The 230,686-nt window shown below is 33.3% G+C and carries 195 protein-coding genes, 2 tRNA genes and 2 riboswitches (1 of these 199 running past the window's edge); of the genes, 94 read left to right on the forward strand and 103 right to left on the reverse strand.

Annotated elements, in window-relative coordinates; translation table 11 throughout:
- The 4 genes from IRZ83_RS07895 to IRZ83_RS07910 form a co-directional block, all read left to right on the forward strand.
- A protein-coding gene (locus IRZ83_RS07895; RefSeq protein WP_317174558.1) for a TolC family protein crosses the window boundary here: on the forward strand, positions 1–1,193 show its 3' portion. 112 nt of this gene lie to the left of the window's left edge; the window shows 1,193 of its 1,305 coding nt (coding positions 113–1,305); its start codon lies off the left edge, out of view; it ends in the stop codon at positions 1,191–1,193.
- Between the two features lie 102 nt (positions 1,194–1,295).
- Positions 1,296–2,345, forward strand: coding sequence for an HlyD family secretion protein (locus IRZ83_RS07900; protein ID WP_194567963.1), 1,050 nt, complete (start codon positions 1,296–1,298; stop codon positions 2,343–2,345).
- A gap of 1 nt (position 2,346) precedes the next feature.
- Positions 2,347–3,930, forward strand: coding sequence for an MFS transporter (locus IRZ83_RS07905; RefSeq protein ID WP_194567965.1), 1,584 nt, complete (start codon positions 2,347–2,349; stop codon positions 3,928–3,930).
- 260 nt (positions 3,931–4,190) lie between these two features.
- Positions 4,191–4,850, forward strand: coding sequence for an HAD family hydrolase (locus IRZ83_RS07910; protein WP_194567966.1), 660 nt, complete (start codon positions 4,191–4,193; stop codon positions 4,848–4,850).
- Positions 4,851–5,030: 180 nt separating this feature from the next.
- Here the strand turns inward: IRZ83_RS07910 and IRZ83_RS07915 are convergent, their stop codons facing one another.
- The 4 genes from IRZ83_RS07915 to IRZ83_RS07930 form a co-directional block, all read right to left on the reverse strand.
- Positions 5,031–5,687: a DUF1080 domain-containing protein gene (locus IRZ83_RS07915; RefSeq protein WP_194567967.1), complete on the reverse strand. Its 657-nt coding sequence runs from the start codon at positions 5,685–5,687 to the stop codon at positions 5,031–5,033.
- A gap of 138 nt (positions 5,688–5,825) precedes the next feature.
- Complete coding sequence (locus IRZ83_RS07920) at positions 5,826–6,248, reverse strand: hypothetical protein (protein ID WP_194567969.1); 423 nt, start codon at positions 6,246–6,248, stop codon at positions 5,826–5,828.
- A 100-nt stretch (positions 6,249–6,348) separates the two neighbouring features.
- Complete coding sequence (locus IRZ83_RS07925; RefSeq protein ID WP_194567971.1) at positions 6,349–6,762, reverse strand: YcxB family protein; 414 nt, start codon at positions 6,760–6,762, stop codon at positions 6,349–6,351.
- 127 nt (positions 6,763–6,889) lie between these two features.
- Positions 6,890–6,971, reverse strand: a tRNA-Leu gene (locus tag IRZ83_RS07930).
- A 108-nt stretch (positions 6,972–7,079) separates the two neighbouring features.
- Here IRZ83_RS07930 and IRZ83_RS07935 point away from each other — a divergent pair.
- The 5 genes from IRZ83_RS07935 to IRZ83_RS07955 all read left to right on the forward strand — a co-directional run bounded on the left by IRZ83_RS07935 (position 7,080) and on the right by IRZ83_RS07955 (position 11,931).
- Positions 7,080–8,468 (forward strand): dipeptidase, encoded by a 1,389-nt coding sequence (locus tag IRZ83_RS07935; RefSeq protein ID WP_194567973.1) that lies wholly within the window; start codon positions 7,080–7,082, stop codon positions 8,466–8,468.
- Between the two features lie 363 nt (positions 8,469–8,831).
- Positions 8,832–9,254: a hypothetical protein gene (locus IRZ83_RS07940; protein ID WP_194567975.1), complete on the forward strand. Its 423-nt coding sequence runs from the start codon at positions 8,832–8,834 to the stop codon at positions 9,252–9,254.
- A gap of 18 nt (positions 9,255–9,272) precedes the next feature.
- Positions 9,273–10,232 carry a DUF6624 domain-containing protein gene (locus IRZ83_RS07945; protein ID WP_194567977.1) on the forward strand — a complete coding sequence of 320 codons (960 nt, stop codon included), beginning with the start codon at positions 9,273–9,275 and terminating at the stop codon, positions 10,230–10,232.
- A 107-nt stretch (positions 10,233–10,339) separates the two neighbouring features.
- Positions 10,340–10,711 (forward strand): BlaI/MecI/CopY family transcriptional regulator, encoded by a 372-nt coding sequence (locus IRZ83_RS07950; RefSeq protein ID WP_029271690.1) that lies wholly within the window; start codon positions 10,340–10,342, stop codon positions 10,709–10,711.
- Positions 10,708–11,931: an energy transducer TonB gene (locus IRZ83_RS07955; RefSeq protein WP_194567978.1), complete on the forward strand. Its 1,224-nt coding sequence runs from the start codon at positions 10,708–10,710 to the stop codon at positions 11,929–11,931. The genes IRZ83_RS07950 and IRZ83_RS07955 overlap by 4 nt, the downstream gene beginning before the upstream one ends.
- Before the next feature lie 222 nt (positions 11,932–12,153).
- On the opposite strand, the gene IRZ83_RS07960 is transcribed toward IRZ83_RS07955, so the two are convergent.
- Positions 12,154–13,518 (reverse strand): saccharopine dehydrogenase family protein, encoded by a 1,365-nt coding sequence (locus IRZ83_RS07960; RefSeq protein WP_029271692.1) that lies wholly within the window; start codon positions 13,516–13,518, stop codon positions 12,154–12,156.
- A gap of 192 nt (positions 13,519–13,710) precedes the next feature.
- On the opposite strand from IRZ83_RS07960, the gene IRZ83_RS07965 reads away from it, so the two are divergent.
- Positions 13,711–14,097, forward strand: coding sequence for a DUF423 domain-containing protein (locus IRZ83_RS07965; RefSeq protein ID WP_029271693.1), 387 nt, complete (start codon positions 13,711–13,713; stop codon positions 14,095–14,097).
- Between the two features lie 301 nt (positions 14,098–14,398).
- Positions 14,399–16,003 carry a phosphoenolpyruvate carboxykinase (ATP) gene (gene pckA / locus IRZ83_RS07970; protein ID WP_029271694.1) on the forward strand — a complete coding sequence of 535 codons (1,605 nt, stop codon included), beginning with the start codon at positions 14,399–14,401 and terminating at the stop codon, positions 16,001–16,003.
- A 118-nt stretch (positions 16,004–16,121) separates the two neighbouring features.
- Here pckA and IRZ83_RS07975 read toward each other — a convergent pair whose 3' ends face one another.
- Both IRZ83_RS07975 and IRZ83_RS07980 read right to left on the reverse strand, forming a co-directional pair.
- The gene (locus IRZ83_RS07975) at positions 16,122–17,183 is read right to left on the reverse strand and encodes a phytase (RefSeq protein ID WP_194567979.1); all 1,062 of its coding nucleotides are present in this window, start codon (positions 17,181–17,183) and stop codon (positions 16,122–16,124) included.
- A 73-nt stretch (positions 17,184–17,256) separates the two neighbouring features.
- Positions 17,257–20,067 (reverse strand): TonB-dependent receptor, encoded by a 2,811-nt coding sequence (locus tag IRZ83_RS07980; RefSeq protein WP_029271696.1) that lies wholly within the window; start codon positions 20,065–20,067, stop codon positions 17,257–17,259.
- 232 nt (positions 20,068–20,299) lie between these two features.
- Here IRZ83_RS07980 and IRZ83_RS07985 point away from each other — a divergent pair, with 232 nt between their 5' ends.
- Entirely contained in the window at positions 20,300–21,400 is a 1,101-nt protein-coding gene (locus IRZ83_RS07985) for a DUF4407 domain-containing protein (RefSeq protein WP_194567980.1), read from the forward strand.
- A 98-nt stretch (positions 21,401–21,498) separates the two neighbouring features.
- Here IRZ83_RS07985 and IRZ83_RS07990 read toward each other — a convergent pair whose 3' ends face one another.
- From IRZ83_RS07990 to ruvC, 7 genes are all read right to left on the reverse strand, one after another.
- Positions 21,499–22,212 carry a PH domain-containing protein gene (locus IRZ83_RS07990; protein ID WP_194567981.1) on the reverse strand — a complete coding sequence of 238 codons (714 nt, stop codon included), beginning with the start codon at positions 22,210–22,212 and terminating at the stop codon, positions 21,499–21,501.
- 63 nt (positions 22,213–22,275) lie between these two features.
- On the reverse strand, positions 22,276–22,647 hold the full coding sequence (locus IRZ83_RS07995) for an MmcQ/YjbR family DNA-binding protein (protein WP_029271701.1): 372 nt from the start codon (positions 22,645–22,647) through the stop codon (positions 22,276–22,278).
- Positions 22,644–23,006, reverse strand: a complete 363-nt coding sequence (locus tag IRZ83_RS08000) for a DUF4260 domain-containing protein (protein ID WP_029271702.1) — start codon at positions 23,004–23,006, stop codon at positions 22,644–22,646. Before IRZ83_RS08000 ends, IRZ83_RS07995 begins: the two co-directional genes overlap by 4 nt.
- Complete coding sequence (locus IRZ83_RS08005; protein ID WP_029271703.1) at positions 23,003–23,404, reverse strand: GNAT family N-acetyltransferase; 402 nt, start codon at positions 23,402–23,404, stop codon at positions 23,003–23,005. The genes IRZ83_RS08000 and IRZ83_RS08005 overlap by 4 nt, the downstream gene beginning before the upstream one ends.
- 180 nt (positions 23,405–23,584) lie before the next feature.
- Complete coding sequence (locus tag IRZ83_RS08010; RefSeq protein WP_194567982.1) at positions 23,585–24,334, reverse strand: cyclase family protein; 750 nt, start codon at positions 24,332–24,334, stop codon at positions 23,585–23,587.
- Positions 24,335–24,415: 81 nt separating this feature from the next.
- On the reverse strand, positions 24,416–25,564 hold the full coding sequence (gene hemW, locus IRZ83_RS08015; protein WP_194567983.1) for a radical SAM family heme chaperone HemW: 1,149 nt from the start codon (positions 25,562–25,564) through the stop codon (positions 24,416–24,418).
- 64 nt (positions 25,565–25,628) lie between these two features.
- Entirely contained in the window at positions 25,629–26,183 is a 555-nt protein-coding gene (gene ruvC / locus IRZ83_RS08020) for a crossover junction endodeoxyribonuclease RuvC (RefSeq protein WP_029271706.1), read from the reverse strand.
- A 143-nt stretch (positions 26,184–26,326) separates the two neighbouring features.
- Here ruvC and IRZ83_RS08025 point away from each other — a divergent pair, with 143 nt between their 5' ends.
- Both IRZ83_RS08025 and IRZ83_RS08030 read left to right on the forward strand, forming a co-directional pair.
- Positions 26,327–27,271 carry a lysylphosphatidylglycerol synthase domain-containing protein gene (locus IRZ83_RS08025; protein WP_194567984.1) on the forward strand — a complete coding sequence of 315 codons (945 nt, stop codon included), beginning with the start codon at positions 26,327–26,329 and terminating at the stop codon, positions 27,269–27,271.
- The gene (locus tag IRZ83_RS08030; RefSeq protein ID WP_194567986.1) at positions 27,268–28,368 is read left to right on the forward strand and encodes a glycosyltransferase family 2 protein; all 1,101 of its coding nucleotides are present in this window, start codon (positions 27,268–27,270) and stop codon (positions 28,366–28,368) included. Before IRZ83_RS08025 ends, IRZ83_RS08030 begins: the two co-directional genes overlap by 4 nt.
- An 88-nt stretch (positions 28,369–28,456) precedes the next feature.
- Here the strand turns inward: IRZ83_RS08030 and IRZ83_RS08035 are convergent, their stop codons facing one another.
- Positions 28,457–28,942, reverse strand: a complete 486-nt coding sequence (locus tag IRZ83_RS08035) for a hypothetical protein (protein WP_029271712.1) — start codon at positions 28,940–28,942, stop codon at positions 28,457–28,459.
- A 46-nt stretch (positions 28,943–28,988) separates the two neighbouring features.
- On the reverse strand, positions 28,989–29,219 hold the full coding sequence (locus IRZ83_RS08040; RefSeq protein ID WP_194567987.1) for a hypothetical protein: 231 nt from the start codon (positions 29,217–29,219) through the stop codon (positions 28,989–28,991).
- A 199-nt stretch (positions 29,220–29,418) separates the two neighbouring features.
- Here IRZ83_RS08040 and IRZ83_RS08045 point away from each other — a divergent pair, with 199 nt between their 5' ends.
- Positions 29,419–29,919, forward strand: a complete 501-nt coding sequence (locus IRZ83_RS08045) for a DUF456 domain-containing protein (protein WP_194567989.1) — start codon at positions 29,419–29,421, stop codon at positions 29,917–29,919.
- Positions 29,920–30,199: 280 nt separating this feature from the next.
- Positions 30,200–30,802: a DUF937 domain-containing protein gene (locus IRZ83_RS08050; protein ID WP_029271715.1), complete on the forward strand. Its 603-nt coding sequence runs from the start codon at positions 30,200–30,202 to the stop codon at positions 30,800–30,802.
- Positions 30,803–30,867: 65 nt separating this feature from the next.
- Here IRZ83_RS08050 and IRZ83_RS08055 read toward each other — a convergent pair whose 3' ends face one another.
- The 6 genes from IRZ83_RS08055 to IRZ83_RS08080 form a co-directional block, all read right to left on the reverse strand.
- A complete protein-coding gene (locus tag IRZ83_RS08055; protein ID WP_029271716.1) occupies positions 30,868–31,776 on the reverse strand; it encodes a pseudouridine synthase in 909 nt (302 codons plus the stop codon).
- Positions 31,777–32,089: 313 nt separating this feature from the next.
- Positions 32,090–33,046, reverse strand: a complete 957-nt coding sequence (locus IRZ83_RS08060) for a geranylgeranylglycerol-phosphate geranylgeranyltransferase (protein WP_029271718.1) — start codon at positions 33,044–33,046, stop codon at positions 32,090–32,092.
- 63 nt (positions 33,047–33,109) lie between these two features.
- Entirely contained in the window at positions 33,110–33,700 is a 591-nt protein-coding gene (locus IRZ83_RS08065) for a DUF502 domain-containing protein (protein ID WP_194567991.1), read from the reverse strand.
- Between the two features lie 71 nt (positions 33,701–33,771).
- Complete coding sequence (locus tag IRZ83_RS08070; RefSeq protein WP_029271721.1) at positions 33,772–34,710, reverse strand: mevalonate kinase; 939 nt, start codon at positions 34,708–34,710, stop codon at positions 33,772–33,774.
- A 30-nt stretch (positions 34,711–34,740) separates the two neighbouring features.
- A complete protein-coding gene (locus tag IRZ83_RS08075) occupies positions 34,741–35,091 on the reverse strand; it encodes a four helix bundle protein (RefSeq protein WP_194567993.1) in 351 nt (116 codons plus the stop codon).
- A gap of 28 nt (positions 35,092–35,119) precedes the next feature.
- Positions 35,120–36,208 (reverse strand): diphosphomevalonate/mevalonate 3,5-bisphosphate decarboxylase family protein, encoded by a 1,089-nt coding sequence (locus IRZ83_RS08080; RefSeq protein ID WP_194567995.1) that lies wholly within the window; start codon positions 36,206–36,208, stop codon positions 35,120–35,122.
- A gap of 163 nt (positions 36,209–36,371) precedes the next feature.
- Here IRZ83_RS08080 and IRZ83_RS08085 point away from each other — a divergent pair, with 163 nt between their 5' ends.
- A complete protein-coding gene (locus IRZ83_RS08085; protein ID WP_194567997.1) occupies positions 36,372–36,848 on the forward strand; it encodes a TspO/MBR family protein in 477 nt (158 codons plus the stop codon).
- Positions 36,849–36,914: 66 nt separating this feature from the next.
- Here the strand turns inward: IRZ83_RS08085 and IRZ83_RS08090 are convergent, their stop codons facing one another.
- From IRZ83_RS08090 to IRZ83_RS08135, 10 genes are all read right to left on the reverse strand, one after another.
- Positions 36,915–37,562 (reverse strand): HAD family hydrolase, encoded by a 648-nt coding sequence (locus IRZ83_RS08090; protein ID WP_194567999.1) that lies wholly within the window; start codon positions 37,560–37,562, stop codon positions 36,915–36,917.
- A 4-nt stretch (positions 37,563–37,566) separates the two neighbouring features.
- Positions 37,567–38,775, reverse strand: coding sequence for an NAD(P)/FAD-dependent oxidoreductase (locus IRZ83_RS08095; protein WP_194568001.1), 1,209 nt, complete (start codon positions 38,773–38,775; stop codon positions 37,567–37,569).
- Positions 38,772–39,449 (reverse strand): glycerophosphodiester phosphodiesterase, encoded by a 678-nt coding sequence (locus IRZ83_RS08100; RefSeq protein ID WP_194568002.1) that lies wholly within the window; start codon positions 39,447–39,449, stop codon positions 38,772–38,774. Before IRZ83_RS08100 ends, IRZ83_RS08095 begins: the two co-directional genes overlap by 4 nt.
- A 110-nt stretch (positions 39,450–39,559) precedes the next feature.
- Positions 39,560–41,146, reverse strand: a complete 1,587-nt coding sequence (locus IRZ83_RS08105; protein ID WP_194568003.1) for an alpha-amylase family glycosyl hydrolase — start codon at positions 41,144–41,146, stop codon at positions 39,560–39,562.
- A gap of 164 nt (positions 41,147–41,310) precedes the next feature.
- Entirely contained in the window at positions 41,311–43,188 is a 1,878-nt protein-coding gene (locus tag IRZ83_RS08110; protein ID WP_194568004.1) for a glycoside hydrolase family 13 protein, read from the reverse strand.
- A 106-nt stretch (positions 43,189–43,294) separates the two neighbouring features.
- On the reverse strand, positions 43,295–45,409 hold the full coding sequence (locus IRZ83_RS08115; RefSeq protein WP_194568005.1) for a glycoside hydrolase family 97 protein: 2,115 nt from the start codon (positions 45,407–45,409) through the stop codon (positions 43,295–43,297).
- 27 nt (positions 45,410–45,436) lie between these two features.
- Positions 45,437–47,740 carry a glycoside hydrolase family 65 protein gene (locus IRZ83_RS08120; RefSeq protein ID WP_194568006.1) on the reverse strand — a complete coding sequence of 768 codons (2,304 nt, stop codon included), beginning with the start codon at positions 47,738–47,740 and terminating at the stop codon, positions 45,437–45,439.
- Between the two features lie 246 nt (positions 47,741–47,986).
- Positions 47,987–48,640, reverse strand: a complete 654-nt coding sequence (pgmB, locus tag IRZ83_RS08125) for a beta-phosphoglucomutase (protein ID WP_194568007.1) — start codon at positions 48,638–48,640, stop codon at positions 47,987–47,989.
- Between the two features lie 21 nt (positions 48,641–48,661).
- Positions 48,662–50,014, reverse strand: a complete 1,353-nt coding sequence (locus tag IRZ83_RS08130) for an MFS transporter (RefSeq protein WP_194568009.1) — start codon at positions 50,012–50,014, stop codon at positions 48,662–48,664.
- A gap of 178 nt (positions 50,015–50,192) precedes the next feature.
- Positions 50,193–51,224 carry a LacI family DNA-binding transcriptional regulator gene (locus IRZ83_RS08135; protein WP_194568011.1) on the reverse strand — a complete coding sequence of 344 codons (1,032 nt, stop codon included), beginning with the start codon at positions 51,222–51,224 and terminating at the stop codon, positions 50,193–50,195.
- A gap of 236 nt (positions 51,225–51,460) precedes the next feature.
- On the opposite strand from IRZ83_RS08135, the gene IRZ83_RS08140 reads away from it, so the two are divergent.
- The 4 genes from IRZ83_RS08140 to IRZ83_RS08155 all read left to right on the forward strand — a co-directional run bounded on the left by IRZ83_RS08140 (position 51,461) and on the right by IRZ83_RS08155 (position 60,081).
- Positions 51,461–54,400: a SusC/RagA family TonB-linked outer membrane protein gene (locus tag IRZ83_RS08140; protein ID WP_194568013.1), complete on the forward strand. Its 2,940-nt coding sequence runs from the start codon at positions 51,461–51,463 to the stop codon at positions 54,398–54,400.
- 17 nt (positions 54,401–54,417) lie between these two features.
- Entirely contained in the window at positions 54,418–56,013 is a 1,596-nt protein-coding gene (locus IRZ83_RS08145; protein WP_194568015.1) for a RagB/SusD family nutrient uptake outer membrane protein, read from the forward strand.
- Between the two features lie 31 nt (positions 56,014–56,044).
- On the forward strand, positions 56,045–57,145 hold the full coding sequence (locus IRZ83_RS08150; RefSeq protein ID WP_194568017.1) for a SusE domain-containing protein: 1,101 nt from the start codon (positions 56,045–56,047) through the stop codon (positions 57,143–57,145).
- A 62-nt stretch (positions 57,146–57,207) separates the two neighbouring features.
- The gene (locus tag IRZ83_RS08155; RefSeq protein ID WP_194568019.1) at positions 57,208–60,081 is read left to right on the forward strand and encodes an alpha-amylase family glycosyl hydrolase; all 2,874 of its coding nucleotides are present in this window, start codon (positions 57,208–57,210) and stop codon (positions 60,079–60,081) included.
- Positions 60,082–60,160: 79 nt separating this feature from the next.
- Here the strand turns inward: IRZ83_RS08155 and IRZ83_RS08160 are convergent, their stop codons facing one another.
- The 7 genes from IRZ83_RS08160 to IRZ83_RS08190 form a co-directional block, all read right to left on the reverse strand.
- On the reverse strand, positions 60,161–60,403 hold the full coding sequence (locus tag IRZ83_RS08160) for a DUF6814 family protein (protein WP_194568021.1): 243 nt from the start codon (positions 60,401–60,403) through the stop codon (positions 60,161–60,163).
- Positions 60,404–60,416: 13 nt separating this feature from the next.
- Positions 60,417–61,913, reverse strand: a complete 1,497-nt coding sequence (locus tag IRZ83_RS08165) for an MFS transporter (RefSeq protein WP_194568023.1) — start codon at positions 61,911–61,913, stop codon at positions 60,417–60,419.
- A 435-nt stretch (positions 61,914–62,348) separates the two neighbouring features.
- Positions 62,349–62,636 carry a GIY-YIG nuclease family protein gene (locus tag IRZ83_RS08170; protein ID WP_194568025.1) on the reverse strand — a complete coding sequence of 96 codons (288 nt, stop codon included), beginning with the start codon at positions 62,634–62,636 and terminating at the stop codon, positions 62,349–62,351.
- Positions 62,637–62,727: 91 nt separating this feature from the next.
- Entirely contained in the window at positions 62,728–63,015 is a 288-nt protein-coding gene (locus IRZ83_RS08175) for a GIY-YIG nuclease family protein (protein ID WP_194568026.1), read from the reverse strand.
- Between the two features lie 91 nt (positions 63,016–63,106).
- Positions 63,107–63,394, reverse strand: coding sequence for a GIY-YIG nuclease family protein (locus IRZ83_RS08180; RefSeq protein WP_194568026.1), 288 nt, complete (start codon positions 63,392–63,394; stop codon positions 63,107–63,109).
- 91 nt (positions 63,395–63,485) lie between these two features.
- Positions 63,486–63,773, reverse strand: coding sequence for a GIY-YIG nuclease family protein (locus IRZ83_RS08185; protein ID WP_194568026.1), 288 nt, complete (start codon positions 63,771–63,773; stop codon positions 63,486–63,488).
- Positions 63,774–63,996: 223 nt separating this feature from the next.
- A tRNA-Phe gene (locus IRZ83_RS08190) sits at positions 63,997–64,069 on the reverse strand.
- A 99-nt stretch (positions 64,070–64,168) separates the two neighbouring features.
- Here IRZ83_RS08190 and IRZ83_RS08195 point away from each other — a divergent pair.
- The 7 genes from IRZ83_RS08195 (at position 64,169) to IRZ83_RS08225 (ending at position 71,145) form a co-directional block, all read left to right on the forward strand.
- Positions 64,169–64,900, forward strand: coding sequence for a type III pantothenate kinase (locus IRZ83_RS08195; protein ID WP_194568027.1), 732 nt, complete (start codon positions 64,169–64,171; stop codon positions 64,898–64,900).
- Entirely contained in the window at positions 64,897–66,126 is a 1,230-nt protein-coding gene (locus IRZ83_RS08200; protein ID WP_029271747.1) for a hypothetical protein, read from the forward strand. Before IRZ83_RS08195 ends, IRZ83_RS08200 begins: the two co-directional genes overlap by 4 nt.
- Positions 66,127–66,178: 52 nt before the next feature.
- Positions 66,179–66,730, forward strand: a complete 552-nt coding sequence (gene lptC / locus IRZ83_RS08205; RefSeq protein WP_194568028.1) for an LPS export ABC transporter periplasmic protein LptC — start codon at positions 66,179–66,181, stop codon at positions 66,728–66,730.
- 11 nt (positions 66,731–66,741) lie between these two features.
- A complete protein-coding gene (locus IRZ83_RS08210; protein ID WP_029271749.1) occupies positions 66,742–66,936 on the forward strand; it encodes a hypothetical protein in 195 nt (64 codons plus the stop codon).
- A gap of 2 nt (positions 66,937–66,938) precedes the next feature.
- Positions 66,939–68,198: a hemolysin family protein gene (locus IRZ83_RS08215; RefSeq protein ID WP_029271751.1), complete on the forward strand. Its 1,260-nt coding sequence runs from the start codon at positions 66,939–66,941 to the stop codon at positions 68,196–68,198.
- Positions 68,199–68,306: 108 nt separating this feature from the next.
- Positions 68,307–70,406, forward strand: a complete 2,100-nt coding sequence (locus tag IRZ83_RS08220; RefSeq protein ID WP_194568029.1) for a peptidylprolyl isomerase — start codon at positions 68,307–68,309, stop codon at positions 70,404–70,406.
- Between the two features lie 304 nt (positions 70,407–70,710).
- Positions 70,711–71,145 carry a hypothetical protein gene (locus IRZ83_RS08225; protein ID WP_029271753.1) on the forward strand — a complete coding sequence of 145 codons (435 nt, stop codon included), beginning with the start codon at positions 70,711–70,713 and terminating at the stop codon, positions 71,143–71,145.
- A gap of 26 nt (positions 71,146–71,171) precedes the next feature.
- Here IRZ83_RS08225 and IRZ83_RS08230 read toward each other — a convergent pair whose 3' ends face one another.
- Positions 71,172–72,086 (reverse strand): GYDIA family GHMP kinase, encoded by a 915-nt coding sequence (locus IRZ83_RS08230; RefSeq protein ID WP_194568030.1) that lies wholly within the window; start codon positions 72,084–72,086, stop codon positions 71,172–71,174.
- Between the two features lie 116 nt (positions 72,087–72,202).
- Positions 72,203–73,516: a hydroxymethylglutaryl-CoA reductase, degradative gene (locus IRZ83_RS08235; RefSeq protein ID WP_194568031.1), complete on the reverse strand. Its 1,314-nt coding sequence runs from the start codon at positions 73,514–73,516 to the stop codon at positions 72,203–72,205.
- A 182-nt stretch (positions 73,517–73,698) separates the two neighbouring features.
- Between IRZ83_RS08235 and IRZ83_RS08240 the strand changes: the two genes are divergently transcribed.
- The 6 genes from IRZ83_RS08240 to IRZ83_RS08265 all read left to right on the forward strand — a co-directional run bounded on the left by IRZ83_RS08240 (position 73,699) and on the right by IRZ83_RS08265 (position 80,975).
- Positions 73,699–75,870, forward strand: coding sequence for a S9 family peptidase (locus IRZ83_RS08240; RefSeq protein ID WP_194568032.1), 2,172 nt, complete (start codon positions 73,699–73,701; stop codon positions 75,868–75,870).
- Between the two features lie 36 nt (positions 75,871–75,906).
- A complete protein-coding gene (locus IRZ83_RS08245; RefSeq protein ID WP_029271759.1) occupies positions 75,907–77,583 on the forward strand; it encodes a peptide MFS transporter in 1,677 nt (558 codons plus the stop codon).
- A gap of 1 nt (position 77,584) precedes the next feature.
- Positions 77,585–79,069: a peptide MFS transporter gene (locus IRZ83_RS08250; protein WP_029271760.1), complete on the forward strand. Its 1,485-nt coding sequence runs from the start codon at positions 77,585–77,587 to the stop codon at positions 79,067–79,069.
- Positions 79,070–79,121: 52 nt separating this feature from the next.
- Positions 79,122–79,589: a thioredoxin family protein gene (locus IRZ83_RS08255; RefSeq protein WP_029271761.1), complete on the forward strand. Its 468-nt coding sequence runs from the start codon at positions 79,122–79,124 to the stop codon at positions 79,587–79,589.
- A gap of 223 nt (positions 79,590–79,812) precedes the next feature.
- The gene (locus IRZ83_RS08260) at positions 79,813–80,265 is read left to right on the forward strand and encodes a hypothetical protein (RefSeq protein ID WP_029271763.1); all 453 of its coding nucleotides are present in this window, start codon (positions 79,813–79,815) and stop codon (positions 80,263–80,265) included.
- A 263-nt stretch (positions 80,266–80,528) separates the two neighbouring features.
- Positions 80,529–80,975: a thioredoxin family protein gene (locus IRZ83_RS08265; RefSeq protein ID WP_194568033.1), complete on the forward strand. Its 447-nt coding sequence runs from the start codon at positions 80,529–80,531 to the stop codon at positions 80,973–80,975.
- Between the two features lie 20 nt (positions 80,976–80,995).
- On the opposite strand, the gene IRZ83_RS08270 is transcribed toward IRZ83_RS08265, so the two are convergent.
- The 5 genes from IRZ83_RS08270 to surE form a co-directional block, all read right to left on the reverse strand.
- Complete coding sequence (locus tag IRZ83_RS08270; RefSeq protein WP_194568034.1) at positions 80,996–83,032, reverse strand: ComEC/Rec2 family competence protein; 2,037 nt, start codon at positions 83,030–83,032, stop codon at positions 80,996–80,998.
- 53 nt (positions 83,033–83,085) lie between these two features.
- Entirely contained in the window at positions 83,086–83,571 is a 486-nt protein-coding gene (locus IRZ83_RS08275) for a C40 family peptidase (protein ID WP_194568035.1), read from the reverse strand.
- A 12-nt stretch (positions 83,572–83,583) separates the two neighbouring features.
- Complete coding sequence (gene lpxB / locus IRZ83_RS08280) at positions 83,584–84,702, reverse strand: lipid-A-disaccharide synthase (RefSeq protein WP_194568036.1); 1,119 nt, start codon at positions 84,700–84,702, stop codon at positions 83,584–83,586.
- 66 nt (positions 84,703–84,768) lie between these two features.
- Entirely contained in the window at positions 84,769–85,038 is a 270-nt protein-coding gene (locus IRZ83_RS08285; protein ID WP_029271768.1) for a hypothetical protein, read from the reverse strand.
- A complete protein-coding gene (surE, locus tag IRZ83_RS08290) occupies positions 85,031–85,810 on the reverse strand; it encodes a 5'/3'-nucleotidase SurE (protein ID WP_029271770.1) in 780 nt (259 codons plus the stop codon). Before surE ends, IRZ83_RS08285 begins: the two co-directional genes overlap by 8 nt.
- A gap of 213 nt (positions 85,811–86,023) precedes the next feature.
- Between surE and IRZ83_RS08295 the strand changes: the two genes are divergently transcribed.
- Together IRZ83_RS08295 and IRZ83_RS08300 are read left to right on the forward strand one after the other, a co-directional pair.
- The gene (locus IRZ83_RS08295) at positions 86,024–88,207 is read left to right on the forward strand and encodes a carboxy terminal-processing peptidase (RefSeq protein ID WP_029271771.1); all 2,184 of its coding nucleotides are present in this window, start codon (positions 86,024–86,026) and stop codon (positions 88,205–88,207) included.
- A 90-nt stretch (positions 88,208–88,297) separates the two neighbouring features.
- Positions 88,298–89,080: a DNA/RNA non-specific endonuclease gene (locus IRZ83_RS08300; protein WP_194568037.1), complete on the forward strand. Its 783-nt coding sequence runs from the start codon at positions 88,298–88,300 to the stop codon at positions 89,078–89,080.
- Here IRZ83_RS08300 and rpe read toward each other — a convergent pair.
- From rpe to IRZ83_RS08370, 14 genes are all read right to left on the reverse strand, one after another.
- Positions 89,057–89,719: a ribulose-phosphate 3-epimerase gene (rpe, locus tag IRZ83_RS08305; RefSeq protein WP_029271774.1), complete on the reverse strand. Its 663-nt coding sequence runs from the start codon at positions 89,717–89,719 to the stop codon at positions 89,057–89,059. The two genes, IRZ83_RS08300 and rpe, sit on opposite strands and share 24 nt — an antisense overlap.
- 333 nt (positions 89,720–90,052) lie before the next feature.
- Positions 90,053–90,916 carry an RNA polymerase sigma factor RpoD/SigA gene (locus IRZ83_RS08310; RefSeq protein WP_007804760.1) on the reverse strand — a complete coding sequence of 288 codons (864 nt, stop codon included), beginning with the start codon at positions 90,914–90,916 and terminating at the stop codon, positions 90,053–90,055.
- 83 nt (positions 90,917–90,999) lie between these two features.
- The gene (locus IRZ83_RS08315; protein WP_029271776.1) at positions 91,000–91,251 is read right to left on the reverse strand and encodes a hypothetical protein; all 252 of its coding nucleotides are present in this window, start codon (positions 91,249–91,251) and stop codon (positions 91,000–91,002) included.
- A 253-nt stretch (positions 91,252–91,504) separates the two neighbouring features.
- A complete protein-coding gene (locus tag IRZ83_RS08320; protein WP_194568039.1) occupies positions 91,505–93,226 on the reverse strand; it encodes a hypothetical protein in 1,722 nt (573 codons plus the stop codon).
- A complete protein-coding gene (locus tag IRZ83_RS08325) occupies positions 93,214–94,410 on the reverse strand; it encodes a DUF4249 domain-containing protein (protein WP_194568041.1) in 1,197 nt (398 codons plus the stop codon). The genes IRZ83_RS08320 and IRZ83_RS08325 overlap by 13 nt, the downstream gene beginning before the upstream one ends.
- Positions 94,411–94,457: 47 nt before the next feature.
- Positions 94,458–97,196, reverse strand: coding sequence for a carboxypeptidase-like regulatory domain-containing protein (locus IRZ83_RS08330; RefSeq protein ID WP_194568043.1), 2,739 nt, complete (start codon positions 97,194–97,196; stop codon positions 94,458–94,460).
- A 20-nt stretch (positions 97,197–97,216) separates the two neighbouring features.
- Positions 97,217–97,936, reverse strand: a complete 720-nt coding sequence (locus IRZ83_RS08335) for a hypothetical protein (RefSeq protein WP_194568045.1) — start codon at positions 97,934–97,936, stop codon at positions 97,217–97,219.
- Positions 97,937–98,105: 169 nt separating this feature from the next.
- On the reverse strand, positions 98,106–98,357 hold the full coding sequence (locus IRZ83_RS08340; protein WP_194568047.1) for a hypothetical protein: 252 nt from the start codon (positions 98,355–98,357) through the stop codon (positions 98,106–98,108).
- A gap of 200 nt (positions 98,358–98,557) precedes the next feature.
- The gene (locus tag IRZ83_RS08345) at positions 98,558–99,304 is read right to left on the reverse strand and encodes a LytR/AlgR family response regulator transcription factor (RefSeq protein ID WP_029271787.1); all 747 of its coding nucleotides are present in this window, start codon (positions 99,302–99,304) and stop codon (positions 98,558–98,560) included.
- Positions 99,297–100,838, reverse strand: a complete 1,542-nt coding sequence (locus IRZ83_RS08350; protein ID WP_194568049.1) for a tetratricopeptide repeat-containing sensor histidine kinase — start codon at positions 100,836–100,838, stop codon at positions 99,297–99,299. Before IRZ83_RS08350 ends, IRZ83_RS08345 begins: the two co-directional genes overlap by 8 nt.
- Positions 100,839–101,035: 197 nt before the next feature.
- A complete protein-coding gene (locus IRZ83_RS08355) occupies positions 101,036–101,428 on the reverse strand; it encodes a hypothetical protein (protein ID WP_029271789.1) in 393 nt (130 codons plus the stop codon).
- A 250-nt stretch (positions 101,429–101,678) separates the two neighbouring features.
- Complete coding sequence (locus IRZ83_RS08360; RefSeq protein WP_029271790.1) at positions 101,679–103,814, reverse strand: polyribonucleotide nucleotidyltransferase; 2,136 nt, start codon at positions 103,812–103,814, stop codon at positions 101,679–101,681.
- Positions 103,815–103,975: 161 nt separating this feature from the next.
- Entirely contained in the window at positions 103,976–104,242 is a 267-nt protein-coding gene (gene rpsO, locus IRZ83_RS08365; RefSeq protein ID WP_029271792.1) for a 30S ribosomal protein S15, read from the reverse strand.
- 163 nt (positions 104,243–104,405) lie between these two features.
- Positions 104,406–104,861: a GAF domain-containing protein gene (locus tag IRZ83_RS08370; protein ID WP_029271793.1), complete on the reverse strand. Its 456-nt coding sequence runs from the start codon at positions 104,859–104,861 to the stop codon at positions 104,406–104,408.
- Between the two features lie 71 nt (positions 104,862–104,932).
- On the opposite strand from IRZ83_RS08370, the gene xrtF reads away from it, so the two are divergent.
- The 6 genes from xrtF to IRZ83_RS08400 all read left to right on the forward strand — a co-directional run bounded on the left by xrtF (position 104,933) and on the right by IRZ83_RS08400 (position 109,672).
- Complete coding sequence (gene xrtF, locus IRZ83_RS08375) at positions 104,933–105,469, forward strand: exosortase family protein XrtF (protein ID WP_029271794.1); 537 nt, start codon at positions 104,933–104,935, stop codon at positions 105,467–105,469.
- Positions 105,459–105,905, forward strand: coding sequence for an exosortase F system-associated membrane protein (locus IRZ83_RS08380; RefSeq protein WP_029271795.1), 447 nt, complete (start codon positions 105,459–105,461; stop codon positions 105,903–105,905). The genes xrtF and IRZ83_RS08380 overlap by 11 nt, the downstream gene beginning before the upstream one ends.
- Positions 105,906–105,949: 44 nt before the next feature.
- Positions 105,950–106,348 carry an HYC_CC_PP family protein gene (locus IRZ83_RS08385; RefSeq protein ID WP_194568051.1) on the forward strand — a complete coding sequence of 133 codons (399 nt, stop codon included), beginning with the start codon at positions 105,950–105,952 and terminating at the stop codon, positions 106,346–106,348.
- 116 nt (positions 106,349–106,464) lie between these two features.
- Complete coding sequence (locus IRZ83_RS08390) at positions 106,465–108,471, forward strand: TonB-dependent receptor plug domain-containing protein (RefSeq protein ID WP_194568053.1); 2,007 nt, start codon at positions 106,465–106,467, stop codon at positions 108,469–108,471.
- A 45-nt stretch (positions 108,472–108,516) separates the two neighbouring features.
- Complete coding sequence (locus tag IRZ83_RS08395) at positions 108,517–108,858, forward strand: heavy-metal-associated domain-containing protein (protein ID WP_194568055.1); 342 nt, start codon at positions 108,517–108,519, stop codon at positions 108,856–108,858.
- Positions 108,859–108,988: 130 nt separating this feature from the next.
- Positions 108,989–109,672 (forward strand): DedA family protein, encoded by a 684-nt coding sequence (locus tag IRZ83_RS08400; protein ID WP_029271799.1) that lies wholly within the window; start codon positions 108,989–108,991, stop codon positions 109,670–109,672.
- 151 nt (positions 109,673–109,823) lie between these two features.
- Here the strand turns inward: IRZ83_RS08400 and rodA are convergent, their stop codons facing one another.
- The 6 genes from rodA to purH all read right to left on the reverse strand — a co-directional run bounded on the left by rodA (position 109,824) and on the right by purH (position 117,081).
- Entirely contained in the window at positions 109,824–111,059 is a 1,236-nt protein-coding gene (gene rodA, locus IRZ83_RS08405) for a rod shape-determining protein RodA (RefSeq protein WP_194568057.1), read from the reverse strand.
- Between the two features lie 15 nt (positions 111,060–111,074).
- Entirely contained in the window at positions 111,075–113,039 is a 1,965-nt protein-coding gene (gene mrdA / locus IRZ83_RS08410) for a penicillin-binding protein 2 (protein WP_194568060.1), read from the reverse strand.
- Positions 113,036–113,542, reverse strand: a complete 507-nt coding sequence (locus IRZ83_RS08415; RefSeq protein ID WP_082447148.1) for a rod shape-determining protein MreD — start codon at positions 113,540–113,542, stop codon at positions 113,036–113,038. The genes mrdA and IRZ83_RS08415 overlap by 4 nt, the downstream gene beginning before the upstream one ends.
- On the reverse strand, positions 113,535–114,359 hold the full coding sequence (gene mreC, locus IRZ83_RS08420) for a rod shape-determining protein MreC (protein WP_194568062.1): 825 nt from the start codon (positions 114,357–114,359) through the stop codon (positions 113,535–113,537). Before mreC ends, IRZ83_RS08415 begins: the two co-directional genes overlap by 8 nt.
- A gap of 111 nt (positions 114,360–114,470) precedes the next feature.
- Positions 114,471–115,499 carry a rod shape-determining protein gene (locus IRZ83_RS08425; protein WP_008466528.1) on the reverse strand — a complete coding sequence of 343 codons (1,029 nt, stop codon included), beginning with the start codon at positions 115,497–115,499 and terminating at the stop codon, positions 114,471–114,473.
- Positions 115,500–115,554: 55 nt separating this feature from the next.
- The gene (gene purH, locus IRZ83_RS08430) at positions 115,555–117,081 is read right to left on the reverse strand and encodes a bifunctional phosphoribosylaminoimidazolecarboxamide formyltransferase/IMP cyclohydrolase (RefSeq protein ID WP_194568064.1); all 1,527 of its coding nucleotides are present in this window, start codon (positions 117,079–117,081) and stop codon (positions 115,555–115,557) included.
- A 165-nt stretch (positions 117,082–117,246) separates the two neighbouring features.
- On the opposite strand from purH, the gene IRZ83_RS08435 reads away from it, so the two are divergent.
- Both IRZ83_RS08435 and IRZ83_RS08440 read left to right on the forward strand, forming a co-directional pair.
- A complete protein-coding gene (locus IRZ83_RS08435; RefSeq protein WP_029271804.1) occupies positions 117,247–118,494 on the forward strand; it encodes an ABC transporter permease in 1,248 nt (415 codons plus the stop codon).
- Positions 118,495–118,580: 86 nt separating this feature from the next.
- On the forward strand, positions 118,581–119,468 hold the full coding sequence (locus tag IRZ83_RS08440; protein WP_194568066.1) for a cupin-like domain-containing protein: 888 nt from the start codon (positions 118,581–118,583) through the stop codon (positions 119,466–119,468).
- Position 119,469: 1 nt separating this feature from the next.
- On the opposite strand, the gene IRZ83_RS08445 is transcribed toward IRZ83_RS08440, so the two are convergent.
- The 4 genes from IRZ83_RS08445 to IRZ83_RS08460 all read right to left on the reverse strand — a co-directional run bounded on the left by IRZ83_RS08445 (position 119,470) and on the right by IRZ83_RS08460 (position 124,792).
- A complete protein-coding gene (locus IRZ83_RS08445; RefSeq protein WP_194568068.1) occupies positions 119,470–120,078 on the reverse strand; it encodes a hypothetical protein in 609 nt (202 codons plus the stop codon).
- 82 nt (positions 120,079–120,160) lie between these two features.
- Complete coding sequence (gene accD, locus IRZ83_RS08450; RefSeq protein ID WP_029271807.1) at positions 120,161–121,015, reverse strand: acetyl-CoA carboxylase, carboxyltransferase subunit beta; 855 nt, start codon at positions 121,013–121,015, stop codon at positions 120,161–120,163.
- 75 nt (positions 121,016–121,090) lie between these two features.
- On the reverse strand, positions 121,091–122,158 hold the full coding sequence (fbaA, locus tag IRZ83_RS08455) for a class II fructose-bisphosphate aldolase (RefSeq protein WP_029271808.1): 1,068 nt from the start codon (positions 122,156–122,158) through the stop codon (positions 121,091–121,093).
- Positions 122,159–122,218: 60 nt separating this feature from the next.
- Positions 122,219–124,792, reverse strand: coding sequence for a BamA/TamA family outer membrane protein (locus IRZ83_RS08460; protein ID WP_194568070.1), 2,574 nt, complete (start codon positions 124,790–124,792; stop codon positions 122,219–122,221).
- Between the two features lie 37 nt (positions 124,793–124,829).
- Here IRZ83_RS08460 and IRZ83_RS08465 point away from each other — a divergent pair, with 37 nt between their 5' ends.
- Positions 124,830–125,558 carry a TrmH family RNA methyltransferase gene (locus tag IRZ83_RS08465; protein ID WP_029271810.1) on the forward strand — a complete coding sequence of 243 codons (729 nt, stop codon included), beginning with the start codon at positions 124,830–124,832 and terminating at the stop codon, positions 125,556–125,558.
- Between the two features lie 9 nt (positions 125,559–125,567).
- Here the strand turns inward: IRZ83_RS08465 and IRZ83_RS08470 are convergent, their stop codons facing one another.
- The 4 genes from IRZ83_RS08470 to IRZ83_RS08485 all read right to left on the reverse strand — a co-directional run bounded on the left by IRZ83_RS08470 (position 125,568) and on the right by IRZ83_RS08485 (position 128,444).
- Positions 125,568–126,275, reverse strand: a complete 708-nt coding sequence (locus IRZ83_RS08470; protein WP_029271811.1) for a porin family protein — start codon at positions 126,273–126,275, stop codon at positions 125,568–125,570.
- Position 126,276: 1 nt separating this feature from the next.
- Complete coding sequence (gene ubiE, locus IRZ83_RS08475; RefSeq protein WP_194568072.1) at positions 126,277–127,008, reverse strand: bifunctional demethylmenaquinone methyltransferase/2-methoxy-6-polyprenyl-1,4-benzoquinol methylase UbiE; 732 nt, start codon at positions 127,006–127,008, stop codon at positions 126,277–126,279.
- Between the two features lie 590 nt (positions 127,009–127,598).
- Complete coding sequence (locus IRZ83_RS08480; RefSeq protein ID WP_194568074.1) at positions 127,599–128,081, reverse strand: dihydrofolate reductase; 483 nt, start codon at positions 128,079–128,081, stop codon at positions 127,599–127,601.
- Positions 128,082–128,093: 12 nt separating this feature from the next.
- On the reverse strand, positions 128,094–128,444 hold the full coding sequence (locus IRZ83_RS08485; RefSeq protein WP_029271814.1) for a 2TM domain-containing protein: 351 nt from the start codon (positions 128,442–128,444) through the stop codon (positions 128,094–128,096).
- 244 nt (positions 128,445–128,688) lie between these two features.
- Between IRZ83_RS08485 and IRZ83_RS08490 the strand changes: the two genes are divergently transcribed.
- A complete protein-coding gene (locus IRZ83_RS08490) occupies positions 128,689–128,985 on the forward strand; it encodes an isoamylase early set domain-containing protein (RefSeq protein ID WP_029271815.1) in 297 nt (98 codons plus the stop codon).
- A 34-nt stretch (positions 128,986–129,019) separates the two neighbouring features.
- Here IRZ83_RS08490 and IRZ83_RS08495 read toward each other — a convergent pair whose 3' ends face one another.
- The 4 genes from IRZ83_RS08495 to IRZ83_RS08510 all read right to left on the reverse strand — a co-directional run bounded on the left by IRZ83_RS08495 (position 129,020) and on the right by IRZ83_RS08510 (position 132,569).
- Positions 129,020–129,871, reverse strand: coding sequence for a thymidylate synthase (locus IRZ83_RS08495; RefSeq protein ID WP_194568076.1), 852 nt, complete (start codon positions 129,869–129,871; stop codon positions 129,020–129,022).
- Between the two features lie 107 nt (positions 129,872–129,978).
- Positions 129,979–130,602, reverse strand: coding sequence for a bifunctional nuclease family protein (locus IRZ83_RS08500; protein WP_029271817.1), 624 nt, complete (start codon positions 130,600–130,602; stop codon positions 129,979–129,981).
- Positions 130,603–130,767: 165 nt separating this feature from the next.
- Positions 130,768–131,736, reverse strand: a complete 969-nt coding sequence (locus IRZ83_RS08505) for an electron transfer flavoprotein subunit alpha/FixB family protein (RefSeq protein ID WP_029271818.1) — start codon at positions 131,734–131,736, stop codon at positions 130,768–130,770.
- A gap of 86 nt (positions 131,737–131,822) precedes the next feature.
- A complete protein-coding gene (locus IRZ83_RS08510; protein ID WP_029271819.1) occupies positions 131,823–132,569 on the reverse strand; it encodes an electron transfer flavoprotein subunit beta/FixA family protein in 747 nt (248 codons plus the stop codon).
- A 493-nt stretch (positions 132,570–133,062) separates the two neighbouring features.
- Between IRZ83_RS08510 and IRZ83_RS08515 the strand changes: the two genes are divergently transcribed.
- The 5 genes from IRZ83_RS08515 to IRZ83_RS08535 all read left to right on the forward strand — a co-directional run bounded on the left by IRZ83_RS08515 (position 133,063) and on the right by IRZ83_RS08535 (position 140,756).
- Positions 133,063–134,040: a pyruvate dehydrogenase complex E1 component subunit beta gene (locus tag IRZ83_RS08515; protein WP_029271820.1), complete on the forward strand. Its 978-nt coding sequence runs from the start codon at positions 133,063–133,065 to the stop codon at positions 134,038–134,040.
- Between the two features lie 63 nt (positions 134,041–134,103).
- Entirely contained in the window at positions 134,104–136,608 is a 2,505-nt protein-coding gene (locus IRZ83_RS08520; protein ID WP_228515174.1) for a DUF5686 family protein, read from the forward strand.
- A 221-nt stretch (positions 136,609–136,829) separates the two neighbouring features.
- Positions 136,830–137,429 (forward strand): DNA-3-methyladenine glycosylase family protein, encoded by a 600-nt coding sequence (locus tag IRZ83_RS08525; RefSeq protein WP_194568078.1) that lies wholly within the window; start codon positions 136,830–136,832, stop codon positions 137,427–137,429.
- A 132-nt stretch (positions 137,430–137,561) separates the two neighbouring features.
- Positions 137,562–138,092, forward strand: coding sequence for an inorganic diphosphatase (locus IRZ83_RS08530; protein ID WP_029271823.1), 531 nt, complete (start codon positions 137,562–137,564; stop codon positions 138,090–138,092).
- Positions 138,093–138,203: 111 nt separating this feature from the next.
- Positions 138,204–140,756, forward strand: coding sequence for a sodium-translocating pyrophosphatase (locus IRZ83_RS08535; protein ID WP_194568080.1), 2,553 nt, complete (start codon positions 138,204–138,206; stop codon positions 140,754–140,756).
- Positions 140,757–140,807: 51 nt separating this feature from the next.
- On the opposite strand, the gene IRZ83_RS08540 is transcribed toward IRZ83_RS08535, so the two are convergent.
- The 4 genes from IRZ83_RS08540 to IRZ83_RS08555 all read right to left on the reverse strand — a co-directional run bounded on the left by IRZ83_RS08540 (position 140,808) and on the right by IRZ83_RS08555 (position 143,047).
- Positions 140,808–141,176 carry a type II toxin-antitoxin system HigA family antitoxin gene (locus tag IRZ83_RS08540; protein WP_194568082.1) on the reverse strand — a complete coding sequence of 123 codons (369 nt, stop codon included), beginning with the start codon at positions 141,174–141,176 and terminating at the stop codon, positions 140,808–140,810.
- Position 141,177: 1 nt separating this feature from the next.
- Positions 141,178–141,474: a type II toxin-antitoxin system HigB family toxin gene (locus IRZ83_RS08545; RefSeq protein ID WP_194568084.1), complete on the reverse strand. Its 297-nt coding sequence runs from the start codon at positions 141,472–141,474 to the stop codon at positions 141,178–141,180.
- Positions 141,475–141,617: 143 nt separating this feature from the next.
- Positions 141,618–142,232, reverse strand: coding sequence for a deoxynucleoside kinase (locus IRZ83_RS08550; RefSeq protein ID WP_029271825.1), 615 nt, complete (start codon positions 142,230–142,232; stop codon positions 141,618–141,620).
- On the reverse strand, positions 142,232–143,047 hold the full coding sequence (locus IRZ83_RS08555; protein ID WP_194568086.1) for a hypothetical protein: 816 nt from the start codon (positions 143,045–143,047) through the stop codon (positions 142,232–142,234). Before IRZ83_RS08555 ends, IRZ83_RS08550 begins: the two co-directional genes overlap by 1 nt.
- Before the next feature lie 234 nt (positions 143,048–143,281).
- Here IRZ83_RS08555 and IRZ83_RS08560 point away from each other — a divergent pair, with 234 nt between their 5' ends.
- The 4 genes from IRZ83_RS08560 (at position 143,282) to IRZ83_RS08575 (ending at position 150,853) form a co-directional block, all read left to right on the forward strand.
- A complete protein-coding gene (locus IRZ83_RS08560) occupies positions 143,282–144,196 on the forward strand; it encodes a GLPGLI family protein (protein ID WP_194568087.1) in 915 nt (304 codons plus the stop codon).
- Between the two features lie 28 nt (positions 144,197–144,224).
- On the forward strand, positions 144,225–146,912 hold the full coding sequence (locus tag IRZ83_RS08565; protein ID WP_194568089.1) for a carboxypeptidase-like regulatory domain-containing protein: 2,688 nt from the start codon (positions 144,225–144,227) through the stop codon (positions 146,910–146,912).
- 95 nt (positions 146,913–147,007) lie between these two features.
- Complete coding sequence (locus tag IRZ83_RS08570) at positions 147,008–149,236, forward strand: hypothetical protein (protein WP_194568091.1); 2,229 nt, start codon at positions 147,008–147,010, stop codon at positions 149,234–149,236.
- A gap of 150 nt (positions 149,237–149,386) precedes the next feature.
- On the forward strand, positions 149,387–150,853 hold the full coding sequence (locus IRZ83_RS08575; RefSeq protein ID WP_194568093.1) for a M28 family peptidase: 1,467 nt from the start codon (positions 149,387–149,389) through the stop codon (positions 150,851–150,853).
- 137 nt (positions 150,854–150,990) lie between these two features.
- On the opposite strand, the gene metK is transcribed toward IRZ83_RS08575, so the two are convergent.
- Positions 150,991–152,241, reverse strand: coding sequence for a methionine adenosyltransferase (metK, locus tag IRZ83_RS08580; RefSeq protein WP_029271831.1), 1,251 nt, complete (start codon positions 152,239–152,241; stop codon positions 150,991–150,993).
- Positions 152,242–153,045: 804 nt separating this feature from the next.
- Between metK and IRZ83_RS08585 the strand changes: the two genes are divergently transcribed.
- The 25 genes from IRZ83_RS08585 (at position 153,046) to IRZ83_RS08705 (ending at position 182,956) form a co-directional block, all read left to right on the forward strand.
- Positions 153,046–153,237, forward strand: coding sequence for a hypothetical protein (locus IRZ83_RS08585; RefSeq protein WP_194568095.1), 192 nt, complete (start codon positions 153,046–153,048; stop codon positions 153,235–153,237).
- A 74-nt stretch (positions 153,238–153,311) separates the two neighbouring features.
- The gene (locus IRZ83_RS08590; RefSeq protein ID WP_194568097.1) at positions 153,312–154,613 is read left to right on the forward strand and encodes an O-acetylhomoserine aminocarboxypropyltransferase/cysteine synthase family protein; all 1,302 of its coding nucleotides are present in this window, start codon (positions 153,312–153,314) and stop codon (positions 154,611–154,613) included.
- Between the two features lie 235 nt (positions 154,614–154,848).
- Positions 154,849–155,937: an aspartate kinase gene (locus tag IRZ83_RS08595; protein ID WP_194568099.1), complete on the forward strand. Its 1,089-nt coding sequence runs from the start codon at positions 154,849–154,851 to the stop codon at positions 155,935–155,937.
- 606 nt (positions 155,938–156,543) lie between these two features.
- The gene (locus IRZ83_RS08600) at positions 156,544–156,747 is read left to right on the forward strand and encodes a hypothetical protein (RefSeq protein ID WP_029271835.1); all 204 of its coding nucleotides are present in this window, start codon (positions 156,544–156,546) and stop codon (positions 156,745–156,747) included.
- Positions 156,748–156,935: 188 nt separating this feature from the next.
- Positions 156,936–157,044: riboswitch (SAM riboswitch) on the forward strand.
- Between the two features lie 72 nt (positions 157,045–157,116).
- Positions 157,117–158,106: an alpha/beta fold hydrolase gene (locus IRZ83_RS08605; RefSeq protein ID WP_194568101.1), complete on the forward strand. Its 990-nt coding sequence runs from the start codon at positions 157,117–157,119 to the stop codon at positions 158,104–158,106.
- A 1-nt stretch (position 158,107) separates the two neighbouring features.
- Positions 158,108–160,522, forward strand: coding sequence for a bifunctional aspartate kinase/homoserine dehydrogenase I (thrA, locus tag IRZ83_RS08610; RefSeq protein ID WP_194568103.1), 2,415 nt, complete (start codon positions 158,108–158,110; stop codon positions 160,520–160,522).
- A gap of 78 nt (positions 160,523–160,600) precedes the next feature.
- Entirely contained in the window at positions 160,601–161,026 is a 426-nt protein-coding gene (locus IRZ83_RS08615; RefSeq protein WP_029271838.1) for an OsmC family protein, read from the forward strand.
- A gap of 132 nt (positions 161,027–161,158) precedes the next feature.
- Entirely contained in the window at positions 161,159–162,331 is a 1,173-nt protein-coding gene (locus IRZ83_RS08620; protein WP_194568105.1) for a trans-sulfuration enzyme family protein, read from the forward strand.
- A 197-nt stretch (positions 162,332–162,528) separates the two neighbouring features.
- Positions 162,529–163,032, forward strand: coding sequence for an RDD family protein (locus tag IRZ83_RS08625; RefSeq protein ID WP_029271840.1), 504 nt, complete (start codon positions 162,529–162,531; stop codon positions 163,030–163,032).
- Positions 163,033–163,176: 144 nt separating this feature from the next.
- On the forward strand, positions 163,177–163,587 hold the full coding sequence (locus IRZ83_RS08630) for an RrF2 family transcriptional regulator (RefSeq protein ID WP_029271841.1): 411 nt from the start codon (positions 163,177–163,179) through the stop codon (positions 163,585–163,587).
- 114 nt (positions 163,588–163,701) lie between these two features.
- Positions 163,702–164,604, forward strand: a complete 903-nt coding sequence (locus tag IRZ83_RS08635; RefSeq protein ID WP_029271842.1) for a sulfite exporter TauE/SafE family protein — start codon at positions 163,702–163,704, stop codon at positions 164,602–164,604.
- A 22-nt stretch (positions 164,605–164,626) separates the two neighbouring features.
- Entirely contained in the window at positions 164,627–165,337 is a 711-nt protein-coding gene (locus IRZ83_RS08640; protein ID WP_194568107.1) for a phosphoadenylyl-sulfate reductase, read from the forward strand.
- A gap of 187 nt (positions 165,338–165,524) precedes the next feature.
- A complete protein-coding gene (cysD, locus tag IRZ83_RS08645; RefSeq protein ID WP_194568109.1) occupies positions 165,525–166,424 on the forward strand; it encodes a sulfate adenylyltransferase subunit CysD in 900 nt (299 codons plus the stop codon).
- A 153-nt stretch (positions 166,425–166,577) separates the two neighbouring features.
- Positions 166,578–167,822: a sulfate adenylyltransferase subunit 1 gene (locus IRZ83_RS08650; RefSeq protein WP_194568114.1), complete on the forward strand. Its 1,245-nt coding sequence runs from the start codon at positions 166,578–166,580 to the stop codon at positions 167,820–167,822.
- Positions 167,823–167,984: 162 nt separating this feature from the next.
- Positions 167,985–170,075 carry a HEPN domain-containing protein gene (locus IRZ83_RS08655; RefSeq protein ID WP_194568115.1) on the forward strand — a complete coding sequence of 697 codons (2,091 nt, stop codon included), beginning with the start codon at positions 167,985–167,987 and terminating at the stop codon, positions 170,073–170,075.
- Positions 170,068–170,841 (forward strand): uroporphyrinogen-III C-methyltransferase, encoded by a 774-nt coding sequence (cobA, locus tag IRZ83_RS08660; protein ID WP_194568116.1) that lies wholly within the window; start codon positions 170,068–170,070, stop codon positions 170,839–170,841. The genes IRZ83_RS08655 and cobA overlap by 8 nt, the downstream gene beginning before the upstream one ends.
- Positions 170,842–170,942: 101 nt before the next feature.
- Positions 170,943–171,524 (forward strand): bifunctional precorrin-2 dehydrogenase/sirohydrochlorin ferrochelatase, encoded by a 582-nt coding sequence (locus tag IRZ83_RS08665; protein WP_194568118.1) that lies wholly within the window; start codon positions 170,943–170,945, stop codon positions 171,522–171,524.
- A gap of 97 nt (positions 171,525–171,621) precedes the next feature.
- Positions 171,622–172,674, forward strand: coding sequence for an NAD(P)/FAD-dependent oxidoreductase (locus IRZ83_RS08670; RefSeq protein ID WP_029271849.1), 1,053 nt, complete (start codon positions 171,622–171,624; stop codon positions 172,672–172,674).
- A 358-nt stretch (positions 172,675–173,032) separates the two neighbouring features.
- A riboswitch (SAM riboswitch) is annotated at positions 173,033–173,149 on the forward strand.
- Positions 173,150–173,483: 334 nt separating this feature from the next.
- Positions 173,484–174,488 carry a homocysteine S-methyltransferase family protein gene (locus tag IRZ83_RS08675; RefSeq protein ID WP_194568120.1) on the forward strand — a complete coding sequence of 335 codons (1,005 nt, stop codon included), beginning with the start codon at positions 173,484–173,486 and terminating at the stop codon, positions 174,486–174,488.
- A 370-nt stretch (positions 174,489–174,858) separates the two neighbouring features.
- The gene (locus tag IRZ83_RS08680; protein ID WP_194568122.1) at positions 174,859–175,248 is read left to right on the forward strand and encodes a hypothetical protein; all 390 of its coding nucleotides are present in this window, start codon (positions 174,859–174,861) and stop codon (positions 175,246–175,248) included.
- A 92-nt stretch (positions 175,249–175,340) separates the two neighbouring features.
- The gene (gene metH / locus IRZ83_RS08685) at positions 175,341–178,016 is read left to right on the forward strand and encodes a methionine synthase (RefSeq protein ID WP_194568124.1); all 2,676 of its coding nucleotides are present in this window, start codon (positions 175,341–175,343) and stop codon (positions 178,014–178,016) included.
- Between the two features lie 167 nt (positions 178,017–178,183).
- A complete protein-coding gene (gene metF / locus IRZ83_RS08690; protein ID WP_029271853.1) occupies positions 178,184–179,140 on the forward strand; it encodes a methylenetetrahydrofolate reductase [NAD(P)H] in 957 nt (318 codons plus the stop codon).
- A gap of 205 nt (positions 179,141–179,345) precedes the next feature.
- Positions 179,346–179,999: a class I SAM-dependent methyltransferase gene (locus IRZ83_RS08695; protein WP_194568126.1), complete on the forward strand. Its 654-nt coding sequence runs from the start codon at positions 179,346–179,348 to the stop codon at positions 179,997–179,999.
- 95 nt (positions 180,000–180,094) lie between these two features.
- Positions 180,095–181,318, forward strand: coding sequence for a dicarboxylate/amino acid:cation symporter (locus IRZ83_RS08700; RefSeq protein ID WP_194568128.1), 1,224 nt, complete (start codon positions 180,095–180,097; stop codon positions 181,316–181,318).
- A gap of 228 nt (positions 181,319–181,546) precedes the next feature.
- Positions 181,547–182,956: a pyridoxal phosphate-dependent decarboxylase family protein gene (locus IRZ83_RS08705; protein WP_194568130.1), complete on the forward strand. Its 1,410-nt coding sequence runs from the start codon at positions 181,547–181,549 to the stop codon at positions 182,954–182,956.
- 71 nt (positions 182,957–183,027) lie between these two features.
- On the opposite strand, the gene gldA is transcribed toward IRZ83_RS08705, so the two are convergent.
- Positions 183,028–183,924: a gliding motility-associated ABC transporter ATP-binding subunit GldA gene (gene gldA, locus IRZ83_RS08710; RefSeq protein ID WP_194568132.1), complete on the reverse strand. Its 897-nt coding sequence runs from the start codon at positions 183,922–183,924 to the stop codon at positions 183,028–183,030.
- 145 nt (positions 183,925–184,069) lie between these two features.
- On the opposite strand from gldA, the gene IRZ83_RS08715 reads away from it, so the two are divergent.
- Positions 184,070–184,663, forward strand: coding sequence for an outer membrane beta-barrel protein (locus IRZ83_RS08715; RefSeq protein ID WP_194568134.1), 594 nt, complete (start codon positions 184,070–184,072; stop codon positions 184,661–184,663).
- A 173-nt stretch (positions 184,664–184,836) separates the two neighbouring features.
- Here IRZ83_RS08715 and metE read toward each other — a convergent pair whose 3' ends face one another.
- Positions 184,837–187,158, reverse strand: coding sequence for a 5-methyltetrahydropteroyltriglutamate--homocysteine S-methyltransferase (gene metE / locus IRZ83_RS08720; protein ID WP_194568136.1), 2,322 nt, complete (start codon positions 187,156–187,158; stop codon positions 184,837–184,839).
- A 159-nt stretch (positions 187,159–187,317) separates the two neighbouring features.
- Here metE and IRZ83_RS08725 point away from each other — a divergent pair, with 159 nt between their 5' ends.
- Together IRZ83_RS08725 and IRZ83_RS08730 are read left to right on the forward strand one after the other, a co-directional pair.
- Positions 187,318–187,779: an Lrp/AsnC family transcriptional regulator gene (locus IRZ83_RS08725; protein WP_042566180.1), complete on the forward strand. Its 462-nt coding sequence runs from the start codon at positions 187,318–187,320 to the stop codon at positions 187,777–187,779.
- A gap of 98 nt (positions 187,780–187,877) precedes the next feature.
- Entirely contained in the window at positions 187,878–189,224 is a 1,347-nt protein-coding gene (locus tag IRZ83_RS08730; protein ID WP_194568138.1) for a deoxyguanosinetriphosphate triphosphohydrolase, read from the forward strand.
- A gap of 73 nt (positions 189,225–189,297) precedes the next feature.
- On the opposite strand, the gene IRZ83_RS08735 is transcribed toward IRZ83_RS08730, so the two are convergent.
- The 4 genes from IRZ83_RS08735 to IRZ83_RS08750 are packed head-to-tail and all read right to left on the reverse strand — an operon-like array spanning position 189,298 to position 193,945.
- Positions 189,298–190,299, reverse strand: coding sequence for a DUF3078 domain-containing protein (locus tag IRZ83_RS08735; RefSeq protein ID WP_029271862.1), 1,002 nt, complete (start codon positions 190,297–190,299; stop codon positions 189,298–189,300).
- Positions 190,300–190,341: 42 nt separating this feature from the next.
- Entirely contained in the window at positions 190,342–192,123 is a 1,782-nt protein-coding gene (locus tag IRZ83_RS08740; RefSeq protein WP_194568140.1) for a 1-deoxy-D-xylulose-5-phosphate synthase, read from the reverse strand.
- A 19-nt stretch (positions 192,124–192,142) separates the two neighbouring features.
- Positions 192,143–193,117 carry an energy transducer TonB gene (locus tag IRZ83_RS08745; RefSeq protein ID WP_194568142.1) on the reverse strand — a complete coding sequence of 325 codons (975 nt, stop codon included), beginning with the start codon at positions 193,115–193,117 and terminating at the stop codon, positions 192,143–192,145.
- A gap of 3 nt (positions 193,118–193,120) precedes the next feature.
- Positions 193,121–193,945, reverse strand: coding sequence for an energy transducer TonB (locus IRZ83_RS08750; protein ID WP_194568144.1), 825 nt, complete (start codon positions 193,943–193,945; stop codon positions 193,121–193,123).
- 59 nt (positions 193,946–194,004) lie between these two features.
- Here IRZ83_RS08750 and IRZ83_RS08755 point away from each other — a divergent pair, with 59 nt between their 5' ends.
- Positions 194,005–194,448, forward strand: a complete 444-nt coding sequence (locus IRZ83_RS08755) for a nucleoside deaminase (RefSeq protein ID WP_029271866.1) — start codon at positions 194,005–194,007, stop codon at positions 194,446–194,448.
- A 2-nt stretch (positions 194,449–194,450) separates the two neighbouring features.
- Here the strand turns inward: IRZ83_RS08755 and IRZ83_RS08760 are convergent, their stop codons facing one another.
- Entirely contained in the window at positions 194,451–194,978 is a 528-nt protein-coding gene (locus IRZ83_RS08760; protein WP_194568147.1) for a hypothetical protein, read from the reverse strand.
- Between the two features lie 230 nt (positions 194,979–195,208).
- Between IRZ83_RS08760 and IRZ83_RS08765 the strand changes: the two genes are divergently transcribed.
- On the forward strand, positions 195,209–200,887 hold the full coding sequence (locus IRZ83_RS08765; RefSeq protein ID WP_194568149.1) for an alpha-2-macroglobulin family protein: 5,679 nt from the start codon (positions 195,209–195,211) through the stop codon (positions 200,885–200,887).
- Positions 200,888–200,987: 100 nt separating this feature from the next.
- On the forward strand, positions 200,988–203,363 hold the full coding sequence (pbpC, locus tag IRZ83_RS08770; protein ID WP_194568151.1) for a penicillin-binding protein 1C: 2,376 nt from the start codon (positions 200,988–200,990) through the stop codon (positions 203,361–203,363).
- Between the two features lie 110 nt (positions 203,364–203,473).
- On the opposite strand, the gene IRZ83_RS08775 is transcribed toward pbpC, so the two are convergent.
- Positions 203,474–205,018, reverse strand: coding sequence for a ribonuclease E/G (locus tag IRZ83_RS08775; protein ID WP_029271871.1), 1,545 nt, complete (start codon positions 205,016–205,018; stop codon positions 203,474–203,476).
- A 385-nt stretch (positions 205,019–205,403) separates the two neighbouring features.
- Entirely contained in the window at positions 205,404–205,694 is a 291-nt protein-coding gene (locus tag IRZ83_RS08780) for an HU family DNA-binding protein (protein WP_007805026.1), read from the reverse strand.
- 140 nt (positions 205,695–205,834) lie between these two features.
- On the opposite strand from IRZ83_RS08780, the gene mutY reads away from it, so the two are divergent.
- From mutY to gldD, 4 genes are read left to right on the forward strand one after another with little or no spacing between them, the layout of a single operon-like run.
- Positions 205,835–206,881 (forward strand): A/G-specific adenine glycosylase, encoded by a 1,047-nt coding sequence (gene mutY / locus IRZ83_RS08785; protein ID WP_194568153.1) that lies wholly within the window; start codon positions 205,835–205,837, stop codon positions 206,879–206,881.
- Between the two features lie 37 nt (positions 206,882–206,918).
- Positions 206,919–207,359: a single-stranded DNA-binding protein gene (locus IRZ83_RS08790; RefSeq protein WP_029271873.1), complete on the forward strand. Its 441-nt coding sequence runs from the start codon at positions 206,919–206,921 to the stop codon at positions 207,357–207,359.
- Between the two features lie 23 nt (positions 207,360–207,382).
- The gene (locus IRZ83_RS08795) at positions 207,383–208,678 is read left to right on the forward strand and encodes a gliding motility-associated protein GldE (protein ID WP_194568155.1); all 1,296 of its coding nucleotides are present in this window, start codon (positions 207,383–207,385) and stop codon (positions 208,676–208,678) included.
- 1 nt (position 208,679) lies between these two features.
- Positions 208,680–209,240, forward strand: a complete 561-nt coding sequence (gldD, locus tag IRZ83_RS08800; RefSeq protein WP_029271875.1) for a gliding motility lipoprotein GldD — start codon at positions 208,680–208,682, stop codon at positions 209,238–209,240.
- 52 nt (positions 209,241–209,292) lie between these two features.
- Here gldD and IRZ83_RS08805 read toward each other — a convergent pair whose 3' ends face one another.
- Positions 209,293–209,670 carry a heavy-metal-associated domain-containing protein gene (locus IRZ83_RS08805; protein WP_194568157.1) on the reverse strand — a complete coding sequence of 126 codons (378 nt, stop codon included), beginning with the start codon at positions 209,668–209,670 and terminating at the stop codon, positions 209,293–209,295.
- A gap of 100 nt (positions 209,671–209,770) precedes the next feature.
- Here IRZ83_RS08805 and IRZ83_RS08810 point away from each other — a divergent pair, with 100 nt between their 5' ends.
- On the forward strand, positions 209,771–210,637 hold the full coding sequence (locus tag IRZ83_RS08810) for a DMT family transporter (RefSeq protein ID WP_194568159.1): 867 nt from the start codon (positions 209,771–209,773) through the stop codon (positions 210,635–210,637).
- A gap of 148 nt (positions 210,638–210,785) precedes the next feature.
- Here IRZ83_RS08810 and IRZ83_RS08815 read toward each other — a convergent pair whose 3' ends face one another.
- The gene (locus IRZ83_RS08815; RefSeq protein WP_194568161.1) at positions 210,786–212,834 is read right to left on the reverse strand and encodes an insulinase family protein; all 2,049 of its coding nucleotides are present in this window, start codon (positions 212,832–212,834) and stop codon (positions 210,786–210,788) included.
- A gap of 12 nt (positions 212,835–212,846) precedes the next feature.
- Positions 212,847–214,169: a M16 family metallopeptidase gene (locus IRZ83_RS08820; protein WP_194568164.1), complete on the reverse strand. Its 1,323-nt coding sequence runs from the start codon at positions 214,167–214,169 to the stop codon at positions 212,847–212,849.
- A 273-nt stretch (positions 214,170–214,442) separates the two neighbouring features.
- Here IRZ83_RS08820 and rplU point away from each other — a divergent pair, with 273 nt between their 5' ends.
- Both rplU and rpmA read left to right on the forward strand, forming a co-directional pair.
- Complete coding sequence (rplU, locus tag IRZ83_RS08825) at positions 214,443–214,886, forward strand: 50S ribosomal protein L21 (RefSeq protein ID WP_029271880.1); 444 nt, start codon at positions 214,443–214,445, stop codon at positions 214,884–214,886.
- A gap of 24 nt (positions 214,887–214,910) precedes the next feature.
- Positions 214,911–215,171, forward strand: a complete 261-nt coding sequence (gene rpmA / locus IRZ83_RS08830) for a 50S ribosomal protein L27 (protein WP_017497241.1) — start codon at positions 214,911–214,913, stop codon at positions 215,169–215,171.
- 185 nt (positions 215,172–215,356) lie between these two features.
- Here the strand turns inward: rpmA and IRZ83_RS08835 are convergent, their stop codons facing one another.
- Both IRZ83_RS08835 and IRZ83_RS08840 read right to left on the reverse strand, forming a co-directional pair.
- Complete coding sequence (locus tag IRZ83_RS08835; RefSeq protein WP_194568166.1) at positions 215,357–218,110, reverse strand: AsmA family protein; 2,754 nt, start codon at positions 218,108–218,110, stop codon at positions 215,357–215,359.
- Between the two features lie 46 nt (positions 218,111–218,156).
- Complete coding sequence (locus tag IRZ83_RS08840) at positions 218,157–218,738, reverse strand: tRNA-(ms[2]io[6]A)-hydroxylase (RefSeq protein WP_029271882.1); 582 nt, start codon at positions 218,736–218,738, stop codon at positions 218,157–218,159.
- A gap of 113 nt (positions 218,739–218,851) precedes the next feature.
- Here IRZ83_RS08840 and IRZ83_RS08845 point away from each other — a divergent pair, with 113 nt between their 5' ends.
- Positions 218,852–220,096: a glycosyltransferase gene (locus IRZ83_RS08845; protein ID WP_194568168.1), complete on the forward strand. Its 1,245-nt coding sequence runs from the start codon at positions 218,852–218,854 to the stop codon at positions 220,094–220,096.
- Positions 220,097–220,196: 100 nt separating this feature from the next.
- Here the strand turns inward: IRZ83_RS08845 and IRZ83_RS08850 are convergent, their stop codons facing one another.
- The 6 genes from IRZ83_RS08850 to porU all read right to left on the reverse strand — a co-directional run bounded on the left by IRZ83_RS08850 (position 220,197) and on the right by porU (position 230,633).
- Positions 220,197–222,044 (reverse strand): hydrolase/aminopeptidase, encoded by a 1,848-nt coding sequence (locus tag IRZ83_RS08850; protein WP_194568170.1) that lies wholly within the window; start codon positions 222,042–222,044, stop codon positions 220,197–220,199.
- Between the two features lie 115 nt (positions 222,045–222,159).
- On the reverse strand, positions 222,160–223,830 hold the full coding sequence (locus tag IRZ83_RS08855; RefSeq protein ID WP_194568172.1) for a pyruvate dehydrogenase complex dihydrolipoamide acetyltransferase: 1,671 nt from the start codon (positions 223,828–223,830) through the stop codon (positions 222,160–222,162).
- A gap of 6 nt (positions 223,831–223,836) precedes the next feature.
- A complete protein-coding gene (gene pdhA, locus IRZ83_RS08860; RefSeq protein WP_026983801.1) occupies positions 223,837–224,835 on the reverse strand; it encodes a pyruvate dehydrogenase (acetyl-transferring) E1 component subunit alpha in 999 nt (332 codons plus the stop codon).
- A gap of 157 nt (positions 224,836–224,992) precedes the next feature.
- A complete protein-coding gene (cdd, locus tag IRZ83_RS08865) occupies positions 224,993–225,475 on the reverse strand; it encodes a cytidine deaminase (protein WP_029271887.1) in 483 nt (160 codons plus the stop codon).
- Positions 225,476–225,552: 77 nt separating this feature from the next.
- The gene (porV, locus tag IRZ83_RS08870) at positions 225,553–226,755 is read right to left on the reverse strand and encodes a type IX secretion system outer membrane channel protein PorV (RefSeq protein ID WP_029271888.1); all 1,203 of its coding nucleotides are present in this window, start codon (positions 226,753–226,755) and stop codon (positions 225,553–225,555) included.
- Positions 226,756–226,796: 41 nt separating this feature from the next.
- Positions 226,797–230,633 carry a type IX secretion system sortase PorU gene (gene porU, locus IRZ83_RS08875; RefSeq protein WP_194568174.1) on the reverse strand — a complete coding sequence of 1,279 codons (3,837 nt, stop codon included), beginning with the start codon at positions 230,631–230,633 and terminating at the stop codon, positions 226,797–226,799.
- Positions 230,634–230,686: the final 53 nt, after the last annotated feature.

Raw genomic sequence — 230,686 nt, forward strand, 5'->3', positions numbered from 1 at the left:
GATCTCAATTGGAGATCACGCTCTCAGAGCAAAACATAAAAGAAAGTAAAGAACTCCGCCTGCCGGATATCGAATTAAACGGCGAGTATTCCAGAATTACTAATATCACCGAATTCAAAGGGAATGGTTTCTTGAATGGAAAAGAAGTAACGAAAGCAATTCCTGAAATCTATCAGGTGAATTCGACTTTTAAAATGCCAATTTATGCGGGAAATAAAATCAATAACGCCATCAAAATTGCGAATCAGGAAAGCGAAATTGCGAAAATCAAAACCGAAAAAACCGAAAATGATATTGAGCTCGAAGTGGTAGCCAATTATCTTTCGATTTATAAAATGATGGAACTTCAGAAGATTTTTGAAGAAAACATCAAAGAAGAAAAAAGCCGATTGAAAGAAGTACAGTCGCTTCAAAAGCACGGAACGGTTACGAAAAACGAGGTTATTCGTGCCGAATTGCAGCTTTCGGATCGTGAACTAAATGCGCTTACAAACTCCAAAAACATTAAAATTGTGCTTCACGATTTGAAAACTTTAATTCAGATTCCAGAAAACGAAGAAATAGCGATTGATACTGCTTCAAATATTGATGAAATGAATGGTTTGGATCCGTATGATTTTTATCTGGAAAAAGCTTCTCAGAATGAAGAAATGCGTATTGCAAGTCAGGAATTAAACATCAAAAAAACGGAATTGCAATTGGTGAAAGGAAATTATCTGCCAACGGTAAACTTCTTCGGAAATTATGGTTTTTATTATCCTAACTACAAATTTTTTCCGCCAAATCCGTATTTGTACACTTTAGGACAAGTTGGAATCGAAGCGCGTTTTGATATTTCGGCTTTGTATAAAAATAAAACCAAAGTAGAACAGGCGAATAAAAAAATCGAATGGCAGCAAATGCAGTCTGAAATTATAAAAGATGAAATTCAGGACAAACTCTATAAAGAGCATACGCAATATCAGGAAATCCTTGAAAAATTTGTGGTAGTAGACAAAGCTTTGGATTTAGCCAATGAAAATTATCGCATTGTAAAATTGAAATACTTAAATCAATTGGTTTTAATAACCGAAATGGTCGATGCTGATAATGCTTTGCTTCAGGCGAAATACAATAAAATTTCTACCCGATTGGATGCTGTTCTAAAGCATTACGAATTGCTTCATACAGCTGGGATTCTTCCGCAGAGTTAGATGTTAGATGTTAGATGTGAAAAGTTAGAAGTTAGAAGTTAGAAGAAAGAAGCAAGATTTAAGAGTGATAATAGAAAATAGACAAGAAAAGATATAGAGTTTATGGTTAAGATAAAAAATGAAACTAGAAGAAACAAAACGTTTCATATACTAATAACGGTTATTGCGTGTGCGCTTGTAGCCAGCGGGGTTGTTTTGGGAATTTGGTTTTACGTTTTCAACAGAAATCACGAAGAAACCAATGACGCACAAGTAGAACAATATGTAACGCCAATTATGTCGAGAATTACAGGTTATGTACAGGAAGTTCGTTTTAATGAAAATCAGTTTGTGCATAAAGGCGATACTTTGGTTGTAATTGACAATAGAGAATATCAATCAAAATTGAATGTGGCTTTGGCCGATGTTCAAAATGCGAAACAAAATAGCGTTGTAGCTCAGAAAAATGCTGTAAACACAGCAAGCGCAACAGCGATAAGCGAATCGCAATTAGACGGTGCAAAATCAAATCTTTGGAAAACCAAATTAGAATACGAAAGATATCAGGCTTTGGTAAAAGAGGAAGCCGCTACGTCTCAGCAATTAGAAAAAGTTAGGGCAGATTACGAATCGGCGCAGGCACATTTTCAGGAAATGAAAAACAGAATTCATTCTGCAGATTTAAGCACTTCTGTGGCCGAGGCCAATGTTCCGACAACGCAGACCAATATAGCATCTAAACAAGCCGTTGCAGATAATGCTGCATTATTTCTTTCGTACACTATAATTACAGCGCCTTACGACGGCTGGGTTGGAAAACGAACTTTACAGCCTGGACAATTGGTAAAAGAAGGGCAATCACTGCTTTCAATCGTGAGCAAAGAAAAATGGATTACAGCCAATTTTAAAGAAACGCAATTGCAGTATTTAACCGTTGGGCAGGAAGTCGAAATAAAAGCCGATGCTTTGAGCGACAAAACTTTCGTAGGTACAATTGCTTCTTTATCGCCCGCGAGCGGGGCAAGATTTTCATTGCTTCCGCCAGATAATGCAACCGGAAACTTCGTTAAAATCGAACAAAGAATTCCAGTTCGAATTCAGTTAAAAGACACTGACAAACAAACCGATTTTTTAAGAGCGGGAATGAATATCACCGTGATCGCGGCACACTAAAATGGAAGATAAAAGTATTTTTAAATCCTGGGTTCCAAAATGGGCAATCATTATTATTTTGTTTGTCTGTCTTTTGCATTCCATGATTTTATTGGGAGTTTATACTTCAAACGTAACCTACGCAGCGAGTTTTCTGGACATCGAACCAGAAGATTTGCAGTTTGCGATGTGTGTTACGTACGGAACTTTGCTCGCCACAATTTTAATCGAAAGCCGATTTTCGAGTTTTTTCCCTGCAAAAAATTACTTGATGGCGGTGTATTCCTTAATCGGGATTACGATTGTTTCATCGGCTTATATTACCAATTTCTATCTTTTTTTAATGTTGAGAATTGTAGAAGGAATCTTAATGGCGCTTCCGGTAATTACAATCAGACAATTGTTAATTGAACAGTTTAATTCTAAAAATGCAATTATAATTGGTTTTTCGTTTTACTACGGTTCGCTGTTGTTATCGACGCCATTTATTATGAATATTGCCGTTTGGTTTCTGGATCATTACGATTGGAAATACATGCTGTACGTTTCGGGCGGATTGCAGGTTTTGAATGTCTTTTTAATCTTAGTTACTTTTCGTGGGCACCGAATCACAAAGAAAATTCCGTTGTATCAAATCGACTGGATGAGTTATTTTTTGGTTTTAACTGCCATTCTTTGCGGTGCTTACTTTTTTGTTTATGCCGAAAAAAAATATTGGTTTGAGTCTTCGCACATGGTTGTAATGCTGATGATTGCACTCATTACAGGAGGTTTATTCATCTTTAAAGAACGCTTGGTAAAAAGACCGACTTTTGATTTTGAAGTCTTTAAATATGCCAACCTGCGAATTGGGTTTTTATTGTTTTTTCTTTTCTATATCAGCAGAGCAACGCTGAGTCTTTGTCATTCGGCGATGTTTTCAATCTGGAATTGGGATCCGTCGCGTGTGGCGGGCGTGCAATACATTAACGGACTCGGAAATGTAATCGGACTTATTTTAGCTGCTTATTTTCTGATGAAATCTGTTTCGACCAAAGTTATTTTCATTATTGGATTTTCGCTTATTGCGTTATTTCATTTTTGGTTTACGTTTCTTTTTGTGCCCGATGTTGCGCTGTCAGATATTATCGTTCCGTATATTTTGCAAGGAATCGGTGTTGGGTTTTTATTTGTTCCGCTCATCTTATTTACCACATCATCGGTTCCGGCAAAAATGGCGGTTTCTTCTGGAATTGTGGGGGTTTCTGGTCGTTTTTGGGGAAGTACAATTGGTTTTTGCGTGATGCAGAATGCGGTTGTATTTTTAAACAAAAAACACTTTTTAAAATTAAGTCAGTTTGTAACAGGCGAAAATCCCGAAGCACAGCAAACCATAACTGCAACTGCGCAGAGTTTTATGGCAAAGGGATATTCTGCAGATAATGCGAATACTTTGGCACTAAAAAAAGTCTTCGGAACCATTACCAAACAAGCTACTTTATTGGCCGATATGGAAATTTATACGATCGTAGGTTACGGTTTGGTGGTTTTGATTATTTTGATTGCATGTAATCAGCATTTGAGACAGACAATGACTTTGGTTAAAAGTAAGATTTGGATTGGGTAGTTTTTTTGTTTCAAGTTTCAGGTTTCAAGTTTTTCCGTATTTTATGTCATTTCGACGGAGGAGAAATCACACTAGAAGCTCGACAAAGATTGGCGATTCTCTTTGTAGATTCACTGGTGTGATTTCTCCTCCGTCGAAATGACAAACAGTACGCTGCAAAAAAAAACTCTCAGCGAATCTCTGCGAAAAACCTCCGCGAATCTCTGTGAAATAACCCTTTATTACCTATCTTGCAACCGTTAAAAAAACAAAATACAATAATGAAACAGCAATGTGTAATTTTTGATATGGATGGCGTGATTTCGCACACCAATCCGCATCATGTGAAGGCTTTTGAGGCGTTTTTCGATAAATATAATGTTCCTTATACAAATGAAGAATTCGAAGAACATATGTACGGAAAACATAACAGTTACATCATGACGCATTTTTTCAAGCGCCCAATTGCGGGAGAAGAACTGCTGAAACTCGAAGACGAAAAAGAAGGAATGTTTCGTGAGATTTATAAAGATAAAGTCGATACAATTGCGCATTATTTGGATTTTTTAAGCGAATTAAAATCACGCGGATTTAAAACGGCTGTTGCAACATCGGCACCGCGTGCGAATCTGGATTTGATTGCAAACGCTTTAAAAATCTCAGACAAAATGGATTCGATGATGTCCAGCGAAGACGTAACACTTCATAAACCAAATCCCGAAGTTTATCTAAAATCGGCAGAGCGTGTTGGCGTTTCTCCGTCTGATTGTGTGGTTTTCGAAGATTCTTTTTCGGGCGTTACAGCAGGATTAAATGCAGGAATGAAAGTTGTAGGCGTTTTGAGTACACATACAAAAGAACAGCTTCCTGTTTGTGATTTTTATATTAATGATTATAGTGAAATTAATGCGGATAAAGTTTTAGAAATATTAAAAGGCTAAAATTTTTAAACATATAATTAATATAAGTTCATTTAAAGAATGAACATAATTTGCATTGCCTTCAGTTTTTGACTGGAGGTTTTTTTATATTTTAAAAGGAAAAGTTTTATCTGAAGTTTTTATTTTCTGCTCTGTTTGTGATTCCTCGTTCCTCGGAATGACAAACTAGACTAATTAGTTTTAATCTTTAGAAATATTTTTTATGGTAATATTCCTGAAATCAATTGGCGAACGCTCGTAATTCAAAGAAATTTTCCCTTCTGTCGAAGAAGCTTCTGTGCACTCATTTACCAATTTTCCGTTTAAGTATTGCTTAATTTTTCCGTTTAAAGATTTAATAACTACGATGTTCCATTCACCATACGGATTTTCATTTTCTAAAAATTTAGGAGAAACAACACTTGCGCCGGCTTCAACTAATTTTCCATTTACTTTTGCAGTTACCTGATCCAAAAAGATAAAATCTCCGGTAGTATTTTCTTTTATTTGAAACTGAATTCCTTTTGGCCAGATTTTATCAGAAGCGTCTAACGGAATGTTGTACATAACTCCGCTATTTTTTGTGCCTTTCATTTTGTGTTTTTCTTCAAGATTCCATCTGTATTCTAAAGTAAGTTCAAAGTTTTTATAACTTTTTTTGGTCATCAAACAGCTTGGATCTTCTCCGTGCATACGAATCATTCCGTCTGCAAACTCATACACTTTTGACGGTTCCTGTTGTGCTGTATTTGTTTTAGTAAAAGCATACCAATCGTCTATTTCTAAAACTTTTCGCTGAACAACGCATGAATTTAGAATAAAAAGAAAAGCAATAGCAAAAGTTGATTTTTTGAACATAACTATGAGTTTAAAACGAAGTAGATTAACCGGGTTGAGGATTTATTAAAAAGTAAAAATAAGGATACGGGTTAATATAAAAAACAGAAGTTCTGGTTTTTTTTGTTTTGATTTTTTTGAAAAGTAAAATGGAGAGATTTAGTTTTCTTCCCAGAAGATTTTATGATTATGACTTACCAAATAAAGAAAAGTTGTGTCTGTAAGTCGTGTATCTTTTTTCAAGTCAAAAATATAAGATCCTTTAGATTCTTTATTTCTCTCTGTGCCACAATCGCTCCAATTGAGTTCGAGTGTTTTTTTATTATTTATTAGTCCGCTAATTTGTTCGTATGGTATGCCACTATCAAAAAGGAATTCATTATAATTTATATATTCTGTCGAACTTCCATTTTTTAGATGTCCAATAAAAGTTCCAGCTATAACCAATGAATCAATATCTTCTCCTGTTTTATTGTAGAACTTGACGTGTAAATTTTTATAGTTTAGATAAAATACAAAACCCATTATTATCAAAATAATAAAGATTATAATTCCTCTTTTTTTCTGTTTTGATAATTGCATTTTCTAATAAATTGTTTATAGGTTGCTTACTGCCAAATTTTATCTGTTTTTAATCTTCAAAAATACTTCATTCTTAAACCAATTTTCGTCTTCAGGGGTTTCAAAAATTCGTTTTTGGGAAAAATACACTTTGTCCTTTTGAAAGGTATAGAATATAAAGATCATTTAGTTCTAAAACTTTTATGAAATTAGTTACTGCAATTGTACTTTCTGTTGTTTCATCAAAGCGAGAAATAATTTTGTCGTTGAAAATTTCATGTTCTCTTTCTGAAAGAATAATCTTGTTTTCTTTTGAGTTTGCAAATCTCCAGTATTGAAAAAATGTAATTAGCGGAAAAAGAAAGCCAAATACAATCATAAAAATATCAGATGAATCTTTGTTGTCTTTAAATAGAATTGCGATAGAAATAAAAAGAATAAAAGTATATAGCCACCATCGCTTTTTTAATAGAATTCTAATAATAAATGAGAGGTATTCTTTTTTAGTAAAGTGAAATTTTTTGGTTTTAATCATTTAGGAACGTTCTTAGGTTGCTTTTATAGATCAAATATAATGAAGAATTTTATTAGAAATAAGCTAAAAATCTAAAACAGTAATAAAACAAAAAAGCTTCTGAGTTAACTTCAGAAGCTTTTTTCAGTGCGGATAATAGGACTCGAACCTACACGCCTTGCGGCACCAGATCCTAAGTCTGGCATGTCTACCAATTTCACCATATCCGCTCAATTGTGGGTGCAAAGATAAGCATAACTTCGAATTTTCAAAGCAATTTTGAAAAAAAATATTTATTCTCTTTTTTGTACTTTTGAAATTCTATAAAAATTATTTAAATGGAAAATATTAAGTCGTACGTTCAACAACATAAAGATCGGTTTATCAATGAATTGATCGAATTATTAAAGATTCCGTCGGTTAGTGCCGACAGTGCATACTCACAAGATGTTATCGATACTGCCGAAGCTGTTAAAGAAAGTTTATCAAAAGCAGGCTGCGATTTAGTCGAAGTTTGCGACACTCCGGGTTATCCAATTATATATGGAGAAAAAATAATCGACCCAAATTTACCAACGGTTTTAGTGTACGGACATTATGATGTTCAACCGCCAGATCCAATGGAATTATGGACATCTCCACCATTTGAACCCGTTATTAAAACAACAGAAATTCATCCTGATGGAGCTATTTTTGCTCGTGGTGCCTGCGACGACAAAGGTCAGATGTACATGCACGTAAAAGCGCTTGAATATATGGTACAAAGCAATACTTTGCCTTGTAATGTAAAATTCATGATCGAAGGTGAGGAAGAAGTAGGTTCTGCAAGTTTGGCTTGGTTCGTAGAACGCAATCAGGAAAAATTAAAAAATGATGTTATCCTGATTTCAGATACTGGAATGATTTCTAATCAACAACCATCAATTACCACAGGTTTGCGTGGTTTAAGTTATGTTGAGGTAGAAGTTACAGGTCCAAATCGTGATTTACATTCCGGTTTATACGGTGGAGCAGTGGCGAACCCAATTAATATTCTAGCAAAAATGATTGCTTCCTTGCATGACGATGACAATCATATTACGATTCCAGGATTTTACGATAAAGTTCAAGAATTGTCTCTTGAAGAAAGAGCTGAAATGGCAAAAGCACCTTTCAGTTTAGAGAAATATAAAAAAGCCTTAGATTTAAACGATGTTTATGGCGAAAAAGGATATGTAACCAACGAACGCAACTCAATTCGTCCAACATTAGATGTAAACGGAATTTGGGGCGGTTATCAAGGAGAGGGCGCTAAAACAGTTATTGCGAGCAAAGCTTTTGCTAAAATCTCAATGCGTTTGGTTCCAAACCAAGACTGGGAAGAAATCACAGCACTTTTCAGCAAACATTTTGTTAGCATCGCGCCAGCTGGAGTTACTGTAAAAGTTACCCCGCACCACGGTGGTCAAGGTTACGTAACGCCAATTGACAGCATTGGATATCAGGCAGCAAATAAAGCGTATACAGAAACGTTTGGAGTTCCTGCAATTCCAGTTCGTTCAGGAGGAAGTATTCCGATTGTGGCTTTGTTTGAAAAAGAATTAAAAAGCAAAACGATTTTGATGGGATTTGGTTTGGATTCTGATGCCATTCACTCGCCAAACGAACATTTCGGAATCTTTAATTACTTAAAAGGAATTGAAACTATTCCGTTGTTTTACAAGTATTTTTTTGAATTAAGTAAATAAGGGTTTTTGCGCGAAAGTGCTAAGAGACAAATTTTATTTGAAATATAATATTAAATCCGCTCAGAAATGAGCGGATTTTTTTATGGAATTTGGTCCAGAGGCTTCGTGATAAAATTGGAATTTAAATTTATTGAATAGCCTCCAGCTTTAGCTGGAGTTTTTTTTTGAGAAAAGAATTGGCTTTAGCCGAAATATTTTTAACATCCAACAATTTATTAGCTAAAGCTGGAGCTTATTCAACTTTTGGTAAACTTAAAACGTGAAACGTGAAACAAAAAAATCTGAACCTTTTTTCTTGCACATTAAAAATTAATCTCTACATTTGTAGAGTAACATCTATAAATGTAGAGTAAAAGTAAAAAAATGAGACAGTTTCTTATCATACTATTTTTTGGAATATTACTTTTTGGATGCAAAAGCAAACCAATCAATCAGAAGATTGACCATAAAAAAGAAGGCGTTTGGATGGATGACTACACACAAGATAATGTCAGATACAAATCGTTTGAATATTATAAGCACGACGAACCAGTAAAAAAGTGGAAATCTTACATTGGCGGAAAAATCTATAAAACAGAAAAATACAAAAACGGAATTTGCATTGTTACCTATTATTATGAAAATGGAAAAGTACAATCAAAAGGAAAAACAAAACTAGAAGTTAATGCAAAAGAAACGCATTGGTTTTATTTTGGTGATTGGAAATTCTATTCAGATAAAGGAAAAATAACCGAGATCAAAAAGTATAATAATGGAGAATTAATCTCGGAACAAAAAATAAAATAAACTACTAACTTTAAACCTATGAGAAAAATAATGGTTTTCTTTTTTATCGTAATGAACCTTAGTTTAATACAAGCGCAGAACTATAAAGAACTTGTTCGAAAAGCAGATTCCTGCTATAGAGCAGAGCATTATAAAATGTCTGTTGGTTATTACGAAAAAGCCTTTGAAATTGAGCAAAAATCATCAATACATCTTTACAATGCAGGATGTTCAGCATCTATGGCTAAGGAAAAAGAAAAAGCATTTAAATGGCTTAATTTAGCAATTGACAACGGATATGAAAATATAGCACACATACAAATTGAGAAGGATTTGATGTCTTTGCATGCAGAAAAAGAATGGCAAAATACAATTGATAAACTGCAAAAGAAAGTAGATCTTATAGGAGCCAACTATGATAAACCACTCCAAAAAGAACTGTTAGATATTTATACGGAAGATCAAAACATTCGCATAAAATTCATGGATATTTATAAAGATCCTAAATCAGATAAAAGGAAAATAGACAGCATTGGCAAAATAATGAATAATAAAGACAGTATCAATCTCATTAAAGTAATGAAAATACTGGACGAAAAAGGCTGGGTCGGAAAAAATGTTGTGGGTGCAGAGGCAAATAAAACCTTGTTTTTGGTTATGCAGCATTCTCCTTTAATATACCAGCAAAAGTATTTGCCAATGATGAGAGAGGCGGTAAAAAAAGGTGATGCAAATCAGCGTAATTTAGCTTATTTAGAAGATAGAATAGCGCTAAGAGAAGGAAGACCGCAAATTTATGGAAGCCAGTATGCAAATAATAAAATGAAAAACACATGGCATATATCGCCTATGATCGATCCTGATAATGTAGATAAAAGACGTGCTGAAGTTGGTCTTGGTCCCATAGCTGAATATGCAGTACAATTGAATATTGACTGGAACCTTGAAGCTTATAAGAAAGAATTGCCGGAATTAAAAAAACTTGAAAATATTAAATAATCACACTATAACTTTCACGTTTAATAATAAAGAATAAAGGAGCTCATTAATTAAACTTAATATGCAAAAAAAAACGTAGTATCTCAGAACCTTAGAACCTAAAAAATATGCAACTATCAAACTCAGAAGAACAATTAATGGAACATCTTTGGAAGCTAGAAAAAGCTTTTATGAAAGATTTGCTCGAGGCGTATCCAGAACCAAAGCCTGCAACAACAACGGTTGCAACACTTTTAAAACGAATGATCGACAAGAAATTTGTGGCGTACAACGAATTCGGGAATTCTAGAGAATATTATCCGTTAGTCAAGAAAACAGCTTATTTTTCGAAACACGTAAACGGCTTAATAAGCAACTTTTTCAATAATTCGGCTTCGCAATTTGCTTCTTTTTTTACTACCGAAACTGATTTATCGACTTCGGAATTAGAAGAACTCAAAAAGATAATCGATTCACAAATTCAAAAAAAGAAAAAATGATAACGTACATCTTAAAATCGGCAGTTCTGCTTTTAATTTTTTATGCCATTTATAAATTATGGCTGGAAAACGAAAAAATGTTTCGTTTTAATCGCGCTTATTTGTTAGCAAGTTTGATTTTTAGTTTTGTAATTCCTCTTAAGATTATTTCTTTTGAAACACAGTTTTCTTCAAGAATTCAATTAATCGAATTAAATGAATTGGTGCTTCAAAAAGGCAGTCAAAATTTAGAATCAGTTTCAAAAAATGATTTTTTGAGTGTTTTAATTCTTGTTTTCTATGCCTTTATAGTTTTGCTTTTAGCTTTCAGATTTGCGGTGAATATATATTCTTTTTTCAGCAAGATTAAAAGAAATAAACTACAGTTAGTAAACGGCGAAAAAGTGATTTTAATAGATGATGCCGTCTTGCCGCATTCTTTTTGGAATGTAATTTTTATTAATAAAAATGAATTTGAAAACGGTAAAATTCCAGTCGAATTAATAATGCACGAAAAAGCACATTTACAGCAAAAACATACATTAGATATTTTGTTTGCAGAACTTATTCAAATTATTTTCTGGTTCAATCCGCTGCTTGTTTTTTATAAAAAAGCAATCAAACTCAATCATGAATTTTTAGCTGATGAAGCGGTAAACAAGCAGTTTGATTCGGTTACAAGCTATCAGAATCTTTTGCTTGATTTTGCATCCGATAAAAACACTATTTCGCTTGCCAGTAACATTAATTATCTAATAACTAAAAAACGTTTACTAATGATGACCAAAAAAGAATCTCCGATTAAGATCATATTGAAAGTTTGTACTGTAAGTGCTGTTTATGTTTTGCTGCTATTTGTTTTCAGCACAAAAACAATGGCTCAAACAGTTAGCAATAAAGCCGATGTAAAAGAAAAAGATATTTATACAAATGATGCTATTGAAAAAAAACCAGAATTTCCGGGTGGTGTTTTAGCATTTTACAAATTTGTTGGTTCTAATTTTAAAATGCCTGCCGAAGCAGCAAAAAACAAGATTGAAGGTAAAGCGTATATGCAGTTTATTGTTGAAAAAGATGGAAGTTTATCTGAGATCAGAACAATGAAAGATGCCGGTTACGGAATAGGCGATGAGGTAATTCGTGTATTAAAACTTGCTCCAAAATGGACTCCAGGCTCTATAAATGGAAAGCCAGTTCGAGTAATGTATAGTTTGCCAATTACGATTCAGGCTGAGAAATAGGTTTTTTTTTAAAGGTTCAAAGGGGCAAAGGTTCAGAGATACTAAGGTGTAGTTTTGCATAGGCTTTAGCTTCGGATAAAACTATTAATTGGAAAAACTTTGTACCTCTGAACCTTTGCCCCTTTTGAACCTTTTTTTTAAAAAAAATCCGCTTCTAAAACTTAGAAGCGGATAAAATAAAAAACTAAAAAAAAATTCTAAAAATAAAATTAAAAATCAGACTTAAAATAAATCTGGATTATATCCAAAATAGGGTACTATTTGTTCGTTAAAAATGACCCCGTATTCTTCTAATTCTTTCAAAATAGGCAAATAAACTTCTTTCTTTATCGGAAGCTGAACGCCTGGAGTTGTAATTTTTCCATTCAAAATCAATAATGTTGCCATTGCAACGGGCAAACCAACTGTTTTTGCCATTGCTGTATAAGTTTGATCGTCTCCGGTACAGACCATTTTTGAGTCGATTTGTTTTTTCTCGCCATTCAGTATATAGCCAAATTTATGATACATCACAATCATATCTTTATCATCTGGAGCCAATGTCCAGCTGTCCGATAGTATCTTTTCTAAAATTTGAGCTGGAGTAGCATTGGGCAAATTCACTTTTTTGTGAGGATTAAACAAATCCAGTTCTAAAAGTTTATCCCACATAATATCGTCTTGATCAATTTTTAAAATTAATCGTGTTTTTATTTCGACAGAATCCGTTGGATGATAAGGCAAAAATGAGTTTACAAATTCGCGGTAACTCATATTCTCAGAACCTTCCATAATATAACTGTCATCTGTCATTCCGAGCTGTACAAACATATTCCAGGCTTTCGAAAAGCCAACTCGTCTTATAGTTCCACGGTATAAAGTCAAAATATCATCTAAACCATAAATCGATCTGTATTTAAGTGAATCCCGGTTTGAATACGCTTCGAATTTTCCGTAACCTTCTACTTCAAGAAATTCTGTTCTGCGAAATACAGTTCCGTACGGAATATATTTATAAGTGCCTTCCTGAATAAATTTTGCAGCACCGCCCTGTCCGGCTAAAACAACGTTTCTTGGCGCCCAGGTAAATTTGTAATTCCATAAATTATTATCGCATTCTGGAGCTACTAAACCACCGCAAAACGATTCAAAAAGCAGCATATTGCCACCTTTCGATCTAATTTCATCAATCACTTTCATGGCGCTCATGTGGTCGATTCCAGGATCAAGACCAATTTCATTCATGAAAATTAGATTGTTTTTTTTCGCTTCTTCATCTAAAGCCTGCATGGCATCACTTATATAAGATGCGGTTACAAGATGTTTTTTGAATTCTAAACAGTCTTTTGCAATTTCAATATGTAAATGAGCCGGCAGCATCGAAATCACGATTGAAGCTTTTTCTATTGCCGATTTTCTTTCGTCAGTATCAAAAATATTTAAAGCAATTGGAGTCGCATTGGGGTGTTTCTGTGTCTTTTTTTCGGCCAAAGCCAATGACAAATCTGCCACAACAAGATGTAAATTTTCACTTTCTGACTTTGATAGTAGATAACGTATCAACGATGATGCAGATCGACCAGCTCCGATAATTAAAATGCTTCTCATTTTTTTAATATATAACACAAATGTATTAAAATGTTATAAATATAACAATTGATTAAGGTGTAAAAAATGATTTATTTTTAAAAGACGTTAAAAAAGGCATTATTCTTTCAGTGAATAATTTTTTAGGAAATCAGAATGCCAATTTTAATTTGGATTGAAGTACTTTTGCATAGTAATTGAAAAACAAACAAAATGAAAAGAAAAATAGTTTTGACTGGAGCTTTTATCGGAATGCTAGCTATAATTTTAGGTGCTTTTGGTGCTCATTTATTAAAGAAATGGCTTTCTGTAGATCAATTAAATACTTTTGAAGTTGGTGTTCGCTATCAAATCTATCATGCCTTTTTTTTATTTTTCCTTTCTACAAGAAAAGAACTTGCTGAAAAAACCTTAAAAACAATTTATAATTTGGTGGTTGCAGGCGTAGTTCTTTTTAGTGGTTCTATCTATTTATTAGCTACTAAAAACCTTACACTCTTCGATTTTAAAATTATAGTATTCGCAACTCCTTTAGGCGGATTATTATTAATTATTGCTTGGCTGACATTATTTGTTACGATTTTGAGGCAAAAATCATAAAATCCCGAATAAAAAATTCTATCTAAAAATTAATCTTTAATTTTGTCTCATAAATAACATATAATCCTATTTATGTGAATTTATTTTGTTTTTTACTTTAATTAGAAAAAAATATAACAAATTCATTTACTGGATTATAGAAAAAGAAATTAGAGGCAGTTATTTTTTTATTTTACTGATTTTGAAGTTTAAATTTTACCTTTTTGATATAAATAAAAGTGAAATTGAAATAATTTGAAGCATTAATAATAAATTCTATAATTTTGCTTTTTATAAAAATATCACACACAACTTAAAATTTATGGACACTAACACACTTTTCTCGCAATCGATTTCGTTGAAAGAATTAGGAATTGAAAATGCAAAAGTTCGCTATCAATTATCTGCAGATGAATTGCATGCGATTACTTTGGAGTCTGGCCAAGGAGTTGAAAACTCTACAGGCGCATTGGCGATTAATACAGGTGAATTTACAGGACGTTCTCCTCAAGATCGTTTTATTGTAAAAGACAGCATTACTGAAGATAAAGTTTGGTGGGGAAATGTAAATATTCCTTTTTCGACAGAAGCTTTTGAAAAGTTATACAATAAGGTAACTCAATTTTTATCTAATAAGGAAGTTTTTGTTCGTGACTCTTACGTTTGCTCTGATGCAAATTATAGATTAAATGTTCGTGTTGTAACAGAAACCGCTTGGTCAAACTTGTTTTGCTACAATATGTTCTTAAGACCAGAAGAGTCTGAATTAGCAAATTTTACTCCAGAATGGACTGTGATTTGTGCGCCAAGTTTTATGGCAGATCCTGCTGTAGACGGAACGCGCCAGTCTAATTTTGCTATTCTAGATTTTACTAAAAAAATAGCTCTTATTGGAGGAACAGGATATACTGGAGAAATGAAAAAAGGAATTTTCTCTGCTTTAAATTTCATTTTGCCTGTTTTCGAAAACACATTGCCAATGCATTGCAGCGCTAATGTTGGTGAAGCAGGAGATACAGCAATTTTCTTTGGATTGTCAGGAACCGGAAAAACAACTTTGTCTGCAGATCCAGAACGTAAATTAATTGGAGACGATGAACACGGATGGACTGCTGAAAATACAGTTTTTAACTTTGAAGGCGGCTGTTATGCAAAAGTGATTAATTTATCAGAAGAAAATGAACCAGACATTTTTAGAGCGATCAAAAAAGGAGCTCTTTTAGAAAATGTGGTTTTCAAAGCTGGAACAAACGAAGTAGATTACGACGATGTTTCGATTACTCAAAATACACGTGTGAGCTACCCAATAACTCATATTGATAATATTCAGCCAGGTTCTATTGGCCACAATCCTAAAAACATATTTTTCTTGACGGCAGATTCTTTTGGAATTTTGCCTCCAATCTCAAAACTTACGCCAGGTCAGGCAGCTTACCATTTTATCTCAGGATATACAGCTAAAGTTGCAGGAACTGAAGCAGGAGTAACAGAACCGCAGCCAAATTTTTCAGCTTGCTTTGGAGCACCATTTATGCCTTTGCATCCAACGCGTTATGCCGAAATGCTGACTAAAAAAATGAAAGATGCAGGAGTAAAAGTTTGGTTAATTAACACTGGCTGGACGGGCGGTGCTTACGGAACAGGAAGCCGAATGAAACTAAAATACACTCGCGCCATGATTACCGCTGCATTAAACGGTGAGTTGGACAATGTAGAATATAAAAATCACGCCGTATTTGGAATCGCAAAACCACAATCTTGCCCGAATGTTCCAAGCGAAATTTTAAATCCAAGAAATACTTGGGAAGATCCTGCGTTATATGATATAAAAGCAATCGAATTGGCTAAGAAATTCAAAGCTAATTTTGCCAAATTTGAAGAGTTCGCTAACGCTGAAATTTTAGCTGGCGCACCAAAAACAGAATAAGGGGGTTACTAATTCAAATTAAAAAAGCTGTTCGTTATGAACAGCTTTTTTGTTTGGTCTCAATCGCAAAAAAAAAAATAAATTGAACACTGAAACTGCGACTGAAAACCTGAAAACTTTATTTCTTACTTTCGTCGATTCGTTTTTGAATTAAATCCCAAGAATAGTAGTGAAAAGTCATTCCGTTGCTCATGGCTACAAAAAGGCCATTTTTGAAATTCCCTCCTAGATTAATGCTCGTTGCATCAGCACCATCACATTCAATCGTTGAAGTTGGAATTTCCGCTAATAAAGGATAATGGTTTAGATTTCCTTTTATACCTTCTCTTGGATAAATCATAAAAGTATTTGCCTGCTGATTTGATACTAAGATATAACCGGTAGAATCTGTTTTTTTATAAATTGCAATTCCTTCGTTGTCGGCTTTGAAACCTGTTTTTCCAAATATTGCTAGCTCTTTATTATTGTTTAATGCAGGATCAGCTTTGTATTTTCTGATTCCGAATTGTTCATCACAATACAAAATAGTTCCTAATTCGTTATCTACTGCAATGGCTTCTATTTCTTTTTTTCCGCTATAAGCACCAAATTTTCTCACCACTTTTGCTGTTGCAAATTTTCCAGCACCAGAAAGTTCATATTGCCATAAATAACTGCCTGAAGGGCCAGATTTTCTTCCTACAACAGCAAAAATCTTTTTGTCGCTTGGGCGTGTGTATAACGCAATTCCCATTGGGTCACGCAAGGTTTCGCCTTCAAAAACAGAAATTCCGCCGTTATCAATTGCTTTTAAATCAGGCAAGCTAAAAATTCTGATTTTATTGTTTTCGCGTTCTGTGGTTACGGCAACGTCTACTTTTTTTCCGTCGATAATTAATCCATAAGCGATATCAACATTGTTAGGGCGTTTTAAAACCTCAGACTTGGCAACAATTTTTCCTTTTAAATCAAACGCATACAATCCGCCGTCTGTATCTTTATCTGTACCAATAATTATGCTTTTTGAAGCGTCTGTAGGGTGAATCCAGATCGAAGGATCATCCGTATCATGTGGCAGTGCTTGTGTGACAACAGTTGGTTTTATTGCATTTTTTGCAACTGGAGCTAACTTATCATCGTTTTTGCATGCGGTAAATAAAACACTTAAAAGTAAAAAAGTGATTATATATTTATTTTTCATTATGATTTCTTTTGAATAAAATTAGACAGAACCGCTAAGTTCTGCCCAATTTAAGAATTTTATAAATTGATTATTACAAGTCAAACTTCAAGCCGAAATTGTATCTCGCTTGATAGTATTCTGCTTGCTTGGTATGCGCCTCAATTCCTTGATAATAACGCAAAGGCTGGTTAGTTAAGTTGTTAGCTTCGGCAAATACGCGAAGGTGTTTTGTGATTTTGAATGAAGCATTCGCATCTAAGAAAAATTGTTTGTCGTAATAACTGTCTTTATAAGATTCTGAACCTAATTCATCTAAATAATCTGAAGTGAAGTTGGTCGAAATTCTAGCAGAAAAACGTTTGTTTTCCCAAGATAATGATCCGTTAAACATATGTGGTGTTGTTCCCGGAAGACTGATGTCATTTCTTTCGTTTCCGTCTTCGTCGGCAATTCCTTTAGCCTTAGATTTTGTGTAAGTGTAGTTTAAATATACACCAAATCCCTTTAAAAATTTGCCCGGCAAGAAATCTAACTGACGCTGAAGCGCCACTTCAAAACCATAAACATCAACTTGGTCTCCGTTTCTTGATTGTACAAACGACCAGTTTTCGCCAGCTGGGATTGGATTTGTCTGATTTGGAAAATCTGCAGCAAATTTTGCATCAGTATATTGATTATCACTGTAATTATAAATGAAGTCATTTAATCTTTTGTAGAAAACACCTCCAGAAATTAATCCAACTGATTTGAAATAATTCTCTGCCATGAAATCATAGTTATATGAATATGTTGCATCTAAACCTGGATTTCCAGCTGTAATTTCTTTGTCGGCAGCAATGTTATTTACATAAGGAGCCAGTGCATAATAATTTGGTCTTGCTAAAGCAGTTGTTGCAGCCGCTCTTAAAACTAAATCTTTGGTAGCATTATATTGAAAAGAAATGCTTGGCAATAAATTCGTGTATGAATTGGTATTGTTGATTTGACTCTCTAATTCTTCTTCATCTAAAACTCTATTTCCAGTGTAATCGATGTGCGTATTTTCTACTCTGAAACCTAAAACCATTGAAAGTTTGTCGTTAAAATCCTGATCCCATCTTACGTAAGCCGCATAAATACTTTCTTTAGCATTATAATTTACTGCTAAATATTCAGATGGATTTGCTTCTTTATCAAATAAAGCAGCGTTGTTTAAATCTAAACTTCCTAAGAAATTTGCCGAAGCAAAAGCTCCTGGTACATATTTGCTTCCTGGATTAAAGTTTTTTCCATCATAATAACTAGTCGGAACTTCAGATAATAATTCCATTCCGTCGTTTATTGGCTCGTAAGAGTAGAACATGTTATTTCTTTCTTTTTCTTTCAATCGAAGTCTAAGACCAGTTCTTAATCTTCCTTTTTCAGATGGAATGACAGAGAAAGGAAAACGGATGTTGATTTTTGCACCAAATTCGCTTTCGCTGGTTTCATCTGTGTTTTCTGTAACAGAATCAAATTTGAATTCATCCGTTGATTCTCCAACCGTTGTCATCAAAGGAAATCTAGGATCAGACAAATCTTCCATCATTTCTAAACCTTTCTGACGGTATTCGATATAACGTTCTCCCGGACGATATTCTCTTGCTTTTGCATAATTTGCTGACCAGTCTAAATCTAATTTGGAGTTGATTAAATGTTCTCCACGAATCGAATAATTTTGAACGCGCTGATCTTCTAATCTTCTGTTTTTGTTTCTGCTGTTATCGACTCCGCCTTTTGTCTGGCGTTTTACACGACCTTCAAAACCAATGATTTCTTCTCCATTATAAAGAGGCTCGATATCATCATAAGTTGTTCTGAAACGGTTTTCCCTGTCATCTCTCCAATTGTAAATGGCATTAGCGAAAATCGTGTTATTCTCGTCAAATTTATAATCTAAAGCTACAGATCCGCTTCTTCGAATACGCTGTACATCATATTTTCTAATCTCTGAAGCTTGTAGATATTCGTTTCCGAAATCATCTTTTACCCATTCATTTTCGATATTATCAGATCCGTAATCTACATTATTGTATGATCCGCTGAAAACAGCACCCAATTTATTGTCAAAAAAACGATTACCGTAAACTAAACCTGCTGTGTAAGAGGCGTGTTCGCGAATTGGCAAATAACCTCCGGCCAGCGTTGCAGAAATTCTTTCGCCGTTTGGAGTTGCTCTTGTAACTAAATTTACAGAACCTCCTATAGCATCAGCATCCATGTCAGAAGTTAAGGTTTTGTTTACTTCGATTGTCGAAATCATATCAGACGGAATCAAATCCATTTGTACGTTTCTATTGTCTCCTTCTGCAGATGGAATTCGGTCACCATTTAAGGTTACCGAGTTCAATGACGGAGCTAAACCTCTAATAATAATGTTACGCGCTTCACCTTGATCATTTTGCATTGTGATACCCGGAACACGTTTTAAAGCGTCTCCAACATTGGCATCAGGAAAACGCCCTACTTGATCAGATGAAATGATGTTTCCTATATTTTTGCTGTTTTTTTGTTGATTCAGCGCTTTGGCCTGACCTTTTAAAATGTCTCCAACAACAACCTCATTTAATTCTGTTCCTGAAGTTTTTAGAGTGAAATCAAGGACGTTATTTTTGCCTTGTTCAACTGTTATTTCGTGAGTAATTGGTTCGTATCCTATATATTTTACTTGTACTTGGTAAGTTCCAGCATTTATGTTAAGCAATTCAAAACGACCATTGTAATCTGAAACTGTGTATTTGTTTTCACCTACAATCTGAATCATCGCTCCAGGCAACGGAAGTTTGTCGTCAATATCTAATACTTTTCCAGAAATTATGGCTTTTTGAGCATAACCTGAAAAGGCTAAAAGCATGAATGTTACTACTAAATAAATTTTTTTCATTGTTTTTTAGTTTGATTTGTTGCGAAACTAGAACCTTAATGTTATTAAAGCCGTTAAAAAAAATTAACATACTGTTATGATTCCCCGCTTAAAATCGAATTACATTAATCTTAAACTAACATTCGAGTTTCAAATAATTGAGGTTCAGTTAAAAACAAATCAACTATTTATGTCAGAATTAAATTTTTGGCGCTAAATTTGCCTTATCAATCACAATCAAAAATCATCAATCATGTTAAAACAATTTTTTATCCTTTGTTCTGGAGCAGACAGAGATCTTCTCGAAGGATGTTCAGAAGGCGAACAAACCAAATATGTTGGTATTGGAGCCACCGTTTTTTTTACTGCAGTTATGGCTTTCTTGGCCAGTGCGTATGCACTTTTTACTGTATTTGACTCTATTTATCCAGCTTTAATTTTTGGTTTTGTATGGAGTTTGCTGATCTTTAATTTAGACCGATTTATTGTGTCGACAATTAAAAAGAGAGACCGTTTTATGGATGAATTTCTGCAGGCGACGCCACGAATTATGCTGGCAATTATTATTGCAATCGTAATTTCTAAGCCTTTGGAGATAAAAATTTTCGAAAAAGAAATCAACACCGTTTTATTGAAAGAAAAAAATGAAATGGAATTGGCCAATAAAAAGCAAATCGGAACTTATTTCAAAACAGATTTAGATAAGAATAAAGCGGAAATCGCAGCTTTAAAAGCGGATATTGTCACAAAAGAAAAAGAAGTAAACGCTCTATATTCGACTTATATTACAGAAGCCGAAGGAACTACAGGAACTAAAAAACTCGGAAAAGGTCCGGTTTATAAAGAAAAACGCGAAAAGCACGATGCATCTTTAAAAGAATTCGAAACGCTAAAAACAGCAAACGAAGCTAAAATTGCCGAGAAAGAAAAAGCAGGCAAACAACTCCAAGCTGACTTAGATAAAAAAGTTTCGCAGACACAACCCATTATTGAAGGTTTTGACGGATTAATGGCGCGAATTAATGCGTTGAATAAACTCCCTTGGCTGCCGTCGTTTTTTATAATGCTGTTGTTTTTAGCTATTGAAACGTCTCCAATTATTGCAAAATTATTAGCTCCAAAAGGAGAATTCGATTTTAAACAAGAAGAAGCTGAAACGGCTATGAAAGCTACTTTGGCACAAAACAAATACCAACGTGATTTATTAGTAAAAACAAATGCTGAAATGCATGACAAGGTGTATGCAGATATTGCAGAAGATAAAAACCTCTATGATTTACAGCGTAAAAATGCAAAAGAGTTATTAGAACTTCAGTCGCATAAATTTGTGGAAAAGCAGAAAGCGACCTTGTAAAAGGTAATTGGTAAAATGTAAAAAGTCTTAAGCTCTAAATGAACTTAAGACTTTTTTTATTTCAGTAAGAAGCCATTTCACTTCTCACAAATTACATTTTACATGTAGCTCAAAATCTCTTTTTTATATGCATCGTATTCTCCCTGCATGATCAAACCGTTGTCAAGCAGTTTTTTGTAATTCTGTAATTTATCAAAAAGTTCTTCTTTAGATAATTCACTTAATTTACGTTCTCCTGTAGAAGATTGTGTCTGCTGAATTGGCTCATAAGTTTCATAAGAAGGAGTTGTTGCTGGCAGAATTTCAGCATAATTTGTTACCTCTTCAGTTTCTACTTCTTCGATCTCATCTTCAAAATTCTCCACTTCTGGAGTTGGCTGAGCAGTTTCTATAGCTGGTGCCGAAATTGTAACTGGATTTTTAAGTAAATCCAATTGTTCTTTGGCATATGTATAAATTTTTCTAGCTTGAATTTTTGGAATATAATCGATAGAAATTGATAAATCAGTATTTGTATTAAATGAGAATTCTGAACCTAGAATATTTTCTTTTACAAAAGCACCGGCGATATCATCCCAAGTATAATCTGTAAAATCCATAGAAAGACCTAAATTTTTAGGCTTGCAGATGATTATTCTTTTATTTGTTAAAACAATACTATCAGGAAAAACAGTAATTGCAGGTTTTTTTTGAACTGCTATATATCCAACTTCTTCGCCTTTCATCAACAAATCGTTGAGTTTTGAAGTGATTTTTTCAATCGCTTTTGGATCTTGTTCTTCGTTCAGAAATTTTTTAAATTGTTCTTTCATATTTTAATAAGTTGCTAAGTAACTGAGTTGCTAAGTTTTTTTCTTACCGTGCAAATGTAATGCCTAATTTTCTAATTCGATAATTTCATTCTGAATTTTCTTCGTCAAACTTTTGAAAACCAATTCATACGAATGATCAATGAGTTCTTTGACGAATTTGTCTGGAAGATTTCCGTTCAAAGCAATCGTATTCCAATGTACTTTGCTCATATGAAAACCAGGTTTTATTTCTTCATATTCCGCTCGCAATTCCTGAGCACGATCTGGATCACACTTTAAATTGGCAGAAGCTTCATTCTTTTCCCATTGAGATAATGAGGATAAAGCAAACATTTTACCACCAACTTTAAAAACTAAAGTATCTTCATCAAAAGGGAAATGTTCTGTTACGCCTTTTCTAGAAAGGCAATATTCATAGAAAGTTTCTAGATTCATACCATGTTATTTTTACCAATTTTACCTAAATGTGTGTCTTGAAATCCTGTTTCATACTTTAATCCGTAACCAAACATTCTATCCATTGATGAGTGTGAAAATAAAATAATTCCGGACAATTGCAAAATTTCAATTTTAAAATAACAGCCCAATATGTAAATTATAACGGCAATTCCTTTATGATGAAAAACATTGTAGAAAAATGCACCGCTTTTATTTCCAAAAATATAACCCAGCATCGATAAATCAGGTGCTAAAATTAAAGCCAAAAACCACCACCATTCATAATTCAAAAGGCTGAATAAATAGATTCCGAGTACAAATAAGCTTAATTCTTCTAGTTTAATTATTTCTTTCATAATAGTTTTTTTTCCATCATTTTTTCAGGATGTTCTAATTTTTTAAAACCAAATTTTTCATATAAAAAGTGCGCATCTGTTGTCGCTAATCTCCAAATTTTAATATTTTTAAGAACAGGTTCGTTCATCATATTTTCAACTAAAACAGACGAATATCCTTTACCGCGATGTTCTTCAGTAATAAAAACATCCATCACATATCCAAAAACTACAAAATCGGTAATTACGCGCGCAAAGCCAATTTGTTTGTCATCTAAATAGATTCCAAAACAAACAGAAGCATCAATTGCAGTCTGAACTTCTTCGATAGTTCTGGGCGCTGTCCAATAAATAGCTGCCAAAAAGTTGTGTATAAACGGAACGTCAAGTTTGGTTTTATCAGTTGAGACACTAATCATAGTTTTGTTTTTTTTAGCCACGAATTACACGAATTTACACGAATTTATTTTTTGCCAAGATTAAAGGATGAAAAATAATTCAATCTGTGTAAACCTTTGGCAAAAAAAAGCAAGATTTAGTCAGTGAAAATTAGTGTAATTGGTTCGCCAATTCCCTTTCGCTCGCGTTGTGGCAAACCTTTAAATCTTATATAAAATCGGTTTTGATGGACTTGCATCGTTTTCAAACGAAGCGATTTGAAGATTTAAAATATAATTTCCATCTTCAATTTCGTCTGGCACATAAATCATTTCGGTAATTGTCGCATTCAATCTGGCATCAGAATTTAGATTATGTGTGTCTTTTACATTCCAAAATGCTTTATGTGCCAATAATTTTCCTTCATCATATTCTTTGTCCACACTTGGCAAATCGATCAATAAATGCTGAATTTCGCTTTCGCGGATGAAAATCGCAGCATCTTCAGACAAGTAAGGCGGATTTGTATTTGAATATTTTCTTGATTTTTTTTCTTTTTGATTGGGAAGTGTTCTGATGATTAAAGCTTCCGTTTTTTCAGTAATTAAATTTGTAATTTGATCTTTCGTAATTACAAAATCATCCCCAATTTTCTCAGGCTCAATTGTAATCAATTTAGCAGAAAAGAAAAATTGCTTAAGTGATTGATTAATGCTATAAAAATCATTCGTAATATGTCCCAAACATTCCGTGTGCGTTCCATGCCCATGTGGGTTGAAGAAAATATTATTAAAATTCGTAGATGATTTTCCTTCCGAAACTTTCCCGATCCAATCGCCAAAAACTACAGGTTCAATAACTGGTTTTTCGATATACCAGGCAATTGGGTTTTCATCTGTATTGGTTAAAGAAATTGAGATATCAATGGGTTTTGATAAGTCGATTTCGAAGTTGTTGATTTTTGCTCGCAAAGTTTGTTTTTTTATGCCACGAAGGCTCAAAGGCACAAATTAATTTAAACTTTGTGGCTTAGTGTCTTTGCGGCTATTTTTTTACTCTTCCAAATTTAGATAAAATAGATCACTTGCAATTCCATCCGTTAAAAATTTTCCCTTTGGAGTTGGTTTAAGAATGTTATTTTCAATTGAAAGCAAATCGTCTTTTAAGAATTTTTGAGATTGTTTTTTTAGATAATTCAAATATTCCAAACCAAATTCATTTTCAACTCTTTCTAAAGAAACGCCCCAAATCGTTCTTAAACCAGTCATAATATATTCGTTATAGCGATCTGGGATAGTCAGAATTTCAGTTTCGATAGGAAGCTCATTGTTCTGAATCGATTTCAAATACAACGAATTATTCGCAATATTCCAGCCTCTTTTTTCGCCGTCATAACTATGTGCCGAAGGTCCGATTCCGATATATTTTTTTCCGAGCCAGTAAGCCGAATTGTTTTTGGAAAAATAATTCTCTTTTCCAAAATTCGATAATTCATAATGAATGAATCCGTTTTTTTGAAGTGTTTCAACTAAAATCATAAAGTGATTTGAAGCCGCTTCATCTTGAGGTTCAGCAATTTTTCCTGTATCAATAAGTTTTCTTAAAGCTGTTTTTGGTTCAACCGTCAATGCATAACTCGAAATATGCGGAATGCCAAAACTCAAAGCCGTTTCGATATTCTGTTTCCACATTTCGTCGCTCATTCCTGGGATTCCATAAATTAAATCGAGTGAAATATTATCAAAATATTTTGTTGCTTCTTGTAAACATTTTATGGCTTCCGTCGCATTATTAGCACGGTTCATCATCTTCAAATCTTCTTCATAAAAAGACTGAATTCCAATGCTTAAACGATTTATCGGACTTTTAGATAATTCAAAAATTCGCTCTGCAGACAAATCATCCGGATTTGCTTCGAGCGTAATTTCCGGATTTTCTACAACATTGTAGTTTTTATAAACTTCTGAAATTAAAAAATTGATTTCGTCATTGGTCAAAACAGAAGGAGTTCCGCCTCCGAAATAAATGGTTTCTACTCCCGAGAATTCTGGATCGTTCTCAAATTCATTTTTACGCATACTAATTTCTTTAGCCAAAGCCAAAACCATCTCGTCTTTCTTCTTCATCGAAGTCGAAAAATGAAAATCGCAATAATGGCAAGCCTGCTTGCAAAAAGGAATATGGATGTAGATACCGCTCATTTTTAGTTTTCAGTCTCAGTTTTCGGTCTCAGTCTCAGCTCTTAACTGTGACCGTGACTGTAAACTATTTTCTAATTTTGTCCTCATTTTGTTTCACAAAAGCATCCCAGCCTGTATAACTTTTTCCGGCCACAATTTTTCCAGAGTTGAAGAAATGGCAAACTGCCGCCGCCAATCCATCAGTTGAATCGAGATTTTTAGGCAGTTCTTTTAAACCTAAAAGCTGTTGCAGCATTTTCGCAACTTGTTCTTTGCTGGCATTTCCGTTTCCGGTAATGGCCATTTTTATCTTTTTTGGTTCATATTCTGTAATCGGAATATCTCTTGAAAGTCCGGCTGCCATAGCGACGCCTTGTGCGCGTCCCAATTTTAGCATAGACTGTACGTTTTTGCCAAAGAAAGGTGCTTCAATCGCAATTTCATCAGGATGATGCGTTTCGATTAATTCGATTGTTCGTTCAAAAATAATTTTTAGTTTTTGGTAATGATTGTCGTATTTGGAAAGTTGCAATTCATTCAATTGCAAAAATTCCATTTTTTTATTGATGACTTTAATCAATCCAAAACCCATAATTGTTGTTCCTGGGTCAATCCCTAATATGATGCGTTCTTTTGTCATTTTTTATTGTAGGTTACACAAAGTATCACCAAGTTAGCACAGAGATTCGCAAAGTTTTTTTCAATCTCTTCTTGTATCTTTGTGACTACTTTGCGAATCTCTGTGAAATAGCTTTTTCGCAATAGTTTCCTTTACTTTGCAGCATGATTTCAATTCCTCACAAAGCTAAACAATTCCTCGTTCTTCTAGTCAAACTTTTGATCGTTGGCGGCGCATTTTATTTTATTTACAATCAGCTGGCAAATAACGACAAATTGGACTGGAACAAGTTTTTAATATTGTTTCGCAAAAACCAGTCGGTTTTAGGAATTGCATTTATATTGCTTTTAAGTGTTTTAAATCGTTATTTCGAGATTTTAAAATGGCAAAATCTGGCAAAAGTTATTCAAGAAATCTCGCTGGGCGAAGCCACAAAACAGGTTTTAGCTGCCTTGACAGCGGGAATTTTTACTCCAAACGGAGTAGGAGAGTACGCCGGAAAAGCGTTGTATTATCCTAAATCAGAAGCTAAAAAAGTGGTTTTTCTCAACTTGATCTGCAACGGAATTCAGATGATTTTGACCATTATTTTTGGAATCTTCGGATTATTATATTTTAATGCAAATTATAATGTGATTACTGCCAAAACTGTCGCAATTTTATTTGGCGGTTTTGTTTTAATTTTAATCGTATTATTTTCTCTAAAAAAAATCAAAATCAAAGGATATTCGATTGAAAAACTCATTCATAAAATCAATGAAATTCCAAAATCAATTCATCAAAGAAACATCTTTTTAGGAATCTGCCGTTATCTGGTTTTCTCTCATCAATACTATTTTTTATTTTTAGCTTTTGATGTCGATTTGCCTTATTTAACTTTAATAGCAGCCATTACGTCGGTTTATTTTTTAGCTTCATCATTGCCGACATTTCAATTTTTAGACTTCGCAGTTAAGGGAAGTGTTGCTATTTATTTCTTCGGAATTCTAGGCGTAAACGAGTGGATTGTCGTTTTTATTAGCACTTTAATGTGGTTTTTAAATGTAGTTTTGCCTGTAGTTTTAGGAAGTTATTATGTGTTGAATTTTAAGGCAAAAACCACAGCATGATTTTGGTTTTATTTATATTGATAATTTATGTGATAAGCATCAGTTTGCTTATTGGTGGATTTTTTAATGTAAAAAAATATCGAAATCAAGGCTTAAAGCCAAAGACAAGCTTTACTGTAATTGTTCCTTTTCGTAATGAAGAAGAAAATTTGCCTCATCTCTTAAAAAGCTTTTCAAATTTAAATTATCCAACAGATTTATTCGAAGTTATTTTGGTAGATGATAATTCAAAAGAAAAATTTAAAATTTCAAGTTTCAAGTTTCAGGTTTCTGTAATCGATAATATCAGGGTATCAAATTCGCCTAAAAAAGATGCCATTTTAACCGCGATTCAAAAGGTAAAAACGGATTGGGTTATCACAACAGATGCAGATTGTATTGTTCAGGAAAACTGGCTTTTAACCTTCGACAATTACATTCAGGAAAATAATGTTTTGATGCTTGCCGGTGCAGTTTCTTATCAGTGCCAAAACTCTTTTTTGCATCATTTTCAGCAATTGGATTTAACGAGTTTGCAAGGTGCAACAATAGGAAGTTTTGGACTTAAAAAAGCTTTTATGTGCAACGGAGCCAATTTTGCCTACAAAAAATTTTTGTTTGAAAAACTAAACGGATTTGACGGAAACAACAAAATTGCGAGTGGAGATGATGTTTTTTTACTTCAAAAAGCCGTAGAACAATTTTCAGATAAAGTACATTATTTAAAAGCAAAAGATGCAATTGTAAGCACAAAACCAACAGAAAATTGGAAATCCTTATTTCATCAAAGAGTGCGCTGGGCAGCAAAAACAAGTTCGTATAAAAGTATTTTCGGAAAGTATTTGGGAGTAATAGTTTTTTTTGGAAATCTCAGTTTCGTGCTCGGTTTTCTTTTTTTACTTTTTGGAACACTTTCTTACCCTTTATTTGTCATGCTCGCTTTTTTAAAGTTTATAACCGATTTTGTTTTGCTTTATATCACAAATCGATTCTTAACGAAAAGCAGAATCAAAAGTCTTATTTTGAGCAGTTTGCTGTATCCTTTTTTCAGTTCAGCTGTGGCGTTATACAGTTTTTTTGGCTCCTACGAGTGGAAAGGAAGAAAGTTTAGAAGCTAGTTTTTTTAACCATATAAGTTCTATAGTTTTATTTAATAAAAACCTTAGCTTGAATTGCTTACATAACTTATATGCTGAGATTTATAAATTATTTTCTGTCTCTTTCTTTAAGAATTACAGGTAAAATAAACTGTGTTTTTACTGGAATACCACGTTTTATGGCAGGATTTATTTTAGGAAAATCGACTAAACGGGCGTGAAGAATGCTGTCAATTTTAATTGTATCATAAGCAACAGAATCTTTAGGAAACTGTGGCTCAAATTTCATCGTTGCGTTAGGAAATACAGTTACTTTTACTTCAATAGTATCTAATTCTGGATACATAATCGACAACGTATCAATGTCTAATTTTTCCTGAATAAGCTGTGCCATAACTTCAAAAAAGCATTGCTGACGCTGTTTTTTATCAGGGATTTTTTCGCAGTCTACAACTGATGGATATTCGTCAACTTCTTTCCAGTTGATGGATTTTAATTCCTTTTGGAGTAATTCTTTTTCAGACGGAACCTGCTTCTCAAAATATTGACAAGAATTAAAAAATAAAACGAATAAAAAAAGAGAAAACTGCTTCAAGATTTTGAAATTGAATTGAATAATAGATTATGGTATAAAAATACGATTATTTTTTTTGAGAAGCTTTGTATTGCAGATAATCTTCATAGGTTTCTGAAAGCCATTGCTCTTTGTTTTGTGCTGCAACTTGCCTTTGATCAGGATATAAGTGAGCCAATCGATCTGAAAATGTTGCTATTTGAACTGTATAATTGTAAAATTCTGTTTTTGTTAAAATTACTTTTGAATCATTTTTGCGATTAAAATATTCAAAGAAAAGAGCATCAAATTCTTTCATAGAAAAATTTAATACTTTTTTCTTATTACTTTTATAAATGCTGTCCTGCAATAGTTGATCGTGGACAGATGTTTTTTTTGCCTGTGAATATGTATTATTACAAATCAAGAAGATTAAAAAACAAAATAAAAAAAAGTTCAAAAGCTTATACATAGCCTATTTTTACCAAGGGTTTGTAGGGGCAAAATTACAAAAATATATGGATTTACTATTGGTTGTACTAGGTTTTATTTGCATGATTGTTGGGGTTTTTGGCAGTTTTTTGCCCGTATTGCCTGGCTTAACGAGTTGCTGGATAGGTTTGCTGTTATTACATTTAACAAAAGCAGTAGATAATAACTATTGGCTTTTAGGAATTACCCTTTTAATTACAATTGTTATCACCATTCTCGATTACGTAATTCCCTCAAAAGGCACCAAAAAATTTGGAGGAAGTTCGTATGGAGTTTGGGGAACGAATATTGGTTTAATAGTGGGAATTTTGGCTCCTATACCTTTTGGAGTTATCATTGGTCCATTTGTTGGAGCATTTGTCGGCGAAATGATTTATGACTCGACAAACCATAAAAGAGCATTAAAAGCGGCCACTGGATCGGTACTCGGATTTCTTGCATCAAGTTTTATTAATTTCTTATTTTGTATTATTTTTCTAGGTATTTTTTTAAGTGTGACATGGGAATATCGAAATATTTTGTTTTAATTATGTAACATTCAGTTAAGCTTTTTCTTATTTTTCTTTCATTTTAATAAAATAATTCATTTTTGTAAAAAATATTTTCACTTTGTTTTGATTACGAAAGGGTTATGTTTGCTGGGAGTTGAAGTTTTTTATGTTAAACAAGTGTTAATCGGTGTCTGTAATTTTTAACTTATTTTTTGGAAATGTTAAAATATTTTATATTTTTATCCTGATAAACGATGAAATAGCCCCTTTTGTCGATTATTTCGAATAGTTTTAAATAATTTTAAATTAAATTACTATGACTCCAAACCTACAAATTGAACTTAGACGTTTTATCTCTTCTAATGTTGTTTCAAAGTTAAATAAGTTTTATTTTGAAAATGATGCACTTTTAATCAAAGGAATTGATGTATCAATCGGAACCATTCTAATGGGATTGTATAATAAAGCCGGAGAATCAGGTTTCTACAAAGAAATTATTTCACTAATAGAAGACAATTCCACATTTTACCAAGAAGTCGATTTTGTCTCTGGCAGAATTTTAGCGGTCGACGACTGTTACAGATTAGAAGGAAATGCACTGCTTAAAGAAATCTTTACCACTAAAAAAGGCAGAATTTCAGAAATGATTTCAAATGAAGTCGGAATCAAAAGTGAAACTGCAAGAGAAATACTTAACTTCTCAGCGCTGTTAGTAGTTTCTTATCTTAAAAATAATATCCAATTATTAGACAGTTTAAAATTATTGTTAGAAGAACAAAAACGAGATATTTTAAACAGCATTCAGCCGGGAATCAAAATTATCTTAGGATTTACGTGCCACGAAGTAGTTGAAGATAAAAACCAAACAATGGGAAGATCAATATTTACTCTTTTCGGACATAACTTTTTCAGCTTCTAAATAAAAAAAATCCCATCTTACAAAGTAAAATAGGATTTTATATAAAGTACTATTTGAACCGTTTCTTAAACGTTTTTCAAATTGATGATTTCTTGCTCAGTCAAAAAGCGCCAGTTTCCTCTTGGCAAATTCTTTTTGGTTAAACCAGCAAATGACACGCGGTCAATACGTAAAACATCATATTCAAAGTTTTCGAAAATAGCACGAACTACTTTTACATTAGATGAACGTAATTTAAGACCTATCTCACTTTTAGGTTCATTATCAATATAACTCACCTCTTCAACAAATACACGGTGCCCGTCAAGAACCAAACCTTTGCTGATTTTTTCTAAATCTTCAAATTTTAAGTTTTTATCTAATGAAACCTGATAGATTTTAGATGATTTCTGACTCGGTAAAGTAAATTTACGAATCATATCTGTATCGTTAGTAAACAACAATAAACCAGTTGTGTTTTTGTCCATTCTTCCGATAGGAGCAATTTTTGCAGTAGTAGAACCACGCACAAGTTCTAAAACATTACGATATTCCTGACCTTCGTCAAGAGCAGTTGTAAAGTTTTTTGGTTTGTTAAGCAAGATGTATTCTTTCTTTTCAGGAGTTAAGGTAACGCCGTCAAAATTTACAACATCGTTTAATTTTACTAAATAACCCATTTCAGTTACCGGAACGCCATTTACTTTTACGTTTCCAGACTGAATGTATATATCGGCATCACGACGCGAACAAGCACCTGAATTAGAGATGTATTTGTTCAAACGAATCTCGTCTGCAGCTTTCTGTCTTTTAGGAGCCTGGTTTTGTTTTTTAATTTTTTCTGCCTTTTCTTCAGCAGCAGCCTTAACAGCAGGGTTCACTTTTTTTGGCCCTTGAGCGCGCTTCGCCATAGGAGGTTTTGGCTTGTTAGAGTTTGGTCTAGAGCCACTTGGTCTAGATCCGCCTCTTTTATTATTGCCTTCCTTATTGTTCATAAATTCTGTAATTTGTGCAAAGATAGTTTATTCTTGCTAAATAATCCTAAGTTCATTGTTCTTAGATTAATAGCTATGATTTTTTAGAGATATAGGAGCATCACAATTGGCCTTTTTTTAGGCATGGTTTCCCGCTTTTTGCTTCAATCTTTTATGGCGAACCCCGCCACAAAAGGATTTTCACAACAATCGGGGCTAGATTCAAACAATTGGCCTTTTTTTCAGGCATTCTAGGAACTTTCTGGTAAAAACATTAAAAAAAACTCGGTGAAGCTTTGTGATTTTTTTTGTGTATCTCTGCGGTATACTAATTTTAAACCTTTAAAAGTAAATTTTTTCCGTGCCATAAAACACTCGGATTTATCAGGATAATGCAGAAAACGCCAGATACAATCAAAAACTTCAAAACATTATGAAGGATTAAAAACTGCTCTTTAGAGTTAGATTTCCATAAAAAAATCAAGAAAAACAGCAATACAGCGAAACATAGATAAAAATATAGATCCATATAACCAACATCGTAAACATTGATTAAAACATACACCGGAAGTATTGTCAAAATTGTTAAAGCAGTAATAATCTGTTTCGAAACGGTTTCGTTATAAAGTATTGGAATCGTTCTGTAATTGTTGGCCAAGTCGCCTTTTAAATTTTCTAAATCCTTTATCATTTCGCGAATCAGCAATAATAAAAACAAGAAAACAGCATGGGCTGAAATTACCATAAAATGACTCATATGATCTTCAATTTCTTCAAACGAGATCTTGTTGTAGAAATACAATAAAATCGCAAAAAAAGGAATAACCGCTAACAATGCCGAAGTTAAGTTGCCAATAATAGCGTATTTTTTTATTTTATGAGAGTAAAACCAAATCAGGAATATATAAGCTGAAAAGAATAAAAAAGCGCGCCAAGAAACAATCAGCGCCATTAAAACCGCCAAGAAATTCAAACTAAAATAAACCGACAATTTTGTTTTCTGACTGACTAAGCGATCCAGCATCGATTTATTGGGTCTGTTGATCAAATCTTTCTGACTGTCGTAAAAATTATTGATAATATATCCGGAAGCAATTGTAATCGCAGATGCAAAAACAATCAAAAACAAATTAAAATCGAGCAAAATATCAAGTGCTCTCTTATCTGGAGCTAATATAAAAATTGCCGAGAGATATTGTGCCAAAACAATAATCGGAATGTTATAGCCTCTCACAACGGAGAACAAACTAACAATTTTCATTACTAAAAGCTTCTGCTGTCTGCTTAACATTTCTCTGTAGTTAGTTTGGAATTTTTATTTTTTGAATATTTTTAAAAAATGTTTTTTGTAAAATTAAAGTTTGTCTTTTAATAATGATGCAGAGCCATAACCTAATTTTCGAATGCAAGCTAAGGCTTCTTTTTGAGAAATTTCGATTTCTTTGATGTCTTTTTTTTCTACAAAACAAACTGACCCGCTCCACGGATTTGGAGCATCTGGAACAAAGACTGCAAAATTATTTTCATTTATCTGTTCGATCAAAAAAGCGAATTGCAATCCAGCATCTGTAGGAACCAAGATAACTTTTAAATCTTGTTTAGATTCAAAACCCATTATATTTTCATTCATGTTTTTCATAAATGAATATCCAGGAATGAAGCTTAAAATTCCGTTTTCTAATTTTTGAACCAGCTTTTGGGCTTTTGTTGTTCTGCCTAATAATCCAGCTATAAAGCATAAAACGATTATAATTAAAATGCCTATAAGTTCTTGGAGTGCTAGTCCTAAAAATTGTACTCTTGGCAGATGACTTACTAACGGCAGTGTTATTTTTTGAATGATATGATATCCTTTTTCGAAAAGAACAACTAATAAAATTAGCGGGGCCAAAAATAAAATTCCTCCTAAAAAAGTTGCTTTGATGATTTTTAAAATACTTTTCATTTCAATAACTTTTTTAGGATTAAGATTTAGGAAAATGTATTCAAATAACGGATGCTTTTAGGGAATTTTGCTTAAAACTGATAAACCACTTCTAGTTTATAATCTTTCAAAGATGCTTTTGCGCGTTCTAAATCTTCGGTAAAACCAAGAATATAACCGCCGCCGCCAGAACCACAAAGTTTTAAATAATAATCGTTTGTGTCAATTCCGTTTTGCCAGATTCCATGAAATTGTTCTGGAATCATTGGTTTAAAGTTATTTAAAACGACTTTTGAAAGCTTTTTAGTATTGGTAAACAAAGATTTCATATCGCCATGCAAAAAGTTTTCTACGCAGGCGTCTGTATATTTTACAAATTGGTTTTTAAGCATCGCACGAAAACCTTTGTCTTTTAGGTTTTCCATAAAAATGTTTACCATTGGAGCAGTTTCGCCGACAATTCCAGAATCTAATAAAAATACAGCACCTTTTCCGTCAAAACTTTGAGTCGGAATTCCGGTTGCTTCAATATTATCTTTAGAATTAATTAAAATCGGAATACTCAAATAGCTGTTTAAAGGATCTAAACCAGAACTTTTTCCGTGGAAAAAACTCTCCATTTGAGAAAATATATTTTTTAATTGTAAAAGTTTTTCGCGTGTTAAATTTTCTAAAACGGTAATTTTATGTGTAGCATATTTGTCGTAAATAGCTGCAACAAGAGCACCGCTGCTTCCAACACCATATCCTTGCGGGATACTAGAATCAAAATACATTCCGGTTTCGACATCATTTTTTAAAGTCAGCAAATCAAAAGAAACCAAATTTGGCTGTTCATTTTGTAAAGCTTCCAGATATGTTGTATAACGTTTTAAACTTGCGTTTGATGCAATTGCTTCTGCCGAAGGATTTTCGGATTTCTTCAAAGCACCATTGTAAAAATTATAAGGAATAGAAAGTCCTTTAGAGTCGCGGATGATTCCGTATTCTCCAAAGAGTAATATTTTTGAGTAAAATAATGGTCCTTTCATAATTGAAAATTAATAATTAACAATTGATAATTATATGTTTTTAGAAGTTTTTATGATACTCGTAAGTAATCGTAATAATTCTATGATTTTAGGTTTAATATTTTGAAACTCTATATCAGAAAGATATTTTGTTTCGTGCAGCAAATCTAACCAATATTCTGTTTCATTCGCTTCTTTTAATGAAATAGATAATTTATGAATAAAATCTGCTTTACTTTGAGCATGTTCAGATTCTCTTACATTTGCACCAATTGATGTTCCTGAGCGCAAAACTTGTCTAGATAAAACAAATTCTTTTTTCTCGCTTAAAACCTTATAAAGGTTTACAATGTCAATTGCAAAAGCAAAAGATTTATCTTTAATAATGTTTTTCTTTTCCATAAAGTTACAAATTATTAATTGACAATTGTTAATTATCAATTAATAAAGATCCTTCTCCAATTTGATCGCAAATGTACTGACGATTCTGACAAAATACAACTAATTCGTCCTGAATAAATTGCAGTACTTTTTCGCTAACGTTTTCGGGATATAATACATGCACATTTGCTCCAGCATCCAGCGTAAAACAAACCGGAATTTGAGTTTCGGTTCTAAATTTCCAAATTGCATTTATGATTTGCAATGTATTTGGTTTCATCAAAATAAAATACGGCATCGATGTCATCATCATGGCATGCAAAGTCAAAGCTTCGCTTTCGACAACTTTAATGAATTCGTCTAAATTTCCGCTTTCAAAAATCTTAATTAACTGATCTAAGTTTTCGTGCGCCTGAGCAAAACGTCTTTCAGCATACGGATGATTGTGCATTAAATCATGGCCAACTGTGCTTGAAACCTGTTTTTCGCCTTTGTCAACCAATAAAATAGTGTCTTGATAATTCTTGAAATTTTTATGAATTGCGTACGGAAATTCAATTCCAAATAAATCTGAACTTCCTTCAATATTTGCTTGATTTCCCCAAACTACTACATTTCCTTTTATGCTTCGGCATGCACTTCCAGAACCTAAACGCGCTAAAAATGATCCTTTTTGGTAGAAATATTCATCGGTCATTTCAGGATTTAAACCTTTCTCTAAACTCATAAAATTCATTGCCAAAGCGGCCATTCCAGATGCCGAAGATGCAATTCCTGAACTGTGTGGAAACGTATTTTGGGTATCAATTGTAAAATGATACTCTTTCAAAAACGGCAAATAAACTTCAACTCTTTCTAAAAATTTTTGAATTTTTGGTTTGAAATCTTCTTTTGGCTGTCCCTCAAAAAGTAAATCAAAAGAAAAAGAATTTGAATTCTCTTTCTTCTCAAATCCTAATTTCGTAACAGTTTTACAATTATTAAGAGTAAAACTCACCGATGGATTTGCGGGAATCTGATTGTCTTTTTTGCCCCAATATTTTACTAATGCAATATTGCTGGGAGCGCTCCACTCAAAATTTCCGTTTTCGATGGTTGAAGTATATGTTTTAGGAATAAAATCAGCTGCTGTAAACATGAATTATAAAATTTTGGCAAAGATAGCTTTTTCACCATAAAAGATATTTTTTTCACCGTATAAGTTATATAAGAAAATGTTGAAGTTAACTGCAATGAACTTACATGACTTATGTGGTTTAAACTTTCTTTTTGACTATTTTTGAATAAAAAAAAACACAAAAATGAATAAAGTAACACGAATTGCAATAGCGGTAATCATTTGTCTGGCAGTTGGATATTCATCATCAACCTTTACAAAAGCGGGAGTAGAAACGTGGTATCCAACAATTCTGAAACCAAGTTTTAATCCGCCAAATTGGGTTTTCATGCCAGTTTGGACCTTGCTTTTTATTTTAATGGGAGTGGCAGCAGGAGTAGTTTGGGATAAAATAAACCAACAGGAAGAGCAAGTAAAAAAAGCTTTAGGTTTCTTTTTGATTCAATTGATACTTAATGCAGTTTGGTCGTATTTGTTCTTCGGACTAAAAAATCCGATGCTGGCTTTGATCGAAATTGCACTTCTTTGGCTTATGATTTATGAAACGTATTTAAAGTTTGACAAAATCAATAAAATTGCGGGTTATTTGTTGATTCCATACATGGCTTGGGTAAGTTTTGCAGGGATTTTAAACGCTAGTATTTGGTGGCTGAATCGATAAGGTTTTAGTTTTCAGCCACAGTAAACTGGCAGTGTAAAAATGAGACTGAAAACTATTTGAAATACTTTAAACTATTTCAATTAAATCTGAAGGATTATGAATAACAAATTTCGCGCCGCTTGCCATTAATTCTTCTTCTGTTCGATAGCCCCAAGAAACTCCAACGGGAAACATATTCGCGTTTATTGCCGTCTGCATATCAATATCTGAATCGCCTACGAAAAGAATTTCTTCTGGTTTTAAATTCCAATTTTTGCTAATTTCCAACGCCTCAAACGGATTTGGTTTTTTTAATGCTTCGGTACTTAAACCAACTGCAGCATCAAAATAATCAGGAAATATTTGGGCTGCGATTTTTTTGGTAAGCTCATCGGCTTTGTTAGAGAAAACCGCTAATTTGATATTTTGAGAAGCCAGATTATCTAATAATTCGACAATGCCTTCGTACGGTTTTGTTTTAATCGTACAAACTTCACGATACGTTTCGATCATACAATCAAAACAATTTTCAATTTGTTCTTCAGAATTGTTGGATGCCGGTAAAGCCTTGCTAACTAAGTTTCGCAAACCGCTTCCTATAAAATATTGATAGGTATCGTAAGTATGAGTTGGATAATTTAGACCTGTAAGTACAGTATTCATTGCATCTGAAATATCTTCTAATGAGTTTACTAATGTTCCGTCTAAATCAAAAATAATTCCTTTAAATTTCATTCTATTATATATTATTGGCCAAAATAAACCCGCTTGTCCAGGCATTTTGAAAGTTGAAACCTCCCGTAATCGCATCGATATTTACAATTTCACCAGCAAAATAAAGGTTTTGATGCAATTTGCTTTCCATTGTCTTAAAATTGATTTCTTTTAAATCTATTCCTCCGGCGGTTACAAATTCTTCTTTAAAAGTACTTTTTCCGTTTACCTGAAATTTGGCTTTTGTGAGTTGATAAGCTAAATTCTGCAATTGATTTTTAGATAAATCGGCCCATTTTGTTTCTCCTTCAATTTCTGAAGCAAGAACTAAACTTTCCCACAGACGATTAGGAAAATCAAAAGGAGATTTTTTAGAAACGGCTTTTTTCGCGTGTTCTTGTTTTAGATCTTTTAGGATTTTTTCGGCATCTTCTGTATCAACATCGTTTAACCAGTTTACAAAAATGGTAAACTGATAATTTTTATCGAATAAAGTTCGTGCGCCCCAAGCCGAAAGTTTTAAAATCGCTGGTCCGCTCATTCCCCAATGCGTGATTAACAAAGGTCCTGTCGATTCTAGTTTAGTATCTTTTACATTTACAGTAACTTGTGCTGCAACGCCGGGTAATTCTTTAATTCGGGAATCTTTGATATTGAAAGTAAATAGGGAAGGAACAGGGCTAACAATGGCATGACCTTGTGTTTGAAGCATTTCCCAGATTTTAGGATTGCTTCCCGTTGCTAAAACTAATTTTTCTGTGGCGTAATTTTCGTCCTGAGTATCAATTTTCCAATGATTTTCTGCTTTAAAAATCGATTGTACACTTTGTCCTGTCAAAATTTTTATGCCTAATTTGCCAGTTGCTTCCAGAAAACAATCAATAATAGTTTGGGATGAATTAGAGATTGGAAACATTCGTCCATCATCTTCGATTTTTAATTCTACGCCATGTTTTTCGAACCATTCAATTGTATCTCCTGAACAAAACTGATGAAAAGGCCCGCGAAGTTCTTTTTCGCCACGGGGGTAAAATTTAACCAATTCGTTGGGCTCAAAGCAAGCGTGTGTTACGTTGCATCGTCCGCCTCCGGAAACGCGAACTTTAGAAAGCACTTCTTTTCCTCTTTCTAAAATGGCAATTTTCATTTTCGGGTTTTTCTCTGCAATATTAATTGCTGTAAAAAAACCTGCAGCGCCTCCGCCAACAATGATTATGTCGAAATTTTTGATCATATTTTATCTGGAAAATCAGTGATGATTCCGTTTACTTTTAAATTTTTTATTTTTTGAATGTCTTCCTCAATATTAACTGTCCAAGGTAAAACCAGAAATCCCTTTTCTTGCATTTGAAGAACATTTTCTGAATTCAATAAATGATAATAAGGATGAATTGCTTTTGCTTTTATCGTTTCGGCGAAAGCCAAAGCCAAATTAAGATCTGTTTCTGTTAAAACCCCAATCGGAATATTTGAATTTAAATTGTGAACTTCCTGCAAGGCATTCCAATCAAAACTAGAAACGATAAAATGCTCGTAATTCCAGTTTTTCTCCGAAATGTATTCTTCTATTAAAGCTACAGCTTTGCCTAAAGTTTCGTAACTTTTCAATTCTATATTGATAAAACATTTTTTGTCAACCAAATCGAAAACTTCTCTTAGAGTCGGAATTTCATGTTTGCCGTCAATCAAAAATGATTTTAATTCGGTCAAAGATAGTGTATTTACAAAACCTTTTCCGTTGGTCATTTTGTCTATGGTTTCGTCGTGAATTACGATAATATGTCCGTCAGCGCTTAAATGAACGTCGAGTTCAATTCCGTCAGCATTTAAGTCTAATGCTTTCTGAAAAGATTGTAAAGTATTCTCGGGTTCGTATCCTTTGGCACCGCGATGTGCTATTTTTAGCATGTCTAGAAAGTTTAAACGCAAAGGTCGCAAAGTTTTACGCAAAGGTCACAAGTTTTTTTAAATCTTTGCGAGACCAGCGATTTTGCCTTGCGTTCTTTGCGGTTAAACTTTTAGATTTTTTCTAATAAAACAAGTCCAAATTCAGAATCTATTATTGCTTTTCCGTTTTGAACTTCGGTTTCTTTTCCAGAAAAAGCGTCTTTTAATTTTGTTCCGTCCTTAAAAACAGAATCAACAGGAAGTTCTTTATATCCGGTTCCTAAATCTAGTCCAATTATGACCTCATCTATATGATTTTCTTTGTTATAAACTCTTGAAAAAATATACGGTTTGTCTGAAATCATTTTGTGGATTCCTGCGCCAACTGCAGGATGATTTCTTCGAAATTGCCCTAATTTTTGCCAATGCAAAAGAATTCTTTGTGTCTCAGGATTTGACTCAATCTCTTCCCAATTCATGAAAGATCGTAAAGTGGCGTCGCCTTCTGTACCTTCAATGGCAAGCGAACGACCAGATTCGTCCCCATAATATACTTGAGAGATGCCCGGTGAGAGCAATAATTTAGTTCCGGCTTCAAAAGCGCGTTTGCGATCCGCATCAAACGGGCTATCATCATGCGATGATACATAATTAAGTACGCTGTAGCCTTTTAATTCATTTTGAAGCTTGTCTGAATATTTAGAGAATATAAATTCATAATCATTTTGAGCATCTAACTTAAACTCAAAATTGATCATGTTGTTAAAACCTTTTTCAAAATAATTTACTTTGCGATCGCCAAAATCATACTCTTGTCCGCTACTAATTTCGTAACCGTAAACCTCAGCAATAGTATAAAACGGATTTTGATCGAGCACTTGCAAAGGATGATGTTTTTTCCAGGTTTCAAAAGCGTAATCGCATTCTTTTCTAAAATCGATCCATACATTTTCTTCTGTATGTTTCACAGTATCGGCTCTATAAGCATCAATTCCAAATTCTAGAATATAATCTGTCAGCCATTTTATAATGTAGTATTTTGGCGTTCTTGGATAATTTGTTCTTTTAAAAAATTCATCAAGTGAAGTACTTTCTTTTTCATAACGATCTTCCTTTTTCCATTTTTCGATTAGAAAAGTAGGAAGCTCGACTTCTTTAGTACTTTCAGTTCTTACATCCGGAAGATTATCAACAAGAGTACACATTGTTGTGTTTTCAAATGATTTGTAATCGCAGACAATGCCAGTTCGAACCCAGTCTTCCGGCCAAATAGGATCTTCTGGAGTTACAGGTCCAGTATGATTTATAACGCCGTCTAAAATAATTCTGATGCCTTTTTCGTGAGCTTTTTTAACCAAAAGGGCTAAATCATTTTTGGTGCCAAAATTAGGATCTAAAGCCGTCCAGTCTCTTGCCCAATACCCGTGATATCCGTAAGTAAGACCAGTTCCTTCATCAACACCATCGTGAATTTGTTCGACAATTGGTGTAAACCAAATAGCATTTATTCCCAGTTCATCAAAATAGCCTTCGTCGATTTTTTTGATAATTCCGATGATATCACCGCCTTCAAAACCGCGTAATTTTCCTGAAGTTTTGGTTCTGTTGAAATTGATATCGTTTGAAGGATTTCCGTTGTAAAAACGATCGGTAAGTAAAAAGTAAACGTTTGCTCCCTCCCAAATGAAAGGTGGCTTTTGAGTATTGTCGTTATTCATTGAAATGATTATGAATCTTAAAGATAAAAAAAGAATAGCGTATAATAAAAAAATCCGCCACGAAATCACGAATTAAAAAACAATAATTCGTGATTTCGTGGCGGAAAAAGTTTGCGTAGACGCACAGCAGTGTGTCTCTACGTTATATACTGTGTGTTGAAATCTTATTCCAATTCTAAAACAATAGCTGATTTTGGTTCTAAAGTAATTTCAGAAGAAATATCAAATGTTTTTCCAGTTAAAACATCTTTTCCTGATTTAAAGTTTTTGATGTTTTCTTTAAAACGACTTGTTTTAACTGACTGCTCTTTTGAATTATTATTGAAAACGACCATTACGGTTTTAGTATCCGTATATCTGAAGTAAACATAAATGTTGTTTTCTGGAATATAATGCGTCATTTTTCCAAAGTGAACCGCTTCATTTGATTTTCTCCAAGTGAATAATTTTGAAGTAAAATCAAAATATTTTGCTTGCTCAGCTGTTCTTCCTGCTGCGGTTAATGCGTTGTTTTTGTCGCCAGCCCATCCGCCAGGAAAATCTTGACGAATGTCTGCATCACCGCCTTTGCCTTTGTCACCACCCATTCCAATTTCTGAACCGTAATACAATTGCGGAATTCCACGAACGGTCGCTATTAAAGTCATAACCAATTTGTATTTCGTGAAATCGTATTTATAAGTATTATTAATGCGATCTGTGTCGTGATTTTCGGCGAAAACTAAAATACTATTCGGATTTGGATATAAATAATCTAACGTAAAATTGTTGTAGAATTTAATCATTCCGTTATCCCAATTCGCATTATCGTCATTGAAAGCAGAACCAATTTGATCTTGCAAAGTAAAATCCATTACGCTTGGTAAATTCGAATTGTAGTTTTCGATTGCGCCAATTTTACTGTCTTTTTGCCAATACGCTAAATTTGCCTGATTGTGCATCCAGATTTCGCCAACAATATTAAACCTTGGATATTCTGTAGTAATTGCTTTCGCCCAATTTGACATCGCAGTGGCATCAGAATAGTTGTAAGTGTCCACTCTAAATCCGTCAAGATTGGCATATTCAATCCACCAAATGGCGTTTTGAGTTAAGTATTTTGCAACTAAGGGATTTCTTAAATTCAAATCCGGCATAGAAGGCACGAACCAACCGTCAACACAAATTTCCTGATCCAATTTAGAGGCATGAATATCTGTAATAACTTCACGTCTGTGGTGCGTTTGTGTGTAGTTTTCGAATTGATTTATCCAAGATTTTGTTGGCAAATCTTTAATCATCCAATGTGTAATTCCCCAGTGATTGGTAACGTAATCCATAACCAGTTTCATGTCTTTTTTATGCAGTTCTGAAGATAAACGAACATAATCTTCATTTGTTCCGTAACGTGCATCTATTTTGTAAACATCAGATTGTCCGTAACCGTGATATGAATGTTTTGCGTCATTGTCTTCGCATAAAGGCGTACTCCAAACTGTTGTTGCACCCAAAGATGAAATGTAATCTAAGTTTTTGATAATTCCTTCGATATCACCGCCGTGGCGTCCGCCTGGTTCTGTGCGGTTTCCTTTTTCGGTTAAAATGGCATCGCTGTCGTTTTTAGGATTTCCGTTGGCAAAACGATCCGGCATGATTAAGTAAATCATGTCTGATGCATCATAACTTTTTCTGTCTGCAGAATTTGCTCTTCTTTCTTTAAGCGAATATTTCTGTGTAAAAGCTACTTTATTTTTGTTTTTGAAAGAGAAAACCAATTCAGATGCTTTTACGTCTTTCGTATCTATTGTTACGAAAAGGTAATTGGGGTTTTCTGTTTTCTCTACATTTTTAATCACTACATTATTTGAAACCGAAGCTTCATATTGTGCGATATTTTTTCCGTAGAACATTATTTGCAGTTCTGGGTTTTTCATTCCGGCGTACCAAAATGGCGGTTCTACCTTTTGGATTTGCGCTTTCGCGGAAGCGGAAAACAACAAAACTATAAGGAGTATTTTATAAAAAGAAAGGTTTGTTTGAAAAAATGTTTTTGGATTGTTCATAATAATGAAGAATTTAAACCATATAAAAAATGTAAGAACAATTAAGAAAAAAACTGGGGAGATTTTAATTTTAAATGAACTTACATTTCTTATATAGTTAATTAAATTATTTTGTTTCAATAATGCTTATTGCGTATCCTCCGCCTGGAGCAGATAATTGCGATAATTTTGATTTGTTTGTTACAGCAATTTTCTTGACCGTATAAGCCTGCGGATTTGTTTTGTAATGCGCATCTTTTGCATCAGCATAAATTGTTGCCGTGTATTTTTTACCTTTTTCAAGGAAGCTGAAATCGATGTTTGATGTACGAGGCGTTTCTCCGTTTACGTTTCCAACGAACCAGTTGTTTGTTCCTTTTGCTTTACGGGCAACCGTGATAAAATCGCCTGGTTCAGCCTCAATATATTTGCTTTCAGACCAGTCTACAGCTACATCTTTAATGAATTGAAATGCATCTGGAAAACGGTTGTAATTTTCTGGAGTATCTGCCGCCATCTGCAACGGACTGTACATAGTAACGTATAAAGCCAATTGATTACAAATTGTACTGTTTACATGCGATTTGTTATCTGGATTCATTTTGCTTATATCCATTTCGAAGATTCCCGGAGTGTAATCCATTGGACCTCCAATTAAACGTGTAAATGGTAAAACTGTTACGTGATTTGGTTTAGAACCTCCAAAAGCTTGGTATTCTGTTCCTCTTGCAGCTTCGTTACCAATTAAGTTTGGATATGTTCTGCAAATTCCTGTTGGGCGAACTGCTTCGTGAGCATTCACCATAATTTTATAATCAGCCGCTTTTTCGATAGCGTATTGATAATGGTTTACAATCCATTGATCATAATGGTTCTCACCGCGAGGCAAAATATCTCCAACGTAACCGCTTTTTACAGCATCGTATCCGTTGTCTTTCATGAATTGGTACGCTTTGTCCATATGGCGTTCGTAGTTGCGAACAGAACCAGAAGTTTCGTGGTGCATGATGATTTTTATTCCCTTAGATTTAGCGTATTCGTGCAAACCTTTTACATCAAAATCTGGGTAAGGCGTTAAGAAATCAAAAACATAATCTTTCGAATGTCCAAACCAGTCTTCCCAGCCTTCGTTCCAACCTTCAACTAAAACTGCGTCAAAACCATTTGCAGCAGCAAAATCAATGTATTTTTTTACGTTGGCATTGTTTGCTCCGTGTGTGCCGCTTGGTTTTGCTTTTGAGAAATCAGAAACACCCAATTGAACTGTAGGAAAATCATTTGTGTATGACCAAGAGCTTTTTCCTGTAATCATTTCCCACCAAACACCAACGTATTTTACGGGTTTAATCCAAGACGTATCATCAATTTTTGATGGATCATTTAAGTTTAAAGTCATTTTTGAAGACAAGATTTCTCTCGCATCGTCGCTGACCATAATTGTTCTCCAAGGCGAATGGCTTGGTGCCTGCATATATCCTTTATCACCTTTTGCATCTGGCGTTAACCAAGAAGTAAAAGTCATGTTTTTATCATCAAGATTCAAGTGCATACAAGAATAGTTGATCAAAGCGGCTTCGTGTAAGTTGATGTAAATTCCGTCATTTGTTTTTAACATCAAAGAAGTCTGAACTCCTGTTGGTGAAAAGTTCTTTTGAGAAACGTTTGCTGTATATGCTTTTTCAGACAAACCTCTGATTTCAGATAATTTCGATTTTGTATAATCGTATTCCTGAGTATCATAATCTCCTGGAATCCAAAAAGCAGTATGATCTCCAGTCATTGCAAATTGAGATCTTTCTTCTTTGATTACGAAGTAAGTAAGATTCTTTTGTGCCGGAAATTCATATCTAAATCCTAAACCGTCCTCAAATAAACGGAAACGAATTATGATTTGTCTGTCTGTTCCTTTTTGATTTAAAGTTACAGCCAATTCATTATAATGATTTCTGATATTGTCAACTTCTCCCCAAACTGGTTTCCACGTTTCATCAAAAGTCGAAGTTTTAGTATCAACAACTGTAAAGTCATTCAACAAAGATTTTTTGTCATCCTTAAGTTCAAGACCTAATTTACTGGTTTTTACAACCTCTTTATTTTTGTATTTTAAATTGTACGTTGGAGTTCCGTCGTTTTGCAGAGAAAATTCCATTACGAACTTTCCTTCGGGTGATTTTAATTGCTGCGCTTTTGCAATATTGCTGACCGCAAACAAAATTAAACTTGCGAAAAATAAGTTTTTCATGTTTTTAAGTTTTAAGTGTATTGTAATTTAATTTATTTGTACAAATTTACTTGCAATTACAGGATTTCCATTAACCACAATTGTTAAATCTTGATCGCCGTCTACAGTAAATGTTGTTTCGTTATGATTTACAGCTACTTTTAAAATTTGATTTCTGAAATTAATTTTAAAAGAGTAACCTTTCCATTCTTTTGGGATTTTTGGAGAGAAATGCAATTGATCGTTTTTTACTCTCATTCCGCCAAAACCTTCAACAATGCTCATCCAGGTTCCAGCCATAGACGTGATGTGACAGCCTTCTTCAACTTCTTTATTATAATCATCTAAATCCAAACGAGAAGTTCTTAAATAGAATGTATATGCCATATCCATTTTGTCTAAAACGGCAGCCTGAATCGAGTGTACGCAAGGAGAAAGTGAACTTTCATGAACCGTAAATGACTCATAAAAATCGAAGTTTTTTTCTAATTCTTCTCTCGAAAAATGATCTTCGAAGAAATAGAAACATTGTAAAACGTCAGCTTGTTTGATGTATGGCGAACGTAAAACACGATCCCAAGACCATTTTTGGTTAATTGGACGCTGTGAACGATCTAAATCTTTTACTGGAACTAGATCTTTGTCTAAGAAACCATCTTGCTGTAAATAAATACCCAATTCTTTTGAAGTTGGAAAATACATGTTATCTGCCACTTTTTTCCATTCCTGAATTTCAGCACCGGCAAGATTTACTTTTTCTAAAATACGTTTGTGATCTGCGGGATATTCTACAGCTACTTTTTTAATTTGTGCTTCAGCATAATCAATACACCATTTTGCAATATAATTGGTGTAAAAATTATTGTTGATGTTGTTTTCATATTCGTTTGGACCAGTAACTCCTAAAATCACATATTGATTTTTCTGCTTTGAGAAAGAAGCTCTTTGGTGCCAGAAGCGAGCAATTCCGATTAAAACTTCTAATCCTTTTTCCGGAATATAAGAGTAGTCGCCCGTGTAACGGTAATAGTTATAAATTGCAAAAGCAATCGCACCGTTTCTGTGGATTTCTTCATGGGTGATTTCCCATTCGTTGTGGCATTCTTCACCGTTCATGGTCACCATTGGGTACAATGCTGCGCCGTTTTTGAAACCTAGATTATCTTTAGCATTTTCAATCGCTTTATCCAATTGATTAAAACGATACGTCAATAAATTTCTCGCAACCTGCTGATCTTTTGTCGCCATATAAAACGGAATACAATAAGCTTCGGTATCCCAATAAGTAGATCCGCCGTATTTTTCTCCTGTGAAACCTTTTGGGCCAATATTTAAACGAGAATCTTTTCCAAGGTAAGTTTGATTTAATTGAAAGATGTTGAAACGAATACCTTGTTGGGCTTTTACATCTCCATCGATTGTAATATCTGACATTTCCCAGATTTTTGCCCAAGCTTCAATTTGATTTTGAAGTAAAACATCGTATCCTGAATTTAGAGCCGATTTTATTACTTTTTCTGCTGCTGACAATGTATTTTCGTGATTTAAAGAAACTGTATAACCACCAATTTTTTGAATTGATGAGGTTTGTCCTTTTGCAATAATAGTTCCGTAAGTAAACTGAACTTTATCAGCAGTAGAGTCGATTGTTGAAGGAGAAATATGAATATCTTCTCCGTTTGCAAAAATCGTATTGTGCATAAAAGTCGTAACTTTAAAATGCGTTTTAAAAGTCTGTGCTGTAACAAAAGCTTCGTTTGTTCCTTTTTTTACTTCAAGAGGTTCCCAAAATTTTTCTTCCCAGTTTGCATCTTCGTTTGTTACACCAGCGTCAATATAAGGTTTGTAAACGATTTTTGCATCTTTGTTTAAAGGTGTAATTTCGAATTTGATTATTCCAGTTTCATCCAAATCTAAAGAAAGAAAACGACGTACATTAACTGCAATTTCAGTTCCGTTTTTCAAAACTGCTTCAAAAGAACGATTGTACCATCCTTCTTTCATATTCAATTCTCTACGAAAATTTCTAACTTCAGAACATGTATTTAAATCAAGATTTTCTTCGTTGATTTCGATGTCAATTCCAATCCAGTTTGGCGCGTTTAATACTTTGGCAAAATATTTAGGATAACCATTTTTCCACCAGCCCACTTTTGTTTTGTCTGGATAATAAATACCAGCAATATAACTTCCTTGAAAAGTTTCACCGCTGTAGGTTTCTTCAAAATTGGCACGCTGTCCCATCGCACCGTTTCCGATACTAAAGAGACTTTCAGACGATTTTACTCTTTCTACATCAAATCCTTCTTCGATGATAGACCAATTGTCTGGTTTTATATAATCTTGATTCATTATTTTTTAATTTGATAATATGGCAATTTGATAATGTTTCAATTAGATAATGTGCCAATTTGATAATTTGATAATTATTTATTTTGTCTTGCTTCTAATTTGATTCTATCTTTATAATTGCCTGTTGTTCTACTATTTTACTTTTTTAATTAGATGATTGATATTTTTAAAATATCTAATGGTTGAATTAACGTGGTAATAAGTCATTTTCTAATTATCAAATTGACGCATTGCCACATTTTTTCACTAACCGATTAGTTTCTCAATAAACGCGGTGTTTATTTCTGTAAAATCTTTAAAAATATAATCAGCTTCATGTAAAATTGTTTCCTCACCAATTCCTACACTTACCATTTCTCCTATGTTTGCCGCCTGAATTCCGGCAACAGAATCTTCAAATACAATTGAATCTTTTGGATCAATATTTAACAATTGAGCCGCTTTTAAGAAAACTTCCGGATCTGGTTTTGCATTGGTAACGTCATTTCCGTCTACAATAACATCGAAATACGAAATGATTCCGGTTTTCTCTAAAATTGGCCTTGCATTTTTGCTGGCAGAACCCAATGCAATTCCTTGTTTTTTATCTTTTAATAATTGCAGAATTTTAAAAACTCCAGGAAGAATCTCGCTTTCATCCATGTCAACTAAATAAGATAGGTAATCTTCATTTTTTTGAACCAGCCATTTGTCTTTGTCTTCCTGAGAAGCTTGAACATTTCCTAATCCAAGTATAATATCCAACGAACGAACGCGGCTCACGCCTTTTAAAAGTTCGTTGTCTTCATGTGTAAAATTTATATTTAATGATTGAGCGATTTTCTGCCAAGCTAAAAAATGATATTTAGCGGTGTCGACAATTACGCCATCAAGGTCGAATATGAATGCTTTTTTGTTCATTATATAGTAAGTTCTTCTTAATTATTTTTGAATAGTATCATCTACATCTTTTACTTTGTAGACTAAAAGAGCGGCGATTAAAAAGCTAACTCCACTTGTAATTAAGGCATAAATAGCATCGCCATTGTAGAGGTATTTTACAATTGGACCGCCAATAAGTGCGTTTACAATTTGAGGAATTACGACGAAAAAGTTAAAAATACCCATGTAAACCCCCATTTTTTTAGGAGCAATGGATCCTGCAAGAATAGCGTAAGGCATTGCCAGTATACTGGCCCAAGCAACTCCAATTAAAATCATTGGTAATACAACCCAATCTTCATTTGGCATAAAGTAAATAGAGATTAATCCAATTCCTCCAATGATTAATGAAAGTGCGTGAGTTGATTTTCGTCCGATTTTTTTAGCGATATATGGCAGAAAAAACAGAGCAATAATAGCGGAAACTAAGTTGTAAACACCAAATAGAATTCCGACCCAATCTCCAGCATCTTGATATTGCTGGCTAGAAGTATCATTTAATGGCAATCCATAAATATGGTGAGCTATAGCTGGAGTTGTGAAAACCCACATTCCAAATAATCCAAACCAAGAGAAAAATTGCACCCAGCTAAGCTGACGCATTGTTGTTGGCATTTTTGCAAAATCAGTAAAAATGTCTGTAAGTTTAGATTTTTCTTCAGATGGAATGTCCACTTCGCTTTGAGGATCTTCAAAATTGGCTAATTCTTCGGGAGTGTATTCTTTTGTAGTAAAAAGAGTCACTAGAATTGAACCAATTAAAACTGCAGCTCCAATGATAAATGATAGTTTTAGATTTAAGGGTATACTTCCGGCAGGAGCATTGTTTGAAATATGAAAATATTTTGTCAATACATAAGGCAATGCTGAACCAATTACAGCTCCAAAACCAATTAATGAAGTTTGAATACTGAAACCAGCGGTACGCTGATCTGTTCTTAAATTATCACCAACTAAAGCACGAAATGGCTCCATGGCAATATTGAAAGAAGCATCCATAATCATTAACATTCCGGCCCCAACCCATAAAGCAGGCAAAACTGAAATGAAAATATTAGCCTGAGGCATTAAAATTAATCCTACTGAAGCTAAAATAGCACCTACTAGAAAAAAAGGTTTTCTTCGCCCGAATCTTCCCCAGGTTTTATCGCTATAATGACCAATAACAGGCTGTACTATTAATCCCATAAGGGGAGCAATAATCCAAAACCATGAAAGTTCATGTACGTCAGCACCAAAAATTTGAAGAATTCTGCTGGCATTTGCATTCTGAAGTGCAAATCCCATTTGTATTCCCAAGAAACCGAAACTCATGTTCCAAATTTCCCAGAAACTTAATTTACGCTTTTCCATTATCGTAATTAAAAATTAACTAGACGATAAGCGCTTTGCTTATCAAAACTTACTATTTTTTTCGAAGTAAAAGTAAAAGCTTTGACGGCCGTAAAAGTATAAATTATTTTTAGATATTAGCTAACAAAAAAGCCATAAATATTATTTATGGCTTTAGAATAGGTTGATTTTAAGAAAATTAATCAGTAGATTCTCTTTTTATAAGATGTGTTTCGATAACTTCTGTAGTGTAGTTTTCATTTTCTTCCTCCTCATCTTCATGCTCTGCTTCGAGCCTTTCAATAAGCATTTTAGCAGCTTTATTTCCCATTTTTTCACCACTCTGGCTTACGGTTGTAATACTTGGTGTCGAATATTTTGAGATGATTCCGTCTGTAAAAGCAATTACAGCTAAATCTTCAGGAATTTTAAGTCCCATTTTTGATGCGGTCTTGATAATTGTTACTGCAAAAAGTTCATTTACAGCAAAAACAGCATCAAAAGCACGATCGTGCAAAAGTTGGCTAATGGTAATTTCGCAAGTGTCTACATCTTCAATTTTGATTATTAAATCTTCATTAAAAGGTAATCCGTTATCTAAAAGTGCTTTTTCGTAGCCGTCAGTTCTGAGTTTTCCAACACTTACATAATCAACAGTGGTAACAAGCGCTATCTTTTTTCTGCCGTTGTCAATTAAACTTTGAACGGCCTCATATGCTGCTGCCTTATCATCAATAATTACTTTGTCGCATAAAATATCATTAGTAACTCGGTCGAACATTACAACGGGCATTCCCTGATTGATTACTTCTGTAATATGATGAAAATCACCTTTATATTGCGTTTCTTTAGATAAAGACATGATAAAACCATCAATACTTCCGTTGGCCAGCATCTCCATATTCAATACTTCCTTGTCAAAAGAATCATCAGACAAACAGATTACAACGCTATAACCATTTTCGTTGGCAACCTGCTCAATTCCGTTAATGACAGTAGAGAAAAAATAATGTACAATTTCTGGAATTATAATACCAATACTCTTGGTTTTTCTGTTTTTTAGGCTTAAAGCGATATTATTCGGCTTATAATTGTAAAACTTTGCAAAAGCCTGCACTTTTAAGCGTGTCTCTTCGCCTATCTCTAAACTGTTTCTGAGTGATTTTGAGACAGTTGAAATAGATACGTCAAGTTCCTTTGCAATCTGTTTTAGGGTTATTTTGCGTTTCATAATGGTTTTTTGGAAAAAATCTATTTGTTAATAAAGGTATGCTATATTTTTATAATTGATAATTTTTGACTTAAAAGATTACAAAAAATAGAAAGTTTTCAACACTATCACGTTTTCGTAAACTAATAAAAATGGCTATGTATTGCCAGTGTTAATAAATTCCTAATTTTGAAATTCGAAGTAAAATTAAAAACTTAACTAACAATCACAAACTCAAACTAATTTAAACAAAAAGTATGAAAACAATTTACAAAAAGTTGTTATTTTTATTCCTACTGCTGCCGTTTACTGTGTTAGCTCAAAGCACACTAAGCGGAACTGTTGTCGATAAGGCTACAGGACAGCCGATTCCGGGCGTAAATGTAAATGTACAGGGCGCTACAGGAGGCACCTCTACAGATTTTGACGGGAAATTTCAATTGCCTAATCTAAAAAATGGTGACAAAGTTGTCGTTTCATTTATTGGATACAAAAGCACTACCGTTGCTTTTTCTGGTCAAAAAACAGTAAGTGTTTCGCTAGAAGAAGATACCAACCAACTTAAAGAAGTTGTTGTACAAGTAGGTTACGGAACTGTTAAGAAAAAGGATGCAACAGGTGCTGTAACGGTATTAACAACAAAAGATTTTAATAAAGGACCTGTTACATCTGCAGATCAGATGATTCAAGGTAAAGTAGCTGGTTTACAGATCATAAACGGTGGAGGTTCTCCAGGAGCTGATCCGATTGTAAGAATTAGAAGCGGGTCTTCTCTTAGTGCAAGCAACGATCCTTTATATGTAATTGATGGTGTTCCGGTTGCAGCTGGAGGAGTTGAAGGAGGAAGAAATCCACTTTCAACAATTAACCAAAATGATATTGAATCGATTTCAGTTTTAAAAGATGCTTCAGCTACTGCCATTTACGGTTCTAGAGCTTCTAACGGGGTAATTATTATTACGACTAAAAAAGGAAAAGCTGGTGATATTAAAGTAAGTTACAACGGAAACTTTCAAGTTTCAGAAGTAACTCAAAAAGTTGATGCTTTGTCAAGCGGTCAATTTAGAGATTTTGTAGCTGCAAACGGAACTGCTGCTCAACAAGCTTTAGTAGGTTCTGCAAATACAAACTGGCAAGATGAAATTTACAGAACTGCTATGGGTACTGATCAAAATATCTCTGCTAGCGGTGGTGTTGATAATATAGCTTACAGAGCTTCTGTTGGTTACACAAACTTAAATGGTATTTTATTAAGAGATAATTTTGAGAGAACTACATTAGGAGTTTCGCTTACTGGAGACTTTTTTGACAAACACTTAAAAGTTCAGGTGAATAATAATACTTCTGTGATTAAAAGTAATTATAGTACTACTGGAGCTGTAAGTGCTGCGATAGGCTTTGATCCAACTCAATCAGTTAAAAATGCTGACGGAACTTATTTTCAATGGCTAACTAATCCAACAGAATTTAATCAATTGGCTGGAAAAAACCCAGTTGCTTTGATTAATCAACAAGATAATTTAGGTACTTTTTATAGAAGTCTAGGAAATATTCAATTGGATTATAAATTACACTTTTTACCAGAATTAAAAGCTGTTGCAAATTTTGGTTACGATCAAATGAATGGTCGTGGTTATGGTGGAATCAATGGAGATTACTTAAACGGTCTTAAAGGGTCAGGTTATAACAATAGCTATGAAAACGTAGAAAAAAGAAACAATAAATTAATGGATTTATATCTTAACTATAACAAGAAAATTGAGTCGATTGATACTCAGTTAGATGTTACAGGAGGTTATACTTACCAAGATTTTAGAGAAGAGAAAAACAAATCAAGCTACAATTTTGAGAATGATTTGAATACAGTAGAATTGTTTACACCAACACATATTAATTTACAATCTTTCTTTGGAAGAGCAAATATTAGTGTTGCTGATAAATATTTAGTGACGCTTTCTATCAGACGTGATGGTACTTCAAGATTTGCAGAAAATAATCGCTGGTCAAATTTCCCTGCAGCTTCTGTAGCTTGGAAATTGAATGAAGAAGGTTTCTTAAAAGATGTGAGTGCTATTACTTCATTAAAATTAAGAGGAGGATGGGGTATAACTGGACAGCAAAATATTGGAGTTAGTTATCCTTCTTTACCATTATATTTAGCATCAAACAGTGCTGCTCAATATCAAATTGGCAATACATTTTATACCACTTACAGACCGCAGCCATACAATAGTAATTTGAAATGGGAGGAAACGACTACTGTAAACATTGGATTAGATTTTGGTCTTTTCAATAATAGAATTACAGGTACAGCAGATCTTTACCAAAGAACAACAGATGATTTATTATTGTATACTCAAAATCCTGCATTTTTTGGATTTTCAAATTATGATAACTACAATGTTGGTAGTATTAAAAATAAAGGACTTGAGTTAGCTGCTGAGGTGATTCCGGTTCAAACAGATAATTTAGAATGGAGAATTGGTGGAAATATTACTTTCCAAGATTCAAAAATTACAAAATTAACAACTACTCAAGATAATACTCCAGGGATTGATACAGGAGATATTGGAGGAGGAACAGGAAATAAAATCCAAAATCATCAAGTAGGTTATGCTCCAAGTTCATTTTATGTGTACGAGCAAGCATACGGCGCTGACGGAAAACCTTTAGAAGGCGTTTTTGTAGATCGTAATAAAGACGGAATTGTAAATGCTGATGACAGATACCGTTTTCACAAACCTGCAGCAGATATTTTTTACGGATTCTATACTAGTTTAACATACAAAAGTTGGGATATGTCTATGAACTGGAGAGGTTCATGGGGTAACTATATGTACAATAACGTAGATTCAGGTTATGGTACTTATAACAATGTTTTAACCAGACAAACTGACTTATCAAATGGTGTTGAGAATCTTTTAGAAACAGGATTTAAAAAATCAAGCGATTTTCAATTGCACTCTGATTACTACGTGCAAAATGCTTCTTTCGTAAAATTGGATAACATTGCAATTGGATACACTTTTAATCAAAAAATTAAAGGTATCTCTACGCTAAAGTTAACGGCATCAGCTCAAAATGTTTTGACAATTACAAAATATGACGGATTGAATCCTGAAATTTCAGGAGGTATAGATAATAACATTTATCCTCGTCCAATTACTTTCACGTTAGGATTAAACGCTAACTTCTAATTCAAATAACAAGAAAAATGAAAAAGATACAAATAAAATTAATGGGTATTTCTTTGTTTATGATGACGATGTTGTTTTCATCATGTACAGATGATTTAAACCAATCACCAGATACAGGAGATTCTGTAAGCAGTGACGAACTTTTTGCAGATCCTGCCGCTTACAAAGGAAACTTAGCTAAATTATATGCTGGTTTTGCAACTACAGGACAGCAAGGTCCAGCAGGAAGTCCAGATATTTCTGGAATCGACGAAGGAACAAGCCAATATATTAGAGGTTTTTGGATGATGCAGGAATTAACAACTGATGAAGCTGTTATTGCATGGAATGATGGTACTATCAAAGATTTTCACTCACAGACTTGGTCATCATCAGACACTTTTATTGCTGCAACATTTTCACGTTTTTCTTTTCAAATCGTAAACTGTAATGAGTTTTTAAGACAAACTACAGATGAAAAATTAGCAGGAAGAGGAGTAACAGATGCTGCTATTTTAGCAGATATTAAGTTGTATCGTGCAGAAGCTCGTTTTTTAAGAGCTTTAACATACTGGCATTTGGTAGATACTTTTGGAGGAGGATCATTAGTAACAGAAGATTCTCCAACTACATTCTACTATCCGGAGTATGCTACAAGAGCTGAGCTGTATAAATTTATAGATGAAGAACTTACTGCAATTGAGCCGTTATTGAAGGCACCAAAAACAAATGAATTGTATCGTGCTGATCAAGCTGCTGCTTGGATGCTGCATGCTAAATTATACATGAATGCAAAAGTTTATATTGGTACAGACAATTATGCAGCTGCACTTCCATTAATTGAAAAAGTTATTACTTCTGGTTATACTATTCATAATAACTACAATCAGTTGTTTTTAGCTGATAACGATAAAAATGGAGCTCAAAATGAATTTATTTTTGCTGTTGCTTTTGACGGAATCAAAACTCAAACTTACGGAGGAACGACATTCTTAGTTCATGCACCAGTTGGAGGAAGTATGCCTATCGCGCAGTTTGGTATAAATGGAGGCTGGGGAGGTATTAGAACAACATCTGCTTTTGTAAATAAGTTTGATGCTAATACAACAGATACAAGAGGTCAGTTTTATACAGCTGGACAGTCTAAAGAAATTGCAGATCTTGGTTCATTTACAGATGGATATGCTATTCAGAAATTTAAGAATGTTGATGTGAATGGTGTTCAAGGATCAGATAAAGCAGGAAATTTTGCAGATACTGATTTTCCAATATTTAGATTAGCTGATGCTTATTTAATGTATGCAGAATGTGTTGTAAGAGGTGCAGGAGGTAGTTTAGGAACTGCAACTAATTATATAAATGCATTAAGAACTAGAGCAAAAGGTAATACTATAACTCAAACAGATCTTAACTTAAATTTCATTTTAGATGAAAGAGGAAGAGAACTTCACTGGGAAGGACACCGTAGAACTGATTTGATCCGTTTCGGTAAATTTACTGGAGGCGCTTATTTATGGCCATGGAAAGGAAATGTTGCTGCAGGAACATCTACACAATCTTTCAGAGACTTATTTCCAATTCCAGCAGGGGCTTTAGGTTCAAACCAAAAATTGAAACAAAATCCTGGATACTAAAAAAAAACTTACTAACTAAATAATACCACAAATGAAAAATATAACTAAATCACTAATTGCTTTATTCGCATTAGTTGCAGTATCATGCAGCGTTGAAGATGTACAAGACAGACCTGTTATTGACGGAGTTGATGCTCCTGTTTTAACAGCTCCTTTATCTGGTGCTGCTTACGTTTTAACTCCGGCTAACGCAGATGCACAAGCAGAGCGTTTTACATGGAATTCTGCAAATTACGGGGGAGATGTTGAAGTAACTTATACAGTTGAGGTTGACTCAAAAGGAAATTCTTTTAAAACACCTCAAGAATTAGGAACAGTAAAATCTGCAAATCAGGTTTCAGTTTCTGTTGGAAAATTAAATACTGCGGCATTAGCTTTAAAAGCGACTCCATTTGTAACAGCAGATTTTGAAGTACGTGTTAAATCTACTGTAGCAACAAATATTATGTATTCTAACGTTGTCGGAATTGTTGTAACACCTTACACTACTGAAACTCCAAAATTATGGGTTCCAGGAGGATATCAAGCGGCAAGTGGTTACGGTTCAGATTGGACTCAATCTTCTGCTCCTACATTATTAGCTGAAGGTTACGGAAAAACTGCTTTTGACGGTTATGTATATTTTGCAACAGCTCAAGATAACACTGTTGATGGAAAAGGATTTAAGTTAACTACTCAAGCTGACTTTAATGGTACAAACTACGGAATTGGTGCTGCTGCTGGAACATTAAGTGCTGCTCCAACAGCTAAAAATCTTCCAATTCTTACAGCAGGTTACTATAGAATTAAAGCAGATACTGATCCTGCAAAATTAACATACTCTGCAACTAAAGTTACTTGGGGAATTATTGGTAACGGAACTCCAGGAGGATGGGATGCAGATACACCAATGACTTATAATCCTACTACTAAAAAATGGACAGTTACTGTAGTTTTAACAGCTCAAGCTGCTCCTGACAATGGTATGAAATTTAGAGCAAATGGCAACTGGGATTTAAATTATGGAGATACGGGTGCTAATGGAACTCTAGAAGAAGGAGGAACTAATATTGGTACTTCTGCTGGAACTTATTTAATCACTTTAGATTTAAGCAGTCCAAGAAATTATACTTACACAATGGTAAAACAATAATAAGTTGAAAACCAAAAAAGAGGCTATCTACGGATAGCCTTTTTTAATAAAAGCTATTAATTATGAAAAAAACTTTACTATTACTTTTCCTTTTGTTGTCTGCGATGTCATTCGCACAGCAGCAAACGGCAACTTATACGGTGAGTCCTTCTTCTTTTGAGGAAACTGCTTCAATTACGATTACAATTAATGGGAGCAGTATAAATGAAAGTACTTGGGGCGTTACAGACAACTCACTTTATCTTTGGGCTTGGGCTTTTGATACCAATGATACTACTCAAAAAGGAACTCCAGATAATGGTGCTTGGGAAGCTTCAAGTGAAGCAAGTAAATTTACTTACAATGCCGCTACAGATACTTATACAAAAACCATTACGCCAACAACATATTATAATACTACTGGAATTGGCAAAATTGGTTTTTTAATTAAAGCTAAAAACGGAACTGGTGATAAAAAATCACAAGACATTTTAGTTGAAGTTGGATCTTTTCAAGTTAATCTAACTTCTCCTGTAGAAAATAGCACAGCAATTTTAGCTTCGGGTTCTAATTTTACTATTGCTGCAACAAATACAAACGGAACAGCAAGTTATACTTTAAAAGCAAACGGAATCTCAATTGATACTAATGCAAGCACATCAAGTTATTCGTATACTGCTGCTAATGTAACAGCTAATCAAAACTATGAATTGGTTGTTGTACAGGGAACGGTTACAATTTCTAAAAAGTTTTCTATTGTAATAAATCCAAATACAGTTTCTGAAGCTATGCCAGCAGGTTTAGTTGACGGAATTAATTATAATCCTTCAGATGTTACAAAAGCAACTTTAGTATTAGATGCGCCTTTAAAAGATTTTGTATACGTTGCAGGAAGTTTCAATAACTGGAATCCGACATCTGCGTATGCCATGAAAAAAGACCCAGTTTCAGGGAAATTCTGGTTAGAATTAACGGGATTAGTTTCTGGAGTTAATAATACGTATCAATATTGGGTTGTAGACAATACACCGCTTGCAAACTCGCCTTCATTAGTAAAAACGGCTGATCCTTATTCAACTTTGGTTTTGTCTCCTTACGATGATTCATCGATTCCTTCAGCTTCGTACCCTAATTTACCAGCTTACCCAGCAGGACAAAATTTTGAAGTTACGGTTCTTAAAACAGGACAAACTCCATATAATTGGCAGGTAACTAATTTTGCAAAACCTGAAAAAGATAAATTAGTAGTTTATGAACTTTTGGTTCGTGATTTTGATGCTAAAAGAAATTATCAAAGCATTATTGACAGAATAGATTATTTTAAAACACTTAAAATAAATGCTATCGAATTGATGCCTGTAATGGAATTTGAAGGAAATGAGAGCTGGGGTTATAATACTTCGTTTCATATGGCTTTAGATAAATTTTACGGTACTTCTGACAAATTAAAAGAGTTGATTGATGTATGTCACCAAAACGGAATTGCAGTTATTCTTGACGTAGCATTAAATCATGCTTTTGGTAGAAATCCGATGGTTAGGATGTGGATGAATGATCCTGATGGAGATGGTTTTGGATCGCCAACAGCTGAAAATCCTTATTTTAATACCGTTGCAAAACACAGTTATAGTGTTGGCGAAGATTTCAATCATCAATCTGCTAAAACACAATATTATGTAGAGCGCGTTGTAAAACAATGGATTGAGGAGTATAAAATTGACGGTTTCCGTTGGGATTTAACCAAAGGATTTACTCAAGCCTGTACTGCAGCAGATGAGTCTTGTACAAATGCTTATCAGCAAGATAGAGTAGATGTATTGAAGAAATATGCTGATTACTCTTGGAGCCTTGATCCAAAACATTATACTATTTTCGAACATTTAGGAACTGATACTGAAGAACAGCAATGGGCAAATTACAGAGTTGCCGAGACGCCAAGCAAAGGTATTATGTTGTGGGGAAAAATGACAGATCAATACAATCAACTATCAATGGGATATGCGACAAGCAATAATATTTCAAGAATGGTTAGTGCGAACCGCGGTTTTACAGCGAATCGTTTGATGGGTTATGCAGAAAGTCATGATGAAGAACGTTTGATGTATAAAAACGTACAGTATGGAAATGCTGCTGGAACTTATAGCGTAAAAACATTAAATACAGCTTTGTCAAGAATGTCCGCAATTGGAGCCGTTTCTTTATTGATTCCGGGGCCAAAAATGATTTGGCATTTTGGAGAACTTGGTTGGGATGATTCTATTTTTACCTGTAATAACGGAACTGTAAATGATGCTTCGGCAACTATTACCGGAGATTGTAAATTAGACACTAAACCCCAGCCACAATGGGCAGAAAATTGGTTGGGCGATCCAAATAGAAATAAAATTTATTACGATTGGGCCAAAATGATTAACCTGAAAGTAACTGAGCCTGTGTTTTTAGGAACAGCTACAATGGCAAATGCAAATACATTAACTGTAAATATAAAAATTACAAATGCAAGCTTGGCTTCGACACAATTAAAAGATGTATTGATTATAGCCAATTTTGATGTTACGGCTCAAAATGTAGCTACAGGTTTTCAGTATAGTGGAACTTGGTACAATTTAATGGACAACTCAACTTTAAATGTTACTGATCCAACAGCTACTATAAATTTAGCGCCTGGAGAATATAGAGTTTACGGAAACAAAACGGCTAATTTGGCTTTGCCTGATTTTGAAAAAGGAAGCTCAGTTAATTTATATCCTAACCCAGTTTCAAATTATTTCACTTTAAATATTGCTGTAACTAAAGTTCAGGTTTATGCGATATCAGGTCAATTAGTGAAAAGCTTTGCTGCAAATGGAAATACAGATTTTCAATTTGGCGTAAGCGACCTAAAAACGGGATTGTATATTGTAAAAGCACTTGATGAGAATAATAAAATTCAGGTAATGAAATTTATTAAAAAATAAACATTGCGTACAGTAATTTAAAAATTGGTTTTGTTAGTAATGCAAGAGGGCTGTCTATTATAGACAGCCCTCTTGTTGTTTAAGTGATTTTGGTTATTTTTTTATCATTGTTGTATTCGCCGATAACAGAAAAATAACCAAAAGTACCCAAACCCAAAACGATCAGCGGGGTGAGAATAAATAGGATGATAACTCCAAAAACCAAGTCATCTTGCTGGTCTGATAAAAATTTTGGCAAGCCAAATTCAAACACACAAAAATAAGCAGCGGCGATGGAAAGTATGATCCATAAAACACCTAAAATTTTTTTAATTGTATTCATATATATGTAGGTATTAAAGGTGATTCGTTTTGTTTTTATTATCAATATAGATCATACCTATTACAAAGCAGACTGAAGCAATAATGATAGGATACCAAAGTCCGTCAAGATAAAATTCTGGTTTGCCATTCGCTTTGGCGTGTGTTACAAAATAGGTTGAAATCGCTGGAAGCAAGCCTCCAAAAATTCCGTTACCAACGTGATATGGCAATGACATTGATGTGTATCTGATTTTAGCTGGAAACATCTCAACTAAAAATGCAGCAATTGGACCGTAAACCATTGTCACAAATAAAACCTGAATAAAGACCCAAAAAATTAAACTCCATTCGTCTTCAGAATTGATATTGATACTAACATTGACTTGTGATTTTTTCTTAGTATTAAAATCTGTCTTTTTTTCAATGTACGTAGTTCCGTCTGTGTAGGTTTTTGAAATTGTGGTTATTACATCATTATTTTTTGTTCTTTCAATGTTTTGACTTCTTTTTTCTACAATTTCGGTTTTGTAACTAACATCTGCTGTGTTGTACATTTCTGTGTAAATAGATCTATAAGATAAAATTGCAAGCAACATTCCAAACATCATAATATATTTTCTTCCAACTTTATCACTGAGCCATCCAAAAACAATAAAAAAGGGAGTTCCTAGCAACAAAGCTATTCCAAGTAATTCATCAACTTGCGATGAATCAACATTCATAACTGTTTTCATGAAGCTCATAGCGTAAAATTGTCCTGTGTACCAAACAACGCCTTGCCCCATTGTTGCTCCAAATAATGCGAGCAATACGAATTTTAAGTTATATCTGTTTCCAAAACTTTCTTTTAGCGGATTTGTACTCGTTTTGCCTTCTTTTTTAGCTTTAGCAAACACAGGAGATTCGTCCATATTTTTTCGGATCAAATACGAAATTCCTACCATTACAATCGAAACCCAAAAAGGAACACGCCATCCCCAAGAATCAAAATCTTCGCTTGAAAGTACATTTTTAGTGGCTAGAATTACCATTAGGGAGATAAACAAGCCAATTGTAGCTGTGGTTTGAATCCATGATGTCCAATATCCTTTTTGTCCAACAGGGGCATGTTCAGCTACGTAAGTTGCTGCGCCGCCATATTCTCCACCCAAAGCAAGCCCTTGTAATAAACGAAGAATTAAAACCAATAAAGGTGCAAAAAAACCAATAGATTCATAACTCGGAATACAACCTATTAAAAAAGTAGAGCCTCCCATTAATAATAAGGTAGCCATAAAAGTGTATTTACGGCCAATAATGTCGCCAAGGCGTCCAAAAAATAAAGCTCCAAAAGGTCTTACTACAAATCCGGCAGCAAAAGTGGCCAATGTCGATAGAAATGCTGCAGTAGGATTATCACTCGGAAAGAATTTAGTTGATATAACAACAGCTAAACTGCCAAAAATATAGAAATCATACCATTCAATCATGGTTCCCATTGATGAAGCCGAAATTACTTTCCAAATGCCTTTTGTAGAATTTTTACCCATAAAATAATCTTGTGTTCTTCTTAATAAATAAAAGTATAAGGTATTGTTTTACGAATATAAAGCATATTTGTTTAAATAATCAATACTTTTTTAACAAAAGCACATTATTTGCTGACTTTTATAGTTTAAAAATAAAAATGAAAGTTGTTTCTTCTTAAAGAATAAAATCTAGGTATGTTTTTCTTAGAATTATCAGAAATATCAAAGTAGGAATTGAGATTTAACCTCAAGCACAAAATAAAAAGCTTAGAAATTAAGCCATACTTTGTCATTTTGCCGCAAAGCCCACAAATAAAAATGCAAAGGTTCACAAGATTTACTATTGTGAACCTTTGCGTTCAATCACCAAAAAGTATTAAAAACAAAAAACCCACTCGGTTGAGTGGGTTTTGGTGGTGCCTCCAGTCCCGAGGCTTCGGGAGAGCCAGGGACAGATTATGATTTTCTTTTAGATAAAATATCTTTTAAAATGGACGGATCTGCAATGAGTTTATTATTAAAGATTTTGCTTTTCATCCTTTTGATGAAATTTTCAAGATAAATAGCTTCCTCCTTATTATTGCAAATAAAAGTTAAAACTGCTTTCCAATCATTGGCAATCTTGGTAAAAGAATTTGAATAAAAATGATTCTGATGTTTAGAAATTCTTTCTTCTATATTATTGGTTTCTCCAATATAGAATTTCTGAGTCGAATCTGAATAAAGAATATATAAGTAATGCATGCCAAAAAGTATTAAAAACAAAAAACCCACTCGGTTGAGTGGGTTTTGGTGGTGCCTCCAGTCCCGAGGCTTCGGGAGAGCCAGGGACAGATTATGATTTTCTTTTAGATAAAATATCTTTTAAAATGGACGGATCTGCAATGAGTTTAGTATTAAAGATTTTGCTTTTCATCCTTTTGATGAAATTTTCAAGATAAATAGTTTCCTCCTTATTATTGCAAATAAAAGTTAAAACTACCTTCCAATCATTGGCAATCTTGGTAAAAGAATTTGAATAAAAATGATTTTGATGTTTAGAAATTCTTTCTTCTATATTATTGGTTTCTCCAATATAGAATTTCTGAGTCGAATCTGAATAAAGAATATATAAGTAATGCATGCCAAAAAGTATTAAAAACAAAAAACCCACTCGGTTGAGTGGGTTTTGGTGGTGCCTCCAGTCCCGAGGCTTCGGGAGAGCCAGGGACAGATTATGATTTTCTTTTAGATAAAATATCTTTTAAAATGGACGGATCTGCAATGAGTTTAGTATTAAAGATTTTGCTTTTCATCCTTTTGATGAAATTTTCAAGATAAATAGTTTCCTCCTTATTATTGCAAATAAAAGTTAAAACTACCTTCCAATCATTGGCAATCTTGGTAAAAGAATTTGAATAAAAATGATTTTGATGTTTAGAAATTCTTTCTTCTATATTATTGGTTTCTCCAATATAGAATTTCTGAGTCGAATCTGAATAAAGAATATATAAGTAATGCATGCCAAAAAGTATTAAAAACAAAAAACCCACTCGGTTGAGTGGGTTTTGGTGGTGCCTCCAGTCCCGAGGCTTCGGGAGAGCCAGGGACAGATTATGATTTTCTTTTAGATAAAATATCTTTTAAAATGGACGGATCTGCAATGAGTTTAGTATTAAAGATTTTGCTTTTCATCCTTTTGATGAAATTTTCAAGATAAATAGTTTCCTCCTTATTATTGCAAATAAAAGTTAAAACTACCTTCCAATCATTGGCAATCTTGGTAAAAGAATTTGAATAAAAATGATTTTGATGTTTAGAAATTCTTTCTTCTATATTATTGGTTTCTCCAATATAGAATTTCTGAGTCGAATCTGAATAAAGAATATATAAGTAATGCATGCCAAAAAGTATTAAAAACAAAAAACCCACTCGGTTGAGTGAGTTTTGGTGGTGCCTCCAGTCCCGAGGCTTCGGGAGAGCCAGGGACAGATTATGATTTTCTTTTAGATAAAATATCTTTTAGAATGGACGGATCTGAGTCGAATCTGAATAAAGAATATATAAGTAATGCATTCGAAAAAGTATTAAAAACAAAAAACCCACTCGGTTGAGTGGGTTTTAGTGGTGCCTCCAGGGATCGAACCAGGGACACATGGATTTTCAGTCCATTGCTCTACCATCTGAGCTAAGGCACCGTGCTGATTGCGGGTGCAAAGATAGAATCATTTTTCGTTTATCCAAAACATTTTTTTAAAAAAATCAATTCGTATCTTCGCATTTATAAAAAAACGAACATGGTTTTAACGGTTGATGTTGGAAATACTCGGATTAAAGCGTCTGTCTTTGAGGGAAATACTGCTTTAGAAAATTTTGTTTTCGAGAAAAATGAACTCGAAAAAAAAATTAAAAAAATTTTAAAAAAATTTCAAAATTGCTCCGATTTGGTCGTTGCTTCGGTCGGAAATGTCGAAAAACAATCTTTTTTAGCTTTCGAAAACCAGCTTAAAGTTCATTTTTTAACAAATGAAGATTCTTATCCCTTTATAAATAAATATGCGACTCCAAAAACCTTAGGAATCGATCGTATGGTTTTAGCCGCTGGAGCTACTTTGCAGTTTCAAAAACAAAATAGATTAGTGATAGATGCCGGAACTTGCATAACCTACGATTTTATCGACGAAAACGATAATTATCTGGGAGGTGCAATTTCGCCAGGACTGCGTTTGCGTTATGAAGCATTACATAATTACACGGCCAAACTGCCTTTGCTTACCTTAGAGAGTCCCGACTTTTATATAGGAAACTCTACCAAACAAGCGATTCATTCTGGAGTTGTCAACGGGTTCGTCTATGAGATTGACGGTTTTATCGATGAATATCGAGCAAACTTTTCAAATTTTATAATAATTTTAACGGGAGGCGATGCAGAATTTTTGGCTAAACGATTAAAAAATACCATATTTGCCAATTCAAATTTCCTTTTAGAAAGTTTGAACCAAACATTTCAATATAAAAATCGACAATGATTAAAAAAATTATAATAAGTGCTTGTTTACTTATCTCGTTCGTTTCATTTGCTCAGCAAGGTACAGCTTCACCATATTCTTTTTACGGAATTGGGGATGCAAGATTTAAAGGTACTCTTGAAAATAGATCTATGGCCGGAGTTTCGGTAGAGCAAGATAGTATTCACTTGAATATTGATAATCCTTCAAGTTATGCAAGTTTGAGACAAACTACATTTACAGTTGGAGGAAGTTTTGGAACATCTAATCTAAAAACTACTGAACAATCTGAAAAAGCGCAAAGAAGTACTTTTGATTATTTAGCAGTCGGAATTCCGATGGGAAAATTTGGAGCATCTTTTGGTTTGATTCCATTATCTTCTGTTGGATATAAAATTTTAAATGATAATTCTACTCAAGAAGGAGCAACAAGCAATCAATTTGAAGGTAAAGGCGGCGTGAATAGAGTGTTTTTTGGTTTAGGATATAAAATTTTGCCAAACTGGAATATTGGAGCTGACGTTCAATATAACTTTGGTAAAATTACAACAACAAGTATCGAAGCTATTACAGGAGTGCAAAATGCAACTAAAGAAACAAATGCGTCTGAATTATCTGGTGCTAATTTTAATATTGGTACAATGTATCAAACAAAAATTTACAAAAAAACGACATTGTTTACTAGTCTGAGTTATACTTTTTCAAGTACATTAAATTCAACTAGTACTAGAGTTATTCAAGTAGATACAGATCCAGATCCTATAACATTTGATCCAGTTGATACAAAATTAAAATTACCAACCAAGTTAACAATTGGTGCGGGTATAGGAGTGCCAAGAAAATGGCTTGTTGGAACTACATTGGCCTTCCAAGGTGATGGAAGATATGCAAATTACTACAATTCAAGTGATGATGTTCGCTACGAAAAATATTCAAAATATGCAGTTGGAGGATATTTTATTCCTAACTATGCTTCCTTTTCTAGTTATTTGAGCAGAGTTACTTACAGAGCTGGTTTGAAATACGAAAAGATTGGTTTAATTGTGAATAATGAGTCATTAAATGATGTTGGAATGACTTTAGGAGCAGGATTTCCAATTACAGGATCTTTTTCAAACGTAAACGTAGGAGTTGAATTTGGTAAAAGAGGAACAACAACTGCAGGTTTAGTTCAAGAAAACTATATGAATTTTAGTGTGAGTTTTTCTTTCAACGACAGATGGTTCGTGAAAAGTAAATTCAACTAAACATAAAAATTTATGTTTTTCTAAGCTCATTACAATTTACTACATTTGGCAAATGAATTTACCAAAGAGATATATTATAACCGTTGTCACAGTTCTTGCTGTGACACTGTTTTTTGGATGCGAAAGTAATTTTAAAGACGTGCAGAAAATTAACTTCTCTGAATTCGTTCCCGGAAGTGATGCTGATACAGTTAATATAAAATATACAGATTCTGGACGCATAACAGGAGTTTTAAAAAGTCCAAAAATGCTGGATTATTCAAATCTAGAATTTCCATTTACTGAATTTCCTAAAGGAATCGATGTTACCTTATATGATAAAAAACAAAAGCGTACTTTTATAAAATCTAATTATGCTGTTTCTTATAAAAATACTGGCATCATCGATCTGCAGGGAAAAGTAAAAATTACTTCAGAAGCAGGACAAGTTCTTGAAACAGAACAGCTTTATTTTGATCAAAAAAACGAATGGTTTTACACCGAAAGAAAATTTAAGCTTACAGATGCTAAAGGAATTTCTAACGGTCAGGGAATAGATTTTAGCAAAGATTTTAAAGTGATTAATTCGCAGCGAATAAGCGGTGAAATTGAATCAAACGAATAAAAATATAAATTATGGGCGTTTTAAAATACACACAATATCTTTACTTATTAATTGCTGCGGCTTTCATTTTCGATGGAGTTACGAAGCTAAATACGCCTAATGAAAATGCATGGTTAAGTTTTTTAATTGCTGGCGTGAGTGTTTTTATGTTTTTCTTCAGGAGGAAATACGCTAAGAAATTTGATGACCATTATAAAAAACAATAAAAATGGAAATTAGTATTATAATACTATGTTTAATACTATCAGCCTTTTTTTCAGGAATGGAAATAGCTTTTATTTCCTCGAACAAAATTTATCTTGAAATCGAAAAAAAACAAGATAATTTTCTGTCGAAAATTCTAACTAAACTTACCGAAAATCCATCAAAATTTATTGCTGCAATGCTGATTGGCAATAATGTAGCCTTAGTAATTTATGGGTTTTATATGGGAGATTTAATTTTGAACTGCATAGTTGGTTTAGGATTTCAATTCTCAAGTTTGACCGGTTTATTGATTCAAACTGTGCTTTCGACTTTTATCGTTTTAATTACTGCGGAATTTTTTCCGAAAGTGTTTTTTCAAATTTATGCCAATTCATTAATTAAGATTTTTGCAATTCCGGCCTATTTGTTCTACAGATTATTTTATTATATCTCAACCTTTTTTATTTGGATTTCGGATTTTGTTTTGAGAAAGTTTTTCAAAACAGAAGGCGATCAGGTACAATTGTATTTTAGTAAAATTGAACTTGGAAATTACATTACGGAGCAAATGAATTCTGTAGAAGATGATGAAGAAGTAGATTCAGAAATTCAGATCTTTCAGAATGCATTAGAATTTTCAGGCGTAAAAGCGCGTGATATTATGACACCGCGTACAGAAATTGTAGATATTGATTTGTTTGAAAGCATAACAGAACTGAAAGAGCTTTTTATTGAAACAGGCTATTCTAAAATAGTAGTAAGTCAAAATTCGCTTGACGATATTGTTGGCTATGTACATTCATTTGATTTATTTAAAAAGCCAAAAACAATAAAGTCTGTTTTAATGACGGTAGAATTTGTGCCGGAAACTATTTTGATAAAAGATGCATTAAATCTTTTAATTAAAAAACGAAAAAATGTAGCTGTTGTTTTAGATGAATATGGAGGAACTTCTGGAATTATTACTATAGAAGATATTGTAGAAGAACTTTTTGGCGAGATCGAAGACGAGCACGATTTAGATGAAGAATTGATAGAACAAGAATTAGGAGAAGGTAAGTATTTGTTTTCGACTAGATTAGATGTAGAATACCTAAATGAGACCTATAAATTGGCAATTCCCGAAGAAGATTCATACGGAACTTTAGGAGGTTTTATCGTTAATTATACGAAAGAAATTCCGCTAAAAGGAGAAGAAATTGTGATAGACAGCTATCATTTTGTGATAGAAGAGGCCACAAATAAGAAAATTGAATTGGTTAAATTGACAATAAAAGAGTGATTTTTTAAATTAATGAAAAAAATGTTGCAAAATAAAACGCTAGTTGTATTGTTATTAACTAGATAATTGTATTTTCGCAAACTGAATATAAAATTAACGATAATAAAAATGGCAGTTTTAGCAAAAATTAGACAGCGTTCCGCTTTATTGATAGGAGTTATTGCACTTGCATTATTTGCATTTATAATACAAGATCTATTTAATAAAGGAACATTTAGTCAAAGTTCAAAAGATGTAGGAAGCATCGACGGAAAAGATATTTCATTTGAAGACTTTAGAGTTAAAGTTAGTAATGTTGAAAAAAGTGGACAAGGAATTACTTCCACTGAAGCTGCAAACAGAGTTTGGGATCAAGAGGTTTCAATTGCATTATTATCAGCTCAGTTTGATAAGTTAGGATTAAGAGTTGGTGAAAAACACTTGCTTGAAGTTTTAAAATCAGATCCAAATATTGGTAAAAACCCAATGTTTTTAAATGCAGCTGGTATGTTTGATGTAGTAAAATTTAAAGATTACTTCAAAACAAATCCTGAAGCAGCACAGTATATTTCTGAGAAGGAAAAAGACGCTGAATTAAATGCAAAATTTCAAATCTACAATACGTTAGTAAAATCTGGACTTTACACTACTGCTAGTGAAGGAAAGCTGAAATATGAAATGGAAGCAAACAAAGTTAACTTTAGTTATGCTGCTGCATTATATTCTTCTATTAAAGACAGTGAAGTGAAAATTTCTGATTCAGAAATTGTTGATTATATGAAGAAAAACGAGAAAAAATTCAAAGCGGATGAAACTCGTGAAATTCAATATGTTTTAGTTGAAGACAAAGCATCAAAAGAAGACGAAGCTGAAATCAAAGCTAAAATCACTGGTTTATTAAACGGAAGTGTTGTTTACAATGCAAAAACTGGTAAAAACGATACATTAGCAGGTTTTAGAACTGCAAAAAACATTGCTGAATTTGTAAACGCAAATTCTGATGTTCCTTACGATTCTACTTATATAGCTAAAAATAATTTACCAGCTGTAGATGCTGATAAATTATTCAGTTTGCCTGCTGGAGCAATTTATGGTCCTTATGTTTATGGAAAATACTATGCTATTTCTAAATCTTTAGGATTTAAAGCTGGTGTTAACGCAAAAGCAAGTCATATATTAATTGGTTATAAAGGATCTCAAACTCCAAACCAAAAAGAAGAGAGAACTAAAGAAGAAGCAAAAGCTAAAGCTGAAGAAATTTTAGCACAAGTTCAAGCTAATCCAGATAGTTTTATGATGTTGGCTTTTACAAGTTCTGATGATTCATCTGCACAACAGGGTGGTGATTTAGGATATTTTGGTCAAGGTCAAATGGTAAAACCTTTCAATGATTTTGTATTCAGTAACGGAATTGGAAAAGTTGGTTTAGTTGAAACTCCTTTTGGATTTCACATCATCAAAATTACGGATAAACAAGACGGAATTCGTTTAGCTACTATCGCTCAAAAAATTGAGCCTTCTGAAGCTACTTCTGATAAAGTATTTACATTGGCAACTAAATTTGAAATGGATGCTGCTGATAAAGATTTTAATGCTACTGCAAAAGAATTAGGTTTAAAAGTTTCGGCTCCTGTAACTGCAAAAGCAATGGACGAAGCATTTGGTCCATTAGGAAACCAACGTAATATTATAAGATGGGCATTTGACAAAGAAACTAGTATTGGAGACGTAAAACGTTTTGAAATTGCTAATATCGGTCACGTAATTGCACAATACAAAAGCGAAAACAAATCAGGTTTAGTAGCTGTCAGCTTAGCTAGACCTTATGTAGAGTCTATCTTGAAAAACAAGAAAAAAGCTGAAATCTTAAAAGCTAAGTTAACTGGTTCAACTATAGAAGCTATTGCTAAAAATGCTGGTGTAGCTGTTCAGCAAGCAACTGATGTTACATTAGAGAATCCAGTTTTACCTGGTGGAGTAGGACAAGAGCCAAAAGTTGTTGGAAATGCATTTGCTTTAACTGCAAATAAAGTTTCTGCACCAATTGAAGGAAATACTGGAGTTTATGTTGTAAAAAACATTAGCACTGTAAAAGCTCCTGCAATTGCTAATCATGCCGCTTATGTTGCTAAGCTAAAAGCTCAAACTGCATCTGATGCAAGCAGAATTTTGCCTGCTTTAAAAAGCAATGCTAAAATTGAAGATAATAGACTGCAATTTAACTACTAGTTATTAGTAGCAAATAAATTTTAAAATATAAAACCCGAAATGTTCATTTAGAATATTTCGGGTTTTTCTTTGTTTTTTTCTTATTATTTTCGCAATTTGTAGTAAAATATTTATGTATTTTTCTTAACTATATGGAAATAATGGAAATATAATTTAAAATACTTGCGATATTAAAATTATTGCAGTTTATTTGTCCGGATTTTTGTTTTAATAAATTGAGCTATTAACAAACAATTGTTAAATAAAAATTGTAAGAAAATGATAAAAAAATACTTTAATAATCTGACATTTAATGTTTTTTTATATGTTTAGTTTTTTAAAAAGAAAACCTAGAGTATATTCCAAAATTGAAAATCATATTTTTGGAATAATTACGGAACTTTTAAAAGTTAGTAGTACTGACATCAATGTTGATGAATTGGGAGGTAAATACTACTTAAGCAATGAGGAGCAACATTTTAAAGTTACTATTTTAAGTAACGATTATGTTATCAGGCTAACTAATACGCGTGATTCAGTTGCTGAAAAATATGATAAATTTTTTGTTGAAGATGTTTTAAAAGCAGTAAAAGAAGAGAAACATCGGAGAATGGAACTGGTATACGATTCTATAACAAATAGTATCGAAAAAATGGCAGAACGTTTGCACAATACACTTATAGAATCTAATGAACAAGAAACTGAAAAAGTACGTCGACTTGAAACAAAACCTATAAAAGATAAGAAAGTAAATTTCTAATTTTTATAATAGAAATAAATTACTCGCTATAAGATCATCTCCTCGTATGAAAGAATAGTTTCATATCCTTTTGAAACAAAGTATTTCGTTGGATCTTCTTTAGAAATTACCATTACAAAATCACCGCCCCACGCCCCAAGACTTTTAACAAGGCCATTGAAATCTGCAAAAGCAATTTCTTTTATCGTTTGTATTTCTAAGATATTGCTCAAATGAATCTCATGTTTTTCTACAGCAAGAGCAAATTCTTTTAGCGTTTTAGCGTTTAATATAGTGTCGGTAATTTTGTTATTATCAATAATATTTTGAACTAAATCTTGATTTTTATTGTTGTAATAAGCATTTATAGCAGCTTTGCTGTTTTGTTTTTTATTCAGGTAAACAAAGTAAATGTTTTTAGTGAAATCAGGATTAAAGGCAACCTGTTCAACTTTAGGTAAACTTTGTTCTAATCGATAAACAATTGGTGTGTTATTTTGTGCGCAGGCAATATCATATCCACTGCCTCCAAAACTGTTTTTAAGCAGTGTGAAAGCATCAATTTTAGCCCATTGAGCAATATTGTTCAACAGTGTTGAGGATGTGCCCAATCCCCATTTTTTGGGAAATGTAAGGTGGGTACTAATTATATATCCTTCTGCTTTATTAATAAAGTCTGGATTTAATAAATAAGCTTCGTGTAAAATATTGATTAAAGTTGTTTTTACAGTTTCAACTTGTGTTGGAATGTTATTTGTAATTTCAGAAAATGAAATAACATCTTCAAACCAAAGATGCTCGTCGAAGTCATAACTCTTCCATTTAATTTCTTGGTTCGATCCGTTTTCTACAATTAAATCCTGTCCAAATTTTGTAGGCAAAGCAAAGGCTCTTGCACCATCTAAAACTAAGTATTCGCCTGTAATTAAAAGTTTTCCGTTGCTATAAAAGGTTGTTTTCATTCTGTAATTTTAAAATAAAGTCCAATCCCGAAGCTTTGGGATAAAATTCAAAATCCCACCATTCTTGGAATTTGGAATTCTATTCGCAGCTATACTTTTGGAGTTTAATATTCGGGTTATTTTCTTAAATTTTCAATAAAGTCAACTACAGCACTATGAGATACAGCATTTTTCTTAAAATGAGTTTTAATTAAATGGCGTTCTTCTTCAGTTGCTTCAAATTGATTGATGATATTATTTAAGTGCATTTTCATGTGTCCTTCCTGAATTCCTGTTGTAGTCAGCGAACGCAAGGCAGCAAAGTTTTGAGCCAAACCAGCAACAGCCACGATTTCCATCAATTCATTGGCAGATGGTTTTTCTAGTATTTCTAAACATAATTTAACTAAAGGATGTAAAGATGTCAATCCGCCAACGGTTCCTATGGCTAAAGGGATTTCGAGCCAAAAAGTAAAAATACCGTTTTCGATTTTTGCATGCGACAAGCTAGAATATTGCCCATTTCTTGATGCATAAGCATGCACGCCAGCTTCTACAGCTCTAAAGTCATTTCCAGTTGCTAGAATTACAGCGTCAACTCCATTCATAATACCTTTATTATGCGTCACAGCTCTAAAAGGTTCCACTTCGGCAATTTGAACAGCCTGAACAAAACGCTCGGCAAAATCTTGCGGATTCAAAATATGTTTCTCAGTTAAATCTTCAACAGGACAAGAAACTTCAGCCCTAACAACACAATTCGGAACATAATTAGACAAAATACTCATCACTACAGTAAGGGTTTCCTTCTCTGAAAAGAGATCAGAATTTAGAAATTCTTCTTTTAGAGTTGAAGCAAATTGTTCGAGACAAGAATTTATGAAATTAGCACCCATACTGTCTTTTGTTTCAAAAGTGGCATGAAGCTGAAAATAGTTTTCTAACAAACTTCTTTTGTCTTTTAGTTTAATATCTAAAATTCCTCCGCCACGTTGCTGCATGTTTTTGGTGATGCTTTGCGTGTCGGAGAAAAATTTAGATTTTATATTGTTAAAGAAAGAATCTAATTTATCGGCATCTCCATTAAATGTAAAATGCACTTGACCAATCTTTTCGGTATTAATTACTGTTGCTTTAAAACCACCACGTGTTGCCCAATATTTTGCTGATTTTGAAGCCGCCGCAACAACAGAACTTTCTTCAATTGCCATCGGAATTGTTTTGTACTTGCCGTTAATTAAAAAATTGGGTGCAACTCCTAACGGAATATATAAATTGGTGATAGTGTTTTCGATGAACTCATCATGCAATTGTTGGAGCTTGTCGTCTGAATTCCAGTAATTTCTTATAATAGTCAGTGCTTCTTCAGGGGTTGAAAAATACTCATTTGCGATCCAGTTTATTTTTTCTTTTTTGGATAATTTAGAAAATCCAGCAACTGCGTTGTTCATTCTCAATGTATTAAATAATAATGTGGTAACAAAGATACTATTTTAAGAGTTTTGTTTATAATGTATTTGAAAATTGAAAAGCACGCAATCGTTATTTTTTTTAACATTTAACAGTTAAAATGTGTATTATGTTTATTTTTTTTACTAAAATTGGGCTCTTTTTTATATTTAAAATAATTCTGATGAATACAAGTAAAATTACTGTTATGTTTTTGTTTTTTGTAGCCGCCATTTTTGGCCAGCAAAAAATAACTGTCGAAAATATTTATAGTGGTGCATTTCGTGCAAAAGCGATGGATGAACTGCAATCGTTAAAAAATACAGATCAATATACTGTTTTAAATGTTGATCAAGCCAGCAGAAGCATGCAGATTGACTTGTATGATTTTGCAACCTTAAAAAAAGTGTCAAATCTAATTGATACTAAAAATCATAAAGAACTGGCTACCGGAATTGACAGCTATACTTTTGATGCTTCAGAAAAAAAGATTTTAATAGCTTGTAATTCAAATCAAATTTTCCGTCACTCTTTTACAGCAGATTATTTTTTATATGATATTGCTTCAAAATCGCTGACAAAACTGTTCGATTTTCAAGTTCAAGAGCCAACTTTTTCTCCTGATGGAACTAAAATTGCTTATGCTAAAGAAAATAACCTTTATGTATATGATGTAGCTTCAAAAAAATCTACTGCGGTTACTACTGATGGAAAGAAAAATGCCGTAATTAATGGTATTACGGATTGGGTTTATGAAGAAGAATTTGCTTTTGTCCGAGCTTTTGACTGGAGTAAAGACAGCAAAAAACTAGCTTACATTCGTTTTGACGAAAGTGCTGTTCCAGAATTTTCTATGTCGATATTTCAAAAAGATTTATACCCGACAATTGAAACATTTAAGTATCCTAAGGCTGGAGAAAAAAACTCACTAGTTTCATTACACATATATGATGCTGCTGCAAATACAGCCAAAAAAGTTGATTTAGGAAATTATAATGACTTTTATATCGCGAGATTACAATGGACTAATGATAATAATGTATTGTCAGCACAGGTTTTAAACCGCCACCAAGATAATCTAGATCTTTTATTTGTTGACGGAACAACAGCTGCTGCAAAAGTAGTTTTGAATGAAAAAGACAAAGCTTATGTTGATGTTACAGATAATTTGACATTCTTAAAAGATAATAGCTTTATCTGGACAAGTGAAAAAGATGGTTTTAATCATATCTATGTTTATGATAAAACAGGAAAACTTAAAAATCAGGTTACAAAAGGAAACTGGGAAGTAACTTCATACTACGGTTTCGACGAAAAAACAAAAACTATTTTCTACCAATCTACAGAAAATGGTTCTATAAATAGAGATCTTTACAGAATTAGTTTAGACGGAAAAAATAAATTGCGTTTAACAGCAAAAGTAGGAACAAGCGCTGCGACTTTTAGTCCAAATTTCCAATATTTCATTACTACTTTCTCTAGTAATTTAGTGCCAACAACTTATACTTTAAACGATGCTAAAACTGGAAAAGAGATTCAGGTTATAGAAAATAATCAGGCTCTTGCTGATAAGTTGAAAGCCTATAACTTGCCGGCAAAAGAATTCTTTGTTTTAAAAACAGCTAAAGGAAACGAACTTAACGCTTGGATTTTAAAACCAAAAGATTTTGATCCTTCTAAAAAATATCCTGTTTTCATGTACCAATATTCTGGCCCAGGATCGCAGCAAGTAAATAATGATTGGAATAACACTGATGATTATTGGTTTTTATCTCTTACACAGCAAGGTTATATCGTAGCTTGTGTTGATGGTAGAGGAACTGGTTTTAAAGGTGCTGATTTCAAAAAAGTAACCCAAAAAGAATTAGGTAAATACGAAGTTGAAGATCAGATTGATGCAGCAAAAGTAATTGGAGCTTATCCGTATGTTGATGCTTCAAGAATCGGAATCTTCGGATGGAGTTATGGTGGATTTATGGCTTCAAACTGTATTTTTCAAGGAAACGATGTTTTTAAAATGGCAATAGCGGTAGCACCGGTTACAAACTGGAGATTTTATGACAGTGTTTACACAGAAAGATACATGCAGACTCCTCAGGAAAATGCAAGCGGATACGATCAAAATTCTCCAATAAATCACGTTGATAAATTAAAAGGAAAGTTTTTGTTGATTCACGGATCAGGTGATGACAACGTTCATGTGCAAAATTCAATGCAGATGATGGAAGCACTGATTCAAGCGAACAAACAATTTGATTCTCAGATATATCCAGATAAAAACCACGGTATTTACGGTGGTAAGACGAGAATTCAGCTTTATAATAAAATGACTAACTTTATCAAAGAAAATTTATAATCTAAATCTATTAACCTTAAAAAAATAATGAATAATATGGGAGAAACTCAAGTAAAAACTGGGCATCCAAAAGGACTTTGGGTATTGTTTGGAACGGAGATGTGGGAGAGATTCAATTTTTATGGAATGCGAGCTTTATTGACTTTATTTCTTGTGAATTCATTAATGATGAAGGAAGAAGAAGCGTCATTAATTTATGGAGGTTTCCTTGGACTTTGTTATTTAACACCAATGTTGGGAGGTTTTATTGCTGACCGATTTTTAGGAAATAGAAATTGTATTTTATTAGGTGGATTATTGATGGCTACTGGCCAAATGTTATTGTTTACCAGCGGTAGTATTTTTGAGTCTAATTTAGGATTGGCAAAAACTATCATGTATTGCGGATTAGGTGTTATTGTTTTTGGTAACGGATTCTTCAAGCCAAATATTTCGAGTATGGTTGGAAGTTTGTATCCAAAACAAGAAAAAACAAAACTAGATACTGCTTTTACTATTTTCTATATGGGTATTAATATTGGTGCTTTCTTAGGGCAATCAATTTGTCCTTTCTTAGGCGATGTAAAAGATGCAGGCGGAATTAGAGATATTCACGCTTTTAGATGGGGATTTATGGCGGCGTCAGGAGCAATGCTTGTTGGAACTGTTCTTTTCTACTTCTTGAAAAATAAATATGTGGTTTCTCCAGAAGGAAGACCATTAGGAGGTTTGCCTTCTAAAAATATAGCTTCAGATTTTGAAGAAGGAGAAGCTCAAAAAGCTAATTTTTCTAGTAAAGCGCTAACTATTGCAGGTGTTGCATTTATTGCTTTAGGTTTTTTCTTTCATTATGTTGTGGGTCAAAACTTGATTTATACTTTGATATATTCTAGTGGTTTGGCTTTGGCTGGATTAATTATTTCTGATACTTCTTTAACTAAAATTGAAAGAGATAGAATTATTGTAATTTATATCGTGTCGTTTTTTATTATTTTCTTTTGGGCGGCATTTGAACAAGCAGGTTCGTCATTAACTTTTATTGCGGATAATCAAACAGATAGACATTTCTTTGGGTATTTAATGCCTCCATCAATGGTTCAGATCTTTAACGGATTGTTTGTTGTTGTAATGGCTGTTCCTTTTAGTATACTATGGGATTCTTTAAGAGCAAATCAAAAAGAACCAATTTCACCAGTTAAATTGGCTGTAGGTTTGGTTATAATTTCTGTAAGTTTCTTTATGATTGCAACTCAAGTTTCATACATCGGAACTTCTGGCTTACTATTGGTAAAATGGTTAATCTTATTATATTTCTTAAATACTTGTGCAGAGTTGTGTTTGTCTCCAATTGGATTGTCATTGGTGGGTAAATTATCTCCAAAACGTTTTGCTTCATTGCTATACGGCGTATTCTTTTTGTCAAATGCATCTGGTTATGCGTTAGGGGGAACTTTAGGTTCTATCTTGCCTGCTACAGGTGATAAATTTGAAAAAGCAAAAGAATTAGGAATCGATCTTCAAGCCGTTTTAGACAATAAAGTAACGCCTACAACTGAGCAATTAGCACTATTAGAACAGCACCAAATTAGTGCGCACAATCACTTTTTTGCAGGATTCGAGATTCATAATTTATATGAGTTTTTTATGGTGTTTGTTGTTCTTACAGGTATTGCAGCGATTGTATTATTTGCTTTGACTCCGTTATTGAAAAAAATGATGCACGGTGTTAGATAATATGGAAAACAATTTAGCTTTAGAGGAAATTCAAAATTTTAAAGGCAAGTATCCAAAGCAATTGTGGTACTTGTTTTTGGTTGAAATGTGGGAGCGTTTTTGCTTTTACGGAATGAGAGGTGTTCTGGCTTTTTTCATGGTAGACCAATTAGGTTTGCTTGAAGGAAAAGCGAATCTTCAATATGGAGCCATTCAGGCTTTTGTTTATGCCTTTACTTTTATTGGAGGTATTTTTGCTGACAAAATTTTAGGATTCAAAAAATCACTTCTTTTTGGAGGAATTGTGATGATTTTAGGAAATTTGCTTATTGCAGCAAATCCGCATGATTTCTTTTATTACGGAATAACACTTTCTATTATTGGAACAGGTTTTTTTAAGCCAAACGTTTCGTCAATGGTTGGTGAATTATATCATGAAAAGGATGGCCGACGTGATGCTGGTTACGGACTGTTTTACGCAGGTATTAATATAGGCGGAATGCTGGGAGGTGCGATTCCTATTTATTTAGGGAAAAACTATTCTTGGAGCTTATGCTTTCTTTCTGCAGCAATTGTGATGATTATTGGTGTTGTTACTTTTCTTTTGACTAAAAAACATTTAGCACCAATCGGAAATTCTCCTCTTGAAAAACATGAACCGAAAAAACGTAATCTTTATGAAATAGCTGTTTACGTTGGGTCATTTCTTGTAATTCCATTGGTTTATATAATGGTAATTAACTCTGATTTTACAGAGTATTTTATGTATTCAATTGGTGTTGCAGCATTAGGATACTTTTTGTTTGAATTATTTATGATAAAAGAAAGAAAACAGCAATACAAACTTTTGGCAGCTTTCGTCTTTATTTTTGGATATTTCATGTTTATGGCGATTTCTGAGCAATCAGGAGGTTCTTTGTCGTTGTTTGCCAAGGATAACTTAACAAATAAATTGTTGTTTTTTCATATTGATCCGAATGTTGTTAACAATAGTATAAATTCATTGTATGTTATCATTTTCAGTCCATTAGTAGGGCTATTGTGGATCTTTCTTTTCAAAAGAAAAATCGAACCAAATACAGTTATTAAATTCGGATTCTCATTTATATTGTTAGCAGCTGGTTTCTTTATTTTTTACAGTGCCAGATTTTTTATTGATGAAAAAGGATTGAGTTCTCTAAACGTATTTGCATTAGGGTACTTGTTGTATACTCTGGGAGAATTATGTATTGGACCAATTGGAATGTCTGTAATTACTAAATTATCTCCAAAGCGATTGTTTGGAATGATGATGGGATTGTGGTTTTTGTCTAGTGCCTTTGGTCAATTTGCAGCAGGTAAATTAGGCTCTGAAATGTCTAATGCAAATACAGGCACAACATTAATGTCAAAATTGATTGCTTACACTGATGGATATTATCAATTAGCATTATATTCTTTAATTGCCGGGGTTATTTTGATTGTTACAACACCATTAATCAAAAAATTAATGCAGGAAGTAAAATAAGATTTATTTACCGATTCTTTTTTTGTTTAAATTTGTGCAAAATAAACACAATATGAAAAAAATATTTTTAGTAACGTTATTTTTAGTTGGAGCGCTTACAGTTCAATCACAAGAGCTAAAGTGGTATACAGATGTAAAAGAAGCAATAACGGTAAGTAACAAAGAGCATAAGCCAATGTTGATGTTTTTTACTGGAAGTGACTGGTGCGGATGGTGTATTCGTTTGCAAAATGAAGTTTTAACGACGCCTGAATTTAAAAAATGGGCTGTAGATAATGTTGTTTTAGTAGAATTGGATTATCCAAGAAGAACACCTCAGACTCCAGAATTAAAAAGTCAAAATAATGAATTACAGCAGGCTTTTGGAATTCAAGGTTTTCCTACAATTTATTTTACAAGTGCTGAGTCTAAAGACGGAAAAGTAAATTTTAAAGGTCTTGGACAAACCGGATACGTTGCTGGAGGGCCAACTGCATGGTTGACAGTTGCAGACGGAATCATTAAACCAAAAAAGTCTTAAAGAAAAACATATTCAAATTTATTTATAAGCTCCTTGTGCAATATGCGCAGGGAGCTTTTTTCTTTAGTAAGAAAAGTTATTCATTTGTTTTTCTTTATTTTGTGTATTTATCAATTTATTATAAGTAAAAAAACACATTATATATTTTTTATATTAATAAAAGTTGGAAAATTAAAATATTATGTTAATTTCGTTACACTATACTAACCAAAATCAATATAATATGACTAAAAAATTACTTATCCTACTGTTTTTTTTAGGTTCATTTTTTATGCAGGCTCAAAATCTAGTTTGGAGAACAAACATGACTGATGCTATCGCTATTAGCAATGAACAAAGAAAACCAATGTTGATTCTTTTTACTGCCTCAGGTGTACCAGACAATCTTCAGAATGAAATATTTAAAACTCCAGATTTTGCAGTTTGGTCTCGCGACAATGTCATTCTCGTAAAACTTGATTTGTCTGATGAAGCAGCATCTGATGGTGATAAAGAACAAAACCTTAGATTAAAAAGTGCTTTTGGCGTTGAAGACTTACCAGAAGTTTGTTTTGCAAGTGCTTCTATCAGAAAAAACAAAACTACTTTTAGCGCTTTAGGAAAACTTGCTTATAAACCGGGAGGTGCAAAAGCTTGGATTGCAGAATCTAACGGAATCTTGCATCCAAGTGAATAATACTTAAGTCAAGTTTCGCAATTTAACTTGTAAGTCCCTTTTCAATTTAGTGAAAAGGGATTTTTTTTTGAACAGTTTAAGATTATCGTCATTATTTTGATAATTTATTATGCTATTTTTTTTGTTTTTGTCAGTTATTTAGGGTTTTATTAACAAATTCGATTTTGTTATGTTTTTTTTGAGTTTTTTGTCTAAATATGACTTGTTTGATAAGGATATTATACTAATTTAGTCGCGTTAACCTACTTAAAACCCAAATTGTTATGACCAGAAAACTACTTATACTACTATTTTTTTTAGGTTCATTTTTTATGCATTCGCAAAATGTCTGGAAAACAACTATGACAGAGGCTGTTGCAGCAAGTGTTGAACAAAGAAAACCACTATTCATATTTTTTACAATTGCTGGTGCACCACAAAGATTCCAGAATGAGATATTTAATACTCCAGATTTTGCTGTATGGGCACGTGAAAATGTCGTTTTGGTTAGACTGGATTTATCTGATCCTAATATATCTGATGCCGAGAAAGAACAAAATGTTATGTTGAAAAATGCTTTGGGAGTAACCGAATTGCCACAAGTTTGTTTCACAATAGCATCTGTTAGAAAGCAGAAAACAACTTTTAATTTATTGGGTAAATTGCCTTTTAAACCAATTGGTGCTGTGGGATGGATGACGGAAGCTAATATAATTTTACGTCCTGAATAAGAAATATAATTTTAAGTATTTTAATTTAATTTGTAATATCCTTTTTCGCTTGTTGAGTGAAAGGGGATATTTTTTTTATCGCAGGTTTTCTTCCATTTTTTCTGGATGGAGTAAGAGTTTGAAGCATCAGCAACTATAATTTTTGGATGTAAGTCTTTTAAAACTCGATCTAAATTTAATTTTGGAGATTGTGTAAGCAATACTATATCGGGCTGAATTTTATTTTGATAAGTTCCTGTACTGTCAATTATAAATATTTTTTTTCCGTTGAAAAATAACGTGTTTTTAACTTTGTGTGTGGCTTTTATTGTTCCAAAATTTCCAACTAAATAGGAATTCAAAACATAGTTTTTAGGATCATGAAGTAAAGTTGTATCTGATGTAAACAGTTTTATAGTTTTTCCTGATTTTTCTGTAATTAGCGTTTTTTTCTTTAAATTATAAATAATCATTTCTAGTTGGTTTTCCGTTTCTTTTTTGGTGTATATAAAAGAAATTTGAAGTAAAATTATAGTAGTCAACACAAAAACCAATTTGGAATAATTCGGTTTTTTGAACCAAATAATACTCGTAATTATCAGCAGGTAAAAAGTGATCAGATAGTAAAGGTTAAAACTTATATCAAGTATTACAAATGATTCAAATGAAGCCACATAATGAATGATTTGGTTTAAAAGATAGATACTCTTTTCGAAAATGATAATTAAGAATTCTGGAGGAGAACAAAAAACAGCAAAAATCATAACAATAATTCCCGCTATCATTATAAAAGACAAAACTGGAATAATAACAATATTAGTTACAAAAAATAAACCTGGAAATTGGTGAAAATAATATAAGCACAAAGGAAAAGCTCCAATTTGAGCCGCGAATGAAACCGTCAAAGCTTCCCAGATATAAAATAGTACTTTGTTTTTTGGTGTCCAGATGTTTTTTAATAATGGCTGTAGCCAAAGAATAAAAAATAAGGCAATGTAACTTAATTGAAAGCCAACATCAAATAAAAAATAAGGTTCAAATAATAAGATCAGAAAGATAGAAACAAGCAAAGTATGGTAAATATTGCCGCCTCGGCGAAGATGATTTCCTGTGGCAATAAAAGAAAACATAACAACTGATCTTAAAACAGAAGGCGATAGTCCTGAAATTACGGCGAATCCCGCTAAGGAAATTAAAATTGAGATTAATTTTATAAATGAACCTTTTCGTGTATTTGGAATTGGTTTTAAAATGAAATTTATAAACAGCATAATAAAGCCGACATGCAATCCTGAAACAGATAAAATGTGTGTTGCTCCAGAGTACTGATAATCTTGAATAATATCTGATGAAATTTCTTGCTGCTGTCCTAGAATTAGGGCAAGTGCAACATTCATTTCAGCGGCGTTAAAATGTGCTCTCTCTAAGTTTGTAAGTATCCTGCGATGCAAGCAGCCAGAATAATACCAAATGTCTTTTTTAGCATATTTAGCGATACTGATTTCAGATTTGCTAACGTATAGCTGTGCATAAATTTGCCTGTCTGCTAAATATTTGCCGTAGTCAAATTGGTTTGGGTTTTTAGCATTACTATTATGCTGTAAAGTGGCTTTTAGTTTGATAATATTACCGATTATAACCGATTTTTTAATACTGTCTTTTGCAATATTTACAATAATTTTTCCAGTATAGTTTTGATTATTAATGCTGTTGATCAATGCAATAAATCGATCGTTATAGGCATTGCTTTTAAGCTTTTCTCGAATAGTAAGTGTAATTGTTTGTGATGTCTCAAAAGCTTTGGTACAATGAATATAGTTCGATTTCTGAAGCGAATCAGTATGGATAAGTAAAGTTGCTGCTCCAATACAAAAAGAGGTAAAACAAGTACTTATCCCAAAAAGCGTAATTAATTTTTTATTGTTTTTGGATGAAAAATACAAAAGAGAAAAGGCGATTGTTCCGATGAGAAGCACGATGCATAAATTGAATAATGTATTTGGCAGATAATAAGAAAACAAAATGCCAAGCAGAAACCAAATCGTAATTTTAACTAAAGGGAAATCTAATACTTTCATGGCATAAAAGTATTAAATATTTGTAAGAAAAAGAATATATTTTAATAGATAGATTATTCAATTATTCGATTCACCTGAAAAAAGGAATCACGATAATAGGGTTCTTTTGTAGATGAAATCATTACGCCTTTTGAAGTAGAAGAATGCACAAATTTTATTTCGTCTGAGTTAACTTCTGTAATAAGTCCTACATGATTGATTTGCTTGCTTTTATTGGTTTTAAAGAAAATTAAATCGCCTTTCTTTGCATCATTCAGCACGATTATTTTTCCAACCTTTGCTTGCTCGTAAGAACTTCTGGGAAGTTTAATATTTTCTGATTCAAAAGTAATATAAACTAATCCGGAGCAGTCAAAACCATTTTTTGTTGTACCTCCAGCTTTATATCTAACGCCAATATTGCTTGTTGCAGTTTCGATTAAATTTTTCACAAGAGTTCTTTTTTCTGCTTGAGATTCTTTTTTGCTTACGGCATTTGAAGTCGATTTACAAGAAGCAAAGAGAAGAGATAGAATAAGAATTGTGACTATTTTTTTCAAAATAAAAATATTTTATACTGGTTTTAAGTCGGCTACGATAAGTTTTGCTGTTTTTTTGCTCGCGCCAACGCCACCTAATTTTTGTTCCAGAATATCATAATTTTTCAAAAGTTTTTCGCGATAATGTGGCTCGAGCAATTTTTGTAATTCTTCTTTAATGCGTTTTGTATTGCATTCATTTTGAATTAATTCAGTAACTACTTCTTGGTCCATTATTAGGTTTACAAGCGAAATATATTTTAAGGTAATAATGCGTTTTGCAATTTGATACGAAATATTACTTCCTTTATAACATACTACTTCTGGAACTTTAAAAAGAGCAGTTTCTAAAGTTGCTGTTCCCGAAGTTACCAAAGCAGCGGTCGAAGAACGAAGCAAATCGTACGTTTTATTCGAAATAAATTTGATGTTTTTATTACTGATGAATTGCTGATAAAATTCGTAATCCTGACTTGGTGCGCCGGCAATTACAAATTCATAATCCTGAAAATCATCGACAACACTTAGCATTACGCTTAACATTTTTGTAATTTCTTGTTTGCGGCTTCCTGGTAAAAGTGCAATAATGGGTTTGTCACCCAATTGATTTTCTTTTCTAAATATACCTTCATCAAAAGGTGGTTGATTTTGAATGGCATCAATTAATGGATGGCCAACAAAATCTACAGGAAAATGATGCTTGTCTTCGTAAAAACTTTTTTCAAAAGGCAAAATCACAAACATCTTATCGACATCTTGTTTAATTGCTTTGATCCTATTTTCTTTCCAAGCCCAAATTTGAGGAGAAATATAATAGTGTGTTTTATAATTTAAAGTTTTGGCCCATTTTGCAATACGCATATTGAAACCTGGGTAATCTATAAAAATGATAACATCTGGCTTAAACTCAGAAATGTCTTTTTTACAAACTTTAATGTTGTTTAAAATCGTTTTTAAATTGAAAATAACTTCAACAAAACCCATAAAAGCCAATTCGCGATAATGTTTTACTAAAGTACCGCCGGCTTTTTGCATTAAGTCTCCACCCCAAAACCGAATTTCGGCTTGCGGATCTTCTTCATATAAAGCTTTCATTAAATTTGAACCGTGCAAATCTCCAGAGGCTTCGCCAGCTATTATGTAATATTTCATATCGACTTTTTTAAAAGTGTGTTTTAATTTTGCAACACAACATTTTTTTGCAGCACAAAGATAAGATTAAATAAATAAGGTTGAAATTGCTAAAACAATCACAGCAAAAACAACGCCTCTCGCCATTATTTCCTTATTTCTTTTAAGCAAAAATAAAAACAAAATAAGATCTAAAACGGTTCCTAGAGTAATTACTTTGCCCAAATAACCGTATTGTTTTATGGTTTCAATATTTGAAACATCAAAAGAGGTGAAAAATGTAATGAAAAGATAACTTCCTAAAAGTGAAGTTAAAATGCCGAGAACAAAACCAATAAGAAGGTCTAATTTATTCATTTAATTTCCAAGTATTAAGTTGTTGTATAGAATGATGCGCGGTTAAATCAAATTGAACTGGAACGACAGATATGTATCCGTTTTCTAAAGCCCATTCGTCAGTATCTTCGCCTTTGTCTTCGTTTGTAAATTTACCGGTAAGCCAGTAATAATCTTTTCCGTATGGAGTTTGTCGCTTGTCAAATTTTTGAGCATAGTATGCTTTCGCTTGACGGCAAATCTTTATTCCTTTGATTTCTTTCTCTTTTAATTTTGGAAAATTTACATTTAAAACGACACCTGGCGGTAATTTATTTGCAAGAGTTTCTAAAGTAATCTTTTTTACAAATGATTTTATTTGTTCGAAATCAGCATTCCAGTCAAAATCTAAAAGAGAGAATCCAATTGCTTGAATTCCTTCAATTCCTGCTTCGACTGCCGCGCTCATAGTCCCAGAATAAATTACATTTATAGAAGAGTTTGATCCGTGATTAATTCCGGAAACACAAAGATCAGGTTTTCTTTTTAAAATTTCATTGACAGCCAATTTTACGCAATCTACTGGTGTTCCAGAACAGCTGTATTCTGTTATAATGTCTTCTTCTTTAGAGATTTTATCTAAAAACAGCGTGTTATTTATTGTAATTGCGTGTCCCATAGCACTCTGAGGTTTATCTGGAGCGACTACTATAACATCTCCAATAGTTTCCATAACGCTGATTAGGGCTCTGATTCCAGGAGCGAGAATTCCATCGTCATTGGTTACTAATATTAATGGTTTTTCATGTTTCATGCCGAGATTTTCATTTTTGATTTATCAAAATTAGTGCTTGATAGAGCAAATGTAGTAACAGATTTTGGTAGAATACTAACAAATAAATAAAAATTGTAAACTAAATTAAAGAAGACTTTTGAACATCAAACATTTTTATATCTTTAACAAAAAATTATAGTGAACTTGGCTTTGTTGGCACAGTTTTTACCGTAACTTAGATTAAAAAATTTGATGAATGCTATTATTAAGTTTATGAAAAGAAATTATAAAATACTTATAGCCGTATTATGCTTGTCAGTAACATTGTTTGCATTTAAACTAAATGCTGATAAGTCTGAGGATCCGGACCCGAATAGAGATAAAACACTTTTAGAATTGCTTGCGTTTGTTATTGAAAAAGGACATTATAGTCCGGCTGAAATAAACGATGAATTTTCTAAAGGAATTTTTAAAGATTATATTGATGCGCTGGATCCTTCTAAAAGATTCTTCCTTCAGTCTGATATTGATGAATTTAAGCAATATGAGCTTCAGTTAGATGATCAGTTTTTGAATAAAGACTTAACGTTTTTTAATCTTACTTATACAAGATTGATGAAACGTATGGAAGAAAGCAAAAAACGATATAAGACTATTTTAGCACAGCCTTTCAACTATAATGTTGATGAGACTTTTAATGCTGATTATGAGCATCTTCCTTATGCTAAAAATGCGACGGAAATTAACGAAAGATGGAGAAAACAAATCAAATTATCTACTCTTTCTTCACTGGTTACCAAACAAAAATTAGAAGAAGATAAAAAGAAAGCAGATCCAGCTTACAAAGAAAAATCTTTTGAAACTTTAGAGAAAGAAACGCGTGAAAGCTCTTTAAAATCTTTGGATGATAATTTTAGTCTGATTAAAGATTTAAATAAAGGAGATTGGTTCTCTGTGTATGTTAATTCGATTATGACACGTTTTGATCCGCATACAAGTTATTTTGCACCAGAGGAAAAAGATCGTTTTGATGTAAATATAAGTGGAAAGTTAGAAGGAATCGGAGCCAGATTGACTAAGAAAAATGACTTTACTCAAATTGACGAATTAATTTCTGGCGGTCCAGCTTGGAAAGGAAAACAACTTGAGGCAGGTGATTTAATTTTGAAAGTTGCACAAGGAAACGAAGAGCCTGTAGATGTTGTGGGTATGCGTTTGGATGATGTTGTGAAGAAAATTAAAGGTCACAAAGGAACTGAAGTTAAACTTACAGTTAAAAAAGTAGACGGAAGTATTAAAGTAATTTCTATCATCAGAGATGTTGTTGAAATTGAAGAAACTTACGCTAAATCTAGTATTGTAGAAAGAAACGGATTAAAATACGGAGTTATTTATTTGCCTAAATTCTATATCGATTTTGAAAACAAAGATGGACGCGATGCTGGAAAAGATATAGCTCTTGAGGTTGAAAGATTGAAAAAAGAAGATATTAATGGTATTGTACTTGATGTTCGTGATGATGGTGGCGGATCTTTATCTACAGTTGTTGATATTGCCGGTTTGTTTATCGAAGAAGGACCAATTGTTCAGGTTAAATCTGCTGGAAAAAAGAAAGAAGTTTTATACGATAAAGATAAAAAAATCGAATGGGATGGACCGTTAGTAATTATGGTGAACAGTTTCTCTGCTTCGGCTTCAGAAATTTTAGCAGCAGCAATTCAAGATTACAAACGTGGAGTGATCATTGGAAGTAAACAAACTTATGGAAAAGGAACTGTACAAAATGTTCTTGATCTAAATCAGTTTGTTCGTAATGCAAGCTATGGCGATTTAGGAGCTTTGAAAATTACGGGACAAAAATTCTATAGAATCAACGGAGGTTCTACTCAGTTAGAAGGTGTTCACAGCGATGTTGTGATGCCAGATCGTTATGCTTACTTAAAAATGGGCGAGCGTGATATTGACAATGCAATGCCATGGGATAAAATTGATCCAGCTGATTATAGTACTTGGACATCAAACGAAAAATTCAATCAAGCGATTAATAACAGCAGAAACAGAATTGCTGGAAATGCCCAATTCAAATTAATTGAGGATAATGCAAAATGGATTGATGTTAAGAATAAAGAGAACACTTACAGCTTGAACATTACAAGCTTTAAAGCTACTCAAGAACAGGTTGAGAATGAAGGTAAAAAATACAAACCAATCGCAGATTATAAAAACAGCTTGGTTTTTAAATCATTGCCTTACGAAGAACTTGAAATGAATAACGATGCTACATTAAAAGAAAAAAGAGAAGCTTGGCACCAAGCATTGTCTAAAGATGTTTATGTAGAAGAAGCATTGAATGTTTTAGATGATTTGCAAACTAAAGGATATGTAAAAAATACTGTTGCTCCTAAAATGAAAAAGGATAAACTAGTAAAATCATAATACTATAAAGAATTAATTTGTTATTAAACGCTCCGTAAATTTAAATTTATGGAGCGTTTTTTTGTAAGTTTATTAAAAATTAAAGTTTACATGAATAAGTATATTGTTTTTGTTGTAATAGGATTGCTATTATTATCCTGTAAAAAAGAAGTTGAAAATAATAGTGAGATTTTGCCACAACAGCAGACTTCTTTTGCTTCAGCCCAGAATACTTCAGATTCGCTTTATACAGTTGCATATTTGCCAACATCTACAACCAAGCAAATTGTAAAGCATACATATTATACGTTATCTTATAATGAAAAGTTCGAACAAGCCGAATGGGTTGCATACGAATTAAAGAAGGAGTATTTAAAAAACAGAGATTATAAGCGACCTTATTTTATTGAAGATCCTAAAGTAACAACTGGTTCAGCAGATTGGAGAAATTATAAAAAATCCGGTTATGATAAAGGGCATCTTTGTCCGGCTGGTGATATGGAGTTTGACGTAAATGCCTATAATGATACTTTTTACACCTCGAATATTTCACCTCAAAGACATGATTTTAATAGTGGTATTTGGAATAGGATAGAGCAAAAAACGCGCTATTGGGCCGAAAAGTATACTGATATTTATATAGTAACAGGAGGGATTCTCAAAGATTCAGATAAAAAAATAGGAACAGAAAAAGTAGCTGTTCCTAAATATTTTTATAAAATCGTTTTGGCTAAATCAGGAAAAGAACATAAAGCAATTGCTTTTTTGGTTCCGAATGAAGATAGCGATAAGTCACTTTATGATTTTGTAGTTCCAATTGAAACTATAGAAAAAATGACTGGAATTGATTTTTTTCCGAATTTGAAAAGCTTAAAAAGCAGTCAAAGCTTTTAATTCTGCAATAGTTTGAGTTGGGTTTTCTGCTTTAAAAACAAAGCTTCCAGCAACTAAAACATCTGCACCTGCTTCTACTAATTGTTTTGCATTTTTACTGGTTACGCCGCCGTCAATTTCAATAATAGTCGAAGCATTTTTGCGCGTAATCAAATCTTTAAGTTTTTTAACTTTCACGTAAGTGTTTTCAATAAAAGATTGTCCTCCAAAACCTGGATTTACACTCATTATACAAACTAAATCAATATCGTTAATAACGTCTTCTAATAGATCTATATTGGTATGAGGATTAATGGCAACGCCAGCTTTCATTCCTTCTGCTTTGATGGCTTGTAGCGTTCTGTGCAAGTGTGTGCAAGCTTCATAATGTACACTTAAAATGTTTGCACCTAAATCTGCAAAAGTTTTAATGTAACGATCTGGATCAACAATCATTAAATGGACATCGATTGTTTTTTTAGCGTGTCTTGAAATTGCTTCTAAAACTGGCATTCCAAAAGAAATATTTGGAACAAAAACGCCATCCATAATATCGATATGAAACCAATCAGCCTGACTGTTATTGATCATTTCTATGTCACGTTGTAAATTGGCAAAATCAGCTGCAAGAACAGAAGGAGCAATAAGTGTATTCTTCATTGTGTAGTTGTGTGTGTTATTTTTTTGCAAAGATAATTTTTTTAAATGCAAATTTTACAAGGATTTATCTAAAGTTTATTTAACAGAAAATTTCGCAAGGATTTACGCTAAGATCACAAGGTTTTATCTCGAATGTTAAAAACCTTTGCGAAAGTTGCGGTTTAAAAAACGTCCAAATAAAAAATAAAAAACTCCGGTAATCAGCCGGAGTTTCAATCATCAATCAAAAAACGAACAGTCAATCAAACTGTTGTTTGCTTTAAAATAGTTTCAAGTTTAAGGTTTCAAGTTGTTTTTAGTTAACCTGAAACTTTAAACCTGAAACAAATATAGTTATCCTAAATAAGTTTTAAGAATTTTACTTCTAGAAGTATGTTTTAATCTGCGGATTGCTTTTTCTTTAATCTGACGAACACGCTCACGAGTTAAGTCGAAAGTTTCTCCAATTTCTTCTAAAGTCATTGGGTGCTGATCGCCAAGGCCAAAATACAAACGAACTACATCAGCCTCTCTTGGAGTTAATGTTTCTAACGAACGTTCAATTTCAGTACGTAATGATTCGTGAATTAATTCTCTGTCTGGGTTTGGAGATTCTCCAGAACGTAAAACGTCATAAAGGTTAGAATCTTCACCTTCAACAAGAGGTGCATCCATAGATAAGTGACGGCCAGAGTTTTTCATAGACTCTTTTACGTCATTTACAGTCATGTCAAGTTCTTTTGCAATTTCTTCAGCAGAAGGCGGACGCTCGTTAGATTGCTCTAATAAAGCATACATTTTGTTGATTTTATTGATAGAACCAATTTTGTTCAATGGTAAACGAACGATACGTGATTGTTCTGCTAATGCTTGAAGAATCGATTGACGAATCCACCATACTGCATAAGAGATAAATTTGAAACCACGAGTTTCATCAAAACGCTGTGCAGCTTTAATTAAACCTAAGTTTCCTTCGTTAATTAAGTCAGGAAGAGTTAATCCTTGATTTTGATATTGTTTAGCAACCGATACAACGAAACGTAGGTTGGCTTTTGTTAATTTTTCTAATGCTCTTTGATCACCTGCCTTTATTCTTTGTGCTAATTCTACCTCTTCATCAGCGGTAATTAGGTCAACTTTTCCGATTTCTTGTAGATATTTATCTAACGATGCAGTTTCACGATTAGTTACCTGCTTGGTGATTTTAAGTTGTCTCATGTTTTTGTCTCCTCAATTTTTAAGTGTACAAATAGTTATACGTAAAGAGTATCAAAAAAGTTACAACAAAGTAAAAAATATTTTTAAAATTTATAGCTAACCCCAGATTGAAGCGAAAAACTATATGGTTTTGCATCACCGCTTTCTTTAAAAGTACTCAGATAATATTTAAAAAGCGGATTTATGTCTAAATTAAACTTGTCATTCAATTTATAGCTTATTCCTATTCCTAAATTATAAGAAAAATTGATTCCTGATATGTTTTTCGCTTCGCCAATTTGTTGCTTCGCCACTTTTTCAGATTCTAAAAAAAGCTGGTTTTTATCTAAAAGCAAAAAGCTAAAGAGTTTTTTTATACGTTTGGTATAACTTTTTCTGTGCCTTTCTGTTTTGCTTGATGCAGTCCCTTATGAGTTGATTTAAATTCAAATTTTATTATATGATGTAAATCCTTTTGAATGTTTTTTAAATAACAAAACCATTTTATAAATTTTTCTATCTAATAGTTTAAAAATTAAAAAGGCTGTGTTTAAAAACAAAAAAACCTCGAATCAATTTTGAAACGAGGTAATATAAAATGTTTTCTTTTTAATTTAATGCAGAATCCTTTATTTCTATAAAATCTTTTATATAAACGGGTTTTCCGGTTGCTGAAAATCCTTCCAATATTATTTCAAACTTACCTGATACATCAGATGCATAAAATTTCATTAAATTTGAATTTCCTAAATTAACATTCGGCATCCATAATAGCTGATGTCTGTAATCAGGAATTCTTGAGTTTTTAGTGTTTGAATAATCTGGATTAAAATATTCTTTTTTAGGTTGGGGCCTTAGTAATTCTGGTCTTAATAGAAAACTGCCTGTAAGTTTTGTATCATAATCTCCATTCTTAGTCGTAAAAGAAACGATTCCGTTGAATGATTTTGATCCGTAGTAATAAATTCCTCTTACGACGTTTACTTTATAAAGGTTTTTAGGTTTATAAGCGAAAAATTCATTAAGATTTTCCAGAATTAATCCGTCAACTATTACTAGTGTCGGTAATGAAGATTCATAATTTTCATTATAGTCAAATACATAAATAAAGTACTCATTATTGTTTTTTCTATAATAAACTCCTTTTATGATCTCAGTTATTGTTTCTTCCATATTGGGAAATCTTGTATATGCATCAAATTTAAATTCTTCAGATTGACCGTAAAACGGAATCGTATCATTAGATTTTAAAATGCTGTCTTTTTTGACATCATAGTATGCATTTTGTATTTGGCTTGAAATTAGTCTTTCCGTTATGTTGTTTTTGAATGCTGTATTAAATTGAATATTTGGAAAAATTAAATTAGATAAATCGATGTCTTTTACTTTGTCCATTTCAACTGTATAATCTTCTTTATTGTTTTCAATTACTTGAACAATAATATTTGAATTGGAATTTGGCTTTTCTAAATTAAAAATAAATTTTCCTTGATTATCAGTTCTTACAATTTTTAAATTCGAATTTTTGCCTACTATAGAAAGTGCTACTTTTTTGTTATTAATATCTGCAGTAGATGAAATTATTTTTCCAGTGATTAATTCGCCTCGTAATTCGGGAAGCGCGATCTCATTGCTATTGCTAATTTCACTAGCAGTACTTTTATTTAAATTATTAAAAGCTGTTTTATTCTTTGATAGAAAACCATCTACTTTTCTTACTGAAAGCGTGTAATTTCCGTTAGTAAATTCCTCAGAATTAGTTTTAATTCCTAAATTAATCTGATCTCTATTATTATAAGTTTTGCTTTTTAAATCAAACGAAATATTATTATCTGCAATTGCTTCTACTAAAGAAGCTTTATTTGAAGCCGTTGTTATATTGCTTGGATTTTCTTTATATGGATTTACAATATAAATATCAATATTAAAATATTCAGCAGCAATTTTATTTAACATCCAGCTGGTATATCCTACTAGTTTATAGCTTCCAGATTCTAATGTTGTCGGAATAAAAAAGTCGCCATTTCCTGTTCCTTTTTCGAGGAATATTTTATGTGTAAAAACTGTTTTTTTATTATTGTCTATCAGTTTAACATAAGCTATTTTACTAAAATTGCTACTTGTGTTTTCAGATTTGTTTATGCAGAAAATCTTGTAGAATAAAGTTTCGCCAGTCAAGAACGAATTCGTATTTGTACTTATATAAATTGACTCGTTAAGTTTCTTGTCAACTTCGGTAAGTTCACTTATAGAATTGTTTTTTTGAGCGAAAGAAATTTGCTGATAACTTATTGCTAAAGCTAGGAATAATATATATTTTAATCTATCCAAAATGATGGTTTTATATTAGATGCAAATGTTGTACAATCTCCGCATTCTATGTTATACAATATAAAAGATGTTCTTGATTCTGTAGGAAAATAAGTTTTAAGATTAGTTTGAAGATATTGTAAAATCAACTCTCCTTGACAGCCAAATTCTGGGTTTTTGTTGAAACAATAATTAAAGATATATGCCTTTTCCTGTTCTACAGGGATTGGAACAGGACAGTCGTATTGATATTTTGGCATTGGTTCGGTTGGAAGCAAATCTATAAAATCAAAAAATATTCTTTTATCAGAATAAGAAGACACATCAAAAAAACCAATAACTTTTTCTCCTGGATTATCAACAGATGTTATGTTTCCGTAAAAGAAACCAGGCTGTGTTTGAGATAAAATACTTCCTGAATTAGAAATTTCTTTTAATGTTTCAAAAAAGGTGTGCGCAGCAAGACTTTGCACATATTGCTTTACTAAAATACTATATCTGTTTCTTATAACAGGATCTGTACTGCTAATAAATCGCACTGGAAAATCAGTTACTTTGTCTTCAGATAAATCGCTGGTACTTGTTAAGATTAATTCATTTGATTTTTGATTCAAATAGCAAATTCTGGCTTCTTCTGTTCTTGTTTCAAAAACAACTTCCCCTGGAGGATATGAACCAGGAGTAAAGAAATGAGAAACAGCCTTTTGATAGTACCATTTAGGAGCTATAACTTTATAATCCTCTTCGTACTCATATCTATAGTATTTAGATTTGTTTGTTGGGTCTGTACTGTTGACGGTAATTTCTATACCCATTTGGCCATCTTTTGTTTTTGCAGCAGCATTCACGCTCTCAATTTGAGTTTGCTGTGGAAGCGTTTCTGCGGTAGAAACATACGTTCTTCCGTCTTTCGTAAGAATGTGTAATTGGTATTGTCTGTCTGGATTAGCTTGAAAAGGCACTCTTGACGTGTATGATGCGTCGTTTTGCTCAAATTCATATCTAGTACCCAGATCATCAGTTACGTATACAACGGCTTCGGTTTCGAATTTGTTGTTTTTTTCATCAAGTTTATAGGATCTTGAAACTTTAATTTCTTGAGTTTTATTTTGATTTGTTATTGTGGCTTCTATTACAATAACATCTTCATATCCACTAGCTTGGTAGGCATACGGAGTCGTACATCCAAATACCGATAAAAGCATTATTGTTATAAGAAATCTACTTAAAAAAAAGATTTTTTTCATAACGTTTAAAATTTAAAATTATAAGTAACAGTTGGTATTGGAACTGCGAAAATTGTGGTTTTATAGGCTTTTATTTCTCCTTCTTTTGTAACAAAAAAGATCGAATACGGATTGTTTCTTCCTAGTAAATTATAGATCGAAATATTCCAGAAACTATGTGCTAATTTTTTTATTTTATGATTTCCTTCAATATTTAAACCTACATCTAGTCTATAATAATCAGGTATTCTAAATTTGTTTCTATCGCTATACAAAGTATATTCTGCACCATTATAGACATACTTTCCTATAGGATAAGTAATTGGTCTTCCTGTTTGATAGACAAAATTAGATGAAAAACTATAACGATGCGTAAATTTATAGTTCATTACGATACTCAAATCATGTGGCTTGTCGAAATTAGTTGGAAAATAAGCGCCATTGTTTACTTTTTCGTCATTAAACTTACTGTCTAGCTGTAAAAATGATCTTGAATACGTGTAGCCAATCCAGCCATTAAGTCTTCCGATTGATTTTTTTAATAAAAATTCAACACCATACGCTTTTCCATTTCCTTGCAGCAGCTCAGTTTCTAAATTTTCATTTAAAAGAATATTTGCTCCAACCTTATAATCAAGAATGTTTTTAGATGTTTTATAATAACCCTCAACGCTTAATTCAAGATCATTGTATTCTAATTTCTTAAAAATACCTAAGGAATATTGCAGGCCGCTTTCTGGTTTCACGTTTAAATCTGATAATTTCCAAGTATCAGTAGGAGACTGTGTGGTGTTGTTGGTAAGCAAATGAATGTATTGAAAGTTTTTGTCAAAACCAGCTTTTACAAATAAGCTTTCATCAAAAATATAGCGTAAACCAACTCTTGGCTCAAATCCGCCAGAAGTTGTTATCACTTGATTGTTTGTATATGTTTTTTCTTCTATAACAGTCGAAGAAGTTTTTGGCACACCTTCTTCATACACTTTTTGGGTTGATGGTCCAAGTGCCATGTATAATGAATATCTGGCTCCAACATCTAACAATAGTTTTTCAGAAATTTGAAATCTATCAGAAAAAAACACCGCCGATTCTAATCCTTTTTCGTCATCTATATTAACAGGAGTTACTAACGAAGATCCTCCATTTGGGGCTATTTCTCCAGGATTAACTTTATATAATTTGCTTGCAATCCCGTACGTAAATTTGTGGTTAGTATTAAGTTCACTGCTGAATTTTAAAGCTGCTTGGGTTTCATTTATTTTATACTTAAAAAGAAATGATTCAGGATTGACAGATTCATAATCAATACTGAATTTATATTCGCTGTTACTTACATTAAACTCACTGCTGTTTTTCTCATTGAAAGCATGTTTCCATTTTAATGAGATCAGTCTGTTGCTATATTCGTAAAGTGAATCAGGCGTTATATTATAAGCATCTTTACTATAGTATGCAGTACCTTCAACAGCGTTGTTTTTATTTATTTTGTGATTGTATTTTGCAAATAAATCGTAAAACGACGCCTTACTGTTTTTTAGGTCTTCATCTTTTAATGATTTTAAAATCCAGTCAGAATACGTTGCTCTTCCGCCAATCAGCAAACTAGCTTTGTCTTTTACAACAGGAAGTGACAAAGTAAGATTACTCGTTACAGGACCAATTCCGCCTTCTCCAGAAATTTTTTGTGTATTTCCGTTTTTCGAGATAATATCAAAAACAGATGATAAGCGTCCTCCATATTCAGATGGAATACCGCCTTTATAAATATCTACTTTATTAATGGTATAGGGGTTGATTGATGAGAAAAACCCGAAAAGGTGAGAAGGATTATATATTGTTGCATTGTCTAGCAATACTAAATTTTGGTCTTCTTTACCACCTCGAACATTAAATCCTGATGATCCTTCTCCTGCAGTTTTTACTCCAGGAATAGTCAAAGCAACCTTTAGAATATCTCTTTCACCAAGAACTAACGGAATATTTTTTACTCCTTCAGCTTCTATTGTTGTTACACCGGTTATAGCTGTTCTAATATTTTGACTGTCTTTTCCTTTTACTAAAACTTCATCTAATTGATTTATTTTTTCGACTACAGAAAAATCTAAATTTCCATTACTGTAAATCATAATTTTTCGAGAAGTACCGTTATAAAATAAAGATTCAACTTCAATAGTATTCAAACCAGTAGGAAGTTTTAAAGTGTAAAACCCTTCTGCATTTGTAACCGCTGTTATTGCTGTGTTCTTTACTTTGATATTTATATCTGCTAACGGTTTCGAATCTTTAAAATCAGTAATATAACCGGATAAAGTGTATAATTCGACATTTGAATCAGTAGATTCTTTTCCTATTAAAGCGATTGGTGCAGCTGTATCTGATTTGTTTTTTTTGACCGAATCGTATTGCTGGAAAAATATTGGAGGATTCGAATTTTTTTTGTTGTTCTGAAATTTGTCGTAAATTATACTGTTCTTCGTTAAAATGATTTTATTATTAATAATAAAAAAATTAAGATCTGTATCTTCTAAAACCTTAGATAATACTTCTTGTATAGTTTTATTGGAATAATTTCCCGAGATTAAAACATTTTTATCAAACCAATTATCTTGGAAATAAAATTTATATCCAGTAGAAGCTTCAATTTTTTCGAGAACAGCAATTCTGTTAATGTTGCTGTAATTTATGCTGATTGTATTTTTTTCGCCTTGTGAATGCAATAATTGATTAAAACCGAAAAATAATAAAAGGATAGTTAATATTCTCATTTGTTTAGTTTCTTCGGGTTTTAATTGTTAATGTATTTTATTAGATTTTTCATAAATAACGAAGCATTTTCTTTTCTTAAGTTTCTATTCATAAGGTAGAAATCATTGATCTTGCTTTTACTTGCAGGGTATAATGCTATTATTTCCTTTTTTTCATTGATTAAATTAAACTTTTTTTCTTTGAATAAAAGAAATTCATATCTAGGAATATATTCTATCAGATTGATTTCGTCTTTGATGTTCTTTTTCTTTTCCTTATGATATTTGATATAAAGTTTCAGGTCGTTTGCAATAATAACTTCTTCATAAAATCCTGCCTGAAAAGAACTGTTTTTTAATTCTTTTAAGTTTACAAATTTTTCATTGCCTAAAGTAAAATAACTTATATTTTCTTTGATGAGATTAATCTTTGTAGTGTTTAGCTCGTCGTAAGGCCTTAAAATAAGTTCATCGCTGTAGATGTCATATTTAAAAAATAAGTCGAAGTAGTCTTGGCCGTTGTAATTAACATTTCCTTTTTTGAAATCACCTGAGCCATAATATCGATTTTGATTTTCGACTGTTTTATCAAAATTTAAGTGGGCTAATCCGTTTTTGATATCTAAAGATTCGATACCTAGAGTTTTGTCAAACCATTTATAAATTTCAATTTCTTTAACGCTTTGGCTGTGTATTGAATGAATGCTTAATAATAATCCAAAGATAGTTAGGAATATTATCTTTTTTTGTGAATTTTTCAAAGGATTAGTGGTTTTTTGTTTTTATTTCGGTCGATTTCAAAAGTATTAAAAAAAAGTTATAATAAGATCATTAATTGTTAATTGTAATATAATATTTATCATTTTATGCAAAAACACCCCAAACTTAAAACTTAAGCTGAGGTATTTTATCAAGGAGGGGCAAACTATTTTAATCTAAATAATCATCAGAAGTATCTAAGATTTCATCGAATATTTTTTTCAGCGATTTTAAGTAAAAAGGAAATGAAACAGCTAATATGATGTATTCTTTTCTGAGAATAGTGACGTCATCAAGAATTTCATATAAACTCGGAATAATTAAAGCCAGAGAGACTAAAACGCCAATCCAGGGATTATTTATTATTTTTTTTAAAGTTGATAAAAATTTCATTTCTGGTTGTTTGGTTAGTTCGATTCTCATCTAGAATTTATTTTATTTGGTTTTTGTGATGCGAATGTAATGGCGATTTGCTTTCTTAATCTTAAAAATGTCACGAAAGCCATTTTTTTTGTCATGAAAACTCTAAAAATGTATTTTACTCGAAAAAGCGTTTTGTAAAACAAAAAATCCTCTTCGCTAGAAGAGGATTTGAGGAAAATATTTTTGAAAGGTTCTTTGAGTTAGGATAAAATATTCATCTTTTTTATAAAATCTTTGTAAGTATCGCTGAGGTTTATTTTGTGATTGCCTTTTAAAATTATAAGATTGTCAGAAAGTATGATTTCTTCAATTTTATCTGAGTTCACAATCGTATTTCTGTGCGTTCTTATAAATTTACTTCTATCTAATAAATCGCTGATTCTAGTCAATGAAATGAGAATTACAAATTTCTCTTTTTCGGTAATAATATTACAGTAACGTTCTTCGACCTCAATATAAAGAATGTCGTCTAAGGCTACTTTTTTTAACGCGTTTTTCTTTTTTATAAATAAATAATCACTGCTGATAACCGTATCTTGTTCTTCACTTAAAAAGATATTGGTTTGAGCGTAAAATTTTTCAACAGCCATTTCTATGGCGTACAAAATTTCGAGCTCATTAAAAGGCTTCATTAAAAAACTGAAAGGTTTAGTAAGTTTAGCTCTTTCAAAAATTTGACGATCTTGAGAGCTGGTCAAAAAAACAAATGGTTTTGACGCATTCGGAATTATATTAATGGATTCTGCAAAGGTTATTCCGTCTGGTTTTCCGTCTAAGAAAACATCAATTATAATAACATCAATTGTATGTTCGTAAAAAAGTTTTAATGCCTCTGTAAAGTTTGTGCCTACTCCCACAACATTATAATTGTTTTGAAGCAGTACCTTAATAAGTGCATCACTTTGTTCTGGCGTGTCTTCGATAATTAAAACATTAATATTATCCATTGCTAGTTGTTTTGAGGAATGTTAATATCATTTTAGTCCCATTGTTTAATTCGCTTTCGATCGCTAATGTACCACCGTTTTTTTTGATCATTTGTTTGCATAATTGCAATCCTAAACCAGTTCCTATAATTTCAGCATTCTTTTTTTTGGCTAAAACTTCAGTGTCTTTAAGCAGTTCTGTTATTGTTTCTCTGCTCATTCCAATTCCGTTGTCCTGAATAATTAATTGGCAAGAATCAGAATTGTTTTCCTGTGTGTAAAAAGTAATCTGGCCATTTTCATTTGAAAACTTAATGGCATTATCCAACAAATTTCTAAATACAATTTTTAATGAATCAAGATCTGCGAAAATGAAAATATTTTTTGAAACGTTGTTTTCAAAATGAATCGCTTTGTCTAAAAGCAAAGGTTTGTAATTATATTCAATTTGCTGTACAATAGAATGCAAATGGACAGATTCTTTATAAAAATACAATTGCTTTGTCTGGAGCATTGCCCAATGCAGTAAATTGTCTAATAAACTGTAAGCGCCGTTTGCAATACCGCTGTTTTGAATAATCAACCCATTTAAATCATCATAATTTTTAGTTTGTAATGTTGCGGCTAATTTAGCATTGCTTGTTTTCAGGGCATTTACAGACGAGCGTAAATCATGACTTACAATCGAAAACAACTGATCTTTAGTTGCATTAAGCTGGTCAAGTTTGTTTTTTTGAATTAATATGGTTTTCGAATTTTTTACTTTTTGAGCGTAAAGATAAATTCCTGCAGTTAAAAACAGCAATAAGGCGATAGCCGAGAAAAAAAACACATTGCGCTGTGTTTTTTTTAATTCGTTTTCGACTTTTAAGACTTTAATTTCTTTTTGTTTTTGTGCAACTGCGAATTTTTTTTCAAAGTCAGCAACTGCCCAGACTTTGTTTTGGTTATTTAAAGAGTCTTTCCATTTTTCAGATTCTTTTCTATATTCTAAAGCTTTTTTATAATTGCCTCTATTTTCTTCTACAGCCGCCATATTTTCAGCTGCCATCGCTTTTTTACTGGTGTTTTTTACTTTTTTCGATAATGCGTAGGTTTTTTCAAAATAAGGAATCGCTTGGCTGTCTTTGTATTGTACATAATATAAATTTGCCATAGCGTTGTAAGCATTTAATAACTCAGTTTCATTTTTTTCTTTTTCTTTAATTTCTAAACTTTTCACAAGGTAATCTTCAGCTCTGTCATATTTTTCTAAAAAGAAATAAGTGATTCCTAAGCCTTCAAATGTTTTTGAAAGATCGTGAGATTGTTGTGAGATTTGAGGAAGTTTGAGCGCGTTTTCATAATACAGCAAAGCATTTTTAAACTCGCGTAATTCTAAAGTTGCAGTGGCTAAAAGGATTCTGGCGCGAAGATAAAATTCAAATTTTTCAGAAATAAGTAATAGTTCCTTTTTAGCTTCCTTGTAGAGTTTTTTTTGAACAAAACTTGAACCTCTAAAATAATGCGAATAATCAATTAGTTCCTTGTTTGTTGTTAAACTCAATTGTTTCATTGAGTATATAAGAGTAGAATCCCAATCTTTTTTTAAGTAAAAAGATTGAGATTTAATAAAATTTATTTCCTCCTTAAATTCGATCGTCTTTTTTTTAAGTATGTTTTTTTCAAATAAATCAGGTGACTGAGAAAAAAGCAAACTTGGAACTATCAAAGTAAGATAAAGAAAAAACCTAATCCATTTATTATTCATAATTATGGCAGTTCGGTTCTTGTTCCTCTTGAAGTTTCTGGATCAATATCCTTTAAAAAGGATACAATTTGGTTTAAATTGTTAACATTATCAGACGTATAATCTACTTCTACATACCATACATCACAGCTTTCCGGTGTTTGGTCAGAAAAATTATAGTCAAAAAATAATTGTAATGAATTGCCTATTTCTTGTGGCTCCGCAACAGTTGGGTTATTGGGGTCTTCAGAGTTAATATATAATGTAGCTCTGATTTTTAAAGTTCGCACACCTCCTTCTGTGGTGTAGAATTTTGCAGAAACTAATGGAGGTACGGGATAGGTTACGGTTTTTGGATTTGAAAAAATAAAATCGCCTGTGTTGATTCTGGTATTCTGTACTACAGTATACGCCATAATTGGTGTTTTTTAGTGTTAATTAATTGGTTTTGGTAGCGTTAAAGGTATTTTTTTTCTTTCAATAAAATGTAAATTAAGTGTTGTTTTTTAGCTTTGGCTGTTTTATTCTAAATAACAGATAAATAGTAATGTTATTTATTAATAAGCGGCATTTTTGAATTTGTAATTTAAGTACAACGAAAAACCCCAATTCAAATATTTGAATTGGGGTTTTCTATGAATAAACCTTTAGTAAACTAAGATCTGATTACTCTTTTTTGTCCTCACGAGGAGGTCTTTGCAAAAGTGCTTTTCTTGACACTTTTTCTTTTTTAGTTTTAGGATCTACACCTAAGTATTTCACTTCAAATACATCACCCATGTTTACAACATCAGTTACGTTTTCAGTGCGTTCCCAAGCTAATTCAGATACGTGTAATAAAACTTCGTTTCCTGGTGCAGCAGTATATTCTACTACAGCTCCAAAATCTAACATTTTAATTACTTTTACTTCGTAAGCTTCACCCATTTGCGGTTTAAAAGTGATTGACTTAATTTTAGCCAATACTGCTTCGATTCCAGCAGGATCTGTACCTAAGATTTCGATAACACCTTGCTCATCAACTTCATTGATTACAATAGTTGTTCCAGTAGCTTTTTGTAATTCTTGAATTACTTTTCCTCCAGGTCCAATTAATGCTCCAATAAAGTTTCCAGGAATAGTTCTGGTAATGATTTTTGGTGCGTGTGCTTTTACGTCAGCTCTTGGTGCAGCGATAGTTTCAGTCAATTTTCCTAAAATATGTAAACGTCCTTCACGTGCTTGCCCTAAAGCTTGCTCCATAATATCATAACGTAAACCATCTATTTTAATGTCCATTTGACAAGCTGTAATACCATCAGCAGTTCCAGTTACTTTAAAGTCCATATCTCCTAAGTGATCTTCATCACCTAAAATGTCAGACAACACAGCAAATTTTTCACCGTCAGTAATCAATCCCATAGCAATTCCAGAAACTGGTTTTACCATTTGAACTCCAGCATCCATCAAAGCCATTGTTCCAGCACAAACTGTAGCCATAGAAGAAGAACCGTTAGATTCTAAAACTTCAGATACAATACGAATTGTGTAAGGACAATCAGCAGGAATCATGTTTTTTAAAGCTCTTTGCGCTAAGTTACCGTGACCAACTTCTCTTCTTGAAGTTCCTCTTAGAGGTTTTGCTTCACCAGTTGAGAAAGGAGGGAAGTTATAGTGTAGATAGAATTTCTCTTCACCTTGTTCAGATGGAGAATCAATTTGGTTAGCTTCTCTAGAAGTTCCTAAAGTTACAGTAGCCAAGGCCTGAGTTTCTCCACGTGTAAATAAAGACGAACCGTGAACTCTTGGCAAGTAATCAATTTCACACCAAATTGGTCTGATATCAGTTGTTTTTCTACCATCTAAACGAACACCTAATTCTAATACTACATTACGAACAGCTTCTTTGTTTGTTTTGTAGAAATATTTAGAAACTAAATCTCCGTCAGCAGCTAATTCTTCTTCAGTAAATAAAGCTTTTACCTCTTCTTTTACTTCAGCAAATGCAGCAGTTCTTTCGTGTTTAGCTGAACCAACTTTTGCAATTGCGTATATTTTATCGTATGCAGCAGCTTTTACTTTTTTGTAAATTTCTTCGTTTTCTTTCTCACCTTCGTAAGTACGGATTTCTTTTTTACCAAAAGCAGCTTGTAAACGTAATTGTGCCTGAATTTGAACTTTAATAGCTTCGTGAGCAAATTTAATTGCACTAACCATTTCAGCTTCTGAAATTTCTTTCATCTCTCCTTCAACCATTGCAACTGAATCCATAGAAGCACCAATCATCATGTCGATGTCAGATTTTGCTAAGTCTTCTCTGCTTGGGTTGATTACAAATTTTCCGTCGATACGTGCAACACGAACTTCAGAAATTAAGTTATAAAAGGGAATATCTGAAACTGCTAATGCTGCAGATGCAGCTAAACCAGCTAAAGCGTCTGGCATAACTTCTTCGTCATGAGACATTAATTGAATCATAACTTGAGTTTCAGCATGATAATCATCTGGGAAAAGCGGACGCAAAACACGGTCTACTAATCTCATTGTTAACACTTCACTGTCGCTTGGGCGTGCTTCTCTTTTGAAGAAACCTCCAGGAAAACGACCAGCTGCTGCAAATTTTTCGCGGTAATCTACTGTTAATGGTAAAAAGTCTACCGCTGGGTTAGCGCTACGAGCTGAAACTGCTGTTGCAAGTATCATCGTGTCGCCCATTCTTACTACTACCGAACCGTCAGCTTGTTTTGCTAAACGACCCGTCTCGATTGTGATGCTTCTTCCATCACCTAAATCGATCTTTTCTACAAATAATTGTGGAATCATAATTTTTCCTTATTGGTTATACAATGGGTTTTAGTTGTGTTGTAGTTGTTGTGTGTAGTTGTTGTTTCTAAAACCCAATGAAAAACCAAACTTTTTTTCTTATAAAATGCTTGTAATGTAAAAACAAAAAGAGGCACTCTCGCACCTCTTTTCTATATTGATTATTTTCTGATATTCAATACTTTGATAATCTCACGATATCTGTTGATCTCTTTCTTTTTCAAGTAATCCAACAAAGCTCTTCTTTTACCTACTAATAGTACAAGTGAACGCTCAGTGTTGTAATCGTGACGATTTTTTTTCAAGTGCTCAGTTAAGTGTGAAATTCTGTAAGTGAACAATGCAATTTGACCTTCTGCGCTTCCAGTATTTGTTGCACTACCGTGTTGAGCGAAAATCTCTTCCTTTTTTTCTTTAGTTAAATACATTCCAATATTATTTAATGATTTTTATGTAGTCGTACATCTTTTGTAAGACGGTGCAAAATTACTACTTTTTTTTGAAAAAATAAATTTAAAGAATGAAAAATTTAGAGATTAAACAATTTAGGCTTAAAATAATCTTTTTTTAATCTTTTAGATGCCTTATTTTTTAAAATAATTTAGCAACCTCCTGATTAACAAACTCTAAAAATCTTTCGTCAGCTTCTGTAAATGGGTCAATTACATGACTGTCGATATCAATCTGGCCAATATTAACTCCATTTACAAATAATGGCACTACGATTTCTGATTTTACAGTAAAGCTGCAGGCAATATAATTGTCTTGGGCTGCTACATCCGGAACTACAAAGTTCGCATTGCTTTCGGCAACTTGACCGCAAATTCCTTTCCCAAAAGGAATAACAGTATGGTCTGTTTCTGCACCAACATAAGGTCCTAAATGCAAAGTTTTGTTTTCGTGATTGGCGAAGTAAAAACCAACCCAATTATAATACTCTACGTTTTCATTTAGTAATTGGCATATTGCTAATAATTTTTCGTCTCTAACAGTATTGATATCAGCTACAATACCGCTTATCTTTGGTTGTAATTCTTGAAATGTCATGATGTAAAAATTTTATACAAAAGTATTTAAAGCTGAACTCAAAAAATACATAAATTTGAAAAAAAATTCCTTTGAAAAAATATTTAGTACAATTTAAACCTTTCTTAATTTTTATAGGCACTTTTTTTTCGGCTTATATCTTGCTTACTTTACTTTATAAGCTCTATCTTAATAGCTATAGTCCAATCGATGTAGACGCAATTACAAACGTAGTTGGCCGCAATGTCGAGCAGTTAATGCATTTTTTTAACTTGGACATCAGAATTGAAAAGGGTTTTGCAGCTCCTTATTTGCTCGTTTTTTATAATGGAGAAATTCCGATCAGAATTGTTGAGGGCTGCAATGCCGTCAGCGTTATTATTTTATTTGTTTCATTTGTTATTGCCTTTTCAGGGAAATTAAAAACCACTTTGTATTTTATTTTATTTGGAGCATTCTTTATTTATGTTTTAAATGTGATCAGAATTGCTTTATTGGCTGTTTTGTTATTTCATTTCCCAGACAAAAGCCATATTTTGCATGGTGTTCTTTTTCCTTTAATTATTTACGGACTTGTTTTTATCTTGTGGATTATTTGGGTTAATAAATTTTCAAAATATGCTAAATAAATTAATAGAGCATAAATTCAAGATTTTGATTGCAATCTCTATTGTAATATGTTTTGGACTTATAAGAGCTTTTGAAATTCAGCTTTTTTACGATCCGTTTCTTGATTATTTTGAAAACGATTACAAAACTTTGCCTTATCCTGAAGTAAATATGTTTAAGCTGTTTTGCGGCCTTTTTTTAAGATATTTTTTAAACACAATTTTATCTTTACTCCTTATATATATATTGTTTAAAGATGTTGAAATTTTTAAGTTCAGTGTTTTTTTATATTTATTTTTTTTCGTGCTGCTTTTCGGGATGTTTTTTATAGTCCTCAACTATTTGCCTAATGATAATTGGCTTCTTTTTTATGTAAGAAGATTTATTATCCAGCCCATATTTGCCTTGTTATTTATTCCTGCATTTTATTATCAGCAACAAAATTTTAAAAAATAGAATAGTATTAAACTTTTTTAAAATCTTTTAGGTAATTTTGCAACATGAATTTAAAGAAGTGCACAGGACTATTTTTAGCTTTTCTGTTGTTGGTTTCCAACATCGGGTTTGCTTTTGATGTGCATTATTGCGGCGGAAAAATTGCTTCTGTTTCTTTAAATACTGCAGCAGTTGCTTCACCAGAAAAAAAATGTTGCGGAGCATCTGAAAAAAAATCTTCTTGCTGCAAAGACAAAGTAGTGCATTTAGAAAAGAAATCAGATAATGCGACTTTCAAAATATTCTTTTTTCAACTTGAATTTCCTGCTGTAATTCAGGAGTTCAAACCAATTGCTTTTTTATCAATTCCAAATTTTAAAAGCAATCAAATTACTTCGTATTATTCAGATGCGAATGCGCCTCCCTTATTCAAATTATATAGTCAATATATTTTTTACTCCTGATTTTAATGTTTAGAATCGAGCAAGTTTTTTTGGCTTGCATTGTGCTGTTTTTCTGTTTCTTATAAAAAGAAATTGCTATAAAACAGTTTTTCTATTTAACATTAAAATCTTTTTTTATGCCAAGAAATATCATGCTTTTCGGTATGATTTTGCTTTCAATATCTGTTTTTTCTCAGGAAGATTTAGAAGAAGTGAAAATTACCAAAAAGCAAAAGGGAATCAAAAAATCCTATACGCTTACTGCCAATACAACTTTAATTACAAGCAAAGAACTGCTTAAAGCTGCTTGTTGTAATTTGGCCGAAAGCTTCGAAACCAATCCTTCAATAGATGTAAATTTTTCGGATGCTTTAACAGGAACCAAACAAATAAAAATGTTAGGTTTAACAAGTCCGTATTTAATGATTACTGAAGAAAACATTCCATCGGTGCGTGGTGCTTCTCAAGCATTCGGATTATCATTTACACCCGGAACCTGGATCGAAAGTGTTCAGATCACAAAAGGAGCCGGAAGCGTTATTAACGGTTATGAAAGCATTTCGGGACAAATAAATACAGAACTTTTAAAACCTTTAAGCGATATTCCGTTCTTTTTGAATGCTTACGGATCTACTGATTCTCGTTTTGAATTGAATACCCATTTCAATAAAAAATTGTCTGATAAATGGGCAACAAGCCTTTTTGTTCACGGAAATACTCGTGTCGCTAAAAACGATATGAATGACGATGGTTTTTTAGATAATCCGTTAGGGAAACAAATCAATGTTTTGAATCGCTACCAGTATTACAATCCAGATAGCGGTTTAGTAAGTTTTATCAATTTCAGATATATGAATGATAAAAAACAAACCGGAGAAGTTGATTTTGATAAAGATACAGATAGAGGAACAACAAATCGATGGGGTTCAGAAATCAACACAGAACGTTTTGATGTTTCTACCAAAATTGGATACGTTTTTCCAGATATGCCTTATCAAAGTATTGGTTTTCAGAATGCTTTCAACAGTCATAATCAAAATTCTTATTTTGGGTTAAATCTATATGATATTAATCAGAACAGCTTTTATTCGAATTTAATTTTCAATTCGATTATTAATAATACAATGCACAAATTCACAACGGGTTTGAATTTTACCTACGATCAATATCAGGAATTTGTGAACGTAAATGATTATAGCAGAATTGATAATTCTGTAGGAGCATTTTTTGAATATACTTATGATAATACAGATAATTTCAGTCTGATTTTAGGTGGTAGAGTAGACAATCATAATCGCTTAGGCTTATTTGTAACGCCCCGCCTGCACATGCGTTACAATCCGTGGAAAGATGCTGTGATTCGTTTTTCTGCCGGAAGAGGAAAACGTTCAGCTAATATTTTTGCAGAAAATCAACAGCTTTTTGCAAGTTCCAGAACTTTTTCAATCTTAGATAATAGCGGAAAAATTTATGGATTGAATCCAGAAATTGCATGGAATTATGGTGTGAGTTTTTCTCAGAAATTCAAAATTTTCAATAAGAATGCCGATATTGGATTTGATTTCTATAGAACTGATTTTCAAAATCAGGCAGTTGTAGATCTAATGCAAAGTCCGCAAGATGTTTTGTTTTATAACTTAAAAGGAAGTTCATTTGCAAATAGTTTTCAATTTGAATTTAACTATGAGCTGATTCATAATTTGAATTTAAGAACAGCCTATAAATATTATGATATTCAAACTGATTATTTGAGAGGAACTTTTCAGCGTCCGTTGCAGGCAAAACATCGTTTTTTAGGAAATCTGGAATACGAAACGGCCTTAAATAATGACAAACAATGGAAGTTTGATTACACTTTTAATTGGTCTGGAAAACAACAATTGCCTTATACAGCTTCTAATCCTGTTGAAGATCAGTTTCCTGATTTTTCACCTTCATATGCTGTAATGAATCTTCAGGTTACCAGAGTTTTTTCGCCTGTTTTTGAAGTTTATATTGGAGGAGAAAACATTGGAAATTATAAACAAGAAAAAGCAATTTTAGGAGCTAATGATCCTTTCGGTCCAAATTTTGATGCTTCAGTTGCTTACGCACCCATTTTTGGACAAATGTATTACGCAGGATTACGATTTAAAATAAAATAACAATACAATATAAATAATAATTTATAACACTAAATAATAGACGAAATGAGAAATTTGATTTTAATCGCTATGATCACTTTTTTAGGATTTTCAGCTCAGGCTCAAACTAAAAAAAATAAAAATTTTAAATATACTACAGAAGTAAATGGAAATTGCGAACAATGTAAAAAGCGCATCGAAAAAGCTGCTTTTGGAGTTCCGGGTGTAAAAACAGCAAATTGGGATATAAGCTCACATCAATTAACTGTTATATTAAACGAAGAAAAATCATCTCCAGCTGACTTAAATGCAGCTATTGCAAAAGTAGGGCATGATACAAAAGAAGTCAAAGCAACTCAGGCAGATTATGATAATTTGCACACATGCTGCAAGTATACAAGAGAATAATTTTTGAAAAAGCCCAAGTTATCCTTGGGCTTTTTAATAGTTAATTTATCTTTAAAATAACATATTTTATTGTGGTTGAAGTAAATTATTGTTACTTTCACAAACTTATACGTGTAACCAAAACATATTTATGAATAATTTTGATTGGACTCAATTAGTCAACCCTGAATTTTATATAACATTAAGTATCGGAGGTTTTCAAATTGGGTTATATATAGTGCTGTTTATAGTTTTTGCTGAGACAGGACTTTTTGCAGGTTTTTTTCTTCCCGGAGACAGTTTGCTTTTTTTATCAGGGATTTACAGCCGCGACTTAATTCAAAATGTTATTTATATTCCGAGTGATTTTATAAACGTTTTTTTACTCTCAACTTTAGTTGGTATAATGGGAGTTTTTGGAAACATGACTGGATATTGGTTTGGAGCCAAAAGCGGTTATTATCTGTTTAAAAAAGAAGATACTTTTTGGTTTAAGAAAAAATATTTACTGCAATCGAAAGACTTTTTTGAAAAGTATGGAGGAAAAGCAATTATCTACGCTCGTTTTCTTCCAATATTTAGAACATTTGCACCAATTATAGCTGGAATTGTTTCAATGGATAAAAAGAAATTTATGTTTTATAATATTCTAAGTTCTTTTTTATGGTCATTTGTATTGATCTTTTCAGGACATTATTTATACGGCGTATTTTTAGAACAAGGTATAGATTTAAAAGAACACATTGAAGTTATAGTAATTGGAATTATCGTAATATCTACATTTCCAGTTTTCTTAAAGCTAATAAAAAAGAGAACAACAGGAGAAAAAATATAAGCATAAAAAAGTCCGAAGCTCAAACTTCGGACTTTTTTATGCTTAATTATAAGTAAATTGTTAGTCTAACACTTAGTCACAAAAATAAATTAGTTCTGTGTAGTTTATTTTCTGCTGCAATTGAATTAAACTTTAATTCTTTTATTTAATACTACCATTCATTTACTTTATTGGCATCCATTTTTAAGAAGATAAACAGCAAAATAGTAAAGCCCCAAAGCCCTGAACCGCCATATGAAAAGAACGGCAACGGAACGCCAATAGTTGGAAAAATTCCGATAACCATTGCGATATTTACAAAAAAGTGAGTGAATAAAATTCCGGCGACGCAATAGCCATAAACCCTACTGAATTTTGTTTTCTGTCGTTCAGCTAAATAAATAACTCTTAAAAATAAGCCTACAAAAAGCGAAATAACAACTAGCGAACCTGCAAATCCCCATTCTTCACCAACTGTTGTAAAAATATAATCGGTATGTTGTTCTGGTACAAAACCTCCTTTTGTTTGAGTTCCTTCTAAGAAACCTTTTCCAAGCCATCCTCCAGATCCAACTGCAATTTCAGATTGATTGGTATTATATCCAATACCTTTCATATCCACACTTTTTCCAAGTAAAATATTAAAACGGTCTCTGTGATGCTGTTTAAATACGTTATCAAAAACATAATCAACAGAAAAAACAAATCCTGATATACCTGCTAATAATATAGCGCTTAATATAATATTTCGATCAACAACTCTGCCTTTAAAATGAATGACTGCCAGTACAATAAACGCAAGTATAATAACGACATATGGTTCTAAAATTAATGTTAGAACAAAGAGTAAAATAGTTATAAAACCAGTCCAAACATACCAAGAAGGCAATCCTTCTCTATAAAGTACAATTATGAAAATGCTGTAAATAAGTGCACTTCCAGGGTCTGGCTGTGGCAAAATCAATATTACAGGCAAAAAAACAATAGCCAGAGCCTGAAATTGCCTATTTATGTCTTTTAGATTAATTTGTGTATCACTTAAATACTTGGCTAAAGCCAATGATGTTGCTGCTTTTGCAAACTCAGAAGGCTGTAAAGTAAAACCTCCAATTGCATACCAGCATCTTTGTCCGGCAATTGTTTTTCCGAAAGCAAATAATCCGATCAGTGATAATAAAGAAACCCCAAAAATTATACTGGCATATTTTTCGTAAAATTTTCCGTCAACAAAAAGTACTATAAAAATTAATGGAATTGTACAGCCAATGAAAATAAGCTGTTTTTGATATGTTCCATCTGTAGATAGTAATGAAGAAGAATAAATGTTCAACCACCCCAATATTACTAACGTAGCATAGATAAAAACGCTTATCCAGTCAATATTATTTTTTACACTTTGATTTTTCATTTGAAATAATCTTTGTTAGTTCTCTTTAGTGGTATCTATTGTTGTTTTTTTAATGTCTGTTTTTGGAACTACTGCCTTTGGAACAATAATTTTAGCTTTCATGACAGAATCTTTAGGAGTTGATTCAATAGCGCTTGCTTCTGTCATTCCCCCTAATTTAGCATATTCGCTTGCTAAACTTTTATTTAAAACTCGAATCTCTAAATCAGTTCTTGAAATTTTCTTTCTAAGATATTTTTCTATCATTAAACTTGCAATTGGTCCTGCTACTGTAGCACCAAAACCTCCATTTTCAATCATAATTGCAATTGCAATTTTCGGATTATCTTTTGGAGCAAAAGCAACGAAGATAGAGTGGTCTTTGAGTTTTGTTCGAACACCGTCAATTTTTGCGTAGTTTTCCGCAGTACCCGTTTTTCCACAAATGTCAATGCCTTCAACTCTTAGAGCGTAAGCAGTTCCTTTGTTGTAAACATCAAATAAACCAGCTATAACAGGAGGAAAATACTTTTTGTCAATTGTAGTTTCATGTCTGGTGGTAAATTTAGCATCAATCTTTTTGCCTTCGATTTTTTTAATGATATGAGGCGTATAGTAATAACCTTGGTTCGCAACAGTTGCCATCATATTAGCTAACTGAATTGGAGTCATTAAAACTTCTCCTTGACCAATAGCGTTTGATACGATAGTAGTACTTCTCCAGCCTCCGTTAGGGTATATTTTTTTGTAAGTTTTAGAAGTCGGAATGTTTCCTTTTTTACCAGTTGGTAAATCATATCCCATAAATTGTCCTAAACCAAAACTTTTTACGTGACCGCTCCAGACATCTACAGCTTGACCCGGATCTTTGTATTTGTTGATGGTCAACATATACGACTGTGCAAAATAGGTATTACAGGAGTTGTAAATTCCATTATTTAACTGGTGCGGACCAAATCCGTGGCATTTCATGAAACGACCTCTACCATAGCTAAAACCATGATGGCACATAAAAGTAGTCTGCTCATTAATAACACCTTCTTGAAGCGCAACTAAACCGGTTAAGATTTTAAATGGCGATCCTGGAGGATACTCTGCTAAAAGTCCCCTGTCGTATAATGGCTTTGCAATCGAGTCATGATACAAAAGCGTATAGTTTTTAGATCTTTGTCTTCCAACTAAAATTCCAGGGTCGTAAGATGGAGCCGTAACAAGTGCTAAAATTTCGCCAGATTTTGGCTCAATTGCAACAATTCCTCCTCTTTTGTTTATCATTAATTCTTCGCCATATTTTTGAAGTTCAGCATCAATTGTTAAGTTAATGTCTTCTCCGGCAACAGCGATAGTATCGTATTTTCCTTCTTTATAAGAACCTATTTCACGGTTGTATTTGTCTTTTTGAATGTATTTTACACCTTTGATACCGCGTAAAACTTCTTCATAGCTTTCTTCAACACCTTGTCTTCCAATTAAATCTCCACTATTGTAGTACGGATTTTTTGCAATTAGTCGTTCGTTAACCTGCGTGATAAATCCGAAAATGTTTGCGCCATAGTCTACCTCGTAATCACGAAGTGATCTTTTTTGGAAATAAAAGCCTTCAAATTTTCTGATTTTTTCTTGAAAGGCAGCGAATTCGCTTTTGTTCAATTGAGATAAAAACACAGAAGGTAAACGTGGGCTGTATACTCTCGCTTTTGCAACTCTTTTTTCGTAATCTTCTTTTGTGATGTTTAATAAAGCACAGAATTCATTAACGTTCAAATCTTCTTTGATATCTTTAGGAATAACCATGATATCATAAGAAGCTTGATTGGCAACTAATAATTTGCCATTTCTGTCATAGATATAACCTCTTTCTGGATAGTCATACTGTTTCTTTATTGCATTGTTCTCTGATTTTAACTTGAATGACTCGTCTACAATTTGCAAATAAAATACCCTCATCACAAGCAAAGATGCTGCGACGATAATTAAAGAGGGCAGCAGAACTTTTCTCATCGTTTATTTGGCTTAATAAGGTAAATTATTATAATTGAAGTGATTATCGTGAATATCGAGCTAAACAAGGTTCGAAGCAAAATATCCCAAATGAACTTAAATTGAAATGCTTCAAGTACAAATAATATGATATGATGCAATAAAACTGAAACTAAAATGAATGAAAATCGCTCAGGCGTTAACGATTCGTTTAGTTTAATAGTTTGATATTCGTAACTTAATCCAAATGAAAATTTAAAAATATACGGTCTGTAATAGGCGAGTATTACGCAAGATGTTGCATGAATTCCTCCCGAATTACAAAACATATCCATTGTAAGTCCAAGCAAGAAACTTGAAAAAATCAAACCTGATCTATTACTGTTTACTGGATAAAGAATTATATATAGAATATACGGAAAAGGGCTTATGTACCCTAAGAAATTCATATTATTGAAAATAACAATCTGAATTGCTAGTAACATAATAAATCGAAAAATATTGACTAACAATGCGCTATTCATCTTTTTCCTTTTTTTCTAAATTAATAAGTTCTTCTCTGTCTTTACTCTTAATGATATAAACGTGACCAAGATTTGTCATATCGTTAAACAACTTAACTTTTATAACATAATAACTTGTACCCTCTTTTTTGAACACTATATCCACCGTGCCTATGTTAATTCCTTCTGGGAATATTACAGACTGACCACCTGTAACGATTGTGTCTCCTTTTTTTACAGAAGCTAGCCTAGGAACGTCTTCTAATTGAACAAATCCTGTGCTTTTTCCATCCCACGTTAATGACCCAAAGTGATTAGATTTTTTTAGTTTCGCATTAATCTGCGACTTCATATTCAAAATGCTTATTACTGTTGAGTATCTTGGCGAAGTGTTATCAATAACTCCTATAATTCCTAAACTGTTTATTACTCCCATATCTGGTTTAACTCCTTCATTTGCTCCAGAATTTAAAGTAATATAATTTTCGTGTCTATTGTATGAGTTATGAATTACTTTCGAAACAACAATATCTGCAGGTTTTACTCCTTTTATGCTGTCTGGCAACGGTGCTTTTGCAGTGTCTTCTTTATTGAATAAAAGACTTTTTAATCTTGCATTTTCAAGTATAAGTTCGTTGTTTTCAGTTCTTAAATTTAAATATTCATTTACATGATTAATTCTTTCATAAACACCTCCACTTAAAAAATTAGCAGAACTGATTACTTTGCTTCTATGAAATGAATGTGACTGAATTGTGAGAGCCAACGAGATACCTAAAAGCAGCAAAAACAGCAATCGATTGCTGTTTCTTATAATAAAATTAAAAATTTGCTGCATTTCTTGTTCGGTTATTTTGTTTCAGGATATGCTTATGTTTTCAAATTTTATTAGAGTTAAATGATTGTAATTTAACTCTAATAAAAAAATATTGATTTGTTATTTTTGATCTTATTTTATTAAGATGCTTTTAAATTTTGCAATGTTTTTAAGTGCCATTCCAGTTCCACGAACTACTGCTCTTAACGGATCTTCAGCTATATAAACTGGTAAATCGGTTTTTTGAGAAATACGTTTGTCTAGGCCTCTCAACATAGATCCACCACCAGCTAAATAAATACCTGTGTTGTAAATATCAGCAGCTAATTCAGGAGGAGTTTGAGATAAAGTTTCCATTACTGCATCTTCAATACGTTGTATTGATTTGTCTAATGCTTTTGCAATTTCACGGTAAGAAACATCTACTTGTTTTGGTTTACCAGTAAGTAAATCTCTACCTTGAACTGACATGTCTTCTGGAGGACCGTCTAAATCTTCTATAGCGGCTCCTATCTGAATTTTTATTTTTTCAGCAGTACTTTCTCCAACAAAAAGGTTGTGTTGCGTACGCATGTAATAAACGATATCATTTGTAAAAACGTCACCTGCAATTTTTACAGATTTGTCACATACAATTCCGCCTAATGCGATAACAGCAATTTCAGTTGTACCACCTCCAATATCGACAATCATATTTCCTTTTGGCTGCATGATATCGATACCAATACCAATTGCAGCTGCCATGGGCTCATGAATCAAGTAAACTTCTTTTCCATTTACTCTTTCACAAGATTCTTTGACAGCTCTCATCTCAACTTCAGTAATTCCAGATGGAATACATACTACCATTCTTAACGCTGGAGTAAACATTCTTTTTTTCAAAGCTGGAATGCTTTTAATGAACATATTGATCATTTTTTCTGAAGCATCAAAATCGGCAATTACACCATCCTTCAAAGGCCTTATGGTCTTGATGTTTTCATGCGTTTTACCTTGCATCATATTGGCTTCCTTACCAACAGCAATAATTTTGCCTGATACTCTATCACGTGCAACGATAGATGGACTATCAATAACAACTTTATCATTATGTATGATTAAAGTGTTTGCGGTACCAAGGTCTATCGCGATATCCTCAGTCATGAAATCAAAAAATCCCATAAGTTTTTTAGGGGTTTAAAATGTTATAAATAATTATCGAACAAAGTTAAACAAATTAATGTTTAAAATGACGTGTTCCTGTAAATACCATTGCAAGATTATTTTCGTTGCAATAATTTATACTTAATTCGTCTTTTATTGAACCTCCTGGCTGAATTACTGCTGTAATTCCTGCTTTTTTGGCTAATTCTACACAATCCGGAAAAGGGAAAAATGCATCACTTGCCATTGAAGCACCGGTTAAATCAAATCCAAAAGCTTTTGCTTTATCTACAGCTTGTACTAAAGCATCAACTCTTGATGTCTGACCCGTTCCTGATGAAATTAATGTTCCGTTTTTAGCAAAAACAATCGTATTTGATTTTGTGTTTTTGCAAATTTTTGAAGCAAATATTAAATCTTCTATTTCCGAAGCAGTAGGTTCTGTAATAGTAACGGTTTTTAAATGCTCTTTAGTATCTGTAATATTATTTCTATCCTGAATTAACAAACCATTAAGACAAGTTCTTACTTGTCTTGAAGGTAATTCAACTTCATTTTGAACTAATATAATTCTATTTTTCTTTTCTTGCAAGACGGTAATCGCTTCATCATCGTAAGCTGGAGCAATTACAACTTCACAGAATAATTTGTTGATTTCCTGCGCTGTAGCCAAATCAATTTTAGTGTTTGCAATCAAAACTCCGCCAAATGCAGAAGTAGGATCGCAAGCTAATGCTGCTAAATAAGCTTCGCTGATTGTTTTTCTTGAAGCTAAACCGCAAGCATTGTTGTGTTTTAAAATTGCAAATGTTGGTCCGTCAGTTTTAAACTCATTTATTAAGTTTACAGCTGCATCAACATCCAACAAGTTGTTGTAAGATAACTCTTTTCCGTGAACTTTTTTAAACATTGCATCAAAATCTCCAAAAAAGAATCCTTTTTGGTGTGGATTTTCTCCATATCTTAAAACTTGACCATCTGCAATACTTTCTTTGTAGATAGTTTCGTCTGTATTGAAATAATTAAAAATTGCACCATCATAATGAGATGAAACATGAAATGCCTTTGTAGCAAGCAGTCTTCTGTTTTCAAGAGTTGTTGCTCCATTTTGTTCTGTAATCAAATCTAGAAGCAGGCTGTATTCGTTAACCGAAGCCACAATTACAGTGTCTTTGAAGTTTTTTGCACCAGCGCGAATTAATGAAATACCGCCAATATCAATCTTTTCAATTATATCTTGTTCGCTTGCACCTGAGGCAACAGTTTTTTCAAAAGGATATAAATCAACAATCACTAAATCAATCTGAGGAATATCAAATTCCTTCATTTGCTGTACATCACTTTCGTTATCTTGACGGTTTAAAATTCCGCCAAAAATTTTCGGGTGAAGCGTTTTTACTCTTCCTCCAAGAATTTCAGGAAAAGAAGTAATATCTTCAACAGGAACTACGGGAATTCCAAGGTTTTTTATGAAATCTTCAGTTCCTCCAGTCGAGTAAAGTGTTACATTTTGTTCGTGCAATTTTCTAACGATTGGCTCTAGTCCATCTTTCGAAAAAACAGATATTAATGCTGATTGTATTTTTTTTGTTGTGCTCATTGTGTAGTTATGATTTTCAGACTGCAAAAGTAGTTTTTTTAAATATTATTTTAAAGAAAATTAGTGTAACATTATGCTAAAAAAAACTACTGATGAGTAAGTTAACTTTTATTAGGTTTTTGATTTTAATTTATTGAATTTTACTTTACTGAAAAATACGAATATATGCTAGTTTATCTAAGATTATTAAAAGAAAGTCTGAGCTTTGCCATAAACGCTTTACGGAATAATAAATTGCGAACTTTATTGTCGTTATTAGGTGTTACAATTGGTATTTTTTCAATTATTGCCGTATTGGCAGCTGTTGATTCTTTAGATAGAAAAATTTCAAAAGATTTGAGCAGCCTAGATAAAAATACAATTTATTTAATGAAATATTGTTTTGGTCCTTCTGAAATTCCACAATGGAAGAGAGAGCAGTTTCCAAATGTAAAATATGACGAATACATAGGTTTAAAAAACTCATTGAATAATACGGAGCAAGTTGGTTATCAGCTTTTCGTAAGTCACGAGAGTTTAAAATACGATTCTAAAACAGTTGCAGATGTAAATATTATTCCATCTTCTTTTGAAATGGTAGATGTAGATGGACTAAGTTTTGATAAAGGAAGATTTTACAACGAATCTGAATCGAATTCAGGAACTGCAGTTATTGTTTTAGGATATGATATTGCAGAAGGTCTTTTTGGAACTTCTGATCCTATCGGAAAAAATATTCGTTTGTACGGTCAGCGTTTTACTGTAATTGGAGTAATTGAAAAACAAGGTGCAGGATTTTTTGGAGACAGTAATGATACCTCTGTTTATTTGCCTGCTAATTTTTTACGCAGAATGTATGGAGACAGCGACGCCATGACACCTGTAATTGTTTTGAAACCGGTAAAAGGTGTTGATATGGATGCTTACAAAGCTGAAGTTGCTCAAAAATTAAGAGCAATTCGAGGTATGAAAGCAGGAGAAATGGATAACTTTTTCGTAAATGTACTTTCAGGTTTTACTGATTTTATTGATGGAATTTTAGGCCAGATGAATTTTGTTGGCTGGGTTATAAGCGGATTTTCTCTTTTAGTTGGAGGATTCGGGATTGCTAATATTATGTTTGTTTCTGTTAAAGAAAGAACCAACTTAATTGGAATTCAAAAATCACTGGGTGCTAAAAACAGATTTATTTTATTTCAGTTTTTATTTGAAGCCATTATTCTTTCTGTTATTGGAGGTATTATCGGTTTATTAATGGTTTGGGCTATTGCACTTATTTTGACAAAAGCATTAGATTTTGAATTTGTTTTAAGTATGGGAAATATACTTTTAGGAACGGGCTTAGCAGCCCTTATCGGATTAATTTCTGGAATTCTGCCTGCTATTTCAGCAGCAAATTTAGATCCTGTGGAGGCAATTCGAACCGGAATGTAATGTTCTTTTTGTGTTATAATTATAAATTTTAAAGCTAGAAATAATTGGATATTTTTGGTAAGCAGACAATTTAAATCAATCAATAAATGAGCTTTATTCTAAAACCTGTTGATGTCGTTGAATCTATTTCTAGAGAAGATTTTAAAAAGAATTATCTAGATAAAAGAAAGCCTCTTATTATAAAAGGACTAACAAAAGATTGGCCTGCCCGAGAAAAATGGTCTACAGATTATTTTAAAGAAATTGCAGGAGATATTGAAGTGAAACTCGTTGACAATTCTAAAGCAGATCCTTCAAAAGTAATTAATGCCTCGATTGCCAGTATGAAATTTGGCGAATATCTTGATTTGATAAAAAGAGAACCAACTCAATTACGTATTTTTTTCTTTAATCTTTTTAAACACAGATCCGAATTAATTAATGATGTAAAAATCCCAAAAGAATTAATGGGTGGTTTTATAGAAAGTATGCCTGCCATGTTTTTTGGTGGTTCAAGAGCTATTACATTTTTACATTATGATATCGATTTGCCTCATCTTTTTCACACGCATTTTGGAGGCAGAAAACATATAATATTGTTTGATAATAAATGGAAAAAAAGGCTTTATTGCGTTCCAAATACTACATATGCTTTAGAAGATTATGATGTTGCCAACCCCGATTTTGAAAAATTTCCTGCTCTTAAAGGTGTTGAAGGCTACGAAGTTTTTCTGGAACACGGAGACACTTTATTCATGCCAACCGGAATGTGGCATTGGATGAAATATATAGACGGTTCTTTTTCGCTGAGTCTTCGCGCATGGGATCGATCTATAACAAGAAAAATGGCCAGCGTGTGGAGCTTATTTGTGCATGGTGCAGTTGATAGCGTCATAAAAGTAGTTTTTAGAGAACGTTATGCAATTTGGCGTGAGAAGCTGGCTTTTAAAATAGCGGAAAGGGAATTGAAAAAGGATTTGAAAAAAGCGGGATGATTTAATTTTTTCTCTTTTCTAATTTTGGTTTTATAAAAGGAAATGTAATTCTATTTTTGTCCCATTTGATCTCTTCTGAATTATAATAGTCATTGTTTTTCTTATATTTTAAAACTGTGTCTTCTTCTTGAGTTGTTCTCCTAATAAAATATAGATCGCTTTCTTTTAATGATAATTTAAGTACATCAACTAAATCGAAATAAATTTTTGAATTTAATGTATCTAATTTTGAAGCTATAAAAGTTATATTTCGGAAATTGTCTTTGTAATTTGCTTTTATTAAATCGGATACATTATTAGCAGGTATTTCTATTAAATCTTTTGGTTGTAAATTAATGAAGTATGGAATAGTATCGCTTCTTTCCCAATTTCCGGAAATATGTCCTATTTCATTTCTTTGAAAATAATAGATCTTTGAATTTCTATCAATGATGAAAGTGTTAGTTCCATAATATAAGTAACCAGGAATAGGTGGAGGAGGAGGAATTGTATCTTTACCTCTAACTATTTCTTTGTTTTCCTGAGAAATTATATAAGGAATATCATGTTCTTTCTTGTCGCAATTTGACAAAAAAAAACAAATCATAAAGCCAATAAAAATTCTCACCATAGAAAAAAAATTAAAATAAAGATATAAAAAAATCCCAAGAAGCAATTTCTTGGGATTTTCTATTTTGAATAGTTTTAAAAAACTATCTAATTGTATTATTTTGAATCAAATCGATATACAAGTTAATCTTGTCTTTCAATTCTTTTCTAGGCGTGATAAAGTCTAAGAAACCGTGCTCTAAAAGAAACTCAGCAGTTTGGAAACCTTCTGGTAAATCTTTTCCTGTAGTATCACGTACAACACGCGGACCAGCAAAACCAATCAAAGCACCTGGCTCAGAGATATTGATATCTCCTAACATAGCGTAAGATGCAGTTGTTCCTCCAGTAGTTGGATCAGTACAAAGAGAAATATAAGGTAATTTCGCTTCAGCTAATTGAGCCAGTTTTACAGAAGTTTTAGCTAATTGCATTAAAGAATAAGCAGCTTCCATCATACGAGCTCCACCTGATTTAGAAATCATTACAAAAGGCAATTTGTTTTTGATCGCATGATCAATACCTCTAGCAATTTTTTCTCCAACAACAGCTCCCATAGATCCTCCAATAAAGGCAAAATCCATACAGCAGATTACAAGTTCTTTTCCTTTAGATTTTCCCACTCCAGTACGCACAGCGTCTTTTAAGTGAGTTTTCTCCATTACATCTTTCAATCTTTCTGCATATTTTTTTGTATCCACAAAATGCAGAGGATCTTTAGAGGTCATGTTTTTATCTAACTCAACAAATTCGTTGTTGTCAAATAAAATTTCAAAATAGGTTGCGCTTCCAATTCGAACGTGAAAATCATCTTCTGGACTTACAAATAAGTTTCTAGCTAATTCGTCAGCATCAATAATTTTTCCAGTAGGAGATTTGTACCACAATCCTTTCGGAACGTCCATTTTATCTTCAGTCGCAGTCGTAATCCCTTTTTCGTGTCTTTTAAACCAAGCCATATTGAATGTTTTTTTTGTTTCAGGTTTAAAGTTAAAAGTTGCTAAACCTGAAACCTGAAACTTTAAACTTTTTTATTATAGTGTGTTCACATTATTTAAATCTGCAAAAGCTTGTTCAAGTCTTGTGTTGAATGTTACTTCGCTTTCACGTACCCATTTTCTTGGGTCATAATATTTTTTGTTAGGAACATCCGCACCTTCTGGGTTGCCAATTTGTGTTTTTAAATAGTCAATGTTTTTAACCATATAATCACGAATTCCTTCAGTGTATGCAAATTGTAAATCTGTATCGATGTTCATTTTGATAACTCCGTATCCAATTGCTTCTCTGATTTCTTCAAGTGTAGAACCTGAACCTCCGTGGAAAACAAAATCTACAGGGTTAGCACCAGTGTTGAATTTGTTTTGAACGAAATCTTGAGAATTTTTTAAGATTTTTGGAGTTAATTTTACGTTTCCTGGTTTGTAAACACCGTGAACGTTTCCAAAAGCAGCAGCGATAGTAAATTTAGGGCTTACTTTAGATAATTCTTCGTAAGCGTAAGCTACTTCTTCTGGCTGCGTGTATAGTTTTGAGCTGTCTACATCAGAGTTGTCAACACCATCTTCTTCACCACCTGTAATACCAAGCTCGATTTCTAATGTCATACCCATTTTGCTCATTCTAGCTAAATATTCTTTACAGATTTCGATATTTTCTTCGATTGGCTCCTCAGACAAATCGATCATATGCGAACTGAATAGTGGTTTTCCTGTTTCTGCAAAATGTTTTTCAGAAGCATCTAATAAACCATCAATCCAAGGCAAAAGTTTTTTTGCACAATGGTCAGTATGTAAAATTACAGTTGCACCATAAGCTTCTGCTAAAGTATGAATGTGTTTTGCTCCAGCGATTCCACCAGCGATTGCTGATTTTTCGTTAGCGTTAGACAAACCTTTTCCAGCGTTAAATTGTGCTCCTCCGTTTGAAAATTGAATGATAACTGGCGCATTTAGTTTTGCTGCAGTTTCAAGAACTCCATTGATTGTGCTAGAACCAGTAACATTTACTGCTGGTAATGCAAAACCTTTTTCTTTTGCATAATTAAAAATCTCTTGAACTTGATCTCCTGTAGCTACTCCCGGTTTAATATTGTGTGCCATTGTAATTTTTTTTATAGTTGTTTTTAGTTTTTAGGTTGCAAAAATAAGAATTAATTAGCATTAGAAAGGATAATTTATTCCAAAATTTAAAACCGAGTGCCCAAAATTGTATTCTTTAAACCAGCGATCTCCCTTCTCATGCGCCGGATTATAAGTCTTAAAGCCTAAATCTAAACGAATAACAAAAAAGCTTAAATCGTATCGTAATCCGAATCCTGAGCCTAAAGCAATTTCAGCTAAATCGTTTACGCTGTTAAATTTTGCCTTCTCATCTATCACATTATCGAGCACATTCCAGATATTTCCAGCATCTGCAAATACAGCTCCTTTGACATCGCCTAAAATTTTAAATCGAAATTCGGCACTAAGCGCGATTTTCATATTTGCCTCATTAAAATCATCCATTGCATCTGTGCTTCCTGGACCTAATGAGTAAGGCTGCCATGCACGGTTGTCATTAGAACCTCCCGAATAATAACTTCTTGAAAACGGAACATAATTTGAATTGCCAAACGGAATTGCGATTCCAAAAAAGCTTCTTACTGCTAATACTTTTTCTTTTCCAAAATCCCAGTGTTTGATGTAATCAAATTCTGTTTTTATATATTCTGAATATTCTAAATTAAAGATCTCGTAATTGCCGCTAGTATTTTTAGGCAGACTTGCCAAATTTGAAATAGCGGACAATAAAGTTCCTGCAGATTCTATTTTTGTTTTAAACTGATAAAAAGTATTGTCTGCTAAATCCTTTTTTGTGGTCGTGGTAAAAGTATAGCTTGTAGCTAAAATAAAATCGTTTTCTGTCAAACGAACTCTTCTTTCTTCAATGCTTTCTACATCTCTATATTCAGCTCTGTCTGGCGTAAGTGCTGTTTGATTAGTTAAAACGTCATTAGTAAAACCGGCTGTTCCTTTTGGTATTGTCAGGTTTTCTTTGGCTTGTTCTTCCACCGTTTCTCCCCAGTTTGCAGGCCTTGTGTTATAATCTTTACCAATATTATTTAATTCATCATATGATGAAGTATAAACATTGAAGTAGTTATCAGGATTTAAATTACGTACATACTGAGCGTTAAGCAAATCAAGTTTGACAGTATTACGACGTTTTGGAGACCAATTGTATGAGATTCCTCCCGTGAAATTTTCTTTATCTAAACCGATGTTTCGCTGTTTTGAAAATCCGGCAGCGATCGCAGTTGACGGAATCATCCTTTTCGGAATAATTTTCTCCGTTCCAAATGGCATCAAGATTCTCGGGAAATTCAATTTCATATCAAGACCATATTCAGAGACATTGAAGAAATTATTATTTGGATTTGCCATGTCTTTTGACGAGCCGATATTTGCACGTGCAGAAATTTCTAATGTTTCAGCGCGGTTAAATACATTTCTAATAGTTTCTGAAACACTTCCTCCAAGACCAAAATCTTGAATATTAGAATGGGTTACATCGAAAGTTGCACCAAAACTATATTTTTTTCTTGGCGTAAGGTAAACATTGGCAATTAAAGACTGCGCTGTCGAATCGCGTTTATCAACTTCATATTGAATGGAAGGATAATTAAAAATCTTTAGATTGTTTAAATATCTTGAAGAAAGTGTTGTTCGTGTGTCTGAAAAATAACTTCCTTTATTAATAAAAACGGCATCAGTTATCGCGCGCGGTTTGTATTTTAATTTTTTGTAGCTGTACAGGTTAAAGTTGTTATAGGTCACACTATCACTAACTTTGCCTTTGGCATTTGTTGGCGAATAATCTGTATAAATATTTACGTCACTAATTTTATATAATTTGAAAGGTTCTGTTCTGCTTGAATCTCTTTCCTGAATATTGTTATTACTGATTTTTAAATTGATATCGGCTTTGTTTTTTTTACCAATAGTATCGATATCAAAAGTAACATATGTTGGCTGGAAAAAATACGCACCATTATTTCTAAAATAAGTGGTAATACGATTTTTTTCTTCTTCAAAATCGGCGGTTCTATATTGATTGCCAGATTTTAAGACTGATGGTTCTTTGTTTGTTTTATACAATGAATCTAAGGCCGGAGTCAAGATAGTAGTTTTAATAGAATCTAAAGTGTAGGCTGGACCCGTAATAATATTATAATTAATTTTAGCTTTTTTAAATCCCACGCTATCTACATTGAAATCGGTTTGAACATTAAAATATCCATTGTTGAAATAATAGAATTTTAAACGGAGCAATGTTTTTTTTGCTTTCGCAGTATCAATAATCACAGGAGCTTCACCGGTATTTTTTAAGAATTCGTGAATACCTTTGTATAAAAATGACTGTCCGAGGCGATCAACCTGTTTTGCAGATAATATTTTAGCCTGACGTTCATATAAACCTGGATGGTTTTTAAATTTTGCCTGATAAGTTGAGTCGGGATTTAAATTGGCTAAATTGTATAAATTCAAGCGTAATTTAAAACCAAGCAAGGTACCGTTAGGTTTTTGGTACATTTGATTTGACGCAGTTTCGTCGTTTGTAGACTTTCCGTTTACAAGAATATTATTTTTTACGAGAAGATTTTTTCCATCCGGAACTCTTTTTACGGCATTACAAGCAGAAATAAATATTGCTATTAGAATAAATGCTGTTATTTTTGTGGAATTCTTTTTCAAGTGTTCTTAAATATTTAATTCAAAAGTACATTATTTTATGGTTAGTAAAAACCAAATAAAACTTATCTCAAGTTTACATCAAAAAAAGCAACGTTTTGCAAATCAATTATTTTTTGCTGAAGGAGTAAAAGTAATTCAAGAATTGTTGCAATCCAATTTTGAATTAGAGCATTTATACACAACACAAAATGATTTTGAAGCGGTTCAGTCTTCAAAACGAACTCTTATTAATGAACAGGAACTTAAAAAAATAAGTGCTTTGTCGACTCCAAATTCTTGTTTGGCCGTTTTTAAAATTCCGGCCGAAAACAAAATGATCGACTCAGGTTTGATTTTGGCATTAGACGATATTCGTGATCCTGGAAATTTAGGAACAATTTTACGCCTTTGCGATTGGTTTGGCATCAAACAAATTATTTGCTCTAAAGAAACTGTAGATATTTATAACCCGAAGGTTGTTCAGGCTACAATGGGATCTATCGCTAGAGTAAATGTAAATTATGTTGATTTAAAAACCGTTATTTCACAAACAAAAATAGCTGTTTTTGGAACTTTTATGGATGGGCACAACATTTATCAATCTAATTTGCCTCAAAACGGAATCATCATTATGGGTAATGAAGCGAATGGAATTTCAGCAGAGATTGAAGAAATGGTGACAAGCCGACTCACAATTCCTAGATTTGGAGAGCTGCAAAAAACTGAAAGTTTAAATGTAGCTACCGCAACAGCAATTATTCTTAGTGAATTTAAACGAAATAGTTAACTATTTGTTTTAATGAAAAGTGAAATTTATTAAAATAGCCCTTGATTTCATTGAGTCTATATTACCTGTCCATGGACTATTTGGGTCTTTATCACGAATTAATTCATCTGATATACCAAACATACCTCTTATTGAAGGAGAGAAAATAAAGTATTCTGAGAAAATATCTATTCCAAAACCAACTTCATAAGCAGCTGTCCAAGGCTTTACTCTAAATTTTTGTTCAGAATTGTCATCTTGAGATTTCGAGTTGCTTGATAAATTAAGCGTCGTCGACATCCCGCCAACTAAATACGGACGAATATTTCCAGTACGTAAGGATGAGAATTTTAAAAGTAAAGGAAAATGAATATAAGTACTGTTTACTTCTCTTAAATAATCGTTTTGAGAAGTGAAATTCGGGTAATATAAATCGCGTTTTGTATAGTACAAACCAGGTTCAAAACGCAGATTGATATATTCCTGCAATCTTAAATCAGCCACAACACCAACATTAAAACCAGTCGTTTTCTTTACCTGAATATCTTGATTCATGACATTTTTATAATCAAACTTAAAGTCAAAGCTGTTAAATCCTAAATAATATCCAAAGTAAAGGCGTTGCTTTTGCCAGTTTTCGAGATTAATAATAGGATCTTTGCTAAACATGCTTTTAGCAAATTGCGAATATCCGTTTGTCGATAAGACTAATAAAAGTAAGATTACTGTTTTTTTCATACTATTTTTTAGAAGCAGAATAAATGGTTGCAACTCCAAAAGTTTGAGGCATAGCCACAACATCTATAAACCCAATTTTTCTCAAAATATTGTTTAACGCTTCTCCATAAGGAAAAACAGCAGCAGATTCTGATAAATATCCGTAAGCTGAATTGTCTTTAGAAAATAGTTTTCCGATAATAGGGAGTATATTTTTACTGTAAAATTTATATCCTTGTTTGTATGGCGTTTTATCAGGAACCGAAGTTTCTAAAATTACAAATACACCATTTTGTTTTAAAACTCTTAGAATTTCAGCAAAGCCTTTTTCTAAATTTTCAAAATTTCGAACACCAAAACTTACTGTTATAGCATCAAAATAATTATCCGCAAAAGGAATATTTTCAGAATCGCCTAAAACTAAATCAATAGTATTAGAAAGGTTTTTTTCTGCAACTTTCTTTTTTCCAACTTCAAGCATTCCAGCAGAGATATCTAAGCCAATAATTTTCTCTGCATTTGTTTGAGCCATTAATATAGCAAGATCGCCTGTTCCTGTTGCAATGTCAAGAATAATTTTTGGTTTGCTGTCAGAAACGATTTTTAATACCTTTTTACGCCATTTGACATCAATTCCAAATGAAATTACGCGATTCAAATTGTCGTAGTTCCCAGATATGTTATCAAACATTTGGGCAACCTGCTCTTTTTTACCTAAAGAAGAGTCTTTATATGGAGTTATTTTTTCAGACATTTTTTTTATTTACGCAAATATAATACAATCTGCCTTAACTGTAATTGCGTTTTTTAATTTGTGGATTAAATGTTTTAAAAGAAGGCATTTAGCTCTGTTTATAAGTATGATTTTACTGCAAAATGTCACTCACTAAAAGTGGGTATTTTAAAAAAATCACTAAAAGTGGGTATTGCGCAGTGCTTGATTTATACCCAATTTTGCTAAAGATAAAATGATGAAAAATTTTAATGATTGATAGAGTACAATGACTTAAATCAAATGGTTACTTTTTGCATTGGTAATTTCATTTGTTCTTGTAAGTAGTTTTCAAAGTATTGTTCTTCAAATTACAATGCTTTTTTAAAAAGTGCAAAATACGTTCTTAGGATTAAATTTGTTTTTGGAAATTTTAATTTTCTTGCCTTTAATATCTTAGTGGTATTTGTTATTAAAGGCTCTTTTGAGATTCATTCTCAATTAACATTAAATGTTATTCAGTTATTTCAAATGTTTTAAACATTTGTGATTTTACGAAAACTATTTCCTGAAAGAGTCAGATCTAAAATCAATCGTTTTTTAAAAAACATCCTCCAAAAGAGGATGTTTTTTTATTTACGGATATAAGTTTCATAAGTGTAATCGTAAAGATGTTTTTCATCTTTAAAGTTTTCTTCAGTTTCGACTAACTGCCACTCGTTTTCATTTATTTTAGGAAAAAAAGCATCAGCATCAAAAGTGTGATGAACTTTTGTAATTTCTAGAATGTCGGCATGTGGTAATCCAAGATTGTAAATTTCGCCTCCTCCAATAATATATGAATCTTCATTTTCTGGACATACAGCAATTGCTTTTTCAATACTGTCTACGACAATACAACCTTCAGGTTTATAATCAGGCTGACGTGTGATCACAACATGAACCCTATTAGGAAGCGGTTTAGGAAAACTTTCAAAAGTTTTTCTTCCCATAATAATGTGATGATTTGTGGTAAGCGATTTGAATCTTTTGAAATCATTAGGCAAATGCCAAACTAGTTCGTTGTTTTTTCCAAGGGCATTATTTTCGGCAACAGCCGCTATCATTATAATCATGGTAATCTAAAGCTAAATTTTGTGTTCTGTATCCTCATTTATTCTGGATTCTAACTGACTGATCCTTTTTTGCTGTAAAGCAACAAGTCTGTCAATTTGTTCTCTTTCCCATTTTTTATTCATAAATCTATCTGTAATATATACTTTTATAAAGTGTAAAATAAACAGAAAAAACCATATTGTAATAGCCCAAATACACCAATTTTGATTGGTAGTTGTACTTGCGCCAAGGCCAAAAAATCTATTGCCAACAAATAAAAATAAACTTCCTAGCAGAAAAAGTACAAAATGAAAATATAGGATTTTCTTTTGTCTTATCCTTCTTCTTGCATATTCATATTGTTCGTGTACTTCTTTTTCCATAAGATAATAATGTATGAGGTCATAAAGTTAGAATTTATTTTTGAAATCAGGAGTACTTTAGGAACGGATTATTTAAGCTGAATCGTGTTTGAAATCTGAAATCCAGAATTTAAGGTGGTGAAAATTACGGATTTGCTCAAAATAATAATGCGTTTTTGATATTGTCGCAAATCGGATATTAAGATGTTGAAAATTCAGATGGATTTGCGTAATTTAGATGTATCAATCTAAAAACTAAATAGTTATGTCTTTAAAGAAGCAATTTATCAAAACAAAGCCAGTATGTAAAGTTACATTTTCTGTAGAAGCTAAAGATGCAAGTTCAGCTGCTGTAGTCGGAGATTTTAACAATTGGAATGCAGAAGAGGGAATGTTGAGCAAACTAAAAAACGGAACTTTTAAAGCGACTTATGACTTAGTGAAAGATGCAATTTACGAGTTTAAGTACGTAATTGATGGAATTTACATTAATGATCCTGAGGCAGATTCGTATAAATGGAATGATTTTGCCGGAAGCGAAAATAGTGTTTTAGTAGTATAAAAAATCCGCTTACTTAAGCGGATTTTTTTAAAATTTATACAGCAACACTTCCTTTTATGCCCGCGTGCGGTTCATAATCTAAAAGTGTGAAATCATTATAATCAAAATCGAAAATGTTTTTAATCTCTGGATTTAAAATCATTTTTGGCAACGGTTTAGGTTCGCGAGTTAATTGCAATTCTAACTGCTCAAAATGATTATTGTAAATGTGTGCGTCACCAAAAGTGTGAATAAATTCCCCAGCATCTAAATCGCAAACTTGAGCAATCATCATGGTTAACAATGCATAAGAAGCAATATTAAAAGGAACACCCAAAAATATGTCAGCACTTCTTTGATACAATTGGCAAGATAATTTTCCTTTTGTTTCTCCTTTTTCAACATCTGGACTTGTAACATAAAATTGAAAGAAAGCATGACAAGGAGGCAAAGCTGCTTTATTGTTGGCTACATTTTCTTTAAATGATTTTGTTGTGTCCGGCAAAACAGATGGATTCCAAGCCGAAACCAGCATTCTACGGCTATTTGGGTTGGTTTTTAGTTCAGTAATCAATTCAGAAATCTGATCAATTTCTTCGCTGTTCCAATTGCGCCATTGGTGACCGTAAACAGGTCCTAAATTTCCATCAGAATCTGCCCAGGCATCCCATATTTTCACTCCATTTTCCTGAAGGTATTTAATATTGGTATCTCCTTTTAAAAACCAAAGCAATTCGTAAATAATAGATTTTAAATGTAGTTTTTTGGTTGTAACCATCGGAAAGCCTTCGCTTAAATCAAAACGCATTTGATAACCAAAAACACTTTTTGTTCCTGTTCCTGTTCGGTCTCCCTTTTGGTTGCCGTTTTCTAAAACATGTTTTACTAAATCTAAGTATTGCTTCATGATTGCTTTAAGCTTTATACAGTAGGCTTTAAGCTTTCGCCTAAATGCTTACCATTTGAAATTCTTTTTTGCTTCATGCTTTAAGCGTATTGCTTAAAGCTTATATCCTAACGTTTCGAGATTTCGTCTCTAATTTTGGCCGCTTTTTCGTAATCTTCCTGAGAAACTGCCTGATCTAAAAGTTCGTTCAGTTCTTGTAAACTGTGTTTAGAATATACATCACCAGATTGATTTGTTTCTTCTTCGTGTCCAAAAGTTTCTGGGTTCGAAAGTACATCATCAATTTCTTGAGAGCCTTGATCTGTTTCTGCAGTGTTCGATTTTAAATAAATTCCAGCTTTATCTAAAATATTTTTATAAGTAAAAATCGGAGCATTAAAACGTAATGCCAATGCTATTGCATCAGAAGTTCTTGCGTCGATTATCTCTTCAATTTTATCTCTTTCGCAGATTAGGCTTGAATAGAAAACGCCATCTACAAGTTTATGAATGATAACTTGTTTTACTACAATATCAAATCTTTCTGCAAAGTTTTTGAATAAATCGTGTGTTAATGGGCGCGGAGGTTTTATTTCTTTTTCTAAGGCAATAGCAATTGATTGAGCTTCGAAAGCACCGATGACAATAGGTAATTTTCTTTCACCATCAACTTCATTCAAAATTAAGGCATAAGCGCCATTTTGAGTTTGACTGTATGAAATTCCTTTTATAGACAATTTTACTAGACTCATATATATTGGTAAAAAGGGCATATTAAATGCCTCATTTTAATACTTTTTTTGATTGGAAAATAAAGGTGCAATTTTAATCAAAAAATATGGAACAAAAAAGCTACCTAAAACAAAGATACGATTATCTTGTTTTTAGGCAGCTATATTTTTATAGAGAATTTTAAATTAAGAATGTTGTGCTTTAAAAGCTTTTAATTTCTCTGTTAATTTAGGAACGATTTCAAACGCATCTCCAACAATTCCGTAATCAGCCACTTTAAAGAAAGGCGCTTCAGGATCGCTATTGATAACCACTTTTACTTTTGATGAGTTGATACCTGCAATGTGCTGAATAGCTCCAGAAATTCCTACTGCAATATATAAGTTAGTTGCAACTGGTTTTCCTGTTTGTCCAACGTGTTCACTGTGAGGTCTCCATCCTAAATCAGAAACCGGTTTAGAACATGCAGTTGCAGCGCCCAAAACAGCAGCAAGATCTTCAATTAATCCCCAGTTTTCTGGACCTTTTAGTCCGCGTCCGCCAGAAACTACAACATCAGCATCAGCGATAGATACTTTTCCTGATACTTTTTCTACAGATTCTACTTTTACTCCAAAGTCATTATCTCCAATTGATGGATTGAAATCTTCTTCAGTTGCAGATCCTGCACTTTCGAAAATTCCGTAAGAGTTTTTAGCCAAACCAAGAACTTTTACATCTGTGTCGATTTCAGTAATGTTGAAAGCTTTGTTTGAGAAAGCATTTCTTTTTACTTGAAAAGGAGAAGTGCTTAATGGCAATCCAACAACGTTAGAAGCAAAGCCAGCATTTAATGCTACCGCAACTAATGATGAAAGATAAATACTGTCTGTTGTAGAAGAAAGTAAAACTACTTTTGTTCCTTCTTTTTCAGCAGCTTGTTTGATTACATCGGCGTAAGCCTTAGCTGTAAATCCTGCTAATTTATCGTTGTTTACTTTTAGAACTTTATCAACTCCGTATTTTGATAATTCGCTTACGTCGCTAGTATTTACTGTTAAAGCTGTAACAGTTGTTCCTAAAGATTCGGCTACTTTTTTTGCGTAAGAAGCTAATTCGAAAGCTACTTTTTTAAATTTTCCTTCTGCAGATTCTGCATATATTAATATTGACATGATTTTTTGTTTAGAGGTTATGAGTTTCAAGTTTCAGGTTTCAAGTTGATAAACTGAAAGCTGAAACCGAGACTGAAAACTGATTACTAGATTACCTTCGCTTCGTTGTGTAATAAATTAATTAACTCATCTAAGTTATCAGGAGAAATTAATTTTACAGCTGATTTTGGAGCTGGTTTTTCAAATTTTACCGCTTTTGTATTTATTGGAGCTTCAACAGGCTCAAGAATCGTAAGTGCTTTTGTTCTTGCTGTCATAATTCCTCTCATGTTCGGAATACGTAAATCTTTTTCTTCAACAAGACCTTTTTGACCACCAATAATTAAGGGTAAAGTTGTACTTACGGTTTCTTTTCCACCGTCAATTTCACGAACTGCTTTTACATTATTCCCGTCAACTGTTAAAGCGGTACAAGAGTTTAAAAAGTTAGAGCCTAAAATTCCTGCAATCATTCCAGGAACCATTCCTCCATTATAATCTAGAGATTCTTTTCCGGCAATTACTAAATCGTATCCGCCAGTTTTAATTACTTCAGCAAGTTGTTTTGCAACAAAAAAACCATCAGTTGGATTCGCATTAACACGAATTGCTTCGTTTGCACCAATTGCCAATGCTTTACGCAAAGTTGGTTCAGTATCTGGTCCTCCAACATTTACTACAGTTACAGTAGCGCCTTGTTGTTCTTGGAACCAAATAGCACGAGTTAAGCCAAACTCGTCATTAGGATTAATTACATATTGTACACCATTGGTATCGAATTCTGAGTCACCATTGGAGAAGTTAATTTTTGAAGTAGTATCAGGCACATGGCTGATGCAAACTAATATTTTCATAAGTATATATTTTGATATTTATAATATGCTTTGACAAATTTAGAAATTAAAATCGGAATAATATACTATGCATGCATAATATTTTTTAAAAACTATTACGTTTTCGAAGATTGTTTGATTTAGATCCTCTTTTGTTGTCATTCAAAAATAAAAAATCAATCATTTGCGCTGATTCTTAATGATTTTGCAATTTGATTGCGTTGAACAACTGTTAAATTTTCGACAGATTTATACTACTTTTCGAATTCTAACGTTTTTAGAAAACAATTTTGCTCAATTAGAATTAACAAATAGTGTTGCGTTTGTCTGAAAAATGCATTTAAGAACGAATTAGTTACAGTTATATCGATTTCGTAATAATCAGAATAAAAATTTAAAAAGTTAAAAGCGACATAGAGAGAGAACTTCATGTGATTTTAAATTCAATTTATGCTTTTAAGTTATTTAAAATATTTATTTTTGCTCTTCAGAAAATTCAACATACAATATAAATATGAGAACAATACAATTTAGAGAGGCCATTTGCGAAGCGATGAGCGAAGAAATGCGTCACGATGAATCCATATATTTAATGGGCGAAGAAGTTGCAGAATACAACGGAGCATACAAAGCTTCAAAAGGAATGCTTGCTGAGTTTGGAGAAAAAAGAGTAATCGATACTCCAATTGCTGAGCTTGGTTTTACAGGAATTGCAGTAGGTTCAGCAATGAACGGCTGTCGTCCTATTGTAGAGTACATGACTTTCAACTTCTGTTTAGTAGGTATTGATCAAATTATAAATAACGCTGCTAAAATGCGTCAAATGACAGGTGGGCAATTTAATGTGCCTATCGTTTTTCGCGGACCAACTGCTTCTGCAGGTCAATTAGGAGCGACTCACTCTCAAGCTTTAGAAAACTGGTTTGCTAACACTCCAGGTCTTAAAGTTGTTGTGCCTTCAACTCCATATGATGCAAAAGGGCTTTTGAAATCAGCTATTCGTGACAACGATCCAGTGATTTTCATGGAATCTGAGCAAATGTATGGTGATAAAGGAGAAGTGCCAGACGGAGAATACACAATTCCTTTAGGAGTTGCTGATGTTAAGCGTGAAGGAAAAGATGTTACAATTGTTTCTTTCGGAAAAATCATCAAAGAAGCTTTTATTGCTGCTGACGAATTAGCTAAAGAAGGAATTTCTTGCGAAATTATCGACTTAAGAACAGTACGTCCGATGGATAAAGATGCTATTCTTAAATCTGTTAAAAAAACAAACCGTTTAGTAATTTTAGAAGAAGCTTGGCCATTTGCGAGTATTTCATCTGAAATCACATATATCGTTCAAGAACAAGCTTTCGATTTTCTTGATGCGCCAATTCAACGTATTACAACTGCAGACACACCTGCGCCTTACTCTCCTGTTTTATTAAAAGATTGGTTGCCAAACGCAGCTGATGTAGTAAAAGCAGTAAAGAAAGTAATGTACAAATAGTAAAATAAACATACTTATAAAACTTCATCAGTCATATTAATTGATGAAGTTTTTTTTTGCCAGATGATAAAGAAGATAATTGTACTTAGCCTATTTTTTATATTCACTTTCGTGGGTATTGGAACTGCACAAACTAAAGTGAGTGGAATTGTTTTGGATAAATCAAATCAGCCAATTCCTTTTGCGAATATTGTTTTTAAAGGTTCTAATACCGGAATAGTTTCTAACGAAGACGGACGTTTTTATCTGGAATCACCTAATACTTATACAGCATTATTAGTAACTTCAGCAGGATTTTCAGATAAAGAAGTTCCTTTGGATAAAGCAGTCAATTACAATTTTAAGATTGTTTTGGGCGAAGCGGAAGCTTTGAATGAAGTTGTGATTTTTACCGGAAAAACTTCTAAAAAGAATAATCCAGCATTGGATATCTTGAGGAAAATTTGGGAAAGAAAACGTAAAAATGGCTTGTATCAATTTAATCAATATCAGATGCAGAAGTACGAAAAAGTCGAGTTTGACATGAACACGATTGACAGTGCTCTTATGAAAAATAAGCTCTTTAAAGGAATGGAGTTTGTATTTGATCATGTGGATACTTCTGATGTTACTGGAAAAACTTATCTGCCAATTTTCATCAATGAATCAGTATATGATGTTTATGGAGATAATAAATTAAAGAAAGTAAAAGAAAATCTTAACGGAAGCAAGACATCTGGATTTAACGGAAATCAGCAAATTTTGTCATTCGTAAAAGATCTTTATTCGGATTATAATATTTACGATAACCATCTTAAGTTTTTTGATAAAAGTTTTACAAGTCCGCTTTCAACAACAGGAATTGATGTTTATAATTATGTCTTAAAAGACAGTGCTTACATTGACAAAAAATGGTGTTTCAACATTGTTTTTTATCCGAGACGTAAAAACGAATTGACTTTTAAAGGAGATTTTTGGGTTAACGATACTACTTTTGCCATTAAGAAAATTAATATGGGCGTTACTAAAAGTGCCAATATTAACTGGGTAAAAGACATTTACATCGAGCAGGAATTTGAGGTAGAAAACGATTCTGTTTTTCTCTTGACTCGTGATTACATGATGTCTGATTTTGCTTTAAACAAAAAAGAAAAATCAAAAGGGGTTTATGGAAAACGAACGACATTATATCGAAATCATAAATTCAACATTCAAAAGCCTGAGAAATTTTATAAGGAAGAGGTCAATTTTATAGACAATGCTGTCTATGAACGGCCGGATGACTTTTGGGAAGAAAACCGCTTCGAGAAATTAAATAAAGACGAGCAGGGCATTTATAAAATGCTAGATACATTGCAAACAGTTAAGCGATTTAAACAATTGTACAGTCTTGTTTCTATTTTAGGAAGTGGTTATGTCGAATTTAAAAACTTCGATTATGGACCTATATTCTCAACTTTTGGATATAATGAAGTTGAAGGCTTGAGATTAAGAGTAGGAGGAAGAACTTATTTTGGACCAAATGATCCATGGCGATTACAGGCATACACGGCATACGGTTTTGACGATAATAAATTCAAATACGGAGTATCAGGAAAGTGGATGGTGGACAAGAAAAACCGAGTTATTATTTCTGGAGGTAATAGGCGTGATATCGAACAAATTGGTGCCAGCTTAACTACAACAAATGATATTTTAGGAAGAAGTTTTGCGTCGTCGGCTTTATTTACAACAGGAAGCAACGGAAAATTAACTAACATAAATTTGAGTAATGTTTCTGTTGAGATGGAGGTTAAAAAGAATTTCGTAGTTCAGGCCGGAGTTTCTTATCGAACATTAGAATCGGCTTCGAGTACTTTTAGTCTTGATTATTATACAACTTTGCCATCAGCTGCAAATCCTACGGGAGTTATTGAAAGCAAGGTAACGCAGTCAGAAGCAAATATTCAGTTTGAATATATGCCAAATCGCAAAACTATTGGCTTTGGAGTAGAACGTGACCTTGTTGACAGTCCGTTTAGTCATTTCTTTGTTAACTTTAGTTATGGCTTAAAAGGTGTTTTAAACAGTGATTTTGCTTATGAAAAAATACAGGTTTTTTACAAACAGCCCATTATTATTGGTCCTTTAGGAAGATCAAATATTATTTTGGAAACTGGTAAAACATTTGGAACAATTCCGTTAGGCTTAATGAGTGTAATTCCGGGTAACCAGACTTATTTTACAATTGAAAATACATTCAGTAATTTGAATTTTTATGAATTCATTACAGATCAATATACCACTTTGCAATGGAATCATGATTTCGGAGGAAGGTTATTCGCCCGAGTGCCATTTATGAGAAAGTTAAACTGGAGAGAATTTGTTGGTATAAAAGCAGTTCATGGAACTATTTCACAGGCAAACAGAGCTATAAATGCTTCAGATCAACCGTATAATGCGCCTGAAAATGTGTATTGGGAATACAATGCTGGAATTGGAAATATCTTCAAGGTTTTCAGAATTGATTTCTCTTGGAGAGGAAGTTACCTAAATACTCCAGATGCTAATAAATTTGCAGTAAAAGGTTCTTTCGGATTCTATTTTTAAGTTATATATAAGGTTCAGAGGTTCAAAGTTACAAAGTCGCAAAGGTTTAAAATCTTTGCGACTTTTTTATGCGTACTATTTCACAAAGATTTAAGCAGATAAGAGCTGATTTTTAATTTCTGTTAAATTAAAAATCTATTTAAATCTGCAAATCTGCGTAAAAAACTTTATGCCTGCGAAATTCTTTTTTCTTTAATTTTGAATAGACTTAAATCAAAGCCATGCAGGAAGCCATCGATTTTCTAATCAATAAGAATCCAATATTTCGTGAAATAATCGAAAAATATGGATTGCCAACCATTCCAAAACGACCACAAGGTTTTGAAACTTTAGTATTGCTGATACTCGAACAGCAAGTTTCTATAGATTCGGCGAAAGCCACATTCTTAAAAATAAAATCCTATACAACTTGTCATCCTGAAACAATGTCGATTTTATCAGATGAAGAATTTCGTGCTTTAGGTGTTAGTCGGCAAAAAACAAAATACATCAAGATTCTTGCAGAAGCTATTTTGAATAAAGAAATTGATATTGAAAGTTTAGCAACAAAATCTGCAAAGCAAGTTCGCGAAGAATTAATTAAATTAAAGGGTATAGGAAACTGGACAATTGATATTTACTTAATGTTTTGTCTTCAAGAGCCAGATTTAATTCCGCTTGGTGATATTGCAGTCATAAATACAATCAAAGAATTACTTGATATTCATGACAAGCAGGAAATGGAGATTCATGCAGAACAATGGAGTCCGTACCGATCTTATGCCACATATTTGCTCTGGTATTATTACCTAAACAAGCGAAATCGGAAGATTGCATATTAACTCACTGTTTATTAAAAGGAAAGTATAGAAATTAATGTAAAAAGTACATATATTTAATGTCGTTTTTTATTGTAAAAAAGGATTCTTTAGTTACTTTTGCAATCGAAATTATAGAAATAATAAAAAACGAAAATGACCGCAGACAAACTAACGACTTTCGATGTTTTAATCGAAATACCAAGAGGAAGCAGAAATAAATATGAGTACGATTTTGAAATCAAAAGAATGCGTTTCGACAGAATGTTATTCTCTTCAATGATGTACCCAGCTGATTACGGATTTATTCCAGAAACTTTAGCTCTTGACGGTGACCCTCTTGATGTATTGGTTTTAATTAATGAACCAACTTTTCCTGGATGTGTTATTGAGGTAAAGCCAATTGGGGTTTTCCATATGGCAGATGATAAAGGACCAGACGAAAAAATCATTTGTGTACCAGTTTCAGATCCAATTTGGAATTCATTAAATGACCTTTCAGATATCAATGCACACTTATTGAAAGAAATCGAGCATTTCTTCCAAGTTTACAAAGATCTTGAAAACAAAAAAGTAGATGTTGAGGGTTGGGGAGACGTAAAAGAAGCTTTCGCAATTATTGCAGAGTGCACTAAGCGTTTTAATGATATTGAAAACAAACCAGAAGGATTATTTAGTATTAAATAATTTTTCCATTCATATTTTATAAAAAAAGCAATATTCCGTTAGGAGTATTGCTTTTTTGTTTAAATTCGTTTAGTTAGTTTATTGACTATTAACCAAAACCATTAAAATATTATGAATGCATTTATGATTTACTTGCCAATTATTATGGCAATTATAGGATTACTTTTCATGGGAATAAAAAGGACTTGGGTTTTAAAACAAGATGCTGGCGATGGCAAAATGAAGGAAATCTCAGACCACATTTATGAAGGCGCACTAGCCTTTTTAAAAGCCGAATATAAATTATTGACAATCTTTGTTATTATCGCAAGTATTGCCTTAGCAGGAATTACATTTATTCCGGGTGTTAAAACGCATTTATTAATAGTTGTTGCATTCATTTTTGGAGCATTATTCTCGGCTTATGCTGGTAATATTGGGATGAAAATAGCAACCAAAACTAATGTGAGAACTACTCAGGCAGCACGAACAAGCTTGCCACAAGCACTAAAAGTTTCTTTTGGCGGCGGAACCGTAATGGGTTTAGGCGTAGCGGGTTTAGCTGTATTAGGTTTAACTGGTTTCTTTATAATCTTCTTTAATATTTTGTCTGGTGGTGTTTGGAAAGATACCGAAACCATGACAGTTGTTTTAGAAACATTAGCAGGTTTTTCGCTAGGAGCAGAATCTATTGCTTTGTTTGCTAGAGTTGGTGGTGGAATTTATACAAAAGCAGCCGATGTTGGTGCCGATTTAGTAGGTAAAGTTGAAGCGGGAATTCCAGAAGATGATCCGCGCAATCCTGCAACAATTGCAGATAATGTGGGAGATAATGTGGGAGACGTTGCAGGAATGGGAGCCGATTTATTTGGTTCGTATGTAGCAACCGTTTTGGCTGCAATGGTTTTAGGAAATTACGTTATTAAAGATATGGGCGGTAATATTCAGGATGCTTTTGGAGGTATTGGTCCAATTTTGCTTCCTATGGCAATTGCCGGTTTCGGAATTATATTCTCTATTATCGGAACATTATTAGTAAAAATTTCTGATGATAATGCTAAAGAGGCACAAGTACAGAAAGCATTGAATATAGGAAACTGGGTTTCGATTGCTTTAACTGCAATTGCTTGTTTCTTTTTAGTGCAGCATATGTTGCCGGAAACGATGCAGATGAGCTTTTTTGGTGAAGGTTCTAAGGATATTTCATCAATGCGAGTTTTCTATGCTACTTTAGTCGGACTAGTAGTTGGTGGCGCTATTTCATCGGTTACGGAATATTATACAGGATTGGGAACAAAACCAGTTATGGCAATTGTTCAAAAATCATCAACTGGAGCAGGAACTAACGTTATTGCAGGTTTGGCGACTGGAATGATTTCTACTTTTCCAACTGTCTTATTGTTCGCAGGCGCAATCTGGATTTCGTATGCTTTAGCTGGTTTTTATGGAGTTGCACTAGCAGCTTCTGCAATGATGGCCACTACCGCAATGCAGTTAGCTATTGATGCTTTCGGACCAATTTCAGATAATGCCGGAGGAATTGCAGAAATGAGCGAATTGCCAAAAGAGGTTCGTACAAGAACGGATATTTTAGATTCAGTAGGGAATACAACTGCAGCTACAGGAAAAGGTTTTGCAATTGCATCTGCAGCCTTAACTTCATTAGCACTATTTGCAGCTTACGTAACTTTTACAGGAATTGACGGAATTAATATTTTTAAAGCTCCAGTTTTAGCCATGCTATTTGTAGGCGGAATGATTCCGGTAGTTTTCTCAGCTTTAGCGATGAATTCTGTTGGAAAAGCGGCTATGGATATGGTTTATGAAGTGCGCCGTCAGTTTAAGGAAATTCCGGGTATTATGGAAGGAACCGGAAAACCGGAGTATGGAAAATGTGTTGAAATTTCAACTAAAGCTGCTTTACGCGAAATGATGCTTCCAGGAATTTTAACTATTGGTTTTCCAATTGCAATTGTATTATTAGGAAAATTGGTTTATTCAGACAACAATCAGTTAATTGCTGAAATGTTGGGAGGATATATGGCTGGCGTTACTGTTTCCGGGGTGCTTTGGGCAGTTTTTCAAAACAATGCCGGAGGAGCTTGGGATAATGCTAAAAAGTCATTTGAAGCTGGAGTTCTTATTAACGGTGAAATGACGTATAAAGGCTCTGATGCTCATAAAGCAGCCGTAACTGGAGATACAGTTGGAGATCCGTTTAAAGATACGTCTGGACCATCTATGAACATTTTAATTAAATTAACTTGTTTGATTGGTTTAGTCATTGCGCCTATTTTAGGCGAAGGGCATTCTGCTTCAACGATGGCAGAAAAAGGTTCATGTTGTACTAAAACAGAAATGCATGCAGGTGTTATGTCTAAATGCGGTGATTTATCAACAATGACTAAAGAAGAATGCATTGCAAAATGCAAGGAAAAAGGCTGTACTGCCGAAGAAACTGCAAAATGTTTAGCACATTATGATGCAAACGGCAAATATATTTACCAAAAAACAGATTGTTTTGATACAACTAAATACGACAAAAAGCGTGTTGAGGTTAATTTGACTACCACAAATGGAGTTACGGTTGGAACTGTAACAAAAACGGAAAATGGAAAAACAACAACAGAAGTTTTTGAAGGAACTGAAGAAGAAGTGAAAGCAAAAATTGAAGCTGCGAAATAAAATGATTATATAAAAATAAAAAATGCCTCTAAAATTTTAGAGGCATTTTTTTTATGGGTGTAAGACATATTCTTTTATCAAAGTTGAAGCTGGGATATGTAGCGCTTCTGTTAAAATTCTTATTTGTTTTATTGTTAAGGCTCTTTTACGTTTAAAAATTTCTGAAACCCTTGAACGGCTATTTAATAGAACTCCCAAATCTGCATCTGTAAGACCATTTTGTTCCATCATAAATTTTATGGCTTCTATTGGATCAGGTTCTGGAATAGAATAATGTATTTGTTCATATTTTTCTATAAGTGTAACAAGAATATCTAATTCATCTCCTTCATCAGTATCTGGTCTAGCATTAAAAAGATTATTTACTCTTTCTAGCGCTAAATCATAATCTCTTTCAGTTTTTATTGGCCTTATATTCATCTTATAAGTTTTTAATGTCTTTTAAATTATCGTATTCGCCATGAGTTCCAATAAATAAAATATAGATAATTTGTGTGTCATAATTAATTTTGACAATCAAACGATAATGATTTCCACAAATATTAAAGATCACTTTGTTATTTCCTATAAAATCTGCTGAGCCAAAAATGGATTTCACAGCATTTGAATTTTCGAAATCATTTTTATCAAAAATTTGATACCAAGATAACAATTGTTGTTTAGCATTTGGAAAACGTTCCCAGAAATTTTGCAAAGTCCTTTTAGCTATTATTCTCATTTTGATTGGGCAAATGTAATTATTTTTTCCCAAAACGGGAAATTTATTTAAACATTGCAAAAGTAAGAAAATATTTAGATAAAAAAATACCTCTAAATTTTAGAGGCATTTTTTTATGGGTGTAAATCTGTGAAATTAGTGTTCTAAAACAATCCGTTCAATTCAGCATCAATTCTATTAATGATGTTTCCTAAATCTTCAGGATTATCAACAAAATTAATATTGTCAACATCAATAATTAATAATTTTCCTTTAGTATAAGTCTGAACCCATGCTTCGTATCTTTCGTTCAAACGGCTTAAATAATCGATAGAAATGGAGTTTTCATATTCGCGTCCGCGTTTGTGAATCTGCCCGACTAAATTTGGAATAGAACTTCTTAAATAAATCAATAAATCAGGTGCTTTTACCAAAGATTCCATCAATTCAAAAAGAGAAGTGTAATTTTCGAAATCACGGCTCGTCATCAATCCCATCGAATATAAATTGGGAGCAAAAATATACGCATCTTCATAAATCGTTCTGTCCTGAATGATTTTTTTGCCACTTTCGCGAATTTGCAATACTTGACGGAAACGGCTGTTCAAGAAATAAATCTGTAAGTTAAATGACCAGCGTTCCATTTGATGGTAAAAGTCATCTAAGTACGGATTGTCAACAACATCTTCATAATGGGGTTCCCATTTAAAGTGTTTGGCCAATAATTTAGTTAAAGTTGTTTTCCCTGCGCCTATATTTCCTGCTATTGCTATGTGCATTACGGTGTTACGATTTTATAATTGGTGATTTCTTTAGCTGTAAAAATAGATAAAATTTGGTCTTTGTAGCAGAAATTATCAAACGATTTTTCTAAAATTTCAATTTCAGAAATTGTGTTTGAATTTGTGTCAGTAATGTCTTTAAAATATAATAAATTACCTTTTCTAAAAATGTATTGATGCGGATTAATAATTTCGATTTTGTCAAAATCAGCTGCTTTTCCCAAAGCTGTGATCTTTCCGAAAATATCACACGAAAACCAGTTGTTTTTTTTATCTATCCAATAAAAGGTATTAAAGTCGGTCTGATAATATTTTATAGCTTCTGTCAACGGATTAGAAATTGTTTTGTATTCGTTTTTTAAATAATCAAAAAGCCCTATTTGCTGGTTCAAAGTATTATAAATCCATAATTGATTTTGAGTCGACATTCCGATCGCGCTAACAACAATTGGAGTTGTATTTTGAGAGAAATTAATCTCTGTAATTTTATTTAACTGATTATCGAGTAACAAAACGGTATTAAAGGCGTCATAGTATAATACGATTTTAAGCGGATTTTGAAGATCAACTTTTGTAATATTTCCTAAAGAGACATTTTTGTATTCAAAAACTTCTTTTTCCTTAATTTTACTAAAGACATTGTTTTTTATCTGATAAGAATAACCAAATGAATCATAGCCTAAAAATGTATCGGCATTGATCTCAAAATGAGAAATTGGCTTTGGATTTATTTTTAAATTCTGAGCAAAAGCTCCAGAGAAAGATCCGGCAATGAAAAAGAAAAGTAAAAGTTTAAGTGCCGTTTTGGTCATAAGATCTTGGTTTCAAGAGAGCCAAATTACAAAAAACAACAGTACAAATTGTGTAAAAAAGAGAGATTTAACCGGCACAGCGATTTAAACCTTTCGAAAACGTAATAGTCTAAATAATATCCAGTTTTGTCTATATGTTGACGAGACTCATATATTTAATTTTTAGTATTTTAAAATTAATAATACATTTGAGTGTAAATTTTATTGGATTTACTCAATTCTAAAGAAAACAAAATGAAAAAAGTAATTTTTTACATGTCTTTAATGCTCGTATTTACTCAAGTGCAGGCACAGAAAGATTTTCAGGGAATGGCTGTTTATGAGTCAAAAACACAAGCGCCTAAATTTGAGGGAATGCGTGCCAATAGAGATATTACGCCTGAAATGCAGAAAAGCATGGAAGAGCGTATGAAAAAAATGCTGGAGAAAACGTTTGTTTTAAATTTTGACAAATCAGCATCTATTTATAAAGAAGAAGAAAAGTTAGATGCTCCAGGACAGCAAGGCGGAGGAATGCGAATTATGATGAACTCTTTTATGGGAGGTGGAGGCACTTTTTATAAAGATGTAAAAAGCAAATCGTATACTGTTGACAAAGAATTTATGGGCAAAGAGTTTTTAGTTATAGATTCTCTTCCAAAACTAAATTGGAAATTAGAATCTGAAACCAAGCAAATTGGCGGTTATACTTGCTACAAAGCAACGGCAGTAAAAGAAGCCAGCAAAACCGACTTTAGAAATCTCAGACCTAAAAATGATGACGATAAAAAGTCTGAAGATAAAAAAGACGATGCCAAAAAAACTTCAGGAGATACTAAAACGAACTTTCAGGATAATTTTGAAATGCCTAAAGAAATCGTCATAACGGCTTGGTATTCGCCAGAAATTCCAGTGAATCAAGGTCCAGAAAATTATTGGGGTTTGCCAGGTTTAATTTTAGAAGTTAACGATGGAAGAACCACTATCTTATGTTCGAAAATTGTTTTGAATGCTAAAGATAAAGTTGAAATAAAAGCACCAACAAAAGGAAAAGTAATTTCTCAGAAAGACTATGACGAAACGGTAATTAAAAAAATGGAAGAGTTTAGAGAGATGAACCGCGGTCGTGAAGGCGCTCCTGGCGGTGGTCCGGTAATGATCAGACGCTAATTTAATTCACCATCTTTAGATTTCTCCAATGAAAAATATACTTCTTTTTGTCATTTTATTAATGACCTCTATTTCCTTTGCCCAAAGTGTCCGTTTTGATGGTTTTATTCAGGACGAACAAAAAAATCCGTTAGAGATGGCCAATATTATGGCAGTCAACAACGGCACAAAAGCAATGGATTCGTATGGGATTACCAATGATAAAGGAAAATTTCAGCTTACTTTAAAACCCAATACTTCTTATACTGTTAAGGTGAGTTATCTTGGAATGAAATCGAAAGAAATTGCGATTTCTACAAAGACTGAAAACATGGTTCAAAACATTGTCATGGATGGTTCTGGAATCGAGCTTGAAGGGGTTGAAATTGTTCGCGAAATGCCAGTTTCTATAAAAGGCGATACCATTGTTTATAATGCGGATTCATTTAAATCTGGTACAGAAAAAAAACTGGAAGATGTACTGAAAAAATTGCCAGGAGTTGAAGTAAATGCTGATGGAGAAATAGAAGTTGAAGGTAAAAAAGTCAGTAAATTAATGGTCGAAGGAAAAGATTTTTTTGACGGAGACACTAAATTAGGCGTAAAAAATATTCCCGCAGATGCTATTGATAAAATTCAGGTTTTAAGAAACTACAACGAAGTTGGCGCACTAAAAGGTTTAGAAAACGATCAAGATAATGTTGCTATGAACATCAAGCTGAAAGAGGGTAAAAAGAACTTTTGGTTTGGAGATATGACAGCCGGAATTGGAGTTGCAGAGCTGGACAGCCGTTATATAATCAATCCAAAATTATTTTATTACAGTCCAAAATACAGTATTAATTTAATTACGAATTTTAATAATATTGGAGAATTGCCTCTAACCGCGCAAGATTATTTTAAGTTTACAGGCGGTTTTAAAAATATGATGAAAAAAGGCGGAAGCAATTTTAATGTTTCATCTAATGATTTGGGAATTTCAATTTTAAGAAACAATCGCGCTAAAGAAATCGAAACTAAATTTGGCGCAACTAATTTTGCTTATTCGGTTAACAAAGCTTGGAATATTAGTGGTTTCGGAATTCTTTCAACTTCAAAAACAGATCTGGAAACTAAGTCTCAGACCACGATTTTAGATTCTGGAGATCAGCAAAAACGAGATGAATTAACACATCAGAAAAACAATTTAGGTCTTTTTAAATTGAGTTCGACGTATAAGCCAAATGATAAATTTCAGTTTGATTATGATATCTTAACCAAATTATCCAAACAAAATGAAGATACTGATTTACTTCGCGAATCTGTTGTAAATACTATTTCTGCTGTCGAAACCATTTTGACAAATAAAAAACAAGATCCAACTTCTGTTAATCAAAACCTTAGTCTGTATTATACACAAAGCGATAAAAATATTTTTGCTTTTGAAATGCAGCATTTATATCAAGATGAAAATCCGTTTTATAATGCCAATTTGAGATCACAGCCTTTTGATTTGTCGGGTTATATTTCAGGTCAAAACCGAAATGATTTAAATCAGGATCGATTCGTAAAAACCAATAAACTAGATGCAAAACTGGATTATTATTATATGGTAACACCAAAAAGCAATTTCAATATTACTTTAGGAAATACCTATTCGTATCAGGATTTTAATTCTCATATTTTCCAGATGTTGGATAACGGAGATAGAAATGATCTAAATTCAGCTGAAAATAATAATCGCGTAAATTATAATTTTAATGATGTTTTCTTAGGTTTTCATTATAAAATCTTGACGGGTAAATTTACTTTGACTCCGGGTGTAAGCCTGCATTCGTATGCCATGACAAATGCCCAATTAGGAACAGATTATTCGCAGAATTTTACAAAAGTGCTTCCTGATTTTTTTGCCTTGTATCAAATTAAAAAATCAGAAACCTTAACCTATAATTTTTCTTTGTCTAACGATTTTACAGATGTGAATCAATTAGCGGCAGGTTACGTTTTGTCTGATTACAGCAGTTTGTTTAGAGGAAACCGCTTTCTAGAAAATGCGACTTCGCAGGTGCATTCGCTGCGTTACTTTAAGTACAATATGTTCAATTTTGAAAACATTTTTGCCAACGCAACATATACTAAAAAAGTAGATGCCATTAAAACAAAGGCTGATTTTACAGGAATTAATCAATCATCAACTCCTTATAATTCAAATCTTGCAGATGAGACTTTTACCGGGATGGGAAGTTACGGACGTTCTTTTTTAAAGAATTATAAAGCTTCTGCAGTTGCAAGTTTCAATTGGTCGAAATTCAATAACATCCAGAACAATGTTTTGGCAACTACAGAAAGTTTTGTTCAGAGTTATACTGTGAGAGCCTCTACAAATTATAAAAACTTTCCAAATCTAGAAGTTGGTTACAATGCGTTAATCAATAAATACAGCGGTTCGACTTATTATACAGACAAACCTTTTGCGCGATTAGATTATTATTTCTGGAACAGCTTTTCGTTTGTTTCAGAATATGAATTTTACCATTATTATAATAGTAATAAAACGGTGGACAATGAATATGATTTTTTAAGTGCTAGTTTAATTTATCAAAAAAAGGACAGCAAATGGGAGTATAAAGTCTCGGCTACTAATCTTTTAAATACCACTTATTTAAACGATGACAGTTTCTCGCAGTTTTCTACACGAGTTTCACAATATACTGTACAGCCACGTTACATTATCTTTTCGATGAAATATAATTTATAGCATATATTAAGTATCTATTTTGGATTTTAAGGCAGCCGATTTCGGTAATAATCGAATATCTTTGCGTTTAATATTAACAAGCCAAAATTTACATTATGCGTAATTATATATGCAATTTCTTATTGTTTTTTTGTGTGACATTTATGTCATTTTCTCAAACAAAAGGCATTCAAAAAGGAACTTATCTATCGTCAAATAAAGGTCAGAAAATCAAATTAAATTTATTAGACAATAATAAATATGAACTCGTTTTTTATTCTGGCGATTATGAAATTAAAGGAGATTCGCTTTCATTTAGCCAAAAAGTAAAACCGGCAACTGCTTTTGATCTTGCTTTTAAAAAAGATAAAAAAGCACAAAAAATCAAAGTAAACTTTTTAGACCCTTCTTATTACTCGTTTTATATCGGAACTCAAAACGGTTCTGAGTCTGTTGAATATCAAAGAATTTCAGATATTAAAACGAAAGTAGATCCGGATTGGCTAAAAGCAGATCTAGAATTCGAAATTAATAAAGCAGACTTTTTATACTTGGTTTATGAAGATTATAACGGACAAAGCAAACTATCTAAATTTGCATTGCCAAAAGATGTATCAGAAATAACTATTAAATATGAACTTGATGCTTTAAGCGATTTAAATCTTTCAGGTTATTATGACAGGAAAACAAATGAGTTGAAAATTTCTGAGCAATCAGGAAAAAATCCGATTACTTTCTTAAATGAAAAAGATTCAAAACCTGATGAAAATCCAACGGTAACAGCACTTGAAAGTCAAACCATTTCAAACTGGACTTATCCAGGAAAAGAACCTTTAGTTACCGAAAATTTTGGAGCAGATGTTATTGTTGACACTACTGATACTTATGCAGTCGCTAAATTTGATTTTAAATTTAAAATCGAAAATAATTTAAAAAGTGCGTTAGCCGCAACTAAGAATGCTAAAACTAAGTTTTTGGTAATCTATACGGACAGTAAAAATCCTGCTGCAAAAACTGATTTTGATACCGTAGTAAAAGATCTTGAAACACAGGTTGGATATTATATGTATGATGCTTATAATCCTCAATATGATATTTTTAATTATTATTTGGCGACAGCCGATGATAAAAAATGGCTTAAAGCCAATAAAATATCAGATAATCCAAGTTTGATCATTCTGAACGCAAACGGAGATATTTTAGCGACTGCAAAATCGAATTTATTAGATAAAAAATCAGATTTCACTTATTATGATGAATTTTCAAAAAAGCTGCAAAGAGCAAATGCCTTTTCTGGTGTTGATAAAGTATTAAAAAACAAAAAAGCAACAGATAAAGATCTTATTTCAGCTTTTTACCAAGCTTCTGTACTCGACATACCATATGATTATGAAACAACAGATGCCGTTGCAGAAGAAGTAAATCCTGCAGATTTTAAGGTTGCAAAAGTTACCTTAGATAAAAAAGAAGTGGCTCAAATCTGGAAAAAATTAATTGAAACGCATCAGAAAGATACACAGCCTAATAGAGAATTAGTAGAAACAATTTTAAGAGAAATAAAAAACGTAGGTTTTTCTAAACAGTTTTTTAATGAAGAGCGTATTTTTAATGATACTGATTTCTTGGCGATTGACTATCTTTTAAAGCATTACGATGCTATCGAAAAAATGAACATAGAAGATGAAAACGGAAATGCATTAGTTTTATTAAAAGGAAGTTTGAGCAGCGAAATTGCAGCTGCTTTACAGCAAAATGGTTATTTGTCAAAAGATGGCGTAACAGGAAAAGCAAATCAGAATAAAATAATTTCGATTTACAAAAAATTAATTGCGACAGGAAAGGGAAGTTTTGATTGCTATAAAAATTATTTTGAATACCTGAGTGCAGAAAGCGAAAACTCTATCGACGATATAGCTTATTTAAAAGAGTTTAAATCGTATTTTGATACCTATTTATCAACTGAAAAAGGAAATGCAATTGAAAGACTAGATGAGATGTTTGCGACTTTAGATACGGATTCTGATTATTCTTATAACGGATGGAATTCATTTAAAGACTACCACTCAAATTTAGCAAACTCAACAGCGTGGTTGACAGTTTTGAAACCTGCTAATTCAAGTTTTATAAAAGATGCCATTACTTGGTCTGAATACAGTTTGGTTGTAACTAAAAATAATCCTTATTATTTAGACACTTTAGGTCAATTATATTATAAAGACGGGCAAAAAGAAAAAGCAATTCAAGCACAAACATTAGCTGTTAAATATTTAAGTGCTGATGTTGAAGAAGAAACTGCAAATGAAATAAGAGAAACTTTAAGCAAAATGCAAAACGGAACTTATTAAAAGATTTTTAAAATTATAGAAAATGACTGTCGGTTCCGGCAGTCATTTTTGTTTTTAGTCAAGTAGGTTTATAGATTTTATCAATTTAAGCGAAATGAAGACTAGATTTTCTTGATAAATTAGTAAGTTTGAAAGACTAAATTAAAACGTATGAAAAATAAATTAATCCTCATTTTGATTGCTTACAGCGGAGTAGTTTTTTCGCAGGCAATTAAGAAACCATTAGTTTCAGCTATTACTGATAAAGATCTTAGAACAGATATGTACCAAATGGCGGGTGACCATTTTAACGGTCGTGAGGCAGGAACTTTAGATGAATTAAAAGTATCGATGTGGCTGGCAAATAAAGCAAAAGAAGCCGGAATGACTCCAGCAGGTGATGACGGAACATATTTTCAATTTTTTGATATGTACAGGCATCAAGTTACAGCCAATACAACTTTTAAAATCGGACAAAAAGAATATAAGCTATGGAAGGAAGTTTTGGTTGCAGAAACTACTAATATAAAAGTTGAAGGTTCTCTAGTATATTTAGGTGCAGCTACAAAAGAGCAGATTGAAAAATCAGATGTTAAAGGAAAAGTAGTTGTCTTGCTGGCTTCTAAAGAAGGAATAGCTGATGATATTTCGCTTTTTGATAGAAGATATCCAGGTTTGGTTCGAAATAAATACTACGACCTTGTAGTAAAAAAAGGAGCTGTAGCACTTATTATGGTTGCTGATGAATTGGCAGAACAAAGCTGGTCTCAAGTCGAACCGCAAATGACTAGAGGTATTTACGGAATCGAAGGTTTCCGCGATAAAATTGGGTCTACGATGCCTGTTTTTTGGGTTCACGGAGATCAACTAGAGTATTTAAAAAACACTAAAGATGTTTTGTCTGCAGAAGTAGTTTCAGAATCGTATAAATATCCATCAGTAAATATAGTAGGGACAATAGCAGGAACTGATCCGAAATTGAAAAACGAATACGTACTTTTCAGCGGTCACCAAGATCATGATGGCGTAAGACAAAAATATGGCAAAGATTCTATTTATAATGGAGCAGATGACAACGCAAGTACTTGTGTGGCGATGTTAGCAATTGCAAGAGCATATAAAAAACAACCTGGAAAAAGAACAGCTTTGTTTGTATTTCATGGTTCTGAAGAAAGAGGATTGTTAGGTTCAAGATGGTATGCAGCGCATTCTACTGTTCCAGAAAAGGATATTGTTGCTGTTTTAAACGGAGACATGATTGGAAGAAACAATGTAAATCAGGCGGCTTTATTGGGTTCTAGTTCGCCTCATGAAAATTCTTCAGACCTAGTTGCTATTGCCAAAAAAGCAAATGACGAAGGTCCTAAATTTGATTTAGATAAACTTTGGGACAGACCAGAACATCCGGAGTATTTTTACTTCCGTTCAGATCACCTGCCATATGCGCGAAGAGGAATTCCTTCTGTGTTTTTTACTAGTGTTTTGCACAGTCAATATCATACTCCAATGGATGAAGCAGAAAATATCGATTACGTAAAACTGCACAAAATGACAGAATGGATGTATCGCACCGGATGGATTTTATCAAATGATGCAAGTCGTCCTAAAACATTGCCAAATGTACAATTGGAAAGATAAAAAGTTGTCTTTATTAAATAAAAAAACCGATTTCTAATTTCAGAAATCGGTTTTTTTTTATGTTTAATTGTATTGTAAGTAATTGTCAAAAAAATCTAACAATCTAAAAGTTAGTCTAATAGTCTAACAATCTAAATTTACAATCCAAATTCAGCTTTTACTTTGTCAACAAAATCAAGTTTTTCCCAAGTAAACAATTCAACAGTTACTGTTTTTTCATGTCCGCCTGGAGCGAAGAAAGTTTTAGTAACAACTTCTGGTGTACGTCCCATGTGTCCGTAAGCAGCAGTTTCGCTGTAAATTGGGTTTCTTAATTTTAATCTTTGCTCAATAAAGTAAGGACGCATATCAAAAAGAGCTTCTACTTTTTTAGCGATTTCACCGTTTGTTAAGTTAACTTTAGAAGTTCCGTAAGTTTCAATGAAGATTCCCATTGGCTGAGCAACTCCAATTGCATAAGAAACTTGTACTAAGATTTCATCAGCAACACCTGCAGCAACTAAGTTTTTAGCGATATGACGTGTAGCATACGCAGCACTTCTATCTACTTTACTTGGATCTTTTCCTGAGAATGCACCACCACCGTGAGCACCTTTTCCACCGTAAGTATCAACAATAATTTTTCTTCCTGTTAAACCTGTATCTCCGTGAGGTCCTCCAATAACGAATTTTCCTGTTGGGTTAATGTGATAATTGATTTTATCATTGAATAAATGAGCGTGAGCTGGATTTTTAGCAATGATTCTTGGAATCAAGATTTCAACAATATCTTTTTTAATTTTAGCCAACATTGTAGCTTCTTCATCAAAATCATCATGTTGAGTAGAGATAACAATCGCATCGATACGAGTTGGCTTGTTATCGTCGCTGTATTCTAAAGTTACCTGAGACTTAGCATCTGGACGTAAATAAGTAATTTCCTTATTTTCGCGTCTTAAAATTGCTAATTCTTGTAATAATTTATGAGATAAATCAAGTGCTAGAGGCATGTAGTTTTCAGTTTCGTTAGTTGCGTAACCAAACATCATTCCTTGATCTCCTGCACCTTGCTCTTCTGGCTTAGCTCTGTCAACACCTTGGTTAATATCAGCTGATTGTTCGTGAATTGCTGATAAAATTCCACAAGAATTTGCCTCAAACATATACTCGCTTTTTGTATATCCGATTTTACGGATTACTTCGCGCGCAATTTGCTGCACATCTAGATAAGTATTCGATTTTACTTCACCTGCTAAAATTACCTGACCAGTTGTAACTAGAGTTTCACAAGCTACTTTTGAATCAGCGTCAAATGCCAAAAAGTTATCAATTAATGCATCCGAAATTTGATCTGCAACTTTGTCTGGATGCCCTTCACTAACAGATTCTGACGTAAATAAATAAGCCATAATAATTTATTAAATTAAAATTAAGCGAGGAGAAATAATTGCTAAAAAGGGCTAAAGGAGAGTTTCTGCTTTAGCATTTTTTACTGCTGAAAGTAAATCTTCAGCATTCATAACGAACCGTTTCATTATGAAGAGGTTGCAATCAGTTCAAATTTTTCCTCTGTATTCGCGTGCAAAGGTATAAAACCATTTTGATTTCCAAATTAAAGTTCTGCTTTTTTTAATTTTATAAGCATAAATTTAACAAAACATACTAAATTGATAGGGTAATAGAAATTATTTTCGATTTTCTTTGGTCAATTAAAAAATAGTTTGCAAATTTGCCTCATCTAATAAAAAGAAACAATGAAATTAACAATTTGCAATATGTCTTGTATGATGCCGGAATCTTCCGCAGAGACACTATTGTAGTTTGTTTTCAAAACATATTTATATAGAACCTCTGCATTTTGCAGAGGTTTTTTTTTATTCAAAAATGAAATAAAACTGAATTATTAAGCCTACTATTTTTTTTGAATGAATAAAAAGCCTTTAAATGTTAAATTATAATTTTTGATTTGGTAGTTCAATAAATATTATTACATTTATCCTATCAAATTAGTCGAGTTTAAAAAAGAATTAAAATAATAAAATGAAAACAATAGCTAAAAAAAAAATGATGTGTTGTGAGATGATGCAAATGTGCATCCCAATTAGCTGTTGCCAAAAGTGAAAGATAGAATCTTTGTTATAGTTAGAACTATAAGCCCTTTTGGTAGCCATCCGAAAGGGCTTTTTTTATTTCAACATTTTAAATTTTAAAACATGAATACATTAGATATAAATACAATCGCATTTCAGTACTTATTGAGAACAGATTCTCAAAAAAACCAAGATAAAATGGAAGAACCAACAAGTGAAGTTGGAAATTATGATCCTGAGAAAAATATAAAAGGTCAAAAATCTTTATTGTTTCATATGTATAATCTCGAAGAAGAAGATCTATATGTTAGATAATCTCAAATTTCAATTCAAAAATCATTTCAATAACAATATATAATAGTATTAACAGTATCTAAAACTAAGAAATCATGAGCACACAAAAATTCGCAACAAATGCACTACACGCAGGACACGACGTTACTAAAAATTCAGGAACTAGAGCAGTGCCAATTTACCAGACATCATCATACGTTTTTAATAATTCAGATCATGCCGCCAATTTATTTGGTCTTGCAGAAGCTGGATTTATTTATACGAGATTAAATAATCCAACAAACGATGTTTTAGAACAACGGCTTGCAGCGCTTGAAGGCGGTATTGGAGCGGTAGTTACGGCTTCTGGAGCTTCGGCAATTTCGACTACTTTTTTGACTTTGCTAAAGGCGGGTGATCATATTGTGGCTTCAAATAGTTTATATGGAGGAACTTATAATCTTTTAAAAGTAACTTTGCCTCGTTTAGGAATTACAACCACTTTTGTAGATCCTTCAAAACCAGAAAATTTTACAAAAGCAGCTAAAGAAAATACAAGAGCTTTCTTTGTTGAATCTTTAGGAAATCCAAAATTAGATGTTTTAGACTTGAAAGGAATTTCGGCGGAAGCCAAAAACTTTAAAGTACCGTTTATTGTAGACAATACGGTTGCTACTCCTTATTTATTGAATCCGATTGAGCACGGAGCCAATATTGTAATTCATTCCTTAACTAAATATATTTCCGGAAACGGAACTTCATTAGGTGGTGTTATTATTGATGCCGGAACTTTTGACTGGTCGAACGGAAAATTTCCTGAATTTACAGAACCTTCAGCAGGTTATCACGGATTAGTTTATCACGAAGCCTTAGGAAATGCTGCTTTTATTGCGAAAGCAAGAATCGAAGGTTTGCGTGATTTTGGTGCGGCTTTGAGTCCGTTTAATGCTTTTCAAATCATTCAGGGATTAGAAACTTTGCCAATCAGAATTAAGAAACACAGCGAAAATGCTTTGGCTTTAGCCGAATGGTTAGAGAAACAAGAAGAAGTAGTCTGGGTAAATTATCCGGGTTTAAAATCAAGTAAATATTACGATTTAGCACAGCAATATCTGCCAGAAGGTAAAAGCGGCATTATCACTTTTGGATTAAAAGGCGGTTTTGAAGCGGCTAAAAAAGTAGTAGATGAAACGAAATTATTTTCACTGTTGGCCAATATTGGCGATACAAAATCGCTAATTATTCATCCCGCAAGCACAACACACCAGCAATTGTCTGATGATGAACAATTAGAAACTGGAGTTTCAAAAGATTTGGTCCGACTTTCTGTAGGTATCGAAGATATTGAAGATTTAATTGCTGACCTGCAAACTGTTTTTGCAAGCGTTACACAATCGCAATACAGTATAAAAAATTAGGTTTTTTTGTTTTTTGTTTGAAAAATTGCCTTTAGCAATGTGGTGTTGCTAGGGGTGATTTTTTATGAAAAAACGTTTAGCATAAATATTTCACCATAAGTAATGTAAGTTCATTTTAGTAAAGCGCATTGTATTACAGACACATTGAAATCCGCCTAAGTGTCAAATATTATAGATGAGATTATTAAATGAACTTATAGTACTTATATGGTGGAAAAAATTAAAAATTAAAATTATGTCAAAGCTTAAAATAAATATCATCCTTTTCGGAATTGGAAATATCGGAAGCACTTTAATCAATCAGATTATCGAAAGTCAGGAATTTTTTCTTCAAAGTAAAAATATCGATTTTCATTTTCCGATAATTACTAATTCTACGGTCGCTTTTTTCGAGAAAGAAGGCGTTGGATATGCTTGGGAAACCAATTTTAGAGAATTAGCTGTTCCTTTTAAAGTAGAAGATATTGTTGAATTTGCAAAGGAAAACGAATTCGAAAATTTAATTGCAGTCGATGCTACCGCAAGCGACGAACTGATTGGGCATTACAACACATTGATTCAAAACGGCTTTAATATTGTAGCGGTAAACAAAAAAGCCAATACATTGCCACTTAGTCTTTATAAAGAAATAAGAGAGAATCTAAAAAAATACGACAAAGAGTTTTTGTATGAAACCTCGGTAGATACAGGTTTTCCCGTTTTGCAAACGATAAGAGATTTGTATTATTCGGGCGAAAAGATTACAAAAATCAGAGGTGTTTTTTCAGATAATCTGAGTTATGTTTTTAACCGATTTTCTTCTGAAGAAACTTCTTTTTCTTCTGTTTTAAAAGATGCTAGTCTGCTTGGTTTAATGCGTGCTACTTTCAAAGAAGATTTATCCGGAAACGATACGGCGAAAAAACTGCTTATTTTAACGAGGGAAATTGGGAGGGATTTTGAACTTTCAGATATAAAAATCAATTCTATTATAAATCAGGAGCATTTAGAGAAAAACGGAATACTTAATAAAGAAGCAATAGACCGGTATTTTAAAATCGCAAAAATCACTCAAGCCGACAATCATGTTTTGAGATATGTAGGAGAATTTGATATTGAGCGAAATTTATTAGAAGTCAAATTAGTTTCAGAACCTATTACATCTGCAATCGGACAATTGAAAGGTTCAGATTCTATTTTTGAGATTTATACACAATCGTATGCGGCGGTTCCAATTGTAATTCAGAGCGCATCACCATGCAAGCAGGCTATTTCGAGAGGAATTATAACAGACATTTTAAAAGTAGCTGAAAAAATAAAAAATAAAGAAACGATTTGGCTGTAGTGGATTTATATTAGTTAGTTCTTTGATATTTTGAAACAGAAAAATTATGATTTTATTTGTAGGTTTAAGCCTATAAATAGTAAAAATGACTTTTTGTAAGATGTTTTTTAACGTTTAAATCATGTTTTTTAACGTTTTTTGTAATTAATTGCTTGATAGTCACTTGGATTATTGAAAAAATATTCGCACATTTGTAATACCTAAAAACTACCAAAAACAAATTTAGTTATCTAATAATAGTTATGCAGATCGAATAAACAGTTGACTATAATATTATTTCTTAGATTTTTTGAAAAGAATAAAAAGTAAGAATGTGTCAAGAGTTTCGAGAAGCTTATTAAAAATATAAAAATGCAAAATTTTTTAAAAATAGCAAGTAAATCACAGATGAATAAATCCCTACAGATGAACATGAACAAGATGTTTAATGTCGCACTTATTTGTGTACGCGTCTGTTGATACTAAAAGTATATGTAAGTTTTAAAAACTTAAACCCTTTTGGTATTAAAACCCAAAAGGGTTTTTTTATTTCATTAGGTTACCATAACAAAAAAACAAAGAAAAAATAAAGATTATAAAACGCTAACAAACTTAAACTTAAATATTATGAGCACATTAAACTACATAACCAAAACGTTTTCTACATTGAAAAACTTAAGAACGAAAAGAAACAATCCGCCACCGCCAACAAATGAATTGGTACATCCAAGATTTGGAATAACGGAAACGGATAAAAAAGAAATTAAAAAAGAACCAAATTCTTTATTGTTTTTGATGTATTCAAAAGAAAATGAAACACTTTTTATCTAACTCAAAAAGTATTATAAAATAAGGGTAAACCTGCTTAATTTTACTGAGCAAATTGTTCGGTAATTTTTTGCGTACATTAGTTTTGGTTTGAATTATGTTCAGCAAATTCCGGAATCAGTTTCGATAAAATTTGTTTGTTTAAGAAATTAGTAGTTAATTTGCACCTTTAAGTTCAAAAACGTATTGAAATGTTATAAAGAAAGGACGAGGGATTAGACCCGATGAATCCTTAGCAACCCTTCGCTAAAGCGAAGAAGGTGCTGCATTCTACCACGCCCAAACGTGGAAAGATAACAACAAGAATTTTTCTAGTTTCACTCTAGACTTTTCTTTCTAATATTTCCACATACAAATCAATTAATAAAAGATTTGAAATTGGAAAATATACCAAGTCCCATTATAATTCAAGATTTCATCACAGAAAGTGGTGCACTATATCCGTTAGTACCCTTAAGTTTTACACTTTCTGGTTTGCCGTTGCACAGTGCTCCAATCGTTTTGGTCAACCATGCCTTAACAGGAAACGCTCAGGTTACAGGCGAAAATGGGTGGTGGAACGACTTAATTGGCGACGGAAAAACAATTGATACAAGCAAGTACACCATTTTGGCATTTAATATTCCAGGAAACGGAAATGATTCATTTATAGTTGAAAATTACCAAGATTTTACAGCTAGAGATGTTGCGCGCATTTTCATAAAAGGAGTTAAAGCTTTAAATATTGAGCAGTTGTTTGCTATAATCGGCGGTTCTGTGGGTGGCGGTATCGCTTGGGAAATCTTGGCTTTGGAACCCAACATTGCCGAAAATTTAATTCCGATTGCAACCGACTGGAAATCGACCGACTGGATGATTGCAAATTGCTTTTTACAGGAACAAATCCTGAACAATTCCTCTAAACCAATAGAAGATGCAAGAATTCATGCAATGTTGTGTTACCGTTCTCCTGAATCATTCAAAGAAAAATTTAAACGAACCATTAACCAAGATCTTTTGATTTTTAATATCGAAAGCTGGCTGGCGCATCATGGTAAAAAATTACAAAAAAGATATCAATTGTCATCTTATAAATTGATGAATCAATTGCTAAAAACCATAGACATAACTCGAAATAGTGATGATTTCGAAACCTTATTGTCGAAAACAACTGCATCGATTCATATTATCGGAATCAATTCGGATTTGTTTTTTACACCAAAAGAAAACCTGGAAACTTTTCAGGAATTAAAGAAATTTAAAGAAAATGTTTTTTACAGCGAAATAGATTCGGTTCACGGACATGACGCTTTTTTAATCGAGTACAAACAATTAGATCATTTACTTGCCGATATTTTTAAGGCAGAAACAATAGCAAAATAAAATGAAAATATTAAAATTTGGAGGTAAATCGTTATCAAACGGAGAAGGACTAAACAAAGTCGTTTCAATCATTTCAGATAAAGTAAATCAAGGCGAGCAAATTGCCGTTGTCGTTTCGGCACGCGGTAATGCGACAGACGAATTAGAAGACATTTTAAGAATTGCAGCTAAAAATGGAAATTACAAACCTTTGTTGGAAAGCTTTAAAGCCTATCAAATTTCAGATTTCCCGCAAGTCGATTTATCAGAAGAGTTTACTATTTTAGACAAACTTTTTGAAGGTGTAAGCTTAATTGGAGATTACAGCAATAAAATTAAAGACCAGATTTTATCAAAAGGAGAATTGCTTTCGGCTAAATTACTGACTTCAATTTTAGTTGAAAAAGGAATTCCTGCGAATTTTGTTGATACAAGAGAATTGCTCAAAACCGATTCGAAATTTGGCGACGCACAGCCTTTAGAACAGCTTTCTAAGAAAAATGTTATCAATTATTTCAAATTGCATAATGGTTCAACAGTAAATATTGTAACAGGTTTTATTGGCTCAAACAACAACAATGATACAACGACTTTAGGAAGAAACGGAAGTAATTATACGGCATCTTTAATTGCTAATTATTTAGATGCCGAAGAACTTCAAAATTTTACTCACGTTGACGGAATCTACACAGCAAATCCTGATTTAGTTGCCGATGCTAAAAAAATCGAATATTTGTCGTTTAACGAAGCGAACGAATTAGCGAATTTTGGAGCAACAATTTTGCATGCTAAAACGATAATTCCTTTGTTGGAAAAAAATATTCCGCTTCGTATTTTAAATACATTCAATCACGAAAACCGCGGTACTTTAATCACTTCAGATTCTGCTAAAGAAGGAATTAAAACGCTTTCTGTTTTAGAAAACGTTTCGTTAGTAAATCTTGAAGGCCGAGGATTACTTGGAAAAGCTGGAGTCGATGCCAGAATTTTTAAAGTAATGGGCGATCATAATATCAGCGTAAGTATTATTTCGCAAGGTTCTTCAGAAAGAGGAATCGGACTTGTTGTTGCTACTGATAAGGCTACAACTGCAATGGTTGAATTGGAGAAAGAATTCGAAAACGACTTTTATTCTAAAGACGTAAATCAGATTACAGTAACCGATAATGTTTCGGTAATTTCGATTATTGGCCAGGATTTAAGTACTTTTCATAAACCATACACTGCTTTAATCAAAAATAAAATTGTTCCGATACTATTCAATAACACTGTAACGGGTAAAAACGTGAGTTTGGTTGTGAAGAAAGAAGAACTAAACAAAGCCTTAAACGTAATTCACGGAGAGATTTTTGGAGTGTCTAAAAAAATCAATATTGCCATTTTTGGTCACGGATTAGTGGGCGGAACGTTAATCAATCAAATTTTAGAATCGGCTTCAGCTATCGAAAAGCGTAAAGATGTTAAATTGAATGTTTTTGCAATTGCAAATTCTAAAAAACTGCTTTTAAACAAAAACGGTGTAACTTCAAGCTGGAAAAATGATATTGCAAGCAAAGGAGATGGTTATACTATTCAAGATATTATCGCTTATGCAAATGAATACCATTTAGAAAATTTAATTGCAATTGATAATACAGCAAGTGCAACTTTCGTTGAAAATTATATTCCGCTTATAGAAAGCAGTTTCGATTTGATTTCATCTAATAAAGTAGCGAATACTTTGAGTTATGGTTTTTATAAGGAAATAAGAAAATCTTTAGCAGAAAATCAAAAGAATTATTTGTACGAAACCAATGTTGGTGCAGGTTTGCCTTTAATTGATACTATTAAATTATTGCATCTTTCTGGTGAAAACATCACAAAAATTAAAGGCGTTTTCTCTGGAACATTGAGCTATTTATTCAATAATTTCTCTGCAAAAGATGTTCCGTTCAGCCAGATTTTGCAAGAAGCAATTGACAACGGATACACAGAACCAGACCCGCGTGAGGATTTATGCGGTAACGATGTGGGAAGAAAATTATTAATTCTTGCAAGAGAATTAGATTTGCAGAACGAGTTTGAAGAAATCTCAATTCAGAATCTTATTCCAGAACATTTACGTGATGGAAACGTTAGCGATTTCTTAGCCAAATTAAAAGAATTTGACCCAATTTACGATAAAATAAAAGCCGATCAAAAACCAAATCACGTATTAAGATACATTGGCGAATTGTCTGGAGATTTACAAAATGATAAAGGAAATCTGGAAGTAAAATTAGTTTCTGTTCCTTCAGATACTGCTCTTGGCGGCTTAAAAGGTTCAGATTCTTTCTTCGAAATTTATACAGAATCGTATGGAGATCGCCCGATTGTTATTCAGGGAGCTGGTGCAGGTTCTGCGGTAACAGCAAGAGGCGTTTTTGGAGATATTTTAAGATTGTCGGATAAAGGATAATACGATTTTAGATTGCAAATTTTAGACTTGAGATTTTAGATTTACAAGACTATAACAAAACAAAAAAATAACAACACAATGAAAGTAACTTTAAACAGAGTAAATGACGCATTTCATTTTAAAGTAAAAAATGAACGCGGACACGTAGTTGACGTTGACAGCAGAGCCGAATTCGGTGGAAGCGATTTAGGCGCCAGTCCGATGGAGCTTGTATTAATGGGCGTTGCAGGATGCAGTGCAATTGATATGATTTCGATTTTAAAAAAACAGCGTCAGGAAATTACTTCTTTTAATGCTGAGGTCGAAGGAACTCGCGTACAGGTTGACGAAGCAAAACCTTTTAAGGAAATCGATGTGATTTTCTATTTAGAAGGCGATATCATTCCTGAGAAAGCGCAGCGCGCCGCACAGCTTTCTTTCGAGAAATACTGCTCAGTTGCGAAAACTGTTGAACCAACAGCAACCATTAGCTACAAAGTTGTTTTAAACAACGAAATATTATAAGAATTAGAGAATTAGTCAATTAGATAATGCTATAATTGAATAAGTGATTAGACTCGTTTTGGTTTAGATTTTAAGTTTGGTTTGAACTTGAAACTTGAAACCTCAAACCTGAAACAAAAAAATAACAACACAATGAATAAAGAAGAATTGGGTTTTGAAACTCAAGCCATAAGAACACAATTAGAAAGAACTCAGTATTTAGAGCATTCGGTGCCATTATACTTATCGTCAAGCTTTGTATTTGAAGATGCCGAAGATATGAGAGCTTCTTTTACAGAAGAAAAAGAAAGAAACATTTACAGCCGTTTCAGCAATCCTAATACAACAGAGTTTGTTGATAAAATTTGTAAAATGGAAGGTGCAGAAGCTGGTTATGCTTTCGCAACGGGAATGGCAGCAGTATATTCAACATTTGCGGCTTTGTTAAATGCTGGAGATCACATTGTTTCTGCAAGCAGCGTTTTTGGTTCTACGCATGCATTATTCGTTACTTATTTTCCAAAATGGAATATCGAAACTTCTTATTTTGAGATTAATAAGCCTGAAACGATCGAAGCTTTAATCAAACCAAACACGAAAATATTATACGCAGAATCGCCTACAAATCCTGGTGTCGATGTAATTGATTTGCAATTGTTAGGAGATATAGCGAAAAAACACAATTTGATTTTAATTATCGACAACTGTTTTGCAACGCCTTATATTCAACAGCCAATTAAATTTGGAGCGCATTTAGTCGTACATTCTGCAACTAAATTGATTGACGGTCAAGGCCGAGTTTTAGGTGGTGTTACAGTAGGAAGTGAAGATTTAATCAGACAGATTTATTTATTCTCAAGAAATACAGGTCCGGCTTTATCTCCGTTTAATGCCTGGGTTTTATCAAAAAGTTTAGAGACTTTGGCCATTCGTGTAGAAAGACACTGCGAAAATGCATTGAAAGTGGCTGAATTTTTAGAATCACATCCAAATGTAAACAGTGTAAAATATCCGTTTTTGAAATCGCACCCACAATATGAAGTTGCGAAAAAGCAAATGAAATTGGGTGGCAATATTATCGCTTTTGAAATTAAAGGAGGGATTGAAGCAGGAAGGAAATTTTTAAATAAAATAGAGCTTTGTTCATTATCAGCAAATATTGGCGATACAAGATCAATTGTAACGCATCCGGCATCGACAACACACAGTAAATTATCTGAAGAAGATCAATTGGCTGTTGGGATCACGCAAGGTTTAGTTCGTGTTTCTGTTGGTTTAGAAACTGTAGAAGATGTTATTGCTGACTTAAGACAAGCGCTGTCTTAAAATATTTTAAGACTTTAGTTTTCAGGGCTTCGGTATCAGATTTTAAGACCTGAGATTTATCAAATAACGATTTTTGACTGTAAATTTAGTACTGTTAAAAATCGTTATTTTATTTTAGGTTATTTCAGTAAAAAGTATATTTTTGTTAATAGCGAAATCAAAAAGTATTCATAACCAAAACTTAAACCCAACCACACATGAGTAATTCTACTTACATTTTAGATGAACATTTATTAGTATCAGGCGGAGCACGCTTTTTAAATTACATTATAGATCTTGTTTTTTTTCTATTTCTTTTCTTTGCAATCTTAGTTCTAATTGGCCTTATTAACGGATTATTTGGTTTAAACTCAGTTAGTCTTTGGCTTGACGGATTGGGCGATTTTGGATGGAATTTTCTTTTTATTTCAGGATCATTTATTTATTACAGTGTAATGGAAGGATTGTTTGGAAGATCTATAGGTAAATTTATTACAGGAACTATTGTGGTAGATGAAAATGGAGAAAAACCAAGTTTCGGAACTATTTTTAAAAGAAACTTATGCCGTTTTATTCCTTTTGATGCTCTTACTTTTTTAGGCGGTTCAAGAGGCTGGCATGATTCGATTTCTGATACTTATGTAGTAAGCAAAAAAGGTTTAGACGAAAGTGTGAAGTCATTTCATGAATTCAATTTAATTGGTGTTCAGGAAGTAAATTAGTTAAACTATACTAATTTAGTAGAATATACTTGTCTAATCTGTTATTATTCTCGCTCAAAAATCATATTTTTGTTGCATAAAATATAAAGCATGTATGTTTTGTCTAAAATCTAACATACATGCTTCAATCTAAAATTTATATAAGTGCTTTCAAAGAAAACAAAATACGGAATTAAAGCTTTAACTTACTTAGCCAGACGCGAAAACAATGAACCAGTACAAATTGCTGAAATTGCCAGAAGCGAACATATTTCAATTAAGTTTTTAGAAAGTATTTTATTATTGCTTAGAAACTCTGGTTTTCTAGGCGCTAAAAAAGGAAAAGGCGGTGGTTATTACTTGATAAAAGATCCAAAAGATATCAGTATGGCCAAAGTTTATCGTATTCTCGAAGGTCCAATTGCGTTGCTTCCGTGTGCAAGTCACAATTTTTATGAAAAATGTGATGATTGTGATGACGAATCAACTTGCGCAGCAAGACGCTTAATGACTGAGGTTAGGGATAATACGCTTAAAATTCTCGAAAGTAATTCTCTCGCAGACATTGCTTTTTAATCGATAAAAATTATCAAAAAAAATTTTGAATTTAAAAAAAAGTGTTACTTTTGCAAAGTAATCTACTAAGCCGATAGGATAATGGATTTTAAAAATGAAAAAAAACATAGCAATATGGAGAAGGAACTGAAACTAAATAATGTTGGTGTTAAGTCTGATACGTCAATAAAAGAAAAATTATGGGTTGCTATACCTATTATTTTATTGGTAGGCTTGTTATCTACACTGATATACAATCATTATGCTGAATTTTCCTGGAACGGATTTGTAAGCGGTTTTAATCAAGAACTTCTTGTCTTTTTCTTAATTGGTGTTTTTGCACAATTAGTAGATGGTACATTAGGAATGGGGTATGGAGCAACTTCTACTTCATTTTTATTGGCTTATGGAGTTCCTCCAGTGGTGAGCAGTACTGCGGTACACGTTTCAGAAATGTTTACAACGGGAGCATCGGCACTTTCACATCACCGTTTTGGAAATATTAATAAAAAACTGGTAAAGCATTTATTGATTCCAGGTGTGTTAGGTTCGATAACAGGAGCTTATTTATTATCTGATGTAATTAATGGAGAAATTATTAAACCATTTATTGCAGTTTACATGATTGTTTTGGCCATTATCATTATCAAAAAGGCACTCAAAAAGACAATTGTAAAGAAGAAGACTAAAAAATTAAGCATTTTAGCTCTTTTTGGAGGTTTTATGGATTCTGTTGGCGGCGGCGGCTGGGGACCAATCGTGACTTCAACATTATTAGGAAGAGGAAGAAATCCGAGATATACAATTGGTTCAGTAAATGCAGCTGAGTTTGCAATTTCATTTGCAAGTGGTATAACATTTATGCTTTTTGGCGGTATTCATGGCTGGCAAGTAATCATTGGTTTGATTTTAGGAGGCGTAATAGCTGCTCCGTTAGCTGCTTTTTTGGTAAACAAGATTAAGAGAAAGCCAATGATGGTGGCGGTGGGGATTTTAATTATATTACTGAGTTTAAAAACATTATCAAAATTATTATAGTACGCTTAGGAAGGAGAATAATATGAATGCAAAAGATATAGAAGTATTATTAGATATAACAAAAGATTTTTCTCTTGAAGAAACTTTAAAATTTTTAGCTAATCAATACCCAGGTAAGGTAATTTTTTCGACTTCGTTTGGTCAGGAAGATCAGGTAATTACAGATTTTATTGCAAAAAGCAATCAGGATATTACCATTTTTACACTTGACACGGGAAGATTATTTCAAGAAACTTATGATGTTTTTCATAAAACATTAAAAAAATATAAAAAACAGATTGAAGTTTATTTTCCAGAAGCAACAGCGGTGGAGAATTTATTGCATCAAAAAGGGCCGAATAGTTTTTATGATTCGGTTGAAAATAGAAAAGAGTGCTGTTTTATTCGAAAAGTCGTTCCGCTTAGAAAAGCTTTGGCAGGAAACTCAGTTTGGATTACCGGTTTAAGAGCAGAACAATCCGAGAATAGAAACGATCTACAGTTGTTTGAATACGATGGAGGTTTTGAAATCATCAAATTCAACCCGTTATTAAAATGGACTTTAGAGGAAGTTGAAACTTATTTGCAAGAAAACAATGTTCCTCAAAATGTCTTGCATAAACAAGGTTTCGTAAGTATTGGATGCGCACCGTGCACTAGAGCAATCTTTCCGGGAGAAGATATCAGAGCCGGAAGATGGTGGTGGGAATCCAGTCATAAAGAATGTGGTTTGCATAGTGCTAAGAAAGAGTAAAGAAGCAAGAGGCAAGACTTCTGCAGAGGATAGAATAAAGTTTTTAGAAGAAAGAAGCAAGAGGCAAGACTTTTTTTAGAGAATAGAAAATAGATTATAGAATAAAGAGTGGAGATTTTAGATGAGGTGACAACTTGAAACCTGAAACCTAAAACTTGAAACTATCAAAATATCAAACAAAAAAACAATGAGTTCAGTATTAAAAACAAACGCTTTAGAGAGTGAAGCAATATACATTTTCAGAGAAGTAATTTCACAGTTTGACAAACCGGTTTTACTTTTTTCTGGAGGAAAAGATTCTATAACATTAGTGCGTTTAGCGCAAAAAGCATTTTTTCCTGCAAAGATTCCGTTTCCTCTATTGCACATAGATACAGGGCACAATTTTCCTGAGACAATTGCTTTCAGAGATAAATTGGTTGAGGAATTAGGTTTAGAGTTGATCGTTCGTAATGTTCAGGATGCTATTGATGAAGGAAAAGTGGTTGAGGAAACTGGAAAATATTCAAGCCGTAACAGCTTACAGACTACAACACTTTTAGATGCAATTGAAGAATTTAAGTTTGATGCTTGTATTGGCGGTGCACGTCGTGATGAAGAAAAAGCAAGAGCAAAGGAACGTATTTTTTCTGTTCGTGATGATTTCGGACAATGGGACGAAAAAAATCAGAGACCTGAGTTGTTTGATATTTTAAACGGAAAAATAGAAAATGGACAAAACGTTCGTGTTTTCCCAATTTCAAACTGGACAGAATTAGATGTTTGGAGTTATATTGAAAAAGAACACATCGAAATTCCGTCAATCTATTTTTCACATAAAAGAAAAGTTTTTTTGAGAGACGGTTTAATCTGGTCGCATTCTCCTTATGTGTATCAGGAAGAAGACGAACAAATCGAAGAACGAATTGTTCGCTTCAGAACCGTTGGAGATATGAGTTGTACAGCCGCAGTTGAATCTTACGCAGCAACAATTCAGGAAGTCGTGGGAGAAATAAGAGAATCAACCATTTCTGAAAGAGGAGCCAGAATAGATGACAAACGTTCTGAAGCTGCAATGGAAAAGAGAAAACAACAAGGATACTTTTAATTTTTTTAGTAAGAAGTTAAAAGTTAGATGTTAGAAGTTAACAACAGAAAGTAAAATTCAAAAAAACATACAGATTTAAACTTGAGTTCAAGAGGTAACTTAAAACCTGAAACTTGAAACAAAAGATTTTAAACCTGAAACAAAAATATTAGAATGGAAGTTTTAAAAATAGCAACAGCAGGAAGTGTAGATGACGGAAAAAGTACTTTGATCGGGAGATTATTGTACGATACAAAATCATTGACAACTGATAAAATAGAAGCAATCGAAAAAAGCAGCAGACAAAAAGGATATGATTATCTTGATTTTTCGTTAGCGACAGACGGTTTAGTAGCCGAAAGAGAGCAAGGAATCACGATTGACGTAGCGCATATTTATTTTTCGACTGCTAAGAAAAGTTACATTATTGCCGATACTCCAGGTCACGTAGAATATACAAGAAACATGGTTACAGGAGCTTCAACTTCTCAGGTTTCGATCATTTTAATTGATGCCAGAAAAGGCGTTATCGAGCAGACATACCGTCACTTCTTTATCAATAATTTATTGAGAGTAAAAGAGGTAATTGTTGCGATCAACAAAATGGATTTAGTGGATTACTCAGAAGAAGTTTTCAATAAAATAAAAGCTGATTTTCAGGCATTAAATGCAAAAAGTACTTTTAAGGAACAAAACATAAGTTATATTCCGTTAAGCGCAATCAACGGTGGAAACGTAGTTGATAAATCAGAAAATATGCCATGGTACGACGGACAAACCGTTTTAGAACATTTAGAAGGACTGCATGCTTCAGATGTTTTTGAAGCTGGAAAAGCACGTTTCCCAGTTCAAACTGTTATTCGTCCAAAAACAGAAGAATACCACGATTTTAGAGGCTACGCAGGAAAATTATACGGAAATTCAATTAAAGTTGGCGATGCCGTTACGGTTCTTCCTTCTTTAACCGAATCAAAAGTATCTAAAATTCACTTTTTCGATAAAACATTCGATGAAGCCGTTGCGGGATCTTCAATTACAATTGAATTAGAGAATGATATCAATGTAACGAGAGGAGATATGATTGTAAAATCAGATGAGCTTCCAAAAATTGAAAAAGATATTACGACAACAGTTTGCTGGATGGATAGTAAAAAACTGGTTCCAGGAACAAAGTATTTAATACAGCATAATACGAATAGAGTTTTGGCAAAAGTAGAAAGTATTAAAAATACAATTGCAACAGACTATTCAGGAACGACAGAAGCTTCTCAATTAGCAATCAACGAGATTGGAGAAGTAACGATCAAATTAAGCAAACCGTTATATTTTGATTCATACAACGAAAATAAATCAAACGGAGCTTTTATTTTAATTGATACTGCGACAAACACAACAGCAGGAGTAGGATTTATCAGGTAAACCTGATGTAAGCTATAAGCTTTAGGCAATAAGCTTTTAGCAAAAGATTTATAACAAGGTACGCAAGAAAGCCTAGAGCTTATTGCCTAAAGCCTAAAGCAAGAAAAACACAAAGTTAATAAAGCTTAAAGCGTATAGCCTAAAGCCTAAAGCGTAAAAGAAATGGAAAGTTTTAGAACAGAAATAGAAAATCCGATAGTTCAAAGAGAGATTATCGAATTAGAAAAAAAGATTCATTTATTCCGTGGAGGAAAAATTGATGATGAGCGTTTTCGTAGTCTTCGTTTAGCGCGCGGAATCTACGGACAGCGTCAGGAAGGCGTTCAGATGATTCGTATTAAACTGCCTTATGGTAAAGTTACCAGCGAGCAATTAGTACGTATCACTCAGGTTTCTGATGAATATTCTACAGGACGTTTACACATTACAACGCGTCAGGATATCCAGATTCACTACGTAAGTCTAGACAGAACACCAGAGCTTTGGGCAGATTTGGCTAAAGATGATATTACGCTTCGTGAAGCTTGTGGAAACACGGTTAGAAATATTACAGGAAGCGAATTGGCGGGTGTAGATGTAAACGAACCATTTGATGTTTCGCCTTATGCACACGGACTTTTTCAATATTTGTTAAGAAACCCAATTTGTCAGGAAATGGGACGTAAATTCAAAATTTCGTTCTCTTCTTCAGACGAAGATACTGCTTTGAGCTATTTGCACGATTTAGGATTTATTCCGAAAATTAAAGATGGACAAAAAGGTTTCAAAATCATGTTTGGAGGAGGTTTAGGATCTCAGCCAGCACATGCAGAATTGCTTTCAGAATTTGTTCCGGTAAACGAAATCATTCCAACAGCAGAAGGAATCATTCGTATTTTCGACAGATACGGAGAACGTGCCAAAAGAATGAAAGCGCGTATGAAATTCTTAATCAAAGAAATAGGAAAAGATGTTTTTCTTGATTTAGTTGAAAAAGAGAAAAAAGCGATCGCTTTTGAAACATACGAAATTGATACGACTGCTTTTGAAGGTCCAATTGCTGAACCATTATTAGAAGCTCCACAAGTTACGATCGAAGATACTGCCGCTTATGAAGCATGGAAAAAATCGAATGTAATTAAGCAGAAACAAGAAGGTTACTACGCTATTGGAATCAAAGTTTTATTAGGAGATTTTTATACCGATAAAGCACGATTATTAGCCGCATTAATTAAAAATTACGCAGCAAATGAATTACGTTTTTCATTGCGTCAAAATATTGTAATACGTCACGTAAAAGAAGAGAATTTACCGTTCTTTTATCAGGAGTTAGCCAAATTGAACTTTGTTCATTTAGGATATAATTCTACAGGAGATATTACGGCATGTCCGGGTACTGATACTTGTAATTTGGGGATTGCAAGTAGTACCGGTATTGCAGAAGAATTAGAAAGAGTTTTAAATGCCGAATATCCTCAGTATTTAAATAACCGCGAAATCGAAATTAAAATCTCAGGTTGTATGAATGCCTGCGGACAGCACAATATGTCTGCAATTGGATTCCAAGGAATGTCAATCAATTCAGGAAAATTAGTTGCTCCGGCTTTGCAGGTTTTATTAGGCGGAGGAAGATTAGGAAACGGATCAGGACGATTTGCCGATAAAGTAATTAAAATTCCAAGCCGTAGAGGACCAGATGCATTACGTACCATCTTAAATGATTATGATGCGAATGCAAACGGAGAAAAATTCCTAAACTATTACGATCAAAAAGGAGAGAAATATTTCTATGAAATTTTAAAACCTTTCGCAGATGTTACCAATTTAACAGAAGCTGATTTTGTAGATTGGGGTAACGCAGACAATTACGTAAAAGCAGTTGGAGTTGGAGAATGCGCCGGAGTAGTGATCGATTTAGTAGCAACTTTATTGTTTGAAGCTAAAGAGAAATTGATTTTGGCTCAAGAATCTTTCGACGAGAAAAAATGGTCAGATGCTATTTATCATGCTTATGCAGGATTTGTAAATGGAGCAAAAGCTTTGTTACTGTCTGAAAATGAAAAAACAAATAATCACGCAGGAATTGTAGACTTGTTTGATACCGTTTTTATCGAAAAAAATAAAATAGAATTAAACTCAACTTTTAAAGACTTGGTTTACCAAATCAATAAAAATGAACCTTCTGAAGCTTTCGCTAAAGATTACATTGCTCAGGCAGTAGTTTTCTTTGATAAAATCGAAACTTTCAGAGCTCAAGAATTAGCAAATGCTTAATATAAAACCCAAAATAACTTTAGTTGGTGCAGGTCCGGGCGATCCTGATCTACTTACGCTCAAAGCTGTAAAAGCATTGGCTGAAGCCAACGTGGTTTTATATGACGCTTTGGCCAATGAAGAAATTCTGGATTATGCACCTAAAAATGCCATCCGAATTTTTGTTGGAAAAAGAATCGGAAATCATGCCTATACGCAAGATCAAATTAATCAACTAATTGTTGATAATGCTTTGACATACGGAAATGTAGTCCGACTAAAAGGCGGAGATCCATTTATTTTTGGAAGAGGAAGCGAAGAAGTTGATTTTGCGGAAAGTTTCGGAATCGAAACAATTGTTGTACCCGGAATTTCATCTGTAGTTGCAGTTCCTGCAAGTCAGGGAATTTCGATTACAAAACGTGGCGTTTCAGAAAGCTTTTGGGCCATTACCGGAACAACTTCCGACAGGAAATTATCTGCAGATGTGGCTTTGGCAGCTCAATCTTCTGCAACAGTTGTGATCTTGATGGGAATGCAAAAATTACCTCAAATTATCGATTTGTTTCAAAAAGAAAATAAAGGAAATTTACCCGTTGCAATCATCCAAAACGGAACAACAGCAGATGAAAAAGTTGGTGTAGGAACAGTAGATTCGATTTTAGAAGTTGTAAAACAAAAAGAATTAGGTTCACCAGCAATTATTGTTTTAGGAGAAGTTGTTCGCGAAAGCAACAAATTAAAAGGGTTTTACGAGGAATTTCTATCGAAAGAAATCGGAAGATAAGAAAAGTGTAGCCTGAGGCTTCAACTTCAGGAGCGTATGAATATTTAATTCAATATTCATCGAAAAATCATCTAATTTTGATTGGATGAAAATAAATTAAAATGGAACAAAACGAATTATATCCAATATTTCTAAAACTTCACAATCTAAACGTATTAATTGTGGGGGGAGGAAATGTAGGTCTGGAAAAGCTTTCTTTCTTACTAAAATCAAGTCCAAATGCAAATGTTGAGGTTGTAGCACCCGATTTTCATTTAGAAATTAAAATTTTAGCAGAAAAGCATCCATCAGTTAAATTGACGGAAGAGAAGTTCAAAAAGAAGATGCTTAAAAAACGCCATATGGTAATAGCCTGTACAGACGATTTAAAAGTAAATAAAAGAGTTTACGATTTATCGAGAAAGCGTTATTTGATTTGCAATATTGCCGATACGCCAGATTTATGTGATTATTATTTAGGCGGAATCGTAACGAAAGGAAACGTAAAAATCGCCATTTCGACAAACGGAAAATCACCAACAACCGCCAAAAGATTGCGGGAGTTTTTTGAAGAAGTAATTCCGGAGGACATCAATAAAATGGTTGAAAACCTCAATGAATACAGAAGAACCTTGAAAGGCGATTTTGAAGAAAAAGTAAAAAGAATGAACGAGATAACCGATTCATTAAAACATAAAGAGTAAAAAGTTAAGCAGAGAAATCAATGATAAAAATCATTGAAAATAGAATAAATTATTCGTTTCTTTGTATTATTAAGAATGATTATAAACAACAACCATAATGATTAAAACAGATATACTTATAATTGGAGCAGGCCCAACAGGTTTATTTGCCGTTTTCGAGGCAGGATTATTAAAATTAAAATGCCATATTTTAGATGCATTGCCACAAGCAGGAGGACAGCTTTCAGAATTGTATCCAAAAAAACCAATTTATGATATTCCTGGTTTCCCAGAAGTTTTAGCAGGAGATTTAATTGATAACTTACAAGAACAAATTAAGCAGTTTGAGCCAGGTTATACATTAGGAGAGCGCGCTGAAACCATCGAAAAACAAGAAGACGGAAGTTTCATTGTAACATCAAATAAAGGAACTAAATTTCACGCGCCTGTTATCGCAATCGCAGGAGGTTTAGGAAGTTTTGAGCCACGCAAGCCACTGATTGAAGATATCGAGTTTTATGAAGATAAAGGAGTTAAATACTTCATTAAAAATCCGGAGAAATTCAGAGATAAAAGAGTTGTAATTGCCGGAGGAGGAGATTCAGCTTTAGACTGGAGTATTTTCTTGGCAAATGTAGCGTCAGAAGTTACTTTAATTCACCGTAGAAATGAATTTAGAGGAGCGCTAGATTCTGTAGAAAAAGTACAGGAATTAAAAACAGCCGGAAAAATCAAATTGATTACTCCAGCAGAAGTTATCGGAATCAATGGTGCAGAGCACGTTGAATCTTTAGATATAGAAGAAAACGGCGCACACCGTAAAATCGAAACTGATTTCTTTATTCCGCTTTTCGGATTAACACCAAAATTAGGACCAATCGCAGACTGGGGATTAGAAATCGAAAAAAATGCCATTAAAGTAAACAATGCATTAGATTACCAGACAAACATTCCGGGAATCTTTGCCATTGGAGACGTAAACACATACCCAGGAAAATTAAAGTTAATCCTTTGTGGATTCCACGAAGCAACTTTAATGTGTCAGGCGGCATACCAAATCATCAATCCAGGTAAAAAATACGTATTGAAATATACAACAGTTTCTGGTGTAGACGGTTTTGACGGAACTCGTAAAGAAGCTCCAAAAGCAGTTGTCAAGGCGATAGTTTAATCTGAGATGCTGAGAAACTAAGGTTCTAAGTGACTAAGATTTTTTATATAGAAAGCTCAAACTTTTTAAAGTTTGGGCTTTATTTTTTAGAAACAAATTAAACATAGCCAGTGGTTTCAACCACTGGAACACAACGCATGAACACAACGCATGAATATAATATATTAACAAGGAACAATGAATTATCACAATATGTTCCCCGCGGTTGAAACCGCGGGCTATATTTGAAAATCAAAGTCAAGCTTTAACCTTAGAACCTTAGAACCTTAGTGACTTAAGAACCTCAGAACCTTAGAAAAAAAACATTTGCAAATAGAAAGCCTATTTCATACCTTTGCACTGTTCTTAAAATTATTGTCAGTTATCACGAAAGGCGGAGGGATAGACCCAATGAAACCTTAGCAACCCTTTATCATAAAGAAGGTGCTAAATTCTACTTTATACAACATTTTCCAGTATTAAAGATAGATAACACAAATACATTACTTGTATTTCTCAAACTTTTCCAGACAACTTACAATATTTACTGAAGCAATTCAGTATCATGAGCGAATCATTGGCGCATTTTTGCTGTCAATAGTTCCCGCTTTCGCCTATATCTCTCCGTTTCACTGCGAGGATACCGGCTCAATCGGGGCTAATGAGCAGGCAATTGTGCACTTTTGGAATTAATTTGAAAAAAAAATATCGAAGGTTAAATCCGACAGGCTTTTCAATCCCGAGGCTTCGGGACTGTTGGGTTTAAATAGAGCCTTCAAAATCATAATTAAAAAAGCTTGGCGCCTTAGCGTCTTTGCGGCAAATATAAGATGGCAATAACAATTCAGGAAGCAATAAAAAAAAATATCCTAATCCTTGACGGAGCAATGGGAACCATGTTGCAGCGCTATAACTTTTCGGAAGAAGATTTTCGTGGAGAGCGTTTCAAAGATTTCCCGCATCCATTAAAAGGAAACAACGATTTACTATCCATAACACAACCACAAGCAATTCGCGATGTTCACGCTGCTTATTACGAAGCCGGTGCAGATATCGTAGAAACCAATACTTTTTCAGGAACTACAATCGGTATGGCCGATTATTTCCTGGAAGATTTGGTTTACGAATTAAACTACGAATCGGCTAAACTCGCCAGAGAAGTAGCCGATGAGTTTACTGCAAAAAATCCAGACAAACCACGTTTTGTAGCCGGTTCAATCGGACCAACAAACCGTACGGCAAGTATGTCGCCAGACGTAAACGACCCGGGTTACAGGGCCGTAACGTTTGACGATTTAAGAATCGCTTACAAACAACAAGTTGAAGCTTTAATGGATGGTGGCTGTGATTTATTATTGGTAGAAACTATTTTCGATACTTTAAATGCCAAAGCAGCACTTTTTGCAATTGAAGAAGTAAAAGACGAACGCAATATCGATATTCCAATCATGGTTTCAGGAACCATTACAGATGCTTCTGGAAGAACACTTTCTGGACAAACAGTTGAAGCATTTTTGATTTCAGTATCACATATTCCGTTGTTGAGCGTAGGATTCAATTGTGCTCTTGGAGCCGATTTGTTGAAACCGTATTTAAAAACATTAGCACAACACACGCAGTTTAACGTTTCGGCACATCCAAATGCAGGATTGCCAAACGCATTCGGACAATACGATGAAACGCCGGAACAAACTCAGGCATTCATCAAAGAATATTTAGACGATAATTTAATCAACATAATCGGGGGCTGTTGCGGAACAACTCCGGATCATATTAGGTTGATTGCTGAGGTTGCGAAAGGTTATAAGCCGAGAGTAGCGCCGGTTTTAGCGTAATATTTTAAGTTTCCTGCAATTCCGAAGCTTCGGGACAAAAACTTGTAGGTATGAATTGAAATATACATGATAAATATAAATATTATTAAATGTTTATTGAGAAGATGGGGAAGTATTTAAAGCTTTTTTAAATTCAAGTTGGTATGATACGACGAATCCATATTTATATTTGTGTATCTGAATTAAAAAGTATTAAAAGTGAGATTGATAATAACGAAAAGTTCAAAATAGAAAGTAATGGTAAAATATACCATATTACGACAAAATTAGAATTTAGGCTAATAGCGATCCCGAAGTTCGTGACGAACCGGAGGGACGCGCCCAAAATTATAAGTAATAGTTTAAGAAGTACATACAGAAATTTAATTTTATGAAAACCTTATTTATTTTTTGCTTCACAGTTCTATTTTGCTTTGTAAGTTATTCTCAAGATCAAAATAGAGCCTTAGAAAATGAATTAGTAAAAGTAAAAAATCAAGCATTTTGTGATTGTTATTCTAAAGCTTTATCAGGAAAAGAAACAATTAGATATAAAGATGGCAGTAGTTATGTACAAACTATAAACTTAAAAGGAGAATACATTTTTAGAAATAAAAAATATGAAGAAATGATAGAAAATTGGGATAAAAATGAATACAAATCATATGATCCTAATCAAAATTTATATTTAATGAAGTGCTTGGATTTTTATAATAGTACAGTCCTAAAGCAATTTATTGATTGTGTGAGACAAGAAGAAATTAAAAAAATTAAACCTTAAGGACTTTAATACAAGTCTTTAATTAATATAAAAACAAAGAATAAAAAAACTCAGAATCTAAGCATCTTAGAATCTTAGTAACTTTAAAAAAAATGACAGAAAAAAGAAGAGACCTTGTATTAGCAGGATTAGAACCATTAATCATTACGCCTGAAAGTGTTTTTGTAAACATTGGCGAGCGTACGAATGTAACAGGTTCGAGAAAATTCCTTCGCTTGATCAAGGAAGAGAAATATGACGAAGCACTTGATATTGCAAGACAGCAGGTAGAAGGTGGAGCACAGATCATCGATATTAATATGGATGAAGGAATGCTTGATGGTGTTCAGGCAATGACTAAATTTTTGAATTTAATTGCATCTGAACCGGATATTTCGAGAGTGCCGATTATGATCGACAGTTCGAAATGGGAAATCATCGAAGCAGGTCTAAAAGTAGTACAAGGAAAAAGCGTTGTAAACTCAATTTCTTTAAAAGAAGGTGAAGAAGCTTTTATTCACCATGCTAAATTAATCAAACGTTACGGAGCAGCAGCGATTATCATGGCTTTTGACGAAGTAGGTCAGGCCGATAATTTTGACCGAAGAGTTGAAATTTGTCAGCGTTCGTACGATATTTTGGTTAATAAAGTTGGTTTTCCTCCGCAGGATATTATTTTCGATTTGAACATTTTCCCCGTTGCAACCGGAATGGAAGAACATCGTTTAAATGCTTTGGACTTTTTTAGAGGTACAAAATGGGTTCGTGATAACTTGCCACATGCGCACATTAGCGGCGGGGTGAGTAACGTTTCGTTCTCTTTTAGAGGAAATGATACGGTTCGTGAAGCGATGCACTCGGTGTTTTTATACCACGCGATCAAGAACGGAATGACAATGGGAATTGTAAATCCGGAAATGCTTTCGATTTACGATGATATTCCGAAAGACTTATTGGAACATGTTGAAGATGTAATTTTAGATAGACGTGATGACGCAACTGAACGACTTTTAGATTTTGCTGAGAATGTAAAAGGCGAAGTAAAAAGTGATGAAAAAGCGATTCAGGAATGGCGTTTAGGAACGGTTCAGGAACGTATAACGCATTCATTGGTAAAAGGAGTTGATGCCTTTATTGAAGAAGATGTTGAAGAAGCGCGTTTAGCAGCAACAAAACCAATTGAAGTTATCGAAATCAATTTGATGACGGGAATGAACGTAGTTGGAGATTTATTTGGAAGCGGAAAAATGTTCCTGCCACAAGTAGTAAAATCGGCACGTGTAATGAAAAAAGCAGTTGCCTATTTATTGCCTTATATTGAAGCAAGCAAACAAGCCGGCGACAAACAAGGAAATGGAAAAATCCTAATGGCAACGGTAAAAGGCGACGTTCACGATATTGGTAAAAACATCGTTTCGGTAGTTTTGGCTTGTAACAACTACGAGATTGTAGATCTTGGTGTTATGGTGCCTCCGGAAAAAATTATTGCAGCTGCAATTGAGCATAATGTTGATATTATCGGATTAAGCGGACTGATCACGCCTTCGCTTGACGAAATGGTTTATCTGGCTAAAGAATTAGACAAACAAGGAATTAAAATCCCGATTATGATTGGGGGAGCAACGACTTCGCGCGCGCATACCGCCGTGAAAATTGCGCCTCAATATAGAGAAACTGTAATTCACGTAAATGATGCTTCTAGAGCCGTTACGGTAGCAGGAAATCTTTTAGATCATAACCGTAAAATATATGCAAGCGATATTCGTGCAGAATACGATGCGTTTAGAGAAACGTTTTTAAATCGTTCAAGAGATAAAAACTTCCTGACGATTGAGCAAGCGCGTAAAAATAAATTACAATTGGATTGGAATGAATACGTTCCGACGAAGCCAAAATTTATTGGTAAGCAAATCATCGAAGTTGAATTGGATGTTTTAGTCCCTTATATCGACTGGACGCCGTTTTTTAGAACTTGGGAATTGTTCGGCAAATATCCCGCAATTTTAACGGATGAGGTTGTAGGAACTGAAGCAACTTCTGTTTTTGCAGATGCTCAGGAAATGCTGAAAGTAATTTTAGCCGAGAAAAAATTGACTGCGAAGGGAATCTACGGAATCTTCCCTGCAAACCAAATTGATGATGATGATATCGAATTGCGTGATGAAAACGGAAAAGTGTTGGAGAAATTCTTAACGCTTCGTCAGCAATCGCAAAAAACGAAAGGTGCTCCAAACATCGCTTTGTCTGATTTTATCTTGCCAAAAGACTCAGGAATTACAGATTATATGGGTGCATTTTGTGTTACAACAGGTTTTGGTGTTGACGAATGGGCTGCCGAATTCGAAAAAGATTTAGACGACTATAATTCGATTATGGTTAAAGCTTTAGCCGATCGTTTTGCTGAGGCTTTCGCCGAATATCTGCACGAAAAAGTACGTCAGGATTTCTGGGGTTACGATCCTCAAGAATCACTGTCGACTGAGGATTTGATCGAAGAAAATTATAAGGGAATTCGTCCGGCACCTGGATATCCAGCTTGTCCGGATCACTTGGAAAAACCAACAATCTGGAAGCTTTTAAATGTAGCCGAAGAAATTGGAGTAACTCTAACAGAAAGTATGGCAATGTGGCCGGCTTCATCTGTTTCCGGATATTACTTCGGGAATCCGAAAAGTAAATACTTTGGACTTGGAAAAATAAAAGAAGACCAAGTTGTAGATTATGCCAAACGACGCAACGTTCCAACAGATTATGCAATGAAATGGTTGAATCCTAATATAGCAGATTAACGAAAAGTTATTTTTGTTTCAGGTTTCAGGTTTCAAGTTGCTTAGGATAACTTGAAACCTGAAACCTGAAACTTGAAACAAATAAAAAGATTGATTTAAGTTTTTGATTTCAGATTTTTTACACAAACACACTCAAAACACTTAACTCATAACCCATAACTTAAGAAATGAAAGTAACAGAACATATAGAAAACGCAAAAGGAAAAACATTATTCTCATTTGAACTTATTCCGCCTCAAAAAGGGAAAAGCATTCAGGAATTATACGATAATATTGATCCGTTAATGGAGTTTAAACCGCCGTTTATTGATGTGACAACTTCTCGCGAAGAATATATTTATATCGATAAAGGAAACGGGCTTTTAGATAAAAAGTTAACTCGTATGCGTCCGGGAACACTTGGAATTTGCGCTTCTATAAAACATAAATATAATGTTGATACTGTACCGCATTTGCTTTGTGGCGGATTTACGCAGGAAGAAACAGAATATATGCTGGTTGATTGTCAGTATCTGGGAATCAATAACGTAATGGCGCTTCGTGGCGATGCGATGAAAGACGAGCAATCTTTTGTTCCTAAAGCTGGAGGAAACAGATTTGCTATTGATTTGGTTCGACAAATCAATGATTTAAACTGCGGGAAATACCTCCATGAAGTTATGGATGCCGACAACAAAGCCGATTTTTGTATTGGTGTTGCAGGTTATCCGGAGAAACATTTAGAATCTCCTTCGTTGCAGTCAGATTTAAAAAGACTAAAAGAAAAAGTAGATGCTGGCGCTGATTATGTGGTAACACAAATGTTTTTCGACAATGCTAAATATTTTACTTTTGTTGAAAAAGCAAGAGAAATGGGTATCACTATTCCGATTATTCCGGGAATTAAGCCTATTGCTGTCCAAAGACATTTACAAATCCTGCCGCAAATTTTTAGAATTGATTTGCCGGAAGATTTAATTGATGCAGTTGATAAATGCAAAAATAACGCTGAAATCAAACAAGTCGGAATCGAATGGGCAATTCAACAATCTCTTGAATTAAAAGCAGCTGGAGTTCCTGTTTTGCATTATTATTCAATGGGAAAATCGGAGAATATTCGCCAGATTGCGAGTGAGGTTTTTTAAGAGTTTAAATTTAAAGTTTGTCATTTCGACTGAATGGAGAAATCACACTCGTAATTCGACAAAGATTGGTGACATTCTATACGGAGTTTCTCGTGTGATTTCTCCCTTCGGTCGAAATGACAAAATCATAAGATAATTGGAATTTCAATCCGAGCGATAAAGAATTGACGAAGTAATTTAAATTTGGAATTTAAACCTTACCCTTATGAAAAATGAAGAATTACAAGCAATTGCCTCACAGCTAAAACATCCAACGGGAGAAAAAGGAATTGAAATGGCGAACATGATGCATGAAACCAACATCAACATGACGCGCAATTCCATCCAAAATTTAAATATAAAAGAGGGAGATTCTATTTTAGAATTAGGTCATGGAAATGCAGGACATTTAGAATTTCTATTCGAACAAGCACAAAAACTGAAATATTATGGACTCGAAATGTCTGAATTAATGTTTCATGAAGCACGCCAAATCAATAGAAATTTTGTCTCTCAAAAACAGGCTTTTTTTTCACTTTATGACGGAAATATAATTCCGTTTGAAGAAGCCTTTTTCAATAAAATATTTACGGTAAACACTATTTATTTCTGGCAAGAGCCTGAAAAACTGCTTTTAGAAATGTATAGCGTTTTAAAACCTAGCGGTATTTTCTGTATCACTTTTGCAGAAGAAAGTTTTATGAAACAGCTTCCCTTTACAAAATTCGAATTTGAACTTTACAGCACTGAAAAAGTGGAGAAACTGGTTCAAAAAACACCTTTCAAAATTATTAAAATAGCCACTTTAACAGAAAAAGTAAAAACCAAAACGGGCGAATTAGTGGATAGAGATTTTACAACTTTAGTTTTAGAAAAATAACAAAAAGCTGAAATGTTAATTTTTGAATTCTTTTTTTGACTACTTTAATTGCTTTTTATTCAAGTTCTATTTCTGAATCGTAACACTTTAAATTTATGGAGGTTAAAAAAATCAATTTTATCAAAAGTTACAGCAGTATTCTTTGGCTTCTAGGCGGAATTATTTTGGGAAGTATTCTAGGATTAGTGTTTGGAAAAGATGTTGAGGTTATAAAACTGCTCGGAGATATATTTTTGAATTTGCTTTTTACCGCTATCATTCCGCTTATTTTCTTTACAATTGCTTCTTCTGTTGCCAATTTAGAACAAACAGAAAAATTAGGAAGATTGTTCATTATCATGATTGCTGTTTTTTTAGGGACAATACTGATATCAGCTTTAGTAATGATTACAGCAGTATATCTTTTTCCGATTCACCAAAGTATTGTAATTTCTAAAGTACCGCTTGAAACTATTGAATCTGGCAGTATCGGCGATCAAATAGCGAAATTAGTTACGGCAAATGATTTCTTCGAATTATTATCGCGAAAAAGCATGCTGGCGCTTATTATTTTCTCTTTTTTAGTTGGCTTTTCTAGTTTGCAATCTGGAGAAAAAGGAAGTGCTTTTAGAAGTTTTCTGGATTCAGGCAATGAAGTGATGAAACAGCTTTTGGGAATCATTATGAAATTAGCGCCAGTTGGTTTAGGAGCTTATTTTGCTTATCAGGTTGGCGTTTTCGGACCACAATTATTTGGTGCTTATGCAAAGCCATTAGGCGTTTATTATGGAGCCTGTATTTTTTACTTCTTTGTGTTTTTTAGTATATATGCTTTTATTGCAGGAGGAAAACGGGCATTTGTAGTGTTTTGGAGTAACAATATAACGCCGTCTTTAACCGCAGTAGGAACGTGCAGCAGTATTGCCACTATTCCAGCAAATCTAGATGCAGCAGAAAAAATGGGAATCCCAAAACATGTTAGAAATTTGGCAATTCCACTCGGCGGGCCATTGCATAAAGATGGTTCGAGTATGTCTTCTATTCTAAAAATTACGGTGCTGTTTGCAATGTTTGGGAAAGATTTTACGGATCCTTTAACGATACTTTTGGCGCTGGGAATTACCGTTATAGTTTCGATTGTTGAAGGCGGAATTCCGAATGGAGGTTATATTGGAGAAATTTTGGCGATTACCGTTTATGGTTTGCCAATGGAACAAGCGTTGCCAGTAGCGATGATTTTAGGAACTTTGGTTGATCCAATTGCTACGTTATTAAATGCAAATGGAGATGTAATTTGTTCGATGATGATTTCCCGGTTTTCTGAAAAAACAAAATGGTAATTAATTAAAGCTAGAATAAATGACTGGTAGATAATGCTTTACGATATATCAACACTTTACTCGGATTAGTTTAAAAGTGTAATGATTCATCATAGTATAGATATTAGGCGGGCTTGTATTATTTGATCGTAAAAGTTTTATAACCCAAGCCTCAAATATTACCAGATTTTTCTGTAAATCGAATGTCAATTATTGATTAAATTTGAATGAAAAATTAATCTACGAAAGATGAATTCTGTACTACAGCACGATTTAAACAATATTGAAAATATTCTTAATCAAACCAAACAACAAGGAATTGATTTTCTAAACAATCTCGAAAACATTCCAACTTCTAACAAAGCAACAATTGATACAAACCGCGATTTAAACGAATTTGGTTTAGGAGCATTAGGTGCTTTAGCTGAATTTAATGAAAGAATGGCTCCAATAATGGTAGCTTCCTCTGGTCCGAGATATTTAGGTTTTGTAACAGGCGGTTCTACACCAGCATCTATTGTTGGCGACTGGCTAACTTCAGTTTACGATCAAAATACGCAGGCCGTAAAAGCTCAGGGAGGCGCTTCGGCATTAATTGAATTTGAAACCATCAATTTATTATTACAATTGTTAGATCTTCCAAAATCATTTTTAGGCGGATTTGTAACGGGTGCAACTATGTCTAATTTTACCTGTTTAGCAGTTGCAAGACAATGGTTTGGAACTCAGTTTGGAAAAGATTTTGCGAAAAACGGAATATCTGAAACTATAAATATCTTAACAGCAACACCGCATTCATCTTCTATAAAAACATTGGCAATGTTAGGTATTGGAAGTCAAAATTATACTTCAGTAAAAACAATAGAAGGAAATCGAGAAGCAATTGATATTGTTGATTTAGAAAAAAATATTCAGCATTTAAACGGACAGCCTTTTATCTTGATTTCAAGTGCTGGAACTGTAAATACAGCTGATTTTGATGATTTTCAGGCAATATCAAAGTTAAAAGAGAAGTATAATTTCTGGTGGCATATTGATGCGGCGTTTGGAGGTTTTGCGGCAGTTTCTGAGAAGTTTAAACATCTTGTAGAAGGATGGGAAGGAGCAGACAGTATCACGATCGATTGTCACAAATGGCTAAATGTGCCATATGAAAGTGCTTTCTACCTGATAAAAAAAGAACATGTGAATTTGCAGATCGAAACTTTTCAAAATTCAAATGCGCCTTATCTAGGTAATCCGCTGGAGAATTTTAATTATTTAAATGTACTGCCTGAAAATTCACGCCGATTAAGAGCTTTGCCTGCCTGGTTTTCTTTGTTGGCTTACGGAAAAGAGGGTTTTAAAGATATTGTAGAAAATAGTATTCATCTGGCTTTGCATTTTGGAAATGAACTTATCGAAGATGACAGTTTTGAATTGCTGGCTCCAATTCGCCTGAATAATGTTTGTTTTACCTTAAAAGGCGATCATAATCAAGAAAAAGTAAATCAGTTCTTGACTATTCTGAATGACAAAGGAAAAGTATTTATGACGCCAACAGTTTACCAAAACCGAAAAGGAATTAGAGCTTCATTTGTAAATTGGCGTACCACCGAAAACGATATTAAAATTATCATTGAAGAAATGAAAACTTCTATTTTAGATCTGGAAATTTAATCTAAGAATAAAAAAAGCTCGTTTATTTTTTTAAACGAGCTTTTTCTATAAAAGTAAGGCTGAGATTAAACTTATTTAGTAATTTCTCTAAAAACAGCTTCCAGGTTTTTATTTTTTTGATTCAATTGCAGGGTTTTCAAACCATTTTCGTTGGCAAAGTCAAAAATAGCCGGGCGCATATCTTTTTCTGCAACAAAAGTCAGCTCCCAGGTCATATCGTGAATATTTCGGTATGCAGTAATGTTTTCAAGCTTAGCTAAAAGCTGTTCTTCAATTTGATAATCAAATTCTACTTCTATAACCTGTTCTTTGTTTTCAGAAACTAGATGATCTAATTTTTTATCAGCAACGATTTGTCCTTTGTCAATAATAATGACACGATCGCAAATAGCTTCTACTTCCTGCATAATGTGCGTTGAAAGAAAAACCGTTTTATCCTTGCCAACAGTCTTGATTACATTTCTGATTTCCATTAACTGATTCGGATCCAGACCAGTAGTTGGTTCATCTAAAATCAAAACATCTGGATTGTGCAGTAACGCATTTGCAAGTCCAACACGCTGGCGGTAACCTTTAGATAATTGTCCTATTTTTTTATGACTTTCAGATGACAGTCCTGTCAGTTGTATTACTTCTTCAATTCTTGATTTTTCAACCTTGTAAACATCGGCATTAAAAGCCAAATACTCACGAACATACAAATCCAAATACAGCGGATTATGCTCTGGCAAATAACCAATAGATCGCTGTACCGCTTTTGCATCCGTCATGACATCATGACCATTTACTAGGGCTGCGCCACCATCCGCCAATAAATACGTAGTCAATATTTTCATCAAGGTCGATTTTCCTGCTCCATTTGGACCAAGAAATCCAACAATTTCTCCTTTTTGAATAGAGAATGAAATTTCGTTCAGCGCTTTTTGAGTTCCGTAACTTTTTGATATGTTGTTTACTTCTATCGACATGACTTTTTATTTACTGCAAAAGTAAACAGAAATAGTTTTGATTTGTACATTTTGCCTTTTAAAGAATTTGTTAAAAAGATTTATTACATAAAAATTGTGGCATCTTTATTGTTAAAGCTGTATTAAATTTTAACAAATATCACTTATGAAAAAAATGTTACTTGTTCTTGCATTAGCTGTGATTAGCTTTGCAAATGCGCAAAAAAAAGGTTCAATTTTAGTTATGGGAAGTATTAATTACCAATCTCAAAACACTTCAAATTCTGGTTCAGAATACAAAACTTCTTATTTTGGTTTTGCACCTAAAGTTGGATATCAATTTCACCAAGACTGGACTGCAGGTATCGAAGCAGGAATAGGGAATTCAAAACAAGATAATGGCAATAACAGCGAATACAAATCAAATAACTTTTCTTTAGGAGGTTTTTTACGTTATGCTAAACCTTTAAACCAAACTTTTTCTGCATATGCTGATTTAGGAGTTGGTTACCAAAGTAATAAAATTACAAATACTACAGGACCAATCGACACAATAAACGAAGGAGATGGTTTTTATATTGGAATTACACCAGCAATCTTAGTTAATGTTGGTAAAGGTTTTGGTTTAAACTTTAACGTTGGAGGTTTAGGATACAACACTTTAAATTATGATGGAAACAACGGAAACGGAGATAATGTAAAAACATTCAATTTCTCTTTCGGACAACAGTTTTCTGTTGGAATTTCAAAGAATTTCTAATCTAGAATATATTTCAATTTCTTAAAAAGCACTCCAATTGGAGTGCTTTTTTTGTTTAAGAGTATCTTTACGAATAAATGCCAGCAGAAGTAAAGTCGAAACAAATCATAACTACAAGATTTTCGACTTCACCCGCTGACATAAAAAACAAAAATATATCTAAACAAAAAATATTAACTAACTGGGTTTTCAACTGTTGCTCTCATTTCCTGAGCCGCCGCAACCATTTCGATTAAAGCTTTTTTGGTTTCGTCCCAATGACGTGTTTTTAAACCACAATCGGGATTTACCCAAAGCTGATCTACAGGAATTACGGCAGAAGCTTTTTCTAGTAATTTCACCATTTCTGTACTCGAAGGCACACGCGGAGAGTGAATATCGTAAACTCCAGGTCCAATTTCGTTTGGATATTTAAAGTTGGCAAAAGCATCTAAAAGTTCCATTTGCGAACGTGAACATTCGATCGTAATAACATCGGCATCCATGTCGGCGATGTTTTGAATAATGTCATTGAACTCGCTGTAACACATATGTGTATGAATTTGAGTGTCGTCGTTAACTCCAGATGCAGAAATTCTAAACGCTTTTACAGCCCAGTCTAAGTAGTTTGCCCATTCTTCTTTTCTCAACGGCAAACCTTCGCGAATGGCTGGCTCATCAATTTGAATGATTTTAATTCCGGCTTTTTCTAAGTCTACAACTTCATCACGAATGGCCAAAGCAATTTGCGTACAAGTTTCAGAACGTGGCTGATCGTTACGAACAAACGACCATTGTAAAATTGTTACAGGTCCTGTAAGCATTCCTTTTACCCATTTTGGAGTTAAAGATTGCGCATATTTTGACCATTTTACCGTCATTGGGTTTGGTCTGGAAACGTCGCCGTAAATAACCGGAGGTTTCACGCAACGACTTCCGTAACTTTGAACCCAGCCATTTTTGGTAAACGTAAATCCAGATAACTGTTCTCCGAAATATTCCACCATATCGTTACGCTCAAATTCTCCGTGAACCAAAACATCGATTCCGGTTTCTTCCTGAAAACGAATCGTAGCTTCGGTTTCTTTTTCGATTAAATCGTTGTATTGTTCCGTTGTTAATTCTCCTTTTTTGAATTTCGCTCTCCAGCTTCTCACTTCAGCTGTCTGCGGGAAAGATCCAATTGTGGTTGTTGGGAATAAAGGTAAATTCAAAGCTTCGATTTGGCTTTTTCTTCTTGTTGCAAAAGTGCTTTTACGTTGGTCATCAGAAGCTGTAATTCCGGCAACACGCGCTTTAACTTCATTATTATGAATTAATTTTGAAGTTTTACGGTTTTCGTTTGCAATTACATTTCGCTCATAATCTACCGAATTTTTAACGTCAACTTCGTTTGAAGCGAATTGTTTTAAAAGTACAATTTCGTTGATTTTTTGCTTCGCGAAAGCTAACCATTGTTTGATTTCAGGAGTTAAAGTCTGATCGTTTGTTTCTAAATCCAAATCGCACGGACTGTGAATTAAAGAACAAGACGGAGCAACAAGAATTCTGTTTTCGCCCAAAGCATCGGTCGCTTTTTTAATTAATTCTAATGATTTTTTGAAATCGTTTTTCCAGATATTTCTTCCGTCAACAACTCCCAATGAAAGTTTTACGTTTGAAGCCAGTTTCCCTGATTCTAAAATATCATCTAATTGAAGTGGACAGCGAACTAAATCTAAATGGAAAGTATCAACCGGAAGAGCCAAAGCCGTTTCTAAATTTTCTCCGAAGCAATCAAAATAATTCGCTAAAATGATTTTAATATTCGGGAAACGTTTGTTGATTTCGTTGTACACTTTCGTGAAAGTATTTCTTTCTTTGTCCGTTAAATTTAAAGCCAAGAAAGGTTCATCAAGCTGAATATATTCAGCGTTTTCGGCTTGTAATTTTTCAAATATTTCGAAATAAACCGGAAGTAAAGCATCGATAAGATCAATTCGGTGAAAACCGTCTTCTTTTTCTTTTCCTAAAAGCAAATACGAAATTGGTCCAATTAAAACGGGTTTTGTCGCAATTCCTAAGTCTTTTGCTTCTTTAAATTCATTGATTATTTTTTCTGAAAACAATTCAAATTTTTGGTTTTTTGTGAATTCAGGAACAATGTAATGATAGTTGGTATCGAACCATTTTGTCATTTCCATTGCTACAACATCTTGTCCGTCTTTTTGCGCGCCTCTTGCCATGGCAAAATACAAGTCAAGTGACGAATTTGTTTTAGCCAGTTCGTGATAACGCTGTGGAATTGCGCCAACTGTCAAAGTCAAATCCAAAACCTGATCGTAAAAAGAAAAATCGTTAGACGGAATTAAATCTACTCCGGCTTCTGATTGTAAATACCAGTTTCTAATTCGAATTTCTTTTCCCGCATCAATAAGTTCCTCTGCAGAAATTTTTCCAGCCCAGTATAATTCACTGGCTTTTTTTAACTCTCTGTTGCTCCCGATTCTTGGATAACCTAAATTATTTGTTTTCATTTTTTTGATTCAGTATTTTTTACTGTACAAATGTATTTCATTGGGTTTTAATACTTAAATTTGAGCTTATTTTAAGTAAAATGTATTTTTTAATTTATATTTTGAAGATTATTTTACTGTGAAATTGTCTTTAATGAATCTTTAGCCGTAAAAAAAACTATGGAAAACCTTGATAAAACCGATTTACTGATACTCAAACACCTTCAGGAAAACTCAAATATCAACACAAAAGATCTTGCGAGTAAACTATTCTTGACGGTTACTCCAGTTTACGAACGAATAAAAAGACTGGAAAGAGACGGATATATTACTAAATATGTAGCGCTTTTAGACAAGAAAAAAATGAATCGCGGTATGACCGTTTTTTGTAATGTACGCTTAAAAGAACATGCCAAAAATGTGGGAAGTAATTTTGTAAAAGATATTGTGGCACTTCCAGAAATTATAGAATGCTATAACATTGCTGGCGATTACGATTTTATGCTTAAAATTTTGGTACAAGATATGGCTAGTTATCAGGATTTTGTGATGAATAAATTATCGACTATTGAAAACATCGGGAACACGAATAGTATTTTTGTAATGGGAGAAATTAAACATAGTACGGCTTTAGAGTTCTAAAGACTTTAAAATCTTAAAATAAAACGTATTTTTGAACTTTTAGATCATCAATCTAAAATCAATCCCGAAGCTTCGGGACTAAATTCTAAAATTAAAAAATGAACTGGGAACAACTTTTATCATTAAAACGTCAAGGAGACACAAGCAAAAGATTACGTGTAGAACAAGATGATACTCGTTTAGGTTTTGAGGTAGATTATGACCGAATTATATTTTCTGCTGCCTTTAGAAGTTTACAAGATAAAACGCAAGTTATTCCGCTTTCTAAAACAGATTTCGTTCATACGCGTTTAACACACAGTTTAGAGGTTTCGGTTGTGGGAAGATCTTTAGGACGTTTGGTTGGTAAAAAAATCATCGAAAAATATCCTTATCTAAAAGAAATTCACGGTTATCATATGAATGACTTCGGTGCTATTGTGGCTGCGGCTTCTTTGGCACACGATATCGGAAATCCGCCTTTTGGACATTCTGGAGAAAAAGCGATTGGAGAATATTTTTCTATCGGAAACGGGTTAAAATACAAAGATAAACTTACCGCAAAACAATGGCAGGATTTAATTGATTTTGAAGGAAATGCCAATGGTTTTTCGGTTCTAACGGCGAGTCGTCCGGGAATTGAAGGCGGGCTTAGAATTTCATACGCCACTTTGGGTGCTTTTATGAAATATCCTAAAGAAAGTCTTCCGAAAAAACCAACGAGCAATATTGCCGATAAAAAATACGGTTTCTTCCAGACTGATAAATTGTTTTTTGAAGAAGTAGCCCAGGATATGGGAATGATTGCCAACAAAGAAGATGGCGATATTGGTTTTGAAAGACATCCGTTGGCGTATTTAGTAGAAGCTGCAGATGACATTTGCTACACTATTATAGATTTTGAAGACGGAATAAATCTTGGTTTGGTATCTGAAGATTATGCTTTAGAATATTTAATTAAACTGGTAAAAGACAATATTGGAGTTGCCAAATATAAATTGCTGGAAACCAAAGAAGACCGAATCAGTTATTTGCGTGCTTTGGCAATTGGCGCTTTAATTAGCGATGCTGTTGATGTTTTTATTGAAAATGAAGAAGCAATCTTGGCGGGTAATTTTCCGTATGCTTTAACCGATAAAAGCAAATACAAAGCGCAGATGAATGATATTATTCAACTAAGTGTCGAAAAAATCTACCAAAGCCGTGAAGTCATCGAGAAAGAAATTGTAGGTTATCAAATCATTCAGACTTTGCTGGATAAATTTATTACAGCATTCAATAATAAATACGAAGGAACTGCATCAAACTACGATAAACTAATCTTGAAAATGCTGCCAGAAAAGCATCATCTCGACAAAGGCAATTTATACGAGCGTCTGCTTCATATCTGCCATTATGTTTCGCTTTTGACAGATGGGAATGCATTAGAATTATATGAAATGATTCAAGGGCATAAAAAGAACTAAAATTAATTTATCATAAAAAAGAACCCCATAAAGCGTAAGTTTTATGGGGTTCTTTGTATAAATATAAGATTTATTATTTAAAAGCGTAAACTAAGCCAACACCTAATACCTGACGGAGTTGTGCTCTTGGTCCGTCGTTAACCTGACTTGTTGTTCCTGTTGTAGGATCAACGACATCTTTTTTAGTTTTAATGTCGTCATCATAAACTAAATGCACGCCAATATTTGCTTTAACATAAGCATTAACAACAAGATCTAAACGCGTATCATAATCCACATCGACATTTCCAAATTTGTTCAAATAATCGGTATATAAACTTAGGCGGTTTTCGTAGAAAATGTTTTTGTAAATCTCGCTTTTCATGTATCCTGTAAACAAAATACCAAACTCAGCTTTTACTTTTTGTCCTTCTTCCACTAAAATTTGTGCAGTAGGATCAAGAGGATCTGTTATATAAACTGCTTTTTTAACACCAAAAGAACCTTGATTAGCAAGATATTGATCTAATACCAAAGTTGTCTTTAAAGTAATCGGAGAGAAGTAAAAAGTTCTGTTTTTCTTTTTGTCTGAGTTCTCAGCTCCAGCTCCTAAAAAGATGTAAGCTGGTGCAAAAGGTTTAGAGATCGCAATGTCTCGGTTAGGATAGTTGTAACCGTTTGTAAATTGCGTATTGAAATTAAACTTAGCAGAATAATACCAGTTTGATAAAGAATCTTTTCTGAAACCATAAGTAGAGTTCATCAAAATTGCGTCATCTGTTTTTCTAAGTTCTGTTCCGTCTTGTTTATTTAAACCATATTTTACAATAAGTTCGTTCACCCATTTATGATTTCCTTTAACGAAAGTTCTTCCAAATTCACCTTTAAACAACCCAGAAATAGAACTTGTTCCCCCGGCGCTCCAATTCACAAAAGCGATTTCCGAAATGTCAAAGCCTAATTGATTTTTTTTAGTCCAATTGGAAGGTAGTTTTGGTAGTTGATTTGGATCTAAAGTCGTTTGTATAAGTTGGGCAAAGTTTTTTGAAGTACTTAAAAGCAACAGAAGTAAAAGGGTAGAACGCAATAATTTCATTAGGTTGATTTTATTTTTTTTTGGTGCTGCAAAATAATTATTTTAGACCGTTTGAAAAAGATTTATTAAACTTTTAACGTCAATTTTACACAATTGTTGCAGTTGCGCTACCGTTCCGTGCTCAATAAATTCGTCTGGAACACCCAAATTTTGAATATTATTTTTGAAATTATTTGTTGCTGCAAACTCTAAAACAGCACTTCCAAAACCTCCAATTTTAGCCCCGTCTTCTATTGTAATTATGTTTTCAAAATCTAAAAAAATATGTTGTAATAATTTGATATCTAATGGTTTAATGAATGGGAAATCGTAATGTGCAATGCGCTCAGAATTTGAACATTGGCTTAGTGCTTCGATAACATTATTTCCAATAGTTCCAGTAGATAAAACGGCCATTTTTGTTCCCTTTTTTAAGCAGTTTGCTTGGCCAAATTTAATTTTCTCATAATGTCCGAAATTTTCTACTTCCCAATTCGGAAGAACGCCTCGTCCACGTGGATATCGGATTGCAATAGGATTATTCAGACCTAATTGAGCTGTATATAAAATGTTTTGAAGCGCAATTTCATTAATAGGCGCATAAATTATCATATTAGGAATCGTGCGCAAATAAGCAATATCAAAAACGCCATGATGTGTCGCTCCGTCTTCGCCAACCAAACCGGCTCGATCTAAACAAAAAATCACAGGTAAATTTTGTAAAGCTACATCATGAATGACTTGATCGTAAGCACGTTGTAAAAAAGTTGAATAAATATTACAATATACAATCATGCCTTGTGTGGCCATTCCGGCAGCAAGAGTTACAGCGTGCTGTTCTGCAATTCCAACATCAAAAGCACGTTCTGGAATTTCATCCATCATAAACTTTAAAGAGCTTCCCGATGGCATTGCAGGCGTAATTCCGATGATTTTTTGGTTCTTTTTAGCTAAATCTAAAATGGTCAACCCAAAAACATCTTGATATTTTGGAGGCAAATTTTCTTCATGTTTTAAGTGAATTTCTCCAGTCGAAGCATCAAATTTTCCGGGTGCATGATATTTTACCTGATTTTCTTCAGCTTGCTGCAGGCCTTTTCCTTTTGTGGTTACAATATGAAGAAATTTTGGACCTTTTATCTTTTTTAACCGATTTAGTTCTTGTATTAAAGTTGGAAGATCATGCCCGTCAATTGGACCCGAATAATCAAAATTCAAAGATTTGATCATGTTATTTTTCTTCGGATTTTTTCCTTCTTTTACCGCAGTAAGATACTTTTTGAGTGCACCAACGCTCGGATCAATTCCGATAGCATTGTCATTCAAAATAACCAATAAGTTAGCATCGGTCACTCCGGCGTGATTTAAGCCTTCAAATGCCATTCCGCTTGCAATAGAAGCATCACCAATTACGGCAATGTGCTGTTTCTCAAAATCGCCTTTTAAGTTTGACGCAATCGCCATTCCCAACGCAGCAGAAATAGAAGTAGAAGAATGGCCTACGCCAAAAGTATCATAAACACTTTCGCTTCTTTTTGGGAAACCCGAAATACCATGAAGTTGTCTGTTGGTGTCGAAATTTTCTCTTCTTTCGGTTAAAATTTTGTGTCCGTAAGCCTGATGGCCAACATCCCAAACTAATAAATCGTCGGGCGTATTAAATACATAATGCAAAGCAATTGTCAATTCAATGACGCCTAAACTTGCTCCCAAATGGCCTTCTTTTACAGAAACAACATCAATTATAAATTGGCGTAATTCCTGAGCAACTTCTGGCAACTGCGCTTCAGAAAGTAAGCGTAAATCGGCGGGATTGTATATGTTTGAAAGTAAATTGCTTTTCATTGTTAGGTAAAAAGCAAATTTACGGTTTTAAATTTAATTCTGTTTGTTCATTGCTTTCTCCTGTTTTGAAAATTTGCATTGAGGTAATTTTTGAAAATTTTCTTTTTCTTCTTTTCGGATTCAAAGTATCCAGTTCAAGTGTAATTGGTAAAGTGTAATAGGTTTTAACTTTTCTTCCACTAGTTTCTCCCGGAGTCCATTTTTCGAATTTCTTTAAAACCCGAATGGCTTCTTCTCCAGTTCCAAAACCAAGGTCTTCTATTATTTTAATTTCATCTATACGTCCGTCTTTTTCAATTACAAAAGACATTTTAATTATTCCGGTTGATTTCTTTAGATCTTTTGGAATTTTAAATTCATTTCTAAAAATTTCATAAAATAATTCTATTCCTCCGGGATAATCAGGTCTGACATCTATACCTGCAAATCCATATACTGCATTGTCCTCATAAGGATATGCGTAAGACACTGCGTCTCCAGATTCTGTTTTTGCTAAAGACAAGAATTTTTCTTTTTTATGGATATGATGGCTTTTGTGGTTTTTAAATTTTGTCTCTTTTATTTTTGGAGCTGTATCGTTATTTGATGTAATTATTTCTTTATGAATGGTTTTTATAGACGAAGAATCTTCGATTACTTCAATTTTGTCGATTTTTTGTTTGTTCCCATCTTTATCTTGACAGCTAAACAAAGTAGTTCCCATAGCAATAAATAAAGCAAGCAAAAACATTTTGTGATAATGAGTCTGAGTATGTAAAACCTGACTTGGAATCTGAATTATTATAGAATCCAATTGCGATTTTTTAAATCTGCCGCAAATTTTATTGTTTTGATTTTGAATGAAAAAATGCTGTACTTCTTGCGGTAACATTTCGGTAAAATCGATAACGGTTTTGGCGCAGCTCAAACAAAAACGGCCATTTTCGTTTGGCGTCATTTTGTCCCAGTTTTCATGGCAAGGCTCAGGAATCGTTATTTTGAATTTTCTTTCCATGCATTATTGAATAAAGGGAATTGGCAAAATATAAGATGATCTAACAATATGACTGTTATGTTTTCCCGGAATCCACTTTGGAGCAGTTTTTAAAACTTTAATAGCTTCTTCTCCGTTTCCTGTGCCTGTATTTTCAACTATATTGAAATTACTCAAACTGCCATCTTTTTCTACAACAAACACTATTTTTCCTTGAAATTTATCTGTTTTAGTTGAAACAGGATAATTTTTATAAAAATAAGCATAGAATTTTTTCATTCCATTTTCTGGAACAGGTAAAACATCTAAATCTTTTGAGCTATATATAATATCATACTTAAAAGTTCCTTGCTCAATAGAATTAGGAATAAGTAATGCTCCAACTATAGTCTCTTCGTGAGTTTTTTTTGACTCTACTTTTTTTGACTCTATCTGATGTCCATAACATGAATTATTGGTCTCGTTTTGATCTTGATTTGTATTATCAACAATCTCGATTTTATCAATTCTATTTTTGTTCCCATCTTTATCTTGACAGCTAAACAAAGTAGTTCCCATAGCAATAAACAAAGCAAGCAAAAACATTTTGTGATAATGAGTCTGAGTATGTAAAACCTGACTTGGAATCTGAATTATTATAGAATCCAATTGCGATTTTTTAAATCTGCCGCAAATTTTATTATTTTGATTTTGAATGAAAAAATGCTGTACTTCTTGCGGTAACATTTCGGTAAAATCGATAACTGTTTTGGCGCAGCTCAAACAAAAACGGCCATTTTCGTTTGGCGTCATTTTGTCCCAGTTTTCATGGCAAGGCTCAGGAATCGTTATTTTGAATTTTCTTTCCATTTTGAATATCAAGATTTAAATGTAATAAAAAATAATAGTAAAACCTTATTTTTGCAATTATGATAAATCCTTTCACCGACGAATACTTCATGAAAAAAGCTTTGCAGGAAGCTGAAATGGCTTTTGAAAAAGGCGAAATTCCTGTTGGAGCCATAATTGTTGTGGCTGATAAAGTCATTGCAAGAAGTCATAATTTGACTGAATTGCTAAATGATGTTACTGCACATGCTGAAATGCAGTCGATAACTGCAGCCGCTAATTTTCTTGGTGGAAAATATTTAAAGGATTGCACTTTATATGTTACACTCGAACCTTGCCAAATGTGCGCCGGTGCTTTGTATTGGAGTCAGATTTCTAAAATTGTTTTTGGCGCCCGTGATGAACAGCGCGGCTTTATCGTTATGGGAACAAAGCTTCATCCTAAAACTACTGTTGTTTCTGGCGTTATGGCCAATGAAGCTGCTGATTTGATGAAACGATTTTTTATAGAAAGACGTAAGTAGCTTTAAAATAAATAAGTCATATAAAGACATATGAAAATCATAAAAGAATTAAAGCAGATTATATTATAAAACGTGTTTTCTGAGAAACCTTTTTTTGACAGCAGAATTTTTATACTTATTGCTATTGAAAAGAGAAGTACAGTACAAAAGTAAAATTGAATTCCATTGACGCTTAAGTCATTAGAAAGGAGTTTTGTGTAGTCATTTTTCTCCGAATTGACTTTTGTAACGGATTTAAATAATAAAGAATACTCAATTTCAATATTGCTTTCTTCGACGTCATCTTTTGCAGTTGAGAATGTAAATCCTTTTTTTGTATAATAATGATAAGAAACTTTTTGTTTAGAACCATTTTTTCCTCCTGCAGTCTGCACAGCAGAATAAATTATAGTGTCTTTTGTTTTTGAAGTTGGTAAAATAAAATAGTCGAAAAATAATAGAGATATTATAAAAGCCACTATTAGAAAAAGATACACGATTACCTTTTTATTCTTTATTATGAACTCATCTTCTGAGGAATATTTCGACATAAATTAATAAATTAAATGCTTCGAAGATATTATATTTTGGTTTGAGTTGGCATAAAACTTCAACAAAAGTTAAATAGTTACTGTAGCGAATTTTCCTCTTAAAATGTTTTAAAAAATATTCTACATTTACTACAATATATTTAGCCTTTGGATAGTTATGCTCTTTAACTATCAAATGTTAAAACGTTCTGTCATTTTCTATAATTTGTAACCATTAACTCTAAATAAAAGTGAAAGCAAAAGGATTAGTTCTCGTATTTTGTGTGTTTTTTATTTTTCAATCTTGCGGCAGAAAATCAGCAGCCGATTTCAATTCCGATTTTTCATTATTTAAAGAGTATATAGTCAGTTTTACCGGGGGAATAGTTTCTTCCGAATCTGATATTCGAGTGGTTCTGGCTTTCGATAAAAAAGAATGGAAAGCCAATCAAGTTTTAGACAGCGATTTATTTGATATTTCTCCAAGCGTCGACGGAAAAGTGGTCGCACTTTCTACTAATACAATTGCCTTTATTCCAGAAAAAAAGTTGGATCCCGGAACTGAATATCAGGTAACCTTGAATTTAGACAAGCTTATTACGCTCCCAAAAGACAAAGAGGCAACGCTTTCTAAATTTAATTTTACGGTAAAAACAATCAAACAGGATTTTACTATAAATACGGCTGATATTCAATCGTACAGCAAAGAATATCAATATTTAAACTGTGTTTTAAAAACGGCTGACTTTATTGATCTTGAGACAGCTAAAAAGTTAATAGAAGCAAAACAAAAGGGAAATAATCTTAAAATTAAATTTGATGCAAAATCGGGTTCGGCAAAAGAATTCAATTTTATAATTGACAGTATTCAGCGTTATTCTGAAGCCACAAATCTCGAAATTTTATATGATGGAAGTGATTTTGATATTGATCAGAAAGGTCAAATCGATGTTCCGATCACCAATATAAACGAATTTAAAATCGTAAAAGTTGAGGTTCCAGACGGAAGCAATCAATCACTGACAATCAATTTTTCTGAACCTTTAGAAAAAGGCCAGGATTTTAAAGGTTTGGTTTCGATTCAGAACGCAAATAATTTGAAATTCTCAACACAGGGAAATTTACTTAAAGTATATTTTAGTAATGAAAAAACGCCAGCTCAAACAGCAGTTTCTGCTCCTGTTGTAGTTGAAGAAAGTGCGGTTTCATTGGCAGATTCTGCATCGGTTGTTGTAGATAGTGCATCTGCTGTGGTTGATGAGGCTGTAGAAGTAGTTCACGATGAAGAGCCAGAAGCAGCATCGGAACAAATTTTAGCGGGAGATTTATTAGTTGAAGTTTTTCAGGGAATTGAAAGCCAATACGGTAAAAAAATGGAAGCGAATTTTACTCAGAAGATTTCGTTTGACCAAATAAAACCAAGTGTGCGCTTTATTAAAAACGGAACTATTTTGCCAAGTTCCAATAATTTAAAATTGAATTTTGAAGCTGTAAATTTAAGTGCAGTCGATGTAAAAGTATACAAAATCTACAAGAATAATATTCTTCAATTCCTTCAGTATAATGAGCTGAACGGCAGTCAAAATCTCAAGAAAGTAGCACAGCCAGTAGCGAAAACTACATTGAATTTAAGCGAAAACAAACTTATAAATCCGAATAAATGGAACACATTTGCTTTAGATTTATCTAAAATAATTACGCCAGAACCAGGAGCGATTTATAGAGTAGAATTTGTGTATAAAAAGAAATACTCTCTATATAAATGCGAAACTTCTGAAGAAGACCAAAGTGATGAAGAGGAAGAAGAAGTCGATGAAAATGATGTAAACTACAGCGGAAACTCCTATGACGACTATTATTATGATGATTACGAATGGCGAGAAAGTCAAGATCCTTGCTCAAGTTCGTATTATTATAATGCCAGAATTGCAACTAATATTCTAGCGACAGATTTGGGTGTTATTGCCAAAAGAGGAGAAAACAAATCGTATTTATTTGCTGTAAATAATATTGTAACAACTGAGCCGGTTTCCAATGCAAGGGTTGATTTGTACAATTATCAACAGCAAAAATTAGCGACGAGCGCAACCAGCAGCGAAGGAATTGCTTCTTTCCAGCTCGATAAATTCGCTTATTTTGCTATTGTATCTTTAGGAAATCAATCGACTTACGTAAAATTAGACGACGGACTTTCATTATCTGTAAGTAATTTTGATGTGGCCGGCGAAACGTTGCAAAAGGGCTTAAAAGGCTTTATCTATGGAGAACGTGGTGTTTGGCGTCCGGGAGATAACTTGTATTTGTCTTTCATTTTAAATGATGCTTCGAATAAATTGCCAAAATCACATCCAATTAAGTTTAGATTGAATGATCCGAATGGGAAAACCGTTTATCAAACCATTCAAAAAACCAATGAATTAAATCATTACGCATTTACAGTTCCAACAAGTGCAGATGCACCCACAGGAAATTGGGAAGCCATGGTCAGTGTTGGAGGTGCGAAATTTTATAAAAGCATTAAAATTGAAACCATTAAGCCAAATCGTTTAAAAATTAAGAATAATTTCTCCAGAAAAACACTTTCATCTGCGTATCCAAACAAAAGTAATTTGGAAGTGACTTGGCTTCACGGCGCTATTGCTAAAAATTTGAATGTAGAAATGCAAGCTAAGTTTTCGCAGCAGGCGACCACTTTTAAAGGTTATGAGAAGTTTACTTTTGATGATTTAGTACGTCAATTCAGCACAGAAGAAATTAATGTTTTCTCTGGAAAATTAAATGAAAATGGAAAAGCTTCAGTAAATATCGAACCAAAATTACAAGGTCAGGCACCAGGAATGCTTCGCGCTTCATTCATTACAAAAGTATATGAAGAAGGTGGAGATTTTAGTACAGATGTTATTTCGACTACGTATTCTCCATATAAAACCTATGTTGGAATAAAATCACCTGAACCAAATAAATACGGAATGCTGGAAACCAGAACCAACAATCGTTTTGATATTGTGACGCTTGATGAAAACGGAAGACCAAAAGCGGTTAGAAATCTGGAAGTAAAAGTTTATAAAGTAGAATGGCGCTGGTGGTGGGATGCTTCTAGCGATAATTTATCAAATTATAATTCTTCGAATGCGACAACTTCCTATAAAACATTTGTTATCAATACAGATTCTAGCGGAAGAGGAAGTGTTCAGTTTTCATTGACCGATGAAGAATGGGGACGTTATTTGATTCGTGCTTCAGACAATGCTGATGGGCATGCAACTGCTTTGACCGTAAACATTGACTGGCCAATTTGGTCTGGAAAAACGCGAAACAGAGATGCTTCTACAGCAAATATGTTAGTGTTTTCTACTGATAAGAAAAACTACGCTGTAGGCGAGAAAGCACAAATATCTTTTCCGTCAAGCGAAGGCGGTCGCGCTTTAATTTCAATTGAGAACGGATCAAAAGTAGTACAGACTATTTGGGCTAAAACTGAAAAAGGAGAAACAAAAGTTGAAGTTCCGATCACTGCTGCAATGGCACCAAATGTGTATTTTAATATTACGCTTTTACAGCCACATGCGTCGACTAAAAATGATTCGCCTATTCGTATGTACGGAATTGTTCCGATAGAAGTTGTTGATAAAAATACCATTTTAGCACCCACACTTTCAATGCCTGATGTTTTAAAACCAGAGCAAACATTTACTGTAAAAGTAGGTGAGAAAACAGGTAAAGAAATGACGTATACAATTGCAGTTGTAGACGAAGGTCTGCTTGATTTAACTCGTTTTAAAACACCAAATGCCTGGGATAGTTTCTATGTTCGTGAAGCTTTAGGAGTAAAAACTTGGGATATTTATGATGATGTAATTGGCGCCTATGGCGGAAAAATAAATCAGATTTTCAGTATTGGTGGAGATCAAGATTTAGGCGGAGGAAAAGCTAAAAAAGCAAACCGTTTTAAACCTGTTGTATTGTATTATGGTCCGTTTAAGTTAGAAAAAGGACAAACTAAATCACATCAATTAAAATTGCCGAAATATATTGGTTCAGTTCGAACTATGGTAGTTGCTGGTGATGCTAATACTAGTGCTTACGGAAGTGTCGAAAAAGCAACTCAAGTAAAAAGTCCTTTGATGGTTTTGGCTTCGTTGCCAAGAAAAATTTCGCCTTCTGAGAAAGTAACAATTCCGGTTACCATTTTTGCAACAGAGAAAAATATTAAAAATGTTTCGATTCAGATAAAAACAAGCAATGGATTGAAAGTAATGGGAAGCGCAACTCAAAGTTTGACTTTTACAGAACCGGATGAAAAAATGGCTTATTTTAATTTAGTTGTTGGTTCTCAAACCGGAATTGCGAAGGTGCAGGTAATTGCCACTTCTGGAAAAGAGAAATCGGTTTATGATGTTGAGATCGACATGACGAACCCGAATCCGGTAACAAATACTTTTACCGATGTGATTTTGTCTCCAAACAGTACCAAGACCATTTCATGGAAAACCTTTGGAGTTGTGGGAAGCAATAAAGCAAGATTAGAAGTTTCTTCAATGCCAACAATCAATTTAAATGGAAGATTGCAATATCTTATTCAATATCCACATGGCTGTGTAGAGCAAACGACTTCTTCAGTTTTTCCACAGTTGTATTTGAATGATGTTGTTGATTTGGATGCAACTCGAAAAGCACTTATTCAAAAAAATATTACGGCAGGAATTACCAGATTAGGAAGTTTTCAGCTGTCAAACGGAGGAGTGGCTTATTGGCAAGGAAATACGACTGCTGATGATTGGGGAACTTCATATGCGGGACATTTCTTGATTGAAGCAGAGAAGAAAGGATATGTTTTGCCAATTAACTTCAAATCAAAATGGATTTCGTATCAGCAAAAAGAAGCAAAACAATGGCGTTTCGAACCAAAATATGGAAATGATTTGGCTCAGGCTTATCGATTATATACTTTGGCCTTAGCCGGAAATGCCGATTTGTCTTCTATGAACAGATTACGTGAAACAAAAGGAATTTCGAATGAAAGTATGCTTCGTTTAGCTGCTTCGTACGTTTTGGCAGGACAAAAATCTGCTGGATTGAACCTGTTTTTACACAGTAAAATAGAAGATGAATCAAGTACTTATAATTATTACTATTATGGTTCGAGCGAAAGAAACAGGGCGATGGCTTTAGAGACGATGCTGCTTTTAGGACAAAAGCAAAAAGCTTTTGATATGGCTTCAAAATTAGCCAAACAAATGTCTAACAATCAATGGATGAGTACACAGACAACTGCTTATTGTTTGTACGCAATGTCAAAATTTGCAGTAAGCAATGGTCCAAAAGGAGTTAATATTCAGTTTAGCAAAAACGGAAAAGGTGAAACAATAAACACACAAAAAACAATTGCTGACAGAAATTTAGTGGTTCAGACAGGTACAAACAGTGTCATTCTAAAAAACATTAAAAACAATACTATTTATGTTCGAGTTTTAAATACTGGAATATTACCAATCGGACAAGAAAATGCAATTCAGAGCGATGTTGCTGCAAATATTGTTTTCAAAAACAGAAAAGGAAGCGTAATTAATGTTTCAAAAATCAGCCAAGGAACAGAGTTTATTGCAGAGGTTACCATTCGAAATCAAAGAAATGAACATGTAGAAAATGTTGCCTTATCACAAATTCTGCCTTCAGGATTCGAAATCGTAAATACTCGTTTTACTGATTATGGAGACGCAACAAATAATATAGCCGATTATATTGATATTCGAGACGATAGAACTAATTTCTATTTTGGAATGAAAGCTGGCGAAACAAAAGTCTTTAGGATTTTGCTGAATGCATCTTATCTTGGGAATTATTATTTGCCTGGATTGCAATGCGAGGCAATGTATGATAATACTTTCTTAGCGAGAACAAAAGGATTTTGGGTTGAGGTTGTAAAATAAAGTTTCACGCAGATTTAGCATATCAAGCAGATAAAATAAAAAATCTGCTAAATCTGCGTGAAAAAAACTTAGCGAACTTTGCGGTTAAATATAATAAATATTGAAAAATAAACTTATAGCGTTTATACAACGCATTATAAATTGGATAAAAAGAAACAAAATAAAGTCAGCAGTTGCATTTTTGCTCTTGCTGATTTACTATTTTTCGATACCGCGAACTTTATTTAAAGAACCGTATTCTACTGTTATTGAAAGCAAAGAAGGCGAGTTGCTTGGTGCAAAAATCGCGAGTGACGGACAATGGCGTTTTCCTTCGCAGGACAGCGTGCCTGATAAATTCAAAAAATGTATTGTTTATTTTGAAGATGAATACTTTTATAAACATCCTGGATTTAATCCAGGAGCCATGGTAAATGCTTTCAAACAAAATCAAAAAGCAGGAAAAGTTGTTAGAGGAGGAAGTACATTAACACAGCAAGTTATTCGATTATCTCGAAAAGGAAAAAATAGAACTTATTTTGAAAAGTTAATAGAAATTATCCTGTCAACTAGATTAGAATTAGGTTATTCTAAAAATGAAATACTGGAATTATATGCGGCTCACGCACCGTTTGGCGGAAATGTAGTGGGACTTGAAATGGCTTCTTGGCGTTATTTTGGAGTTCAATCGAATCAATTGTCTTGGGCTGAGAATGCAGTTTTGGCTGTTTTGCCAAATGCACCGAGCTTAATTTATCCGGGAAAGAATCAGATAAAACTCTTGAATAAACGAAACCGACTTTTATTAAAATTACACCAAGAAGGCATAATTGACAAGCAGACTTACGAACTTTCTATTGAAGAGCCGTTGCCTCAAAAACCGTATGATTTGCCTCAAATTGCGCCTCATTTATTGCAGAGAGTGGCAAAAAATGAAGAAGGAACTCGAGTAAAAACTACAATTGATTACGGTTTGCAAAATAGAGTCAATCAAATTGCAAAATATTATTACAATCAGTACAAGCAAAATGAAGTACATAATTTGGCGATTTTAGTAATTGATGTTTCTAATCGAAATGTTATGAGCTATGTCGGTAATTCGCCAACAGACAAAAACCATCAAAAAGATGTTGATATTATTGATGCGCCTCGAAGCACAGGAAGTATCTTAAAACCGCTTTTATATGCAGGAATGCTAGATGATGGTGAATTGTTGCCAAACACTTTAGTCGCTGATGTGCCAACGCAAATTGCGGGTTATACACCTCAAAATTTTAATCTGACATTTGACGGAGCTGTTCCGGCACATCGCGCATTGTCACGATCATTAAATATTCCGGCAGTTTTGATGTTGCAGGATTTTGGAGTGAATAAATTTTATGAAGAATTGCAAAAATTCAAGTTGAGAGATATCAATAAAACACCAGATCATTATGGTTTGTCGCTTATTTTAGGCGGTGCCGAAAGTAATCTGTGGGATTTATGCCGAACTTATGCCGGTTTATCATCAACCGTAAATTATTACACTAAAAATCAATCCAAGTATCGAACAAATGAGTTTACAGAATTAAATTATAAAAATGATTTTGAACCTGATTTCGGATCTGAAACAAATCAGAAAAATATAATTGGTGCGGGATCAATCTGGTTGACGTATAATGCAATGGAAGAGGTAAACAGACCAGAAGGAGATGAAGCTTGGAAGTTTTATGACAGTTCCTTAAAAATTGCCTGGAAAACCGGAACAAGTTTTGGGAATAGAGATGCCTGGGCAATTGGCACAAATTCAAAATATGTAGTCGGGATTTGGGTGGGAAATGCAACAGGGGAAGGAAGGCCAACGCTTACTGGTGTTACAAGTGCAGCTCCAATTTTATTTGATGTTTTCAATTTATTGCCGAGAGAGCGATGGTTTGATAAACCTTATAATGATTTAGAAAAAGTTGAGGTTTGTCGACTAAGCGGTTATCTAGCAAAAGAAGATTGCCCAAAAATTGCACAATGGGTTCCTAAAAAAGGAAAATCAACAGCAGTTTGTCCGTATCATAAAACAGTTCATTTAGATAAATTAGAAAAATTTCAGGTAAACAGCAGCTGTGAAAATGTGGAGAACATAGTAACTAAGAGCTGGTTTGTTTTGCCTCCGGTTATGGCTTGGTATTACAAAAGCCAGCATATCGAATATTTGCCTCTGCCACCCTTTAAAGAAGATTGCCAGGGAACGCAAACGAAAACAATGGATTTTATTTATCCTAAAACGAATAGCAAAATTTATTTAACAAAGAATTTCAACAGCGAAGTACAGCCTGTTATTTTGAAAGTGGCTTATTCTGAAAGAGATAAAGAACTTTTTTGGTATGTTGATGATGTTTATAAAGCAACAACAAAAACGTTTCATGAATTGCCAATAACTCCAAGTACTGGAGTTCATTATATTACTGTTGTAGATGCTTTTGGAAATGAAATTAGGAGAAGAATTGAAATTGTGAGAGAATAAAAAAAGTGAAAGTAAATTATATTTTTTTAAATTCTTAATTCCAAAATGAATAATTACTCCTAAAAAAAGCCACAAAAAAACCGCCAATCTCACGAAAGGCGGTTTTTGTTTTATTCTGAAATAACATTTCCTTTTTTATCATAGAAATGGTATTCTAAGTACGTGTAAGCGTCACGAGGTATGATTTTCACCCATTTCTTATGTTCAAAAAACCATTTTGAACGTAATGATGGAAAACCTTTACTGAGGTATGCAGCCACAAACGGATGTACATTAAGGACAACACTTTTGTGGATTTTTAAAATTCTGTCTAAATCAGATGCGATTTTATCAATGATTAAAATTGGCGCTTCAATTTCGCCATGTTCATTGTTTGGATCTTCTTCTCTAGTTTTAATATTTACTTCTGGTCTTACGCGTTGTCTTGTAATTTGAACTAAACCAAATTTACTTGGCGGTAAGATTTTATGCTTTGCTTTATCGTCGCTCATTTCTTCTCGCAAGAAGTCGAACAAGACTTTCCTGTTTTCAGGATTAGACATATCGATAAAATCAACTACGATTATTCCGCCCATATCACGCAAACGAAGTTGTCTGGCAATTTCAGCGGCTGCAATCATATTTACTTCCATGGCAGTGTCTTCTTGATTAGTCGCCTTATTAGAACGATTTCCGCTGTTTACGTCTATAACGTGAAGAGCTTCAGTATGTTCAATAATAAGATAAGCGCCTTTGCTCATAGAAACCGTTCTTCCAAAAGAAGTTTTGATTTGTCTCTCTATATTGTATTTCTCGAAAATTGGAGTGTCATTTGATTGATAAAACTTAACAATCGATTGTTTTGAAGGTGCAATTTCTTGCAGATATTCCTTCGTTTGGTGGTACAACTCTTCGTCATCTATTTGAATACCGCTGAAGGTATCATTAAATACATCTCTTAATATTGAAGAAGCTCTGTTAAGCTCTCCTAATACTTTTGATGGATGATGAGCAGTTGGTAATTTTTTACACATTGCAGTCCATCTGCTAAGCAGGTTCTGCAAATCTTTTTCTAATTCGGCTACGTTTTTGCCTTCGGCTACTGTGCGAACAATAACACCAAATCCTTTAGGTTTGATCGATAGAACAAGTTTTTTTAGACGATCCTTTTCCTTTTTGTCTTCTATTTTTTGAGAAATAGAAACGCGGTCAGAAAACGGAACGAGAACAATAAATCTTCCTGCCAATGAAAGCTCAGCGCTTATCCTTGGACCTTTGGTCGATATAGGTTCTTTTACAACTTGAACTAAAACAGATTGATTGGCACTTAAAATATCAGTAATGATGCCATCTTTGTCAATCTCTTTTTCAAACTGAAAGGTTTTTAGGGAGAAATCTTTTATTTTACCTGCGCTTACAAGTTTTATGAATTTCAGCTGAGAAGCTAAGTTAGGTCCTAAATCGTGATAATGTAAAAAGGCATCTTTTTCGAAGCCAACATTTACAAAAGCAGCGTTAAGTCCAGCAACTGGTTTTCTTATTTTGGCAATAAAAATATCACCAACTTGAAAATTGCTTTTCTCTTCTTCTTTGTGTAATTCAATTAGTTTTCCATCTTTTAATAAGGCAAAATCTACGGCTTCAGAACTAGATCTAATGATTAATTCTTTATTCACACTGTAAATTTTTATCCAGACTTTTAGTTTCAGGTTTCAGGTTTCAGGTTTCAAGTTTTTCAACTCATAACTCATAGCCTATAACTCATAACTGATTGTAAGGATGGATTAAACAATATTTTTAACAGGTATTGAACCCGGGGGAATTTTAGTTAGCAGTTTTCCAGTTTCAGTTGCCAGTTTTAAGCTGCGAACTGTGACTTGTTACTGAGACTAAATTCCAATTTCAATGAACGTTAAAAAGAAAAAAGTAGTTTAAAACTACTTTTTCTTTTTGTGACGGTTAGCTCTCGCTCTTTTCTTTCTTTTGTGAGTAGCTACCTTATGTCTCTTTCTTTTTTTACCACTTGGCATATCGTGTCGATTTTATAATTAATTAATAGTATTATTTTGCTTCGTTATTCGTTTTAACTCCTTCTACAAATACTTTTGCAGGTTTAAAAGCAGGAATGTTGTGTGCAGGAATTTTGATTGTGGTGTTTTTAGAAATGTTTCTTCCTGTTTTTTCAGCTCTAGTTTTTACGATGAAACTACCAAAACCTCTTAGGTAAACATTGTCTCCAGTTTCCAATGAAGTTTTAACTTCTTCCATAAAAGTTTCTACTGTTGCTTGAACATCTCCTTTTTCAAGACCTAATTTCTCTGAAATTTTCGCTACGATATCTGCTTTCGTCATTTTCTTTCCTATTTTATTTTATAAATGATGTACTATTTTTTTGAGTTTGCAAATATAGGAATTAAAAAAATAATTAATCAAGCTAATTCGTTAAATTTTAATTACATAAACATTTACTTTTGTATTCTAAGTATTTTACGATGAATTTTCATAACATATTGATAAATTGGTATTTACGAAACAAGCGTGATTTACCTTGGCGAAAAACGACCGATCCTTACCTAATTTGGCTCTCAGAAATTATGCTGCAGCAGACTCGAGTTGCGCAAGGAATGCCATATTTTTTTGCTTTTACAAAGGAATTTCCTACAGTGTTTGATTTGGCAAATGCCTCAGAAGAGCAAGTTTTGAAACTTTGGCAGGGATTAGGGTATTATTCTCGCGCCAGAAATCTGCATAAAACAGCTCAATATGTAGCAAATGAGCTGAATGGAGTTTTTCCAGAGAATTATGCAGCGTTATTGAAATTAAAAGGTGTTGGCGAATATACTGCGGCGGCGATTGCTTCATTTTCTTATAATGAAGCGGTTCCTGTAGTTGATGGAAATGTTTTTCGAGTGCTTTCTCGCTATTTTGATATCGAATCAGATATCGGCTTGCCTGCAACTAAAAAAGAATTTACAGAGCTGGCTAAAGAATTAATGCCAAAAGATAATCCAGCGATATTTAATCAGGCGATTATGGAGTTTGGTGCTTTGCAGTGTGTTCCTAAAAGTCCAAATTGTTTGGTTTGTGACTTTAATGAAAGCTGCGCAGCACTTCAAAAAAAGAAAGTGGCTGCTTTGCCCGTAAAATCAAAAAAAACAAAAGTTACAAATCGATTCTTTAATTATTTGATTTTAGAAGATGCTTTAGGAAATACTTTAATTCAAAAAAGAACCGCAAAAGGAATTTGGCACAACTTATATGAGTTTCCGTTATTAGAAAAAGACGAGATTGTAGGCTTTGATGTTGTCGCAAAAGAGGTTCAAAACGATATTTTTCCATCTTATACTATTATAGGTATAGAGGAATGCAGTGAAACTACTGTCATGCATAAACTTTCGCATCAGCATCTGCATATTCAGTTCTGGAAAGTTAAAATTGCTGAAAAAATAGAGAATGGCGTGATAACCAGTGATTTAAAAAATTTTCCTTTTCCTATTGTGATTTATAATTTTATCGAAAAGCAGGAAATAAATTGCTAAAAAAATGTATCTTTGGGAGAAATACCACAAATTAACCATGAACGGAACATTAAATAAAGTGATGCTTATTGGCCATTTAGGCGATGATGTAAAGATGCATTATTTTGATGGAGGAAATTGCATCGGTCGTTTTCAGTTGGCTACAAATGAAGTTTATATTAATAAGACCACCAACGAAAAAATAACTTCGACAGAGTGGCATAATTTAGTCGTGCGTAATAAAGCCGCGGAAATCTGCGAGAAATATCTATCCAAAGGAGATAAAATATATGTTGAAGGTCGTATAAAATCACGTCAGTGGCAAGCAGAAGATGGCACTACAAAATACACGACTGAAATTCAAGTTACCGAGTTTACTTTCTTGACTACCAAAAAAGAAACTGGAAATCATAAACCACATCACGATTCAGAATCCGCAAAAAGTACTAACTTTGATGCGACAAATGAAGGCTTGCCTGTAAACGACCTGCCTTTTTGATTGTTTAACTAATCTTTTTTAATTTGGACCCAGAGCCCAGTTTACTTTTTACTACGACATTAGACATCAATTTAATAATTGGTTTTGTCGGAATATTTGTTTTGCTTTTTTTATCGGCCATTGTTTCAGGTGCCGAAGTAGCTCTTTTTTCTCTCTCTCAAAAGGATATTGATGAAACCTTACAAGACAATCTTTCTAAAGGTAAAATAATCTCTAAACTTTTAGATAAACCCAAAAAACTTTTAGCAACCTTATTAGTAGCAAACAATTTTTTAAATATTGGAGTCGTTATTCTGTTCTCTTTTATTGGCCGAAATATTTTTGCACACGTAAGTTCGCCTGTTCTTAAATTTATTTTAGAAGTAATTTTGGTCACTTTCTTAATTTTATTATTTGCGGAAGTTTTGCCAAAAGTTTATGCCAGCCGAAACAATATAAAATTTGCTAAACGTGTTGCTTATCCGATTGCTGTTTTAGACAAATTACTTTCTCCGATAAGTTTGCCTATGCGCAGTGTTACGCTATATTTGCAGAATAAATTAGGAAAACAAAAAAATAGTTTTTCAATAAATCAGCTCTCGCAGGCGTTAGAACTGACAGATTCTGAAGGCACATCGAGCGAGGAGCAAAAAATATTAGAAGGAATTGTTTCTTTTGGAAATACAGATACCAAACAGGTTATGAGTCCGAGAATTGATATTTTTGCATTAGAAATATCAGAATCATTTCCAGTAATTTATCCAAAAATAATCGAAAAAGGATTTTCAAGAATTCCGGTTTACCGCGATAATATTGATCAGATCGAAGGCGTTTTATTCGTTAAAGATTTATTGCCGCATATTGATAAAGAAGAGTTTGACTGGACGACTTTAATTAGAGAAGCATTCTTCGTTCCGGAGAATAAAAAGCTTGATAATTTGTTGAAGGATTTTCAAGGTCTTAAAAGTCATTTGGCTATTGTGGTTGATGAATATGGCGGGACTTCTGGCTTAGTTTCTTTAGAAGATGTTATTGAGGAAATAGTAGGGGATATCAGCGATGAGTTTGATGATGAAAATTTGAATTTTTCTCAAATTGATGAAAAGAATTTTCTTTTTGAAGGAAAGATTAACATGAAAGACTTTTACCGAATCGTAAATGTTAATGAAGATATTTTTGAATCGCACAAAGGCGAAGCGGAAACATTAGCTGGTTTTATTCTTGAAATTCTGGGTAATTTCCCTAAAAAAGATCAAAAAGTAGCTTTCGAAAACTGTGTTTTTACAATCGAAACAGTAGATAAAAAGCGTGTAAAACAAATAAAAGTAACAATAGAATAAAATGCTTAAAAGAATAATTTCGGCTGCTGCCATTTTACTTGTATTAACAGTTGTAAGCTGTAAAGATGATGTAGTGCCAAAGCCGTCAAGTTACTTGCGTCTAGATTATCCTGAGGCGAAATATGTCAATTTTGAAAATAATTGCCCGTTTGCTTTTGAAATGAATGAAGCAGCGATAATTAAAGGTGAAAAAGACTGCGGATTTGCAATTACATATCCGAAAATGAAAGCGACAATTTATTTGACCTATAAACCAGTAAATGGAGATATTCAGAAATTATTAAAAGATGCTCAAAAACTAACTTACGAACATGTTATAAAAGCTGATGATATTTTAGAACAGCCGTATTTAAATCCGCAAAAGAAAGTTTACGGAATGTTTTATCAAGTTGATGGAAATGCTGCTACAAACTCACAATTCTACGTTACAGACAGTACAAAACACTTTATAACGGGATCAGTTTACTTTTATGCTAAACCCAATTTTGATTCGGTTATGCCTGCAGCAAGCTATATTAAAAATGATATGCAGCGCTTAATGGAAACACTAAAGTGGAAATAATAAACATAAAAAAGGCGTTCAATTGAACGCCTTTTTTATGTTTAAAATATAATTACGATTTCATATTCGAAACTTTATATGTTTTACCGTCTCCAGTTTCCTGGACTGTTTTAGTTAAGTTTTCAGGATTTTGAATTGTTTTGTCAAAAGTTACGGTTGCAGTTTTTTTGTCAAAATCAACTGTTGCTTTTTCTACGCCATCTAAATTAGATAATTCTTGTTCAATAGTTTTCGCGCATCCAACAGCGCAGGTCATTCCGTCAATAGTAAAGCTTGCTGTCTGTACATTTTCTGCAGCAATTGCTTTATGTTCTTTCGGAGCTGTTTTTTCAGATTTAATATTTGCTAAATTTTTATCTCCTTCTTTTTTACAGCTTACGAATACTAAACCTGCTATTGCTAATGATGCTATTATTTTTGTGAATTTCATTATCTATGATTTAAGATTGTCAATATGTTATTGGCAAAATTAATAAAAATCAAGAGGTCAGTTCGTAAAATTATTACAAATTTGCAGTAAAATAGTATATATGGATGCAAAACAATTGAAGTGGGCTTATTTGTTTGTTCTTTCACTTATCTGGGGAAGTTCTTTTATATTAATTAAAAGAGGTTTGGTTGGCTTGACGGCGGTTCAGGTAGGTTCATTCCGAATTATTTTTGCAGCCTTATTTTTGTTGATTGTAGGTTTTAAAAGCTTGAAGAAAATCTCTCGTCGTCAATGGAAATTTGTTGCCATAACTTCAGTTTTTGGAACATTTACACCGGCTTATCTTTTTGCAATTGCAGAGACAGAAGTAGACAGCTCAATTGTGGCAATTCTAAATTCGCTTACACCTTTGAATACTTTGGTTTTAGGAATTCTTATTTTCGGAATTCAGTTTCAGAAACGACAAGTTCTAGGTGTTTTTGTTGGACTAGTGGGATGCTTGTTGTTGGTTTTAAGCGGTGCTTCTGCACATCCAGGACAAAATTATTATTATGTAGTTTTAGTTGTAATTGCAACGCTTTGTTATGCAATTAATGTCAATTTGATCAAGAAATATTTATCAGATTTAAATTCGCTGAGCATCACAACAGGAAATTTTGCAGTTTTGCTTTTGCCGGCATTAATCATTTTAAGTACAACAGATATTTCGCAAAGCATACATTTTGAAGCTACACAGCATTCCATATTTTTTGTACTGATTTTAGGCGTTTTAGGAACTGGAATAGCGAATGTGCTGTTCTTTAAATTAATACAAATGTCTTCGCCTGTATTTGCAACATCGGTAACTTATTTAATTCCGATCGTCGCCTTTTTCTGGGGCTTATTAGATAACGAAATGCTCACATCAATTCAGTTTTTTGGCGCTTTTATTATTTTAATTGGAGTTTATTTGTCTGCTAAAAAGTGATTTTGAGTTATAGAGTTATGGGTTATGGTTTAAGAACTTCGACTTCGTTCAGCCTGATAAAAAGAATAGGCTCTGTCAAAGTTTTAAACTTTAACAGAGCCTATGAGAAAAAACTTAGCGGCTTAGTGTCTTAGAATCTCAGTATCTTTTATAAAAAATCTGCCTCAGAAACTCCTTCATTAATCTTAATATCAGACATTTTAATATCTAATTCAAAACCAACATTCTGAATTATGTTAAAAGGAACTTTCACGCCTTTAACTTCTCTGTAATCGCCAAAGTTTGTTATTTGTGCCGCGGATTTTCCGCCTTGTTCACGAATTTTAGACTCTGCTACTTTTAAGCCAGATTTCACATCGTAGTAATAAGTTGTTTTGCCATCTTTTATAGCATAAGCATCACTTCCGTTAATGGGTTCAATAGAATCTACTTTTAAATCTGTTCTTTTTTGCAATTGCAATTCTTCAAACGGCGCAGCATTTCCCTTCATTTCTTTAAGGTCATCACCTTCAAGGTTTTTGCGTTGCCCTTGCTGTTCTATATAAGCGCCTTTGTCATTTACAACCTGTTTCATTAAATTCATCGGTCCCATTGCAAGAGAAACCATCATTTTTCCTTTCGAATCTAATTTTGAAGTAAAAGTTAAAGGTCCAGGAGCTTGAGGAATAGTTGTTGAGCCAGTCATTGCCAACGTTTTTACAGCTGAAACCGCTTTTTCTCCACCAATTGCTTTAATGTAATTTTCGAAAACTGTTTTTGCGGTAATTTCGGTTGGCGCTTCTTTTTTAGTTATAGGTTTTTCTATTGGGTTTCCAAATCTGTCGAAATAGTAAATCGGAATCTGAAGTTTTTCCAAACCTGAAATTACATCAGAACCTTTTCCGGCAATTACGATACGCATGTTATCCAAAAGGAAATATTTGTTTGCCACACGATAAATATCGTCAGCGGTAACATTATTTATAGTTTGAATGTATTTTTCGTAAAAATCAGCAGGAAGTTTTTCTGTTTCGATATTAAGTGCGTAACGTGCAACAGATTGTGGTTTTTCAACCTGCATTACAAAACGCCCAATATATCCAGCTTTTACATTTTTCAAAACATCTTCAGAAACTTTTTCAGTTCTGATTCTTTTTATTTCTTTTACAAACTGAGCAACAGCGCTGTCTGTAACTGTGTTTCTCACAGCAGATGAAGCTTTGAATTTAGTTACATATTTTCCGCTTCCAATACTTGAATTCGCGCCATATGTCCAAGCGTGCTGTTCACGTAAATTCATATTTAAATAACTGTTGAAATCACCTCCTAAAATTTGATTTGCAATTACAGCAGGGAAAAAATCTGGATCGCTCATTCTTAAATTTACGGTATTGACCAATGAAATTTCAGATTGAACTGCATTTGGAACATCAACAAAATCAATTTGAAGTTTAGAAACATTTTCTGGATTTGGATACGTATTTTTTGGCGCAGCTTGTTTTTTCCATCCACTAAAAAGTTTTTCAACTTCGGCTTTTGTTTCTTTAAACTTAACATCTCCAATGATCACTAAATAAGCATTTTCGGGAACAAAATAAGTAGCGTAATTCGCTTGAACATCGGCTAGAGTGACATTTTTTACGGTTTCTTCAGATAAATATTCTCCAGAAGGATGGTTTTTTCCGAAAGCTAAAACATCAACTACACGGTTGGCAATTGCAGGAACGCTTTTTTCATCGGCTTTAAGTCCTTCAATTAATTTTGCTTTTTCCTTGTCAAATTCTGCTTGAGTGAAATTGGGCTGTAAAGCTCCTTCAGCTAAAAGTTCTAAAACGCGTCCTGAATATTTTGAAAGCGAACTTGCGTAAGCACCTTGAGACGAGAAATTGATGCTTGCTCCGTAAAAGTCAATTTCTTCATTGAAAGCTTCTTTGGCGGTTTTTTTGGTTCCGTTTCCAATTAGACTGCTGGTTAATTCGTCAACACCTTTTTTATTTCCTTCCGTAAAAGGGGCATTGTCTAGGGTAAGATTAAAGCTTACTCTTGGTAATTTATGATTTTCAACCACCAAAACTTTCATGCCGTTTGCCAAAACAAAAGTTTGAGGTTTTTTGATGTTGACTACGGGCGAATTGCCTGGTTTTGGTTGTGGACGATCTTGTGCTTGCATAATTCCAGTCAGGAATAAAAGGATTAAAATTGTATGTATTTTTTTCATGATTCGCTGCTCTTAATTTTGAACTTTAGTTGAAGGAATGTAATCTAAAATTAAACGCTGGTTAGGGTTTAGATACTTTTTGGCAACTTCTCTAATTTCTTCTCTTGTAATCGAATGATAAAGATCAATTTCAGTATTAATTAAATTTACATCTCCATAAAGTAAATAATAAGAAGCCAAGTTTTCAGCAATTCCTTCAACTGTTGCATTTGCGTTCACAAAATTATTGTCGAATTTGTTTTGTAATTTTTCGTAATCTTTTTCAGAAATCAAATCGGTTTGAATTTTTACAATTTCTTCATCCATTTCTTTTAAGATGTCAGCAGTTGTGTTGGGTGCCATCGGAAGTCCGTATAAAATGTACATTCCGTAATCTTCCTGGCTAAAACCGACAGCTCCAATTTGAAGTGCCATTTTTTTGTCGTCAACTATTTTTTTATAAAGTTTAGAACTTTTTCCGTCGCTTAAATAAGAAGAAATCAAATCTAAAACTCTCGCGTCTCTGGTTTTCATTGATGGAGTTCTATAAGAGGCAACAACCATCGGAATTTGAATATTAGGATCTTCGTAAGTTGCTTTTATAGTTTGATTGATTGGCTCTTCAACAAAAGTTTGTTTTTTTACCACTTCGCCTTTCGGAATTGGTCCAAAATATTTCTGAATCCATTCTTTTGTTTTGGTCTTATCAAAATCACCTGCTACAACTAAAACAGCATTATTTGGCGTGTAGAATTTTTTATTAAAAGCCTGAAATTCTTCAAGAGTTGCAGCATCTAAATCTTTCATCGAACCAATAGTTGTCCAGCGATAAGGATGATTTTTGAACATGTTTTTTTTAACCTCAGGAAGAATATTTCCGTATGGCTGATTATCGTAACGCATTCTTTTTTCTTCTTTTACCACTTCATTTTGCGTGTCAACACCAATTTTATTTATAATTGGATGCATTAAACGCTCAGATTCCATCCACAAACCAAGTTCCAAGCTGTTTGATGGAAAAACTTCATAGTAATATGTTCTGTCGTCAGAAGTATTGGCATTGTTAACGCCGCCGTTTGCAGTAACGATTTTCATCCACTCACCGCGTTTTATATTTTGAGTTCCTTCAAATAATAAATGTTCAAAGAAATGGGCAAAACCTGTACGGTCTGGACGTTCGTCTTTAGAGCCCACGTGATACATTACAGATGTAATAACAACAGGCGCAGAAGGATCGTTATGCAAAATTACATGCATACCGTTGTCTAAATTGTATTCTTCAAAAGCTACTTTTTGAGCATGAGCAACTCCGCCGAGCATTAATGCAGCACTTAACATCATTATCGAATTTTTCATAAAGATTAATAATTTATATTTACCTATATAAATAGGTAGCCAAGATTTAATTATAGTTACATCAAAAATAAGTTTTTTTAGTTATCTTTTAATAGTGTGGCTTTATTTTGATGATACTTTAACAATCTTTTACTTCAAATTTTAGTCTATTGACAGACAAAATACCTTGAAAAACAGACTTTAAAGCGAAATAAATATTTTTAGAATAAGAGATTGCACAGTAAATTTTAAATTGTATATTTGCAACCTTAAAAATCAATAAATCAATTTGGTATGTATGCAATCGTAGAGATAGCAGGGCAACAATTTAAAGTAAGCAAAGACTTAAAGGTTTATGTTAACCGTTTGGCTAACGAAGAAGGTTCAAGTATTTCATTTGACAAAGTTCTTTTATTAGACGATAACGGAAGCATAACTTTAGGCGCCCCAGCTATAGAAGGTGCTTCAGTAGAAGCTAAAGTGTTACAACACTTAAAAGGAGATAAAGTAATCGTTTTCAAAAAGAAAAGAAGAAAAGGTTACAAAAAGAGAAATGGTCACAGACAATATCTTACTCAAATTGTAATTGAAGGTATTACTGCAGCAGGTGGAACTAAAAAAGCAGCAGCTAAAAAAGCGGTTGTAGCAGAAGATGCTCCGGCAACTGAAGTTGAAGCAGCTCCAAAAGCAAAAAAAGCAGCAGCTCCAAAAGCAAAAAAAGAAGCTACTAAAGAATAATAACAATATTTAAACTCATACGTCATGGCTCACAAGAAAGGTGTCGGTAGTTCGAAGAATGGTAGAGAATCAGAATCAAAACGTTTAGGCGTTAAGATTTTTGGTGGTCAAGCTGCTATTGCTGGGAACATCATCGTTAGACAAAGAGGTTCAAAACATAATCCAGGTGAGAACGTTTACATCAGTAAAGATCACACACTACACGCAAGAGTAGCTGGAGTTGTTAAGTTCCAAAAGAAAAAAGATAACAAATCTTATGTATCTATCCTTCCATTCGAAGCATAATATTAAGACTACTTATTAAAAAACCCGTTCTGAAAAGAACGGGTTTTTTGTTTTGTAATTATTTTAGTTTGTCCTTCCGAGGAACGAGGAATCTCAGAAAGAAGATATTACAAAAAAAGCAAAAACCCTTATCAAGTTTTAAACTTTGACAAAGGTTTTATGTTATAATAAAATTAAAATTGAATTTACTGTTCAGTATCCTTTGTTTCTTCCAAATCCTCAGTTTTTCTTCCCACTTTTACTTTTGGAGCATCCTGAGTTCCTGTAACGGTTAATGGAATTCCAAATATACCAAGAGGAGGTAAGCCTAAACGCATTTTTAAGTTTAATTTTCCATCTAAGCTTGTTGTGCCTTCGATTCTAGGTCTGAAGCCGGCAAACTTAAATTTAAAGCGTTCCACCGTCATAATATTGTTCTTAATTTTAGTTTTAATATCAACTTTAGAAACATCAGGATTTTTTATGGCTTCAGAACTTGTTTGTTTGCTGACTGCATTAAACATTTTCAATCCTCTTACTTTTACATCTTTTACAGAAAGCGTTCCACCGCCATCTAGAGACGGATACACGGGTTCCATATTACCATTTAATCGACCTTTTAATTGATAATCTAAAGAAACAATTCCTTGTGCTTTTTCAGCAGCGCTGGCCATTTTTCTAAAAACTTCAATTTCATTATAAGCTCTTTTAATATCAAAGTCTGAAGCTTTAATGTTATAATCAAAATTAGCTTTTTGAGTTGTTACGGCTTGATAATTGGCATTCATTGCAACCTTGCATCCAATTAAGTCAAAGCCAGTGTTCTGCATGGTTAATTTGCCTTTGTTCATACTTAAATTTCCAACAGCATTTTGAAGATTCAATTTGTCAAAATATACTTTTTGTGCATTTGCTGTTAATTGCAAATTCAAATTAGTCGGAATTATAATGACTCCAGTTTGTTTTGTTGCAGTTGAAGCTGGTGTTTCAGTTTTAGTTTGTGTTGCAGAAGTATTTACCGGCGTACTCGACATGAATTCATCAACATTGATATATCGCGCTGCAACGGTAAAAGAACCTCTTAAAACGCCTGTTTTGGTAGTCGCATAATTGAAAACGTTCTGTAAATAACCATTCATTTTAAAATCAGATTGACCGTAAGCTGCCAAAAAGTTATTGAATGACATTTTATCCTGATTAATTTTGAAAATTCCTTCCTTGATAATGAATTTCTTTGGCAGATATTCTGATGCTATTCCAATATTTCTAAGTTCAAGTGTTCCCTTATTATAGAGTTTGCTGTAATTTCCTTTTTCTGCGTCGCTTTGTTTTCCTTTTAAAACTAAATCGGCTTTTACAAAACCGTCAAGATCAAGTCCTTTTTGGGAGAAGACTTTGTAAATTTTATTGACATCAAGTTCACCTTTTGCTTTGATCTCATAAGCTAAATCATTAAAATCACTCAAATCTGCTTGAACAAAAACAGGTTTTCCTTCAAATGTAAATTGCGCTGGTTTAAGTTTTATTTTTAAATCTTCAAAAGTTCCTTTTTGATTATCAATCGTAGTTTTTATAATAATATTGGTGATCGGATTGGGATAATATTTAGTTTTTAAATAACCATTTTCTAGATCAATTGTGCCTTTTGTAACTGGGAAAAGTTTGTTTTTTTGATCAAATTTTCCCTTTGTTTTAATATCTCCAACTAAATTTCCTTTTAATTCCAGATTCGGAATTCCGAGCGCTTTCGTTAATTTTTGCAAATCAATTTTAGCTTTAAAATCGCCATTAATATCAGGGGTATTAGCGCCTTTGATATAGAATTTCGATTTCAAATAATCTTTCTTAATATTAAGTGATAGATTTTTTGCATCAACAGTAACTAGATCTGGATTTAAAGATGGGACTTTTGTTTTTATGTCTAAGTTCAAATTAGAAACCGGAAAAGCGCTTTTATTATAATTAACAAATCCGCTGTCTATTTTTATATCTAAATTAAGATCTGGAGCTATATTTTTTGATGCAATATAATCTCCTTTTAGCGTTAATAGCAAGCTTGTATTTCCTTTGATTTCGGTTTTAGAAAGCCAAGTAACGTATTTAGGAGGAAAAGCTGTAAAGACGTCTTTCAAGTCGCTGTTGTCAGATTTAATAACAAAATCCATATTGTAGCCATCTTTCAAGAAGTCAAATTTTCCTTTAAAATCGACCAAAAGCTGGTTGATTTTTAGATTGTTCTGTTGAAAAAAGAATGACAACGAGTTTACATTTACTTTTGTAATCAAATCGGCATCAATTTTTTTGTTCATTAAATAAGGTTCGCCTTCATACACTATATTTAATTTTTCGATTTTCGCTTTCGAGTATAAATCGAAAACGGCTTTGTTTAAATCGCCTTTTCCTAAATAATCAAAACCAAAAGCATCAAAATGAACTTTTGTAGATAGATCATCATAGATAATTTTACTGTTCAAGATCTCAATTCTTTCCAGTTTTAAAGATGTTTCACTGCTGTCTTTGGGATTTGAAGGTTTTGTAGATTTGTAAATGTTATAATTTGCTTCTCCTTTTGCATTAACTTTTACATTAATAAAAGAATCCGATAAATAAATCTGATCAATTTTTACAGCTTTGCTAAATATTAAGCTCGCAACATTTATTCCAAAAGAAACTTCTTTTGCTGTTATGAATTTTTCATTTTTATAAGGCGTCGATCCATTAAGATTTAAATCGCTTAAAGTTAAAGTCAGCGACGGAAAATGTCGAAAAAACGAAACGGAAACATCAGAATAATTTAATTCTGCGCTTAGTTTTTCATTTGCTGTTTTTTTAATCTGTTCTTTAATTTTGTCAGCAAAAACAATTGGCGTTAAAAATAATAGTGCCAAAATAACGGCAAAAGTTATTCCAAGATATTTAGCAATTTTTAATAAAATGGATTTCTTTTTACTTGCTGTCATAACAAATTTTAATATTTATATAGAATGAATTCGGATAAAAAATAATTTATCCATGAACAGTTTCACTTTTTCCGTAATTGGTAATAATGGAACCTTCGTATTCAATCCATTCTTTCCATCGTTTGTCAACATCAACATTATCCGCATATTTTCTTGCAAAGCCTAAAAAAGTAGTATAATGCCCAGCTTCAGAGATCATTAAATCACGATAGAATTTTGCTAATTCTTCATCTTTAATGTTTTCTGAAAGAACTTTAAAACGCTCGCAGCTTCTAGCTTCGATCATAGCTGAAAATAATAAGCGATCGCACAGTGCATCTTTACGGCTTCCATCTTTTTTCATGAATTTAAAAAGTTCATTTACGTAATGATCTTTTCTTTCACGTCCTAAGGTTAAACCTTTTTTCTTTATTAAATTATGAACCATTTGCAAGTGCTCCAGTTCTTCTCTTGCAATCACAAGCATTTCTGTTACAAGTTCTTCTAATTCTGAATTATACGTAACTAAACTAATCGCATTTGATGCGGCTTTTTGTTCGCACCAAGCGTGATCTGTCAAAATTTCTTCAATATTTGACTCCACTATATTAACCCATCGAGGGTCTGTAGCTAATTTTAATCCTAACATAATTTCCTTGAATTTCGTTCTTGCAAAATTAGTGTTTTTTATGACCAAAAATCGGGAAATATCGTGCGATTACGAGGAAAAAAGCATTATTTTGTAAGTTGAAAAGAATTAAAATGACTCAGATAAAAAAACTTTTAATTATTGGTTTTGTTTGGCCTGAACCAAATTCGTCCGCGGCTGGCGGCAGAATGATGCAATTGATTTCTATTTTTAGGCAAAATGGATATGAAATTACATTTGGAAGTCCGGCTTTAGACAGCGATTTTATGGTTGATTTGTCTGAATTTGGAGTGGAGAAAAAAACAATAGAATTGAATAATTCAAGTTTTGATGATTTTGTAGCCGAACTAAATCCAGATGTCGTTTTGTTTGATCGTTTTATGATTGAAGAACAGTTTGGCTGGCGCGTGGCTGAAAATTGTCCAAAAGCCATTCGGCTGTTGGATACAGAAGATTTGCATTGTTTGAGAACAGCGAGACAAAAAGCATTCAAAGAAAATAAAATTTTTCAACTTAAGGATTTATTGTCTGAAGAAGTTGCGAAAAGAGAAATTGCCAGTATTTTAAGATGCGATTTGTCGTTTATTATTTCTGAATTTGAAATGAAGATTTTGGAAGAAGTTTTTAAAATTGATTCAAGTTTATTGTATTATTTGCCTTTTTTAGTTGACGAAATGAAAGAGGATGATCTTTTAAAATTGCCTTCTTTTGAAGAAAGGAAAAATTTTGTTTTCATCGGAAATTTTCTTCATGAACCCAATTGGAACACCGTTCAGTATTTAAAGGAAACCATTTGGCCTTTGATAAAGAAGGATTTTCCTGAAGCTGTTCTAGAAGTTTACGGAGCGTATCCTTCTCAAAAAGTATTACAATTGCATCAGCCTAAAAATGGTTTTTTTATAATGGGAAGAGCTGCAGACGCAAATGAGGTGGTTAAGAAATCTAGAATTGTTTTGGCGCCAATTCGTTTTGGAGCGGGTTTAAAAGGAAAACTGCTAGAAGCGATGCAATGCGGAACGCCAAGTGTAACTACGAAAATTGGTTCTGAGGCTATGCATGCAGATTTACCATGGAATGGATTTATTACCGATGATATTCAGCTGTTTGCAAAACACGCAATTTCATTATATCAAGATGAAAATCTTTGGAAACAATCGCAAAAAAAAGGAATTGCAATTATAAATGAGTGTTATTTAAAAGAAAAATATGCTGAAGTATTAATAGAGAAAGTTAATTCATTACTGAATGATTATGAAAATCACCGCCTGCATAATTTTATGGGAAGCCTGCTCCAGCATCATACCTTAAAAAGTACCAAATACATGGCAAAATGGATAGAAGCTAAGAATAAAAATTAAATAAAAAAATCCCGATTACGAATGTAATCGGGATTTTTTAGTCTCAGTTTTCGGTCTCAGTGATCTGGTTATGTGGGCTTACAACTACTGTGACTGAAAACTATTTTAAAATGCCTTCAACAGCTTGAATTGTAGTGGCATGATAACCTGGTTTTGCTTTATCAAAAACCTTTTTTGCCCAAACTTTTCCTTCAGGAGTTTTTACCATTTCTTTGTAAAGCATCATTACAGATCCTGTTCTGCTGATTCCTACTAAAAATTGTTCAATCGCGGGATATGCTGGTTTGTATTGATGGCGTAATGCTTGAACAAACCATTGGCGTTTGATGATGAAATTCCCGCCTTTTGTAAAGTTGAATTCACTATCAATTGCTTCCATTTCTTTTACAGTAATATCAGTTGGAAGATGATCAATAAAATATTGTTTTTCACTGGTTGTTGTAATTTTTTGACTCAATCCTTTTACGCCGGTTTCTCTCCAGCTTTTTTGAATTTTATCAATTGCATCAAAGTCAGCAGAATTTACAGGAGTTATATTTGAAGGAATTCCTGGTTTGTAAATCCAATCTTCTAATTTAATTTTTTCTGCTAAAGCTTTATCTCCTTTAATAAGATTTTCATTCAAATATTTTACAAAATCTTCTGTTGTAATTGATTTGAAAGCATGAGAATCAAAATAGTTTTTAATGAACGGATCGAATTTTTCACGTCCAACAGCATTTTCAATAACTCTTAAAAAGGCATATCCTTTAACGTATGGAATTTGACTGATTCCGTCATCTGGATTTCTTCCCGTAAGGCTAACTTTTAATCTTGTGTCTGGATTTGTGTCTCCAAATTCTGCAACATTATCAGTTAATTCTTTGCGAGTGATAACGTTTTGCATTTCGAATTCTTTTTCACCGAAGATTGCTTCTCCAATACGATGCTCTACGTAAGTAGTAAAACCTTCATTTAACCAAATATCATCCCAAGTAGCATTGGTGACTAAATTTCCGCTCCAGCTGTGTCCTAATTCATGAGCTAACAAACTTGTTAAAGAGCGATCACCCGCAATTACTCCCGGGGTTAAGAAAGTTAGATTTGGATTTTCCATTCCGCCATATGGGAAACTTGGAGGTAAAACTAATACGTCATAACGTCCCCAGCGGTAAGGCCCGTACAGTTTTTCTGCAGCTACTACCATTTTTCCTAGTTCAGCAAATTCCCAAGCCGATTTTTTTAGTATTGATGGCTCTGCGTAAACGCCAGTTCTGTTATCGATAGATTGAAATTCAATGTCTCCAACTGCAATGGCCATTAAATAAGACGGAATCGCTTTATCTTGTTTAAAAGTATAAATACCGGTATCATTTTTCTTTTGCGGATTTACGGCACTCATAACAGCTAATAAGTCTTTAGGAACTGTAACTTTTGCATTATAAGTAAAACGAATTCCTGGCGAATCCTGACATGGAATCCAAGTACGAGACCACACACTTTCTCCTTGAGAGAATAAAAAAGGTTTCTTTTTGTCTGCAGTTTGTTCAGGCTGTAACCATTGCAATGCAACAGCATCTTTAGTTGTGCTGTAGTAAATATTTACTTTGGTTGTATTTGGTTCAATTGTAATTTTAAGAGGTTTTCCGTGAAATTCAATGTCTTGACCAAGTTCAAATTTGGTTTCCTTCTCTTCATCACCAAGAGTTACTTTTGTAATATTTAAAGTATTTTCATCGAAGATAATTTCATTTCCTTTGCTCACATTATTAATTTCCCAAGAAGCTTTTCCTGAAATAGTTCGTGTGTCAAAATCAACTTTGATGTCGAGATCTAAGTGTTTTACTACAGCAAGTTCTGGTTTAGAATAGCTGTGTTCATCTATAACAGCTGTAGGTTTTTCTGTTTGATCTTTTTTCTGGCAGGCAATCGCCGTCAAGAATAAAGTTGCTAGAATTAGTTTTTTCATTTTATGAAGTATTGAATTTTGAGGATGAAAATTAAACAAAAAATCCCGTTTTGAGTAAACAAAACGGGATTTAAATATAAAATTACCTTCGATTAAGCTTCAGGCTGGCAAAAAATTATGCCAACATTGTAACTGGGCTTTCGATGTATTGTTTTAATGTTTGTAAAAATTGAGCGCCAGTTGCACCGTCAATTGTTCTGTGATCACAAGCTAATGATAACATCATTGTGTTTCCAACTACAATCTGACCATTTTTAACGACTGGTTTTTCAACAATTGCACCTACAGAAAGGATTGCAGAGTTTGGCTGGTTGATAATTGAATTGAATTCAGTAATACCAAACATTCCAAGGTTAGATACTGTAAAAGTACTTCCTTCCATTTCTTGAGGTCCAAGTTTTTTGTTTTTAGCTCTTCCTGCTAAATCTCTTACTGAAGCACCAATTTGAGATAAACTCATAGCGTCTGTAAATTTCAATACAGGAACTACTAATCCGTCTTCAACAGCGACAGCAACACCAATATTAACGTGGTGGTTAATGATGATAGCATCTTCTTTCCATTGAGAGTTAATTTTTGGATGTTTTTTCAATGCTAAAGCACAAGCTTTAATTACCATATCATTAAAAGATACTTTTGTATCAGGAACAGTATTAATTGTTGCTCTTGCACCCATTGCTTCGTCCATGCTTACCTCGATCACTAAGTTGTAGTGAGGTGCTGTAAACAATGATTCAGCAAGACGTTTTGCAATAATTTTACGCATTTGAGAATTTTTGATCTCTTCTGTGAAAACTTCTCCAGCAGGAACAAAAACTTTTGGCGCAGCAGGGGCGGCAGTTTCCGCTTTTGGTGCAGCAGCAGTTGCAGTTGCAGCAGGTTGTTGCGCTTGTGCAGACGGCGTAAAGTTTTCGATATCGCTTTTTACGATACGTCCGTTTTCTCCAGAACCTTTAACTTGAGTCAATTGAATTCCTTTGTCAGAAGCAATTTTCTTTGCTAATGGCGAAGCTAAAATTCTTCCTCCATTTGATGAAGTGTCAGCAGTTGTTTCTGTAGCTTTTTCAGCAGCAGGTGCGGCTTTTTCTTCAGTTGCAGGAGCACTTGCAGCGCCTCCAGCAGTATAATTATCAGCAATTCCAGAAATATCAGTTCCAGCAGGTCCAATGATCGCTAATAAACTGTCAACAGGAGCAGTGTTGCCTTCTTGAATTCCGATGTATAATAATGTTCCAGCATTGAAAGACTCAAACTCCATAGTAGCTTTGTCAGTTTCAATTTCAGCTAAGATATCACCTTCAGCCACAGCATCGCCTTCTTTTTTCAACCAGCTTGCTACAGTACCTTCAGTCATAGTATCGCTCAAACGTGGCATAGTTACAACTACAACACCTTTTGGTAATTCAGTTGCAGCTTTTGCAGGAGCAGGAGCTTCAGTTTTAGTTTCTTCTGATTTTGCTTCAGCAGGAGCATTGTCAGCTTTTGGTTGCGAAGCTTCAGGACTAGCAGGAGCGTCACCGCCAGCTAATAAAGCTGAAATGTCTTCTCCTTCATTTCCAATAATTGCTAATAGTGAATCAACTGGAGCAGTTTCTCCAGCTTGAATTCCGATATGTAAAAGAGTTCCTTCGTTGAAAGACTCAAATTCCATTGTTGCTTTATCTGTTTCAATCTCAGCAAGAATATCTCCTTCGCTAATTTTGTCGCCTACTTTTTTTAACCAAGTCGCTACCGTTCCTTCCGTCATAGTATCGCTCAAACGAGGCATTGTTACTTTTATCGCCATAATATATTATAGTTTATGAGGTGTGAATGGATAGTCTTCTTGTGCGTATACTACATCGTATAATTGCTGCAATTCAGGATATGGAGATTCTTCAGCGAATTTCACACATTCTTCAACCAAGTCTTTAACTCTTTGGTCGATTGCTTCAATTTCTTCTTCAGTAGCATATTTTTGATCCATAATTACATCTAAAACTTGAGTAATAGGGTCAATTTTTTTGTATTCTTCAACCTCTTCTTTAGAACGGTATAATTGTGCATCAGACATAGAGTGTCCTCTGTAACGGTACGTTTTCATTTCAAGGAAAGTTGGTCCATCACCGCGACGAGCTCTATCAATAGCTTCTGTCATTGCTTCAGCAACTTTTACAGGATTCATTCCGTCAACTGGTCCGCAAGGCATTTCATATCCTAAACCAAGTTTCCAAATGTCAGTGTGATTTGCAGTTCTTTCAACAGAAGTTCCCATTGCATATCCGTTGTTTTCAACGATAAATACAACTGGAAGCTTCCATAACATTGCCATGTTAAAAGCTTCGTGTAATGAACCTTGTCTAGCAGCTCCATCACCAAAGTAAGTCATGGTAACACCGCCAGTTTCAAAATATTTATCAGCAAAAGCCAAACCAGCTCCTACCGGAATTTGTCCACCTACGATTCCGTGACCTCCGTAAAAACGGTGTTCTTTAGAAAAAATATGCATAGAACCTCCCATACCTTTAGAAGTTCCTGTTGCTTTTCCTAAAAGCTCGGCCATTACACGTCTAGGATCAACTCCCATACCAATTGGCTGCACGTGGTTTCTGTAAGCAGTAATCATTTTGTCTTTGGTCAAATCCATAGCGTGCAAAGCACCCGCTAAAACGGCCTCTTGACCATTATATAAATGTAGAAAACCTCTAACTTTTTGTTGAATGTATAATGCTGCAAGTTTGTCTTCAAACTTTCTCCAAAGCAGCATGTCTTCGTACCACTTTAAATATACTTCTTTTGTAACTTCTTTCATCTGAATTCTTTCTTTTGCTAAAGTTGTTTGTGTTATCAATTGTTGCCTATAACGCAAAATAGTTTCCTCCCACAAATTTGCGCCCGAAAGGTCGGGATGCAAAAATAAGACATTCCATTTAACAACTAAAATTTAAAAGGTACTTTTTGGCTTTTTTTTACAAGAACTTTTTATCAAACATAAATGGGAGCAAATTTTTCAGTGATGCTGATTTGTAAACTTCGCCAATTTCGCCCATAAAATAGATTTCTATAGGGGTATCCTGCTTGATTTCATATTCTGCAATCGACTGGCGGCATGAACCGCATGGAGGAATCGGAGCTTTAGTCTGATTGTTGTCTGAAGCTGCAGTAATAGCCATTTTTAAGATTTTCGCTTCAGGATAAACACTCCCTGCATGAAAAATAGCTACCCGTTCTGCACATAGTCCCGACGGATAGGCTGCATTTTCCTGATTTGATCCTAATATTATTTTTCCGTTATCGAGAAGAAGAGCCGCTCCAACTCTAAATTGAGAATAAGGTGCATATGCTTTTTTTCTGATCTCAACGGCCTCATTCATTAATTGCTGTACTTCTTCAGATACTTCTTTTAAGCTGTCGTATACTGTAAATGATGATGTGATGCTTATTTCTTTCATTCTTTTTATGGGAAAAAAAATCCAAATTCCTAAAAAATTAGAAATTTGGATTGTTATTGGTTTTTTTATTTTCTTTTTTAATATTCGTCGTATTTGTCGCCAAAGTTAAAGGTTAAAGAAAAACGAAGTGTATTTTCTAATGGATTTTTAACTTTTGATGATGAAAATAAGTAAGAAACATCAATTTTTACAATGTTATATTTGAAACCAGCTCCTAAAGAGAAGAATTGTCTAGCTCCTTTTTCTGGGCTCTCATGAAAATAACCAGCTCTAACTGCAAAAGCATCTTGATACATGTATTCTCCAGCAACACTGTAAGTTATTTCTTTTAATTCTTCACTAAAGCCTCCTGGAGCATCTCCAAATGATTTGAAAATTCCTTCAACCCAGCCGATGTCATTGTATTTGTTGTAGCTGATTGTATTTGCCTCTTCTTGTGAAATATCTTCAGGATCTGTAAAATCGCCATCTCCATTTGCATCTACAGGTGTTCCTGGGCCTGGAGGAGTAGGAACTAATAGCTTAGTAAATTCGACACTGACGCCTACTTTATTATAATCGTCTAAGATAAAATCAAAACCTCCTCCTAATCTTAAGTTAGCAGGTAAAAAGTTTGCGCTCAAATCATCATTGTCATAACTTATTTTTGGACCTAAATTCTGCATATTGAAACCTGCTCTCCATCTTCCGTTGAAATCGTTATAAGCAATTTCTTCTGATTGATAGAATCCGGCAACATCGACAGCAAAAGATTTCGCTGCAGAAGCATCAACATCTTCTGAAGCTACTTTTAGATTTGAGCGAATATATCTTCCTGCTACTGCCATAGAAAATGTTTCGCTGAGTTTTAGAGAATAAGATCCGTCTAAGGCAAATTCGTTTGGAGAAACAATATTTGGGACTTCATTTGGGTCGCCAGTTCTTCTTAATTCAATATCTCCAAAACCAAAAAAACGAAAACTTCCTGCAAAAGCACTTTTTTCGTTAATCCTATTATAATAGGTTAATTGGCCAAGTGAAATATCGTTGGCTAAATCTGTTAAATAAGGAGTGTAGCTGATAGAAAGTCCTTGCTTGTCTAGTGCAAAAGCATATTTTGCAGGATTCCATTGTTGAGAATAAGCATCAGCAGATGTTGCAACACCTTGATCCGCAAGACCAGCTGCTCTGGCATCAGCAGCAACTAATAAAAAAGGAACTCCAGTTGTAATAGGTCGATCTTGGGCTTTTGCGTATGATATAATTAAAAAACAAATTAATAAAAGTGATATTTTTTTCATTTATAGGGCTAATGGTATTTATGATACAAATATATATATTATTATAAGATGACAAGCTTTTCGTACTTTTCTGCTTTTTTATTTGTCAAATTAGATTTTACAGTGAGTTTGTAAATATAAACTCCTTTTCCAATTCGATCTCCAAAATCATCTTTTCCGTCCCAAGTTATTTCTCTTGATAAAAAGCCCTCTGTTGTAATAATTTGATTTTTAGTCCACACTACTTTTCCTGTAATAGTCATGACCTGAACCTGAACATCTAATGGTTCATAAGGTCTGTTATGAGAAAACCAAAATTGGGTGTAAGTTGAAAAAGGATTCGGGTAATTAAGAACGTGCGTTAAAGATAATGATTCATCTCCAACAACAATAAATTGTATTTCACTTGTGACAGGATTATTGTAAACATCCCAAGCTGTAAAACTTATTGTATGCATTCCCGCTGTTAAATTTCTAAGCGGAAAGCGTAAATTTCCATTTGTATAATCGTCTAATTTTGTCTGATAATAATCATTCAAAATATACGGATTATTCACATCCCCATCTAAAATAGCTACTATATCATGCCCAATACCGCTTGCTGTATTGATTCCGTTTTCATCTTCAAGAAACGCTAAAAGAAACGGCGATTCATTTGTAATACCACCTGAAACAAAAGTTTCGTCGTTCATATATAACTTAACTTTTGGACTTATATTGTCCTGAGGTGCATTTTCATTTATTCCTCCAATTTTAATAGCCGTATTATAACCGGATTGATTTTCTAAAAGCTGTGTTTTTTTAGCATAAAAACTTATGCGCCCATAATCAACAGGAATGCGTATATCTCTTGGGACAACAAAGCTGAATTCAAATTTGCCATTGGTTACAGAAGCATTTCCTCTAAATATAGTTTCACCAAGGGTTTTAAATGACATTGCAGGGCTATATCCATCATTATTTAATGTCGAAGCAGTGATTAATTTGTCAAAAATGGCTGTTGCTAATTCGCCATTATAATTGCTTAAAATGTTATTATTTTCGTCTGTGATTTCTCCGGAAATTTTAATTTTTGCCAAAGATTTTAAATCCGGAATCGGCTGCGAAATCACAATATCGTTTACTTTTGTTAAATTTATTCGTGGTTTTGGAATGGCAAGCATTAAAGCTGGATCTCCAATATAAAAAATTACGTTACTCGATGAACTTGGGTTTTCATTTTTAGAAATTCGAAGTGCTTCAGCAATTGTGGTATATTGGTTCGAGCCATAAGCAAGAAGATTTTTGCTTAAGCTGTCATTGAAATTTTCAGCATTAAATTGACCAATGGCGCGAATTGTTGTCAGCATTGAAATTGCTCCTCCTTTTGGGTTCCAAAAAGTGTATTCGCCGGCTGTTGGCCGCGTTGGATCATCAAATCTTGAAAATTCGCAGGTAATAGTTATAAATAAAGGATACTTGTATTGATTGTTTAAGTTTTGACCATCTGATTTTTCCCAAATTCGCTCGCTTGCCAAACCGTCCTCGCCACCATGTCCTAAGTAATTAAATACTAGTGCTCCTTTTTCAAAAGCATCAAAAAAATCGGTTCTTGCTTTTGGGTATCTCGATCCTCCTGCAGAAGCTTCTTGAGTGTAAGAGTCTAAAATGATTTTATCAATATTAAAAAAAGGTTTTTCGGTTGCAATAACATCCGCTAAGCTGTTTTGACGCGATTGAATAGAAGCATCAGAACTTTGATCAGCGTCATCACTTATTAATACGAAATTATTTCTCCAGTTTCCGTACGATTTAACATCATGATATTCTAAAACCTTATTGACCATTTCGCTGGCTTGAGCATTGTCTGAAACCAGCATTCTTCCAACGGCAATATCAATTCCGCCGAAAAAAGAGGTTACATTTCCTTCATCAGCATCCATTAATCCATAAAAATCATCAGATGCAAATGAAGATTCTCCGATAGTATTGCTAATTAAAGAATGATATATAGGTACAATATTAGTATTGTTTGAAATTCGGTCTTTATAATCGAAGGAAGCATCTCCGAATAAATTTACATATTTTATTCTTTTGTCAGAGGAGGAGGCGTTGTCGTAAATGTATTTAATGCAGTTTCTAATGGCTGCAATGTCTTGTTTTCCAGAAGAAAATTCCTGATAGATATTTTCTAGAGTAATTACTTTTACGTTTAAATTAGAATAACTGCGATGAAAACTGGCTAATTTTTCAGCTTGAGAAACCAAAGATTTTGGTGAAATAATCACATAATCGATATCTTGAAAACTGTTTTGAGCATTTTTAAAGATTGTTCCTTTTAAGTTTTGATTTGTTACTTTGGATTGACTTTCTTTTAAAGGAGTAAAATAATCAGCAGCATCAATAGCTATATATTTTCTAATTTCTCCCAATGAAGCTTTAAAACTAAAAGTGGCTTGATTTGCGTTTTCAATTTTTGATACATTATATAGGTCTGTAATATCCCATATTTGAGAAATTCCTGATGCGTTTGTGATAGTGTAATTTGCAATTCCGGCTGTTGAGCCAGCTAAATCGTATTGAAATTTAAATTGTTTTCCGGTGCCAATCAGCTTTCTTTTTGCGATTAAATTGATGTAATCTAGATAACCTTTTGAGCCGGGAACACCGTTATTATTATAGGTAAGCTTTATTTTAAGGTTTTCGGTTCCTGTAAATGTTGCATTTGAAGGCAGTTTTGCGGTGTAAAACTTTATATCTGAACTGGATACTAGTGCATTAAAATTAATGGTTCCTATGCTTTGTCCGTTAGTGCTTACTGCAAATGAAGTAGGGGTAAAAGCTGCCGAAGCTGCATTGACTTCAATTTTTATCGGAACTGAAGCATCTAGATTAGGAAAAGTAAATGAAAATTCCTGTTCCTGATTAATATCAAATGATTCTCCAAACCATTGGCGGCCTAAATGCGCAATATTTGTCTGATCGATTTCATGATATTGATAGTCATCAAACGTAGTTAGTTCTAATGTGCTGTTGGCTGTTGGCTGATTCAAAGTCGCAACCCGTTTTCCATCTCCGCCAGTAACAGTAATGTAATAATAAGATTTTGAGTCAAATAAATTAAGATTCGTCTGGCTCTCAGTGTTCCAGTTTTCGACTCCCTCAGCGTAAAAAAGAATATAATCTTCATTATTAAAGACGCCGTCGCCTTCTCCAATAATTTGAATGGCATTCTCTGTTAAATCATCAGGATAAAAAGTATTATTGGCTAACGGAAGCATTTTGCCTCCATTTCCATAAATTTTAATTTTTCTTGGATCTGTTTTGCTTGCATCAAACCCTAAACTTTGCAAAAATGATTTTGAAATTTTATAAGCTCCTGATTTTTCGACATAAAATCGGTACCAATCGCCAGTTGCTAAAATAGAATTATAGACGATATTTGATTTTTGTATAGAAGATGAACTGCTGTTTTTTGATGCAGAGTTAGTCGATGAATACGAAAATGATTTGATTCTTTTGTAGCTGTTTCCTTCTCTAATAATTGGTGAAAGTGATACGAAAATTTGCTTTTTATCTCTAGAAGATACCACTTTTAACGTTTCATTTGGTTTTTGCGGAATGTTTTCGACTGCTAAATCACCTAAATCAGCATTTGAAATTGCCTCGTAAGTGATGTTGGAAATCTGGACAGAATTGCTTCCGGAATAGTTCGATTCGCCTACATTAAGGAGCAGTGTTATGCTTTTTTTGGTAAAATCGTACCGAAAAGCATTTCCGGAAAAGTAGGGAATGATTGTTTTGAAATCGCCAAAACTCATTTCTTTTTTACCTTGCCAATCTATCGTTAAGTTCCCATTTATCTGGGAAAACGAAAGAATTGGAATTAGAAAAAGATATAAGATTAGGGCTTGTTTCATATGTAAAGAAAGTGAAAAAATTTATAAAATATTTTAGTAAGTAAAAATATAGT

Origin of the sequence: Flavobacterium sp. JLP, assembly GCF_015350755.1 — a bacterium.
Classification (GTDB): Bacteria; Bacteroidota; Bacteroidia; order Flavobacteriales; family Flavobacteriaceae; genus Flavobacterium.

Bases quoted from the DNA above. Each gene is read 5' to 3' on its own strand.
- IRZ83_RS07900 (WP_194567963.1), top strand. From the start codon at position 1,296: ATGGTTAAGATAAAAAATGAAACTAGAAGAAACAAAACGTTTCATATA.
- IRZ83_RS07905 (WP_194567965.1), top strand. From the start codon at position 2,347: ATGGAAGATAAAAGTATTTTTAAATCCTGGGTTCCAAAATGGGCAATC.
- IRZ83_RS07910 (WP_194567966.1), top strand. From the start codon at position 4,191: ATGAAACAGCAATGTGTAATTTTTGATATGGATGGCGTGATTTCGCAC.
- IRZ83_RS07915 (WP_194567967.1), bottom strand. From the start codon at position 5,687: ATGTTCAAAAAATCAACTTTTGCTATTGCTTTTCTTTTTATTCTAAAT.
- IRZ83_RS07920 (WP_194567969.1), bottom strand. From the start codon at position 6,248: ATGCAATTATCAAAACAGAAAAAAAGAGGAATTATAATCTTTATTATT.
- IRZ83_RS07925 (WP_194567971.1), bottom strand. From the start codon at position 6,762: ATGATTAAAACCAAAAAATTTCACTTTACTAAAAAAGAATACCTCTCA.
- IRZ83_RS07935 (WP_194567973.1), top strand. From the start codon at position 7,080: ATGGAAAATATTAAGTCGTACGTTCAACAACATAAAGATCGGTTTATC.
- IRZ83_RS07940 (WP_194567975.1), top strand. From the start codon at position 8,832: ATGAGACAGTTTCTTATCATACTATTTTTTGGAATATTACTTTTTGGA.
- IRZ83_RS07945 (WP_194567977.1), top strand. From the start codon at position 9,273: ATGAGAAAAATAATGGTTTTCTTTTTTATCGTAATGAACCTTAGTTTA.
- IRZ83_RS07950 (WP_029271690.1), top strand. From the start codon at position 10,340: ATGCAACTATCAAACTCAGAAGAACAATTAATGGAACATCTTTGGAAG.
- IRZ83_RS07955 (WP_194567978.1), top strand. From the start codon at position 10,708: ATGATAACGTACATCTTAAAATCGGCAGTTCTGCTTTTAATTTTTTAT.
- IRZ83_RS07960 (WP_029271692.1), bottom strand. From the start codon at position 13,518: ATGAGAAGCATTTTAATTATCGGAGCTGGTCGATCTGCATCATCGTTG.
- IRZ83_RS07965 (WP_029271693.1), top strand. From the start codon at position 13,711: ATGAAAAGAAAAATAGTTTTGACTGGAGCTTTTATCGGAATGCTAGCT.
- pckA (WP_029271694.1), top strand. From the start codon at position 14,399: ATGGACACTAACACACTTTTCTCGCAATCGATTTCGTTGAAAGAATTA.
- IRZ83_RS07975 (WP_194567979.1), bottom strand. From the start codon at position 17,183: ATGAAAAATAAATATATAATCACTTTTTTACTTTTAAGTGTTTTATTT.
- IRZ83_RS07980 (WP_029271696.1), bottom strand. From the start codon at position 20,067: ATGAAAAAAATTTATTTAGTAGTAACATTCATGCTTTTAGCCTTTTCA.
- IRZ83_RS07985 (WP_194567980.1), top strand. From the start codon at position 20,300: ATGTTAAAACAATTTTTTATCCTTTGTTCTGGAGCAGACAGAGATCTT.
- IRZ83_RS07990 (WP_194567981.1), bottom strand. From the start codon at position 22,212: ATGAAAGAACAATTTAAAAAATTTCTGAACGAAGAACAAGATCCAAAA.
- IRZ83_RS07995 (WP_029271701.1), bottom strand. From the start codon at position 22,647: ATGAATCTAGAAACTTTCTATGAATATTGCCTTTCTAGAAAAGGCGTA.
- IRZ83_RS08000 (WP_029271702.1), bottom strand. From the start codon at position 23,006: ATGAAAGAAATAATTAAACTAGAAGAATTAAGCTTATTTGTACTCGGA.
- IRZ83_RS08005 (WP_029271703.1), bottom strand. From the start codon at position 23,404: ATGATTAGTGTCTCAACTGATAAAACCAAACTTGACGTTCCGTTTATA.
- hemW (WP_194567983.1), bottom strand. From the start codon at position 25,564: ATGAGCGGTATCTACATCCATATTCCTTTTTGCAAGCAGGCTTGCCAT.
- ruvC (WP_029271706.1), bottom strand. From the start codon at position 26,183: ATGACAAAAGAACGCATCATATTAGGGATTGACCCAGGAACAACAATT.
- IRZ83_RS08025 (WP_194567984.1), top strand. From the start codon at position 26,327: ATGATTTCAATTCCTCACAAAGCTAAACAATTCCTCGTTCTTCTAGTC.
- IRZ83_RS08030 (WP_194567986.1), top strand. From the start codon at position 27,268: ATGATTTTGGTTTTATTTATATTGATAATTTATGTGATAAGCATCAGT.
- IRZ83_RS08040 (WP_194567987.1), bottom strand. From the start codon at position 29,219: ATGAAAGAATTTGATGCTCTTTTCTTTGAATATTTTAATCGCAAAAAT.
- IRZ83_RS08045 (WP_194567989.1), top strand. From the start codon at position 29,419: ATGGATTTACTATTGGTTGTACTAGGTTTTATTTGCATGATTGTTGGG.
- IRZ83_RS08050 (WP_029271715.1), top strand. From the start codon at position 30,200: ATGACTCCAAACCTACAAATTGAACTTAGACGTTTTATCTCTTCTAAT.
- IRZ83_RS08055 (WP_029271716.1), bottom strand. From the start codon at position 31,776: ATGAACAATAAGGAAGGCAATAATAAAAGAGGCGGATCTAGACCAAGT.
- IRZ83_RS08060 (WP_029271718.1), bottom strand. From the start codon at position 33,046: ATGTTAAGCAGACAGCAGAAGCTTTTAGTAATGAAAATTGTTAGTTTG.
- IRZ83_RS08065 (WP_194567991.1), bottom strand. From the start codon at position 33,700: ATGAAAAGTATTTTAAAAATCATCAAAGCAACTTTTTTAGGAGGAATT.
- IRZ83_RS08070 (WP_029271721.1), bottom strand. From the start codon at position 34,710: ATGAAAGGACCATTATTTTACTCAAAAATATTACTCTTTGGAGAATAC.
- IRZ83_RS08075 (WP_194567993.1), bottom strand. From the start codon at position 35,091: ATGGAAAAGAAAAACATTATTAAAGATAAATCTTTTGCTTTTGCAATT.
- IRZ83_RS08080 (WP_194567995.1), bottom strand. From the start codon at position 36,208: ATGTTTACAGCAGCTGATTTTATTCCTAAAACATATACTTCAACCATC.
- IRZ83_RS08085 (WP_194567997.1), top strand. From the start codon at position 36,372: ATGAATAAAGTAACACGAATTGCAATAGCGGTAATCATTTGTCTGGCA.
- IRZ83_RS08090 (WP_194567999.1), bottom strand. From the start codon at position 37,562: ATGAAATTTAAAGGAATTATTTTTGATTTAGACGGAACATTAGTAAAC.
- IRZ83_RS08095 (WP_194568001.1), bottom strand. From the start codon at position 38,775: ATGATCAAAAATTTCGACATAATCATTGTTGGCGGAGGCGCTGCAGGT.
- IRZ83_RS08100 (WP_194568002.1), bottom strand. From the start codon at position 39,449: ATGCTAAAAATAGCACATCGCGGTGCCAAAGGATACGAACCCGAGAAT.
- IRZ83_RS08105 (WP_194568003.1), bottom strand. From the start codon at position 41,146: ATGAATAACGACAATACTCAAAAGCCACCTTTCATTTGGGAGGGAGCA.
- IRZ83_RS08110 (WP_194568004.1), bottom strand. From the start codon at position 43,188: ATGAACAATCCAAAAACATTTTTTCAAACAAACCTTTCTTTTTATAAA.
- IRZ83_RS08115 (WP_194568005.1), bottom strand. From the start codon at position 45,409: ATGAAAAACTTATTTTTCGCAAGTTTAATTTTGTTTGCGGTCAGCAAT.
- IRZ83_RS08120 (WP_194568006.1), bottom strand. From the start codon at position 47,740: ATGAATCAAGATTATATAAAACCAGACAATTGGTCTATCATCGAAGAA.
- pgmB (WP_194568007.1), bottom strand. From the start codon at position 48,640: ATGAACAAAAAAGCATTCATATTCGACCTTGATGGCGTAATTGTCGAC.
- IRZ83_RS08130 (WP_194568009.1), bottom strand. From the start codon at position 50,014: ATGGAAAAGCGTAAATTAAGTTTCTGGGAAATTTGGAACATGAGTTTC.
- IRZ83_RS08135 (WP_194568011.1), bottom strand. From the start codon at position 51,224: ATGAAACGCAAAATAACCCTAAAACAGATTGCAAAGGAACTTGACGTA.
- IRZ83_RS08140 (WP_194568013.1), top strand. From the start codon at position 51,461: ATGAAAACAATTTACAAAAAGTTGTTATTTTTATTCCTACTGCTGCCG.
- IRZ83_RS08145 (WP_194568015.1), top strand. From the start codon at position 54,418: ATGAAAAAGATACAAATAAAATTAATGGGTATTTCTTTGTTTATGATG.
- IRZ83_RS08150 (WP_194568017.1), top strand. From the start codon at position 56,045: ATGAAAAATATAACTAAATCACTAATTGCTTTATTCGCATTAGTTGCA.
- IRZ83_RS08155 (WP_194568019.1), top strand. From the start codon at position 57,208: ATGAAAAAAACTTTACTATTACTTTTCCTTTTGTTGTCTGCGATGTCA.
- IRZ83_RS08160 (WP_194568021.1), bottom strand. From the start codon at position 60,403: ATGAATACAATTAAAAAAATTTTAGGTGTTTTATGGATCATACTTTCC.
- IRZ83_RS08165 (WP_194568023.1), bottom strand. From the start codon at position 61,913: ATGGGTAAAAATTCTACAAAAGGCATTTGGAAAGTAATTTCGGCTTCA.
- IRZ83_RS08170 (WP_194568025.1), bottom strand. From the start codon at position 62,636: ATGCATTACTTATATATTCTTTATTCAGATTCGACTCAGAAATTCTAT.
- IRZ83_RS08175 (WP_194568026.1), bottom strand. From the start codon at position 63,015: ATGCATTACTTATATATTCTTTATTCAGATTCGACTCAGAAATTCTAT.
- IRZ83_RS08180 (WP_194568026.1), bottom strand. From the start codon at position 63,394: ATGCATTACTTATATATTCTTTATTCAGATTCGACTCAGAAATTCTAT.
- IRZ83_RS08185 (WP_194568026.1), bottom strand. From the start codon at position 63,773: ATGCATTACTTATATATTCTTTATTCAGATTCGACTCAGAAATTCTAT.
- IRZ83_RS08195 (WP_194568027.1), top strand. From the start codon at position 64,169: ATGGTTTTAACGGTTGATGTTGGAAATACTCGGATTAAAGCGTCTGTC.
- IRZ83_RS08200 (WP_029271747.1), top strand. From the start codon at position 64,897: ATGATTAAAAAAATTATAATAAGTGCTTGTTTACTTATCTCGTTCGTT.
- lptC (WP_194568028.1), top strand. From the start codon at position 66,179: ATGAATTTACCAAAGAGATATATTATAACCGTTGTCACAGTTCTTGCT.
- IRZ83_RS08210 (WP_029271749.1), top strand. From the start codon at position 66,742: ATGGGCGTTTTAAAATACACACAATATCTTTACTTATTAATTGCTGCG.
- IRZ83_RS08215 (WP_029271751.1), top strand. From the start codon at position 66,939: ATGGAAATTAGTATTATAATACTATGTTTAATACTATCAGCCTTTTTT.
- IRZ83_RS08220 (WP_194568029.1), top strand. From the start codon at position 68,307: ATGGCAGTTTTAGCAAAAATTAGACAGCGTTCCGCTTTATTGATAGGA.
- IRZ83_RS08225 (WP_029271753.1), top strand. From the start codon at position 70,711: ATGTTTAGTTTTTTAAAAAGAAAACCTAGAGTATATTCCAAAATTGAA.
- IRZ83_RS08230 (WP_194568030.1), bottom strand. From the start codon at position 72,086: ATGAAAACAACCTTTTATAGCAACGGAAAACTTTTAATTACAGGCGAA.
- IRZ83_RS08235 (WP_194568031.1), bottom strand. From the start codon at position 73,516: ATGAACAACGCAGTTGCTGGATTTTCTAAATTATCCAAAAAAGAAAAA.
- IRZ83_RS08240 (WP_194568032.1), top strand. From the start codon at position 73,699: ATGAATACAAGTAAAATTACTGTTATGTTTTTGTTTTTTGTAGCCGCC.
- IRZ83_RS08245 (WP_029271759.1), top strand. From the start codon at position 75,907: ATGGGAGAAACTCAAGTAAAAACTGGGCATCCAAAAGGACTTTGGGTA.
- IRZ83_RS08250 (WP_029271760.1), top strand. From the start codon at position 77,585: ATGGAAAACAATTTAGCTTTAGAGGAAATTCAAAATTTTAAAGGCAAG.
- IRZ83_RS08255 (WP_029271761.1), top strand. From the start codon at position 79,122: ATGAAAAAAATATTTTTAGTAACGTTATTTTTAGTTGGAGCGCTTACA.
- IRZ83_RS08260 (WP_029271763.1), top strand. From the start codon at position 79,813: ATGACTAAAAAATTACTTATCCTACTGTTTTTTTTAGGTTCATTTTTT.
- IRZ83_RS08265 (WP_194568033.1), top strand. From the start codon at position 80,529: ATGACCAGAAAACTACTTATACTACTATTTTTTTTAGGTTCATTTTTT.
- IRZ83_RS08270 (WP_194568034.1), bottom strand. From the start codon at position 83,032: ATGAAAGTATTAGATTTCCCTTTAGTTAAAATTACGATTTGGTTTCTG.
- lpxB (WP_194568036.1), bottom strand. From the start codon at position 84,702: ATGAAATATTACATAATAGCTGGCGAAGCCTCTGGAGATTTGCACGGT.
- IRZ83_RS08285 (WP_029271768.1), bottom strand. From the start codon at position 85,038: ATGAATAAATTAGACCTTCTTATTGGTTTTGTTCTCGGCATTTTAACT.
- surE (WP_029271770.1), bottom strand. From the start codon at position 85,810: ATGAAACATGAAAAACCATTAATATTAGTAACCAATGACGATGGAATT.
- IRZ83_RS08295 (WP_029271771.1), top strand. From the start codon at position 86,024: ATGAATGCTATTATTAAGTTTATGAAAAGAAATTATAAAATACTTATA.
- IRZ83_RS08300 (WP_194568037.1), top strand. From the start codon at position 88,298: ATGAATAAGTATATTGTTTTTGTTGTAATAGGATTGCTATTATTATCC.
- rpe (WP_029271774.1), bottom strand. From the start codon at position 89,719: ATGAAGAATACACTTATTGCTCCTTCTGTTCTTGCAGCTGATTTTGCC.
- IRZ83_RS08310 (WP_007804760.1), bottom strand. From the start codon at position 90,916: ATGAGACAACTTAAAATCACCAAGCAGGTAACTAATCGTGAAACTGCA.
- IRZ83_RS08325 (WP_194568041.1), bottom strand. From the start codon at position 94,410: ATGCTTTTATCGGTATTTGGATGTACGACTCCGTATGCCTACCAAGCT.
- IRZ83_RS08330 (WP_194568043.1), bottom strand. From the start codon at position 97,196: ATGAGAATATTAACTATCCTTTTATTATTTTTCGGTTTTAATCAATTA.
- IRZ83_RS08340 (WP_194568047.1), bottom strand. From the start codon at position 98,357: ATGAGAATCGAACTAACCAAACAACCAGAAATGAAATTTTTATCAACT.
- IRZ83_RS08345 (WP_029271787.1), bottom strand. From the start codon at position 99,304: ATGGATAATATTAATGTTTTAATTATCGAAGACACGCCAGAACAAAGT.
- IRZ83_RS08350 (WP_194568049.1), bottom strand. From the start codon at position 100,838: ATGAAACAATTGAGTTTAACAACAAACAAGGAACTAATTGATTATTCG.
- IRZ83_RS08355 (WP_029271789.1), bottom strand. From the start codon at position 101,428: ATGGCGTATACTGTAGTACAGAATACCAGAATCAACACAGGCGATTTT.
- IRZ83_RS08360 (WP_029271790.1), bottom strand. From the start codon at position 103,814: ATGATTCCACAATTATTTGTAGAAAAGATCGATTTAGGTGATGGAAGA.
- rpsO (WP_029271792.1), bottom strand. From the start codon at position 104,242: ATGTATTTAACTAAAGAAAAAAAGGAAGAGATTTTCGCTCAACACGGT.
- IRZ83_RS08370 (WP_029271793.1), bottom strand. From the start codon at position 104,861: ATGACATTTCAAGAATTACAACCAAAGATAAGCGGTATTGTAGCTGAT.
- IRZ83_RS08380 (WP_029271795.1), top strand. From the start codon at position 105,459: ATGCTAAATAAATTAATAGAGCATAAATTCAAGATTTTGATTGCAATC.
- IRZ83_RS08385 (WP_194568051.1), top strand. From the start codon at position 105,950: ATGAATTTAAAGAAGTGCACAGGACTATTTTTAGCTTTTCTGTTGTTG.
- IRZ83_RS08390 (WP_194568053.1), top strand. From the start codon at position 106,465: ATGCCAAGAAATATCATGCTTTTCGGTATGATTTTGCTTTCAATATCT.
- IRZ83_RS08395 (WP_194568055.1), top strand. From the start codon at position 108,517: ATGAGAAATTTGATTTTAATCGCTATGATCACTTTTTTAGGATTTTCA.
- IRZ83_RS08400 (WP_029271799.1), top strand. From the start codon at position 108,989: ATGAATAATTTTGATTGGACTCAATTAGTCAACCCTGAATTTTATATA.
- rodA (WP_194568057.1), bottom strand. From the start codon at position 111,059: ATGAAAAATCAAAGTGTAAAAAATAATATTGACTGGATAAGCGTTTTT.
- mrdA (WP_194568060.1), bottom strand. From the start codon at position 113,039: ATGAGAAAAGTTCTGCTGCCCTCTTTAATTATCGTCGCAGCATCTTTG.
- IRZ83_RS08415 (WP_082447148.1), bottom strand. From the start codon at position 113,542: ATGAATAGCGCATTGTTAGTCAATATTTTTCGATTTATTATGTTACTA.
- mreC (WP_194568062.1), bottom strand. From the start codon at position 114,359: ATGCAGCAAATTTTTAATTTTATTATAAGAAACAGCAATCGATTGCTG.
- IRZ83_RS08425 (WP_008466528.1), bottom strand. From the start codon at position 115,499: ATGGGATTTTTTGATTTCATGACTGAGGATATCGCGATAGACCTTGGT.
- purH (WP_194568064.1), bottom strand. From the start codon at position 117,081: ATGAGCACAACAAAAAAAATACAATCAGCATTAATATCTGTTTTTTCG.
- IRZ83_RS08435 (WP_029271804.1), top strand. From the start codon at position 117,247: ATGCTAGTTTATCTAAGATTATTAAAAGAAAGTCTGAGCTTTGCCATA.
- IRZ83_RS08440 (WP_194568066.1), top strand. From the start codon at position 118,581: ATGAGCTTTATTCTAAAACCTGTTGATGTCGTTGAATCTATTTCTAGA.
- IRZ83_RS08445 (WP_194568068.1), bottom strand. From the start codon at position 120,078: ATGGTGAGAATTTTTATTGGCTTTATGATTTGTTTTTTTTTGTCAAAT.
- accD (WP_029271807.1), bottom strand. From the start codon at position 121,015: ATGGCTTGGTTTAAAAGACACGAAAAAGGGATTACGACTGCGACTGAA.
- fbaA (WP_029271808.1), bottom strand. From the start codon at position 122,158: ATGGCACACAATATTAAACCGGGAGTAGCTACAGGAGATCAAGTTCAA.
- IRZ83_RS08465 (WP_029271810.1), top strand. From the start codon at position 124,830: ATGGTTAGTAAAAACCAAATAAAACTTATCTCAAGTTTACATCAAAAA.
- IRZ83_RS08470 (WP_029271811.1), bottom strand. From the start codon at position 126,275: ATGAAAAAAACAGTAATCTTACTTTTATTAGTCTTATCGACAAACGGA.
- ubiE (WP_194568072.1), bottom strand. From the start codon at position 127,008: ATGTCTGAAAAAATAACTCCATATAAAGACTCTTCTTTAGGTAAAAAA.
- IRZ83_RS08480 (WP_194568074.1), bottom strand. From the start codon at position 128,081: ATGATTATAATGATAGCGGCTGTTGCCGAAAATAATGCCCTTGGAAAA.
- IRZ83_RS08485 (WP_029271814.1), bottom strand. From the start codon at position 128,444: ATGGAAAAAGAAGTACACGAACAATATGAATATGCAAGAAGAAGGATA.
- IRZ83_RS08490 (WP_029271815.1), top strand. From the start codon at position 128,689: ATGTCTTTAAAGAAGCAATTTATCAAAACAAAGCCAGTATGTAAAGTT.
- IRZ83_RS08495 (WP_194568076.1), bottom strand. From the start codon at position 129,871: ATGAAGCAATACTTAGATTTAGTAAAACATGTTTTAGAAAACGGCAAC.
- IRZ83_RS08500 (WP_029271817.1), bottom strand. From the start codon at position 130,602: ATGAGTCTAGTAAAATTGTCTATAAAAGGAATTTCATACAGTCAAACT.
- IRZ83_RS08505 (WP_029271818.1), bottom strand. From the start codon at position 131,736: ATGTCAATATTAATATATGCAGAATCTGCAGAAGGAAAATTTAAAAAA.
- IRZ83_RS08510 (WP_029271819.1), bottom strand. From the start codon at position 132,569: ATGAAAATATTAGTTTGCATCAGCCATGTGCCTGATACTACTTCAAAA.
- IRZ83_RS08515 (WP_029271820.1), top strand. From the start codon at position 133,063: ATGAGAACAATACAATTTAGAGAGGCCATTTGCGAAGCGATGAGCGAA.
- IRZ83_RS08520 (WP_228515174.1), top strand. From the start codon at position 134,104: ATGATAAAGAAGATAATTGTACTTAGCCTATTTTTTATATTCACTTTC.
- IRZ83_RS08525 (WP_194568078.1), top strand. From the start codon at position 136,830: ATGCAGGAAGCCATCGATTTTCTAATCAATAAGAATCCAATATTTCGT.
- IRZ83_RS08530 (WP_029271823.1), top strand. From the start codon at position 137,562: ATGACCGCAGACAAACTAACGACTTTCGATGTTTTAATCGAAATACCA.
- IRZ83_RS08535 (WP_194568080.1), top strand. From the start codon at position 138,204: ATGAATGCATTTATGATTTACTTGCCAATTATTATGGCAATTATAGGA.
- IRZ83_RS08540 (WP_194568082.1), bottom strand. From the start codon at position 141,176: ATGAATATAAGGCCAATAAAAACTGAAAGAGATTATGATTTAGCGCTA.
- IRZ83_RS08545 (WP_194568084.1), bottom strand. From the start codon at position 141,474: ATGAGAATAATAGCTAAAAGGACTTTGCAAAATTTCTGGGAACGTTTT.
- IRZ83_RS08550 (WP_029271825.1), bottom strand. From the start codon at position 142,232: ATGCACATAGCAATAGCAGGAAATATAGGCGCAGGGAAAACAACTTTA.
- IRZ83_RS08555 (WP_194568086.1), bottom strand. From the start codon at position 143,047: ATGACCAAAACGGCACTTAAACTTTTACTTTTCTTTTTCATTGCCGGA.
- IRZ83_RS08560 (WP_194568087.1), top strand. From the start codon at position 143,282: ATGAAAAAAGTAATTTTTTACATGTCTTTAATGCTCGTATTTACTCAA.
- IRZ83_RS08565 (WP_194568089.1), top strand. From the start codon at position 144,225: ATGAAAAATATACTTCTTTTTGTCATTTTATTAATGACCTCTATTTCC.
- IRZ83_RS08570 (WP_194568091.1), top strand. From the start codon at position 147,008: ATGCGTAATTATATATGCAATTTCTTATTGTTTTTTTGTGTGACATTT.
- IRZ83_RS08575 (WP_194568093.1), top strand. From the start codon at position 149,387: ATGAAAAATAAATTAATCCTCATTTTGATTGCTTACAGCGGAGTAGTT.
- metK (WP_029271831.1), bottom strand. From the start codon at position 152,241: ATGGCTTATTTATTTACGTCAGAATCTGTTAGTGAAGGGCATCCAGAC.
- IRZ83_RS08585 (WP_194568095.1), top strand. From the start codon at position 153,046: ATGAATACATTAGATATAAATACAATCGCATTTCAGTACTTATTGAGA.
- IRZ83_RS08590 (WP_194568097.1), top strand. From the start codon at position 153,312: ATGAGCACACAAAAATTCGCAACAAATGCACTACACGCAGGACACGAC.
- IRZ83_RS08595 (WP_194568099.1), top strand. From the start codon at position 154,849: ATGTCAAAGCTTAAAATAAATATCATCCTTTTCGGAATTGGAAATATC.
- IRZ83_RS08600 (WP_029271835.1), top strand. From the start codon at position 156,544: ATGAGCACATTAAACTACATAACCAAAACGTTTTCTACATTGAAAAAC.
- thrA (WP_194568103.1), top strand. From the start codon at position 158,108: ATGAAAATATTAAAATTTGGAGGTAAATCGTTATCAAACGGAGAAGGA.
- IRZ83_RS08615 (WP_029271838.1), top strand. From the start codon at position 160,601: ATGAAAGTAACTTTAAACAGAGTAAATGACGCATTTCATTTTAAAGTA.
- IRZ83_RS08620 (WP_194568105.1), top strand. From the start codon at position 161,159: ATGAATAAAGAAGAATTGGGTTTTGAAACTCAAGCCATAAGAACACAA.
- IRZ83_RS08625 (WP_029271840.1), top strand. From the start codon at position 162,529: ATGAGTAATTCTACTTACATTTTAGATGAACATTTATTAGTATCAGGC.
- IRZ83_RS08635 (WP_029271842.1), top strand. From the start codon at position 163,702: ATGGAGAAGGAACTGAAACTAAATAATGTTGGTGTTAAGTCTGATACG.
- IRZ83_RS08640 (WP_194568107.1), top strand. From the start codon at position 164,627: ATGAATGCAAAAGATATAGAAGTATTATTAGATATAACAAAAGATTTT.
- cysD (WP_194568109.1), top strand. From the start codon at position 165,525: ATGAGTTCAGTATTAAAAACAAACGCTTTAGAGAGTGAAGCAATATAC.
- IRZ83_RS08650 (WP_194568114.1), top strand. From the start codon at position 166,578: ATGGAAGTTTTAAAAATAGCAACAGCAGGAAGTGTAGATGACGGAAAA.
- IRZ83_RS08655 (WP_194568115.1), top strand. From the start codon at position 167,985: ATGGAAAGTTTTAGAACAGAAATAGAAAATCCGATAGTTCAAAGAGAG.
- cobA (WP_194568116.1), top strand. From the start codon at position 170,068: ATGCTTAATATAAAACCCAAAATAACTTTAGTTGGTGCAGGTCCGGGC.
- IRZ83_RS08665 (WP_194568118.1), top strand. From the start codon at position 170,943: ATGGAACAAAACGAATTATATCCAATATTTCTAAAACTTCACAATCTA.
- IRZ83_RS08670 (WP_029271849.1), top strand. From the start codon at position 171,622: ATGATTAAAACAGATATACTTATAATTGGAGCAGGCCCAACAGGTTTA.
- IRZ83_RS08675 (WP_194568120.1), top strand. From the start codon at position 173,484: ATGGCAATAACAATTCAGGAAGCAATAAAAAAAAATATCCTAATCCTT.
- IRZ83_RS08680 (WP_194568122.1), top strand. From the start codon at position 174,859: ATGAAAACCTTATTTATTTTTTGCTTCACAGTTCTATTTTGCTTTGTA.
- metH (WP_194568124.1), top strand. From the start codon at position 175,341: ATGACAGAAAAAAGAAGAGACCTTGTATTAGCAGGATTAGAACCATTA.
- metF (WP_029271853.1), top strand. From the start codon at position 178,184: ATGAAAGTAACAGAACATATAGAAAACGCAAAAGGAAAAACATTATTC.
- IRZ83_RS08695 (WP_194568126.1), top strand. From the start codon at position 179,346: ATGAAAAATGAAGAATTACAAGCAATTGCCTCACAGCTAAAACATCCA.
- IRZ83_RS08700 (WP_194568128.1), top strand. From the start codon at position 180,095: ATGGAGGTTAAAAAAATCAATTTTATCAAAAGTTACAGCAGTATTCTT.
- IRZ83_RS08705 (WP_194568130.1), top strand. From the start codon at position 181,547: ATGAATTCTGTACTACAGCACGATTTAAACAATATTGAAAATATTCTT.
- gldA (WP_194568132.1), bottom strand. From the start codon at position 183,924: ATGTCGATAGAAGTAAACAACATATCAAAAAGTTACGGAACTCAAAAA.
- IRZ83_RS08715 (WP_194568134.1), top strand. From the start codon at position 184,070: ATGAAAAAAATGTTACTTGTTCTTGCATTAGCTGTGATTAGCTTTGCA.
- metE (WP_194568136.1), bottom strand. From the start codon at position 187,158: ATGAAAACAAATAATTTAGGTTATCCAAGAATCGGGAGCAACAGAGAG.
- IRZ83_RS08725 (WP_042566180.1), top strand. From the start codon at position 187,318: ATGGAAAACCTTGATAAAACCGATTTACTGATACTCAAACACCTTCAG.
- IRZ83_RS08730 (WP_194568138.1), top strand. From the start codon at position 187,878: ATGAACTGGGAACAACTTTTATCATTAAAACGTCAAGGAGACACAAGC.
- IRZ83_RS08735 (WP_029271862.1), bottom strand. From the start codon at position 190,299: ATGAAATTATTGCGTTCTACCCTTTTACTTCTGTTGCTTTTAAGTACT.
- IRZ83_RS08740 (WP_194568140.1), bottom strand. From the start codon at position 192,123: ATGAAAAGCAATTTACTTTCAAACATATACAATCCCGCCGATTTACGC.
- IRZ83_RS08745 (WP_194568142.1), bottom strand. From the start codon at position 193,117: ATGGAAAGAAAATTCAAAATAACGATTCCTGAGCCTTGCCATGAAAAC.
- IRZ83_RS08750 (WP_194568144.1), bottom strand. From the start codon at position 193,945: ATGGAAAGAAAATTCAAAATAACGATTCCTGAGCCTTGCCATGAAAAC.
- IRZ83_RS08755 (WP_029271866.1), top strand. From the start codon at position 194,005: ATGATAAATCCTTTCACCGACGAATACTTCATGAAAAAAGCTTTGCAG.
- IRZ83_RS08760 (WP_194568147.1), bottom strand. From the start codon at position 194,978: ATGTCGAAATATTCCTCAGAAGATGAGTTCATAATAAAGAATAAAAAG.
- IRZ83_RS08780 (WP_007805026.1), bottom strand. From the start codon at position 205,694: ATGACGAAAGCAGATATCGTAGCGAAAATTTCAGAGAAATTAGGTCTT.
- mutY (WP_194568153.1), top strand. From the start codon at position 205,835: ATGAATTTTCATAACATATTGATAAATTGGTATTTACGAAACAAGCGT.
- IRZ83_RS08790 (WP_029271873.1), top strand. From the start codon at position 206,919: ATGAACGGAACATTAAATAAAGTGATGCTTATTGGCCATTTAGGCGAT.
- gldD (WP_029271875.1), top strand. From the start codon at position 208,680: ATGCTTAAAAGAATAATTTCGGCTGCTGCCATTTTACTTGTATTAACA.
- IRZ83_RS08805 (WP_194568157.1), bottom strand. From the start codon at position 209,670: ATGAAATTCACAAAAATAATAGCATCATTAGCAATAGCAGGTTTAGTA.
- IRZ83_RS08810 (WP_194568159.1), top strand. From the start codon at position 209,771: ATGGATGCAAAACAATTGAAGTGGGCTTATTTGTTTGTTCTTTCACTT.
- IRZ83_RS08815 (WP_194568161.1), bottom strand. From the start codon at position 212,834: ATGAAAAAAATACATACAATTTTAATCCTTTTATTCCTGACTGGAATT.
- IRZ83_RS08820 (WP_194568164.1), bottom strand. From the start codon at position 214,169: ATGAAAAATTCGATAATGATGTTAAGTGCTGCATTAATGCTCGGCGGA.
- rplU (WP_029271880.1), top strand. From the start codon at position 214,443: ATGTATGCAATCGTAGAGATAGCAGGGCAACAATTTAAAGTAAGCAAA.
- rpmA (WP_017497241.1), top strand. From the start codon at position 214,911: ATGGCTCACAAGAAAGGTGTCGGTAGTTCGAAGAATGGTAGAGAATCA.
- IRZ83_RS08835 (WP_194568166.1), bottom strand. From the start codon at position 218,110: ATGACAGCAAGTAAAAAGAAATCCATTTTATTAAAAATTGCTAAATAT.
- IRZ83_RS08840 (WP_029271882.1), bottom strand. From the start codon at position 218,738: ATGTTAGGATTAAAATTAGCTACAGACCCTCGATGGGTTAATATAGTG.
- IRZ83_RS08845 (WP_194568168.1), top strand. From the start codon at position 218,852: ATGACTCAGATAAAAAAACTTTTAATTATTGGTTTTGTTTGGCCTGAA.
- IRZ83_RS08850 (WP_194568170.1), bottom strand. From the start codon at position 222,044: ATGAAAAAACTAATTCTAGCAACTTTATTCTTGACGGCGATTGCCTGC.
- IRZ83_RS08855 (WP_194568172.1), bottom strand. From the start codon at position 223,830: ATGGCGATAAAAGTAACAATGCCTCGTTTGAGCGATACTATGACGGAA.
- pdhA (WP_026983801.1), bottom strand. From the start codon at position 224,835: ATGAAAGAAGTTACAAAAGAAGTATATTTAAAGTGGTACGAAGACATG.
- cdd (WP_029271887.1), bottom strand. From the start codon at position 225,475: ATGAAAGAAATAAGCATCACATCATCATTTACAGTATACGACAGCTTA.
- porV (WP_029271888.1), bottom strand. From the start codon at position 226,755: ATGAAAAAAATATCACTTTTATTAATTTGTTTTTTAATTATATCATAC.
- porU (WP_194568174.1), bottom strand. From the start codon at position 230,633: ATGAAACAAGCCCTAATCTTATATCTTTTTCTAATTCCAATTCTTTCG.